The organism is Pseudomonas grandcourensis, from assembly GCF_039909015.1.
Lineage (GTDB): Bacteria > Pseudomonadota > Gammaproteobacteria > Pseudomonadales > Pseudomonadaceae > Aquipseudomonas > Aquipseudomonas grandcourensis.
Map to the genome: position 1 here is coordinate 4,631,095 of NZ_CP150919.1, position 230,686 is coordinate 4,861,780.

Sequence of the window (230,686 nt, forward strand, 5' to 3'; positions counted from 1 at the left end):
TGTCGCCGAAGGAGAACCGTGACATCCCGCCGCTGCGTTATGACGTGGCGGCGCGGTTGAAGGCGGATTTTCCCGAGCTGGAGATTATCCTCAACGGCGGGATCAAGACGCTGGAGGCCTGCCACGAGCATTTGCAGACGTTCGACGGCGTGATGTTGGGCCGCGAGGCGTATCACAACCCTTATGTAATGGCCGAGGTGGACCAGCAGCTGTTCGGCAGTACGGCGCCGGTGATCACCCGTGCCGAAGCATTGGCGCAGCTGCGGCCGTATATCGCTGCACACATCGACGCGGGCGGTTCGATGCACCACATCACTCGCCATGTGCTGGGGCTGGGCACCGGGTTCCCGGGGGCGCGCAAGTTTCGGCAGTTATTGTCGGTAGATATCCACAAGGCCAAGGAGCCCCTGGCCTTGCTGGATCAAGCTGCCGGGTTGCTTGAAGGGCGCTAATGCCCGGTTGTTCTCGCCTTTTCAGCCAGGCGGCTTGATCCGCCTGGCTCGCCTGTCAGCTGGCGGTCGCCGCCGTCCAGTTCACCCAACCGAATGCCCAGGTTGCCAGGATCAATAATCCGAAAACGATCCGGTACCACGCGAAGGCGGCATAACTGTGGTTCGCAATGAACTTGAGCAAGCCGCGCACGGCGATCATGGCGAAAAAGAACGCTGTGAAGAAGCCCAGGGCGAAAACCGGCAGGTCGCCGGCCTGGAACAGCTCCCGGTACTTGTAGCCTGAATACACCGCCGCACCGACCATGGTGGGCATCGCCAGGAAGAACGAGTACTCGGTGGCGGCCTTGCGCGACAGGCCAAACAGCAGGCCGCCGATAATGGTCGATCCGGAGCGGGAAGTGCCCGGGATCATCGCCAGGCATTGCGCGAAACCTACCTTCAGCGCATCCGACCAGCGCATGTCGTCGACATGGTCGACGTGCACCACGTGGTCCCTCTGCTCCGCCCACAACATGACAATGCCGCCCACGACCAAGGCGACTGCCACGGTGATCGGGTTGAACAGGTAGTGATGAATCTGGTCGGCGAACAGGACACCCAGAGCCACGGCCGGAAGAAAACCGATCAGCACGTTCAGGGTGAATCGTTGTGCATTGCGTTGGGTCGGCAGTCCTATGACGATCTCTGAAATCTTGCGGCGAAACTCCCAGACAACGGCAAGAATTGCGCCCAGCTGAATAATGATATTGAACGCCATGGCGCGTTCACCGCCAAACTCCAGCAAGTCCGCAACAATAATCTGGTGGCCCGTACTGGAGATGGGCAAAAACTCAGTCAGGCCCTCTACCGCGCCCAAGATCAACACTTTGAAAAGGGTCCAGAAATCCATTAATCCTCCGTCAGAGCGTTCTGTGGGAACGCTCCGTCAACTGCACTCAGATATTGAGTAGCTCAAGCAAAACATTCGAGACATCCACACCCATTACCTGATGTAGCGAGGGAGAATATGTCTTATCAAAAGACACACTCAAGCCATGTTAATAATCGTCCGGGTACGAATACCTCGGAAATATATTTAGGTATTTAGTGGAAAAAAGTCTCGCCACTCAATAAAGTGTGATCGCCCTCACACTATTTGTGATTCTTAGTGGATTCAGTACCCTGGCATGAATGGTGGCACGCAGTGGGCCAAACAGTGGCAAAAGGACATAAAAACAAATCGCCATCGTTTCAAAATAGTGGCACAATTCCATATTGCCACCATCTAACGAGTCCATCTCACTAGTTCAGCCCGCCGAAAAAAGTCAACTAAAAGCTTGAAAAGCTTAACTATTGTTAGAAAACTCGGGAGCCACGTCTAAAAATCGCGTGAATGTTACCAATTGTCAGTCACAGATGAGAACCGGTGCTTTAACATCCCGATGTCAGCACCTATTCGAGTCAATGCATGATGCTTACAGGGAACTTAGCGACTAGAAGCCAGCGCCAGACAAACGATGAACCCGGAGTTCTCACTCTGGGTCGTACCCGTGGCGTGGCTGAACATTTTAGAGCGCTAGTCGCAAGGCATGTGCGGACCGATATGGCACTAGAGGCCAACTCCTACACTAGTTCATTCAAGAAGAATGAACGCTCTGGTTCGTATCGCGCCATCTTCATCATCATCGACAGCCCCCAAGCCCTCGAGGAAAGCCTCGCGCTAGTGGAAAACCTGCGCAGCGGCAACTTGAAACCCATCATTTGCGCGGTGATCACGGGCCGAGGCACCTACAACAAGATCAAGTACTATCTTGCGGGGGCCGACTACTGTATCAAGCTCAATACCCTTTCCGAAGAAAGCTCTGAGTTGCTCGCCGAGTTCTTCAACAGTGAAGAATGGCAAAGAGATATCAATTTGATATTGGACCCCACCCGTATTTGTCTACTGGGTACCAGCAAGAAGCTGGATATCTCCTTTGCAGAAATGAAGATCCTGGAAGCCTTTGCGCAAACCAGTAACCACATACTAAGTCACGATGAAATCGCCAACATCATGGGGCTCAACAGCAATTTTTATGACCCCAGGGCGCTGGAAAAATCGATCAGCCGCCTTCGTGGAAAAATCAAGGACATGTATGGCACAAACGCCATCCAGAGCATCCGGGGGCATGGTTACCGGTTGATGAGGGGGTTGATCTCAACCCCCTGATACACAGAAGGGATGGCGCTTTAGCATCAAATTCCTCAACGGTATAAAGATCTCGACCTCATCGTGTTTTGTATTTCATACCAAAGGTACTTATCGATTTCATGAGCGTGGCAACATCGGACCATAACAATAAAAGTTTATTCTATAGCTGTAGATCGAGTGGAACCTATCGAGGGCCAAATTTGGGCCCAGACCCTGCCTTTCGATTACTTCCGAGGGAGTCATTACTCCCCTGCCGATCATCTTTTAGCCAAATTTGGTGTGTACTTCAGGAGAGAGACATGGAAACTAGTACAACCCTCCCAAGAAAATACTTTGTCGTCGTGACCCACAGCACTACTTCGCAGCGTGAACTTGAGACCATCCTGTCCAGTGAGCGCTTTAACTCGTTTGGCACCTCCCAGGCACAAATGTTTATTGAAGGTGTTGCTTCGCCCTCTTCCGCTCCTGTGCTGATGGAGTTCAGCTACCCAAGCGTTTCAAGGAAGAATGTAGCGCGCAGTATCGAACATGATACACAGCGACTACTGGCCACCCTGGAATCCGAATGGCTGGCAGCGCAATCGACGAATCCATTCCACAGCATGCCGGCAACAGCCGGGGCAGCCAACGATATTGCGCGAACCATCGAGGGCGACACTCCTTACAGTGAAGCCTGGCAACTCGATCAGGATCAAAGCGCATTGGTAAAAGAGGGCGTCGAGATCAGCCTGACCGGATTGGAAGCCGCGCTGGTAAAGAAAATGCTGCACCATGAAGAGCGTGTCGTCAGTCGAGACGAACTGATCCTCAGCATCGGCAGGGAGCCGGAACAATATCGTGGCCTGGAAATGTGCCTGAGTCGGTTGCAAGACAAATTCAAAATGGCCAGTAACGGTGAACGACTGTTTCGTGCAGTAAGAAATCGTGGCTATTGCCTGATCCAGGAAGTCGTGGCGTAACACCTCTACCTTCAGCGAATAAAACAAACAGAAACAGTGCGACTACAACAATAAGAAAAGCACTCTGTTTGGCTTCAACCTCCGCGCCAGTCAGACCGCCCTCATCCCCACCCCTCCTACAATACCAAACACCACTCTAATTATTCACCCTCTTCCATTCGACCTTTTCTAACGCTCAACTTTTTCTAAAATCTTGATAGTTGGCACTTTGCCATCTTGTTAGAACTCGTCAGACAGCATCTCCGCCAATAACTTAGTCTATTGACTGACGACAGTTCGGCATATCGACGTTGTTACCTCAGGACACTCGCTACAACAACAATAACAAGTCTGCTTAACAACTCGGATTTCAACTGTCGAAACCTGAATGGACGTCTTTTGGGGATATTGTATGGATCTTACTCTTAGTATCAATCGAAACACCGGCCTCAAGGGACTTACCTTTTGGGGGCAATGGGCGCTGGCACAGGGCTTTGTAGTTTCTCTATTGTTCATACTTGCCGAGCGGCACACTGGAACGGTCGAGTTCTATTACCGGATGTGCGCAACGCTCGCCGTACTGGCCTCGGTTCCGGCTTATACGTTCAGCGGTGTGTACCGCAAAAGAGACAATTATCTGTCAGGGCTTGGACGCCTGCTCATGGGCTGGTCCATGACGATGGCGGCACTGGCGTGCATCGCGTTTATCTGCAAGGCCGATGAGCTGTTTTCCCGACAAGTCATCCTGGGTTGGGCGGTGTATGGATTCCTCGGCCAGGCGTTGCTGTATGCGCCGCTGCATGCGTTCTCGAAGTTCTACCAGCGGTCACGCAAAAGCGAGCATAAAACCCTGATCGTCGGCACCGGTGAACTGGCGCTGGGATTGGCGAACAAGCTGAGCGACCTCGAAAACCTGCCGTTGGTAGGCCTGGTCAGCAACGGCGCCCTTCCCTCCCTGGAGCCGGGCGCACCGCGCATCGTCGGCGCCCAGGAAGACCTGCTGGAACTGATCAAGACCCATGACATCCGCCGTTTGTACATCACGCTGCCCCTGTCGGAAGCGGCAAAAATCGAAGCCATGTACGTCGATTTGCTGGATGCCAACGTTGACGTGGTCTGGGTGCCGGACTTGAACAGCCTGACGCTGCTCAATCACTCGGTGAAAGTCGTGGACGGCCTGCCGGCGATCTACTTGAACGAAAGTCCGCTGACCAGCCGACCCACTGCCGCGCTGAGTAAAAGCCTGGTGGAGAAAAGCGTGGCCCTGCTGGCCATTATCCTGCTGAGCCCGGTGTTGCTGGTCATTGCACTGGCGGTGAAGCTCAACTCCCCCGGCCCGGTGTTCTTCAAGCAGGACCGCCATGGCTGGAACGGCAAGGTGATTCAGGTCTGGAAGTTCCGATCCATGCGCCTGCACGATGATCATGAGGTCATACAGGCCAGCCGTAACGACTCGCGAATCACTGCCGTCGGACGCTTTATCCGTCGCACGTCGCTGGACGAGTTGCCGCAACTGTTCAACGTGCTGCAAGGACACATGGCACTGGTCGGCCCGCGCCCTCACGCCATCGCGCACAACAACTACTACTCCGGGAAAATTCTCGCCTACATGGCGCGCCATCGAATCAAACCGGGCATCACTGGCCTGGCGCAGATCAACGGTTGCCGTGGCGAGACCGACACCATCGACAAGATGCAGAAGCGTGTCGAGATCGACCTCAAGTACATCAACAACTGGTCGTTGTGGCTGGACCTGAAGATTCTGGTGAAGACGCCGTTCACCTTGTTGTCGAAGGACATCTACTGATGGTTTAGGGCTGCGCAAGGCAATACCGCAAGGGGACGCAAGTCCCCTTTTTTGTGGCTGTGATTTGAGACTGGCCGGATTTCTGGATCACCAAAAGACCACTGTAGGAGCGAGCCTGCTCGCGAAAGCGGCGGGTCAGTCAACATTGATGCTGAATGTGCCGACGCCATCGCGAGCAAGCTCGCTCCCACAGGGGATTGAGGCGCTGCCTGGATCTCCGGTTCACCAAAAAACCACTGTAGGAGCGAGCCTGCTCGCGAAAGCGTCGGGTCAGTCAACATCAATGCTGAATGTACCAACGCCATCGCGAGCAGGCTCGCTCCTACAGGTTACTCGGTGATCTTCTCGAAGTTGCGGTAGAACATGTCGTCGTCGCGGCTGTCGGTCATGGAGTGCAACTGGTAGCTGCGATTGAGCCGTGCACCGCCGTCCCGGGTCAGTGGCGACCAGACGAGGTTGGCGCGGCGCATGGTCGACATGCTCATCAGTTCGTCGAACGGAATGGACAGGTAGATGCCTTTGTCGAAACTACCTTCGCCGTATTGAGGGCCGGTTGCGGTGGTGATGGTTGCCCAGGCACCAAACCGTACGCCGTTGGAAAACTCCCGCGAGATATCCAGGGTGCCGCCCCAGTCACCTGCCAGGTAACGCCCGACGCTGATGGCTGCCAGCGTATCGTGGGGCAAGTCGGTGTAGCCGGTGATATGGCCGGTCAACACCGAGTAATCACGCAAACCAAACCCCTGGTCGAACTCACGCTGGCGGACGTAGTTCAGGTCCGCGCCCACCGACCAGCGCTCGCCGGTCGGACGGAACAGCACCTCGCCCCCAACGCCGGCAAACATCGACTCCAGGTAACCGCCGTACACCATGCCATACAGGTCTTTGTCCAACTGCTCGGCATGGCTGACCTGGAACAACGGCATGGTGACATCGGAGGTGGTCATGTACTGGCGCAAGTCCGTGCGCACGCGGGGCAAGCCGCTGGGTGCGTCATAGGTGAACTTGTCGAAGTTGTTGATCAGGTTGGCACTGAGCAAACCGCTCCACCAGGTGTTGCGGTTGAAGCGGTACTCGGCGTCCGCGTCGGCGCTGAACTGATAGAGCAAGCCATCGGGGCCACCGACGTTCTGTTTGAAGCCCAGCCCGACGCCATAAGCGAATGGCTGCAGCGCTTCGGTGTAGAGGGTTTTCTCGTTGTGCGGCATCGCCGGATTGATCTCGGTGGTGCGGTGCAGCGTTTGCAGCGGCTCCTCGTTGTTGATCACTTCGCGGAAGGTTTGCCGAGGCACGCTGGTTTCCTCAAGCGGCAGGCCGTAGCGCTCGTTCACCACGGTGAACCAGTCGATATCGTCGTTGACGCTGTTGTCCAGAACCCGGCTCGCACGACCAACGGCCTTGGCCGAATGGAAGTAACGCTGCTGCTCGCCATACACGATCAACTCCGAATCGCGCTGGCTGATGCGCTCGACCTTGTACCCGGCATTTTGCTGCAGGCGCCGGGACACATCGGCCCAGTTGACCTGATCCATCTCGGTGCTCGGCGCCTTCGCCGGCAACGGCTCAGCCGGCGGATCGAACGTCTTGGCCGGCGCCTTGCGGCTGGCGAAGTTGGTGTGAAAGGTGACGCCGAACATCGCCGTATTGCCGCGCTCCCACGCCGCGCTGAGGTCTATCGAATCCGTCAGCTTGAACATCGCGCCGAGGTTGATCGGCGAGTCCTGCTTGATCGGGTTGTCCTTAGGTTCGTGCTTGTAATCGTTGCCTTCGTATTCGAGTTTCAGGCTGAGCCGATCCCAAGGTGTCTGGTAGCTCACGCCGCCGAAAAAGGAAGGGCTGCCGCGAAAATAGGCCCCGGCGTTGACATCACCGGTGCCTTCGTTGGCCGGCCGGGTCTTGAAGCGATCACCGAGGTAGCCCAGCGGGTTCTCGAAGTCACCGCGGTTGCCCAGGTAACCCCAGGCAATGCCGGCGCTGAAATCAAAATTGTCGTAGCGCTTGTTGGCCACCACGAATTCACTGGAGAACAGGCCTGTACCACCGATGTCCCGGAAGCCCAAGGCCACCTCGGGCGCCCAATGGGTTTCTTCCCACAGGCGGGCCTTGAGGTCGACCGCCTTGTCCTTGTAGCTCTGGTTGCCGCTCAACGATTCGGGGCCGTAAGGACGGTTGGTGATCGCGGTGTAGCGAAACGAGCCTTCCAGCCACTCAAGTGGCTGCAGCGAAACGCTGTAGCGACTGTAGGGCTCGGTGCGGTTGGCATTCAGGCTCAACTCACCGGCCGGCGCCATGCGCGCCGTCGGCGTTTGCAACAAGCCCGCGCCACCGAAATCATTTTGGGTAATGCGTGGTTCTGCATGAGCCAGACCACAGGGCAATAACAATACGGCTGCAAAACGTAAATTCAACGAACCACCTCAGCCAACTGCGTGGCGACAAATTCGGCCAACTGCTGATTCAGTTCAGGGACAGGCGGATCAAGGTCATCGCTTTTGACCGGGACCAGAATCTTGCTGCCGGCGGCAGGTATCTGCCCGCTCTCGCGATTCCAGTGGGCAATGCCGACCCGTCGGGACACGCCGTTGGGCTGGATCAACCACAGGTAATCGGCGTCAGCGTCCTCGAGCGGCGTGCAGCCCTGCAGGTAATCGCGGGCCTCTTGCAGTGGTTGATAGGGCAACCGACACGACTCGGTGACAGCGCCGAGCACCTCGACTTCGTCGACCCGCAACGGGTAGATCAGGCGGTCGCCGTCGTCCAGGCGAATGTTGCGGGCAAACCCGACTTCCACGGCGACCGGGTCCAGAACGGCCACCTGGCGCCCGGTGACCGGCATGTGCCTGACTTGCTCGGCCAACCGCACCGCCAGGGCAGCCCGGCTCGGCCTGTCGAAAAGCACGGCCATGCGCTGCAACACGTCCAGATCGAACAGCACCCCGGCCTTTAGCCGGGCCTGTTGCTCGACCAGGGACTGACGCAGCAATACGCCCGCCAACCAGTAACTCTCGGCATTGGGCTGCGCCACGCTGATCACGTCCAGCAATCGCCCGCCCGGCGGCAGTTCGACCGCCCCCGGGTTGGCAACGTCACCGGTGACGGTGACCGCTGCATGGCTGAGGCCGGTGATCAACAGCAGGCACGCCGATAGAGCCCTGACCCGCTTCACCGGGCATGCCTGCGGTCTGGGGTCAGTTGCACGATCTTGACCCGCAGTTGCGAGGTCAGTTGCTGCTCACTCTGCACAATGAAACCGTCAACGGGATCGACCCAGTAACGATTGGTCGCACGCAGGCCGATGGCCGGCGCGTCAATCTGCTCATCGACACGTAGCACGGCGTATTCCTTGTTGAGGATTTCCAGGGTTTCCATGGATTTGCGGGAGAAGCGACTGTTCAAGGTCACCCCGACTTCCTGGCCCTGGTAGAGATCGATCCAGCGCTGGCTGGTGTAGCCATCCGGCACTTGGTGGAGGCCTTGCTTGAAAGGCGAGACGTCGGCAAGGCGCGTCCCGTCCAGATCGCCGCCCAGGCCCAGGCCGATGCTGCGCACCGCGAGACCGTCGCGCATGAGCAGAACCTGTTTGCCACCCGCGACCCAGAACTGCAGGTCGCCGCGCTCACGCACCAGCGCCAGCACGCCGGAACCGGACGGCGTGGTCAGCTTGAGCTGGGGATAGCGCACATCCGCCACCTGGGCCGCCGTCACGTCCACCTCATCCGGCCCCGCCACCGCTGACTTGAGATTGGTCATCGAAGCGACCATCAATGGGTTACAGCCACACAACATCAAGGCCGCTATCAAGCAGACGCCAACATTCAACGTTCTCACGATCGGACCCGGCCTTAATTGCTGCTGTTGCTGCTGACTTCACTCATGTTCTTCGCCGCGGAAGCGCCCGTACCGACAATCGCTGCCGACGGCACCAATTGGCTGACGAAGCGATTCCAGCGAGTCACGTTGGCAGGACCTACGTAGACAACATCCTGGGGACGCACTTCAAAGTGCGTGGCCAGCGCCATGGCGGTCGGTGATTCTGCTTGCAGTTGGTAGACCTTCGCCGGTTCGACATCGAGGTTTTCAACCCCCCTGATCACGTACACGGCGTTACCGTTGGAGGTGGTCTGACTCAATCCGCCGACCGAGCCCAGCACATCGGACAGGTTCATGGTGGCGGTCTTGAAGCTCAGTGCGCGGGGCTGGTTGACCTCGCCCATGACGTAGATGCGCTTTTTGTCGTTGTACGGCAGATACAGCTGATCGCCACCCTTGAGGTAGACGTTCTGCAACTCGGAATCCGGCTGGTTGAGCGTGTCGAGATTGAGCGTGTAGACCCGCCCGTTTCGCGTCAGCATCAGGCCGGACAGGTCGGCACTCGCCGTATCGATACCGGCAGAACCGAGGGCCTCGACCACACTGAGCGGGTTGGTGGAAATCGCTTGCGGACCGGCCTTCGAAACGGCGCCCGTCACCACGACTTTCTGACTGGAAAAGCGCAACACGGCGACATCCACCTGCGGGTCCGCGATGAAGGCCGACAGCCTTTCTTCGATGTCCGATCGCAGTTGCTGGACGGTTTTACCGGCCGCCTGGACCTCTTTGATAAACGGGTAGTAGAGCGTGCCATCGGCACGGACCAGACGACCGTTGGCATCAATCTGCTGCTGCGCGCCGGAGGGTGCGGTGAGCTCCGGGTGGTCCCAGACCGTGATGTACAGGACATCGTTACTGCCGATGCGGTACTCGGCCGGGGCCGCCAACAGTTCCGTCGGCACGGACTCACGCTTTTGCGTGGCCCTGTTCATGGAGATGAGCTTGGGCGTGATCGGAATGAGCTCTACCCGGCTGCTCTCGCTGGCGCCCTGGCGTGTGATATCACTGGTGCTCAGGTATTGGCCGGGGGAAAACATGCAACCTTGTAAAGCGATGCTTGCCAACATTAAAAGAGAAAAACTACGAGTCATAATGGCACTACGCTATTCAAGGGCGAATCTAAAAACAAAGTCACCCGATTTTCATCGGGCGACCTTGTACTGCTCCAACAGGTGCTTCAGTTAGTTGTGCGTGCCGGTTGTACCCGTGGTACCTGTCGTACCCGTCGTACCGCCGTTTGCACTTCCACCACTGTTGGACGCCGCTACTGCACTGGCGACCATTGCAGTACTGGCTGCAGTGGCTTGAGTCGCCGCCACGTTACCCAATACATTGGTCGCAGTTGTAAGCGGCGCTTCTACCGCGGACGCCCAATTGCTCAACATCGTCAACAGGGCAATTGCCATCACTTTCTTCATATCAACTCCTTTCTAACATTCAACCTGATAGAAATCGGGCATTACGTTAGAGGTGGTAGAGTTCAAGTCCGCGAAAAATGCGAACAAGATCCGTTGTTCTTTCACAGTCTTACCCAACTGATAAAAGTCGAACGGCAGGTTTATATCTACGGACTTGCAAAAGGCATAGCCAGTGTATTTTCCCGACGATATCTAACAACCTGACCGGAAATAACATTGGGCTAAAACGCCATCATCCCAGGAAGCCTTTGGGATGATTCGATTGCCAGCGCCAGGTATCCGTGACCATGTCCTGCAAGTTGCGCGTGGCCTTCCAGCCCAGTTCCTTCTCCGCTTTGGAAGGGTCGGCCCAGCTCTCGGCGATATCACCCGAGCGACGCGGCATCATCCGATAGGGCACCGGCTGACCGCTGGCCTGCTCGAACGCCCGCAGTACTTGCAGCACGCTGTAGCCATCGCCCGTGCCCAGGTTCCAGGTATGAATGCCGGTGCGCCCGGCGATGGACTGCAAGGCCTTGAGATGGCCGTCCGCCAGGTCCACGACGTGGATGTAGTCCCGCACCCCGGTACCGTCGACCGTGGGGTAATCGTTGCCGAAGATCGACAACTCTTGCAGGCTGCCCACCGCCACCTGGCTGATGTAGGGCACCAGGTTATTCGGAATGCCGCTCGGGTCTTCGCCCAGATGACCGCTGTCATGCGCGCCGATCGGGTTGAAGTAACGCAACAGCGCGATGCTCCAGCGCGGCTCGGCCAGGGCCAGGTCGCGCAGCACATTTTCGACGATCAGCTTGGATTGACCGTAGGGATTGGTCGGGTTGCCCGTGGGGAAATCCTCGCGGATCGGCATCTGCTCCGGTTCGCCGTATACAGTGGCCGACGAACTGAACACCAGGCGAAACACCCCGGCGGCGGCCATCGCCTGACACAGCGTGATGCTGCCGCTGACGTTGGTCTCGTAATACTCAAGCGGCTTGCGCACGCTCTCGCCCACGGCCTTGAGGCCGGCAAAGTGCAGGACGGCATCGATGGCATGCTGCTGGAAGATCCGGTCCAGCAAAGCCCGATCGCACACATCACCGCGAACCATCAGCGCACTCTTGCCGCAAATGGCTTCCACCGCGTGCAATGCCGCATCGCTGCTGTTGCAAAGATTATCCAGCACAACAACTTCATAGCCTGCTTCAAGCAGTGCGAGCGTGGTGTGCGAACCGATATATCCAGTTCCACCCGTTACCAGAATTTTCATAGCGCGGTCCATAGTGGGAAAAGTGCGAAGTTGCGTGTCAAGCCCCTCTTGTTAAAGCTGTGTGCTGAACCACACAAATAAGAGCGACAACAACCCAAAACAAAATTAGTTCAACGACTGGCAATAAATATTTTTTCAGGCCAAACTGTATTGCGGGATACTTATTAGCATTCCGACGCACGCACCACTATCAACAGATACCGACTAAAAATAACCAACAACTATCAACCCGACATCTCATAACATTGTCGTGTTATCCGCACATTGCTATTTGCCACTAGTGGCCATACTCAGGTATTAAAGTAAGCCTTCAATAAACATTGAAACTTGCAATCACTCATTATTGCGCGCACCCGTTGGCTGTGTTCCATGACTGTCCAGGATACTTTTATGATTCGTAAATGTTTGTTCCCCGCTGCCGGCTATGGCACTCGTTTCTTGCCGGCGACCAAAGCCATGCCCAAGGAAATGCTGCCGATCGTCAACAAGCCGTTGATCGAGTACGCCGTCGAAGAAGCACGGGACGCCGGCCTGCAACACATGGCGATCGTCACCGGGCGGGGCAAGCGCGCGCTGGAAGACCACTTCGACATCAGCTACGAGCTGGAGCACCAGATTCGCGGCACAGAGAAAGAGAAGTTCCTGGCCGGAACCCGCGAGCTCATCGACACCTGCACCTTCTCCTACACCCGCCAGGTGGAAATGAAGGGCCTGGGCCACGCCATTCTCAGTGGCCGCCCATTGATCGGCGACGAACCCTTCGCCGTGGTACTGGCCGATGACCTGTGCCTGAACCTGGAAGGTGATGGCGTCCTCACGCAAATGATCGAGCTCTACAAGAAATTCCGCTGCTCGATCGTGGCCATCCAGGAAGTACCGCGCGACCAGACCCACAAGTACGGCGTGATTGCCGGCGAGCCGATCTCCGACGGGATCTACCGGGTCAACAACATGGTGGAAAAACCGGCCCCGCAGGACGCCCCGTCGAACCTGGCGATCATCGGCCGCTACATTCTGACGCCGGATATCTTCGACCTGATCGCCGACACCGAACCGGGTAAAGGCGGGGAAATCCAGATCACCGACGCGCTGATGAAACAGGCGCAGGACGGCTGTGTGCTGGCCTACAAGTTCAAGGGTTTGCGCTTCGACTGCGGTGATGCCGAGGGTTACTTGCAGGCGACCAACTTCTGCTACGAAAACGTGTACTTGAAAGGCCGCTAAGACGGCTCCAACACCCGACGCCCACTCTTCATTTCAAGCAGGCCAACCATGAACATTAAAAAGCTCTCGGCATATATTGAAATGGAGGTGGGCAACCTCGGGGTGATGTCCTCGTTATCGCGACATCAGCGGTTGCCAAGCGCCAACGAGTCCTGGCTCGGCCCCACTCTGCTGGTGGAACGAATCGGCATGTTTCCCTCTTCCGGAGACATCCGCCGGCCGATGCCCGACCCCTATCCCCTCCTCGCTCACCTGAAAAGGCTTTACCGCGGGCAGGCGCTGGAAATCGATGACCGCGACGGTCTGAAAGTGATTTTCAGCGACTGGCGGTTCCGGGTGCGCATTGGCTGCAACGACCCGGCCATCATCATCAACGTGGAAACCCGTTGTGCTACGCAACTGATGCCGCTCAAGACAGCAGAGCTGCTCGCTCATCTGGAGACATTCGAAAATTGCCGCAGCTCTCTGTAGGAGCTGCCGCAGGCTGCGATCTTTTGACTTGATCTGGAAAAACAAAATCAAAAGATCGCAGCCTGCGGCAGCTCCTACATCAAGCCTGCATCGCAGCGGTCCTGCCCGCCAACAATCCAGCGATAGAAGTAATCGGCAATCACTTTCCCACCCGTGGCCGGCACCGGATGAATCTTGTCCGGGCCGATCATGGTGGCGGCATAGCCCTTGAAGTCGGTGCCAAACGCACACTGCAGATTGGCGTAACCAAGGTGTTCCTTGCGCGCCCAAGGCTCCAGGACTTGCGCATAAGCCGACATCGGGTAAGCGCTGGAACGCGTCGTGTCCTGACGCAGGATCAGGTTGATGCTCGCTGCCGGTTGGATCTCGCGGACCATCCTCACCAAACCCTGAATGTTCTTCAGGTACTGCTCGGGCTTCACGCCAAAACCCTGGTCGTTACCGCCCAGCATGATCAGGTAGATGTCGGCGGGAATCTTCGACACCACCGTCTTCCACTGCGCCTGCCAACGACTATCGCTGTGGTAGAAGTCAGCGGACGCCGCACCGGACGCCGCCAGCTTGGACACCCGCACGCCGCCCTGATCGTTGCTCATCCACAGGCCGAAGAGCGTTGGCGCGCCTTTCACCACCTCCAGCCGGAACGCCCAGTCTTGCGCTGCCGAGGTGCCTGGCAGTGGCACTTCCTGAACCCCTGAGCCTGCGAGCGTCAATGGCTGCCAGGTTTGCGACGGTGCCCAGCGGTAGCGCACCTCATTGGATTCACCATTGCCCAGGTAGAGCAATTTCGTTTGGGTGACAGCCGTGTTGATGGCCGGTGTCGGGCTGGCATCGATCTGCAGCCAGGCGCCGGGCCGACCGGTAAGGGTGCGACTGTCGGGACTGGCCTGGCCAAGGGCGGACACTTGCCAGTCACCGCCGAAGTACTTTTCGCTGCTGCGGGTGTACTTGAAATGCGTGCCGCCAAGCGCCGCACCGTGGTTGAAACCGACATAGCCGGGGCCGGCGAAACCCGTCTCCCCGGCCAGCCGCTGCACCAGTTTGTTCAGATAGAAATCCTGCCCGGCGCTGTAGCTGTCGCCGATCACCGAGATCGACAGGACCTTCCCGCCCTTCCCTTCGCGCCACTGGCCAAACCGTTCGCGAGCGTCGCCAACCTCGATCACTGACGCCGCAACAGGCTGGACGTCATCAACTGCCAACATGCATCGTTTCCTTCACTCGGACAAACCTCAAGTCTGGGGCACCGGGGCGACGTTTGCCGGCGGTTTTTTAGCCGCCGCGCGCTCACCCAGGAACAGCACGGAGGTGAAGTTGAATCGACTGAAAACCATCGATAGAACCACCGGCCCCAGCAAGCCACACGCCAGGCCACCGAGCACCAGAAGGCTTTCGTCCTTCACGCCCAAACGCCCCAGGACAAACCGCGAAGTGGCGGCAAACAACACATGGAACAGGAAGATCGCGTAAGAATACCCACCGAGCCAGGTCAGCCACTTCGAGCGCATGTCACTGGACAGCAACGCAATGCAGGACACGCAACCCACGGTCAAACCAATCAGGCTGCGGCGATCGACGATCAACTCGCGATCCACCGCCGCCACGTACAGCAGCGTCAGCGAGATCAACACAAACACCAACGGCCCGATCACCTTGAACCGTTGCTTCAACGCTTCGACATTTTCCTGGCCGATCATCCCCGCCACGAAAAACGGTAGCAGGTAGGTTGCACCGTTGATGCCAAACGCATCGAGCTTGAAAGGCGGCAACAAAAACAGCACTGCCGCAAAGGCAAACAGCAGATACAAGCGCGTCGCCGTGCGCAGCAAACCACGCCACTCCAGCAGGCCGACGAACATGAAAATGATGAATACCGCCTGCAAAAACCAGAAGTGGTTGACCGGCAGCCAGAACGACAACAACGCATCGATCACACCGACGTCCTTGTTCACACCCGGCCCCACCGCCTGCAACACCGAGAACGGTACGCCCACGCAAAACAGCGGCACGATCAAACGTCGCACCTTGCCGCTGAAGAACGCGGAGAAGTCATTGCCGCGGATTTTGTAGATGGAGTAGATGTAGCCCGAGATAAAGGTGAACAGCGGCATGCGCACATACACCATCGAATCGGCGATCACCCGGAACGGCGAGCCCAGGTCTATTTTCAAGCCGCCGCCCAACGGGCCGATGACGTGATAGAGCACCAGCAGCAGGCACGCCAGGCCACGCAGGGTTTCGATCTCCAGGGACTTTTTCTTGCTCGACATAAAGCACCTGCCTCAATTCAGAATTCTTGATTCAACCTGCACCGGCTTGTTTGCTCGCAGCATCAATCCCAGCCCCACGAACAACACCGGCACCACCATCGAGAAGTGCCGGGCGAAGGAGCCGAAGTCCGGCTCGAACAGGCCTTGAACCAGCAGGAACGCCAGCGGAATCGCGATCAGTTCCTTGGGTTTGGTCTGGATCGGCGCGCCTTTGTAATCGGTCGAGGTGATGACTTTGAACAGCAGCAACGCGGTCATGATCATCAACGCCACGAAGATCACCTGCCCCGGCCCGGACAGCAGAATCAGTTCCACCGGGAACGACAGCCGGAAGAAGATGATCATCGAGTCCAGCGCCTGCGAGACAAAGTCGCTGCCGCTGAGCCACGAGACGATCAACGACTTGGAACCCTCCTCGCCCGCCGTGCGCAGTTCGTTGTTACTGGCTCGAATCGACGACACCGGAAACCCGAGCGCCACCTGGATCGCCATGGCGACCGCCAGGTAGAACAGGAACAGCATCAGGAAGAAGGTGAAGCGCGAGACGTACTTCTTCATCACGCAGACGCCGACCCAGGACAGTGAAAACAGAATCCAGTAGGGCCGGATCAGCACGCCGTAGATCACCGCCGAGAGGAAAAACCCGCCGCGATACTTGCGCGTCAACGAGCTGAGCAAAATGCTCAACACCGCCACCGACACAATGATTTCCTTGGTCAGGTTCTCAAGGAAAAACGAGCGAACGATGCCCCACAGACACAGCGTGCCGAAAATCGCCAGCGGCATGCGCCGGAAGACCACCACCGGAATCGCCGTGAGGAAAAAATTGCAGAACATGCCGTAGGCCCAGGCATTGGTCAGATTGATCCCGGTGGGCCGCAGCAGGAACGCCGAACACTCGTAGGAAGAGCGATCCGGCGAGAACGGGTTCCAGAAATTGCAGTTGTCGGCACGGGCGTAGGACGACCACAAGGTCATGGCATCCGGGCCAGGATCGCGGGGGATCAGCAGCGGCATGGCCACCGACAGAAACAACCCGGTGAACAGGATCAGGAACGAAATCGAGGAATCGAGTTTCTTGCCGCGAAACTCGATGCACGGCAGCTTCAACCCCATGCCAGAGCCCCTTTCGGCCGGGTCACACGGGTCAACACGGCAATCACGCCGAGCTGCACGATGATCGCAAAGACGTTGCCCCAGGCAGCGCCGTAGATCGAATAGTGTTTGATCAGCAGGTAGCTGACCGGCACCGAAACCAGCAAGCAGATCGCCGCACCGGCCAGTGACACACGACTGTTTTTCGAGGCAATCAAACCGCCCCAGACGATGTCGCCAATCGCGCGCAACGCAAAGGAAAAGATCAACACGCAAAGGATCCCGTTGTCCGGGCGAGGAACACTGGTGGCGACGTAATCAAGCACGACATTGAAGAACAGATAAATCAGCACAGCCACCGCAGCGGACACCACCAGCGAGCGCATGACCCATTTGTTGACGAACAATTGCCGGACCGTGAACGGCTGTTGATCCGCCTGAAAACGCTTGGCGAGCACCGGAATGCCGACCACCGCCACCACCGCGTAGGACAACGCTTGCAAGGTGTTGGCCGCCGACCAGGCGTACACGTATTTACCGAGGCTGGCGTAGGGTTCGATGTCGATAATCAGAAAGCGCTCGGCGTACTGACTCAACGCGATCAACCCTGTGCCGAGATAGAACGGCAACCCGGCCTTCCATACGGTTGCCGTGGCCAGTGTGCCGCTCACCCGGCCCTTGTGCACGTTCACCACAATCAGGTAACCGGCGACGATCACCAGCACGTTGGCCACAACCCACAACCACAGCACACTGGCGATACCGGACACCCAGCCGAGCATCATCCCGCCCACCGCCAACAGCGCCCAGAGGCCGGTCTTGATGAAAAACAGCAACGCACCGGCCGTGGCTTTCTGCGCGGAAAACACGAAGGAGTTGATTTCGAACGACAGGTGCTCGGTGAGCAGCACCAGCGTCACGCAGAGGATCAGCGCGGTCGTTGCCTCGACTGCCTGAAACAGCGAATAAACCAACACCGTCGCCACCGACAACAGCAGCCCCACGGCCAGGTACAGCAGCAGGACCTTGTCGACGACCCGTCGCGAACTGCCACCGACGCTGATCAGCCGATTGATTTCGGAACTGAAGCCAACGCTGTAGAACTTCGACGCAATCAACGAGGCGGCGACCACCACGCCGTAAAAGCCCAGCGCCTCATAACCGAGGAAATGGGTGATCGCCAGCACCAGCAAAAACTTCGCGCCCAATGCCCCGCCGCGAAGCAGTAGCCGAAATATCATCGAACGATACCTTTGATGATGTCATCCATGGCCACGGTTTTTGCCTCGATCTCGCGGCAGGTGTCGGTCAGGCGTTTGCCGAAACTGGACAGTGCGTTCGGTGCGTAGACCGTATTGATGATGGTGTCGACATCGATATCGCCGCCGTTGATCACCCAGTCTTCCACGCCCATGTCCTGATAGGCGCCGAAGCCTTTGCGCTCATAGCTGATGTGGTACGCCGGGACGCCGGACAGCAGCGATTCGATGGCGCCGTGCAGGCGCACGGAAATCACCAGGTCCGGCTGATATTTGGCCAACGTCGCTTTCAATGGCAGCAGGTCTTCGGTAATGCCCAATTCGCGATAGAACGCACCGTCATCGTTGCCGCGAACGGCGCTCTGGACCGCGCAAACCACTTTGCTTTTGTTCTTCAAGCGCTGCAGCAGCAACTTCAAGTTGGCCACGTAGGCGACCTTCTTTTCCTTGCTCCACTCCGGCGGCTTGCGCAGCACCACGCACACCGTTGCGGGCGATGACGCGCAACGGGTGAACTTGGGCTGCATGAGGATTTTGCTGGCCAATGACTGCACCGCCAGATCCGGCGCGCGGTAGACATTTTCACAGGCATCGAAAATCGCCGATGAGCGATTGTCACGCACGAACACCGCATCGGCGCTGGCGTAATGCTCGACGATCTTGCTGCTCTCGCCATGGAACGGCCCGATGCTTTGCGGCAGGTACACCGACGGCACTTTGCTGAGGATCGCGGTTTCCAGTTGCTTGGCGTGGCCCAGTTTCAACTTGATGTGTTCAAAGGCACTTTTGGAGCGCATGTAGCCGCCACCGACGCCGACGATCAAATCGGTTTTCTTCAACAGGTCGGCGAGACCGGCGTAGGACTGGTTGAGGAACACCGCCTGCTTGACCCGCCCCAACCCCTTGGCCGCCATGACCGGCGCGTCAAAACGCTTGTGCGGCAAATAGCTGAAGGACTCTGGATCGGAGGCCACGACACTGATCGAGGTATCGTCACCAAAGTTTCGCTGCACCAGGGCAATGGCCAGATCCACGAGCAGACCGTCACCGGAGTTGGACGCACTGTAGCCATGCAAAATCGTTACGTTCATATGCTTGAGTTCTACTTAAAAAGTGGGGGCGCGATACAGGTCATAGGTCTGGCGGATCATCAACGCGGCGCTGAAGCGCTCGCGGACGATGCTGCGCCCTTCGCTGCCAAGGTCGAGCAACCGCGGCTTCTGGATTTTCGTCAGCACATCGGCCAGCGCCTGGTGGTCGCCGCTGGGGAAGACGTAGCCGGACACCTCGTTGGTGACCAGTTCGGGCAGCGACGTGCAGTTACTGGCAATCACCGGCAAGCCCATGGCCATCCCTTCGAGCGGCACCATGGCAAAGCCTTCCCAGCGACTCGGGACGATCAGCGCATCGGCTTTCTGGTACAGCGCCTGGACTTCGCTCGGCGTCACCCAAGGCAGGTATTCAACCCCTGCCATCGGCGGGCACTCGACCGAATCCTCGTTCACGGCACTGCCCACCACCGTCAGTTTCAGGTCGCTGCGCTGGACGTTGGCGAAAGCCTTGAGCAACACGTCGAAGCCTTTCTGATAATCGAGACGGCCGACGAAGAGCAGATGAATCGGCTCGGAACTGCTGGCTTTCGGCGCGTCATCCTTGTGATGAATGCCGTTGTAGATCAGCTTCATGCGCTTGCGCTCAATGCCGAATCGCGCGGCTTTGTCGAGCTCGTACTGGCTGACGCAGATGATCACGTCGGTGACTTTCTGCAAGACCCGCTCGATCCACGCGTAGGCTTTCTGCTTGGTCGGCGAGCTTTCCATCAGGAACGAAAAAGCATGCGGGCAGTAGACGACTTTCGGCTTGCGCCAAGGCCGCAGGAGCACGCACACGCAACGCCCGATAACCCCGGAAAAGGTGCTGTGCAAATGCACGACATCGGGTTTTTCCTTGAGCATCACCTGGGTCATTCGCCAGGCGAAGCGCAGCAACGACGGCACATTGCGTCCGGTCCGGGCGAAGGTGCGGATCTGTTGCCCGGCAATCCCGTGCAGTTCCTTCTCCTGATCCTGCGGGACCAGATAGACCAGCTCATAGTTTGCCGCGTCGCCTTCGGGCGAAGCCGAAATCGTGCGGATCACCGTCGCGACGCCACCTTTGATCGTCTCTGCCACGTGCAGTATTTTTTTCACAACTCACCCACTTCAAACATGAAAGGACAATCGCTGACACTCAGGATTTGTCGGACGCGTATTCGTAGTTGTAATAGCCGTAGCCGCCGTTGCCGTAGTAACTGGCTGCGCGCTTTTCGACGCCGTTGAACACCGCGCCCTTCAACTCGATGCCGTTCTGGGCGAATCGACGAATCGTCAGTTCGATCTCTTTGGCCGGGTTCACTCCGAAGCGCGTGACAATCAGGCTGATCCCCGCTTCGCGACCGACAATCGCCGCATCCGTCACCGCCAGCAGCGGTGGCGTGTCGATGATCACCACGTCATACAGCTCGCTGAGTTGCGCCAGCAGCTCGCGAAAGTTGGCGTGCATCAGCAGCTCGGAAGGATTGGGCGGGACCTGCCCGCGACTGATGAAATGCAGGTTGTCGACTTCGACTTTATTGATCGCCTGCTCGATGCTGCAGCGCTTGACCAACAGGTCCGACAAGCCGTTGGCGATCGGAGTGTTCAGCGTCTTGTGCAGATGGCCTTTGCGCATGTCGGCATCGATCAGTACTACCCGCTGCCCACTCTGCGCCATGACTGCCGCGAGGTTGGAAGAAACGAAGGTCTTGCCGACCTGTGGGCTCGGGCCGGAAATCATGATCCGGTTATTGGTCGAATCCAGCCCGGCAAAGTGCAGGCACGTGCGCAAACTGCGGATCGACTCGATGGACAGATCCGTCGGGCTGCGCAGGGCCAGCAGGTAGGCAGGCTTGTCCGCGCCGTCCCGGGCGCGCCCTTTTTTGCTGTCCTCTTCCTGTTGCAACGCGCTGTAGGGAATCGACGCGTACACCGGCAAGCCGAGTTGCTCGATGGCCTCCGGACCTTCCAGGCCCCGGCTCAGGGACTTGCGCAGCAACACCAGCGCAACCCCGAAAAACGCGCCGAGGAAGGTTGCAATCAGAACGATCAAGGCTTTTTTCGGTTTGACCGGGCTGGTCAGGTCGACATCCGCGGTGTCGATCAAGCGCACGTTACCCACTGCGCCGGCGCGGACGATGTCCAGCTCCTGGGATTTGTTCAGCAGTTGCGTGTAGATCTGCGACGCCACTTCCACGTCACGTGTCAGGTTCAGCAGTTCCTGTTGCGTCGCAGGCAGGTCCTGGGCCTTGCTCTCCAGCGCCTTCTGCTGCTGGGTCAATTCGCCGATCTGGGTCAGCAGCGCGCGGTACGCCGGATGCTGCTTGGTGAACTTGCGATCCATCTCCGCCTGTTGCATTTTCAGTTCGGAGATACGGGTGTCCAGACTGACGACCTGTTCCAGCACCGATTGGGTTTCGAGGGAAATATTGACTGTCTTGCCGCGGGTCTGATAACCGTTGAGCGCATCGCTGGCCTTGGCCAGGTCACGTTTGACCTGCGGCAACTGGCCTTGCAGGAACTCCAGGCTCTGCGCCGCTTCCGCCGAGGTGCGTTGCACGTTCTGCTGCACATACAACGAAGCGATTTTATTGAGGATCTTCACCGCCTCGGCCGCGTCGCTGCTGGCCAGGGCCAGACGAATAATCCCCGACTCCTTGCCTTGCTCGGAAATATCCAGCGCATCCTGGTAACTCTGGATGGTCACGATCCGTGGATTGCGCACCACTTCGAAGCGGGTGCCAGGGTTCGCCGACAGCTGAGCGATCTGCCCTTCTACATCGCCCTGTTTGAACGCTTCGCCGGCGACGCCTTCGACCAGCAAGTTGTCGTTTTCATCGAACAACTGGAATCGATGCTGCTCGTCAGCGACCAGCGTGAGTTTCTTGCCCAGCAGTTCTTTCGGCAGATTGAGCCGGTTGATCTCCAGGCGCTCACCGCCCCAGGCGTAGCTGTTCAGGCCCAAACGCGGCGCCGCGACACTGAACTCGGTCTCGCCGCGATAACGCCGGGCAAGAAAACCGCCGATGACCGGGAAGGTGTTGGGGGTGACGTCGATATCAAGGCGAAGATCATCGACCGTTTTGCCGATCACCGCGCGGGACTTGATGATGCCGATTTCGGTCACCGACGGCGATTGCCCGCCGAGCATGCTGTTGAGATCGGAAAACCCGAGCATGTCGTTCTTCTTCGGTTCGACCTGCACCAGCGCGTTCGCCAGGTACACGGGCGTTGCCAAAACCGCATAGGCAACGCCGGTCGCCATGAAGGCACCGGTGAGCGCGCCGATCAACCATTTCTGGTCAATCAAAGAGCCAAATATGCCGAGAAGATCAATGCTGTCTTGATCGTTGTCACGGGTGCCGATTACTGACGGTAACTGCATAAGTCTGTTCTTACCATTCACTGATCTGAAGAATATTCATCAATGTCCGAGGCGCTGCGCCCATGAGCTAACAGCATCTTCAATCAATGCATGGGCATGAATAAAAGCGGCCTTTCCTTGACGATACGGATCCTGTATTTCTCGCTCGCTCTGCCACTTTCCGAGCAGAAACACTTTGCCCCTGGCATGAGAGGCAATCTTCAGTACTTGTTTTACATGCTCTTTTTCCATGACCAGAATCAGGTCTGATTCATTGACGATGTCCGGTGTAATTTGCCGCGCCTTAAACCCCTTGGCGTTGTGCCCATGGTCTTCCAGAACCTGGAGGGCCGACGGCTCCATGGCCTCGCCAACCCGCGCGGCAAGGCCCGCCGAGGTCACCGTGATCGCTGAAGGGGCCAGCGCGTTACGCAGCAAAGTTTCTGCTGTCGGACTTCGGCAGATATTGCCCACGCAGACGACAAGGATCTTTCTGAACAAGGTTACTTTCCCGTGTAATATCAATATGCCAACGTTTCGAGTGGGCTTTAGTGAACCCACAAGACCTTGCGGCACTGAGAAATAGATTCGCCCTGTTAATACAAGTGCATTAAGTACCACAGCCCCCAAAAGCCACCCAACCAGAATTACCGGACCAAAAATAACTGTGATTTTCCGGAACTGACTACCTGACAAAAAATAACATTCGTGCACTTGGCGCCCTCGCGAGCATCCAAATGAAAGTAACGAATCAACCATTGGAAAATGTCATTACCCGCCAGGAGCGCAGGCATGAAATCAGCACGCTTCAAACGGCTCACCGCCTCAACCCTGTTAATGCTGGGTGCAGCCAGTCAGGTTGACGCCAGTGACTTGTTCCCCCTACTTGCCGCCAACAAAACCATCGGCGTCCAGGTGAAGATCCAGACCTTCTCCCCCACCGACGCCGAGCAAATCAAGGCCGCGGGCTTCGGATTCGTGCGCTTTGGCGTGTGGACCAACAGTCTGGGCGGCACGGCGTATCAAAAGCAGATCAGCGATGCCTTCGCCGCGGCCAGGTCCGCCGATCTGCCGGTACTGATGACCGTACGCTCGACCAAGGCGCTGACCTCCGCGCCCGACAACACCAGCGAACTCGTTGCTGCCGGCGAGTCGTTCGCCAGTTCGGTGAAGGGGCTGGAGCAGTCATACGCCGCGCAACTCGTCGCGATTGAAATATGGAACGAACCGGACCTGGCGAAGTACTGGCCAACCCGAAATCTCGACACGACCTTTGTTCCGTTCATGAGTGCCCTGTGCAAGTCGCTGCAGGACAAGCCGCAATCGACGCCGCTGATCGGCTTTGGCTTCGCCCGGCCACCGAGTGCCGGCACGACGTCAGCATTGGCGTTGAAGAAAATCGTCAGTGAATATCCCCGATGCCTGAGTGCAATCTCCTATCACCCCTATGGCATGTCCGGCGTGCAGATCAGCAAGACCCAGGCGTTTATTCAGCAAAACTTCCATCTACCGGGGGTCATCAGTGAATGGGGCGTGCCTTCCCTCAGCTCCAACGGCGGGATCGAAGCGCAGGCCAGCAAAATCAGCACCTTCATCGCCGACGTCAAGAAGCTCGATATCCCGCTGACATCGATTTACGAGTGGAAAAACAGTGAAACGGGCAGCAATGACCGGGAGAGGAATTTCGGTTTCCTGACCTCCGACGGCCAAGCGAAACCGGCGAAAATGGCAGCCTCTACCCAGTTGAATCCGCAGTAGGACCTACGTCCACGGGGCGCTGGCGGTCAGTTGTCTGGAACCTGTGCCGCGTTTTGGCATCGTATTCATCATTACCAGGCCCCGCCTTTCAAACAACCGTTTTCAGGTTGTTGCCGCAGGGGCCGTCTATACACGTACACGCCCTTGAGTGCCTGTCAGCGCTCGGGTAATGTCATTAGACCCATAGGACAGAGCACGCCCATGACTTCCAAGCTGGAACAACTCAAACAAATGACTACCGTGGTTGCCGACACCGGCGACTTCGAAGCTATCGCTCGCGTTAAACCCGTGGACGCCACCACTAACCCTTCCCTTTTGCTCAAGGCCGCGGCCATTCCTGCGTATGCCGAGCTGCTGAACGCCAGCGTCAATGACTGCAAGGGCGATGTGGGCCTGGCCAGCGACCGTTTTGGCGTGGCCGTGGGGCAAGAAATCCTGAAAGTGATCCCGGGCCGCATTTCCACCGAAGTGGATGCGCGCCTGTCGTTCGACTCCGATGCCATGCTCAAGCGTGCGCATCGCCTGATCGAGCTGTACGACAAGGCCGGTATCGGCCGCGACCGCGTGCTGATCAAGATCGCCTCCACCTGGGAAGGCATCCGCGCTGCCGAGATCCTGGAAAAGGAAGGCATCCAGACCAACCTGACCCTGCTGTTCTCCTTCGCCCAGGCAGCCGCCTGCGCCGACGCCGGGGTATTCCTGATTTCGCCGTTCGTGGGCCGTATCTACGACTGGTACAAGAAAGCCAACGGCAACGACTACACCGGCGCGGATGATCCGGGCGTGCAGTCGGTGACCCGCATCTACAACTACTACAAGGCCAATGACTACAAGACCGTGGTCATGGGGGCGAGCTTCCGCAACCTGGGCCAGATCGAGCAACTGGCCGGCTGTGATCGCCTGACCATCAGCCCGGACCTGATCGACAAGCTGGCCGCGGATACCGGCAAGCTGGAGCGCAAACTGGCGCCAGGCCAGGCCGGTGAAGCGCGCCTGAGCCTCAGCGAATCGCAGTTCCGCTGGCTGTCCAACGAAGATGCGATGGCGACCGAGAAACTGGCTGAAGGCATTCGTCAGTTCGCGCGGGATCAGGAGAAGCTTGAGGCGTTGTTGCAGGCCAAGCTGTGATCTGAGTGGGTGAAATGCAAAAAAGGGCGAACCCTCACAGGTTCGCCCTTTTTTGTATGTGTGGTGTCTGTCAGGACGCCATCGCGAGCAAGCGCGCTCCTACAGGGGATCAATGGCGTTCGAGCGCATTCACCAGGTCATGGAAGGCTTCACGATTGGTATCGTTCAGGCCCATGAGGATCTTGTGCGCTTCGAGCACCTTGATCCGCACCACTTCTTCGGACTGATCCTGGTCTGGCAGGTCGTCCAGGCATTCCGGGCACGGCACCGGCTGGTCGACGATGTTGAACACCTGCTCGAAGCCCATGGACTGCAACAGACGGGTGATGTCTTCGTGGGTGGTGACTACGGTCGGCAGCAGGCCGACCTTCTGCCGCGACAGGATCGACAACTTGGCCAGCAGGCCAAGCGTGGTGCTGTCGATGCTGCGGGTTTCGGTCAGATCGATCACGATCGCGTTGAAATTCAACGCGCTGAAGATCCGCTCGATAGTCGCATCCAACGCCGAACACAGGGTCAGGCGAACTTCACCGACGAACTTCAGGACAAACGTGCCATCCTGCTCGGCGAACTGGATTCTACCGGTACTCATCAAAGATTCCTGCTCAACACCAACAGGGCGATATCATCCGGCATCTCCCCTAGCGTGGCCAATCCAAAAACCTGCCGCAACCCATCCAGGGTGCCGCCCGCAGCCTTGACCCGTTGGGGCAACGCCGCCTCTTTTTCTTTGAGTGTGGGTTCTGGCAAAAGATCCAGAATGCCATCAGACATCAGCGTCAGGCTGAACGTCGGCGGCAATTCCAGCACATGGTCTTCATAGGTGGCTTCGTTGAAGAGGCCTACCGGCAGACCACGCCCTTCCAGATAACGAACACTGTCTGGCGTGTACAACACTGGCAACGGCAGATGACCGCCGATGCTATAGGTCAACAAACCGGTCTCCTCGTCGATGACTCCACCGACCATTGTGACGTGTTTACCCAGCTTACAACTGATCAGGCCCCGGTTGATATGACCAAGAACCTCTGAAGGCTTGAATTCCGGCAAGGTGCCGCTGCGCTTGGATTCGAACAGCAGGCGCGTGGTCATGAACTTCAACAGCACGGTGACGAAGGCTGAAGAGGCGCCGTGACCGGAAACGTCCGCCAGGTAGAAGGCTACCCGGCGCTCGTCGACCCGGAAGTAGTCGACGAAATCACCCGACAGGTACAGCGACGGGATGATCTGGTGAGCAAACTTGAACTCATCGATGGTCCAGGGACTGACCGGCAGCATGTTCATCTGCACCTGGCGACCGGCGTTCTGGTCCTCCTGGAGCAGATTCAGGCTGGCTTCGAGTTCGCGGTTGGCCTTCTCCAGCTTCTCGCGGTAGCGCTGGTTCTCCAGCAGCAGACGCGCACGATCCAGGGCCCGGCGCACAGAGTGCTCGAGCACAGCCAGATCTTCGAGAGGCTTGATCAGGTAGTCCGCCGCGCCCAGGCGCAGGGCTTCGACCGCGTCGTTCATCACGCCGGCACCCGACACCACGATCACCGGCGTTTGCGGCGAACGTTCGGTCACCTGGCGAATGAGTTCGAGTCCGCCCATCTGCGGCATGCGCAAATCGCAGATGACCAAGTCGGGCTTGTCTTGCTCGAATACCTGAAGACCCTGCTGACCATTGCTGGCCTGCAAGACGCTGAAACCACTGTCGTCCAAATAGGCGGCGAGGCTCGCGCGCACTACTTCGTCATCATCGATTATCAGCAGCGTGGCACTGGTTTTTGGCATGTGGGCAAACGGCGCCAGAATTAGGTTGGCGTAGCAGGCGGGGACTTTGGCCCGGCACAGACTACTGGATTCGCTTTCTAGCCTCTCTGTCGCACCGTTTTCGGGCATTTGCCCTACACACATGTACACCAGAGGTGCCCTTCTAAGGCGCAGACGGTACTCCCATCCGCGGGGCGTTTCAAGCTCACGCCGATGGTCGCTTGACGTCTTTATTTGTCAAATCACCGAGAGTTATAAGAACAGGCAAATCCGTAACCCAATGGAAGGTTCGAACCCACGAGTCAAACCGCTCGGGACTACAGCGAAATGCGCGATTTCATCCGCATGCGGGTCTTCGCAGACAAAAAAGGCGGCTTTGATGGCCGCCTTTTTCAGTTTACCGGTCGAGATCAGAAATCGTCTTCGACCTGACCGTCTTTCACCTTGAATTCACGGTTCTGCAAGTACGCATTACGGATGAAGGTGTACTTGTCGCCGGTGATCAGCTTCTCGCTCGACAGCAGGTTGGCACGGGTATCGACGATGTCCAGCGCGTAGAAGGAGTTACGCACCGGAATGTCGTTTACGTAACGATAAGCACCGGTGTAGCTGTCGACGTACTTGGACGGCGCATCACGCAGGGTGCTTGGCCCCAGCAGGGGCAGCATCACATAAGGGCCGCTGCCGACACCCCAGTAACCGAGCGTCTGACCGAAGTCTTCGTCATTGCGCTGCAGGCCCATTTTGGTGCCGACATCGATGACGCCCAGCAAACCGAAAGTGGTGTTGAAAATGATTCGTGCGGTATCAACGCCTGCGGCGCGAGGCTTGGCCTGCAGGATATCGTTGGCCAGGTTGCGCACATCGCCGATGTTCTGGAAGAAGTTGTGAACGCCGTCTTCGACAAACTGCGGCGTCACGTACTGGTAGCCCTGGGCCAGGGGTTTGAGCGCGTAGGTGTCGATCACGTCGTTGAACTTGTAAATCGGGCGGTTGACGCTTTCCCAAGGATCCTCTTCCGTGGCTGCCTGGGCAACGAACGGAACCAGCATCGCACTGGCGCATACACAAATCCTGGCTAGATGATTACTCCAGCGCATAGAAAAAACTCCTTGGTTTGTACTGGCTCGGGCGCCTGGCCCGGGCAATAAGTTGGCAAGTATAAGACGTAAACGCCGTTTAAGGCACTTTGCACGAAATCCACACCTTAGGAATCGTGCCAAATGTGAGCGATTCACATCCATGTCATTCAACTGTCACCGTCGCCCGCTAGCCTTCAGGCTATTTCAGGGACGTCCACATGCCGCTCGCCGAAGCCTTGCCCCAAACCGCACCCAGCCTGACCGCCGTACTGTTCGGCCTCAGTGGCTGCCTGGTGGATTTCGGCGCGCACACGCACCGGCACGGCAGCCACTCGGCCGAACACGCCGAGGCCACACCCGGCGCGCTGGATAGCCTGCGCAGCTTGCAGCGCCAGCAAATCCCCTGCGCCTGGCTCGATGAACTGCCCCCTGCCCTCAGTCAGTCCCTGGCCGCGGCGCTGCCGGAATGGATCAAATCTTCGCAACATGCAGTAACAAACAACCCATGGCCCGCCCCGAATGCCTGCTGGCAAGCCTTGATGACCCTGAACGTCGAGCGACTCGACGGCTGCGTGCTGGTGAGCGGCGAACCCCGCTTGCTGCAGGCGGGGCTCAATGCCGGGTTGTGGACCATCGGCCTGGCGTCCTGCGGCTCGCTGTGCGGCCTGGCGCCCGAGCAATGGCAAGCCTTGACCTCGCAGGAGCGCGACATCAAGCGGGCCAAGGCGACGATGCAACTGTTCGGCCTGGGCGTGCATTCGGTGATCGATCACCTCGGTGAACTCGACACCTGCCTGGCCGATATCAGCTTGCGTCGGCTCAAGGGCGAAAAGCCCTGATCGAGATCATGCACGTTGGGCGCGAGTGGATTAATCTAAAGGTCAGGCATCGACCTTTGGCCTGTCGCCATGGTCTATGCCAGTGCCTATCGATTAAAGAAGGAAGAACGCCATGCCTGCCCGCGAACTGCAAGAACAGCTCAATGCCCTGCGCGAGCAATTGGAACAGAATCCTCCATTGTCTGAAGCCGAACGCGCCGAGCTACACGAACTGATGCAACAGATCGAGTTGAAGCTTGAGCTGGAAACCAAAACCCAGGATTCCAGCCTCGCCGATGGCGTCAACCTGGCCGTGGAGCGCTTCGAACTCGAACACCCTACCCTTGCCGGCACCCTGCGCAACATCGGGCAGGCCTTGGCCAACATGGGGATCTGAACCCTGCTGATGCAAAAAAGCCCCGCTGGCGATAGCGGGGCTTTTTCGTTTCTGCGCTTGGCAATGCTATCCCACATTAGATCTTCATTGACGGACCAGGCGATGGTTCGGCAGTTGAACCTCTTCAGTGCTGCGGTACGGGTTGATATCCAGCCCGCCACGACGCACATAACGCGCATACACTGTCAGTTTCTCCGGCTTCAGCAACCGCTGCAGGTCAAGGAAGATCCGCTCTACACATTGCTCATGGAAGTCCGAGTGCTGGCGGAAGCTGACGATGTACTCCAGCAGGCTGGCGTGATCCAGCGCCGCGCCACGGTACTCCACCGCCACGCTGCCCCAGTCCGGCTGGCTGGTGACCGGGCAGTTGGACTTGAGCAAATGGCTGTGCACGCTCTCCTCGACAATGCGCGAATCATCGCAACGCAGCAGTTCCGGCCGTGGATGCTCGTAGTTGCTGACGCTGATATCCAGTTCATCGATGCACACGCCCGGCAAGGCCACGACGCCTTCGCTCTCGACATCCTTGAGGCTGCGAATGCGCACGCCCACCGGCTTGCCGGCAGCCGCCGACAAGTCCTTGGCCAGCGTCGCCTCAAGGCTCGCGGTATCGGCAAACGGCGTCTGGTTCAGGGAGTTGAGGTATAGCTTGAACGACTTCGACTCGATGATGTTCGGCGAATCCGCCGGAATGCTGAATTCGCCGATCGCCACCACCGGCTTGCCCGACGGCAGCAGCCAGGACAGCTCGAAGCAGTTCCAGAAGTCCACGCCTTTGTACGGCAGGGTTTGCGCCGTCAGGCCCAGTTCCGCCCACTTCGCGGTGCGCGGGATCGGGAACAGCAAAGACGGCGTGTAGGTGGCGATGTATTCGCTGGACTTGCCCAGCGGCGAGTGTTCGGCTGCGGGATGCATGGCGGAAACCTGACTGAAGAATCAGCGGATTCTATCAGCCTTTGCTCCCGCCTTTGAGTGCTTACTGACTGACAGTCAGTTTGCCGACCATGCCGGCCTGGTAATGACCGGGGATATTGCAGGCAAATTCAAGGCTGGTGGTCTTGCTGAAGGTCCAGGTCAGCTCGGCGGTCTTGCCCGGTTCCACCAGCACGCTGTTGGGGTCATCATGCTGCATGCCATGGTCCATTTTGCTGTGATCCATGCCGGCCATGTTGCCGTGGTCCATTGTCTTCATGCCGGTCGGCGTCAGCATGCCGCTCTGTTGCATCTGCAACATTTCCTGCTGGTGTTTGGCGTGCATCGCCGCATCCCCCAGGTTGAATTCATGCAACAACTTGCCTTTATTGACCAGCACGAAGCGCACGGTTTCCCCGGCCTTGATGTCGATGGCCTGCGGCGTGAAGGACATGTCACCCATCACTACCTCAATGCTGCGGGTCGCCTTGGCCGCCGGGGCCGGCTGACCGAAATCATAGGTATGCCCGGCGTCGGCCCACACCGGCGAACTCAGCGCCAGCAAACACAGGATTTGCGCCACGGATTTGCGTAAAAACATCGTCATACTCCAACAAGATAAGGCTCAGCATGGGCAAAACTCTAAACTGCTGCCACTGCCCGCAACCTGACAGCCAGATTACAACTTTGTCAGGTTGCCCTGTGCCAATGCTTGCCACGGTATAAAGCGTTCGTTCCACTTGCCAAGAGTCGCCCATGAAACTGCTGATCGTCGAAGACCAACCGAAAACCGGCCATTACCTGCGCCAGGGCCTGGCCGAGGCCGGGTTCAACACGGAACTGGTGGCCGATGGCACCACCGGCCAGCAATTGGCCCTCAGTGGTGAATATGCCCTGCTGATTCTCGATGTGATGCTGCCAGGACGTGATGGCTGGCAGATTCTGCAAGCGGTGCGCAGCGCCGGCCTGGACACGCCGGTACTTTTTCTGACCGCCCGTGACGCCGTGGAAGACAGGGTTCACGGCCTCGAACTGGGCGCCGATGACTATCTGGTCAAGCCGTTTGCCTTCTCCGAACTGCTGGCCCGGGTCCGCAGCCTGTTGCGTCGCGGCAGTGCCACGCCTCAGGAGACCAGCCTGCAACTGGCCGACTTGCGCCTGGACCTGATCCGGCGCCGGGTCGAACGCAACGGCCAGCGTATCGACCTGACCGCCAAGGAATTCGCCCTGCTGGAAATGCTCCTGCGCCGCCAGGGCGAAGTCCTGCCCAAGTCGCTGATTGCGTCCCAGGTCTGGGACATGAATTTCGACAGCGACACCAATGTCATTGAGGTGGCGATCCGTCGCCTGCGCCTGAAGATCGACGATGAATTCCCCAACAAGCTGATCCATACCGTGCGCGGCATGGGCTACGTCCTTGAAGAGCGCCCCGCCTGATGCGCCGACTGTCCTTGAGCAACCGCCTGGCGCTACTGTTTGCCGCGTGCACCGCCGTGGTGTCGTTGTTCGCCGGGGTGCTGTTCAGCCGCGCCAGTGAGGCGCACTTCGTTGAACTCGACCAGCAACTGCTGGACGGCAAGCTGATTGGCTTGCGTCGGGCCCTGCACGACCTTCAGTCGAGTGACAGCGAAGTGAAACTGGCCGAGGAACTGAGCCGCCAGGCTGACCTGTCCCTGCGAATCACCGGCAGCGACGGCCGGCGCTGGTATGACAGTTCGACCAACATTCCCCAGGCACTGCCGCACCTGCCCGGACTGTCGACGGTGAGCCATGAAGGCACGGATTACCGCGTCCTGAATGCACCGCTTTTCACAGACAAACCCGAGTCACCGCAACTGACCCTGCTGCTGGACATCACCCACCACCAGCACTTTCTGCAACGCATGCAGCATTTGATCTGGCTGACCGTCGGCCTGTCAGCCCTCGCCACCGCACTGCTGGGCGCCTGGGCGGCACGCAGCGGCTTGCGCCCGTTAAGGAGGATCAGCGCGGTGGCCAGCGGTGTTTCCGCGCAGTCGCTGAACTCGCGTCTGCCTGAAGAAAACATGCCGCCGGAACTGGCGGAAATGGCCCACAACTTCAACGCCATGCTCGGACGCCTCGACGACTCGTTTCAGCGTCTGTCCGCGTTCTCCGCCGACATCGCCCACGAACTGCGCACGCCATTGTCGAACCTGCTGACCCACACCCAGGTCACGCTCACCCGCCCTCGCCCCATCGAGGACTACCGCGAAGCCCTGCACAGCAACCTCGAAGAGCTGCAATGGATGGCGCAATTGGTCAATGACATGCTCTATCTGGCGAAAGCCGATCACGGCTTGTTAATGCCCAAATGCGAGCCACTGGAACTGGCGGAGGAAGCGGATCTGCTGCTGGAGTTCTTTGCGCCGCTGGCCGAAGACGCGCAGGTAAAACTGAGCCGTGACGGCAATGCCCGCATCGAAGGTGACCGCAGCATGTTGCGGCGAGCACTGTCGAACCTGCTGGACAATGCGCTGCGGTTCACGCCGGTCGATGGCGAGGTTCGGGTGCGAATCGTCGATCAGCCAAAACAGTTGCGCCTGAGCGTTGAAAACACGGGTCAACAGATTTCCGAAGATCTATTGCCGCGCCTGTTTGACCGGTTTTACCGGGCCGATCCGGCGCGTCGTGAAGGCAGTAGTGAACATGCGGGATTGGGGCTGGCGATCACCCAGTCGATCATCCGCGCCCATGGCGGGCAGATTCGTTGTGAATCGGAGAAGGGGTGGACGCGGTTTGTGATCGAGTTGCCAAGGGGGGAATGAGACCGGCAGTTCCGGCCTCTTCGCGAGCAGGCTCGCTCCCACATTAGATCAGAGTCAACTCGGTCAATTGTGGGAGCGAGCCTGCTCGCGAAAGCGGTATATCAGATTACGAATAGCGCAACGCGTGAGCCGGCTCAATCTTCGCCGCCCGCCAGGCCGGGTAAACCGTGGCCAGGAAGCTCATGACAAAGCCCGCCGTGCAGATCAACGCCACATCCGCGCCTTGCAGCTCGGACGGCAAGTTGCTGACGAAATACACGTCGGAACTGAAGATGTGCTGCCCGCTGACCCGCTCGATCCAGCCCACGATCTGGCTGACGTTCAGCGCGGCAATCACCCCCAACACACCGCCAATCAAGGTGCCGACGATGCCGATCACCGTGCCCTGCACGATGAAGATCGCCATGATCTGCCGTGGCGTGGCGCCGATGGTGCGCAGGATCGCGATGTCCGCGCCCTTGTCGTTCACCACCATGATCAGGGTTGCGATGATGTTGAACGCCGCCACCGCGACGATCATCAGCAACAGCAGGCCGATCATGGTTTTTTCCATCTTCATCGCGCTGAACAGGCTGCCCTGGGTGTGGGTCCAGTCGTCAGCCTTGTAGGCGGCGCCCAGCCCCGTGCCGATGTCGCTCGAGACTTGCGGCGCGGCATACAGGTCCTTCACCGCCAGGCGCACGCTCTGCACCTGATTTGGCTCCCAGTGCTGCATCTGCGCGGCATCGGCCATGTGGATCAGCGCCATGGTGCCGTCCAGTTCGGCGCCCACCTTGAACACGCCGACCACATTCAATCGTTGCATGCGCGGGGTGATGCCACCCGGCGCATTGCTGACTTCTGGCACGATCAGGGTGATCTTGTCACCGACGTTCAAGCGGAAGCGGCGCGCCGTGATCTCACCGATCACCACGCCGAACTCGCCCGGTTTCAGGGCTTCAAGGCTGCCCTGCACGATGTGCTTGGCGACGATCGACACCTGGCCTTCCAGCGCCGGGTCGACACCGCTGACCTGGATCGGCTGCATCGTGCCCTTGTAGGACAGCATGCCCTCCATCTCGGTGAACGGCACCGCCGCCGTCACTTCCGGGTTTTTCATCGCCGCCGCTGCCACGGGCTTCCAGTCATCAATCGGATTGACGCCGACGATGGTGGCGTGCGGCACCATGCCGAGGATGCGCGAGCTCATTTCGCGCTGGAAGCCGTTCATCACCGACAGCACCACGATCATCGCCAGCACGCCGAGGGCGAGGCCGATCATCGAGGTCATCGAGATGAAGGAAACAAAGCGATTGCGGCGCTTGGCGCGGGTATAGCGCGTGCCGATAAAGATCGATAACGGTCTGAACATTCGCTGGGGCACCGTATGGAAATAAAAGACCCGACGCCTTTTCAGACATCGGGTTTCAGCCAATCAGATAGGAGTGAGGCAACCTTCCTGCAAATGCAGGACGCGATCCATCTGGCGGGCCAGGTTCATGTCGTGGGTCACCACCAGGAACGCCGTGCGCATCGAGGTGCTGAGCTCCAGCATCAAGTCCTGGATCCCCTGGGCGGTATGGGAATCGAGGTTGCCGGTCGGCTCGTCGAGCATCACCAGGCCCGGGTTGTTCACCAAGGCGCGGGCGATTGCCACGCGCTGACGCTCACCACCGGACAGTTCGGCCGGCTTGTGTTCCAGGCGATGACCCAGCCCTACCCGCTCCAGCAACGCCGTGGCACGCTGACGCGCTTCGGGGATCGCGGTCTTGCCGATCAGCAAAGGCATGCAGACGTTTTCCAGGGCGGTGAATTCCGGCAGCAGGTGGTGGAACTGGTACACGAAGCCGAGGGCGCGATTACGCAGCAGGCCGCGTTTCTTCTCGCTCAGCGCCGACAGCTCTTCACCGTCGAGCCAGACGCTTCCCTTGGTCGGTGTATCGAGGCCACCCAGCAGGTTGAGCAAGGTACTTTTGCCCGAGCCCGACTTGCCGACAATCGCCACACGCTCCCCCGGGTGCAACTCCAGTTGCAGGCCGGCCAACACTTCCACCGATTCCGGGCCTTCCTCGTAGGACTTGCCCAGGCTGCGGCAGCTCAAGATTGCTTTATCACTCATGCCCGACTCACTCATAACGTAGCGCCTCCGCAGGCTGGGTGCGCGCGGCACGCCAGGCTGGATACAGGGTGGCGAGGAAACTCAGGACCAACGCCGCAGAGCAGACCATCACCACATCCTGGCTCTGCACCTGCGACGGCAGGTAATCGATGAAGTACACGTCGGCGTTGAGGAACTTGTGCCCGATCAGGCCTTCGAGGGCCGAGATCGCGGCGCTGACGTTCAGCGCGGCGAAGATCCCGACCACGGCGCCAATGGCCGTGCCAACCACGCCAATGACGGTGCCTTGCACCATGAACGTGCGCATGATCGTGCCCGGCGTGGCGCCCAGCGTGCGCAGGATCGCGATGTCGCCCTTCTTGTCGTTCACCACCATCACCAGCGTGGAAATGATGTTGAACGCAGCGACGGCAACGATCAGCAGCAACAACAGGCCGATCATGGCTTTTTCCATGCGGATCGCCTGGTACAGGTTGCCGTGGGTGCGGGTCCAGTCGCGGGCGTAGAAGCGGTCTTCGCCGAGATCGCGGGCGATGCTCCACGCAGTACGCGGTGCCTGGAACAGATCGTCGAACTTCAGGCGCAGGCCCTGGACCTGATCCGGTTTCCAGCGGTGCAGCCGGGCCAGATCCTGCAGGTTGGTGACGCCAAGATAGCCATCGAGCTCACCGGCACCGACATGGAAGATGCCGACCACGGTAAAGCGCTTCATGCGCGGGAACATCCCGGCCGGGGTCACGGTGACTTCGGGCGCGACGAAGGTCAGCTTGTCGCCGATGGCCGCACCGAGCTTGGCCGCGGCCTTGTCGCCGATGACGATGCCGAACTCACCCGGCACCAGGTCGTCGAGTTTTCCCTGGGTCATGAAGTGATCGATGATCGACACCTGGCGCTCTTGTGCCGGGTCGATTGCATTGAGCAGCACTTTCGAGACCTTGCCGTTGTTGGTCAGCAAACCCTGCATTTGCGTAAACGGCGCCACGGCCGTCACTTGCGGGTTCTGCTTGACCTTGGCGGCCAGGCTTTGCCAATCGCTGATCGGCTCGCCGGACTCGATGGTCGCGTGGGGCACCATGCCCAGCACGCGGGTGCGCATTTCATGATCGAAGCCGTTCATCACCGACAGCACCACGATCATCACGACCACGCCAAGGGCGAGCCCGATCATCGAAGTCAGGGAAATGAATGACACAAAATGATTGCGACGCTTTGCACGGGTGTAACGCGTGCCGATAAATACGAAGAGAGGTCTGAACATGTCGGGGCTTGTTCGGAGGGAAAAGGAACGTCCTTGTGGCGGGGGTCGATAACCAGCTTTACACTCAGACCACCGCCGCTACCATGGGTTCGCCATGTCGACATTAGATGAAGAAGATCGCCGCGAATACTACCGTATCGAGGATACGATCGCACTGGAAATTCGGCCCCTGTCCGCTTCTGAAGCCGCAGGCCATGAAGTGTTGCAGGATGCTTCCCCTCTCTTCAACTTGCTCAGCGAACTGCACCTGAGCGAATTCGAGTCGCAACACCTGTTGCGCCAGATCAGCGAACGCGACCGCACGACCGCCGCATTCCTCAAATCCCAGAACAAACGCATCGATTTGCTGAGTCAGGTCGTCGCTCTGACCGTGCTCGGGCAGATCGGCGAACCGCAGTCGGTGATCATCTCCGAAGGCGGCATCGACTTTCAGCATCCATCGCCCCTTGCCGTCGGCGCACGCCTGTCGGTCAAGCTGGCGCTGATGCCGCAAGCCCTGGGCCTGCTGCTGCGCGCCCGCGTCACCCATTGCGACCGCAAGGGCGAGGGCTATGACGTCGGTACCGAGTTCGAACACCTGACCGACGCCCAGCGCCAACTGCTGGCCCGTCACATCTTGCAAAAGCAGGCCCAGGAACGACGCCTGGCCCGCGAACAACTCGAATCAGGCAATTAAATTAAGGAAGAACCGTGACCCTCATCTACGGCCATCGCGGCGCCAAGGGCGAAGCACCGGAAAACACCCTGACCAGCTTTCAGGAATGTCTCAAGCACGGCGTGCGTCGCTGCGAACTGGACCTGCACCTATCCCAAGACGGCGAGTTGATGGTCATCCACGACCCGACCCTCAAGCGCACCACGGACCGTCGCGGCAAGGTCGTCGAACACACGGCGGCCGAGCTGGTGACGTATGACGCACGCCAGGGTGGCCCGGGCTGGATCAAGCCGTGCCCGATTCCGACGCTGGAAGAACTGTTCGAGAAATGCGACTTCGATCACTGGCAACTGGAAGTCAAAAGCGCATCAAGGATGCGTGCCGCGACCACCGTACTGGCGATTCGCGAAATGGTGCAGCGTCATGGACTGATGGACAAGGTGACCATCACTTCGAGCTCCCGTGAAGTGCTCAAGGCAGCGCTGGAACTGGTGCCGGACGTATCCCGCGGGCTGGTGGCCGAGTATGCCTGGCTCGACCCGCTGAAGGTTGCGGCCAGCTATGGCTGTGAGATTCTGGCGCTGAACTGGACCCTGTGCACGCCGGAACGCCTGCAACGGGCGCAGCGTCAGGGGCTGCATGTGTCGGTATGGACCGTCAACGAGCCCGCGCTGATGCGCAGGCTCGCCGACTTCGGCGTTGACAGCCTGATTACAGACTTTCCCGGTTTGGCCACTGCCACGCTCGAGAATTGCTGAAATCGGTCTCCCCGGCCGGCTCAGGCCACCGGCCGGAGCCCGTCAAAAAAGCCGGTTGAGGCCGTCGTACGCGGCTACCCGATAGGCTTCGGCCATGGTCGGGTAGTTGAACGTGGTGTTGACGAAGTACTTCAAGGTGTTCAGTTCGCCCGGCTGGTTCATGATCGCCTGACCGATGTGCACAATCTCCGACGCCTGATAACCGAAGCAGTGAACGCCCAGTACTTCCAGGGTTTCACGGTGGAACAGGATCTTCAGCATGCCTTGCGGCTCGCCGGCGATCTGCGCCCGCGCCATGCTCTTGAAGAAGGCCTTGCCCACTTCATACGGCACCTTGGCCTGGGTCAGTTCCTGCTCGTTCTTGCCGATCGAGCTGATCTCCGGAATGGTGTAGATGCCGGTCGGCACGTCATTCACAAAGCGCCAGCTACCGTTATCGACAATGCTGCCGGCGGCCGAACGACCCTGGTCGTGGGCGGCACTGGCCAGGCTTGGCCAGCCGATCACGTCACCGGCGCCGTAGATGTTCGGCACGCAGGTGCGGTACGCCTCGTCGACTTCGATCTGGCCACGGCTGTTGACCTTCACGCCGATGTTTTCCAGACCCAGCTGATCGGTGTTGCCGGTACGGCCGTTGCACCAGAGCAAGGCGTCGGCCTTGATCTTCTTGCCGGACTTGAGGTGCAGGATCACGCCGTTGTCCACGCCTTCGACGCGGTCGTAGTCTTCGTTGTGGCGAACCGTGATGTTGTTGTTGCTGAAGTGATAGCTCAGAGCCTGGGAAATTTCCGAGTCAAGGAAGCTCAGCAGCTGGCCACGGTTGTCCACCAGTTCGACCAATACACCCAGGCCGCTGAAGATAGAGGCGTATTCGCAACCGATCACGCCGGCGCCGTAAACGATGAGTTTGCGCGGGGTGTGACCGAGGCTGAGGATGGTGTCGCTATCGTAGATGCGCGGGTGGTGGAAATCGATGTCCGCCGGGCGATAAGGACGAGAACCGGTGGCGATGATGATGTGCTTGGCCACCAGTTTTTCGACCACGCCGTTGGCGCAGACCACTTCGATGGTTTGCTCGTCGGCGAAGCTGCCGGTGCCGAAGAACACGTCGACGCGGTTACGGGCGTAATAGCCGGTACGCGAAGCGACTTGTTTGGAGATGACTTTCTCGGCGCTTTTCAACACGTCCGGGAACGAGAACCAGCGCGGCTCACCAATGGCTCGGAACATCGGGTTGGTGTTGAACTGCATGATCTGCCGCACCGAGTGACGCAGTGCCTTGGACGGGATGGTGCCCAAGTGAGTGCAGTTGCCGCCGACCTGGCGACGGCTATCGACCATCGCCACCTTGCGCCCTGCCTTGGCGGCGTTCATTGCCGCGCCTTCCCCCGCCGGGCCGGAACCCAACACCACCACGTCGTAGTTGTAGACAGCCATGCGTACTCCTCAGAACAGGCCGCGGCACCCTCGGCACCTGCGGCTAAATCACGCCAATGCGTGGCATGAAGGAACAATTTGGGGCCAGTGCAGAACCCGGACACAGTCTATAGAAGCGTCAACGCCGCGCACATTAACCCTTGGTCGCGTCGTAGGCTACTTTTGCCTGCGCTACAACGCCAGTTTTCAATGCTCAAATCGCCGAAATCATTCGGTTTTTTTGCCACTGAGGCGTTCAAAAGCGTGATTGCTGCGTGTGACGAAACCTGTATCGGCACGAATCACAAAAAATGCGCCGATATCGTGTTTTTCTGCGTAGTCCCAACCGCGCTCCGGACCGAGAATCAGCAACAGCGTCGATAAGCCATCGGCCATCAACGCTGAAGGATGAATCACTGTGACGGACGCCAGTGTGTGTGAGACCGGAGAACCGGTGCGGGCATCAAAGGTGTGGGAAAAACGCTGGCCGTCCTGCTCGAAATAATTCCGGTAGTCGCCGGAGGTAGACAGGCCATAGCCGTCGACGACAATGACCCGCTCGGCCACCTGCCGGTCATCCCGCGGCTCCTCCAGGGCAATGCGCCATGGCGAGCCATCAGCCTTCTTGCCGGACGCCTTGAGCTCACCCGTGGCCTCGGCGAGGTAGTCATGGATGCCCATCGCCTCGAGTCTTGCGGCAATCGTGTCCACCGCATAACCGGCGGCGATGCTGTTGAAGTCGACCTCGACGGCGGCGTCCTTGCACAACTGGTCGCCATCGATGCGCAAGTGTTCATGGCCGACGCGCTTGCGGGCTTCGGCGAGGGCTTCGGCGGTCGGGACTTTTTCCCCGCGGGCTTGTGGGCCAAATCCCCAGAGATTGAGCAACGGTTCCACCGTCAGATCGTAGGAACCGTCGCTTTGCACTGACAGTTGCTCGCCCACGCGGACCAATTCGAGGATCGACGCCGGCATAACCTGACAGCCGTTGACCGGCAATGCATTGAAGCGCTCGATGTCCGAGTCGCTGCGGTAGGTCGACATTTGCCGGTCAATGTCAGCAAGGATCTGCTCGACCTGGACGCGGACTTCGTCCGGCGCCGGAAGGCCGGCATGGCGCACATACTTGATCGAGTAAGTGCTGCCCATGGTCGGGCCGCCGAAGCTTTCCAGAGCGTCGCCATTGCCGCAGGCGGACAGCATGATGATCAGAGCCCCAAGGCCATGCAGCCGCCACTTGAACAAATCCTGCATCTCCAAGAATCCCTGACACGCCGCCAAGGCTAGCCATTATGCGACAGAACTGTAGGAGCGAGCCTGCTCGCGATGAGGCCATCACATTCAGCATTGATAGTCCTCTCAGACCGCTATCGCGAGCAGGCTCGCTCCTAAATTGGACGGCTGGTGTGATCACTACCGCGCAAACACCACCAATCCCTGTAGGAGCGAGCTCGCTCGCGATGGTCGTCAACGATAACGCGTGCTTACCAGTTAAACGCAGCGCTCTAGGCTGCATCATCGAAACGCCGCCCGGAGCAAGCTCGCTCCTACTAAATACTTGACCGAACAGCAACGGCTGCAAACGGGGGCTTTTCATGGAGTCGCGTTATCGGTGACGCATTGTCTTAGTCGATCCGAATCCGTGCCACTGCCTTCGCTGAGATCAATGTCGCCGTTGGCATCGAGGTAGATGTGCGTATTGGACCATGTCGGGGTGATATTTACGCAGTGCCGGAGATCTTTATCATTCCACCAAGAGATCTCCATGAAAAACTTCTCACCTGGAAACAAGACCCCATGATCCCGTGTGCTGCTGCCTGAAGGGAGGCCTCCTTTGTAAATCCGGTGTTGCACACTCCAGATGAACCGCAGTTCGTCAACGCCGTTCTTGGAGTAATGGACGATTGCGGTAGGCAGCACAATAATTCGCCAGAGGACAATCAGCAGAAGCACCAGCAGGAGCAGTAATAGCGGTAGCAACGGAATCCATAGCCACTTAATGTAACGTGATCTTGGTTTACTTACAGACGTGGACACGAACTCCATCCCCCCAGCTCTCTTTTGGAACTGCCAGCACTTTATTCATGATCATCTGCGCCGTTATCACACCTTCAGGGTGCTGATTGGCGAGCTTTATACCGATGTTTATCGACACTTTATCATCCCATGTTCACAATTCAGTCCAAGGGCCGGCCGTAGAATGAGTGCCGGAGCGTTTTCTTTTTTGATGTTGTACTCATTGCCGAGGGCATTCCGTTAATCGATCTGAATCGGTTGCACTAGCGTGACCGCTATCGAGAACTCCATCTGCTCCAATATATATACTGGTCGTTGGCCACTTAGGACTTATCCTTACGCAATGACTTTTCCCAGAGACAGTCCAGTCGAACTGCATAAAAAAATTATAATCTTTAAAAATATGGCCGGGGCCTCCTGTAGATTGGCCAGGGGAGATTCGCCCTCGAAATATATCGTGCTGAGTATTTAGAACAAAACTCAACTGCCCGCCCCCCACCTCTGAGAAATAGACTTTCACCCTCGGCACGGAGACATACCAGACAAAATACATCAGAAGCAATATTGCTAGCAGTCTACGTTTAAACAAAAGCAGCACCCTTTTTATTTGCATTTGGGGATACTGATAATCTTGTGAAACCGATCCGCTCTGAACTTGGCGTCTTTCAGGGGCTCGCGGTATCTGTGATACATTGTTTCAAGCGATCCGAATCAGTGTCGCTGCCTTCGCTGAGATCAATATCACCATTGGCATCAAGATAGATATCCGTATTAGGCCACTTCGGAGTTATGTTCACACAGTGAGCACGAACATTTTTGCTCCACCAGGAGATTTCCATAAAAAAATTATCATCCGGAAACAGGTGACCATTATCGACTGTGCCTCCGCCGGGCTGCATCCCTCCTTTGTATACCCGATCTTGGACATTCCAGATGTATCTGAGCTCCTCCCTTCCGCTCTCGGAATAGTGAATATTAACCGTAGGTAGCGCAATATCCCAGTGGGTGATGGCCAGATACACAATCGGAATCCATAACCACCTTTTAAAAGATTGACCTCTTTTACGTGCAGGAGTGGTCACGAACTCCATCTCCCCAGTTTTCGGGTGCGACTGCCAGAACTTCGTTCACGATGATTTCCGCTGTTACTCCGCCGTTTGCGTATTGACTGGCGAGTTTCACACCAATACTTATCGCCACCCTATCAGCTACATCGTCAAATGCCCGCAGTCCGTCAACTAGACTCGCAGTTAGATGCGGACCTGGGTATTTCTTACGGTCTTCAATCCACCTTTTTGTGTCCGAACCAATTTGTTCAACTCCCGCACCATCCAACAATACGCTTTGTGAAAGCCCACCTGCTATGCCGATGTACCCATAATGGATGTTCGACCAAATATCGTAGTAGTAGTCATATCGGCCTTGCTTGTGCCAGACGTCATCGTTGTACATCGCCCGCAGTTTCGGTTTGTGATCCCACTCCATGTTTTGACCCACTTGTTTAGTCCAGATCGCCATCGCCTCTAGCTTATTCATCAATGCAATTCCGTTGAAATTCGGTGGTCCAGCCAGTCTGGCGTACCAGGGTAACGCCCGAAATTTCCTGGCTTCCGCGCTGCTGTCGTAGCTCATCAGCTCTTTCATTTTCAACACGGACGGATGCTTGATGTTCCTATTCATCTCACTTGTGATGTAGCTGGCAAGCTCTTCCATCTGGTCTGGATGGTTACAGGCTTCGCTTCCACCAAGGTCGCCGGGTTGTGCAGAGATTTTATCTGCCAAGCTCATATCAACCACCTTAGGCCTGGCTGTAAAGCTGTTTTCAGCCGGAGCCGCCGGTGAGCCTGCAGCCCTGGTGGCCGGCTGTGCAGGGCTTGCGTTGCTTTGATACGTGGCTGTAATTACGGAGGGAATTAGCCGAGCTTTGCAGGGGCAATTACTGTAACTGTCCAGCGTGCCAGCCATGGGTTTTCCATGGCTGATCATGTACGAAATGCCACCGACTATCCGATACGTCTTTCCGTCCTTTCCACACGTGACTCGATCACCATCGCAGGCATGCGCAACGCCATACATCATGATCCGGGTATCACCATCGAGAACTTTTCCACCGCAGGTGGTTCGGTCATTCAGACCGATGAAATGTCCTTCTTTCATTGAGTTTCTTCTCCATTACTTCCGGCCGCCACCAGAAGGTTTACGGCCATGGGTTGCGACCGTCAGCTGCGTTAGCATTTAAGCAACGCAGCACTGAGACAGCCTTGGGCAGCGCCAGACCTCGTCACTCAGTCCGCGACTGATGGCAAAAAATCTTCGACCTTCGGTACACCTTCGCGCGCAATAAACACTTAGCCGCCTTGCGGCGTATTGATGATCTCATCGCCATTGCTGAGCACGCTGCCGACCAGCGCCACATCATTGTTGTCTTGCCCTGCGCTGGTGATGATTTGCGCCGTACTGCCATCGGCATACAGGACGTAGTCGCCTTTTCGCGCTACGCGCACCGACCGTCCATTTTCCAACTTGAATTCCAGCGGCCCTGTCCCTTGCTGGATCACCCCGCCGTTACGGGTCTGACTGCCCTCGGTTGCGCACCGGAAGATGGCGATAGCAGGATGAGTGTCGATGTAAGTCTGCTGTTGACGCACAGCCACTTGGGCTTGCTCATGGAATTGCGCAATTTGCTGCTCAGTGAAGTGTGGATTGTCCAGACTGCGCAGATACTCTGGGGAAACATCGTTGGTATACAAAGGCTGCAAAGGTGCATTCATTTCAAAATCCTTATCCTTGGAAGGGTGTTCAGAAATAATGCGGCGGACGCTAACAGCGTCGCGACCCTAACGGCAGCGGCAGAGGAACGATTAAGAAGTTTCGCCAAACGAAACAATCCTTTTCCTACAGGAGTGCTTCCAAAGCGTATTTATTCGGTAAGGAAAGCCTGAGGAACACACAAACAAAAACGCCCCGACCAAGGCCGGGGCGTTTCATGTGCAGCTAAAGGCTTAGCGCGGGAATGCTGGCGGGTTTACACCGGCCATGTCTTCCATCACGCGAACCACCTGGCAGCTGTAACCGAACTCGTTGTCGTACCAGACGTACAGAACAACGCGGTTATCCTGGGTGATGGTCGCTTCCGCGTCCACTACGCCTGCGTGGCGCGAGCCAACGAAGTCGGTGGAAACCACTTCCTGGGAGCTGACGTAGTCGATCTGCTTGTGCAGATCCGAGTGCATGGCCATCTGGCGCAGGTACTCGTTGATCTCTTCGCGAGTGGTGGCCTTTTCCAGGTTCAGGTTCAGGATGGCCATCGACACGTTCGGCGTAGGAACGCGAATCGCGTTGCCGGTCAGCTTGCCCTTGAGCACTGGCAGCGCCTTGGCGGCTGCGGTGGCGGCACCGGTCTCGGTGATAACCATGTTCAGCGGCGCGGCGCGGCCACGACGGCTGCCCTTGTGGAAGTTGTCGATCAGGTTCTGGTCGTTGGTGAACGAGTGAACGGTTTCGACGTGGCCGTTGATGATGCCGTACTTGTCGTTGACTGCCTTGAGCACCGGCACGATGGCGTTGGTGGTGCAGGAAGCCGCCGAGATGATCTTGTCGTCAGGGGTGATTTCGCCATGGTTGATGCCGTGCACGATGTTCTTCAGCGCGCCCTTGCCAGGTGCGGTGAGGATCACGCGGGCAGCGCCCGGGCAGGTCAGGTGCTGGCCCAGGCCGTCAGCGTCACGCCATACACCGGTGTTGTCGACGATCAGAGCGTTTTCGATGCCGTACTGGGTGTAGTCGACTTCGGCCGGGCTCTTGGCGTAGATAACCTGGATCAGGTTGCCGTTGGCGGTGATGGTGTTGTTGGCTTCATCGATGGTGATGGTGCCATCGAACGGACCATGGACCGAGTCGCGGCGCAGCAGGCTGGCACGCTTGACCAGGTCGTTCTCGGCGCCCTTGCGGACAACGATGGCGCGCAGGCGCAGGCCGTCGCCACCACCGGTTTTCTCGATCAGGATGCGCGCCAGCAGACGGCCGATACGACCGAAGCCGTACAGGACAACGTCGGTGCCTTTGCGGGCCGATGCGTTTTGCTGGCCAACCACGTCAGCCAGTTCTTCACGGACGAACTGCTCGGCAGTACGGCCATTGCCTTCGGCCTTGAATTTGGCCGCCAGCTTGCCCAGGTCCACCGAAGCGGCGCCGAGCTTGAGTTCGCTCATCGCCTTGATCAGCGGGAATGTTTCGTGGACGGACAGCTCGCTTTCGTCGGACTGACGGTGACGAGCAAAGCGGTGAGCTTTGAGAATCGCAATGACTGAACGATTGATCAGGCTGCGGCCATAGATCGAGCTCACCACGTTGTTATTGCGGTAGAGCTGACCGATAAGCGGAATCATCGCTTCTGCGAGTGCTTCACGGTCGATCCATTCACCAAGACACTGGTCGGGCTTCTGAGTCACGGGAACCTTCCACATGTAGGGGCAGAAAAAAGGGGCTACATTATGCCGCCGAGTGACAGCGGTAGCAATGCGCGCCCGTCGTGCTTTACGTAACAATTCGTCGTTCAAAAAAATTACGCCTCGCGCAAGCCCAATAAAACCGGGGCTTGCAGCGCAGTCAATTTTTTGGAGGTTACGCCTCCTTATCCGTAACCCTCCGTAACACTCGTTGTTTTTGCCACTACATATTCAGTAATTCCCGGCAAAAAAGCGTCGAATTTTGTCTTTACCACTACATTTCACCAAACCCGTGCTTTAGACGCAGTCAGCAACTGACAGGCGGCATCGTTGACCGCTACAATTGCCGACTTTGTCGCAACGCTTGGAGCTCAACCTTCCGTGCCCGTTCTGCGTCTACCGCTTCTCCCTGCCGCGGCAGGTAAACAGCACTGGGGCAACCTGCCCGGTGCCGCCCTGAGCCTGGCCATCGCCGAGGCCGCCAGCGCTGCCAAGCGCTTTACCCTGCTGCTGACCGCCGACAGCCAAAGTGCCGAACGGCTGGAACAGGAGCTGGCTTTCTTCGCCCCGGATTTACCCGTATTGCACTTTCCCGACTGGGAAACCCTGCCCTACGACCTGTTCTCGCCGCACCAGGACATCATTTCCCAGCGCATCGCCAGCCTGTACCGGCTGCCGGAACTGAGCCATGGCGTACTGGTGGTGCCGATCACGACCGCCCTGCATCGCCTCGCGCCGACCAAGTTCCTGCTCGGCAGCAGCCTGGTGCTGGATATCGGCCAGAAGCTTGACGTCGAGCAAATGCGCACCCGCCTTGAAGCCACGGGCTATCGCTACGTCGATACGGTGTATGAGCACGGCGAGTTCACCGTTCGCGGCTCGCTGATCGATCTGTTCCCGATGGGAAGCAAGCTGCCGTATCGCATCGATCTGTTCGACGACGAAATCGAAACCCTGCGCACCTTCGACCCGGAGAACCAGCGTTCGATCGACAAGGTTGATTCGGTCAAGCTGTTGCCGGCCAAGGAATTCCCGCTGCAAAAAGAAGCAGTCACTCGCTTCAAGGCGCGCTTCCGCGAGCGCTTCGATGTCGATTTCCGCCGTTGCCCGATCTTCCAGGACTTGAGCAGCGGGATTACCCCGGCCGGTATCGAGTACTACCTGCCGCTGTTCTTCGAAGAAACCTCGACGCTGTTCGATTACCTGCCCCAGGACACCCAAGTGTTCTCGCTGCCCGGCATCGAACAGGCCGCGGAAAACTTCTGGAACGACGTGCGCAATCGCTATGAAGAACGCCGCGTCGACCCGTCCCGCCCTTTATTACCGCCTGCAGAGCTGTTCCTGCCGGTAGAAGACTGCTTCGCACGCTTGAAGAACTGGCCGCGCGTGGTGGCCAGTCAACAGGACGTGGAAAGCGGTGGCGGTCGCGAGCGCTTCCCCGCTCGGGAGCTGCCGAACCTGGCCATCGAAGCCAAGGCCACTCAGCCAATGGCGGCACTGGCCGAGTTCCTCGACCAGTTCCCCGGTCGCGTGCTGTTCACCGCCGAATCGGCAGGCCGCCGCGAAGTGTTGCTGGAGCTGCTGGAACGTTTGAAGCTGCGACCGAAAACCGTCGACAGCTGGCCGGACTTTGTCGCCGGCAAGGAACGCCTGGCGATCACCATCGCACCGCTCGACGAAGGCTTGCTGCTCGACGACCCGGCCCTGGCCCTCGTCGCCGAAAGCCCGTTGTTCGGCCAGCGCGTGATGCAGCGCCGTCGCCGCGAAAAGCGCGCCGATGCCAACAACGATGCCGTCATCAAGAACCTCACCGAGCTGCGCGAAGGCGCGCCGGTGGTGCACATCGACCACGGCGTCGGCCGCTACCTGGGCCTGGCGACCCTGGAAATTGACAACCAGGCCGCCGAATTCCTTGCCCTGGAATACGCCGAAGGCGCCAAGCTTTATGTGCCGGTGGCCAACTTGCACCTGATCGCCCGCTACACCGGCAGCGACGATGCCCTGGCCCCGCTGCACCGCCTCGGCTCCGAGACCTGGCAGAAGGCCAAGCGCAAAGCCGCCGAACAGGTGCGCGACGTCGCCGCCGAGTTGCTCGACATCTATGCCCGCCGCGCAGCCCGCGAAGGCTACGCTTTCGCCGATCCGAAGGCCGACTACGCCACCTTCAGCGCCGGTTTCCCGTTCGAAGAAACCCCGGACCAGCAAACCACCATCGAAGCGGTGCGCGAAGACATGCTTGCGCCCAAGCCGATGGATCGCCTGGTGTGCGGCGACGTTGGCTTCGGCAAGACCGAAGTGGCGATGCGCGCCGCGTTCATCGCCGTGCACGGCGGTCGCCAGGTGGCGATCCTGGTGCCGACCACCCTGCTCGCCCAGCAGCACTACAACAGCTTCCGCGACCGCTTCGCCGACTGGCCGGTGACCGTGGAAGTGATGAGCCGCTTCAAGTCGGCCAAGGAAGTGAATGCGGCGGTCGCAGACCTGGCTGAAGGCAAGATCGACATCGTCATCGGCACGCACAAGCTGCTGCAGGACGACGTGAAGATCAAAAACCTTGGCCTGGTGATCATCGACGAAGAACACCGTTTCGGCGTGCGCCAGAAAGAACAGCTCAAGGCGCTACGCAGCGAAGTCGACATCCTGACCCTGACCGCCACGCCGATTCCGCGCACGCTGAACATGGCGGTGTCGGGCATGCGCGACCTGTCGATCATCGCCACGCCGCCGGCCCGTCGCCTGTCGGTACGCACCTTCGTCATGGAACAGAACAAGAGCACGGTCAAAGAGGCCCTGCTGCGTGAGCTGCTGCGTGGTGGCCAGGTCTACTACCTGCACAACGACGTGAAGACCATCGAGAAATGCGCCGCCGACCTCGCCGAACTGGTGCCGGAAGCACGGATCGGCATCGGTCATGGCCAGATGCGTGAACGCGATCTCGAACAGGTGATGAGCGACTTCTATCACAAGCGCTTCAACGTGCTGATCGCCTCGACCATCATCGAGACCGGCATCGACGTGCCGAGCGCCAACACCATCATCATCGAGCGTGCCGACAAGTTCGGCCTGGCACAGTTGCACCAGTTGCGCGGCCGGGTCGGACGCAGTCACCACCAGGCGTACGCCTACCTGTTGACGCCGCCGCGCCAGCAAATCACCCCGGACGCGGAAAAGCGCCTGGAAGCGATTGCCAATACCCAGGACCTCGGCGCGGGCTTCGTGCTCGCCACCAACGACCTGGAAATCCGTGGCGCCGGCGAACTGCTCGGCGACGGCCAGAGCGGGCAGATCCAGGCCGTCGGCTTTACGCTGTACATGGAAATGCTCGAGCGCGCGGTGAAGTCGATCCGCAAGGGCGAGCAACCGAACCTCGATCAACCGCTTGGCGGCGGTCCGGAAGTCAACTTGCGGGTACCGGCATTGATCCCGGAAGACTACCTGCCGGATGTCCACGCCCGCCTGATTCTCTACAAGCGCATTGCCTCGGCCACCGACGAGGACGGCCTCAAGGATTTGCAGGTGGAGATGATCGACCGTTTCGGCCTGTTGCCGGAACCGACCAAGAACCTGATCCGCATCACTGCATTGAAATTGCAGGCCGAGCAACTGGGCATCAAGAAAGTCGATGGCGGCCCGCAAGGCGGTCGCGTCGAGTTCGCCGCACAGACGCCGGTCGACCCGCTGACCCTGATCAAACTGATCCAGAGCCAGCCAAAACGCTACAAATTCGAAGGCGCCACGATGTTCAAGTTCATGGTTCCGATGGAGCGCCCGGAAGAGCGCTTTAATACTGTAGAGGCGCTGTTCGAGCGCCTCGTTCCGAAAACTGCTTGAAGGACGCCGCATGCGCCTGTTTCGCTCACTGACCCTGCTGACCCTGTTGATGCCAGCACTGGTCGCACCCACGGCATTTGCCGATGACCTGTATCAGGTCGAAATGATTCTGGTCCGTCAAAACGCCGTACCGGCGATTGTCAGCCGCGCCGCGCCGGAAGACTGGGCGGCTGGCGCCCAACCGGTCAGCACCGACAGCCTGCGCACGCCAAGCCTGAATGGCGAGGTGGAAAAACTCACCAGCAGCGCCGACTACACGGTGTTGCTGCACAAGGCCTGGCAACAGCCCCTCGGCGAAACGGCCAGCAAAGTGGCAATCAGCGACGGCAAGGAACAATATGGTCAGTTCCCGATCGAGGGCACACTGAACATGAAACTGGGACGCTTTACCGACGTCGACGCCGATTTCTGGGTCAACCAAATCGATGCCAATGGCATGGTGACCGCCAGCGAGCGCTTGAAACAGGAAAGCCACACCAAGAACGGCCAGCTGAACTTCCTCGATAACGGCCATCTCGGCCTGCTGATCAAGATCACCTCGCTGACCGCCCCCGCACCCCGAGCAGCTCCCGAAGAAATTCCGGATTGATTCCCTATGTCCGCGACCCTGAGCAAACCCCTGGCACCATCCTGGGTCAGCCGATTCAAGGAACAGAGCCTGGAGCGTGGTCGCCGTTACGCGCTGGAGAATCGTGTCAGGATCGTCGAGGCCGGCGACGCCACGATCATTGCCGCCTGCGAAGGCTCTGGCAGTAACGTTTACCGTCAGACCATTCGCCTGCGCGAGTCAGCCAAGGGCACGCTGCTGATGGTCGACGCCACCTGCTCCTGCCCGGTCCACAGCAACTGCAAACATTGCGCGGCGGTGCTTCTGCAAGTGCAGGAAACCCTCGACTACCCCGCTGCCGCCAAAGACGCCGAACTCCTGGAAAAACTCCAGGCAGTCCTGGAAAACCGCAGCCCGAAAGCCCCGCCGCAAGTGCTGGTGGACAATGTGCAGCCCGTCCCGCGCCTGTGGCTGGCGAGCATAGAGTTCAGCGCGTTCGAACCGCGCAACGGCCGAATGCAGCGTTACATCCAGCATCGCGCGGCGCTGTCTTTCAGTTACCTGGACGAGTACGTTTGCGGGCAGAAAAACACCGACATCCTGATTCGCCAGGAAACCCAGACGCTGCGGATAAAACGCCACCCGGACGTGGAACAGTCCTACCGGGAACAGTTGCGAATCCTCGGCTTCAAAGTCGCCACTCGGCAAAGCAAAGCCTTGCCGGAAAGTGCCGGCGAGCTGTTCGAGATGATCAATGACAGCGCCTGGCTGACCTTTACCCTCAATGAGCTGCCGAAGCTGCGCACCCAGGGCTGGGAATTGCAGATCGACGAGGACTTCGGGTTCGACCTGACGGCGGTAGACGACTGGTACGCCACGGTCGAACAGGCTCCGGAGCGCGACTGGTTCGACCTGGAACTGGGGATCATCGTCAACGGCGAACGCCTGAGCCTGTTGCCGATCCTGCTCAACCTGATGCGCTCCCACACCGAAATCCTCAACCCGGAACGCCTGGCCCGACGCCGCGACGACGAGCTGATCCTGGTGAATATCCCCAATCGCCCGAACTCCGAGTACGGCCCGCTGCAAGTCGCCCTGCCCTTCGGCCGTTTGAAGCCGGTGCTGGCCACCCTCGGCGAGTTCTACCTGCAGGAGCCCGGTGACACCACGCTGCGCCTGAGCAAGGCCGATGCCACGCGCCTGAACCCGCTGGAAGGCATGCCACTGCTCTGGGAGGGCGGCGAACAGATCCGCACTTTTGCCCAGCGCCTGCGTGACATCAAGGACCACACGGCCACCGCCCCGGAAGGCCTGAATGCGACGCTGCGTCCGTATCAGCTTGAAGGCTTGAGCTGGATGCAATCGCTGCGGCAGCTGGAAGTGGGTGGAATTCTCGCGGACGACATGGGCCTGGGCAAAACCCTGCAGACACTGGCCCACGTGCTGAGCGAGAAAAACGCCGGCCGCCTCGATCGGCCGTGCATGGTGGTGATGCCGACCAGCCTGATCCCCAATTGGCTCGACGAAGCGGCGCACTTTACGCCACAGCTCAAGGTACTGGCGCTATACGGTGCCGGCCGCAAAAAGCACTTCGACAAGCTGGCTGATTACGATCTGATCCTGACCACCTATGCGCTGCTGCCCAAGGATGTCGAACGCCTGGCGGCGCAGCCCTTGCACATACTGGTGCTGGACGAAGCGCAATACATCAAGAACCCGACCAGCAAGGCCGCCCAGGCTGCCCGCGAGCTCAATGCCCGGCAGCGCCTGTGCCTGAGCGGCACGCCGCTGGAAAACCATCTCGGTGAACTCTGGTCGCTGTTTCACTTCCTCTTGCCCGGCTGGCTGGGCGATGTGAAAAGCTTCAACCGCGATTACCGCGTGCCGATTGAAAAACGCACCAGCGAGGTCAGGCTTCAGCACCTCAACGGCCGGATCAAACCTTTCCTGCTGCGCCGTACCAAAGAACAGGTGGCCACCGAGTTGCCACCGAAAACCGAGATCATCCATTGGGTCGAACTCAACGAGGCCCAGCGCGATGTGTACGAAACCATGCGCCTGGCCATGGACAAGAAGGTCCGCGACGAGATCACCCGCAAAGGCGTGGCCCGCAGCCAGATCATCATTCTCGAAGCCCTGCTCAAGCTGCGTCAGGTGTGCTGTGACTTGCGCCTGGTCAACGAGGCGACCCTGCCAAGCCGTGGCAGCACGTCGGGCAAGCTCGACAGCCTGATGGAAATGCTCGAGGAATTGTTCGAGGAAGGTCGACGGATCCTGCTGTTCTCGCAGTTCACCTCAATGCTGTCGCTGATCGAAGACGAACTGAACAAACGCGGCGTGGCCTACGCCCTGCTGACCGGCCAGACCCGCGACCGCCGCACACCCGTGAAAGAGTTCCAGAGTGGCAAGCGTCAGATTTTTCTGATCAGCCTGAAGGCCGGTGGCGTTGGCCTGAACTTGACCGAAGCGGACACGGTGATTCATTACGACCCGTGGTGGAACCCGGCGACGGAAAACCAGGCGACCGACCGCGCGTATCGCATCGGCCAGGAGAAGCCGGTGTTCGTTTACAAACTGATTGCGCGGGGCACGGTGGAAGAAAAGATTCAGCACCTGCAAAAGGAAAAATCCGACCTCGCGGCCGGCGTGCTGGATGGGCGCAAGGCCGGGGACTGGAAACTGCAGAACGATGATATTGAGGCGCTGTTTGCGCCGCTGCCGGAAAACCTCGAAAAGCGTTGAGACTTTCGGCGTCTGAACCGGCCTCTTCGCGAGCAGGCTCGCTCCCACATTAACCGCGTCGAACGCAAATTCTACGAACGCCACAAATCCTGTGGGAGCGAGCTTGCTCGCGATGAAGTCAACTCGGTATCAAGCGGGACTCAACCCTTGAGCACCCGCGCCAGTGTCGATTTCACCTTGCCCATGCCGTCATGCAATGCCTGCTCAATCTCGGCCATGGTGATCACCGCCGTCGACTTGCCCGCCGCCGGGTTCACCACCAGCGCCAGACAGGCGTAATCCAGTTCCAGTTCGCGGGCCAGGGCCGCCTCCGGCATACCGGTCATGCCGACGATGTCGCAGCCGTCGCGCTCCAGTCGGGCGATTTCAGCCACTGTCTCCAGGCGCGGCCCTTGAGTACAGGCATATACGCCATGACTGCTGTAGCCCACACCTTCCGCCGCCAATGCCGCAATCAGTTGCTGGCGCAACGGTTCGCTGTAGGGGTAGCTGAAGTCGATATGGGTGACGTGCTCCAGGTCATCGGCAAAATAGGTGTGCTCACGACCGCTGGTGTAGTCGATCAACTGATGTGGCACGCAAAAATGCCCGGTGCCCATGGCGGCATGGATGCCTCCCACAGCGTTGACCGCCAGAATGGCTTCGGCACCGGCCTGCTTCAGCGCCCAGAGGTTGGCGCGGTAGTTCACCTGATGCGGCGGGAAACGATGCGGATGGCCGTGACGCGCGAGGAACAGCACTTCCTTGCCGGCATACTCGCCGATCTGCACTTCGGCCGAAGGTGCGCCATAAGGCGTGTCCACTGCCAGTGACTGGCGAATGCTCAGGCCTTCGAGTTGAGTCAGGCCAGTGCCACCGATAATCGCGTAAACCGTCATAACGAACAGTCCTTAATCAATCAATTGAGCTTCTTTGAGCGCACCGACAGCGGCCAGCCAGCGCGGGTCCTGACGGTATTCGGTGCCGGCAAACGACTGGCCGCGCATCCGCGCAATACGCTCGGATGGCTTGACCTTCAGACGCTGGGCAGCGCTCAGGGCCAGTTCGGCGGCAGCGCGATCGTTGCACACCAGCCCCATGTCGCAACCGGCAGTCAGTGCCGCTTCGATACGGCTGGCAGCATCGCCGACCACGTGGGCGCCCGCCATGGACAGGTCGTCACTGAAGATCACGCCATCGAACTGCAACTCGCCGCGCAGGATGTCCTGCAACCAGCGGCGGGAGAAGCCGGCGGGTTGGGAATCGACCTGTGGATAAATAACGTGGGCCGGCATGACCGCGGCCAGTTGCTTGCTCAGTTTGGCAAAAGGCACCAGGTCCTTGACGCGGATCTCGTCGAGGCTGCGTTCGTCGTTGGGAATCGCGACGTGGGAATCCGCCTCGGCCCAGCCGTGGCCAGGGAAGTGCTTGCCGGTGGCCGCCATGCCTGCGCTATTCATGCCGCGGATGAATGCACCCGCGAGCAAGGCCGCACGCTCGGGATCACCTTCGAACGAACGGGTGCCGACAACGGCGCTGCGCTGGTAATCGAGGTCGAGCACCGGGGCGAAGCTCAGGTCCAGTCCAACAGCCAACACTTCGGTGGCCATGATCCAGCCGCACTGCTCGGCCAGGTATTCGGCGTTCGGGTTGTCGGCAATGGCGCGCATGGCGGGCAAGCGCACGAAACCCTGGCGCAGGCGCTGCACGCGGCCGCCCTCTTGATCCACCGCCAGCAGCAGATCGGGACGAATGGCGCGAATGGCCGCACTCAGCTCGCGCACTTGACGTGGATGCTCGATGTTACGGGCAAAGATGATCAGGCCACCCACTTCGGGCTGGCGCAGCAATTGGCGATCTTCAGCCGTCAGCCAGGTACCGGCGACGTCCACCATCAACGAGCCTTGCAAGCCAGCAGTCATAAAATTTCCTTGATAACAGAAAACCCGGCCCACACGAATTCGCCGCCAGACGCTGTGCCCGGCAGGTCGGCGATATCAATGGGAAACGGGTTCAGAACGAGAGTCGGCATGGGCGGCTAGCTTAGCGGATGTCAGCTGCCGCGCCCACCCGTATGCGGTTAAACCTTGGCGGCAACCGGTGTCGATTTGCTACGCGGACGCAACTGGGCCGTGGCCATGGCCGTGTCGGTAACGCCGGATTCGGCACGCATGCCGGCGGCCAGGAATGGCACCATCAGGCGCATGACCTGCTCGATCGAGGTGTTCACGCCGAAGTCGGTTTCAGCAATCGCGCGCAAGGCCTTGATACCGGACATGCTGAACGCCGCCGCACCCAGCATGAAGTGCACGCGCCAGAACAGTTCGATGGGTGGAATACGCGGCGCCGCTTCGTTGACCAGCATCATGTAGCGGCGGAACACCTTGCCGTACATGTCTTCCAGATAACGACGCAAGTGCCCCTGGCTCTGACTGAACGCCAGCCCCAGCAGACGCATGAAAATAGAAAGATCGTTGCCGCTGCGCGGCTGCACCACCAGCGCCTGCTCGACGAGGATTTCCAGCAACTCTTCGAGTGTCGGCTTGATTTCAGGCTTGGCCTGACGCCGCTCCAGCTCTTTATCGAGGCTGATGCAGAACGGCCCGAGGAACCGCGAGAAAACCGCTTGAATCAACGCCTTCTTCGAACCGAAGTGATAGTTCACCGCCGCCAGGTTGACACCCGCCTTGCTGGTGATCAGACGCAACGAGGTTTCGGCGAAACCTTTTTCCGCGAACAACTGCTCGGCTGCATCAAGAATGCGTTCAACGGTTTCCGACTGGGCCATGGCTACTCCGCCTGACAAACACTTGTTTGAAACATACGTTTCAACCTGTGCATTGTCAAGTCTGGCAGTTCGTTTCGGGAATGGTCGGTCAGACATTTAACCACACAACGGCGAAGCTTCAATCCACTGACTGTTTGACCGTCCGGCGGCGACTGAAAAATGGAGCATTGCCAAGACCGTCGCACTGTATATAATCCCAGTCACTGTATAAAAAAACAGAGCGATCGATATGCTAAAGCTGACGCCACGACAAGCAGAGATTCTGGCCTTCATCAAACGCTGCCTGGAAGACAACGGGTATCCACCCACCCGTGCGGAAATCGCTCAGGAACTGGGTTTCAAGTCGCCCAATGCGGCGGAAGAACACCTCAAGGCACTGGCCCGCAAGGGTGCAATCGAGATGACGCCTGGCGCCTCCCGCGGCATTCGCATCCCCGGCTTCGAAGCCAAGGCCGACGACTCCACCCTGCCGATCATTGGCCGGGTCGCAGCCGGCGCCCCGATTCTTGCGCAGCAACACATCGAAGAGTCCTGCAACATCAATCCCGCCTTCTTCCATCCGCGCGCCGACTACCTGCTGCGCGTCCACGGGATGAGCATGAAGGATATCGGCATTTTCGACGGCGACCTACTGGCGGTTCACACCACCCGCGAAGCCCGTAACGGCCAGATCGTGGTTGCGCGAATCGGCGACGAAGTGACCGTCAAACGCTTCAAGCGTGACGGTAGCAAAGTCTGGCTGATCGCCGAGAACCCCGAGTTCGCCCCTATTGAAGTGAACCTTCAAGACCAGGAACTGGTGATCGAAGGCTTGAGTGTCGGCGTCATTCGCCGCTAAAGGAGGCACCATGCAGTTCCCACAGACATCACCACAGCAAACCCAACTGCCGTTGTTCGAAGCGTTCATGGCACAGCCATTGGCGCCGATTCTGAAAGACGTAGTCGAGTCCCCCTGGAGCGCCGAACCTGACGTTTTCAGCGAGCTGTCACTGCGTGGTGCAGCCGGGAACTGCCTGAGCCTTCTGGCACCGATCCTCAGGGAATTGAGCCAGGACCAGGATGCACGCTGGCTGACACTGATCGCGCCGCCCGCCAGCCTGACTCAAGCCTGGCTGCGAGATGCCGGCCTTAACCGCGAGCGCATTCTGCTGCTGCAACCACGAGGCACCCAGAGCGCCCAGCAACTGACCTGCGAAGCCCTGCGCCTGGGTCGTAGCCATACGGTGGTCAGCTGGATCAACCCGTTGAGCCCCCAATCGCGGCAACAACTGATCAGCGCCGCCCGCACCGGGGACGCTCAGAGCCTGAATATTCGACTGGGTTAACCGGTAGACAAGACGCGTGTTTCACCGCGCAAGGCTTCTCCAGGGGGCAGAGAAGCCGATGAGTAACGACATCAAGAAAAGCGACAGACGGGGCTCAATGAAGTACCCGCGTCCCCTCTTCCTTGTCGAATTCGCCTTCAACCAGGCGACCGGCCATCTGAACACCCACGCTCAACATCGCCTTGGCGACTTCCACGTGCTGCCCTTGCAGGAATGCCTTGGCGTCCTCGGAGAAATCCAAAGTAACCAGAGAACCCTCGTCCTCGGCCCTGCGCAGCTCGATACGGCCGTCTGGTAACTCGACAATTTCTAGAAAGGACGTTGGCATAAAGGACTGTTCTCCACGAAAGGCGGGGATTATATAGGCATCGGCCAGGCTTCGCTCGGGATCTTGACCAGATGCCATTCCGAAACTATTTCTGTCAGCACTCGTTCAGGCCTTCGCGAAAGCGGATCGCCAATCCTTTCAGATTCTGACGCCAGCTCTCCAGCTCCTCACGACTCAACTCTTCAGGCACGTCCTCTTCATCCAGATTGACGGCCAGGATCAGTGGCTGGGTCACGTCCCCTTTTGGCTTGTGGGGCGCGCGCGGCGGCTGAAACAACGCAGCATGGGCAGCCAACAGCTTCGCCAGCCAGGTTTCCGGATTATTGGCCAGTTCGACCAGCTCGGCCATTTCCGGAATGGCGATGGTTTCCAGCACTTCGCGAGTCAGCAACAACTCTGCACGGGGCGCATTGGCCTGGGGCAAGCGATAGAAACCGGCGATTTCATGACACAGGCCCAAAAGCGCGCCGTACAGGTGAAACAGCGCGGATTCGCGCCCGGCCTGGATCAGCGCCAGCGAATTCATCGCCCGCCCTTCTTCAGTGCGAGCCAGCGCTTCGAGCGACAAGCCGGCGAAATAAATCTTCTGATTGGTGCGGGTATACAGTTCGTGGGCCATGACGGCAGCCTCCACAACGAAATAATTGCTTCATGCAGGTTGGACAGTGTCGTGGATCAGCCGATCCGACCGCAAGCTCAAAACAAAAAGGCCGCATGAAAACCTGAAGGTTCTCATGCGGCCTTTTCATTGCTGCGACGCTTTACGCCTTCGCCGCCGGACGCTTGTCTTCGACCGTCCACTTGCCGCCGTCGTAGAACGCCTTCCAGCCAGTCGGCTTACCGTCAACCTCGGTCTGCACATACTGCTCCTTGGTCTTGCGGCTGTAACGAATCACAGTCGGGAGGCCATCCGGATCTTTCTTCGGCGCTTCACAAAGGAAGTGATACTTCGGATCGATCTCGTCCTTGTGCGGGATGATTTCCATCACCAGCGGAGCACGGGTCTCGCGGTTTTTCGGGAATTGGCTGGCCGCCAGGAACAGGCCGGAGGCACCATCGCGCAGGATGTAGGTGTCGTTGACCTTTTCGCATTTCAGCTCAGGCATCTTCACCGGGTCCATCTTCGGCGGCGCCGCGTCACCGCTCTTGAGCAGTTTGCGGGTGTTTTTACAGGTGGCATTGGTGCAACCGAAGAACTTGCCGAAACGGCCAGTCTTGAGTTGCATCTCGCTGCCACACTTGTCGCACTCCAGGCTCGGACCTTCATAGCCCTTGATGCGATAAGTACCCTCTTCGATTTCATAGCCATCGCAATCGGGGTTGTTACCGCAGATGTGCAGCTTGCGCTTCTCATCGAGCAGGTAGGCATCCATCGCCGTGGCGCAGATCGGGCAGCGATGCTTGCCACGCAACACCAGCGACTCCGATTCACCCTCGTCGTCCGCAGCGATTTCATCGCCCGGCACCAGGTTGACGGTAGCCTTGCAGCGCTCTTTCGGCGGCAGACTGTAGCCCGAGCAACCGAGGAACACGCCGGTCGAGGCAGTACGGATCTGCATCGGACGACCGCAGGTGGTGCACGGGATGTCGGTCATCACCGGCTGGTTGGCACGCATGCCGTTTTCCGGGCTTTCGGCTACTTCGAGTTTCTTCTTGAAGTCGCCGTAGAACTCGTCGAGCACGTTTTTCCAGTCGCGCTCGCCCTGGGCCACGTCATCGAGATGCTCTTCCATACCGGCGGTGAAGCCGTAGTCCATCAGGTTGGAGAAGCTCTCGGCCAGACGCTCGGTGACGATGTCACCCATCTTTTCCGAGTAGAAACGACGGTTGTGCAGCGCCACGTAGCCGCGGTCCTGGATGGTCGAAATGATCGCCGCGTAGGTCGAAGGACGACCGATGCCGCGTTTTTCCATTTCTTTTACCAGGCTGGCTTCCGAGTAACGCGCCGGCGGCTTGGTGAAGTGCTGGGTCGGATCAAGCTTGATCAGCTTCATCGCGTCGCCCTGGGCCATATCCGGCAGTACGTCGTCATCGCCCGGCTTGGCGATTTGCGGCATGACACGGGTGTAACCGTCGAACTTCAGGATGCGGCCCTTGGCGCGCAGCTCGAAGTCGCCGGCACCCACAGTGACGGTAGTCGACAGGTATTGCGCCGGCAGCATCTGGCAAGCGAGGAACTGGCGCCAGATGAGCTCGTAGAGGCGCTCAGCGTCACGCTCCATGCCCGACAGCTTGCTTGGCTCGGTATTGGCGTCAGACGGACGAATCGCTTCGTGAGCCTCTTGTGCGCCTTCCTTGCTGCTGTAGACGTTCGGGGTTTCCGGCAGGTACTTCTTGCCGAACTCGCTTTCAATATAGGTACGCGCCATCGCCACGGCATCAACCGAGAGGTTGGTGGAGTCGGTACGCATGTAAGTGATGTAGCCAGCTTCGTACAAACGCTGGGCCATCATCATGGTTTTCTTCACGCCAAAACCCAGGCGGTTGCTCGCAGCCTGTTGCAGGGTCGAGGTGATAAACGGTGCGGACGGTTTGCTGCTGGTCGGCTTGTCTTCGCGCTTGACGATGCTGTAGCTGGAAGCCTTGAGCTTCTCCAGCGCGGCCATGGTCTGGGCTTCGTTGAGCGGCTTGAAGGCTTCGCCTTTCTCACGGGCCACGTCGAAGCGCACGTTCGCGCCCTTGGCGGTGCCGAGGTCGGCGTGGATTTCCCAGTATTCTTCCGGGTTGAACGCACGAATTTCGCGCTCACGCTCGACCACCAGCTTCACGGCTACAGATTGCACGCGACCGGCAGACAGGCCACGGGCGATCTTGGCCCACAGCAGGGGCGAAACCATGTAACCCACCACGCGGTCGAGGAAACGACGCGCTTGCTGGGCGTTGACGCGGTCGATATCCAGTTCGCCTGGCTTCGAGAAGGCTTCCTGAATCGCCTTCTTGGTAATTTCGTTGAACACCACGCGCTTGTAGCGGGTGTCGTCACCACCGATGGCTTCGCGCAGGTGCCAGGCAATGGCTTCCCCCTCGCGGTCCAAGTCGGTTGCGAGATAGATGGTGTCAGCATCCTTGGCGAGCCGGCGCAGCTCTTCGATGACTTTTTCCTTGCCCGGGAGGATCTCGTACTTGGCTTTCCAGCCATGATCCGGATCGACACCCATGCGCGCGACCAGCTGCTTACGCGCTTTTTCTTTCGGCGACAGTGCCGGCACTTCACCCGCAGCAGCCTTGCCGCGCTTGGCGGCTGGCTCTTTGCTGGCGCTAGCCGAACCGCTGGTGGGCAGGTCTCGGATATGGCCGATACTCGACTTCACCACGTATTCGTTGCCCAAATACTTGTTGATGGTCTTGGCCTTAGCCGGGGATTCCACAATGACCAGCGATTTGCCCATGGATCAGAAAATTCCTGAATTCGAGAAGTGAAAGGCGGTTGGCGCCTGACGCGGCACCGCTATATATAGTGGCAACAAGGTGAGGTCAAGCGCAGGGTTTTGCGCGCACTCAGCTTATGGCTTGTTGAAAAGGCTTTCTTCGACCTGCACCAAAGCAAAGCGTGGCACCTGTTCGCCGTCAACTTCGACGGACTCCAGGAACATGCTCAAGGGACGCACCCAAAAGCCGTAATCGCCATACAGGGCTTGATAGAAGACCACTTCTTCTTCGGTTTCCGAATGCCGCGCAACACTGAATACGCGGTACTGCGGACCTTTGTAATGTTGGTAGAGCCCAGGTTGTATCGGCATGCTTTGGCCCTCACTCAAATTTTTTCAAAATAAAAACAAAAATAAATCCGGAAAAACAAAAACCGGGGCACTTGGCCCCGGCTTCCGTCAACAAGACGCTTAAACGCGTTCGAAGACGGTGGAGATGCCTTGGCCGAGACCAATGCACATGGTGGCCACCCCGAAGGTGCCGCCATTTTGCTTCATCACATTGAGCAAAGTGCCGGAGATACGCGCACCGGAGCAACCGAACGGGTGGCCCAGGGCGATCGCGCCGCCGTGCAGGTTAACCTTCTCGTTCATCTTGTCGAGCACTTTCAGATCTTTCAGCACTGGCAGGGCCTGTGCGGCGAAAGCTTCGTTGAGCTCGAAGAAGTCGATGTCGGAGATGCCAAGACCCGCGCGCTTCAGTGCTTTTTGTGTGGCCGGTACTGGACCATAGCCCATGATTGCCGGATCCACACCTGCCACTGCCATCGAGCGAATCACCGCCAGAGGCTGGATACCCAGGTCCTGTGCACGCTGCGCCGACATCACGATCATGCACGAGGCACCATCGGTGATCTGCGACGAGGTACCGGCTGTCACGGTGCCGCCCTTCGGATTGAACGCCGGCTTCAGAGCCGCCAGGCTTTCCAGGGTGGTTTCCGGACGAATGGTTTCGTCGTAGTCGAAGGTTTTCAGGAAACCGTTCTCGTCGTAGCCCTGCATCGGGATGATTTCGTCTTTGAACTTGCCTTCCACGGTCGCCTTGTGGGCGAGTTGGTGGGAGCGCACGCCGAAAGCGTCCTGTTGCTCGCGAGTGATGCCGTGCATCTTGCCCAGCATTTCCGCGGTCAGGCCCATCATGCCCGAGGCTTTCGCCGCGTACAGCGACATGTGCGGGTTCGGATCGACACCGTGCATCATGCTCACGTGGCCCATATGCTCGACGCCACCAACCACGAAAACGTCACCGTTGCCGGTCATGATCGCTTGCGCAGCAGTGTGCAGAGCGCTCATGGACGAGCCACACAGACGGCTGACGGTCTGGCCGGCCGAGGTGTGCGGGATCTGGGTCATCAGCGACGCCATGCGCGCGATGTTCCAGCCCTGCTCCAGGGTCTGGTTCACACAGCCCCAGATCACGTCTTCGACTTCGTTCGGGTCGACCTTGACGTTACGTTCCAGCAGTTTGCTGATCAGGTGCGCCGACATGTCTTCGGCGCGGGTGTTGCGGTGCATGCCGCCCTTGGAGCGGCCCATCGGAGTACGACCGAAGTCGACAATCACGACGTCTCTAGGATTCAAGCTCATAAGTTCACTCTCACTCTAGTTGGGGGCGCTTAACCGAAGAAGCTCTGGCCGTTCTTGGCCATCTCGCGCAGCTTCGCGGTCGGGTGGTACAGCGCGCCCAAATCAGCGTACTGGTCAGCCAGGGCAACGAACTCTGCCACACCGAGCGAATCGATGTAACGCAGCGCACCGCCACGGAATGGAGGGAAACCAATACCGTAGACCAGACCCATGTCGGCTTCGGCAGCGGTTTCGACGATGCCGTCTTCCAGGCAACGCACGGTTTCCAGGCACAGCGGGATCATCATCCAGTTGATGATGTCTTCGTCGGTGACTTCGCGCTGTTCGTAAACGATCGGCTTGAGCACTTCCAGCACCGAAGGATCGGCCACTTTCTTCTGCTTGCCTTTCTTGTCGGTCTCGTAGGCGTAGAAGCCCTTGCCGTTCTTCTGGCCCAGACGCTTGGCTTCGTAGAGCACGTCGACGGCCGAGCGACGGTCGTCCTTCATGCGGTCCGGGAAGCCTTCAGCCATCACATCACGACCGTGGTGACCGGTGTCGATGCCGACCACGTCCATCAGGTAGGCCGGGCCCATCGGCCAGCCGAACTTCTCCATGATCTTGTCGATACGGACGAAGTCCACACCGGCGCTGACCAGCTTGGCGAAACCGCCGAAGTACGGGAACAGGACGCGGTTGACCAGGAAGCCCGGGCAATCGTTGACGACGATCGGGTTCTTGCCCATTTTCTTGGCGTAGGCAACGGTGGTGGCAACCGCCAGCTCGCTGGACTTCTCGCCACGGATCACTTCCACCAGCGGCATCATGTGCACCGGGTTGAAGAAGTGCATGCCGACGAAGTTTTCCGGACGCTTGAGGGCCTTGGCCAGCAAGGTGATGGAAATGGTCGAGGTGTTGGACGCCAGGATGGTGTCCTCCTTGACCTTGTCTTCAACTTCAGCCAGTACCGCTTGCTTGACCTTCGGGTTCTCGACGACCGCTTCGACCACCAGGTCCACGTGACCGAAATCACCGTAGGACAGGGTAGGACGAATGCCGTTGAGCACTTCAGCCATTTTCGCGGCGGTCATGCGACCTTTATCAACGCGGCCAACCAGCAGCTTGGCGGCTTCGGCCAGACCTTGCTCGATACCGGCTTCGTTGATGTCCTTCATCAGGATCGGCGTGCCTTTGGAAGCCGACTGATAGGCGATACCGCCACCCATGATGCCGGCGCCCAGTACGGCGGCCTGCTTCACGTCCTTGGCGATTTCGTCGTAGGCCTTGGCCTTTTTCTTCAGTTCCTGATCGTTCAGGAACAAGCCGATCAAGCTCTGCGCGGCAGAGGTCTTGGCCAGTTTGACGAAACCGGCAGCTTCGATTTCCAGCGCCTTGTCACGACCGAAGTTCGCGGCTTTCTGTATGGTCTTGATCGCTTCAACCGGCGCCGGGTAGTTCGGGCCAGCCTGACCGGCCACGAAACCCTTGGCGGTTTCGAAAGCCATCATTTGTTCGATGGCGTTCAGCTTGAGCTTTTCCAGCTTCGGCTGGCGCTTGGCCTTGTAGTCGAACTCGCCGGAAATGGCGCGTTTGACCAGTTCCAGCGCGGCATTCTGCAGCAGCTCTGGAGCAACCACTGCGTCGACGGCGCCGACTTTCAGCGCGTCTTCAGGACGGTTTTCCTTGCCGGCGGCAATCCACTCGATGGCGTTGTCGGCACCGATCAGGCGCGGCAGGCGCACGGTACCGCCGAAGCCCGGGTAGATGCCCAGCTTGACTTCCGGCAGACCGATCTTGGCCTTGGTGGACATGACGCGGTAGTCCGCCGCCAGGCACATTTCCAGACCGCCACCCAACGCGATGCCGTTGATCGCGGCGACGGTCGGGACGTTGAGGTCTTCGAAATCGCTGAAAATCTTGTTGGCTTCGAGGTTGCCAGCAACAAGTTCTGCATCCGGCAGCTTGAAGTTGTCGACAAATTCGGTGATGTCGGCACCGACGATGAACACGTCCTTGCCACTGCTGACGATCACGCCCTTGATCGAAGCATCTGCCTTGATGGTGTCTACGGCCTGACGCAGTTCGTTCAGGGTTAGACGGTTGAACTTGTTGACGGACTCACCCTTGAGGTCGAACTTCAGTTCGACGATGCCACTTTCAAGAGCCTTAACCGTGATGGCTTTACCTTCGTAAATCATCAACTGATCTCCACGATATGGAAGCTGAACAGTACACGTCGGACGCAGGCGAAGGCTTTGCAGGGACGTCAATCGTCAATGCTACGCCTATCCACCCGGCACACCCGCCAACGCGATAGTCGGGATTCTGTAGGAGCGGTCTGAAATACAAACGCTCAATTCATACGCCCGTTTGATTTGGGTACGTCACCTTCACGGAATTTCCGACAATTGTCAATCGCCCGAAACACGGGTTGAAACGCGACTTTCCGGTCATATCCGTACTGCGAAGACCTTAAACACGCCGAAACATGCAAGGTCATTCATAGAATCAATTGTTAGAAAATGCGCCCTAATTCGCTGCAGCCCGTGTTTAACAAGCTACGCTGGCGGAACCAAGGGGAAAATTGTGAACGCTTTTGGCGAATGCCCAGCGTAAGATCAGCCAACACCGACTTACCGGCCTGCCTGGCCAACCCGCCCGATGATTTTGTCGGGCTTTTTATTGCCTGATGATTTTTGCTGCTTGCGGTGTCAGGCCAGTGCCTTGAGGGTGGCATCGATCTGTTGCAACACCTCGGCCTCGCCCTTCTCGCCCCAATACAGGGCGATTATTTGCTTGTCGGCCTCGACCTTGAAGACATTGCCTGGCAACTTTTCGAAATGATCGAGCAGCGATCGATCTTCACAGATTTCCTGCCACTGATTGACCCAGACACCCGGTGATTTTTGCCAGTAACTCCAGCACGCCGGCTGACTGCCTCGCCGCGGACGATGGTACTGGGCGCAAGGGCTCGGCGGCTCCTGACTGAGCCAGTGCGGCCACTCCTGAGGTGCCAATTGCATGGCCAGCCCGATGCGCCGGGCCTCCATCCGCAAGGCTATGCGCCCGCTCTGAACTCGCGACGGCCGCAACCATGCCAGCGGACTCAGCACCACCAACAGGATTGACACCACTATCCAGACCGTCATATCTGTACTCCCGAATTTAAATGAGCCCATTGTGTCACTTTGAAACCAATGCGCTTGAAACCAGCCATACTTACCAATATTGCAACCCTCAGGAGGAGCACCTCATGCCCTACAACCATATTCTGGTCGCTGTAGATCTGACCGAAGAGTGCGACCCTGTGATTCACCGCGCTCGCGAACTGTCGGTGAGCAACGGTGCGAAATTGTCGCTGGTGCACATTGTCGAGCCGATGGCGATGGCCTTCGGCGGCGACGTGCCGATGGACCTGTCACAACTGCAACAGCAGCAGTTCGATCAGGCCAAAGAGCGCCTTGAACGCCTGAAGCACAAATACTCAGAGCTTGAGAGCGCCAATTGCCACCTCACCTACGGCCAGCCACGCCAGGAAATCCATCACTTCGCCAAAGAACAGCAATGCGACCTGATCGTGGTCGGCAGCCATGGCCGGCACGGCCTGGCACTGCTGCTGGGCTCCACTGCCAATGACGTGCTGCATGGCGCGCCTTGCGATGTGCTGGCGGTGCGCCTGCAGAACAAATCCTGAAGTTGTAGCTCCCACATTGAAACCGTAACAACCTTCAAATCTTCATACGAAAAGCCCGGCGCTCATCACTGAACGCCGGGCTTTTTTTGTTACCGGATCAATCAGGCATCCAGCTCGGCCCAACGCTCGACCATCACCTCGAGCTCAGCCTGCAACTGTTCCAGCTGAGCAATCACCGCAGCCGTTTCGGCAGCAGGAAGCTGGTAGAAGCCGGCATCCGCCATTTGCGCTTCAACGGCGGCAATCTGCTGTTCCATGGCTTCGATCTGCCCCGGCAACGCTTCCAGCTCGCGCTGCAACTTGTAGCTGAGCTTTTTCTTCGCCACTGGCGCTTCGACCGCTGCCGCAACCGGCACAGGCTCGGCCTTCACCACCGCGGAGTTCAGGTCGGCCTTGCCGGACTTGCTCTCGGTCACGCCCAGCAGGCGCGGCGAGCCGCCCTGGCGCAGCCAGTCCTGGTAGCCACCGACGTACTCGCGAACCTTGCCTTCACCTTCGAAAACCAGGGTGCTGGTGACCACGTTATCGAGGAATGCCCGGTCGTGGCTGACCATCAGTACGGTGCCGTTGAAGGTCAGCAGGACCTCTTCGAGCAGTTCGAGGGTTTCGACGTCGAGGTCGTTGGTCGGTTCGTCGAGTACCAGCAGGTTCGCCGGCTTGCTGAACAACTTGGCCAGCAACAGACGGGCACGCTCACCACCGGACAGCGCCTTGACCGGCGTGCGGGCACGCTGCGGGCTGAACAGGAAGTCGCCGAGGTAGCTCAGCACGTGGCGGCTCTGGCCGTCGATATCGATGAAGTCGCGACCTTCGGCCACGTTGTCGATTACGGTTTTTTCCAGATCCAGTTGATGGCGCAACTGGTCGAAGTAGGCGACATCGATCCGGGTGCCCTCTTCCACTTTACCGCTGGTCGGCTGCAAGCCACTGAGCATCAACTTCAGCAACGTAGTCTTGCCGGTACCGTTGGCGCCGAGCAGGCCGATACGGTCGCCGCGCTGCAACACCATGGAGAAGTCCTTGATCAGGAACGGCCCGCCCGGGTGAGCGAAACTCACATTCTCGAGCACCATGACCTGCTTGCCGGACTTGTCGGCGGTATCCAGCTGAATGTTGGCCTTGCCGGTACGCTCACGACGCTCGCTACGCTCGACGCGCAAGGCTTTCAGTGCACGGACACGACCTTCGTTACGGGTACGACGGGCCTTGATGCCCTGGCGAATCCACACTTCTTCCTGGGCCAGGCGCTTGTCGAACAGCGCGTTGGCCGTGGCTTCAGCGGCGAGTTCGGCTTCTTTATGCACGAGGAAACTGGCGTAGTCGCCGTTCCAGTCGATCAGGCCGCCGCGATCCAGTTCGAGGATGCGGGTTGCCAGGTTCTGCAGGAAAGAACGGTCGTGCGTGATGAACAGCACGGCGCCCTGGAAATCCTTCAGCGCTTCTTCAAGCCAGGCGATGGCACCGATGTCCAGGTGGTTGGTCGGTTCGTCGAGCAGCAGCAGGTCCGGCTCGGACACCAGGGCCTGGGCCAGCAGGACGCGACGACGCCAGCCGCCGGACAACTCGGCGAGGGTCTTGTCGGCCGGCAGTTGCAGGCGGCTCAAGGTACTGTCGACGAGGGTCTGCAAACGCCAGCCATCGCGCGCTTCGAGGTCGTGCTGGACGTGCATCAGTTTGTCCAGATCGGCGTCAGTGACGATGTTCTGGCTCAGGTGGTGATATTCGGCGAGCAAGGCGCCAACGCCGTCCAGGCCTTCGGCCACCACGTCGAACACTGTCCGCTCGTCGGCCACCGGCAATTCTTGCGGCAATTCGCCGATCTTGAGCCCGGGCGCGCGCCAAACGGAGCCGTCATCGGGCTTCTGGTCGCCCTTGACGAGCTTCATCATGCTGGACTTGCCAGTGCCGTTGCGGCCGATGATGCACACCCGCTCACCACGGGCGATCTGCCAGGACACCTTGTCCAACAACGGCATAGCGCCGAAAGCAAGGGACACATCGCTGAATTTGAGCAGGGTCATGAGCTTCTCCAAAAACCGGGCGCGCATTCTACCTGACTTGAGGCTTCAGAAGGCCGGCAATTTCACTCTCGTAGCACTCTGCATGACAAATGTTGCGAACTGATGCGGGAAGACCCGCAAAGCTTTCGCCGGCTGCTGGCAAAAGGCTAAGCTACAGACAATTCAGCGCGGGCCTGGCCCGCGCTTGTCATGATTTTTCTCTGCCCGGATGTCTCATGCGCAGTCGCCTTTTCAATCTTTTATCTGCTTTTTTACTGTCTGCCGCTGCCGTTCAATCCGCCCAGGCGGTGGACCTGTCCACCCAACGCCAGTATTACGATGAAGCCAAGCGCGCCTTGGCCAAGGGCGATAGCGGCCCGTATTTCCGTTACAGCCAGGCCCTCGCCGATTATCCACTGGAACCCTACCTGGCGTACGACGAGCTGACCGCGCGCCTGAAAACCGCGAGCAACGCCGAAATCGAGAAATTCCTTGCCGAACACGGCGACCTGCCCCAGGCCAACTGGATGAAGCTGCGTTGGTTGCGCTGGCTGGCGGACCGGGGTGACTGGGCGACCTTCGTCAAGTATTACGACCCGAAAATGAATTTCACCGAACTGGACTGCCTGAACGCGCAGTACCAGCTCAGCCACGGTCTCAAGGCCGAAGGTAACGCCAACACGGAAAAGCTCTGGCTGACAGGCAAGTCCCAACCCGATGCCTGTGACACGCTGTTCGGCATGTGGGCCGCCGATGGCCAGTTGACCGAGCATAGGCGTTGGGAGCGCGCCAAACTCGCCGCTCAGGCGCGCAACTATCCGTTGGCCAACAGCCTGGTCAACGGTATGACCACCCTCGCCCCTCGCGGTCGCTTGCTGGTGGACGTGGCGCAGAAACCGGAACTGCTCAACCAGCCGTCACGCTTCACCCCGGCCGATGAAGCCATGTCCGATGTGGTCAGCCTCGGCCTGCGCCGCCTGGCCCGCCAGGATCCGGACAAGGCCATGGACCTGCTCGACGGTTACGCCAGCAGCATGCACTTCTCCCGGGATGAAAAAGTGGCGATCGCCCGGGAAATCGGCCTGACCCTCGCACGCCGTTTCGACAGCCGTGCACTGGATGTCATGACCAAATACGACCCCGAGCTGCGTGACAACACGGTTTCCGAATGGCGCTTGCGCCTGCTCCTGCGTCTGGCGCGCTGGGACGATGCCTACCAGTTGACCCGCCGCCTGCCCCAGGACCTGGCCACCACCAACCGCTGGCGTTACTGGCAGGCCCGCAGCCTGGAACTGGCGCAACCGCAGAATCCGGAAGCGCAGACGCTCTATAAAAGCCTGGCCCGCGAACGCGACTTCTATGGTTTCCTCGCCGCCGATCGCTCACAGTCGCCCTACTCGCTGCTCAACAAACCGCTGGTGCTCAGCCAGGCCACCATCAACAAGGTGCGCAACACACCTGGCGTGCGCCGCGCCCTGGAGCTGCACGCCCGGGGGCAGATCGTCGATGGCCGTCGCGAGTGGTACTACGTCAGCCGTCACTTCAGCCGCGACGAGATGGTCGCCCAGGCCAAACTGGCCTACGACCTGAAATGGTATTTCCCGGCGATCCGCACCATCAGTCAGGCGCAGTATTGGGATGACCTGGATATCCGCTTCCCGATGGCTCATCGCGAGACCCTGGTGCGTGAAGCGAAGAGTCGCGGCCTGCATCCAAGCTGGGCGTTCGCCATCACCCGCCAGGAAAGTGCGTTCATGGACGACGCCCGCTCCGGGGTCGGCGCCTCGGGCCTGATGCAACTGATGCCCGCCACCGCCAAGGAAACCGCACGCAAGTTCAGCATTCCCTATAGCTCGCCACAGCAACTGTTCGACCCGGACAAGAACATCCAGCTCGGCGCTGCGTACCTGAGCCAGGTGCACAGCCAGTTCAACGGCAACCGCGTCCTCGCCTCTGCTGCCTACAACGCAGGCCCCGGCCGGGTGCGCCAATGGCTGCGCGGTGCAGACCACTTGAGTTTCGACGTATGGGTGGAAAGCATTCCGTTCGACGAAACCCGCCAGTACGTGCAAAACGTGCTGTCGTATTCGGTGATCTATGGCGACAAGCTCAACTCACCGCAGCCGATCGTGGATTGGCATGAGCGGTATTTTGATGATCAATGACCGGTAATGCCGGTGCTCTAAAAAATGCCCGCATCAAACGATGCGGGCATTTTTTTCAGGGGCTTCAAGTCGCAAAGATCAAGAGATCGCAGCCTGCGGCAGCTCCTACAGTTCGGCGGCAACCTTGCCGTCACTGAACTGCAATGCCGCCAACCGCGCATACAACGCATTGCTGGCAATCAGCTCCTGATGCGTGCCCACCGCCACCAGCTTCCCCTGGTCCATCACTGCGATTCGGTCAGCGTTTTTCACCGTGGCCAGGCGATGGGCGATCACCAGGGTGGTACGGTTTTTCATCAAGCTCGGTAGCGCCTGCTGGATCAGGTGTTCGCTCTGGGCGTCGAGGGCGCTGGTGGCTTCGTCCAGGAGCAGGATCGGGGCGTCCACCAGCAGCGCGCGGGCGATGGCCAGGCGTTGGCGCTGACCGCCGGACAAGCCGAGACCGCCGTCACCCAGATGAGTCTGGTAACCATTGGGCATGGCTTCGATAAAGTCATGGGCGTAAGCGATTTTTGCCGCTTCCTGCACCTCGGCCAAGGTCGCCTGCGGATTGCCGTAGCGAAGGTTTTCTTCAATGCTGCCGAAAAACAGTGCCGGAGTCTGCGACACCAGGGCGAAACAGCGGCGCAAGTCCAGTGGATCAAGCTGAGTCAACGGCACGCCATCGAGCAGGATGCGCCCCTCGGCGGGGTCGTAAAAACGCAACAACAAGTCATACACCGTGGATTTTCCGGCCCCTGATGGCCCGACCAGCGCCAGCGTCTCACCGGCATTGACGGTCAGGCTCAAGCCGTCGACAGCGTAACTTTCCGGTCGCGACGGGTAGGAAAAACGCACATTGTGCAGTTGCAGTTGGCCATCGACTCGCTCCGGCAGTTTCACCGCGCCTGCCACTGGCGGCAGGATGATGTTTTCCGAACGCAGCAATTCGGCAATCCGCTCGGCTGCGCCGGCTGCCCGTTGCAACTCGCCAATCACTTCGCTCAACGTACCGAACGCGCTGCCAACGATCAGGCTGTAGAACACGAACGCCGCCAGCTCGCCGGCGGAAATCCTTCCGGCGATGACATCCATGCCGCCGACCCAGAGCATCACCCCGACCGCCCCCAGGACCAGCACGATCACCAGGGTAATCAGCCAGGCCCGCTGGAAGATGCGCTTGCGTGCAGTGTTGAACGCCTCTTCCACCGTCACGGCAAACCGGCGCTCGTCCTGGGCCTGATGGTTGTAGGCCTGCACGGTCTTGATCTGGCCCAGGGTTTCGGACACATAGCTGCCGATATCGGCAATCCGGTCCTGGCTCAGGCGTGAGAGGTTACGCACCCGGCGCCCGAAGATCAGGATCGGCGCGATCACCAGGGGCAAGGCGACCACCACGATGCTGGTGAGCTTGGGGTTGGTGATGAACAACAGGACGATCCCACCGATCACCATCAACAGATTGCGCAGGAACAATGACAGCGAAGAGCCGATGACCGATTGCAGCAGCGTGGTGTCGGCGGTCAGGCGGGACTGGATTTCCGAGCTGCGATTGTCTTCGTAAAAGCCCGGGTGCAGGTAAATCAGATGATTGAATACGTTGCGACGGATGTCGGCGACACAGCGCTCGCCGATCCACGACACCAGGTAAAACCGTGCAAAGGTTCCGATGGCCAACCCCGCCACCAGCAACATGAACAGACCGATGGACTGATTGAGCAGGTGCGGTGACTGGGTCATGAACCCCTTGTCCACCAGCAGGCGGATGCCCTGCCCCATGGACAAGGTGATGCCGGCGGTGGCGATCAACGCCAGCAAGGCGCCAAAGGCCTGCCAGCGATACGGCGCGATGAAACGACTGGCCAGACGAATGGCGCGGCGGTGACGGGCAGAGAGCATCGTAATCATCCTGGGCAAAGCAGTCATTAGGGTCAGCCTATACCGCTCAATGGGGTGGCTCGCTGTAAATCACAATGAGTCGGGTTGATTATGTCCACCAACACTAGAGGCTAGACACTATTGGTCTAAAGTTCGGGTAGCCAGGCGAAGGCATTTCTGCTGGACTGGTTCTGTCCCCCCGGAAAGATCGCAGGGAGTTGTCATAGCCCGGTCACCTGGAGGTTCTACAGTGAGCTAACAACCTGATGAGGAGACAGGCCATGTCCTTGCAACACAGCAGCGATGACAAGATTCAAGTGATCCGCACGCAACCAGACCAGTCTCTGGGTTGCTCGATTATTGACGAGCAGGGTCGCGAAGTACCGATCACTGAAGAAATGATCCAGAAAGCTTGCAGCGAACTGGAAAAGCGATTGGTCAAACCTGCCGAACAAAAGTGATATAGCCACCGTCTTCTTGACCCGGCCCTTTGTTGGCCGGGTTTTTTATGCCTGTTGCTCTGAAATCGTGGTGCGGCCATTCGCGAGCCTGCTCGCGAAGGGGCCGCCACGGACTTTCAGATTGCCGTTGCGCCCAACGCCGCCACAATCCTCTGCAACTCAGGCGCATCACCCTCGATCCGCACCTGCAACCCGTCGATCTCGCGGCGTGACGGGTATTGCTTGCGCAGCGCATCGAATGCCGCACGCTGTTCGCTGACACTGCCGACCAGGCTGCGACGGAAATCCGCATCGTCACGACGCGGGTCATACACGCCACGGCACAGCATGGCCAACGCCCAGGCCGGGTCGCTTTGCCCATTGAGGGTCACATGCGACAGCCACGGTGCCGGCAGCAAATCGCCCAGGCTGACGCGGGCCGGCTGCCCGAGGAAATCGCAATACGCCTGATAAATCTGCGCGGTGCCCCGCTGCTTGCCGTCGAGGCTGTAACCGGCAATGTGTGGCGTTGCCAGCACGCAGAGTTCGGCCAGCGCCACGTCGACTTCAGGCTCGCCTTCCCAGACATCGAGCACCGCTTGCAGGTCTTCGCGCTCCAGCAGCACATCGCGCAGCGCCGCGTTGTTGACCACCGGCCCGCGACTGGCGTTGATCAGCCAGGTGCCAGACCGGAGCTGGTTCAGACGTTTTTCATCGAACAAGTGCCAGGTCGATTGCTGACCCTGTTTAGTCAATGGCGTGTGCAGACTGATGACGTCGCACTCGTCGATGATCTGCTCGAGGCTGACGTAGTCGCCACCTTCCGCCGCTTGCCGAGGTGGATCGCACACCAACACCTTCCAGCCCAGGCCTTGCAGGACCTTGACCAGCCGTCCACCCACTTCGCCGGCACCGACCACGCCGTAGGTGCGCCGCGTCAGGTCGACACCTTCGATTTCGGCCAGGGTCAGCAGGCTGCCGAGCACATAGTCGACCACACCACGGGCATTGCAGCCCGGTGCGCTGGACCAGGTGATGCCGGCCTGCTGAAAGTAGTTCAGGTCCAGATGATCGGTGCCGATGGTGCACGTACCGACAAAGCGCACCTTGCTGCCCTCGAGCAGCGCGCGATTGACGTTGGTCACGGAACGCACCAACAGCACATCGGCCTGCTCGACCGTGGCGCGGTCGATGGCGCGACCCGGTACCCGGCGGATTTCACCGAAGCCTCCGAAGAAGGCATCGAGCAGGGGGATATTTTCGTCGGCAACAATCAGCATGGCAGGCTCCTTTGGCGGATCGGCAGTTTAGGCGTAGATGCCTCACCGCGCCTAGCACACCGCCCGCAGATGATTACAAATCCACAACACGGGTCTTTTCCTGACTGGCGCGTCAACGCGTAGAATGCGCGCCTGTGCATCAATACCTTTTGGACGTTTCGCCATTGAATCCTGTAATTGAGAATACCGCCGCCATCGCTCCGGCGCGGACGACACCCGTTCGCCTGGAGCTCAAAGGCCTGCTCAGCCTGGCCCTGCCGATCATGATCGCGCAGCTGGCCACCACGGCCATGGGCTTCGTCGATGCGGTGATGGCCGGTCGCGTCAGCCCGCGGGACCTGGCCTCGGTGGCCCTGGGCAATTCGATCTGGATTCCGGTCTACCTGTTGATGTCCGGCGTCCTGCTGGCCACCACACCCAAGGTCGCGCAACGCTTTGGTGCCGGGCAACTTGACGAAATCGGCCCGCTGGTACGCCAGGCGTTGTGGCTGGCACTGTGTGTCGGGCTGATCGGCAGTGGCCTGCTGCTCGGTGCCGAGCCGATCCTGCACTGGATGAAAGTCGATCCGCAATTGATCGAACCGAGCATGGGTTACCTGCACGGGATCGCCTTCGGCTTGCCGGGCATGGCGTTTTATTACGTGCTGCGCTGCTACAGCGATGGCATGGGGCGTACCCGTCCGAGCATGGTCATCGGCTTGTGCGGGCTACTGCTGAACATCCCGCTGAACTACACGTTGATCTATGGCCATTTCGGCGCACCGGCCCTGGGCGGCGTCGGTTGCGGCTGGGCCAGCGGCATCGTGATGTGGTTCATGGCGTTGAGCATGGCCGGCTGGACCTTCTGGGCACCGTTCTATGCCCGCACCCGTGTGCTGGTGCGCTTCGACCGGCCGAAATGGGCCGTGATCAAGCGTCTGGTCAGCATCGGCCTGCCGATCGGTATCGCCGTGTTCGCCGAATCCAGCATCTTCGCGGTCATCGCCCTGTTGATCGGCAGTCTTGGCTCCACCGTGGTGGCCGGGCATCAAATCGCCCTGAATATCAGCTCGTTGCTGTTCATGATTCCTTACTCGCTGGGCATGGCGGTGACCGTGCGCGTGGGCCAGGCACTGGGAGCCGGCAATCCCTGGCAGGCGCGCTTCGCGGCAAAGGTCGGCCTCGGCGCGGCACTGGTGTTCGCGGCGTTCTCGGCAGCCCTGATCCTGCTCCTGCGCGAACCCATCGCCTCGATCTACACGCCTGACAAGGCCGTGATCCAGATTGCGTCGATGTTGATCGTCTATGCCGCGCTGTATCAGTTTTCCGATGCCATCCAGGTGATCTGCGCGGGCGCGCTGCGTGGATACCAGGACACCCGGGTGACGATGATCCTGACCCTGTTCGCCTATTGGGGCATCGGCCTGCCGGTCGGCTACGTGCTGGGACTGACCGATTTGTTCGGTCCGGCCAGCGGCCCGAGCGGGCTGTGGGAAGGATTGATTGCCGGTTTGAGCTGTGCGGCGCTGATGCTGTCGATCCGCCTGACGCTCAGTGCGCGCCAACGAATTCGTAACAGCCGCTCGGCGGGTTGATTGCACAAACAAAAAGACCTGCTATTGCAGGTCTTTTTTGGCTACCGTCAAACGGACTTCTTGCGAATCCAGTAGAGGTAGGTGCCCTCATCTTCGTGCTGCGCCACCAGTTCATGGTCGAGAAACACGCAGAACTTGGGAATGTCGCGACGGGTCGACGGGTCAGTGGCGATCACCTTGAGCAGGCCGCCGGGTACCAGGTCACGGATGTGCTGATGCAGCATCATCACCGGCTCTGGGCAGTTGAGGCCGGTGGCGTCGAGGGTGCCGTCTACCGGCGTATCAAGTATTTCACTCATGATTCACTCCTGAAACTGACCGGCATTGTCGCGCATTGCCGGGTGTAACGTCATCTGTGGCATAACGCCGTACCCTGTGGGAGCGAGCTTGCTCGCGATGGCGTCAGGTCAGTCAACATTGATTTCAACTGACCCACCGCTATCGCGAGCAAGCTCGCTCCCACAGGGAATTGCGTGATCAGCGGGATTTCGGCTTCTTCACATCCAGCCGGCGCAAATGGCAGGTCACTTCCTCGCGGTCGTGATACAGCTGCTTGCAGCCAATTTCGACCTTGATGCCCCGGGCCTTGAAGCCATCGGCAATGCGCTCGAGCAAGCGCTTCACTTCGGCATAGCGCTGTTTCATCGGCAGCTTGAGGTTGACCACCGCCTCGCGGCAATGCCCCTCGCCGATCCACTCTTCCAGCATCGCGGCGTTGCGCGCCGGCTTCTCGACAATGTCGCAGACCATCCAGTCCACCGGTTGCTTTGGCTTGAAGGTGAAACCATCGGCCATCAAGTGCTGCACCAGGCCAGTGTCCATCAGGCTTTCGGCCATCGGGCCGTTGTCGATGGCGGTCACCAGCATGCCGCGGTTGACCAGTTGCCAGGTCCAGCCACCGGGGGCGGCCCCGAGGTCGACGCCGGTCATGTCGCCGTGCAGGCGCTCGTCCCACTGGTCGCGCGGGATGAAGTGGTGCCAGGCCTCTTCGAGCTTGAGGGTCGAGCGGCTAGGCGCCTCGCGGGGGAACTTCAAACGGGGAATGCCCATCGGCCACATCGCCGAGTTGTTCGACTCCGCCAGGCCCATGAACACTTCGCGGCCGCTCTTGAACGTCAGCAGCAGACGCGGCTTGTGGGCGTCTTCCACCAGCTTGCCGGCGGCCATCAGCGCCTTGCGCAGGTGCACTTCGAATTTCTTGCAGAAATTCGACAGTTCCTTGCCGTCATTGGTGTCGACCATTTCCAGCCACAGGCTGCCGCACAGCGGAAAGTCCGCCATATGCGCGAGGATCACGCTAATGCGGTCGGTTTCCGGCAGATCGATGAAGATCCCCCGGGCCCACTGGCGCGGAAAGATCAGCTCGGCGAAACGCTGCCCGCGCATCAGGCGCTCGGCGCCGTCTTCTTCGGTGCAGACAAACTCGGCGCAGGCGGTTGCCGCCTTGGCCTTGGCATATCCGGCCACGTTCAAGCGCGCGGCGAGGTCGGAAATCTCGGAACAGACTTCGCCTTCGAAGCCAGGCCGGCAATGCATAAAGAGGGTGTTCATTCTTACTCCTGGGCAATGGCGAGGAATTTCGGCCACTGCGCGATGCCCAGGCTTGCGTTGAAGCAAAGCCTGTCACGAAAACCGGCGCATGATAGCCGAGATCGGAACCTGGAGCTTGTCCATAGAGTCCAGTTATTAGCCAGCTACTGAAAACAGGGCTAGGTTTAATGCTCTGCCCGTCCCCTCTGTCCGTAGCCGTGCGGACTCAAAGGAGTGATCGCAATGCCGTCCCTCGATAGCCTGAATACGCTCAAGACCCTGCAAGTCGGCAACAAGACCTACCACTACTTCAGCCTGCCCGATGCCGCCAAAAGCCTGGGTGATCTGGACAAGCTGCCGATGTCGTTGAAAGTCCTGCTGGAAAACCTGCTGCGCTGGGAGGACGAAAAAACCGTCACCGGCGCCGACCTCAAGGCACTGGCCGCGTGGCTCAAGGAGCGTCGCTCCGACCGCGAGATCCAGTACCGCCCGGCGCGGGTGCTGATGCAGGACTTTACCGGCGTACCGGCGGTGGTCGACCTGGCCGCCATGCGCGCGGCGATGGCCAAGGCCGGCGGCAATCCGCAGCGGATCAACCCGCTGTCGCCGGTGGACCTGGTGATCGACCACTCGGTGATGGTCGACAAGTTCGCCAGCAGCAGCGCCTTCGAGCAGAACGTCGACATTGAAATGCAGCGCAATGGCGAGCGCTATGCGTTCCTGCGCTGGGGCCAGAGTGCCTTCGACAATTTCAGCGTGGTGCCACCGGGCACCGGAATCTGCCACCAGGTGAATCTTGAATACCTCGGCCGTACAGTCTGGACCAAGGACGAGGACGGCCGCACCTATGCCTTCCCCGACACCCTGGTGGGCACTGATTCCCACACCACCATGATCAACGGCCTCGGCGTGCTCGGCTGGGGCGTCGGCGGTATCGAGGCGGAAGCGGCGATGCTCGGGCAACCGGTGTCGATGCTGATTCCCGAAGTCATCGGTTTCAAACTCTCGGGCAAGCTCAAGGAAGGCATCACCGCCACCGACCTGGTGCTGACCGTGACCCAGATGCTGCGCAAGAAAGGCGTGGTGGGCAAATTCGTCGAATTCTACGGCGACGGCCTTGCCGACCTGCCCCTGGCCGACCGCGCGACCATCGCCAACATGGCCCCGGAATACGGCGCCACCTGCGGTTTCTTCCCGGTGGACGACATCACGCTGGAGTACCTGCGCCTGTCCGGCCGCCCCCTGGAAACGGTGCAACTGGTCGAGGCCTACAGCAAGGTCCAGGGCCTGTGGCGCCTGCCCGGCCAGGAACCGGTATTCACCGACAGCCTGGCGCTGGACATGGGCAGCGTCGAAGCCTGCCTCGCTGGACCAAAACGTCCACAGGACCGGGTATCGCTGCCCAACGTCGCGCAAGCGTTCAGCGACTTCGCCGACCTGCAATTCAAGCCCACCAGCAAGGAAGAAGGCCGCCTGGAAAGTGAAGGCGGTGGCGGTGTTGCCGTCGGCAATGCCGATACGGCCGGCGAAGCGGATTACGACTACGAAGGCCAGACCTATCGCCTGAAAAACGGCGCCGTGGTCATCGCCGCGATCACCTCCTGCACCAACACCTCCAACCCCAGCGTGATGATGGCGGCCGGGCTGGTGGCGAAGAAGGCCGTGGAAAAAGGCCTGAAACGCAAACCCTGGGTGAAGAGTTCGCTGGCCCCCGGTTCGAAAGTGGTCACCGACTACTACAAGGCGGCCGACCTGACCCGCTACCTTGATGAACTGGGGTTTGCCCTGGTCGGCTATGGCTGCACCACCTGCATCGGCAACTCGGGACCGCTGTCGGAGCCCATCGAGAAAGCTATCCAGCAAGCCGACCTCACCGTGGCCTCCGTGCTCTCGGGCAATCGCAACTTCGAAGGCCGGGTGCATCCGCTGGTAAAAACCAACTGGCTGGCTTCCCCGCCGCTAGTGGTGGCCTACGCGCTGGCCGGCACGGTGCGCACCGACATCAGCCGCGAGCCGCTGGGCGATGACAAGGACGGCAAACCTGTGTACCTGCGGGACATCTGGCCAAGCAGTAAAGAAATTGCCGACGCCGTGAGTCAGGTCAACACCGCCATGTTCCACAAGGAATACGCCGAAGTGTTTGCCGGTGACGCACAATGGCAGGCGATCAAGGTTCCGCAGGCGGCGACCTACGTCTGGCAGGACGACTCGACTTACATCCAGCACCCGCCGTTCTTCGACGACATCGGCGGCCCGCCGCCCGTGGTCAAGGATGTCAACGGTGCCAGGATCCTCGCACTGCTCGGCGACTCGGTGACCACCGACCATATCTCCCCGGCCGGCAACATCAAGGTCGACAGCCCGGCAGGGCAATACCTGCGTGACAAAGGCGTGGAGCCGCGGGACTTCAACTCCTACGGCTCGCGGCGTGGCAACCATGAAGTGATGATGCGCGGCACCTTCGCCAACATTCGCATACGCAACGAAATGCTCGGCGGCGAAGAAGGCGGCAACACCCGCTACATTCCCACCGGGGAGAAAATGCCGATCTACGACGCCGCCATGCGTTATCAGGCTTCGGGGACGCCACTGGTGGTGATCGCCGGCCAGGAATACGGCACCGGTTCGAGTCGCGACTGGGCCGCCAAGGGCACCAACCTGCTGGGGGTGAAAGCGGTCGTCGCCGAAAGCTTCGAACGGATTCACCGCTCCAACCTGGTGGGCATGGGCGTGCTGCCGTTGCAGTTCAAGCTGGACCAGAACCGCAAGAGCCTGAACCTCAATGGCAGTGAAACCCTGGACATCCTCGGCTTGACCGGCATCGAGCTGACGCCACGGATGAACCTGACGCTGGTCATCACCCGCGAAGACGGCGGCAGCGAGAAGATCGAGGTGTTGTGCCGCATCGATACGCTCAATGAGGTGGAGTACTTCAAGTCCGGAGGGATTCTGCATTACGTGCTGCGGCAGTTGATCGCTTCCTGATCGACCGCTGATAAAGACACCGCCTTCGGGCGGTGTTTGTGTTTGTGGTACCCCCCTATAATCTCGCGCCGCCGAATGCGGCCTTGCTCACAATCTTGTATCCGACATAAAACCACTGTGGGAGCGAGCTTGCTCGCGATGGCGGCTTAACATTAACGATAATGTTGAATGACACTCCGCTTTCGCGAGCAAGCTCGCTCCCACAGGGTTTGGGATGCATCGCAAATTCCGACTCAAGGACTTCAAATGATTGCCCTGCCATGGACGTTTCTGGTCCTGCTTTCCTTCGGCTATGGCCTGGCGCTGACCTACGGCCATCTTGGCTGGCTCTCGGCAATCCCGGTGTTCCTGTTGCTGGTCGCGGGTGTCGCCGTCCGCCAACGCGAGATCCCTTTTGCCCGCTACCTCGGCCACGGCCTGTTCATCGTCCTGGCCCTGTCCCTGGCGACGCATTGGCTACCCGGTTTCTACAACGGTCGCGGTATCGATCCCCAGCGTTTTACCGACGATGCCGTGTCATTCGCCATGCACCTGAATCTGGACAAACCACTGATCGGCTTCTGGCTGTTACTGGTTTGTCCGTGGATTGTAGGCCGCCGTTCGCTTCGATTGTCCCTGTATGCCACCGTACTGGCCCTGACCTTGAGCGCCATGCTGGCATTGGGCGGCGCGCTGTTGCTGGGGGTCATCGCCTGGGCGCCGAAATGGCCGGATCAAGCCTGGCTGTGGTTGCTGAACAATCTGCTGCTGGTGACCCTGGTCGAGGAAGCACTGTTCCGCGGCTACATCCAGGGCGGCCTGAGCCGGTACCTCAAAGACCGCCCCTACGGTGAACACCTCGCCCTGGTGCTGGCGTCATTGATCTTCGGCCTGGCCCATATCGGCGCAGGTTGGCAGTGGGTGTTGCTGGCAACACTGGCCGGGGTCGGCTATGGCCTGGCCTACCGGTTCGGCGGGCTGGGTGCCGCCATTGCCAGCCACTTTGGCCTGAACCTCCTGCATTTCGGCCTGTTCACGTATCCGATGCTCGCTGGCTGACGCAAGGGTCATTTTGCGACGCACTGCCAATTATCGAAAAATAATTTCAACAATCCGCCGGCCTTGCCGATACAGCACTTGAAAGCCTTGCGGATTAAAAAAGCCATGCGTAACAACCAGCCAATTACACAACGCGAGCGGACCTTCCCGGCCCAGCAACGGTTGATCTCCACCACCGATGCCAAGGGCATGATCACCTACTGTAACGACGCTTTCGTCGAGATCAGCGGGTATTCCCGAGAGGAACTGATCCGTGCGCCGCACAACCTGGTCCGTCACCCCGACGTCCCGGCTGCGGTGTTCGCACACATGTGGGACACGCTGAAACAAGGCTTGCCATGGATGGGCATTGTCAAGAATCGCTGCAAGACCGGTGATCATTACTGGGTGAACGCCTATGTGACACCGGTTTTCGAAGGCAAACAGGTGATCGGTTATGAGTCGGTGCGGGTCAAGCCCACCGCCGAACAGATCCGCCGCGCCGAAGCGCTCTACCAGCGCATCAACCAAGGCAAGTCGGCCATTCCCTCCTCGGATAAATGGTTACCGATCCTGCAGGACTGGCTGCCGTTCATTCTGGTCAGCCAATTGAGCTTCATGATCGGGGCATCGCTGAACTCCCATTGGGGCTTTGCCCTGGCCGCCGGTCTTTCGGTGCCGCTGGGCCTGATGGGCCTCCAGTGGCAACAGCGTGGCCTCAAGCGCTTGCTGCGCCTGGCCGAGCAGACCACTTCCGATCCGTTGATCGCACAGATGTACACCGACAGCCGCGGCGCCCAGGCGCGTCTGGAAATGTCCATCCTCAGCCAGGAAGCACGCCTGAAAACCTGCCTGACGCGTCTGCAGGACACGGCCGAACACCTGACCGATCAGGCCAGACAGTCCGACGCCCTGGCGCACAACAGCTCCAGCGGCCTGGAACGTCAACGCGTCGAGACCGAACAGGTGGCCACCGCGGTCAACCAGATGGCCGCGACCACCCAGGAAGTCGCCAGCCACGTGCAACGTACCGCCGACGCCACCCAGGAAGCCAATCGCCTGACCGGTCGGGGTCGTGACATCGCCGGGGAAACCCGCGAGGCCATCCAGCGCCTGTCGGTGGTGGTCGGTGAAACCGGCGTGACCGTGACGCAACTGGCCAAGGACAGCAACGAAATCGGTGGTGTGGTCGACGTGATCAAAGGCATCGCCGACCAGACCAACCTGCTGGCCCTGAACGCCGCCATCGAAGCGGCCCGTGCCGGCGAGATGGGTCGTGGTTTTGCGGTGGTGGCCGACGAAGTCCGTCAGCTGGCGCAACGCACCAGCGAGTCCACCGGGCAGATTCATGCGCTGATCGCCAAACTGCAGCAAACCGCCAGCACCGCCGTGCAGACCATGGAAGCCGGGCATCGCCAGGCCGAAGAAGGTGTGGCGCGGGTACTGGAAGCGGACCAGGCACTGGTAGGGATCAGCGAAGCGGTGGCCAACATCACCGACATGACCACCCAGATCGCCGCCGCGACCGAAGAACAAAGTGCCGTGGCCGAAGAAATCAGCCGCAACATCAGCAACATTTCGGAACTGGCGGACCAGACCTCGGTACAGGCACAGAACTCGGCATTGTTGAGTGAAGAGCTGACCAGGACTGCCAATACGCAGTATTCGTTGGTGGAGCGGTTTAACCGCTGACAAAAACTGGAATGACAAAAACCCGGACTGTGAGAGCTTCCGGGTTTTTTATTGAGTTTGTGAAAGTGATGTTGCCCAGGAGTGCCTCATCGCGAGCAGGCCATGAAAGGCAATGAAGAATTCACTGAAGGAATGAAGCCACCTTCTGCGCCGCAGCCGCCAAATGCTGCTCATGGCTAAACCCCGAAGCCTTCAACGGCTTCAAGTCATGATCCCCCGCCACCAGCCAGAACACCTCGATACCCGGCGATAGCGCATACCCTTCGACCGCCTCCCGGTTGCCCAACGCATCGCGCTCACCTTGCACGATCAAGGTCCGCGTCTTCAGCCCGGCCAAATGCTCAACCCGTGGCTTCTCCGGTTTACCCACCGCATAGAACGGATAACCCAGGCACACCAGCCCATCCGCACCCAACTCATCCGCCAGCAGACTGGCCATGCGACCGCCCATGGACTTGCCGCCGATGGCCAGCGGCCCAGTGACATGGCGTCGCACCTGGGCATACACCTCACGCCAGCATTCCAGCAGTTTCGGTGCCGGGTTCGGCGGGCGCTTGCCGCCATCGAGGCGCCGCTGCGCCATGTAGGGAAACTCAAAGCGCAACACGTTGACGCCTTGCGCCGCGAGGCGTGCAGCCATGTCGCTCATCCAGTCGCTGTCCATCGGTGCGCCAGCGCCATGGGCGAGGATCAGCGTCGCCGCAGCCTTGCCAGCGGCGGCATTCCACAACCATCCATGATCCTGCACGCACTGCGCCCATTGATCCCCGTCAATACCGGCCTTGTGCCCTTTGTCCATGCTTGCCTCGCTTTTAGTCTGCCTATAACTCCGGCCGAAGGGTGCACTGCCTTGCGCTACGCGCTCACTTCGGCTGAACCGTGGATGGGGAACCATGAACACTTCTATCAGTACCGCCTACAACTACAAGGTGGTCCGCCAATTCGCCATTATGACGGTGGTGTGGGGCATCGTCGGCATGGGGCTCGGGGTTTTTCTCGCTGCCCAGTTGGTCTGGCCCGAACTCAACTTCAATTTGCCGTGGACCAGCTTCGGCCGCTTGCGCCCGCTGCACACCAACGCGGTGATCTTCGCCTTTGGCGGCTGCGCACTGTTCGCCAGTTCGTTGTACTCCGTACAACGGACGTGCCAAACACGCTTATTTGCTCCCGCAGTTGCCGCGTTCTGTTTCTGGGGCTGGCAACTGGTGATTCTGTTGGCAGCCATCAGCCTGCCGCTGGGCTACACCAGTTCCAAGGAATACGCCGAGCTGGAATGGCCGATCGACATCCTGATCACCATCGTCTGGGTCGCCTACGCCATCGTGTTCTTCGGCACGATCATGCAGCGCAAGACCAAGCACATCTATGTCGGTAACTGGTTCTTCGGTGCGTTCATCATCACCGTGGCGATCCTGCACATCGTCAACAACATGGAATTGCCGGTCAGCTTCACCAAGTCCTACTCGCTGTACTCCGGCGCCACCGACGCGATGGTGCAATGGTGGTACGGGCACAACGCCGTAGGCTTTTTCCTCACCGCCGGTTTCCTCGGGATGATGTATTACTTCGTGCCGAAACAGGCAGAGCGCCCGGTTTACTCCTATCGCCTGTCGATCGTGCACTTCTGGGCGTTGATCACACTCTATATCTGGGCCGGTCCGCACCACTTGCACTACACCGCGCTGCCGGACTGGGCGCAGTCGCTGGGCATGGTGATGTCGCTGATCCTGCTGGCGCCGAGCTGGGGCGGGATGATCAACGGCATGATGACCCTGTCGGGCGCCTGGCATAAGTTGCGCAGCGACCCGATCCTGCGTTTCCTCGTGGTGTCGCTGGCGTTTTACGGCATGTCGACCTTCGAAGGGCCGATGATGGCGATCAAGACGGTCAACGCCCTCTCCCACTACACCGACTGGACCATCGGCCACGTACACGCAGGTGCCTTGGGTTGGGTAGCGATGATTTCCATCGGCGCGCTGTACCACATGATCCCGAAAATCTTCGGCCGCGAGCAGATGCACAGCATCGGCCTGATCAACGCGCACTTCTGGCTCGCCACCATCGGCACCGTGCTGTACATCGCCTCGATGTGGGTCAACGGCATCGCCCAGGGCCTGATGTGGCGTGCGGTGAACGAGGACGGCACGCTGACCTACTCCTTCGTCGAAACCCTGGTGGCCAGCCACCCTGGCTTCGTCGTGCGGCTGGTGGGTGGCGCGATCTTCCTCAGCGGCATGTTCCTGATGGCCTACAACACCTGGCGCACCGTGCGGGCCTCGCAGCCTGCCGAAGTCGCCGCTGCCGCGCAGATGGCCTGAGGAGTCCGCCATGAAACACGAAACTATCGAGAAAAACGTCGGCCTGTTGCTGCTGCTGATGATCCTGGCCGTGAGCATCGGTGGCTTGACCCAGATCGTCCCGCTGTTCTTCCAGGACGTGACCAACAAACCGGTGGAAGGCATGAAGCCCTACACCGCACTGCAACTGGAAGGTCGCGATATCTATATCCGTGAAGGCTGCGTCGGCTGCCACTCGCAGATGATCCGCCCGTTCCGCGCCGAGACCGAGCGCTACGGGCACTACTCGGTGGCCGGCGAAAGCGTCTGGGATCACCCGTTCCTGTGGGGCTCGAAACGCACCGGGCCGGACCTGGCGCGGGTCGGCGCGCGCTACTCGGATGACTGGCACCGTGCGCACTTGTACAACCCGCGCAACGTCGTGCCGGAGTCGAAGATGCCGGCCTACCCGTGGCTGGTGGCCAACCAACTCGACAGCAGTCATACCGAAACCAAGATCAAGGCCATGCGCACCCTGGGCGTGCCGTACACCGACGAAGACATCACCGGCGCCGTCGCCTCCCTCAAGGGCAAGAGCGAGATGGATGCACTGGTCGCCTACCTGCAAGTGCTCGGCACTGCCATCAAGAGCAAGAGGTGAGCCATGGTTGTTGAGATGAGCACTGGAATGATCCGTGGCTTAGGCACCGTCGTTGTCTTCATCGCCTTCGTCGGCCTGACCCTGTGGGTATTCAACAGCAAGCGCAGCCCGGAGTTCGCCGAAGCGCGCCTGCTGCCGTTCGCCGACGAGCCGCAACCCGACATCACTGAAGAACCAGCAACAAGGAGTACCCGGCCATGACCACCTTCTGGAGTACGTGGATCTGCGTACTGACCATCGGCAGCCTGATCGGCCTGACCTGGCTGCTGATCGGCACCCGCAAGGGTGAAACCAAGGGCAGCGTCGACCAGACCATGGGCCACAGCTTCGACGGCATCGAGGAGTACGACAACCCGTTGCCGCAATGGTGGTTCATGCTGTTCGCCAGCACCCTGGTATTCGCCGTCGGCTACCTGATCCTCTATCCGGGCCTGGGCAACTGGAAAGGCATCCTCCCCGGCTACGAAAACGGCTGGACCGGCGTGCACGAATGGGAAAAGGAAATGGCCAAGGCTGACACGAAGTTCGGGCCGATCTTCGCCAGATTCGCGGCGATGCCCGTGGAAGAAGTGGCCAAGGACCCGCAAGCGCTGAAAATGGGCGGCCGCCTGTTCGCCTCCAATTGCTCGGTGTGCCACGGCTCGGACGCCAAGGGTGCCTACGGCTTCCCCAACCTGACCGACAGCGACTGGCGCTGGGGCGGCAACCCGGAAACCATCAAGACCACCCTCATGGGTGGCCGGATGGCGATGATGCCGGCCTGGGGTGAAGTCCTGGGGGAGGAAGGTGTGAAAAACGTCGCCGCTTATGTGCGCCATGATCTGGCCGGCCTGCCGTTGCCCGCCGACAGCAAAGCCGACGTTCAAGCCGGACAGCAAGCCTTCAGCACCACCTGTGTCGCCTGCCATGGGGCTAACGGCCAGGGCACCGAAGCCATGGGCGCGCCGAACCTGACGCACCCGGCCGGCTTCATTTACGGGACGAGCCTGACGCAGCTTGAACAGACGATTCGGCATGGCCGCCAGGGCCATATGCCGGCGCAGAACGAACTGCTCGGCAATGACAAGGTGCAATTGCTGGCCGCGTATGTGTACAGCCTGTCCCACGGTTTGAATACCGAGCGCCTGCAGGCTGAAGACAACCGCAAATAAATCCCGACCGCTCTGCTGCCGCATTCTCCCGGATGCGGCAGTTCCCTGCCCCTTTGCGACCCATTGTCGCACCCTCGCACAGACTTTCTTTCGGATCACCGGATTCGGGTCTAAGCTTCCCCCGATGCGGACTGGCCGGTGCCGGTTCCAGGTCGACCCTGAACGATGTGTTCGACGAATCTGCCCGATGACAGGCCGCAAAGGCTGGTAGATACCGGCTGTCGCGCCAGTTGCCTTCGGTCAGCCAAACGTTGCGTTTGAACACACCCCGTTACATCCGACCTGACCCCCTCGCCTGATCAGTCCGCCGGGACGTTTTGCCCGTGGGCAATTTTGTCCTTACGCGGTGCATGGAAAGGCCGCAGAATCAGCTTTTGAAAGCATTGACCCAGGTCATGGCGCGTTGCAATGACCCCCTGCTTTCTCCATACTTGCGGCCGATTTTTAATCCTAATAAAACACCCAAACCGTGGAACCTTAGAATGAGCACAGCAATCAGTCCGACTGCTTATAACTATAAGGTAGTCCGCCAGTTCGCCATCATGACGGTGGTCTGGGGGATCCTTGGCATGGGGCTCGGTGTCTTCATCGCCTCGCAACTGGTCTGGCCGGAGTTGAACTTCGGTCTGCCATGGACGAGCTTTGGACGCCTGCGCCCGCTGCACACCAACCTGGTGATTTTCGCCTTCGGTGGATGTGCACTGTTTGCCACTTCTTATTACGTCGTGCAGCGAACCTGCCAAACGCGACTGATTTCCGACAGCCTCGCCGCCTTCACCTTCTGGGGATGGCAAGCGGTGATCGTCGGCGCGATCATTACCTTGCCGATGGGTTTCACCACCACCAAGGAATACGCGGAACTGGAATGGCCCCTGGCTATTCTGCTGGCCATTGTCTGGGTCACCTACGGTCTGGTGTTCTTCGGCACCATCGTCAAGCGCAAGACCAAGCACATCTATGTGGGTAACTGGTTCTACGGCGCGTTCATCGTCGTGACCGCGATGCTGCACATCGTCAACCACATGTCGCTGCCGGTCAGCCTGTTCAAGTCCTACTCGGCCTACTCGGGTGCGACGGACGCGATGATCCAGTGGTGGTACGGCCACAACGCCGTGGGCTTCTTCCTGACCACCGGTTTCCTGGGGATGATGTACTACTTCGTGCCGAAACAGGCCGAGCGTCCGATCTACTCCTATCGCCTGTCGATCGTGCATTTCTGGGCGCTGATCACCCTGTACATCTGGGCCGGTCCGCACCACCTGCACTACACCGCCTTGCCGGACTGGGCACAATCGCTGGGCATGGCAATGTCGATCATCCTGCTGGCGCCAAGCTGGGGCGGCATGATCAACGGCATGATGACCCTGTCGGGCGCCTGGCATAAGCTGCGCACCGACCCGATCCTGCGCTTCCTGGTGGTCTCCCTGGCGTTCTACGGCATGTCGACCTTCGAAGGCCCGATGATGGCCATCAAGACCGTGAACTCCCTGTCGCACTACACCGACTGGACCATCGGCCACGTACACGCCGGCGCTCTGGGCTGGGTGGCGATGATCTCGATCGGCGCGATCTACCACATGATCCCGAAACTGTTCGGCCGTGCGCAGATGCACAGCACCGGCCTGATCAACACCCACTTCTGGCTCGCGACCATCGGTACCGTGCTCTACATCGCTTCGATGTGGGTCAACGGCATCACCCAGGGCCTGATGTGGCGTGCAATCAATGATGACGGCACCCTCACCTACTCCTTCGTCGAAGCGCTGCAAGCCAGCCACCCGGGCTTCATCGTCCGCGCCCTGGGCGGTGCATTCTTCGCCACCGGCATGCTGTTCATGGCCTACAACGTATTCCGTACCGTACGCGCCTCGAACCCGGCTGAAGCCAAAGCCGCCGAACAGATTGCCGTAGTTGGAGCTCACTGATGAAGCATGAAGCAGTCGAGAAGAATATTGGCCTGCTGGCCTTCTTCATGGTCATCGCCGTCAGCATCGGCGGCCTGACCCAGATCGTTCCGCTGTTTTTCCAGGATGTCACCAACAAGCCGGTCGAGGGCATGAAGCCCCGCACCGCCCTTGAACTGGAAGGCCGGGACGTTTATATCGCCAACGGTTGTGTCGGCTGCCACTCGCAGATGATCCGTCCGTTCCGTGCTGAAACCGAACGCTACGGCCACTACTCGGTCGCCGGTGAAAGCGTCTGGGACCACCCGTTCCTGTGGGGTTCCAAGCGTACCGGTCCGGACCTGGCCCGCGTCGGCGGTCGTTACTCCGATGACTGGCAGCGTGCGCACTTGTACAACCCGCGCAACGTAGTGCCTGAGTCGAAAATGCCGGCCTACCCGTTCCTCGTGGAAAACAAGCTCGACGGCAAAGACACCGCCAAGAAAATGGAAGTCTTGCGCACGCTCGGCGTCCCTTACACCGACGAAGACATCGCCGGCGCCAAGGATGCTGTGAAGGGCAAAACCGAAATGGACGCGCTGGTGGCCTATCTGCAAGGCCTGGGCACCATCATCAAAAGCAAACGGTGAATTAGATGGATATCGGGATGATTCGTGGCCTGGGCACCGTTGTCGTGATGGTGGCCTTCATCGGACTGGCACTGTGGGTGTTCAGTCCCAAGCGCAAGTCGGAGTTTGAAGACGCGACCTTGCTGCCTTTCGCGGATGATCCCGAAGCCATCAAGCACGTCGAGCAAGCTTCTAGGAGTAACAAAGAATGACTACATTCTGGAGTCTGTACGTCACAGTCCTCAGTCTCGGTACGATCTTTTCCCTGACCTGGCTGCTGCTGTCGACCCGCAAGGGCCAGCGCAGCGAACAGACAGACGAGACCGTCGGGCACTCCTTCGATGGCATCGAGGAGTACGACAACCCGCTGCCGAAATGGTGGTTCATGCTGTTCGTGGGCACCATCATCTTCGCACTGGGCTACCTGGCGCTGTACCCGGGCCTGGGTAACTGGAAAGGCCTGCTGCCGGGTTACGGCTACCTCGACAACGAGAAGCAGACCCCGTTCGCCAACGGCCAGACCGGCTGGACCGGCGTTCACGAGTGGGAAAAGGAAATGGCCAGGTCGGACGCCAAGTTCGGTCCGATCTTCGCCAAGTTCGCGGCCATGCCAATCGAAGAAGTGGCCAAGGACCCGCAAGCCCTGAAGATGGGTGGCCGCCTGTTCGCCTCCAACTGCTCGGTTTGCCACGGTTCCGACGCCAAGGGCGCCTACGGCTTCCCTAACCTGACCGACGCCGACTGGCGTTGGGGCGGCGAGCCGGCAACCATCAAGACCACCATCATGGGCGGCCGTCATGCGGTGATGCCTGCGTGGGCTGAAGTGATTGGCGAGCAAGGCGTGGCCGACGTGGCCGCGTTTGTCCTGACCAACCTCGATGGCCGCAAGCTGCCGGAAGGCGCCAAGGCCGACCCGGTTGCCGGGCAGAAACTGTTCGCAACCAACTGCGTGGCGTGCCACGGTCCGGAAGGCAAAGGCACCCCAGCGATGGGCGCACCTAACCTGACCCACCCGGCAGCGTTCATCTACGGTTCGAGCTTCGCTCAACTGCAGCAGACCATCCGTTACGGCCGTCAGGGCCAGATGCCTGCGCAAGAGCAGCTGCAAGGTAACGACAAGGTTCACCTGCTGGCCGCTTACGTCTACAGCCTGTCTCACGGTGAGAAGGCAGCGGACGCCGAGTAAGGCAAACGCTTGAAGCAACAAAAACGGCCCCGCCAATGTGAATTTGCGGGGCCGTTTTCATTTAAAGCCTTGTCGGCCGCTTATTTGCTTACAGCAGTCTCGTTCATTCAATATCACCTCATCAGCACCCACTGCCCTTTTGGCAACTTGCGCTATTACAACAAAAAAACACTCACAGACCAGAAAAATGAAAACCCACCAAACAAATAAACACAACCAATGCAAATAAAAAAACGGCCCCACCAGTTCTCATGGCGAAGCCGTTTATTCAGGTATTCATGATTGCACTTTGCGTTCATGAACATGAACTGCAATCAAGGAAGATTACCGCCACCCAGACTATCCATACCACCGCTTCGTATTTTGTCTGTAGAGCGTTTCGTGCGAGCGCCTTGCACCGTAGGCACAGCAGTTTCCACGGTCATGGTCGGCCCAGGAATCGTGCAGTCTGTATCAGGCGTCTGACCGGCTGCAGTTGCTGGCATATCAGGCTGAATTTCTTGAGCGTCAGTTTCATTTTTATTAGACATCTTCAACTTCTCCTTAAGTAGATTTTTTATTATCCGACTTGCAATACTGCGACTTAACTTAATTACTGCCGCACAGCCAACATAGGCAATTCAATACTAAAGATCCATCCACCATTAATCTCAAAGTATTACGCAAGTTAAAAGCACTTGTTCTTTACCCAGCAGACTTTGGCTAACCCGTCAACCAAAGTACCCGTCGAGGATCGACGAAGAAAAAGGGTAAATCGTCTATAGTCAATTGACCTGCATCATGTTTTGTTACATCTGCTACACCATTCATGATTTTTCCCCAACGCGACCAAAGGTCGCACCCGCAGGCTAGAGCGACAGGCGTATCATTGCGCCACTGCAACACCTCTTTTTGACCGCGGTCGGCACGTACTGACCGAGGCATTTTTCCACTGCCGTGGGATGCAATGATGAGCAACCAGATTCCGGTACACGACGTCACTCCGCCCACCAAGAACGCGAACAACAGCGTCGACCTCTACGCCTCCAGGGAAAAAATCTACACCCGCGCCTTCACCGGCCTGTTTCGCAACCTGCGGATGACCGGCGGTGCCCTGTTGTTCCTGCTGTATTTCGGCACGGTGTGGCTGAACTGGGGCGGTCATCAGGCCGTGTGGTGGAACGTGCCGGAGCGCAAGTTCTTCATTTTCGGCGCCACCTTCTGGCCTCAGGATTTCATTCTGCTGTCCGGCATGTTGATCATCGCCGCCTTCGGCCTGTTCTTCATCACCGTGTACGCCGGACGGGTCTGGTGCGGCTATACCTGCCCGCAAAGCGTCTGGACCTGGATCTTCATGTGGTGCGAAAAAGTCACTGAGGGTGACCGCAACCAACGCATCAAGCTCGACAAGGCGCCGATGAGCACCAACAAGCTCCTGCGCAAGTTCAGCAAACACAGCCTGTGGCTGCTGATCGGCTTCGTCACCGGCATGACCTTCGTCGGCTACTTCTCGCCGATCCGCGAACTGGTGTTCGACTTCTTCACCGGCCAGGCAGATGGCTGGTCGTACTTTTGGGTCGGTTTCTTCACCCTCGCCACTTACGGCAACGCCGGCTGGTTGCGCGAACAGGTGTGCATCTACATGTGCCCGTACGCACGCTTCCAGAGCGTGATGTTCGACAAGGACACCCTGATCGTTTCCTACGACCCGCGCCGTGGCGAAGGCCGTGGCCCGCGTAAAAAAGGCATCGACTACAAGGCCCAGGGCCTGGGCGACTGCATCGACTGCACCATGTGCGTCCAGGTTTGCCCGACCGGCATCGACATCCGCGACGGCCTGCAAATCGAATGCATCGGTTGCGCCGCCTGCATCGATGCCTGCGACGCCATCATGGACAAGATGGAATACCCGCGCGGGCTGATCAGCTACACCACCGAGCACAACCTGTCCGGGCAGAAAACCCATAAACTGCGTCCGCGCCTGATTGGCTATGCCATCGTGCTGCTGGCGATGATCAGCCTGCTGGTGACGGCGTTCTTCATGCGTGCGCTGGTGGGGTTCGATGTCAGCAAGGACCGCGTGCTGTACCGCGAGAACGCCGAAGGCCGGATCGAAAACGTCTACAGCCTGAAAATCATGAACAAGGACCAGCGCGACCATACCTACCTGCTCGACGCCTCCGGCCTGCCGGATCTCAAATTGCAGGGTCGACGCGAGATCAAGGTCGCGGCCGGCGACATCGTCAGCCAGCCTGTCGAACTGTCCGTCGCACCGGAAAAACTGCCGTCGAGCACCAACGAGGTGAAATTCATCCTCAAGGACGCCGATGACGAAAGCGTCCACATTGAAGCCAAGAGCCGGTTCATCGGCCCACAGAATCGTTGAGAGAACTGAACATGCCCGCAGCAACTGCCGCAAGTCCCTGGTACAAGCACCTCTGGCCGTGGATCATCATCGGGATCCTGGCCTGCTCGGTGACCCTGACCTTGTCCATGGTGACCATCGCGGTGAACAACCCGGACAACCTGGTCAACGACAACTACTACGAGGCCGGCAAAGGCATCAACCGCTCCCTCGACCGCGAGTTGCTGGCCCAGACCCTGAAAATGCGCGCCAGTGTTCATCTCGATGGCATGACCGGCGAGGTTGACCTGCGCCTGAGCGGCGACAGCCAGCCCAAGACCCTGGAACTGAACCTGATCTCGCCGACCCAGCCGGAAAAGGATCGCAAGATCACCCTGACCCGCAGCGAAACCGAACAGGGCCGCTACATCGGACAGTTGAGCGACAAGATCGAAGGCCGGCGTTTTGTCGAGTTGCTTGGCACTCAGGACGAGCACATCTGGCGCATGTTCGAAGAGGAATCGGTCAGCCATGACAAGGATCTGCTGCTGGGCGATGAACCGCTGCAAGGTGCCGAAGACCTGAAGAAGTAAAAGCTGCGCTTCGCGCATCGCGAGCAAGCTCGCTCCCACAGTTGATCAGCGCCATGCTCAGAACCTGAGTACACCAACGATGCCTGTGGGAGCGAGCTTGCTCGCGATGAGGCCCTATCCGACGATAGAGATTCAGCAGTACCAGTGAATACTCCATGACCACCACCCCACTCCCCTGCTACCACTGCGCCCTGCCCGTCCCGGCCGGCAGCCGCTTCACCGCTGCGGTCCTGGGGCGAACCCGCGAATTCTGTTGCCCGGGTTGCCAGGCCGTGGCCGAAGCCATTGTCGCCGGTGGCCTGGAAAGCTATTACCAGCACCGCAGCGAAGCCTCGGCCAATCCCGAAGCGCTGCCGGTGCAACTGGTGGACGAGTTGGCGCTGTACGACCGTGCCGATGTGCAGCAACCCTTCGTTCGCCACGAAGGCGAACTCGCTGAAACCACGCTATTGATGGAAGGCATCAGTTGCGCCGCTTGCGGCTGGCTGATCGAAAAACACCTGCGCACCTTGCCTGCCGTAGCCGAAGCGCGTCTGAACCTGTCCAACCATCGCCTGCACGTACGCTGGGCAGATGGGCAATTACCGCTGAGCAAGGTCCTCAGCGAACTGCGCCAGATCGGTTACGCCGCACACCCGTATCAGGCCGACCGCGCCAGCGAACAACTGGCCAGCGAAAACCGCCTGGCCCTGCGCCAGCTCGGCGTGGCCGGGCTGCTGTGGTTCCAGGCGATGATGGCAACCATGGCCACCTGGCCAGAATTCAACATCGACCTCAGCCCCGAACTGCACACCATCCTGCGCTGGGTCGCGCTGTTCCTCACCACCCCGATCGTGTTCTACAGCTGCGCGCCGTTTTTCAAAGGCGCCATGCGCGATCTGCGCACCCGCCACCTGACCATGGACGTTTCCGTGTCGCTGGCCATCGGCAGCGCCTACATCGCCGGGATCTGGACGTCGATCACCGGGGTTGGCGAACTGTATTTCGATGCCGTCGGCATGTTTGCCCTGTTCTTGCTGGCCGGGCGTTATCTGGAACGCCGCGCCCGCGAACGCACCGCCGCCGCCACCGCGCAGCTTGTAAATCTATTGCCCGCCTCGTGCCTGCGATTGACAGCCGATGGTCAGAGCGAACGCATTCTGCTCAGTGAGCTGCGTGTCGGCGATCAGGTGCTGGTTCATCCGGGCGCCATTCTCCCCGCTGATGGCAAGATCCTCGACGGCCAGTCGAGTGTCGACGAGTCGCTGCTGACCGGCGAATACCTGCCGCAACCACGTACCCTCGGCGACGCGGTCACCGCCGGCACAATGAACGTCGAAGGCGCACTGACCGTCGAGGTCCTGGCCCTGGGCCAGGACACTCGCCTCTCGGCCATCGTTCGCCTGCTTGATCGTGCCCAGGCCGAAAAGCCGCGACTGGCGGAAATCGCCGACCGCGCCGCGCAATGGTTCCTGTTGTTGTCGCTGATCGCTGCCGCCGCGATTGGCCTGTTGTGGTGGGAACTGGACTCATCGCGGGCATTCTGGATTGTGCTGGCGATGCTGGTAGCGACTTGCCCTTGCGCGTTGTCACTGGCCACACCGACCGCCCTCACCGCTGCCACCGGCACGCTGCACAAACTAGGACTGCTGTTGACTCGCGGCCACGTGCTCGAAGGTCTCAATCAGATCGACACAGTGATTTTCGACAAGACCGGGACCCTCACCGAAGGTCGCCTGGCGCTGCGTTCAATCCGCCCCCTCAGCACGCTCGACAGCGATCAATGCCTGGGCCTCGCCGCCGCCCTGGAAAACCGCTCCGAACACCCGATCGCCCGCGCTTTCGGTCGTGCGCCGATGGCTGCCGAAGAAGTCCACAGCACACCGGGCCTTGGCCTGGAGGGGCTGGTTGAAGGGCGCCGCCTGCGCATCGGCCAACCGCGTTTCGTCTGCGAACTGAGCGGCGCCATGGTGCCGTCGATGCCCGAAGAAGCCGGCCAATGGCTGCTGCTTGGCGACAGCCAGGAGCCGCTGGCCTGGTTCGTCCTCGATGATCGCTTGCGTGCCGATGCGCCCGCGTTGCTGGCCGCGTGCAGGGCACGTGGCTGGCGCACGCTGCTGTTGTCCGGCGACAGCTCGCCGATGGTCGCCAGCGTGGCGGCGGAACTCGGTATCGACGAAGCCCGTGGCGGCTTGCGTCCGGACGATAAACTGCAAGTCCTGCAACAACTGCACAAAGAAGGTCGCAAGGTGTTGATGCTGGGGGACGGGGTCAATGACGTGCCGGTGCTGGCGGCTGCGGATATCAGCGTCGCCATGGGCTCGGCCACCGATCTGGCGAAAACCAGTGCCGATGCCGTGCTGCTGTCCAACCGCCTCGACGCGCTGGTGCAAGCCTTCAGCCTGGCGCGGCGCACCCGTCGGGTCATTATCGAGAACCTGTTGTGGGCCGGGCTGTACAATGGCCTCATGTTGCCCTTCGCCGCCCTCGGCTGGATCACCCCGGTATGGGCGGCGGTGGGCATGTCGATCAGTTCGTTGACCGTGGTGTTGAACGCGCTGCGCCTGACTCGCATGCCGAGCGCGCCCGCCCCCGGCACCACGCCAGAAACCCGCCCGCTGCCGGCCTGAGCCGCGCGGGCATGGAGTCCAGATGCCAGCTCTTTACGTGATGATTCCCGCTGCGCTGCTGATCGTGGCCATCGCCGTCTATATCTTCTTCTGGGCGGTGGACAGCGGTCAGTACGACGACCTCGACGGCCCGGCCCACAGCATCCTGTTCGACGACCAGGACCCGAACCACACCGCCGCCGTCGATGAGGCCAGCGGCCAACCGGCCAAAACGGACGACAAGGCCCCGCCCCATGCTTGAATTGGCGCCACTGCTGGTGTCTGCGGTAATCCTCGGCTTGCTCGGCGGCGGGCATTGCCTGGGCATGTGCGGCGGCTTGATGGGCGCGCTGACCCTGGCGATTCCCAAGGAACAACGCAGCCGCCGCTTTCGCCTGCTGCTGGCCTACAACCTGGGCCGGATTCTGAGCTATGCCTGCGCCGGACTGCTGATCGGCCTGGCCGGCTGGGCCGTGGCCAGCAGCCCGGCGGCGATGTTCCTGCGTATCCTCGCCGGCTTGCTGCTGATTGCCATGGGCCTGTACCTGGCGGGCTGGTGGAGCGGCCTGACCCGAATCGAAAGCCTCGGTCGCGGCCTGTGGCGGCATATACAACCAGTCGCCAACCGATTGCTGCCGGTGTCGAGCGTTCCGCGCGCACTGCTGCTGGGCGCGCTCTGGGGCTGGTTGCCGTGTGGCCTGGTCTACAGCACCTTGCTATGGTCGGCCAGCCAGGGCAACGCGCTGGACAGTGCCTTGTTGATGCTCGCGTTCGGGCTCGGCACCTGGCCGGTGCTGCTGGCGACAGGCCTTGCCGCTGAGCGCATCACTGCATTGTTGCGCAAGCGCAGCGTGCGGATGGCGGGCGGATTGCTGGTGATGCTGTTCGGCATCTGGACCTTGCCGGGGCCGCATCAGCATTGGCTCATGGGGCACTGACATTGTGGCGAGGGAGCAAGCTCCCTCGCCACAAAAACCCATCAATGCCAACAACCACTCTTGATGCAAATCAAGATGCCCCACCCCGCCCTCGCATAAAGTGGCTGACACTGCCAGCCTATCCGGGGAATGCCCGCATGATGCTCGACGCCATTCGTTGGGACACCGATCTGATCCGCCGTTATGACCTGGCGGGACCCCGCTACACCTCGTATCCGACCGCCGTGCAATTCAACAGCCAGGTCGGCACCTTCGACCTGTTCCATGCCCTGCGCGACAGCCGCAAGGCCCAGCGGCCGTTGTCGCTGTACGTGCACGTGCCGTTCTGCGCGAACATTTGCTATTACTGCGCCTGCAACAAGGTCATCACCAAGGATCGCGGCCGGGCGCAGCCGTATTTGCAGCGTCTGGAGCAGGAAATCCAGTTGATCGCCTGCCACCTGGACCCCACGCAGAAAGTCGAGCAACTGCACTTCGGTGGCGGCACACCGACCTTTCTCAGCCACGACGAACTACGCCAGTTGATGGCGCATCTGCGCAAACACTTCAATTTGCTGGACGACGACTCCGGCGACTACGGCATCGAGATCGACCCGCGCGAAGCAGACTGGTCGACCATGGGCCTGCTGCGGGAACTGGGTTTCAATCGGGTCAGCATCGGCCTGCAAGACCTCGACCCGGCGGTGCAACGTGCAGTCAATCGCCTGCAAAGCCTGGAAGAAACCCGCGCGGTGATCGATGCGGCCCGCACTTTGCAGTTTCGCTCGATCAATATCGACCTGATCTACGGCCTGCCGAGACAGACACCGGAGAATTTCGCCCGCACCGTCGAAGAGGTCATCAACCTGCAACCGGACAGGTTATCGGTGTTCAACTACGCCCACCTGCCGGAACGCTTCCTGCCCCAACGGCGCATCAACAGCAATGAACTGCCGACACCCGCGCAGAAACTGGAAATACTGCAGCGCACCATCGAGCAGCTGATCAGCGCCGGCTACCGCTACATCGGCATGGACCACTTCGCCCTGCCCGACGATGAACTGGCGATTGCCCAGGAAGAATCGACCCTGCAACGCAACTTCCAGGGCTACACCACCCACGGTCATTGCGATCTGATCGGCCTCGGCGTGTCGGCGATCAGCCAGATCGGCGACCTGTACTGCCAGAACAGCAGCGACCTGACCGAATACCAGAACCTCCTTGCATCCATGCAACCGGCCACCAGCCGCGGCCTGCTGTGCAACGCCGATGACCGCCTGCGGCGCGCGGTCATCCAGCAATTGATCTGCAATTTCAGTCTCGAATACGCCGACATCGAGCAGGCCTTCAACATCGATTTCCGGGGCTACTTCGGCGATCTCTGGCCCCAGTTGCAAGACATGGCCAAAGACGGGCTGATCGAACTCGATCGCGACAGGATCACCGTCCTGCCCGCCGGGCGGCTGCTGGTGCGCTCGGTGTGCATGGTGTTCGACGCGTACCTGGAGCAACACAACCGGCAACGGTTTTCACGGGTGATCTAGTGCGCTGCGACAAAAGCGCCACAGACTGGCCTCAATGTCCTCGGGTGAGTTACCCTTACGTCTTATGTGTGAATTCCCACAAGGATTGAAGAAATGTCCGAGCCAGTAAAACTGCGCGCTCATAATCAAGCCCATTGCAAGGATTGCAGCCTGGCCCCTCTTTGCCTGCCACTTTCGTTGAATCTGGAAGACATGGATGCGCTGGACGAAATCGTCAAACGCGGCCGGCCGCTGAAAAAAGGCGAATTTCTGTTTCGCCAGGGCGATACCTTCGATTCTGTCTACGCAGTCCGTTCTGGCGCCCTCAAGACCTTCAGCCTGAGCGACACCGGTGAAGAACAGCTCACCGGTTTCCACCTGCCCAGCGAACTGGTCGGTCTGTCGGGCATGGACACCGAAAAGCACCCGGTGTCGGCACAAGCCCTGGAAACCACCTCGGTGTGTGAAATTCCTTTCGAACGCCTCGACGAACTGGCCCTGCAATTGCCGCAGTTGCGCCGTCAACTGATGCGGGTGATGAGCCGCGAAATCCGTGACGACCAGCAGATGATGCTGCTGTTGTCGAAAAAAACCGCCGACGAACGCATCGCCACCTTCCTGGTCAACCTTTCGGCACGTTTCCGCGCCCGGGGTTTTTCCGCCAATCAGTTCCGCCTGAGCATGTCGCGCAACGAAATCGGCAACTACCTGGGCCTGGCGGTGGAAACCGTGTCCCGGGTCTTTACCCGCTTCCAGCAAAACGAGCTGATTGCGGCGGAAGGCAAGGAAATCCGGATTATCGACCCGATCCAGCTGTGCGCCCTGGCCGGTGGCTCGCTGGAAGGCTGATACAAACCATTGCGGCTGAGCGAAACGGTTCAGCCGCCGTTATACTGCATCGTTTGCAGCCCTGCCAGGACACCACGATGGTCTTCGACTCCTTCGACATCAAATCCCTCATCCGCCCTGTCATCGACTTCCCGAAACCGGGTGTGATCTTTCGCGACATCACCCCGCTGTTCCAGTCGCCCACGGCCCTGCGCCTGGTGATGGACAGCTTCGCCCACCGTTACGTCGAGGCTGACTTCACCCACATCGGCGCGATGGACGCCCGTGGTTTCCTGATCGGTTCGGTGCTGGCCTATCAGTTGAACAAGCCGCTGGTGCTGTTCCGCAAGCAAGGCAAACTGCCGGCTGAAGTGTTGGCCGAGGGCTATGCGACCGAATACGGCGAAGCCTTCCTGGAGGTGCACGCCGACAGCCTGTGTGAAGGGGATTCGGTGGTGATGTTCGATGACCTGATCGCCACCGGCGGCACCCTGATTGCCGCCGCCAACCTGATCCGCCGCATGGGCGCCCGGGTGCATGAAGCGGCGGCGATCATCGATCTGCCGGAACTGGGCGGCTCGCAGCGTCTGGAAGACATGGGCATTCCTACGTTCTGCCTGACGCAGTTTGCGTTGAGCGATAAGTAAGCGGCGCCTGTCCTGACGCCATTGCGGGCAAGCCACGCTCCCACAGGAATCTGCGGCGTACACAAATCTTGTGCATGACAAAGAACACTGTGGGAGCGAGCTTGCTCGCGATGGCGTCAGCGGCAACACCAGTAAATTCAAGATCGGTTCAAAGCCCCATCTGCTTGCTGATGATCTCGTTCATCACTTCCCGCGTCCCGCCGCCAATCGACAGGATCCGGTTGTCGCGGTACAGCCGCTCCACCAGACTCTCGCGCATGTAACCCAGCCCACCGAGTATCTGCACCGCATCGGTGACGATCCGGTCTGCGGTATCCGTCGCAAAATTCTTGGCCATGGAAATCTCCTTGATCACGCTCTGCCCCGCCGCCATTTTCGCCGCCTGGCGGTAAGTGAATTCCCGGGACACTTCCAGCGCGGTCGCCATCTCGGCGAGGCGATGCTTGATCACCTGAAACTTGCCGATCGGCTTGCCAAAGGCTTCGCGCTGGCGCGCCCATTTCAGGCTCTCTTCCAGCGCCAGCTGTGCAGTCATGTTGGCCATCAACGCCAGGGCCAGGCGTTCGCTCTGAAAGTTGCCCATGATGCAGGCAAAGCCCATGTTCTCGGCGCCGATCAGGTTACCTGCAGGCACCCGGCAATCATCGAAGAACAGTTCAGCGGTGTCTGACGCCCACCAGCCCATTTTCTTCAGCTGCCGTCCTACGGTGAAACCGGGCGTGCCCTTCTCGATCAGCAGCAGGCTGATGCCACCGAAACCCGGCTCGCCTGTTCGCACCGCGACGGTATAGAAATCCGCGCGCACGCCGCTGGTGATAAAGGTCTTGCTGCCACTGACCCGGTAGAAATCGCCGTCGCGCACGGCACGGGTTTGCAGGTTGGCGACGTCGGAACCGCCCCCAGGCTCGGTGATGGCCAGGGCGCTGATCTTCTCTCCCGACAGCACCTGGGGCAGCACACGATCTCGTACTTCGGGTCGGGCCCACTTGAGAATGGGCGGCAAGCCGATATCCAGCGAGCCCAGGCCGGCAACCAGACCGCCTGAACCGCAGCGCATCAACTCTTCACTGGCGGCAACCTTGGCAAACAGATCCCCTTCGTGACTGCCTCCGTAAGCCTCCGGGTAGCCGATGCCGAGAATCCCTGCCGCGCCGGCCTTGAGGTAGAGCTCGCGAGGAAAGCTTTCGGCTTCTTCCCACTGGTCGATATCAGGAAGGATCTCGCGTTCGACGAAACGTCTGACGCTGTCACGGACCAATTGGTGGCTGGGGTCGAAGTATTCCTGAAAGGCAGACATCGGCGAGCTCCACTGAAGGGGTCAGTGAAGTTAACCGAGCGCTTGCTTGGTTTTCAACAATATTGTGTGAGTCAGGTAGACCGAGGTGCCCTTATCGCGAGCAGGCTCGCTCCTACATCGGTTTTGTGTGCACCGCAGACCCCCTGTGGGAGCGAGCCTGCTCGCGAAGGCGTCAGCCCGAACAACACAAATTACAGAGTGATCGGCTTACGCCCGGCAAACGAATGCGCCAGCGTTCCGCCATCCACCAGTTCCAGCTCGCCACCCAGCGGTACGCCGTGGGCGATACGCGAGGCAATCAGGCCTTTGCTGCTGAGCAATTGGGCGATGTAGTGCGCCGTGGCTTCACCTTCCACGGTCGGGTTGGTGGCCAGGATGACTTCGGCGAAGGTGCCAGCCTCTTCGATCCGCACCATCAACTGCGGAATGCCGATGGCTTCCGGCCCCAAGCCGTCGAGCGGCGACAGATGCCCCTTGAGCACGAAATAGCGCCCGCGAAAACCCGTCTGCTCCACCGCATAGACGTCCATCGGGCCTTCCACCACGCAGAGCAAGGTGTCATCGCGACGGGTATCGGCGCATTGCGGACACAGATCATCTTCCGTCAGCGTACGGCACAAGCGGCAGTGACCGACCCCTTCCATGGCCTGGCTCAGGGCCAGCGCCAGGCGCGAGCCGCCGCTGCGGTCACGCTCGAGCAACTGCAACGCCATGCGCTGGGCGGTTTTCTGACCCACGCCTGGCAAAATTCGCAGGGCGTCGATCAGTTGGCGAATCAAAGGGCTGAAGCTCATGGTGGAAAAGTCCGACAAAACAACGAGACGCGGTTTATACCCGCGCCTCGGTTGAGCGTCAAATTGCAGCGTGAATTACTCAGTCCCGGGAAACCCGAACCACCAGTTTGCCGAAGTTGCGCCCTTCCAGCATGCCGATGAACGCATCGGGCGCCTGCTCCAGGCCATCGACCACGTCTTCGCGGAACTTCACCTTGCCATCGCGCACCCAAGGCGCCATGGCACTGAGGAACTCCGGCTGGCGATCACCATAGTCATCGAACACGATGAAGCCCTGGATGCGCACCCGCTTGGTCAACAGGGTGCGCTGCAACAGTGGCAGGCGATCCGGGCCGCTCGGCGCCTCATGGGCGTTATAGGAAGCGATCAAGCCGCAGAGTGGAATCCGCGCCTTGGGATTGAGCAACGGCACCACGGCGTCGAACACCTTGCCACCGACGTTTTCATAATAAATGTCGATGCCCTTGGGACAGGCTTGCGCCAGTTCTTCAGCAAAATCCGGGCTCCTGTGATCGATGCAGGCGTCGAAGCCCAACTCGTCGACCACATAACGGCACTTTTTCGCACCACCCGCCACACCAACCACGTGCAGGCCCTTGATCTTCGCCACCTGGCCGACCACCGAACCCACCGCGCCGGACGCCGCTGCAACCACCAGGGTTTCGCCGGCCTTCGGCTGGCCGATGTCCATCAGGCCCATGTACGCGGTCATGCCCGGCATCCCCAGCACCCCGAGGGCCATCGAAGGGCTTGGCAGCGCGGGAATCGGAATGATGCTGCGACCGTCATTGATGCTGTGGCTTTGCCAACCGGTGGCACCGACCACCAGATCACCTTCCTGAAACTTCGGGTTGAGCGAGCGCTCGACCCGGCTGACAGCGCCCCCGGTCATGACTTCGCCGATTTCCACCGGTGCGGCGTAGGACGGTGCGTCACTCATGCGTCCGCGCATGTAGGGGTCCAGCGACAGGAAAACGGTCTTGAGCAGCACCTGACCGTCGGCCAGGTCCGGCAACGCCACCCTCTCCATCCGGAAGTTTTCCGACGTTGGCGCGCCTACCGGGCGAGAGGCCAGGACAATGCGTTGATTGAGGGTCATGGGGTCGGACATGGCAGCGTCTCCTGTGATCGATGGGGTTCAGTGATATAGGGAGCAGACCTTTGTGGCGGTATGGCGTTCGATGTGTTTTCAGTTGGACCGGGGTGAATTCTTCGCGAGCAGGCTCCCACATTTGGAATGCAACACCCTGTGGGAGCGAGCTTGCTCGCGATGGCGGCATACCTGTCACCACCAACCCAATAGCCAGAAACAAAAATGCCAGGCGCTATGCCTGGCATTTTTGTAACTCATCTGCCGCCTGAAGGCGAATCAGAATGGCAGTTTCATGCCCGGCGGCAGTTGCATGCCGGCAGTCACGCTGCCCATCTTGTCCTGGCTGTTGGCTTCGATCTTGCGCACGGCATCGTTGACCGCGGAGGCGATGACCGCTTCCAGCATTTCCTTGTCGTCTTCGCTCATGCCTTCGACCAGGCTCGGGTCGATGGTCACGCTCTTGACGTCATGACGACCGGTCATCACCACGGTGACCATATCGCCACCGGCCTTACCGGTGACTTCGGCGTTGGCCAGTTCTTCCTGCATCTTGGCCATTTTTTCCTGCATCTGCTGCGCCTGCTTCATCAGGCCGGCCATGCCACCTTTCATCATGGTAATCACCTCAAAAGTACTTGGATTAATACAGCGCCCGGCCCATGCGGCCGGGCACCTTCAGTTATTAGCCCTGAGCGACCAGGGCGTCGACAGGTTCAATAGTATCGTTACGGACCACCGCACCGAACTGCTGCATCATTTGCTGGATGAACGGATCACCGTGGATCGATTCCTCCGCCTCGCGCTGACGGTTGGCGCGGCGGCGCGAAGCCGCTTGTGCCGGGGTTTCCTGCTCGGGCTTGATCAGCTCGATGCTCAGGGTCAGTGTGCGCTGGTGATACTGGTTCAGCGCATCGTTGAGGCGACGCTGTTGAGTGGCATTGAACAAGGCACTGTGGGCCGGGTCCAGGTGCATCAGCCAGTTGTCGCCATCCACCGCGATCAGCGTGCAGTTGGCGGCGATGCTGCCGGTCATGCCGGAGATCGGCAATTTCGGGAACAGCTCCAGCCATTGCAGGGCCAGACCGGTGGCCGGCATGGCCGCAGGCTCAGGTTCGGGCTCCGGAGCCGGGTCGGCGGCATGCTCACTGGCCAGTTCGTCGAGGTAACTGTAGGCCGAATCCATGTCCGGCTCGATGTAATCTTCGTCAAGCGGCGGCTCGTCATCCAGGTCCATGCCCGGCGTCGCGGCATCGACTTCGGCCACCGAAGGTTCCGGGATCGGCGCGGCGGCCCACTCCGGGGCGTCCGGCACCACGCTGTCCGGCGTCGGCAACGGCATCGGCGGTAATTCGGGTTGTTCGCTGGCGGTTTCCAGCACCGGCTCCGCCGCCGATTGCTGGACGGGCGCTTGCTCGACCGGGTCATTCCACGGCAGGTCGACCACCTCTTCGACCACAGCCGCTTCAACCACAGGCACAGACGCAGGTTCCGGCACAACGACCGGCGCAACCGGTTCCGGTACAGGCGCTGGCGCAGCCGCAATCGGGGCAACGGCCGCAGCGACTACCGGCGCAACAACCGACGCGGCAGCCACTGAGTTTGCGGAATCAACTGTGGCCTGGCTGATCCCCACTGGCTTTAGCGGTTGCCTCGGGGCATCCGCGGTGTCTGCGGGCCGGAACGCCAGCATCCGCAGCAACACCATTTCAAAGCCGCCCCGGGGATCCGGCGCCAGCGGCAGGTCGCGGCGGCCGATCAGGCCCATCTGGTAGTAGAACTGCACATCTTCGGCCGGCAACGCCTGGGCCAGTGCCAGCACGCGATCACGGTCGCCGTGACCGTTGTCGACGCCTTCCGGCAAGGCCTGGGCGATGGCAACGCGGTGCAGCACATTGAGAATTTCCGAGAGCACGCCGTTCCAGTCCGGGCCTTGTTCGGCCAGGTGGCGGACGGCTTCGAGCAATGCCTTGGCATCGCCTTCGATCAGCGCATGCAGCACGTCGTAGACCTGCCCGTGATCGAGGGTCCCGAGCATCGCCCGCACGTCGGCGGCCATGACCTTGCCTTCACCGAAGGCAATCGCCTGGTCGGTCAGGCTCATGGCATCACGCATCGACCCGTCGGCGGCACGGCCCAACAGCCACAGCGCATCGTCCTCGAACGGCACGTTCTCGACACCCAGAACGTGGGTCAGGTGCTCGACAACGCGCTCCGGCGTCATGTTCTTCAGGGAGAACTGCAGGCACCGCGACAGAATCGTTGCAGGAAGTTTCTGCGGATCAGTGGTCGCCAGGATGAACTTGACGTAGGGTGGCGGCTCTTCAAGGGTTTTGAGCAGTGCGTTGAAGGAATGGCTGGAGAGCATGTGCACTTCGTCGATCAGGTAGACCTTGAAGCGCCCACGGCTCGGGGCGTACTGCACGTTGTCGAGCAATTCGCGGGTATCTTCGACCTTGGTGCGGCTCGCGGCGTCGATCTCGATCAGGTCGACAAAGCGGCCTTCGTCGATTTCGCGACACACCGAGCACTCGCCACAGGGGGTCGAAGTGATACCTGTCTCGCAGTTAAGGCATTTGGCAATGATCCGCGCGATGGTGGTCTTGCCGACCCCACGGGTACCGGTAAAGAGGTAGGCGTGGTGCAGCCGCTGGCTGTCCAAGGCATTGATCAGAGCCTTGAGCACATGGGTCTGGCCGACCATTTCGCGGAACGAGCGCGGACGCCATTTACGTGCAAGAACCTGATAACTCATCGAAAACCGTCGCAGCGAAGGAAGCAGAAGCGGCTAATGCTAGCGGAGCAAGGGACAAATTGCATCCGGTGCGCTCGTGTATTGTGGCTAAGCTGCACATCGGGGGGCTATTAACGGAGTGTTTATGCGGCTGGCCTTGGGGGCATTGCTGTTGATCAGCCTGGACGGCGTGGCTGCGCAAGCACCGCTGCGCTTCGTGATAACCGACAGCTGGACCATGCCCATGGTGCAGATTGAACGGGACAAACCGACCCAGGGCATCCTGTATGACGTGATGCTCAGCCTCGCGACCCAGGTCGGCGTACCGGCCGAATTCCATGTATTGCCCCGCAGGCGCATACAAAGCGCCATGGATCAAGGCGAGGTCGATGTCCGCTGTTATGTCGCGCAATCGTGGCTGCCCGAGCAGCCTGGCGATTATCTCTGGAGCATCCCGCTCTTCATTCAACCTGACGTGTTGATCACCCGGCATGCGCCGCCCGGTACAGTCAACCCCGCCGACCTGCCGCAACAGACCATTGGCACCGTACTGGGCTACAGCTACCCGACCCTGCAGCCGCTGTTCGACACCGGCCAACTGCAGCGTGACGACGCACGCAATCAGGAACAAGTGCTGGAAAAACTCCTGGCCGGCCGCAATGACTATGCCGTCAGCAATCAATGGAGCCTGGACTGGTTCAATCACCGCCTGCTGCCGGAGCAGCAACTGCAAGGCGTGGCAGTGCTGCAGGAACACCGTATCGGCTGCTACGTTCGCAACGACCCACAGCTCCCGGTGCAGAACATCCTGCGCACCCTGACACGGATGAAGATGTCCGGGGAAATCGATGAGATTGTTCGGCTGTATATCGGTGGCGAGCCTGCGGCTGTGGATAAACCGCAAACGGCAAAAAACCGCCCCGGAGAAGATCCTGGCAGCTAGCGAAAGTCTGAATTCAGAAAGATAACGCGAGAGAACACTCGCGTGGCGTTAAGGTGGTAACCCCACCAGCCACACCCCGGCACACAATGTTCCCGCTGTGGCTGCTTCCTTCCGGATCTGACCAGGTTCACGGGTAATCGTTGCGGGGGGACCGATGGGGTCACCATAACGACGCTCACCTGTCGGCGAGCCGCGCCATTGTACCTATCTGATGCGAAGTTACAACCGTTGGTTTCGGATTAAAAATATGAGGGGCTTCAAGCACTTGCTATTGCGCCTCTAGCACCTCGTCCGCCCTGCCGCCCTCCTGCTGAATCACCAGGTGAATAAAGTGCAGCTTGGCAATGACCGCTGTCGGCAGGACGAACGGATAGAAATCCGGCTGCCCCATGCTGCGTGACAATTCGTTGAGCATGCCCGCCAGTTCGATCCACGCATTGACGAACGACAGGAACGCCGCGCCGCCGGGATGCTGCGGATCGTAGAGGGTTTCAGGCGGAAACGGCTGATAGTCGAAGTCCATTTCCCGGGCACTCATGCCAAAGCCCAGCGCGGTGTCCACCGCATCCATCATGTGCAGGTAATGGGCCCAGGTTTCGGCCCAGTCTTCCCACGGGTGCATGGTGGCGTAGGCGCTGACGTAGCGCTGCTGCCAGTCAAGCGGTGCGCCCTGCTGATAATGCCGTTCGAGGGCTTCGGCATAGCTGGCGCGCTCATCGCCGAACAAACCGCGAAAAGGCTCAAGCCACTGGCTATTGGCGATCAATCGATCCCAGTAGTAATGCCCTACTTCGTGACGAAAATGCCCGAGCAGCGTGCGATAGGGTTCGTGCATTTGTACCCGCACCTGTTCGCGGTGGGCATCGTCGGCTTCCTTGATATCGAGGGTGACCAGGCCGTTGGCGTGTCCGGTGGTCGGCGGTTTACCTTCGAGGTCAACACCGATGAAATCGAAGGCGAGGCCGGTGTCTTCATCGACGCTCTTGGGAATCACCTGCAACCCCAGGCTGAGCAGTTGCGCGACCAGACGCCGCTTGGCGGTTTCCACCTTGCGCCAGCGCTCGTGGTTGTCAGTGATCGTCAGGTCGGGAATGGTGCGATTGAGGTTGCAGGCGATGCACAAGACGTCATGGTCATTGGCAGGCAGCAACCAATTACAGGCCGCCGGGGAGTCGAGATTGGCGCAGCGTCGAAACAGGCCTGCCCCGGGATCGGCATCCAGCAGCCAGGTGCCCGCCGGCGCACCCGGTTGTAGCGCAGACAAGCGACTCTGCTCCGGCTGATAACCCAACGCTGCCGAACAGGCCAGGCACTGGCTGTTGCGAAAGAACAGCGATTGCCCGCAACGACAGGACCAGACCTTGCTGTTGCGCGAATTTTCGACCGTGAACGGCGCGGCAATGCGCGAGCTGAGCTGCTCGAAGAACGGGTACATGGCGATCTCTCCCTGGGGCTTGCAGAGACTAGATCATTACCGTGACAAGATCGTTCCCACACGCAATACCATCCCTGAGCAAATTTACTGTGGCGAGGGGGCTTGCCCCCGTTCGGCTGCGCAGCAGTCGTGAATGCGGCTAGCTCGGAGTGTCAGCAAAGACAGTGTTTGCCGGTTTTAGGGTTGCTTCGCAACCCAACGGGGGCAAGCCCCCTCGCCACAGGGTTCTTATCAAACCGTTATGTCGTGCTCTTTCAGGAACACCACAAACGCCTCTTCATCCAGCACCTTCAGCCCCAGCTCATTGGCCTTGGTCAACTTCGAACCAGCACCCGGCCCCGCCACCACGCAATGGGTCTTGGCCGACACCGAACCGGCGACCTTGGCCCCCAGGCTTTCGAGTTTGTCCTTGGCGACATCGCGGCTCATCAGCTCCAGCGAACCGGTCAGCACCCAGGTCTGCCCGGCCAGCGGCAAGCCTTCGACGACCTTCTTCTCGCTCTGCCAGTGCATGCCGAAATCGGCCAGTTGCTTCTCCGCCGCTTCGGCCAACTGGCGATTTTCTTCGAGCGCAAAGAACTCGCGCACCGAATTGGCCTGTTTCTCCGGCAGCGCCTGGCGCATATCGAGCCAGTCAGCACCGATCACCGCCTGCAACGAGCCGAATTTGTCCGCCAGTTTCTGCGCCCCACCCGGCCCGACCAAGGGGATATGCAACTTGTCGAGGAAACCACCCAGGGTGGTGCTCGCCGAAAACTCGGCACCCAACTCGCCCTGATCCTGAATCTGCATGCCATGCCTGAGCAAATCAGCGATCACCTGCTGGTTATGCGCATCCTCGAAGAAGCTGTGGATCTCGTGCGCGACTTCCAGGCCAACATCCGGCAAGTACGTCAGCACCTGCGGCAAGGCCTGCTGCACCCGCTCCAGCGAACCCAGGGAACGCGCCAGGACCTTGGCCGTCTCCTCGCCGACATCGGGAATCCCCAGGGCATAGATAAACCGCGCCAGGCCCGGCCTCTTGCTGTCTTCGATGGCGCCGAGCAGGTTCTTGCTCGACAGTTCGGCAAAGCCTTCCAGATCGACGATCTGCTCGAAGTTCAGTGCATACAGATCGGCCGGCGAGCTCACCAGGCCTTCGTCGACCAGTTGCTCGACGCTCTTCTCGCCCAGGCCTTCGATGTCCATGGCGCGACGGGAAACGAAGTGAATGATCGCCTGCTTGAGTTGCGCGCCACAGGCCAGACGACCGACGCAGCGATACACCGCGCCTTCGCTGACCGTCTCGCGGCCCTTGCTGCGCTTGATCAACTGCGTGCGCTCGACATGAGAACCGCACACCGGGCACTGCTCGGGAATCTGCACTGGCCGGGCGTTTTCCGGACGACGCTCCATGACCACTTGCACCACCTGCGGAATCACGTCACCGGCGCGGCGGATGATCACCGTGTCGCCGATCATCAGACCCAGGCGCGCGACTTCGTCCATGTTATGCAGGGTAGCGTTGGCCACCGTGACGCCCGCGACCTTGACCGGTTTCAGACGCGCCACCGGCGTCACCGCCCCCGTGCGGCCGACCTGGAATTCCACATCGAGCAGTTCGGTGAGCTCTTCCATCGCCGGGAATTTGTGGGCGATGGCCCAACGCGGCTCGCGGGCGCGAAAACCCAGTTCGCGCTGGGAGGCAATGCTGTTGACCTTGAATACCACGCCGTCGATTTCATACGGCAGCGCACTGCGACGCTCACCGATATCGCGGTAGTAATCCAGGCACTCGGCGATGCCGTGCGCCAGTTTCAGCTCATGACTGATCGGCATGCCCCAGGCCTGGAGCTGCTGCAAATTGCCAATGTGCGTATCAGCGATGTCCGCCGACACCTGGCCGATGCCGTAGCAACAGAATTCCAGCGGACGATTGGCGGTGATCTTCGAATCCAGCTGGCGCAAACTGCCCGCCGCCGCGTTGCGCGGGTTGGCGAAGGTCTTGCCGCCGACTTCCAGTTGCGTGGCGTTGAGCCGCTCGAAACCGGCCTTGGACATGAACACTTCGCCGCGCACTTCCAGGGTCGCCGGCCAGCCGGTACCGTGCAGCTTGAGCGGGATGTTGCGTACGGTGCGCACATTGACGCTGATGTCTTCGCCGGTGGTGCCGTCTCCGCGAGTCGCGCCGCGCACCAGGATGCCATCCTGATACAGCAGGCTGACAGCCAGGCCATCGAGCTTGGGCTCACAGCTGTACTCGACTGTCGCACCGCCACCGAACAGATCGCCGGCCGGCAGGTCCAGGCCTTCGGTCACCCGGCGGTCGAACTCACGCATGTCGGTTTCTTCGAAGGCGTTGCCGAGGCTGAGCATCGGCACTTCGTGACGCACCTGGGTAAACGCCGACAGCGCCGCGCTGCCCACTCGCTGGGTTGGCGAGTCGCTGGTGATCAGTTCGGGATTGGCCGCTTCCAGAGCCTTGAGCTCGTTGAACAAGCGGTCGTACTCGGCGTCCGGAATGCTCGGCTCGTCGAGCACGTGGTAACGATAGTTGTGCTGATCCAGCTCAGCGCGCAGCTCTAAAATACGGTTCTTGGCGGCGGTCATGGGTGTTCTCTCATAAAGCAAAAGAGCAGCCGAGGCTGCTCAATCTGTTTTGCCGATTATCCCGCGCACCGCGCGGGAATAACCATTTCAATCAACGCTTCTGGGTCAGGGCACGACGCTCGAACTCAACGATGCGCTGACGGTAGTGCTCGATCGTCTGGGCGGTCAGTACGCTGCGCTGGTCGTCCTTCAGTTCGCCGTTGAGCTCCTGGGACAACTTACGTGCCGCTGCGACCATCACGTCGAAGGCTTGCTTCGGATGGCGAGGACCTGGCAGACCCAGGAAGAAGCTCACCGCCGGGGTGCTGAAGTGGTCGATGTCGTCCAGGTCGAATACGCCAGGCTTGACGGCGTTGGCCATGGAGAACAGCACTTCACCGTTGCCGGCCATGCTTTCGTGGCGATGGAAAATGTCCATCTCGCCGAAACGCAAACCGCTCTCCAGAATGTTCTGCAACAGCGCCGGGCCCTTGAAGCCGGCAGCGTCGCGGCAGATCACGCTGATCACCAGCACTTCTTCAGCTTGCGGTTGCTCTTTGTCGTTGACCGCTGGCGAGGACTTGGTGTCATCCGGGAAATCGTCGTCGCGGCTGCTGAAGCTCGGGCCGCCGTCCAGATCCAGGCTGAGGTTCATGTCGCCCTGGGAAGGCTCGCTGTGGCCACGCTTGCCGCGCTTGGAGCCCGACTCGCGAGGCTCGCGCGCCGGCATGCTCACCGACGGCAGATCGTGCTCGTCCAGTTGCGGCTCTTTATGCGTGTCCAGCACGCGCGGCGGGCCCAGCAGCTCGGCGCTGGCGCTGCTGTCCTCGTCCGGCAGATTGGACAGACTTCGATCAAGACGGAACTTCAGTTTTCCCTTGCCGCCGCGCATACGGCGCCAGCCATCGAAAAGAATACCGGCAATGACAATAATGCCGATGACGATCAGCCACTCGCGCAGACCGATTTCCATGTAATCCCGTGCCTCTATAAAAAATGCTGAAAAATAAGGGGTTTACAACCTGCAAACCGCTTTAAAACGTGGCGCCAACTCTATGTTCTGACAGGCGTTTTGCCCACGTATACGAAAAATTGACATTAAACTAGCACGACCAAAGGCAACTTTACACCGTCTACCACGTTGGCTAGCGCGAATATGTCGATTGGCCAGCAAGTGGAAGCAAGGAAAAGAGTCCTACATACCGTAAACACCCTTTTCTACAACCACGACTCAGGCATCCACCATCGCCATCGCCTCCTCGACATCCACGGCCACCAGACGTGAACAACCGGGTTCGTGCATCGTCACACCCATCAGTTGTTCGGCCATTTCCATGGCGATCTTGTTGTGGGTGATATAGATGAACTGCACTGTCTGTGACATCTCTTTTACCAATCGCGCGTAGCGTCCAACGTTAGCGTCATCCAGTGGCGCGTCAACCTCATCGAGCATGCAGAACGGCGCCGGGTTCAATTTGAAGATCGCAAAAACCAGGGCCAAAGCGGTCAGGGCTTTTTCGCCGCCGGAGAGCAAATGGATGGTGCTGTTCTTCTTTCCGGGCGGCTGCGCCATGATTGTTACCCCTGTATCGAGTAAATCTTCGCCCGTCAGTTCCAAATACGCGCGGCCTCCACCGAAAACTTTTGGGAAAAGCGCCTGTAAACCGCCATTGATCTGATCAAAGGTATCCTTGAAACGGTTGCGGGTTTCCTTGTCGATCTTGCGAATCACGTTCTCAAGGGTATCGAGCGCTTCCACCAGATCGTCGTTCTGCGCATCCAGATAACGTTTACGTTCCGATTGCTGCTGGTACTCATCGATGGCCGCCAGGTTGATCGCGCCCAGACGCTGGATCCTGGCGGCGATGCGCTCGAGTTCTTCCTCGGCATCCTTCTCGCTGGCCTCGGCGGTCAAGGTCGCGAGTACGCCGTGGAGATCGTAGCCGTCTTCCAGCAATTGGTCCTGCAAGGTCTTGCGACGCACGGTCAGGGCTTGCCATTCCATGCGCTGGGTTTCGAGCTGGCTGCGAATCAACTGGGATTGCTGTTCGGCCTGGCTGCGGCGCTTTTCGGCGTCGCGCAGTTCGCGGTCGGCGTCTTCGAGGGCGATCTGCGCGGTCTTGAGTTCTTCGTCGACGGTCATGCGCTTGTCGAGCAACTCCTCGAGTTTCAGGCGCAGCTCTTCCAGCGGTGCTTCGTCCTCCTCCAGATTGAGGCTCAGTTGCTCGCGCTTTTCGGTCAGGCGCTCGGACTGCATCTCCAGACGTTCCAGCGCCTGGCGCGTCGAATCATGCTGCGCCTTGAGCGAGCCCAGACGCACTGCCAACTGGTGGGCGTGATCCTTGTGCTGCCGCGCTTCCTGACGCACCCGGTCCAGACGCTCACGCAGGCTGTCGCGCTGGGCCAGCAGCAACTCACGCTGCTCGGTGTCCAGCGCCATGCTGTCGAGGGCTTCCTGCAATTGCAGGCGCGCTTCACCGATGTTTTCGTGTTCCAGCGCGCGCTGCTCATCGAGTTCGATCAGCTCTTCGTCGAGGCGGGTACGGCGCAGGGTCAATTGTTCGGCCTTGGCTTTGCCGGCGGAAAGCTGAGCCTTCAATTCGCCTTGCTGACGTGCTTCGTCCTGCAACAAGCGGCGCAAATGTTCGCGACCGTTTTCCTGCTGACGCTGCTGCGCCCTGAGATTCTGCAGTCGGGTTTCCAGGGTTTCGACGGCGGCTTCGCGCTCTTCGCGCTCAAGGCCCAGTTGCTGGATTTCCTGACCGCGAGCGAGCACGCCGCTTTCCGCTTCACTGGCCCGACGCACCCGCAGAAAATGCCGACCGACCCAGTAACCGTCACGACTGATCAGGCTCTGCCCGGTAGCCAACTGCCCCCGCAAGGCCAAGGCCTGTTCGAGACTGTCCACCGGCTTGACCTGCCCCAGCCATGGCGACAAATCGAGTTGCGCCTCGACCTTGTCCAGCAAGCTGCCCGGCACTCGTACGCCATCGCTGGACGGGCTGAGCAAACGCAGATCGCCCTGGGCAAAGCCCGACAAATCGAAATCGTTGAAGTCGTCCACCAGCACCGCTTGCAGGTCGGCACCGAGCACGGTTTCCACCGCCAACTCCCAACCAGCCTCAACCTTCAGGCCTTCGGCCAGGCGCGGGCGATTCGCAAGATTCTGTTCGCGCAGCCATTCGGCGGTACCGGTGCCCGGATCAAGCGCGGCTTGCTGCAAGGCTTCGAGGGAAGCCAGCCGACCGTTGAGGCGCTGCAAATCGCCCTGGGCCTGCTGTTGCGCCGTCAGCGCCTGCTGCAATTCCTGTCGCAACTGCTCGAGCTTTTCGACCTGCGCTTCTTCGCTGGTCTGCAAATCCTCGAGCGTCGCTTCGGATTCAGCGAGCTGCTCGCTGAGCTCCATGATCGCCGCGTCTTCCGGGTCCGCCGAGAGCAAGGCGCGCTCTTCGCCAAGACGCTTCTGGCGATCGGCCAGGCGCTCCAGGCTGGTTTCCAGCTGCTGGATCCGCGATTGCTGTACTTCGGCCTGACGGCGCGGCTCGGCGGCGGTGAGGTTGAACGTATCCCACTGCTCTTGCCAGCCGTGCATGGTGGTTTCGGATTCTTCCAGCGCGGCGGCGGCTTCTTCAGCAGCAGCGCTGGTGACTTCCTGCTCCGGGGTGAGCATGTCCAGCTCTTCGCCGAGGGTCAGCAGCAGCGTGCGGTCGTGGCCAAGGTGCGATTCGGTCTCCAGGCGTGCGCGCTCGGCCTCTTTCAGGTCATCCTGCAACTGGCGCAAACGCTGTTGACCGTGCTGAATGCTCTGCTCGACCCGGGCAATGTCGCCGCCGACCGAGTAGAAGCGCCCCTGCACCAGGTTGAAGCGTTCCGAGAGGTCGTGGTGTCCGTCACGCAGGCGTTCGATGCTTGCGTCGGCATTGCGCTGTTCGGCCACCAGGGCTTCGAAAGAAACCTCCTGGTTGCCGATGATCGCTTCACGCTGGCCGACCTGATCGTTCAGCGCCTGCCAGCGCAGGGCCGACAACTGGGCCTTGAGCTGACGCTCCTCGCCCTTGAATTCCTGATACTTCTTGGCGGCCTCGGCCTGGCGGTGCAAGCGTTCGAGCTGACGCTCAAGCTCTTCGCGCAGGTCGGTCAGGCGCTCAAGGTTTTCGTGGGTGCGGCGGATGCGGTTTTCCGTCTCGCGCCGGCGCTCCTTGTACTTGGAGATGCCCGCGGCTTCTTCGATGAAGTTACGCAGGTCTTCGGGCTTGGACTCGATCAGCTTGGAGATCATCCCCTGCTCGATGATCGAGTAGCTGCGCGGGCCAAGGCCGGTGCCGAGGAAAATGTCAGTGATGTCGCGACGGCGGCATTTGGTGCCGTTGAGGTAATAGGTAGTCTGGCTGTCGCGGGTCACTTTGCGGCGAATGGAGATTTCCGCATAAGCGGCGTATTCCCCGAGCAAGGTGCCGTCGGAGTTGTCGAACACCAGTTCGATACTCGCCTGGCTCACCGGTTTGCGGCTGGTGGAGCCGTTGAAGATGACGTCGGTCATCGACTCGCCGCGCAGGTTCTTCGCCGAACTCTCGCCCATCACCCAGCGCACGGCGTCGATGATGTTCGATTTGCCGCAACCATTGGGCCCGACCACCGCCGCCATGTTACTGGGGAAGTTCACCGTGGTCGGATCGACGAAGGACTTGAACCCCGCCAGCTTGATGCACTTGAGCCGCAAGATCAGGCGTCCGTCAGGGCGGAGATCACCAGATCGCAACTGCGCTGGGCGTAAGCCGTCAGCACCACGCGAATCTGCGCAAAATCACGGGCCAGCACGGCAGCGAGCAAGCGTTCGAACAGCTCGAGGAATTCGCTCATCGACGCTTTGCGCAGGTCCAGCGCAAGGAAATACGCACGGCTCATGGCCGGCTGCAGATTCTCGACGGTCTCCTGCAAGTACGGGTTGTTGGCGAACGGGTACGCGGCGCGCATCACATTGAAGCTGTCGTCGACGAAGGTGCGGATGTCCTGACGCTCGTAGCTGGCCGTCAGGCGTTGCTGGATCTGCACGAACGGCGCCATGTCGGCCTGGGTTTTCCAGCCGTTGGCCACCGAGTTACCGAGCAGAATATAAAGCTCGCTCATCAGCGTGCACAGGCTCTGCACCTTGTGCGGCGTGAGTTCGGTGACGTGGGCGCCACGTCGCGGCAGGATCGCGATCAGGTGCCGACGCTCGAGGATCAGCAAGGCCTCGCGGACCGAACCACGGCTGACATTGAGGGCCAGCGTGACCTTCTGTTCCTGGATGCGCTCCCCGGGCTTCATTTCGCCGCGAATGATGCGTTCGGCGAGGTGGTGAGCGATTTGCTCGGCGAGGCTGTCCGGCGCCTTGAACGTCATGGTTGTCCTTCAAACTCTTTGATCTGTACAAGCGGCGCAGTGTAGCGCAATTGCTGCATCAGGGCGGAGTGCCCGCCCGGAGGTTTTTGGCACGATTCAAGCAAATTCAAGCGAAAAGGCAGGCTATCGAACCAACGACAATAATTAAGGAACAGGCGGTTAATCGACAAATTGCAATTTCCTGACCTTTAAGTCAGAAAACCATTGACCGAAAAGTCAGACCTGCTAAATTCAGTTCCTATCGGTTAACAACAATAATGAGTCTGCGAGGCCTTCCGTGATCCAGTTTTTACTAAACCAGGAACTCCGTAGCGAGCACGCCCTGGACCCGAACCTGACCGTGCTCAATTATCTGCGCGACCATGTGGGCAAACCCGGCACCAAAGAAGGCTGCGCCAGCGGTGACTGCGGCGCCTGTACCGTGGTGGTCGGCGAATTGCAGACCGATGATGGCGGCCGCGAACACATTCGCTATCGCAGCCTCAACTCGTGCCTGACCTTCGTGTCGTCCCTGCACGGCAAACAACTGATTAGCGTCGAAGACCTCAAGCACAAGGGTGAACTGCACAGCGTGCAGAAAGCCATGGTCGAGTGCCACGGCTCGCAATGCGGCTTCTGCACCCCCGGTTTCGTGATGTCGCTGTTTGCCCTGCAAAAGAACAGCGATGCACCGGATCATGCCAAAGCCCACGAAGCACTGGCCGGCAACCTCTGCCGTTGCACCGGCTACCGGCCGATCCTGGAAGCCGCCGAGCAGTCCTGCTGCGGCAAGCAGTCGGACCAGTTCGACGCCCGCGAGGCCGACACCATCGCGCGCCTCAAAGCCATTGCCCCGACCGATATCGGCGAACTCAACAGCGGCGACAAACGCTGCCTGGTGCCGCTGACCGTGGCCGACCTGGCGGACCTCTACGACGCTTATCCACAGGCCCGTCTGCTGGCTGGCGGTACTGACCTGGCGCTGGAAGTCACGCAGTTCCACCGCACCCTGCCGGTGATGATCTACGTCGGCAACGTCGCCGAGATGAAGCGCATCGACCGTTTTGACGATCGCCTGGAAATCGGCGCCGCCACGTCCCTGTCCGATTGCTACGAGGCCTTGAACGCCGAGTACCCGGACTTCGGTGAATTGCTGCACCGCTTCGCCTCCTTGCAGATCCGCAACCAGGGCACCCTGGGCGGCAACATCGGCAACGCCTCGCCGATTGGTGACTCGCCGCCCCTGCTGATCGCCCTCGGCGCGCAAATCGTGCTGTGCAAAGGCGAAACCCGCCGCACCCTGGCACTGGAAGATTACTTCATCGATTACCGCGTCACAGCGCGTCAGGAAAGCGAGTTCATCGAGAAGATCATCGTGCCCCGCGCCAGCGTCGAAAAACTGTTCCGCGCCTACAAGGTTTCCAAGCGCCTGGACGACGACATCTCGGCAGTTTGCGCCGCCTTCAACATTCGCCTGGAAAACGGCGTCGTCGCTGAAGCCCGCGTGGCCTTCGGCGGCATGGCGGCCATCCCGAAACGCGCTGCTGCGTGCGAGGCCGCCTTGCTCGGCTCGCCATTCAATAACGCCACCGTTGAGCGCGCCTGCGCTGCCCTGGCCGAAGACTTCACGCCGCTCTCGGACTTCCGCGCCAGCAAGGAATATCGCCTGCTCAGCGCACAAAACCTGCTGCGCAAATACTTCATCGAACTGCAAACACCGCACATCGAGACTCGGGTGACCGCTTATGTCTAATCATCACGCCGTAGAGAAGACCCAAGCCGAATTGGCTGAACTGTTCGCCAAGGACCTGACCACCGGTGTCGGCCGCAGCGTCAAGCACGACAGCGCCGCCAAGCATGTGGCCGGTGAAGCGCAGTACATCGACGACCGCCTGGAGTTTCCGAACCAATTGCACGTTTATGCGCGCATGTCGGACCGTGCCCACGCCCGGATCATCAGCATCGACACCTCGCCCTGCTACGCCTTCGAAGGCGTGCGCATCGCCATCACCCACGAAGACGTACCGGGCCTGAAAGACATCGGTCCGTTGCTGCCGGGCGACCCGCTGCTGGCCATCGACACCGTGCAGTTCGTCGGTCAACCGGTGATCGCCGTGGCAGCGAAAGACCTGGAAACCGCGCGCAAGGCGGCCATGGCCGCGATCATCGAATACGAAGACCTGGAACCTGTGCTGGACGTGGTCGAAGCCCTGCGCAAGCGCCACTTCGTGCTCGACAGCCACACCCATCAGCGCGGCGATTCGGTCACGGCGCTGGCCACCGCTGAGCACCGCATCCAGGGCACGCTGCACATCGGCGGCCAGGAACACTTCTACCTGGAAACCCAGATCTCTTCGGTGATGCCGACCGAAGACGGCGGCATGATCGTCTACTGCTCCACGCAGAACCCCACCGAAGTGCAGAAACTGGTGGCCGAAGTACTCGACGTGTCGATGAACAAGATCGTTGTCGACATGCGCCGCATGGGCGGCGGTTTCGGCGGCAAGGAAACCCAGGCGGCCAGCCCGGCGTGCCTTTGCGCGGTGATCGCACACCTCACCGGCCAACCGACCAAGATGCGCCTGCCACGCGTCGAAGACATGCTGATGACCGGCAAGCGTCACCCGTTCTACGTCGAGTACGACGTGGGCTTCGACAGCACCGGCCGCCTACACGGCATCAACCTGGAACTGGCCGGCAACTGCGGTTGCTCCCCTGACCTGTCGGCGTCGATCGTCGACCGCGCGATGTTCCACTCGGACAACTCGTACTACCTGGGCGATGCGACCATCAACGGTCACCGCTGCAAGACCAACACCGCGTCAAACACCGCCTACCGTGGTTTCGGCGGCCCGCAAGGCATGGTCGCCATCGAAGAAGTGATGGACGCCATCTCTCGCCATCTGGCCCTGGATCCTTTGGCCGTGCGCAAGGCCAACTACTACGGCAAGACCGAGCGCAACGTCACTCACTACTACCAGACCGTCGAGCACAACATGCTCGAAGAGATGACCGCGGAACTGGAAGAAAGCAGCCAGTACGCCGAGCGTCGCGAAGCGATCCGTCGCTACAACGCCAACAGCCCGATCCTGAAAAAAGGCCTGGCGCTGACTCCGGTGAAATTCGGTATTTCCTTCACCGCCAGCTTCCTCAACCAGGCAGGTGCCCTGGTGCACGTCTACACCGACGGCAGCATCCACCTCAACCACGGCGGCACCGAAATGGGCCAGGGCCTGAACACCAAGGTTGCGCAGGTCGTGGCTGAAGTGTTCCAGGTGGAAATGGACCGCGTGCAGATCACCGCGACCAACACCGACAAAGTACCGAACACCTCGCCGACCGCCGCTTCCAGCGGTGCCGACCTGAACGGCAAGGCCGCGCAGAACGCCGCCGAAACCATCAAGCAACGCCTGGTGGAATTCGCGGCTCGCCAATACAAGGTCAGCGAAGAAGACGTGGAATTCCACAACGGCCACGTGCGGGTCCGCGATCACATCCTGACCTTCGAAGCACTGATCCAGCAGGCGTACTTCGCCCAGGTGTCGCTGTCGAGTACCGGCTTCTACAAGACCCCGAAAATCTACTACGACCGCAGCCAGGCTCGCGGCCGTCCGTTCTACTACTTCGCTTTTGGCGCGGCATGCTGCGAAGTGCTGGTCGACACCCTGACCGGCGAATACAAGATGCTGCGCACCGACATCCTCCACGACGTCGGCGCCTCGCTGAACCCGGCCATCGACATCGGTCAGGTCGAGGGCGGTTTCATCCAGGGCATGGGCTGGCTGACCATGGAAGAACTGGTGTGGAACAACAAGGGCAAGCTGATGACCAACGGCCCGGCCAGCTACAAGATCCCGGCCGTGGCGGACATGCCGCTGGACCTGCGGGTTAAGCTGGTGGAAAACCGCAAGAACCCGGAAGACACGGTGTTCCATTCCAAGGCCGTGGGCGAGCCGCCGTTCATGCTCGGCATCGCCTCGTGGTGTGCGATCAAGGACGCCGTGGCGAGCCTGGGCGATTACAAACATCAACCGAAAATCGACGCACCGGCGACGCCGGAGCGGGTGTTGTGGGGCTGTGAGCAGATGCGCCAGCTGAAGGCGGCGAAGGCTGTCGAGGCTGAGACCGAGTTGGCTTCGCTCTAAGACCGAGGTGCGGCCTTCGCGAGCAAGCCCGCTCCCACATTTGGAATGCCTTCCCCCGTGGGAGCGGGCTTGCTCGCGAAGAGGCCCGAACAGACAACAGAGATGTTGAGGTGTTTATGTACAACTGGATCGACGCCCTCGCCGACCTGCAAAACCGGGGTGAGCCCTGCGTGCTGGTCACCATCATCGAAGAGCTCGGCTCGACGCCGCGCAACGCAGGCTCGAAGATGGTCATCAGCGCGAACCAGAGCTTTGACACCATCGGTGGCGGGCACCTGGAATACAAGGCCATGAAGATCGCCCGCGAGATGCTCGCCAGCGGCAAGCAGGACACCCATCTGGAGCGTTTCAGCCTCGGTGCCAGCCTTGGCCAGTGCTGCGGTGGCGCCACCGTATTGCTGTTCGAACCGATGGGCCAGGTTCAAGCGCAGATCGCCGTGTTCGGTGCCGGCCACGTCGGCCGCGCCCTGGTGCCGTTGCTGGCCAGCCTGCCCTGCCGGGTGCGCTGGATCGACTCGCGGGAAGATGAATTCCCCGAGCAGATCCCCCATGGCGTGCGCAAGATCGTCAGCGAAGAACCGGTGGATGAAATCGATGATCTGCCGGCCGGCAGCTATTGCATCGTGATGACCCACAACCATCAACTCGACCTCGAACTGACCGCTGCGATCCTCAAGCGCAACGACTTCGCCTACTTCGGCCTGATCGGTTCGAAGACCAAACGGGTGAAGTTCGAACATCGCCTGCGCGACCGCGGTTTCGACCACAGCGTCGTGCAACGCATGCGCTGCCCGATGGGCATCGGCGAAGTCAAAGGCAAGTTGCCTGTGGAAATCGCCATCTCCATCGCCGGCGAAATCATCGCCACCTATAACGCGAACTTCGGCCAGCAGACGTCCAGCGCTGAACCGATTGCCAAACTGCTGCCCGCGTCACGCCGCAGCCAAACCGCAAACTTGAAAGCCTCGAATTGAGAATCTCATGCCTTTGACTCGCAAAGCTTACCGCGCCGCCATCCTGCACAGCATCGCCGACCCAGCCGTCGTGGGCATCGAAGCCTCCTACGAGTATTTCGAAGACGGCTTGCTGGTTGTGGAAAACGGCCAGATCAGCGCCCTGGGCCACGCCAGCGAACTGCTGCCGACCCTGCCGGCTGACGTCGAAATCACCCACTATCAGGACGCCCTGATCACCCCCGGCTTCATCGACACCCACATCCACCTGCCGCAAACCGGCATGGTCGGCGCCTATGGCGAGCAATTGCTGGACTGGCTAAACACCTACACTTTCCCGTGCGAAAGCCAGTTCGCCGACAAGGCCCACGCCGACCAGGTCGCGGACATTTTCATCAAGGAACTGCTGCGCAACGGCACCACCACTGCGCTGGTATTCGGCAGCGTGCACCCGCAATCGGTGAACTCGTTCTTCGAAGCGGCCGAGCAGCTCGACCTGCGGATGATCGCCGGCAAGGTGATGATGGACCGCAATGCCCCGGACTACCTGACCGACACCGCCGAATCCAGCTACGTGGAAAGCAAGGCGCTGATCGAGCGATGGCACGGCAAGGGTCGCCTGCACTACGCGGTCACCCCACGCTTCGCACCGACCAGCACCCCGGAACAGCTGACCCTGGCCGGCCAGTTGCTGACCGAGTACCCGGATCTGTACATGCAGACCCACATCAGCGAAAACCTCAAGGAAATCGAGTGGGTCAAGGAGCTGTTCCCGGAGCGCAAGGGTTACCTGGACGTCTACGACCACTACCAGTTGCTCGGCGAGCGCTCGGTGTTCGCCCACGGTGTGCACCTGTGCGATGACGAGTGCGCGCGACTGGCGGAAACCGGTTCGGCCATCTCGTTCTGCCCGACCTCGAACTTCTTCCTCGGCAGCGGCCTGTTCAACCTGCCGATGGCCGAGAAGCACAACCTCAATGTCGGCATCGGCACCGATGTGGGCGGCGGCACCAGTTTCTCGCTGCTGCAAACCCTCAACGAAGCCTACAAGGTCATGCAACTGCAAGGTGCACGCCTGAGCCCGTTCAAGTCGCTGTACCTGGCCACCCTCGGCGGCGCCCGCGCATTGCGCCTGGAAGACAAGATCGGCACCCTGCAACCGGGCACCGACGCCGACTTCCTGGTGCTGGACTACAACGCCACGCCGCTGCTGGGCTATCGCCTGAAGCAGGCCAACAACATCGCCGAGACGTTGTTTGTGTTGATGACCCTGGGGGATGACCGGACTGTGCAGCAGACCTATGCGGCGGGGAATCTGGTGCATCAGCGCTAAATTTCTTCGGGCATAAAAAATCCCCCGCTGCTTTCAGCCCGGGGGATTTTTATTGTCTGAAAAAAGATCGCAGCCTTCGGCAGCTCCTACAGGTGTACGCACACCCTTGTAGGAGCTGCCGAAGGCTGCGATCTTTTTCTATCAGAGCTTCGCGGTCGACCGCCCAGGCTTCTTGGTCTGCAGCAAATGCGAGAACACCGCATGCAGATCATCCGAAGCACTTTCCTCGTCGAGGTTGAGTTTGCTGTCGATGTGATCCATGTGATGCATCATCAGGTTCACCGCCAGTTCAGCGTCGCGTTTCTCGATGGCGTCGATCAACTGGGTGTGCTCGTCGTAGGAGCAATGGGAACGGTTGCCGCTTTCATACTGGGCAATGATCAGCGACGTCTGGGACACCAGGCTGCGCTGGAAGCTGATCAACGGGGCGTTTTTCGCCGCTTCTGCCAGTTTCAGGTGGAATTCGCCCGACAGACGGATGCCGGCACCACGATCACCACGGGAGAAGCTGTCGCGTTCGTCGTTGACCATCTGGCGCAATTCGGCAATCTGCTCGGCGGTCGCGTGCTGAACGGCCAGCTCGGTGATCGCGCGCTCCACCAGACGGCGGGCCATGAACACCTGACGGGCTTCTTCGACGCTCGGGCTCGCGACCACGGCGCCGCGATTCGGACGCAACAGCACCACGCCTTCATGGGCCAGGCGCGACAAGGCGCGGCGAATGATGGTGCGGCTGACCCCGAAAATTTCCCCCAGCGCTTCTTCGCTCAACTTGGTGCCGGGCGCCAGACGCTGCTCGAGGATGGCCTCGAAGATATGCGCGTAGACAATATCGTCCTGGGTACCGCTGCGGCCGGCTTTGCCTGCTCGCGGTTGTTTCTTTAGGGGTTGCAACTGTTCGTTCATGGGCACTCGAGTCGGAAGAACTGCGGCGAATTGACCGCGACTGTAATACGGCACAGTGGGTCGCTGGCAAGTATCGCGTAAAAAACACTGCAATTGTACACAATGGAAGGTGGCAACACGACTGTACGGCTGAATGTTGCCTCGGCTGTATCGCAACGCCTGATTACTTTTGAGTTTAGGCTTAAACACGAAATTCGCGATTTGCTCGTTATCTGTGTAGGTGCTGAGTTCGCGGACATCTTCATCTGTAAAAGGAACACCACCGTCATGAACGACGCCACCCACACGCAAATCCGCCCGCTGGCCGACACCTCGCCCTCCGCCATCGTCGCCGGTTTCATCGCCATGATGACCGGCTACACCAGCTCCCTGGTGCTGATGTTCCAGGCCGGGCAAGCGGCGGGCCTGAGCAGCGGGCAGATTTCCTCGTGGATCTGGGCCATTTCGATCGGCATGGCGGTGTGCTCAATCGGCCTGTCCCTGCGCTATCGCACGCCGATCACCATTGCCTGGTCGACCCCCGGCGCCGCGCTGCTGATCACCAGCCTGGGCGGCGTGAGCTACGGCGAAGCCATCGGCGCCTACATCACCTGCGCGGTGCTGGTGACGATTTGCGGGCTGACCGGCAGCTTCGAACGACTGATGAAAAAGATTCCGGCATCCCTGGCCGCCGCCCTGCTGGCGGGGATCCTGTTCAAGATCGGCAGCGAGATTTTCGTTGCGGCGCAACACCGCACCGCCCTGGTACTGGGGATGTTTGTCAGTTATCTGGTGGTCAAGCGCCTGTCGCCGCGCTACGCGGTGTTGGCGGCATTGCTGATCGGCACGGCATTGTCAGGCTTCATGGGGCTGCTGGACTTCAGCGGTTTCCACCTGGAAGTGGCCACGCCGGTCTGGACCACGCCACACTTCTCCCTGGCCGCGACCATCAGCATCGGCATCCCGCTGTTTGTCGTCGCCATGACCTCACAAAACATGCCCGGCATCGCCGTATTGCGCGCCGATGGTTACACGGTGCCCGCCTCGCCGCTGATCACCACCACCGGCATCGCCAGTTTGCTGTTGGCACCGTTCGGCTCTCACGGGATCAACCTGGCGGCGATCAGCGCGGCGATCTGCACCGGACCGCACGCCCATGAGGATCGCAACAAGCGCTACACCGCAGCCGTCTGGTGCGGGATTTTCTATGGGATCGCCGGCGTGTTCGGCGCGACGCTCGCGGCATTGTTTGCCGCGCTGCCCAAGGAACTGGTGCTGTCGATTGCGGCGCTGGCGCTGTTCGGCTCGATCATCAACGGTTTGAGCATCGCCATGAGCGAAGTGAAGGAACGTGAAGCGGCGCTGATCACCTTCATGGTCACGGCATCGGGGCTGACGCTGTTTTCCATCGGTTCAGCGTTCTGGGGCATTGTCGCGGGGGTGGTGACCCTGGTGATACTGAACTGGCGCAAGGCCTGAAATACAAAAAACGGGCATAAAAAAACGGCGACCCTTGGGTCGCCGTTTTTTTAGAACATCAAGCTACCGGATTGATCGGCTTTTCCGGGTACCAGACGTCCAGCAGCGGGCTGACTTCAACGCTGGTCAGCTCGGTGCGGCCTTTGAGCCAGGCTTCAACGGCAGCGCGTTGTTCAGCGCTGACCGAGCCACGCTTCTGCAGGCAAACCAGACCGTAGTCGTCGCCGCCAACATAACCCAGACCGTTGGCTTCCATGGCTTCTTTGAGGAACGCGTCGAGGAAAGCATCAATGGCTTCATCAGCCAAATCTTCTTTGAAATCCAGGTTCAGTTCGAAACCCAGCTCTTGAAATTCATCGACGCACAGTTTTTTGCGCAGACGCTGGGAACGGTTAGTCGCCATTGGAACAATCCTCTTAAGTAATAACGGGCGGCACTTTAGCAGTTTAAGCCGCCGATTGCCTGACTCTCTGGGCCACCACGCCTACCGCCGGTAAAAAAATAGCAAATCAGACAGCCCTCGCACGGCACAAGCGGTGACACCTTGGGGCATAATGCCGACACTTTCATGACCATTGAGGGAATTTATCTCCATGCCCTCGTCTTTTTTCCCCTCGACTGCAGGGTTCTATTTCAGATGATCAAATCTTTGCGTCCACTGCTGTTGGCCGGTTTTCTTCTCCCCCTGGCCCTTCCCGTTTGCGCCGCTCCCATCAATACCGCGTTGTCGCCCAACGTTGAAAAAGCCCTGAAAGCCAGCAAGTTGCAGGACAACGCCCTGTCGCTGGTGATGATCCCGCTCACCGGCCCCGGCACCCCGACGGTGTTCAACGCCGACGTGTCGGTCAACCCGGCGTCGACCATGAAACTGGTCACCACCTACGCGGCGCTGGAAATGCTCGGTCCGAACCACCAGTGGAAAACCGAGTTCTATACCGACGGCACCTTGAGTGGCGGCATTCTCAACGGCAACCTCTACCTCAAGGGTGGCGGCGATCCGAAACTGAACATGGAAAAACTCTGGCTGCTGATGCGCGACCTGCGTGCCAACGGCGTGACCCAGGTCACCGGCGACCTGGTGCTGGATAAAACCTTCTTCGTGCAACCGCAACTGCCCGAGTTCAATGACGACGGCAACGACGAGAACAAACCGTTCCTGGTCAAGCCCGACTCGCTGCTGGTCAACCTCAAGGCGCTGCGCTTCGTCGCGCGCAATGACTCGGGCAAGGTGCTGGTCTCGGTGGAGCCGCCGATTGCGAGCATCCGCATCGACAACCAGGTCAAGGCCCTCAATTCCAAGCAATGCACCGGTGGCGTGCGCTACAACCCGGTGGCACAGGCCGACGGCAGCGTGACCGTGACGGTCGGCGGCCAACTGGGTGAAGGCTGCAGTTCGCAGACTTACCTGTCGCTGCTCGACCACGCTACCTACACCGCCGGCGCCGTCCGCGCGATCTGGAAGGAGCTGGGCGGCAGCATTCAGGGCAAGGATGTGCTGGCGCCTACACCGAAAGACGCCAAGGTCCTGGCCCGGGCGTTCTCGCCGGACCTGGCGGAAATCATCCGCGACATCAACAAGTACAGTAACAACACAATGGCCCAGCAGTTGTTCCTGAGTCTCGGCCAACGCTTCCGCACCGATGCCGATGGTGACGACGCCAAGGCCGCGCAGCGTGTGGTGCGCCAGTGGCTGGCGAAAAAGGGCATCACCGCGCCGCACCTGGTGATGGAGAACGGCTCCGGCCTGTCCCGTGCCGAGCGCGTCAGCGCCCGGGAAATGGCCTCGATGCTCGAAGCGGCCTGGCACAGCCCGTATTCCGCCGAATACATCAGTTCGATGCCGATTGCCGGCACCGACGGCACCATGCGCAAACGCCTGAAGACCACTGCGATGCGCGGTGAAGCCCACGTCAAGACCGGCACCCTGAACACTGTGCGGGCGATTGCCGGCTTCAGTCGCGACGTCAACGGCAACACCTGGGTGGTGGTGGCGATCCTCAACGACAAGGCTCCGTTCGGCGCCTCGTCGGTGCTCGATCAGGTGCTGCTGGACCTGTACCGTCAACCGAAACTGCCGCAGACGGCTTCGGTGTTGTAACCGGACCTAAAGAACACAGTAGATCCCTTGTGGGAGTGAGCCTGCTCGCGATAGCGTCAGCCCAGTCAATACTGATGGTGACCGACACTCCGCTTTCGCGAGCAGGCTCGCTCCCACAGGGTCAGCGTACAACCCGGGTTAATTCATCTCCCCCTCAACCCTATCCCTTCCCGCCTGCTTCGCCGCATAGACCCCCGAATCCGCGCGCAACAGCAAGGCATCGACGCCCTCCCCGACCCGCCAACCGGCAACCCCGAAACTGGCGGTGACCGTACCGACGCCTTCAATGGGTGAGCTGCGCAAGCCTTGCCACAATTGCTGGGCCAACACATAGGCATGTTCGCCGCTGACATCCGGGCACAGCACCATGAACTCCTCTCCGCCCAGGCGGCAGAACACATCGGTGCGACGCAGCCGGTGGCCGATCCGCTCGCACACCGCCTGCAACACCCGATCACCGATGGCATGGCCATGCAGGTCATTGATGCGCTTGAAATGGTCGATATCGAGCATGATCACCGACAGATCCCCACCACCACGCTCCACCCGGGCCATTTCGGTGGTCAGGCGTTCCTGGAAATGGCGGCGGTTGTGGATACCGGTCAGGGAATCGGTGACAGACAACGCGCGCAACTCCTCTTCCACCCGCTTCATATCGGAAATGTCCGAGATGTAGCCATGCCAGAGTACACCGCCACCGGGCAGTTCCTCCGGCGTGGCCTCGCCACGCACCCAACGCAGACCCCGTTGCGGCAATTGCACGCGGTACTCCTCGCGCCAGGGACTGAGGGTGTCGGCCGAGGCGCGGATCGAGGCGCGGACACGGGTGGTGTCCTGGGGGTGAATCCGGGTGAAGATCGCTTCGGCATTGTGCAGCAGCACATCAGGTTCCAGCTCGTAGATCTCGCGAATGCCGTCGCTCGCATAGATCACGCTGAAACGCCCGTCGAACTCCATCTTGAACTGGTAGATGCCGCCGGGCACGTGGGCACTGAGTTTCTTCAACAACAGGTCCCGCGCCGCGAGTGCCTCATGGACCCGCTTGCGTTCGGTGATGTCGATGCACACCGCCAGGTGCCCGACCCACAGGCCTTGCTCGTCGAGCACCGGCGTGGCGAGCATGTTGACCATCAAATGGCTGCCATCGCCACGTACCAGCGTCCACTCCCGCGCCTCGTGGTCGCCCTCCGCGTCGCCTTCGACCAGCATCGCCTGGCAGGTCGGCACCGGTTTGCCATAGCGTGCGCTCAACTCTGCCGAGCGAGCGACCAGCTCCCGGGGCAGGTGCAGATTCTCCAGGGTCATGTGCCCCACCACCTCGGCGCTGGAATAGCCAAGCATCTGCTCGGCACCGGCGTTGAAGGTGCTGATGACGCCGCGCAGGTCGGTGGCGATGATCGCGACCTGGGTGGCGGCATTCAGCACGCCACGCAACTGGCCATGGGTGCCGCGCAGCTCCTGCTCTCGATCGCGCAACTCCTGAGTGCGTTGCTCGACCAGCTTCAACGCCCGCTGCCGCTGACTGACCAACACATACAGCAAGGCACTGAGCATCACGCTGAGCAATCCACCCAACACCACCACACTGGTCACGGAGGAATGGTTGGCCTTCACGAACGCGTCGCTGGGCTGGATATCGACTTGATAGTCATGGTCGGCCATACGCAACAGGCGTGTAGCGGACAGCTCGCTGATGGCCGGCGGGTTGGGTGACTCGAACAGCACTTCGTGCTGGTCTTCGATCGACAAATCGAGGATGCGCACCGAGAGATAGTCATGGCTGGCGTCCGGCAGTCCGTCCGCCAGCAACTGGCGCATGCTGATCACAGCCATGACATAACCGTAGGGCTTCGCGGCTTTGAGGTCCTGACTGTTGCGCTGCGTGACCGGCGCGACCAGCAGCACGCCGCGCGCATAAGCCGGTTCGATACTCACCAGATGCATCGGTTGCGACACCGCCATGCCGCCATGCTGATCGGCCCGATCGAGCGTGGCACGCCGCAGCGGCTGGGCCAGCAAGTCGTAACCGAGGGGAGCACCGAGTCTGCTTTGAGTCTGGCTATACAGCACCGCCACGTACTCATCTCGCTCGCCGGCCAGTTGCAATTGGCCGTCGGCGTTGAGTTCTCTCAGGGTAAAACTGCTCAAGCCTTCGTCACGCACTCGCTGCTCGAACGCCGCCCGCTCGTCACGGGTGACCCGCTGGGCGTAGGAATACGCCTGGGTTCGCAGCAGCAAAGGTCGGGTGTAGCCGTCGAATTCCGCTCGGGACACCGAATCGGAATTGGCGAAAAACCGGCGCAGGCCGTCGAGGCGCTGCTCCTGATCTTCGAAACGCTCTTCGATACGGCTGTAACGTTCACTGGCCAGCAGTTGGAAACGTTGCCGCAATTGATGGTGAAACAGATTCAGCGTCGACCACGCCAGCAACCCGGTGAGCACCCCGCCGATCAGCAATACCAGCAGCGCGACCAACCAGGCCGAGGCATCTTCGCTGATAAAACCCAGGATCTTGGGGCGCACGGCGTGCAACGACATAGAACGCAACTCAAAACGCCAGGTGCGGGAAAGCCCTTTGGCCGTGAGTTGAGTTATAGCTATTAGCCACTAATTTGACCAGCACTGATGGGACCCAAGAGCCTTTGAAAATCAAGGCTCTGTGGATCCAGTCACATCAAGTGTCAACGAGCCGTGATTTTCCAGGCGCGATGGATCTTGGCGTTGCGGGAAAAATCCGGATCGATGGTCTGGGCAGTGATCTCCTCGACTGCATAACGCTCGCCGAGATTGGCTTCCAGTTCGAACTTGCGGAAGTTGTTGGAGAAGTACAACACGCCGCCGGGTGCCAACCGCGCCATGGCCAGATCGATCAGTTGCACCTGGTCGCGCTGCACGTCGAAGACACCTTCCATGCGCTTGGAGTTGGAGAACGTCGGCGGGTCGATGAAGATCAGGTCGTACTCGTCACGACTGGCTTCGAGCCACGCCATCACATCACCCTGCTCCAGGCGGTTCTTGTCGGAGAAACCGTTCAGCGACAGGTTGCGACGCGCCCAGTCCAGATAGGTTTTCGACAGGTCGACACTGGTGGTGCTGCGCGCGCCGCCCTTGGCCGCATGCACACTGGCCGTCGCGGTGTAGCAGTACAGATTGAGGAAGCGTTTGCCGACCGCCTCTTTCTGGATACGCATGCGCATCGGCCGATGGTCGAGGAACAGACCGGTGTCGAGGTAGTCGGTGAGGTTCACCAGCAGCTTGATCCCGCCTTCATTGACCTCGACGAACTTGCCCTGGGCCGCCTGGCGCTCGTACTGCTTGGTGCCGCTCTGACGCTCGCGACGCTTGACCACCACACGGCTCTTGTCGATGTTCAACGCCTGCGGGATGGCTGCCAGGGCATCGAACATGCGCCCCGAGGCCTTTTCCGGGTCGATGGATTTCGGCGCGGCGTATTCCTGGACGTGGACCCAATCGTGATACAGGTCGATGGCCATGGAGTATTCCGGCATGTCGGCATCGTACACGCGGTAGCAGTCGATGCCTTCACGCTTGACCCACTTGCCCATGGCCTTGAGGTTCTTTTGCAGGCGGTTGGCGAACATCTGCCCGCCTTCGCTCAGGCGCGGCTGCTCGATCACCGGAGCCGGTGCCGGCGTCGGTTTGATCGGGTTGCCGTTTTTGTTGAACTTGCGCTCTTGCGGTTCGTTCGGCGCCTGATCGTAGGCGGCTTGCTCGCGCTCGACCTGGCGCTGTTCCGGAGTACGACGCTCGCCGGTGACGAACTGGTCCGGCAGCACCTTGATCAGCAACAGCTTGCACGGCAAGGCGCCGTTCCAGAACGAATACTGCTTGTGGCTGCGAATGCCCATGCGCTTGCCCAGGTCCGGCGCACCGGTGAACACCGCCGCTTCCCAGTTCAGGCAGGCCTGACGCAGGCGCTCGCCGAGGTTCTGGTAGAGGTAGAGCAGGCTCGCCTCATCGCCCAGACGCTCGCCGTACGGAGGGTTGCAGATCACCAGGCCTTTCTGGTTCTGGTCCGGGCGCGGCTCGAAAGTCGCGACTTCGCCCTGGTAGATCTTGATCCACTCGCTCAGGCCGGCACGCTCGACGTTATTGCGACCCGGTTGAATCAGTCGCGGATCGGCTTCGTAGCCGCGGATCCACAACGGTGTCTTGGCCAGGCCGGCAGCGGCGCGTTCGGACGCTTCTTCGTGCAGCTTTTTCCACAGCGCCGGGACGTGACCGAGCCAGGCGGTGAAGCCCCACTGCTCGCGACGCAGGTTCGGCGCGATGTCGGCGGCGATCATCGCCGCTTCCACCAGGAAGGTGCCGACACCGCACATCGGGTCGGCCAGTGCGCCGCCTTCGGCCGCGATACGTGGCCAGCCGGAACGGATCAGGATGGCGGCCGCGAGGTTTTCCTTGAGCGGCGCCGCACCTTGCTGCAGGCGATAGCCGCGCTGGTGCAGGCTGTGGCCCGACAGGTCCAGGGAAAGAATGGCTTCGCCACGGTCCAGGCGCAGGTGAATGCGCAGGTCCGGGTTGAGCTTGTCGATGGACGGACGGTCGCCTTGCGGGGTGCGCAGTTTGTCGACGATGGCGTCCTTGACCTTAAGCGCGCCGAAGTGGGTGTTGTCGATACCCGAGCCATGGCCGCTGAATTCGACGGCCAGGGTGCCGTCATTGAGCATGTGGTCTTGCCACTCGATGTCCAGCACGCCGTGGTACAGGTCTTCGGCGTCCTTCATCGGGAAACGCTTGAGCACCAGCAGCACGCGGTTGGCCAGGCGCGACCACAGGCACAGGCGATAAGCGGTTTCCATGGTGGCCATGCCGCGCACGGCAGAGGTGTGCTCGCGCGCTTCCTCAAGGCCAAGCCCGACGGCTTCCTCGATGAGCAGGCCTTCAAGGCCTTTTGGGCAAGTGAGGAAGAGTTCGAAATGATCGGACATGGGAATTCCAGAACCTTTAGCTGAGTGACCGGGCAACGCATTGCCGGTCCGGTTTTCAATCAGGCGCTTTTCTTGAAGAGCGCCCGCGTGGCACGAAGGTGTGCCGTTCCACCCCTGCTGCCCGGGTTAAGTGAGCTTAGATGCAAGGACAGATAAAAAAGTTGATGCAACAAAATGTCATAAGTCGACCCTTCGTCGAATAGTGCTTCCCGGCAACGGGAGCCATTCTCAGTAAAGGATTAAGCCCATCATCCAGCGCAGAGCCGATCATACCGGGGTTTGGCCAATAAATACGCTACAAACGCTCTGTTACTTATGGCGTTAGCACATGAATGGTTACGTCCTTATGACAAAACGATCATTCCCTCGATGTGACGCATTGGTTAGAACTCAATACAGGTTGGCGCCGCAATGACGCCAACACCTTGGCTCGTCACGCCGGCAACGAGCCACCAACGGCAGAGTTTTTCTGCCAGACCTCAATAGAGGTCGACGCGATAAATACAGTCAACAAGTGAGGGCAACACCCTATGAGAAGACTTAAGCGTGATCCGTTGGAAAGAGCATTTTTGCGCGGATATCAATATGGCGTTGGTGGTAAATCCCGTGAGCTTTGCCCATTTACTCTACCGTCGGTACGTCAAGCCTGGATCAACGGCTGGCGAGAAGGACGCGGCGACAACTGGGACGGTATGACCGGCACTGCGGGAATCCACAGACTCAACGAACTTCACGCCGTCGGCTAATTACAGGGCACAACACTCCGACACGACAATCTGACTTTGTACTGAATTAACCACGCACGTCCCATCCGGACGGCGGGCTCCGGCCCAGGGGCTCCTTTATGGAGCCCTTTTTTATGCCTGTCCCATACACCATTACCTACATGGGGTCAGCGTAGCGCTGCGATTGCGTCTACCGACTCACGAATCAGCGCAGGGCCTTTGTAGATGAAGCCGGAGTAGATCTGCACCAGGCTCGCGCCCGCAGCGATTTTCTCAGCCGCGTGCTTGCCTTCGGTAATGCCGCCGGCAGCGATGATCGGCAGGCGACCAGCCAGCTCCGACGCCAGCACTTGCACCGTGTGGGTGCTCTTGTCGCGAACCGGCGCGCCGGACAGACCGCCGGCTTCTTCGCCGTGCTCCATGCCTTCGACGCCTACGCGGCTCAGGGTGGTGTTGGTGGCGATGACCGCATCCATCCCGGTTTCGATCAGCGCTTGCGCAACTTGTGCGGTTTCTTCGTCGCTCATGTCCGGTGCGATCTTGATCGCCAGCGGTACATGCTTGCCATGACGCAATGCCAGTTCCGCGCGGCGTTCGGCCAGATCGGCCAGCAACTGCTTGAGCGAGTCACCGAATTGCAGGCTGCGCAGGCCCGGCGTGTTCGGCGAACTGACATTGACCGTCACATAGCTGGCGTGGGCGTAGACCTTGTCCAGGCAGATCAGGTAGTCGTCCACGGCACGCTCGACCGGCGTATCGAAATTCTTGCCGATGTTGATGCCCAGCACGCCTTTGTACTTGGCCGCCGCCACGCGGGCCAGCAGGTGATCGACGCCGAGGTTGTTGAAACCCATGCGGTTGATGATCGCCTCGGCTTCCGGCAAGCGGAACAGGCGTGGCTTCGGGTTGCCCGGCTGTGGACGCGGCGTGATGGTGCCGATTTCGACAAAACCGAAACCCAGTTGGGCGAAACCATCGATGGCCGCGCCGTTCTTGTCCAGGCCGGCGGCCAGCCCCACCGGATTCGGGAAGTCCAGGCCCATGACATTCACCGGCAGCTTCGCCGGGGCCTTGCACAACAAGCCGTTGAGCCCAAGACGCCCGCCCGCGCCGATCAGGTCCAGGGACAGATCGTGGGAGGTTTCCGGGGAGAGTTTGAACAACAGCTGACGGGCCAGGGTGTACATGGGCGGATTTGACTCGATTGGCGGCGAATTGAGGTGGCGATTATAGCCGGGCAACGGGGCGGCAAGCGAGGCGCGTGATCAAATCAACGGTTAATGGCATATGCCTTGCACCACTCTGGGTACCAGCACCCATGCCAACGACGGAATGGGTGCAAAGACAATGGCGTCGTCCCCGGCCTGCTCATGCAAGCACTCGGGACGACGTTTTTTTTGCAAGGTGAACACGCGATGAACGAACCGTCAGCCGGCCCTCTGGCCTGGGTCAATGGCAGCGATGCCCCGGAAAAAACCGAAATCAATCTCGGCTTCATGGCCTTGAGCGACTGTGCCTCGGTGGTTGTCGCCGCCACCCAGGGCTTCGCCCAGCCCCACGGCTTGACCCTGAACCTCAAGCGGCAATCGTCCTGGGCCAACCTGCGGGACAAACTGGTCAGCGGCGAACTCGATGCCGCCCACAGCCTCTACGGCCTGGTTTACGCCGTTCACCTGGGCATCGGTGGCGTGGCCGCGACCGACATGGCCGTGCTGATGGGCCTGAATCAGAACGGCCAGAGCATCAACCTGTCCCGCGGCTTGCAGGCGCTTGGAGTGACCAGTCCTGAAGCACTGGATCGGCACGTGCACCAAACTCGCTCAAAACTCACCTTCGCCCAGACGTTTCCCACCGGCACCCACGCCATGTGGCTGTATTACTGGCTCGCCAGCCAGGGCATTCACCCGCTGCTGGATGTCGACAGCGTGGTGGTGCCGCCACCGCAGATGGTCGCGCACCTGCGGGCCGGTCGAATCGACGGCTTCTGCGTCGGTGAACCCTGGTCCGCCAGCGCCGTGCAACAGGACCTCGGTTTCACCCTGGCCACGACTCAGACCATCTGGCCCGATCATCCGGAAAAGGTCCTCGGCTGCACCCGTGCGTTCGTCGAGCAATACCCCAATACCGCCCGGGTGTTGGTGATGGCGGTTCTGGAAGCCAGCCGCTTCATCGAAGAAAGCACCGAGAATCGCCGCAGTACCGCACAATTGCTCAGTGCCGTGCAGTACCTTGACGCACCACTGGACTGCATCGAACCACGCCTGCTGGGCGAATACGCCGACGGCCTTGGCCACCGCTGGCAAGACCCGCACGCGCTGCGCTTGCACGGGAATGGCGAGGTCAACCTGCCGTACCTGTCCGACGGCATGTGGTTCATGACCCAGTTCCGCCGCTGGGGCTTGTTGCGCGAAGATCCGGACTATCTCGCGGTGGCCCGGCAGGTCCAGCAACTGGACCTCTACCGTGAAGCCGCCCGTGCCGTCGGCGTCGCTTCATCAGCCGAGGAAATGCGTAGCAGTCAGTTGATCGACGGCAAGATCTGGGACGGCTCGGACCCGGCCGGTTATGCCCGCAGTTTCAAACTGCACGCCATGAGCGACAGCTCGCATCGATCCGCCAGCCGCTGACAGGAGACCACGAACATGCTGCGTATCCTGCTGATCAACGACACCGCCAAGAAAGTCGGACGCCTGAAGGCCGCCCTGACCGAGGCCGGATTCGAAGTGATCGATGAATCCGGCCTGACCATCGACTTGCCCGAACGCGTCGAAACGGTGCGTCCGGATGTGATTCTGATCGATACCGAGTCACCGGGCCGCGATGTCATGGAACAAGTGGTGCTGGTGACTCGCGACCAGCCACGACCGATTGTGATGTTCACGGACGAACACGACCCCGACGTGATGCGCCAGGCGATCAAGTCCGGGGTCAGCGCCTACATCGTCGAAGGCATTCACGCACAACGCCTGCAGCCGATTCTCGACGTGGCCATGGCACGCTTCGAAAGCGACCAGGCCTTGCGTGCCCAGTTGCATGCCCGCGACCAGCAATTGGCCGAGCGCAAGCGCATCGAACTGGCCAAGGGGCTGCTGATGAAAATGAAGGACTGCAACGAGGAGGAGGCCTACACGCTGATGCGCCGCCAGGCGATGAGCCGCCAGCAGAAGCTGATTCAAGTGGCGGAACAGATTATTGCCATGAGTGAATTATTGGGTTGAACAACAAAAGATCGCAGCCTTCGGCAGCTCCTACAGGGGAATGTGTGCACCCCGTAGGAGCTGCCGAAGGCTGCGATCTTTTTGCTTTACACAAATTTCCGATATGGCACAGATCTCGCTTAGTAATCACCACAGGTAACCAACGGCGGTTGCCCCACCTACGACAAAGACGTCGCTCACCTCATTTGCCCTTGGCGGATCGGGTGGCGGCGTTTTTTCGTTTTGGCCCCACAGCACGGGGCCGGTGGTGCGGCCGTATCGGCGCCCCACCTGCAAGCTCATGACTCCTTTCGAGACTCTTCACAGCTGAGGTGCGCAATGAATTCAAGCTTCTGGAAATCCGGCCATACACCCACATTGTTCGCAGCCTTCCTCTATTTCGACCTGAGTTTCATGGTCTGGTACCTGCTCGGACCTCTGGCGGTACAGATCGCCGCCGACCTGCACCTGACGACGCAGCAACGGGGGCTGGTGGTCGCCACGCCGATTCTGGCCGGGGCGGTGTTGCGCTTCGCGATGGGGATGCTGGCTGATCGCCTGTCGCCAAAAACCGCCGGCCTGATCGGCCAGGTCATCGTGATCTGCGCCCTGTTCGGTGCCTGGAAACTCGGGATCCACAGCTACGAGCAAGCCTTGCTGCTGGGGCTGTTCCTCGGCATGGCCGGCGCTTCGTTCGCCGTCGCCCTGCCCCTGGCCTCGCAGTGGTATCCACCACAGCATCAAGGCAAGGCCATGGGCATCGCCGGCGCGGGGAACTCAGGCACAGTGCTCGCCGCATTGATCGCCCCGGTGCTGGCGGCGGCATTTGGCTGGAGCAACGTGTTCGGGTTTGCCTTGATTCCGTTGATCCTGACCCTGATCGTCTTCGCCTGGCTGGCCCGCAATGCCCCCGAGCGGCCAAAGGCCAAATCCATGGCCGACTACTTCAAGGCCCTGGGTGATCGTGACAGCTGGTGGTTCATGTTTTTCTACAGCGTGACGTTCGGCGGTTTCATCGGCCTGGCCAGCGCCCTGCCCGGTTACTTCAACGACCAGTACGGCCTGAGTCCGGTGACTGCCGGCTACTACACCGCTGCATGCGTGTTCGGCGGCAGTCTGATGCGCCCCCTGGGTGGCGCACTGGCTGACCGCTTCGGCGGCATTCGGACCCTGCTGGCGATGTACACCGTCGCGGCGACCTGCATTGCCGTGGTTGGCTTCAACCTGCCGAGTTCCTACGCCGCACTGGCGCTTTTCGTCTGCACCATGCTTGGCCTGGGTGCAGGTAATGGCGCAGTGTTCCAGTTGGTGCCCCAGCGTTTTCGCCGGGAAATCGGCGTGATGACCGGCCTGATTGGCATGGCTGGCGGCATCGGTGGGTTTGCCCTCGCGGCCGGCATGGGCGCGATCAAGCAAAGCACCGGCAGCTATCAACTGGCCCTGTGGTTGTTCGCCAGCCTCGGCGTTCTGGCCTGGTTCGGTCTGCACGGCGTAAAACGTCGCTGGAGAACCACCTGGGGTTCGGCCGCCGTGACGGCTGCGCGGGTCTGACGCCGCGATGAGCCTGCAACTGAGTTTCGCCGAAGCCAGCGCCATCGGTCCCCGCGAGGAAAACCAGGATGCCCTGCGCCTGGTCACGCCGGCCCCGGCGCTGGCGGCGAGCAAAGGTTATCTGTTCGCCATCGCCGACGGTGTCAGCCAGTGCGCCGATGGCGGCCTGGCTGCCCGCTCGACGTTGCAGGCCCTGGCGCTGGATTACTACGCCACGCCGGAAACCTGGGGCGTCGCGCAGGCACTCGATCGCCTGTTGCTGGCGCAGAACCGCTGGTTGCAGGCCAATGGCGGCGGACAACCGCTGCTGACCACCCTCAGTGCGCTGGTCCTGCGTGGCCGGCGTTTTACCCTGGCCCATGTCGGCGATTGCCGGGTGTATCGCTGGCACGCCGACCAATTGCAGCGAATCAGCGAGGATCACGTCTGGGACCAGCCGGGCATGCAGCATGTGCTGAAACGGGCACTGGGGCTCGATCAACACCTGGTGCTGGATTTTCTCGACGGTGAACTGCGCCCCGATGAAAGCTTCGTCCTGCTCAGCGACGGCGTCTGGGCCGTCCTGGGCGATACCGCGATTGCCGCGATCCTTCGCGATCAACCGGACCTGCACAGCGCTGCGCAAACCCTGGTCAATGCCGCACACCTGGCGGGCAGCCAGGACAACGCCAGCGCCTTGCTGGTGCGGGTCGATGCCCTCGGTGAAGCGAGCATTGGCGATGCGTTGATGCACTTGCAGCAATGGCCACTGCCGCCAGCCCTCAAACCGGGTCAGGCGTTCGAGGGCTGGCAGGTCGAGGGCATCGTCGCACAGAGCCAGCAATCGCTGCTTTATCGCGTTCGCGACAGCCAGCAACAACCCTGGCTGCTGAAAACCCTGCCGGGGCGCCTGCACGACGATCACCAGGCCGGGCAAGCGTTACTGTCGGAAGAGTGGTTTCTCAAACGCATGGCAGGGCGACATTTTCCTGAAGTCCATGCTGTCAGTCAGCGTCAGCATTTGTACTACGTGATGCGTGAATATTCGGGCGCTACCCTGGCCCAACGGCATGAGCAAAGTGGACCCTTGCCGCTGCCCCAGTGGCAAGACATCGCCGAGCGCCTGCTGCGAGCGGTAGGCCTGTTGCATCGACGGCAGATCCTGCACCGCGATATCAAACCGGAAAACCTGTTGCTGGGGGACGATGGCGAGTTGCGCCTGCTGGATTTCGGCCTCGCCTACTGCCCCGGGCTTTCGCAAGACCTGCCCTGGGCGCTGCCGGGCACACCCAGCTACATCGCCCCCGAAGCCTTTCGCGGCGATGTACCGACGCCACGGCAGGACTTGTACGCCGTCGGTGTGACCCTGTATTTCCTCCTCACCGGGCACTATCCCTATGGCGAAATCGAAGCGTTCCAGCGCCCGAGGTTTGGTCTCCCGGTCAACGCCAGCCGCTACCGGCCCGACCTGCCGGACTGGATCGCCCATAGCCTGGAGCGCGCCGTGGCAGCGGCCCCCGACCAGCGTTTCGAAACGGCGGAAGAATGGCTGCTGCTGATCGAACAGGGCGAACGGCGCAGCTTGAGTGTGCGCCCCAAGCCGTTGCTGGAGCGCGAGCCATTGAAAGTCTGGCGGACCTTGGCGCTGGTTTCGTTGCTGCTCAACCTTGTGCTGCTGGTGGTTGCGCTCCATTAGCGGGCAACGCGCTTTGAATCGGTGCATTCCCTCACGGTTCTGCCCTTGCGAACGGGATAAAAGCCAACAAACAAGGGACCTGAGCGACTTGGCACAACCGCTGCATTACCTCTTGCAACAGACATAAAGCGCGGGCTTCAACGACGAAGGCTGCACTTCCCGAGAGAACGGGACCAGGACAAAGGCGTCCTCGCTAGGCAACTAGCGGGACGCCTTTTTTTGTTTGCACAAAATTTGTCGAGCATGGCCTGAACCCTGATGAGGCCGGCCTGAGCTCCCCCGGAGAACCTGATGAAAAAATTAAAACTGGTGATGATCGGCAACGGCATGGCCGGGGTCCGGACCCTGGAGGAGCTGCTCAAGCTGAGCACAGAGCTGTACGACATCACGGTCTTCGGTGCCGAACCCCACACCAACTACAACCGCATCCTGTTGTCGCCGGTGCTGGCGGGCGAACAAACCTTCGAAGAGATCGTGCTCAACGACCTGGACTGGTACCTGGAAAACAACATCAAGCTGCTGCTCAACCGCAAAGTGGTGGAGATCGACCGGGTCAAGCGCCGGGTCATTGCCGAAGACGGCAGCGAAGCCGAATACGATCGCCTGCTGATCGCCACCGGCTCGACGCCCTTCATCCTGCCCATTCCCGGCAACACCCTTGAGGGCGTGATCGGCTACCGCGACATCGCCGACACCCAGGCCATGATCGACACCGCGAAAACCCATCGGCACGCCGTGGTGATCGGGGGTGGCCTGCTCGGCCTGGAGGCCGCCAACGGCCTGATGCTGCGGGGCATGCACGTCACCGTGGTGCATATCGGCGAGTGGTTGCTGGAACGGCAACTGGACAAGACCAGCGGCCAGCTACTGCAAACCGCCCTGGAGTCTCGCGGCCTGCACTTTCGCCTGAGCGAGCAGACCCAGGCCTTGCACGACGCGGGCAACGGCCGGGTCGGTTCGGTGCAATTCAAGAACGGCGACATCATCCCCGCTGACCTGGTAGTGATGGCCGCCGGCATTCGCCCTAATACCGCACTGGCGGAGAAATCCGGTCTTCCGTGCAGCCGCGGGATTCTGGTCAACGACACAATGCAGACCTACGACCCACGGATCTATGCCATCGGCGAGTGCGCCAGCCATCGCGGCATTGCCTATGGCTTGGTGGCGCCGCTGTTCGAACAGGCCAAAGTCTGCGCCAACCACCTCGCCCAACTGGGCTTTGCCACCTACAAGGGCTCGGTGACCTCGACCAAGCTGAAGGTCACCGGCATCGACCTGTTTTCCGCTGGCGACTTCATGGGCGGCGAAGGTACCGAGACCATCACCCTCTCGGACCCGATTGGCGGGGTCTACAAGAAACTGGTGATCAAGGATGACGTGCTGGTCGGCGCCTGCCTGTACGGCGATACGGCGGACGGCGGCTGGTATTTCCGGCAGATCCGTGAGAATCACGCCATCGGCGAGATCCGCGATCATCTGATGTTCGGCGAAGGCGCCCTCGGAGACGTAGGACACCAAGGCCAGGACAAAGCCATGAGCATGGCCGACACCGCCGAAGTCTGCGGCTGCAACGGTGTGTGCAAGGGCACCATCGTCAAGGCCATTCAGGAACACGGGCTGTTCAGTGTCGACGACGTCAAGAAACACACCAAGGCTGCCAGCTCCTGCGGCTCCTGCGCCGGGCTCGTCGAACAGATCCTGATCAACACCGTGGGCGGCGCGGCGGACGTCAAACCGAAAAGCGAAAAGGCCATCTGCGGCTGCAGCGACCTCAATCACGGGCAGATCCGCCAAGCCATCCGCGAGCAGCACCTGCTGACCATCGCCGGCACCATGAGCTACCTGAACTGGCGCACACCCAACGGCTGCGCCACCTGCCGCCCGGCGCTCAACTACTACTTGATTTCCACCTGGCCAGGGGAAGCCAAGGACGATCCGCAATCGCGCCTGATCAACGAACGCGCCCACGCCAACATTCAGAAAGACGGCACCTACTCTGTAGTCCCGCGGATGTGGGGCGGCGTGACCAATCCTTCAGAGCTGCGGCGCATTGCCGACGTCGCCGACAAGTACAACGTGCCGATGGTCAAGGTCACCGGTGGCCAGCGCATCGACTTACTGGGCATTCGCAAGCAAGACCTGCCGGGGGTGTGGAAAGACCTGGACATGCCGTCCGGCCATGCCTACGGCAAATCTATCCGCACGGTGAAAACCTGCGTCGGCAGCGAGTTCTGCCGCTTTGGCACCCAGAATTCCACACAACTTGGCATTGAACTGGAACATGACCTGTTCAACATGTGGTCGCCGCACAAGGTGAAGCTGGCTGTCTCCGGTTGCCCGCGCAACTGCTCGGAAGCCGGTATCAAGGATGTGGGAATTATCGGTGTGGACTCCGGCTGGGAGATGTACATCGGTGGCAACGGCGGGATCAAGACCGAAGTCGCAGAATTCTTCGTCAAACTGAAAACCGCCGAAGAAGTGCGCGAATACAACGGTGCGTTCCTGCAGCTCTATCGCGAAGAAGCCTTCTACCTCGAACGCACCGTGCACTACCTGCAACGGGTCGGCATGGAACACATCAAGAAAGCCGTGCTGGAAGATCCGGAGCGGCGCAAGGCCCTCAACGATCGCCTGCAATTCTCCCTGTCGTTCGAACAGGACCCGTGGAAGGAGCGCCTGGAACAGCCACAGCTGAAAAAAGAATTCGACGTCATCCCCGTGAAAAACCTGGAGGTGCTGGCATGAACTGGCTGGATATCTGCGCACTGGAAGAAATCAACGCCCTGGGCTCGCGGATCATCGCCGGGCCAAAGGGAGACATCGCGATTTTTCGTACCAGCGACGACGAAGTGTTCGCCCTTGACGACCGTTGCCCGCACAAGGGCGGCCCGTTGTCCCAAGGCCTGGTCTACGGCAAGCGGGTTGCCTGCCCGTTGCACAACTGGCAAATCGACCTGGAAAGCGGTGAAGCCCTGGCCCCGGACATCGGCTGTGCCCATCACCATCTCGCCCGGGTGGAAAATGGCCGGGTGATGCTGGCCCTGCGGGATGCAGGCTGATGGACCGCCAGATCACTGCATCCACCTGCTGTTACTGCGGGGTCGGCTGCGGCGTGCTGATCGAGCACGACGGCTCGCGCATCCTCGGCGTCAGCGGCGACCCGGCGCACCCGGCCAATTTCGGCAAACTGTGCAGCAAGGGCTCGACCCTGCACTTGACCGGCGACTTGACGGCGCGGGCGCTGTACCCCGAACTGCGCCTCGGAAAAGGCCTGGCCCGTCACCGCACCGATTGGGATACCGCCCTCGATCACGCCACCAGCGTATTTGCCGCGACCATTGCCGAACATGGCCCGGACAGCGTGGCGTTCTACATTTCCGGGCAACTGTTGACCGAGGACTACTACGCCTTCAACAAGCTGGCACGTGCCCTGGTAGGTACCAACAACATCGACAGCAATTCGCGCCTGTGCATGTCCTCGGCGGTGGTCGGCTACAAGCGCAGCCTGGGTGCCGACGCCCCGCCCTGCAGCTACGAAGACCTGGAGCTGAGCGATTGCGTGATGATCGTTGGCAGTAACATGGCCTACGCCCACCCGGTGCTGTTTCGCCGGCTGGAAGCCGCCAAATCCCGCCGGCCGCAAATGAAGGTCATCGTCATTGACCCACGTCGTACAGATACCTGCGATCTGGCAGACCTGCACCTGGCGATCTTGCCTGGCACCGACGTCGCCCTGTTCCATGGGATTTTGCATCTGCTGTTGTGGGAAGACTGGATCGATCGTGACTTCATCCGGGACCACACCGAAGGCCTGGCCGAGCTGAAAAACCTGGTGCGTGACTACACGCCCCAAATGGTTTCGCAGCTTTGCGGAATCAGCCTCGGGCAATTGCAGCAATGTGCCGAGTGGATCGGCACATCACCGAGCTTTCTGTCGCTGTGGTGCATGGGGCTTAACCAGTCCACTGCCGGCAGCGCGAAAAACAGTGCACTGATCAATCTGCACTTGGCCACCGGGCAGATCGGTCGTCCCGGTGCCGGACCTTTCTCCCTCACCGGTCAGCCAAATGCCATGGGAGGAAGGGAAACCGGCAGCTTGTCCAACCTGCTGCCCGGCCACCGTGACGCCGCCAATCCACAACACCGTGAGCAAGTGGCGTCCTACTGGGGCGTCGAGCAACTGCCGGAAAATCCCGGGCTCACCGCAATCGAGCTGTTCGAGCAAGTGCGCAACGGCAAGATCAAGGCGCTGTGGATCGCCTGTACCAACCCCGCGCAATCCATGCCGGACCAGACGGCCGTGCGCGCAGCCTTGCAAGCCTGCCCATTCGTGGTGCTGCAGGAAGCCTTCAGCACCACTGAAACCGCGAAGTTCGCCGACCTTCTGCTGCCCGCCGCCAGTTGGGGAGAAAAGGAAGGTTGCGTGACCAACTCCGAGCGGCGAATTTCCCATGTACGCCAGGCAGTCGTCGCACCCGGGGAGGCGCGGCCGGACTGGGCAATCACCGTAGATTTCGCACAACGCCTGGAAAAACACCTGCGTCCCGGTCAAACCAGCCTGTTTGAATTTGAAAATCCCGCTCAGGTCTTTGACGAATACAAACAACTGACTCAAGGTCGCGACCTGGATCTGTCCGGTATCAGCCATGCACTGATCGATCGTCTCGGCCCGCAGCAGTGGCCCTTCCCTGCAGGTGCCGTTGAAGGTACGGCCCGGCTGTACGTAGACGGGATATTTGCCACTGCCAATGGGCGCGCACAGTTTGTGGCCGATCCGTATCGCGCTGCCAAAGAGCAACGGGATGCACGCTTCCCGCTGACCCTGATCACCGGTCGCCTGCGCGATCAATGGCACGGCATGAGCCGCACCGGCACCGCCGCGCAACTGTTCGGCCATGTCAGCGAAGCGGAGTTGAGCCTGCACCCGGACGAACTGCGTCGCCATCGTCTGCAGCCGGGGGATCTGGTCAGCCTGAAAAGCCGGCGCGGCGCAGTCGTCGTCGCGGTTGCCAGCGATGACAGCGTGCGCCCGGGCCAGGCCTTTTTGCCGATGCATTGGGGCGACCGTTTTCTCAAGGGAGGGGTGAACAGCCTCACCCTGCCCGCCTTCGATCCTTTGTCGAAACAGCCCGAACTTAAACACAGCGGCGTTCGCCTGGATCCGGTGGATTTGCCCTGGAAACTGTTCGCACTGATCGAGGGCGATGTTCAACGACATTTTGAGACGCTACGACCGCTCTGTGAGGCGTTTTCCTACGTCAGCCTCAGCCTGGTTGGTCGTGAGCGCCCTGCCCTGCTTGTACGGGCTGCCAATACTTCAGCACCTTCGGCAGAGCTGCTAAGCGAAATCGATAAAAACCTGGCGCTCGATGACGGCCCGGTGCTGGCTTACGACGACCCTCGACGGGCCATTGGCAAACGCGTGCGGATCGAAAATGGCCGGATCACTGCCATTCGACTGGCCGGCGAAACCCTTGCCCAACACTGGTTGCAGGGGCTGTGGCTCGAAGGTCGCGCGGACCAGCAACTGCGGCGCTGGCTGCTGGCGCCGCTGAGCGCACCACCGGGCAATCTCGACGCGCCCGTCAACGCGAACAAGATCCTGTGCAATTGCAAGAACGTTGGCCAGAACGCGATCTGCGCCGGCATCAGCCGTGGCTTGGATTTGCAGGGACTCAAGCAAGAACTGGGTTGCGGCACGCAATGCGGGTCCTGCGTTCCGGAAATCAAACGCCTGCTGGCTGCCACGGCGCAACCAATCACCGTCTTCTCGTGAGGAAAACACTATGAGTGCAAAAGTCTGGCTGGTAGGTGCGGGTCCGGGTGATCCGGAGTTGCTCACGTTGAAAGCGGTACGCGCCTTGCGCGAGGCAGATGTGGTGTTGATCGATGATCTGGTCAATGTCGCGGTACTCGAGCATTGCCCTGGGGCGCGGGTCATCCCGGTGGGCAAGCGCGGCGGTTGTCGCTCCACCCCGCAAGCGTTCATCCATCGCCTGATGCTTCGTTATGCCCGGCAGGGCAAATGCGTGGCGCGGCTCAAGGGCGGAGATCCGTGCATTTTCGGTCGCGGTGGAGAAGAGGCGCAGTGGTTGCGTGAGCGTGGGGTTGAAGCCGAGTTGGTCAACGGCATCACTGCCGGGCTGGCGGGGGCAACGCAATGCGATATTCCGCTGACTTTGCGCGGTGTCGCCCGCGGTGTCACGCTGGTCACCGCGCACACCCAGGACGACAGCCAATTGAACTGGCAGGCACTGGCCCAAGGCGGAACGACGCTGGTGATCTACATGGGAGTGGCCAAGCTCGGTGAAATCCGTGAGCAGCTATTGGCCGGCGGCATGGGGGCGGATACGCCCGTGGCCATGATTGAAAACGCTTCCTTGCCCCATCAGCGGGAATGTCGGAGCACTCTCACAGACATGGATGAAGCTGCCTGCAGATTTCAGCTGAAAAGCCCTGCCATACTGGTGATCGGTGCAGTGGCGGCTTGCGCAACTCAATCCCTGTGGGAGCGTGAGATGCCTGTGATGGCGGCGGATCAGTCAGCCTAGTTTCACCTGTTTCAGCAAATCGCAGACAAAGAAAAGCCCGGCCTGAGCCGGGCTTTTCTCAGAGCTGCGAGCTAATTACTTAGCGTGAGCTTCAACCTGCGCTTCTACGCGACGGTTAACAGCGCGACCAGCTTCAGTTTTGTTGTCAGCAACTGGGCGGGATTCGCCGTAGCCAACGGACTGAACGCGGGACGACTCAACACCGTACTGGTTGGTCAGAACTTGTTTAACGGCGCTTGCACGACGCTCGGACAGTTTCTGGTTGTAAGCGTCAGGACCGACGGAGTCAGTGTGACCTTCAACAGTAGTGGTGGTGGATGGGTACTGCTTCATGAAGTCAGCCAGGTTCTTGATGTCGCCGTAGCTGTTTGGCTTGACTACCGACTTGTCGAAGTCGAACTTCACGTCCAGCTCTACACGAACGACTTCAGCAACAGCTGGGCAGCCATCAGCGTCAACAGTTACGTTGGCTGGGGTGTCCGGGCACTTGTCAACGTTGTCGCAAACGCCATCGTTGTCGCTGTCGGAGCAAACTTCTGGAGCTGGAGCTGCAGCGACAGGCTTGTTGCCGCCACCGAAGTTAACACCCAGACCTACGGACGGGATGTAGTCCCACTTGCCGTTGTCCAGCTTGTAGTCAGCTTCTACGCCAGCACGAGCGTAGACGTTTTCCAGGAAGTAGTACTTCAGGCCAGCGCCTGCAGTCAGGAAAGTCGACTGGTCACGACCGGTGTGGCCGTCAGCGGCTACGTTGGTCATGCTGCCGTGCTTAACACCACCTTGAACGTAAGGACGCAGAGCGTCGCCAGCGTTGTTGAAGTGGTACTGAGCGTTCAGACCGAACTGGTCGCCTTCGATTTTCTGATTACCAGTACCGTTGTTCGAACGGGTGTGGTCGTCATTGTTGTAGGTCAAGTTCAACGATACGTCGTCGGTCAAGAAGTAACCGATGGAGGCGCCAGGAGTGTAGCCGTCTTCAACGTTCTTAACGCTGTCGTTGTACTTCTTCCCGTAGTTGAGCTCGCCTTCAACTGCGCCTTGGCCTTGTGCCAATGCGCCGAACGAAGTAGCGGCAATAAGAGTACCAATGGCCAAGCCCAAGGTGTTTTTCAGTTTCATCCGTTAAATCCCCATCTGGTGATTGTGAAGCAGTCCCGCAAACCGGGGGACAACTCGGCGGCAAGTCTAACAGAACTTGCCTACACGTAAGAGATATTTGCGCTGAACTAAGTTTCAGCAATGCCTGCAAATTTCTCACGCAATTTATCTAGAGCGCGTTTGTACCGCATTTTTGTTGCACTCAAACCCATGTGCATGATGTCTGCGATCTCCTGAAACTCCAGCTCTGCGACAAATCGTAGCACCAGAATTTCCCGGTCAATCGGGTTCACATACACCAACCAGCGATCAAGTCCACCTTTTTCCTCAGGTTTCGGCGTCTTTTCTTCGGACGCTTCCTCGAGGGGGTCAAGACTCAATGCGTCCATCAAGCGACGCTTTCGCCGTTCCTTTCGATACTGTGTGATGCACTCGTTGTACGTGATGCTATATAGCCATGTCTTGAACTTCGATTTACCTTCGAAGTTCTTCAGGCCATACAGCACCTTCAACATGACCTCCTGACAGACATCGTCTGCGTCGCGATCGTTCCCGAGATAACGTGCGCACACGTTAAATAATGTTCGCTGGTAACGCCGCATCAGTTCTTCATAAGCGCGTGTTACGTGAAACAGCTCGGTATGCGAGCGCGCGACCAACTCCTCATCAGAGAGCTCGCGGGGGTCGTAGCGCATGGATAACGATTGGGCTTTATTCAAAACAAGTCGGGCCGACAGTCAGGTCAATGTCCGCCGCAGCCAGCGTGAGCAGGCATTTTGCGGCGGCATACATTAGCAGGGTTTGCCGGGTTAGCGGCTACTCACATGCTGCTCAAGGAGGATCCGATTGGAAAGAGAGACTAGCTCACCCTCATCGGTCAGCAATGTGGTTTTAACCGTGCCGATCTCTTCGATCTGGCCTTCGACCTCGCCAACACGCACTTGTTGCCCAACCTGGTACAGCTCACGCACGTAGATTCCCGCAAGAATCTGGCCGGCAATTTCCCGGCTTCCCAACCCCATGGCCAGCGCTACCGCCAGACCAACGGTTATCAACACAATCACGATCACATGGTTCAGCAGGTCAGTCTTGACCTCCAGCTGGCTGATCGCGACCGAAATACTGATGATGATCACCAGGCCCTGGGCAATTCGTCCAAGCCCTGAAGCATAGTCCAGACCCACGCCTTCTGCTGCTCCGCGCACCAGACCGTTGGCCAGTTGCGCCAGCAAGACACCTACCAGCAACACCAGCGCCGCGCCGAATACCTTCGGCAGATACAACGCAAGCATGTCCAGCGTAGCTGAAACTCGCTCAAGGCCAAGGGATTCTGCTGCAGAAACCAGAAAAATAAGCAGAACGAACCAATAGACGATCTTGCCGATCAGGGTCGAAATAGGCACTTGCAACCCGGCGCGGGACAGCAATTTGGTCAGGCCGGTGCCCCCCATCAAGCGGTCAAGGCCCAATTTGGCGAGCAATTTGGACAGCAGGGTGTCGAGCAGCTTGGCCACGACAAAACCCAACAGCAGCACGACCAGTGCGCCGAACAGGTTCGGAATGAAGTTCGCAACCTTGGTCCACAACGCAGTCATTGCAGTGACGAGGCTCTGAGTCCAGAGATCAAGTTCCATATTCAATCAGCCTTATCAGCAGTGCGAGCAGTAGGTTTACGAAGACGGGATACCGGCGCGACATGGGCCGATCCGTTATTCAGGGCGATCATCAGTGCGGGCAACCAGCGCCCCAGCAGGCTGAACAGATCACCGGCGCCGACCTGGCGGTTGGCGGTTTTCAACACACGCCCCAGGCACGCATCGTCGTCCCGGGTGGACGGTGAGGCGTTGAGCATGTCGCGCAAAGACTGTTCAAACGGATCGTGCATACGCACCTCTCGTGATGTCTGTGGGAGACGCGGTCAGTTCTGGTCGGGTCACATGGTTTCCCTCAGACCCAGCGCAAACGTCGGAACAACCACCACTGCCCCAGCGCCACCGAGACCATCATCAGGCAGGCGATCAGAAAGCCGTAAGGGCTGGCAGAGAATGGAATTCCACCGACGTTGATCCCCAAAAGCCCGGTCAGAAAACTCATCGGCAAAAATATCCCGGTGATGATCCCGAAGCGATACATCGTGCGGTTCATGCGCACGCTCAAGCGACGGTCTTCAGCCTCCAGGACCAGCCCCACCCGTTCCCGGGTCAATTCCAGCTCTTCGAGGTAACGGGTCAGGCTGTTGTTCAATTCGTTCCAGTAATCGCCATCGTCCTCGACGAACCAGGGCAACTTGATTCGCGTCAACTGCCCGAAAATGTCCCGCTGCGGAGCAAGAAAGCGCTTCAACGCAGCCGCCCGGCGACGAATCTGCAAAACCGACCCGTGCTCAGGAGTATACCGTTCGTCGGCATCCAGTTTTTCTTCTTCCTCATCGACCACTTCCGAGAGACAGCTGACCAGATCCTGCACCTTGTTGGTGAGGTACTGCGCCATGCAAAGGATGAGTTCGGAGGCAGTTTTCGGTCCCTTGCCCTCGGACAGTTGCACCAGCAACTCGTCAGTGGCACGCAACGGACGCAAACGCAGGGAAATGACACGCTGGGCAGAGCCGAAGATCCGCACCGACACCATGTCTTCCGGCTCGGCACCCGGGTTCAGATTCACCCCGCGCAAAAATAGCAGCAGTTCGCTGTCTGAAAGCTGTAAAAGTCGCGGACGGGTGTTTTCTTCGAGTAACAGGTCACAGCTGAATTCACTCAGACCGCTGGATTTGCGCAGCCAGGTCCGGGTTTGCGGATGACTGCGATCCCAGTGCAACCACAGGCTTTCATGGGCCTGCAGCTGCAAGGCATCGAGTTCAGTCCGGGCTATCGAACGCGCGCCGCCTTTACCGTCCAGCACCAGGGCATGTACCAGCCCCCATTGCGCGTTTTCTTCCTCGAACATCCGCACTCCTTTGGTCGACCCGCGCTTTATTCAGGCATTTTCAGCGGGCTGGGCGAGATGATCACGCCGTTGTTGTCCGCATAGATGAAATGGCCCGGGTGGAATGTCACGCCGGCGAAGGTCACGGCAACGTTGAGATCGCCGAGCCCGCGCCTGTCGGATTTCCTCGGGTGGCTGGCGAGGGCCTGAACGCCCAGATCGGTCTGTGCGATGATATCGACGTCACGGATGCAACCGTAGATCACCAGCCCTTCCCAACCGTTTTTCGTGGCTTTCTCGGCCAGCATGTCACCCAGCAACGCATGACGCAGGGAACCGCCACCGTCTACCACCAGCACTTTGCCATTCCCCTTGAGCTCGACTTGCTCCTTGACCCGCGAGTTGTCTTCGAAGCACTTGATGGTCACGATTTCGCCACCAAAGGAATCACGGCCGCCGAAATTGCTGAACATCGGTTCCAGCACCTGCACCAGTTCCGGATAGGCATCGCACAGGTCAGGCGTGAGGTAATGGATCATCGAGAAACTCCTGTGAAGAGGAAGACAGCACGAACATCGGTGATGGCTCAGTCACGCAAAGTGACCAGAACAGCTCAATGCGTCATATCTTAGCCGCAAGCCGACCGGAGCGAAATGCCCTTGTTAGAGCATCAGGCTCAGATTGCAGCGGCCAAATCCTGTTGCGCGCCCGGCAAAGGTGTCTGCTGATCGGCCAACCAGCGCGTTACCAACGGCCAGACTTCAGCCTGGGCTGCCTTGCTGACAAGCATTTCCACGTGACCGAAATTATCGCCGAAGCCCTGCTCGCGACCCAGGTTGATGAATTGCTTGTGCTCGGAACCGAACTGCTCGAACAGTTTGCGACACGCCCAGGCCGGATCCTGATGATCACCTGCAGCACTGACCGCCAATACGGGCAACTTGACCTCAGCCAAGCCTGCCCACCAGTCCTTGTCGGCATCGCCGAAGCGCCCGAACAAGCCAAACCAGCGCATGCTTTCCAGGGCCAGGCCGATGGGCTCGTCCTCCGGACCGCGCTTGAGCCTTGAGCCGGACAACTGGGCAAAACGCTTGAGAATGAAGCGACCGCTCCACTCCACCGGTGGAATCTTCAATGGCCAGTAGGTGCGGCTGACTTGTGTACCGAAAAACGCCGCCGAAGCCACCACCGGCTCACCGATGTACTCGCCACCCAATGCTGCTGCCAGTGTAGTACCGCCCAGCGAATGACCGATCCAGTGCGGCACCTGCCCGCTCTGTTCGCGCACGAATGCGCCGATGGCCGGCAGGTCATAGCGTGCGTAGTCGGCAACACGGTTCTTGCGGTAGTCGTGGTTACGCTGGGACAGGCCGTGACCGCGCATTTCCGGAATCCAGACGTCGAACCCCAGGCGGGCCAGGTAAGCACCCAAGCCCAGGCCCTTGGGGGAAAACCAGAACCGGCGATTGGAAAAGCTGCCGTGCAGCAGGATCACCGGCACGCCACGGGAGGACGACTCATCGGCCATGCCAAGGCGTGTCACAGCCAGTTCGACAGTGAAGTCGGGGCTGTTACCGGGTTTCAAACGATAGACATCTTCGCTCAGATCGCCACGCCGTTCGGCGCTGATCAGAGCGACAGGAAATAGGTTGCTGCTGCTTTGCATAATCTCTTGCACAAAAAAGGGCGGCATCCAGATGGAGCCCGCCCTGCTTGAATCTCAAAAAGACCGCTCCCTGTGGGAGCGAGCCCTGCTCGCGAAGAACTTCAGGACACCACGTTTATCCAGGATAAACGCGTTATCGTTGACGTCCATCGCGAGCAGGCTCGCTCCTTCAGAAAGAGCGGCCCGTTTACACCGGATCAGGCCGAAGCTTGACCTTCCGCCAGGAAGAACCAGGTTTCCAGCACGGAGTCCGGGTTCAACGACACGCTTTCAATGCCCTGCTCCATCAGCCACTTGGCCAGGTCCGGGTGGTCCGAAGGACCCTGACCGCAGATGCCGATGTATTTGCCGGCCTTGTTGCAAGCGGCAATGGCATTGGCCAGCAGCTTCTTCACCGCCGGATTACGCTCGTCGAACAGGTGCGCAATGATGCCGGAGTCACGGTCCAGGCCCAGGGTCAGCTGGGTCAGGTCGTTGGAGCCGATGGAGAAACCGTCGAAGAACTCGAGGAACTCTTCAGCCAGGATCGCGTTGGAAGGCAGTTCGCACATCATGATCACGCGCAGGCCGTTCTGGCCACGAGCCAGGCCGTTTTCCGCCAGCAGATCCACCACCTGGCTCGCTTCGCCCAGGGTACGGACGAACGGCACCATGATTTCGACGTTGGTCAGGCCCATCTCGTTGCGCACACGCTTCAGAGCGCGGCACTCGAGTTCGAAGCAGTCACGGAACGATTCGCTGATGTAGCGCGAAGCACCGCGGAAGCCCAGCATCGGGTTCTCTTCTTCCGGCTCGTACAGCTTGCCGCCGATCAGGTTGGCGTATTCGTTGGACTTGAAGTCCGACAGGCGCACGATGACCTTTTTCGGCCAGAACGCAGCCGCCAGGGTGCTGATGCCTTCGACCAGCTTCTCGACGTAGAAACCGACCGGATCGTTGTAGCCGGCGATGCGCTTGTCGACGCTTTCCTTGATGTCCAGCGGCAGACCGTCGTAGTTCAGCAGTGCCTTGGGGTGCACGCCGATCATGCGGTTGATGATGAACTCCAGGCGGGCCAGACCCACACCAGCGTTCGGCAGTTGCGCGAAGTCGAAGGCGCGGTCCGGGTTACCGACGTTCATCATGATCTTGAACGGCAGATCCGGCATGGCGTCCACGGAGTTCTTCTTGATGTCGAAGCCCAGTTCGCCTTCGAAGATGAAACCGGTGTCGCCTTCAGCGCAGGAAACGGTCACGCCCTGACCGTCTTTCAACAACTGGGTGGCGTTGCCGCAACCTACTACCGCTGGAATACCCAGCTCACGGGCGATGATCGCCGCGTGGCAAGTACGGCCGCCACGGTTGGTAACGATCGCGCTGGCGCGCTTCATGACTGGTTCCCAGTCCGGGTCGGTCATGTCGGAAACCAGTACGTCGCCTGGCTGGACCTTGTCCATCTCGGACACGTCCTTGATGATCCGGACCTTGCCGGCGCCGATGCGCTGGCCAATGGCACGTCCTTCCACCAGCACGGTGCCGGTTTCCTTCAGCAGGTAACGTTCCATGACGTTGGCCTGGGTGCGGCTCTTCACGGTTTCCGGACGGGCCTGCACGATGTACAGCTTGCCGTCGTCACCGTCCTTGGCCCACTCGATGTCCATCGGGCACTTGTAGTGCTTCTCGATGATCATCGCCTGCTTGGCCAGTTCGCTGACTTCAGCGTCGGTCAGGCAGAAACGTGCGCGCTCAGCCTTGTCCACGTCGACGGTCTTGACCGAACGACCGGCCTTGGCCTCGTCGCCGTAGATCATCTTGATGGCCTTGCTGCCCAGGTTGCGACGCAGAATGGCCGGACGGCCGGCAGCCAGGGTGCCCTTGTGAACGTAGAATTCGTCCGGGTTCACCGCGCCTTGTACGACGGTTTCACCCAGGCCGTAGGCGCCGGTGATGAACACCACGTCACGGAAGCCCGATTCGGTATCGAGGGTGAACATCACACCGGCGGTGCCGGTTTCGGAACGGACCATGCGCTGCACGCCAGCGGACAGGGCGACCAGTTTGTGGTCGAAGCCCTGGTGCACGCGATAGGAAATGGCACGGTCGTTGAACAGCGAGGCGAACACCTCTTTGGCGGCGCGAATGACGTTTTCGACACCACGGATATTCAGGAAGGTTTCCTGCTGGCCGGCGAAGGAAGCGTCCGGCAAGTCTTCGGCGGTAGCGGAAGAACGCACGGCCACGGCCACGTCAGGGTTGCCGGCGGACAGCGTGGCGAACGCGGTACGGATTTCGGCATTCAGTTTTTCAGGGAACTCGGCTTCCATGATCCATTGGCGGATCTTGGCACCGGTCTTGGCCAGGGCATTCACGTCATCGACGTCGAGGGCATCGAGCGCGTCGTGAATCTGCTGATTCAGGCCGCTCAGTTCCAGGAAATCACGATACGCCTGAGCGGTCGTGGCGAAGCCACCGGGCACCGATACACCGGCACCTGCAAGGTTGCTGATCATCTCGCCCAGGGATGCGTTCTTGCCCCCCACGTGCTCAACGTCGTCTTTGCCGAGCTTGTCGAGGGAAACTACGTACTCTACCAAGGTGATCTCTCCACTAACTGTGTTGGAAAAGCTCAGAAACCGGCTGCTTAAGTGAGCATTTACCGGCTATATGGCCTGGACCTGGAAAATAAGTGAGAATGCGGGCCAATGGCGGCCGGCAAATCGCGCCTATCATATCCAAGATTCGTTACTAGCTTAAGGCCCAAGGTGCAAATGAAACGATCTGCTTTCTTTATCTCCGATGGTACCGGCATTACCGCCGAAACCCTGGGTCAAAGCCTTCTGGCGCAGTTCGAAAACATTACCTTCAGCAAGGTCACGCGGCCATACATCGACAACGTGGACAAAGCGCGGGCCATGGTACAACAAATCAACAAAGCCGCCGAAACCGACGGCTTCCGTCCGATAATCTTCGACACCATCGTCAATCAGGACATTCGTGAGATTCTCGCAACCTCGAATGGTTTCATGATCGACATTTTCTCGACGTTCCTGGCACCGCTTGAACAGGAACTGACCGAGCATTCTTCCTACACCGTGGGCAAGTCCCACTCCATCGGTGCCAACACCAATTACATGGAGCGCATCGAGGCCGTTAACTTCGCCCTCGACAACGACGACGGCGCCCGCACGCACTATTACGACAAGGCCGACCTGATACTAGTGGGCGTGTCGCGATGTGGTAAGACGCCGACGTGCCTGTACATGGCGATGCAATTCGGTATCCGTGCGGCCAACTACCCGCTGACCGAAGACGACATGGAACGCCTGCAACTGCCGTCCGCCCTGCGCGCCCACCAGCACAAGCTGTTCGGCCTGACCATCGACCCGGACCGTCTCACGGCGATTCGCAACGAGCGCAAGCCCAACAGCCGCTATTCGAGCTACGCCCAGTGCGAGTTCGAAGTGCGCGAGGTGGAAAACCTGTTCCGCCGCGAAAACATCCCGAACATCAACTCCACGCATTTTTCCGTGGAAGAAATCTCCGCGAAGATTCTCGTGGAGAAAGGTGTGGAGCGGCGGTTCAAATAGTTCTGCGGCGTCTGACCTGGCGCTTTCGCGAGCAAGCTCGCTCCCACAGGGTTTGTGGTGAATTCAGATGCGCGTCAGAACGAATCCCCCGGCACCCGCACAAAACCTTCCATCAACACCCGCGCACTGCGGCTCATGATCGCCTTGTTCACAGTCCACTCGCCGTTGACCTGACTGGCCTCGGCGCCGACGCGCAAGGTACCGGACGGGTGCCCGAAGCGCACCGCGTTGCGTTCGATACCGCCTGCAGCGAGGTTCACCAATGTGCCGGTGATCGCTGCCGCCGTACCGATTGCCACCGCAGCAGTACCCATCATTGCGTGGTGCAACTTGCCCATGGACAGTGCACGCACCAGCAGGTCGACATCGCCCGCCGCAATGGCTTTGCCACTGGACGAAACGTAGTCCGCCGGTTTGGCGACGAAGGCCACTTTCGGCGTGTGTTGCCGCTTGGCCGCTTCGTCAATGTTGGAAATCAGGCCCATGCGCAATGCGCCGTAGGCGCGGATGGTTTCGAACATCAGCAAGGCTTTCGGATCGCCGTTGATCGCACCCTGCAACTCGGTGCCTTTGTAGCCGATGTCTTCAGCATTGATAAAAATTGTCGGGATACCGGCATTGATCATGGTCGCCTTGAAGGTACCGACACCGGGCACTTCCAGGTCGTCCACGAGGTTGCCGGTAGGGAACATCGAACCGCCGCCACCCTCCTCGTCCGCTGCCGGATCGAGGAACTCGATCTGCACTTCGGCCGCCGGAAAGGTCACGCCGTCGAGTTCGAAATCACCGGTTTCCTGTACTTCACCATTGGTGATCGGCACATGGGCGATGATGGTCTTGCCGATGTTGGCCTGCCACACGCGAACCACCGCCACACCGTTGTGCGGGATGCGGCTGGCGTCCACCAGGCCATTGCTGACGGCGAACGAACCGACCGCCGCGGACAGGTTGCCGCAGTTGCCGCTCCAGTCCACGAAGGGCTTGTCGATGGACACCTGACCGAACAGGTAATCGACATCGTGGTCGGCCGCCTTGATGCTTTTCGACAGGATCACGGTTTTGCTGGTGCTGGAGGTTGCGCCGCCCATGCCGTCGATCTGTTTGTCGTACGGGTCCGGGCTGCCGATCACGCGCAGCAGCAAAGCATCGCGGGCCGGGCCGGGAACCTGGGCCGCTTCAGGCAAATCCTTGAGGCTGAAGAACACGCCCTTGCTGGTGCCGCCGCGCATGTAGGTTGCTGGAATCTTGATCTGAGCTGCGTGAGCCATGTTGCTCTTACTCCTAACCTTGAAAACAGACACGGGACTCAAAGTCCCGTGTCTGCAAAGCGTGTGTTAGACGGCGACCGCCGACTCTTCGAGGAAGTCCTGGGCGAAGCGTTGCAACACGCCGCCGGCCTCGTAGATCGACACTTCTTCGGCGGTGTCGAGGCGGCAGGTCACCGGCACATCGACGCGTTCGCCGTTCTTGCGATGGATCACCAGGGTCAGCTCGGCACGCGGGGTGCGCTCACCGATTACGTCGTAGGTTTCGCTGCCGTCGATGGCAAGGGTATGGCGGTTGGTGCCCGGTTTGAACTCCAGCGGCAACACGCCCATGCCCACCAGGTTGGTACGGTGAATGCGCTCGAAGCCTTCGGCGGCAATCGCTTCGACACCAGCCAGACGCACGCCTTTCGCTGCCCAGTCGCGGGACGAACCCTGACCGTAGTCGGCACCGGCAATGATGATCAGCGGCTGCTTGCGACCCATGTAGGTTTCGATGGCTTCCCACATGCGCATCACTTTGCCTTCCGGCTCGACACGGGCCAGCGAACCCTGCTTGACCTTGCCGTTTTCCTGGACCATTTCGTTGAACAGTTTCGGGTTGGCAAACGTCGCGCGTTGCGCGGTCAAATGGTCGCCCCTATGAGTCGCGTAAGAGTTGAAGTCCTCTTCCGGCAGGCCCATTTTCGCCAGGTATTCGCCAGCGGCGCTGTCGAGCATGATCGCGTTGGATGGCGACAGGTGATCGGTGGTGATGTTGTCCGGCAGTACCGCCAGCGGGCGCATGCCCTTGAGCGGACGGGCGCCGGCCAACGCGCCTTCCCAGTACGGCGGACGGCGGATGTAGGTGCTCATCTCGCGCCACTCGTACAGCGGCGCGACTTTCGGGCCGGTGTCTTCGTGGATGGCGAACATCGGGATGTAGACCTGACGGAACTGCTCAGGCTTGACCGAGGCTTTCACCACTGCGTCGATTTCTTCGTCGCTCGGCCAGATGTCTTTCAGGCGGATTTCCTTGCCATCCACCACGCCCAGCACATCTTTTTCGATGTCGAAACGGATGGTACCGGCGATGGCGTAAGCAACGACCAATGGCGGCGACGCGAGGAACGCCTGCTTGGCGTACGGGTGGATCCGGCCGTCGAAGTTGCGATTGCCGGACAACACGGCAGTGGCGTACAGGTCGCGGTCGATGATCTCTTGCTGGATCACCGGGTCCAATGCGCCGGACATGCCGTTGCAAGTGGTGCAGGCGAAGGCCACGATGCCGAAACCGAGCTTGTCCAGCTCTTCGGTGAGGCCGGCTTCGTCGAGGTACAGCGCGACTGTTTTCGAACCCGGTGCCAGGGACGATTTGACCCATGGCTTGCGGGTCAGGCCGAGCTTGTTGGCGTTGCGCGCCAGCAGACCGGCGGCGATCACGTTGCGCGGGTTGCTGGTGTTGGTGCAACTGGTGATGGCGGCGATGATCACCGCTCCGTCCGGCATTTGACCTGGTACATCATCCCATTGGCCGGAGATGCCTTTGGCTGCGAGATCAGAAACCGCGACACGGGCATGCGGGTTGCTCGGGCCTGCCATGTTGCGCACGACCGAGGACAGGTCGAAGGTCAGGCCGCGCTCGTATTGCGCGCCTTTGAGGCTGTCAGCCCACAGGCCGGTCTGCTTGGCGTAGTTCTCCACCAACTGCACTTGCTCATCTTCACGGCCGGTGAGTTTGAGGTAGTCGATGGTCTGCTGGTCGATGTAGAACATCGCAGCGGTGGCACCGTATTCCGGGGCCATGTTGGAGATGGTCGCGCGGTCGCCCAGGGTCAGCGCGGAGGCGCCTTCGCCGAAGAACTCCAGCCACGCGCCAACGACTTTTTGCTTGCGCAGGAATTCGGTCAGCGCCAGCACCATGTCGGTGGCGGTGATGCCCGGTTGCAGCTTGCCAGTCAGTTCGACACCAACGCTTTCCGGCAGACGCATCCACGATGCGCGGCCGAGCATCACGCTTTCGGCTTCGAGACCACCGACGCCGATGGCGATCACGCCCAACGCATCGACGTGCGGGGTGTGGCTGTCGGTGCCGACGCAGGTATCAGGGAACGCCACGCCGTCACGCACCTGGATCACCGGAGACATTTTCTCCAGGTTGATCTGGTGCATGATGCCGTTGCCCGGCGGGATCACGTCGACGTTCTTGAACGCCTTCTTGGTCCAGTTGATGAAGTGGAAACGGTCTTCGTTGCGACGGTCTTCGATGGCGCGGTTCTTCTCGAACGCCTGCGGATCGAAGCCACCGCGCTCGACGGCCAGGGAGTGGTCGACGATCAGTTGGGTCGGCACCACCGGGTTGACTTGTGCAGGGTCACCGCCTTGCAGGGCGATGGCGTCACGCAGGCCGGCGAGGTCGACCAGCGCGGTCTGGCCGAGAATGTCGTGGCACACCACGCGAGCCGGGAACCACGGGAAGTCGAGGTCGCGCTTGCGTTCGATGAATTGCTTCAGGGATTCGGTGAGCGTGGCCGGGTCGCAGCGACGCACAAGGTTTTCCGCCAGCACACGGGAGGTGTACGGCAGGGTGTCGTAGGCGCCAGGCTGGATCGCCTCGACCGCTGCGCGGACATCGAAGTAATCCAGGTGGCTGCCAGGCAGCGATTTACGGAATTGTGTGTTCATCGTCAGGACTCGGTCACGGTAGTTACAAAAGGCGGGGCCTGGCACCAGGTTTGAAGTGAACACAATCCACTGTGGGAGCGAGCTTGCTCGCGATAGCGATGTAACTGCCGACATTGAAGTTGAATGTCAGCCCGTCATCGCGAGCAAGCTCGCTCCCACAGGGATCTGCGTTGATTTCAGATCCCGGTACCGACCTCCACCATTCAGCGTTGTTCGATTGGTACGAACTTGCGCTGTTCAACGCCGGTGTACTCGGCGCTTGGACGGATGATGCGGTTGTTGGCACGTTGTTCGTACACGTGGGCGGCCCAGCCGGTCAGGCGCGAGCAGACGAAGATCGGTGTGAACAACTTGGTCGGGATGCCCATGAAGTGGTACGCCGAGGCATGGTAGAAGTCGGCGTTCGGGAACAGTTTCTTCTGCTCCCACATGGTCTTGTCGATGGCTTCGGACACCGGGAACAACACCTTGTCGCCCACTTCGTCAGCGAGTTTTTTCGACCAGCCCTTGATCACTTCGTTGCGCGGATCGTTGTCCTTATAGATCGCGTGGCCGAAGCCCATGATCTTGTCTTTGCGCTCGAGCATGCCGAGGGTGCCCTTGATCGCATCTTCCGGCGACGAGAAACGCTCGATCATTTCCATCGCCGCTTCGTTGGCGCCGCCGTGCAGCGGGCCGCGCAGCGAGCCGATGGCCGCGGTGATGCACGAATACAGGTCGGACAGGGTCGATGCGCAAACACGTGCGGTGAAGGTCGACGCGTTGAATTCGTGCTCCGCATAGAGGATCAGCGAAACGTTCATCACCTTGACGTGCAACTCGCTCGGCTTCTTGCCGTGCAGCAGGTGCAGGAAGTGGCCACCGATGGACTGCTCGTCGCTCACGCAATCGATGCGCTTGCCTTCGTGGCTGAAGCGATACCAGTAGGTCATGATCGCCGGAAACGCAGCCAGCAGGCGGTCGGTCTTGTCGTGCTGCTCGGAGAAGTTGTTCTCCGGCTCCAGGTTGCCCAGGAACGAGCAGCCAGTGCGCATCACGTCCATCGGGTGGGCGTCGGCGGGGATGCGTTCCAGCACTTCCTTCAGCGCTTGCGGCAGGTCGCGCAGCTTGCTCAGTTTGGTGATGTAGGCATTCAGTTGCGCCTTGCTCGGCAGTTCGCCGTACAGCAGCAGGTAGGCAACTTCTTCAAACTGCGCGTCAGCCGCCAGTTCACGAACGTCATAACCACGATAGGTCAGACCGGCACCCGACTGGCCCACGGTGGACAGTGCGGTTTGCCCGGCTACCTGGCCACGGAGCCCGGCGCCACTGAGTACTTTTGCTTCGGCCATTTCTGCCTCCAGTTTCTTGAATTTATTAGGGAGTTATTCGACTTACTTTTTCGCGGCGAACAACGCATCAAGCTTCTGCTCGAAGGTGTGGTAGTCGATGCGATCGTAAAGCTCCATGCGGGTCTGCATGGTGTCGATGACGTTTTGTTGCGTGCCATCGCGACGGATCGCGGTGTAGACGTTTTCCGCAGCCTTGTTCATGGCGCGGAAGGCCGACAGCGGGTACAGCACCAGGGATACGTCGACAGCAGCCAGTTGCTCGGTGGTGTACAGCGGCGTCGCGCCGAACTCGGTGATGTTGGCCAGGATCGGCGCTTTCACACGGCTGGCGAACAGCTTGTACATTTCAAGCTCGGTGATGGCTTCCGGGAACACCATGTCGGCGCCGGCCTCGATGCACGCGGCAGCGCGATCCAGGGCAGACTCCAGGCCTTCCACCGCCAAGGCGTCGGTACGGGCCATGATCACGAAGCTGTCATCGGTACGGGCATCGACGGCCGCTTTGATGCGGTCGATCATTTCCTGCTGGGTCACGATTTCCTTGTTAGGACGGTGACCGCAGCGCTTGGCGCCGACCTGGTCTTCGATGTGAATCGCGGCCGCGCCAAACTTGATCATCGATTTGACGGTGCGAGCGACGTTGAACGCCGAGGAACCGAAACCGGTGTCCACGTCCACCAGCAGCGGCAGGTCGCAAACGTCGGTGATACGGCGCACGTCGGTCAGCACGTCATCCAGGCCGGTGATGCCCAGGTCCGGCACGCCGAGGGAGCCGGCAGCCACCCCGCCACCCGACAGGTAGATCGCCTTGAAACCGGCGCGCTTGGCCAGCAGCGCATGGTTGGCGTTGATTGCGCCGACCACTTGCAATGGATGCTCGCTGGCGACCGCATCGCGGAAACGCTGGCCTGGAGTGCTCTTGTTCAAACTCATGACTCACCTCGTTTGGCTGTCGGGTTGGCGCCGTCCTGGTAATGACGGGCGATGTTGCGTTTGGAGGCGCCGATGTGACGGCGCATCAACAACTCGGCCAGTTCACCGTCACGGTCGGCGATGGCATCGAGAATTCGGTGGTGCTCGGCAAACGCCTGGTGCGGGCGATTGGGCGTGGAGGAAAACTGGATGCGGTACATGCGCACCAGTTGATACAGCTCGCCGCAGAGCATCTGGGTCAGCGTACGGTTGCCGCTGCCCTGGATGATTCGGTAATGGAAGTCGAAATCGCCTTCCTGCTGGTAGTAGCCCCGGCCGGCCTGAAACGCCTCGTCGCGCTCGTGGGTTTCCAGGACCCGACGCAGTTCGTCGATTTCTTCGAGGCTCATGCGCTCGGCAGCCAGGCGACAGGCCATGCCTTCCAGGGATTCGCGGATTTCGTATAGCTCAATCAGTTCGGCATGATTGAGCGACACCACCCGTGCGCCGACATGCGGTACGCGAACCAGCAGGCGCTGGCCTTCCAGACGGTGGATGGCCTCGCGCAACGGGCCACGGCTGATGCCGTAGGTGCGCGCCAGTTCCGGTTCGGAGATTTTGCTGCCCGGCGCGATATCGCCCTTGACGATAGCCGCCTGAATGCGTCGGAAGACGTTCTCGGAAAGCGTCTCCGTATCGTCTTGCGTAGAAACCGGGGGATCGAGTTGATCCAGCATATTGTCGACACCTTGTAAGCCAATGCCGTAAAAACTAACGAATACAGGCGCGGCAGTCAAAGGATAAATGGATATTGTCGACAATCTTCTGATAACCGGTTGCACCATAACGAAGCAACCCTTCTATTTATAGCCACGGGCCAGCGCTGGCGCCATCAATCCACCGTGCTAGAATGCCGCCCGCATTTGTTTGTCACATCTGCACTGCCTGTCATAAAACCCTGATAGGCATACGAGGGAGCTTGCGCAGCGATGCCAGGGCCTTGAATCAAGTCGGACCGCTGCGCACCAGGATTTATGAGACTCAAGCCCTTCCCCACCTTCCTTTATTTCCTTTGCCTGCCCGGCTTCGCAATCGCCGGGGAAAAGACCGTGTATGGCCTCAATGAGTACGCATCGCTCAATGGCATCGATCTGGAAGTGGCGGCCAAACTCGACACCGGGGCGAAAACCGCGTCCCTGAGTGCCCGGGACATCAAACGTTTCAAACGCAACGGCGAGTCGTGGGTACGCTTTTACCTGGCCATCGACGCCGCCCATTCGCACCCGATCGAACGCCCGCTGGCCCGTGTCAGCAAGATCAAGCGCCGGGCCGGCGACTACGACCCGGAGGAAGGCAAGAAGTACACCGCCCGTCCGGTGATAGAACTGGACATCTGCATGGGCTCGGCCCTGCGCAGCATCGAAGTGAACCTGACCGACCGCAGCGCGTTCCAATATCCGCTCCTGATTGGCTCCGAAGCACTCAAGCGCTTCGATGCACTGGTTGACCCCAGCCTTAAATATGCTGCCGGCAAACCCGCCTGCACCACCGACGCTCATACCGCCGAGTAATTTCAATGCGCTCTCTTACCCTTCACCTGAAACTGCTGATCGCCATCCTGGTGGTGCTGGGCATTTCAGTTACGGCCTATCAGATCTTCGTGCTGGGCATCCCGGTGACCGAAGACGCCACCGACGACCTGTGGAACATCGACGCCAAGGTCGAGTTCGTCGCCAGTGCCAAGGACCCGGTCAAGATCCAGATGTTCGTGCCACCGCTGAGCCGCGACTTCGTCAGCCTCAACGAGAGCTTCATCTCCAATAACTACGGCGTGGCCGTGAACCGGGTCGACGGCAACCGCAAGGTCACCTGGTCGGCACGCCGGGCCAAAGGCAACCAGACGCTGTATTACCGCCTGGTGCTGACCAAGCGTTATTCCGGCGAGAAGGCCAAGATCAAAGGCCCGACCTTTCGCGACAGCATGACCATCGAGGGCCCGGAAAAAATCGCCGCCGAAGCTCTGCTCGCACCGATTCGCCAACACTCGGCCGACGTCGAGACCTTCGTCGGCGAAGCCATCAAGCGGGTCAACAACCTCAACGACGACAACGTGAAACTGCTGCTGGCCGGTGATCCTACCGCGGCGCACAAGGCGAAAATCGTCGAGTTGCTGCTGTCCATCGCCCATGTGCCGATCGAGAAGGTCCACACCATCCGCCTGGTGGCCGACCAGCCGCAAGTGCCGGAACTGTGGCTGCGCAGCTTCAATGGCACCGACTGGATGTACTTCAACCCGGAAACCGGTGAACAGGGCCTGCCGACCGACCGCCTGCTGTGGTGGACCGGCGACGAAAACCTGATCACCGTCGATGGCGGCAAGAAAGCCAACGTGACCTTCAGCCTGAACAACAGCGAAATGAACGCTATTCGCCTGGCCAAGCTGACCGACGAAAACACCGACGCCAACTTCCTCGAGTACTCGCTGTACGGCCTGCCGCTGCAAACCCAGCAGACCTTCATGATCATGGTGATGATCCCGATCGGCGTGCTGGTGATCCTGATCCTGCGCAACCTGATCGGCATCCAGACCCTGGGCACCTTCACCCCGGTGCTGATCGCCCTGGCCTTCCGCGAAACCCAGCTCGGCTTCGGCATCATGCTGTTCACCATCATCACGGCGCTGGGCCTGTCGCTGCGCTCCTACCTTGAACACCTGAAACTGCAAATGCTGCCGAGGCTGTCGGTGGTGCTGACGTTCGTGGTGGTGCTGATTGCAGCGATCAGCCTGTTCAGCCATAAACTCGGCCTGGAACGCGGCTTGTCGGTGGCGCTGTTCCCGATGGTGATCCTGACCATGACCATCGAACGCCTGTCGATCACCTGGGAAGAGCGCGGCGGTGGCCATGCCATGAAAGTGGCCATCGGTACGCTGTTCGCCGCGTCCCTGGCGCACCTGATCATGACCGTGCCGGAACTGGTGTACTTCGTGTTCACTTTCCCGGCGATCCTGCTGATCCTGGTGGGCTTCATGCTGGCCATGGGTCGTTATCGCGGTTACCGCCTGACCGAACTGGTGCGCTTCAAGGCCTTCCTGAAAAAGGCTGACGCCTGATGTTCGGCTTCTGGAAGACCTGGAAGGCCCTGGAAGCCCGGGGCATCATGGGGATCAATCGGCGCAACGCAGACTACGTGCTCAAGTACAACAAGCGCAGCCTGTACCCGATCGTCGATGACAAGATCATCACCAAGGAACGCGCCATCGCCGCCGGCATCCATGTGCCCGAGCTGTATGGCGTGATCTCCACCGAGAAGGAAATCGACAATCTCGAAGAGATCATCGGCGGGCGCAGCGACTTCGTGATCAAACCGGCCCAGGGCGCTGGCGGTGATGGCATCCTGGTCATTGCCGACCGCTTTGAAGGGCGTTATCGCACGGTGTCCGGCCGGATCATCAGCCATGAAGAAATCGAGCACCAGATTTCCAGCATCCTGACCGGCCTGTATTCCCTCGGCGGACACCGCGACCGGGCGCTGATCGAGTACCGCGTGATTCCGGACCAGATCTTCAAGAGCATCAGCTATGAAGGCGTGCCGGACATTCGCATCATTGTGTTGATGGGCTACCCGGTGATGGCCATGTTGCGCCTGCCGACGCGCCAGTCCAACGGCAAGGCCAACCTGCACCAGGGCGCCATCGGTGTCGGCGTGGACCTGGCCACCGGCCTGACCCTGCGCGGCACCTGGCTGAACAACATCATCAACAAACACCCGGACACCACGAACGCGGTGGATGGCGTGCAACTGCCCTACTGGGACGGTTTCATGAAACTCGCCGCCGGCTGTTATGAGTTGTGCGGCTTGGGCTACATCGGTGTCGACATGGTCCTGGACCAGGAAAAAGGCCCGCTGATTCTGGAGCTCAACGCCCGGCCGGGGCTGAATATCCAGATTGCCAACGATTGCGGCCTGACGTTGCGTACTCATGCGGTCGAGGCGCGCCTGGAAGACCTCAAGGCTCGTGGCGTGACTGAATCGGTCGAAGAGCGCGTTGCGTTTGTGCAGGAGATGTTTGGGCATATTCCTGCGGTCGAGGGCTGATTCCTGTGGCGAGGGGGCTTGCCCCCGTTGGGGTGCGTAGCAGCCCTCTGGTTTATCAGATAGACCGAGTCAGCCGGGCTTGCGACGGCTGCGCCGCCGAACGGGGGCAAGCCCCCTCGCCACAAAAATCTCACTCGCCGTATCCAATCTGCCAATCCCCGACATCCCCTCTAGGAGCAACTCCCCGAGGGGACTACAATCGCCACCCCGCCTCGATGGCTGACTTCCCCCGCCCATGTTGACCTGCTCCGTACACTCGCTGCCCTATCGCGCCAACCCCGCCGAATATTTCGCGGCGATTCGCCATGCTCCCGGTGCCGTGCTGCTCGACAGTGGCCGCCCCAGCGCCGACCGCGGTCGCTATGACCTGCTCAGCGCCTGGCCATTGGAACAACTGACGGTATCGCCCGACGAAAGTGGCGACGCTTTCCTGCAACGCCTGCGCGATAACCTGACACGCCTGGGTGAAGCCACTCTGCCAGCACCGTATGAATTGCCGTTTGCCGGTGGATTGATCGGCTACCTGAGTTACGACTTCGGCCGACATCTGGAGCGCCTGCCGAGCCAGGCCCGTGACGACCTGCATCTGCCCGACGCGCGTTTCGGTTTGTACGGCTGGGCATTGATCAGCGATCACCTTTCACTGACCAGTCAATTGGTGTTCCACCCGACCCTGCCCGACATCGAGCGTCAGCGCCTGATCGAGCTGTTCAGCCAGCCTGCAGCGGAAGTGGTCGCGCCCTTCAAGCTGCTCACCCCGATGACCGCCGACTTGAGCGCCGATGAGTATCAACAGGCCATCGAGCGCATCCAGCAGTACATTCAGGCCGGTGACTGTTACCAGGTCAATTTCGCCCAACGGTTTCGCGCACCCTGCCAGGGTGATTCGTGGGCCGCTTACTGCGCGCTGCGCGCTGCGTGCCCGACGCCTTTTTCCGGTTTCCAGAGCTTGCCTGATGGCGATGCCGTACTCAGCCTGTCGCCGGAACGCTTCGTCAAAGTCAGCCAGGGCCATGTGGAAACCCGCCCGATCAAGGGCACCCGCCCGCGGGGCCTGACGCCGGAGCAAGACGCCGCGAACGCCGCCGAATTGCTGGCCAGCCCGAAGGACCGCGCGGAAAACCTGATGATTGTCGACCTGCTGCGCAATGACCTCGGTCGCACCTGCCGCACCGGTTCAGTACGGGTCCCGGAATTGTTCAGCCTGGAAAGTTATCCGAACGTGCACCACCTGGTGAGCAGCGTCACCGGTGAACTGGCGAATGAGCGCGACGCCCTGGACCTGATCGCCGGCAGCTTCCCCGGCGGCTCGATTACCGGCGCGCCAAAGATTCGCGCCATGCAGATCATCGACGAACTGGAGCCGACCCGACGCGGACTGTATTGCGGTTCGTTGTTGTATCTCGATGTGCGCGGCGAGATGGACAGCTCCATCGCCATCCGCAGTTTGCTGGTCAAGGACGGGCAGGTGTGTTGCTGGGGCGGTGGCGGGATTGTCGCGGACTCGGAGTGGCAGGCTGAGTATCAGGAATCGATCACCAAGGTGAAGGTGCTGCTCGATACTTTGCAAAGTCTGTAACGCAGTACTTTTGTGGCGAGGGGGCTTGCCCCCGTTGGGTCGCGAAGCGACCCCAATACCTAAGACCGCGCATCCCCAGATAGAACACGTGTACCGGTTGGCGACTGCTGCGCAGCCGAACGGGGGCAAGCCCCCTCGCCACAGGGGATCGAGTTACAGGCTCAACGTCCGATTCGAAGCCTTGATGAACTCCTGCTTCAACGCCTCAAACGTATGCACCGCCGGGAACTGCGGGAACTGCGCAATCACGTTGTCCGGTGCATGGAACAGAATCCCCGCATCGGCTTCGCCCAGCATCGTGGTGTCGTTGTAGGAATCCCCCGCCGCAATCACCCGGTAGTAGAGGCTCTTGAAGGCCAGAACCGACTGACGTTTTGGATCTTTCTGACGCAGTTGATAGTCAGTGACTCGCCCGCTGTCGTCAGTAATCAGGCGATGGCAGAGCAAGGTCGGGAAGCCCAGTTGGCGCATCAGCGGCTGGGAAAATTCATAGAAGGTGTCCGACAGGATCACCACCTGGAAACGCTCGCGCAGCCAGTCGACGAACTCGATGGCGCCGCCCAGCGGCTTGAGCGTGGCGATCACTTCCTGAATGTCGGAGAGCTTCAGGCCGTGCTCGTCGAGAATCCGCAGGCGCTGCTTCATCAGCACGTCGTAGTCGGGAATGTCCCGGGTGGTGGCCCTGAGGGATTCGATCCCGGTTTTTTCGGCGAAGGCGATCCAGATTTCCGGGACCAATACACCTTCAAGATCCAGACAGGCAATTTCCACAAGACACTCCCATTTGTATTGATTATTGAGTCGAGCGAGCAAAAAGACTGCCGAACTCTAGCGACTCGGGCCTGCCTGCGCAACGCAGAGGATGCCCCGGCCCATGCAGCTTTTTGTTACCATCGACCCCATATAGAGCGCCCAGCGCCACCGACCTGTAGGAAGCCGCCCTGATGAGCCCAACGTTCGACGTCGTGGAACTCGCCACGACTTATGCCAACAAGTCCGCACAGGACATTCTGAAACTCGCTTTTGCCGAGTTCGGCGATGACCTGTGGATATCTTTCAGCGGCGCCGAAGACGTGGTGCTGGTGGACATGGCCTGGAAGCTGAACAAGAACGTCAAGGTGTTCAGCCTCGACACCGGCCGCTTGCATCCCGAGACCTACCGCTTCATCGATCAGGTGCGCGAGCACTACAAGATCGACATCGAACTGGTGTCGCCGGACTACACGAAACTTGAACCGTTCGTGAAGGAAAAAGGCCTGTTCAGCTTCTACAAGGACGGCCATGGCGAATGCTGCGGCATCCGCAAGATCGAGCCGCTACGCCGCAAGCTCTCTGGCGTGAAGGCCTGGGCCACCGGCCAGCGTCGGGACCAGAGCCCCGGTACCCGCAGCGCCGTCGCGGTGATGGAAATCGACACCGCGTTCTCCACCCCGGAACGCACCCTGTACAAGTTCAACCCGCTGGCACAAATGACCAGCGAAGAGATCTGGGGCTACATCCGCATGCTGGAACTGCCGTACAACAGCCTGCACGAACGCGGTTTCATCAGCATCGGCTGCGAACCCTGCACCCGCCCGGTACTTCCGAACCAGCATGAGCGTGAAGGCCGCTGGTGGTGGGAAGAAGCGACGCAGAAGGAATGCGGGCTGCATGCGGGGAATATCATCAGCAAGGGGTAGGAGCGAGCTTGCTCGCGATGGTCGTCAACGAAAACGCTGTAAACCTGATTCCCCTGCGACGCTCTCGAGTTTTTCGCGAGCAAGCTCGCTCCTACAGAGTCAATGTGCCACAACACACAATGTGTACACACGAATGTCACCATCGGTGCCATTTGTGTGTGCACTTTTAGTTTCAGCGCCCCAAAAAGTTACATCTCCTTTCCCATCACCTCGCTTTCACCCCCCGCTCAAAAATAAATACCTGTTCAATCGGTCAATTTATATTTTCTATTTTTCAGTCAGTTATCCGTTATCGATAACAAAACGAAATGAGTACTGATTTTTATAGAATCGCGACTGGCATGGATCTGGCTTAAGTGTATACATGTTTTGTATACAATAAAATCAAAACATACACACACTTTAGATCCGCAAGCCTGAAGCGCCCTATCCCGTACAGGCTGCAGATGCCCCGTAACCAATGATATTCGCCACCCGCGACGAAGATTTGTCGAGCCAACGCTCAAGCACAGTCATCGCGGCGTCGAGCATCAGGAGCCTGCCGGAATGCGTACTAGTCTCTCCAATAACAACATCGCGCTGGATCTACCCTCCTCCCAATCCACCCACACCGCCGACAATCAGGCGCATCACGCCCCCGTGGTGCTCAGCCCCCGATTGCACAACAAGGACCTGGCACCGACCAAGTCCGAAGGCCGGCGCTGGGGTCGCTACAGCATCTTTGCCCTGTGGACCAACGACGTGCACAACATTGCCAACTACTCGTTTGCCATCGGCCTGTATGCCCTTGGCCTGGGCGGCTGGCAGATCCTGCTGTCCCTGGGGATCGGCGCGGCGCTGGTTTACTTCTTCATGAACCTGTCTGGCTACATGGGCCAGAAAACCGGGGTACCGTTTCCGGTCATCAGCCGGATCAGTTTCGGCATTCACGGTGCGCAGATTCCTGCGTTGATCCGCGCCGTTATCGCCATCGCCTGGTTCGGTATTCAGACGTACCTTGCGTCCGTGGTCTTTCGCGTGTTGTTGATGGCGGTCCATCCCGGGTTCGCCGACTACGACCACGACTCGATCCTCGGCCTGTCGACCTTGGGCTGGGTGTGTTTCGTCGCGATCTGGTTCGTGCAACTGGCGATCCTTGCTTATGGCATGGAGATGGTGCGGCGCTACGAGGCATTTGCCGGTCCGGTGATTCTGCTGACCGTCGCCGCCCTTGCCGCGTGGATGTACACCCAGGCCGATGCGACGATTGCCTGGTCGATCCGCGAGCCCCTGACTGGCGGTGAGATGTGGCGCAACATCTTTGCCGGTGGCGCACTGTGGCTGGCGATCTACGGCACTTTGATCCTCAACTTCTGCGACTTCGCCCGCTCTTCGCCGTGCCGCAAAACCATCAAGGTCGGAAATTTCTGGGGCTTGCCGGTGAATATCCTGGTGTTCGCCAGCATCACGGTCCTGCTGTGCGGCGCTCAATTCCAGATCAATGGCCGGATCATCGAAAGCCCGACCGAAATTATCGCCTCGATCCCCAACACCTTCTTCCTGGTGCTTGGCTGCCTGGCGTTCCTGATCGTCACCGTGGCGGTGAACATCATGGCCAACTTCGTCGCCCCGGCGTTTGTACTCAGCAACCTGGCGCCCAAGTACCTGACTTTCCGCCGCGCCGGGCTGATCAGCGCGACCATCGCCGTGCTGATCCTGCCGTGGAACCTCTACAACAGTCCGCTGGTGATCGTGTATTTCCTGTCCGGCCTCGGCGCCCTGCTCGGCCCGTTGTACGGGGTGATCATGGTCGACTACTGGCTGGTGCGAAAAGGCCAGGTCAACGTGCCGCAGCTGTACAGCGAAGACCCGAACGGCGCGTATTACTACAGCCGCGGGGTCAATTTGCGCGCCGTGGCGGCATTCATTCCCGCCGCCCTGATCGCCATCGTCCTGGCCTTGGTGCCGGGGTTCCACAGCGTATCGCCGTTCTCCTGGCTGATTGGTGCCGGCATCGCCGGGATGCTCTACCTGATCATCGCCAAGCGCCAACCGCTCTACGCCGATGTCAGCGGCGAAGCCATCGCGGTCGACAACGTCAGCCACTGATCCTGTCGCGGCCCGGCGTTTTCGGGCCGCAGAACCAACTGCAATAAGGACTCCCCATGCGCATTCTCGTGGTCAACGTCAACACCACCGAATCCATCACCCAGGCCATCGCCCGCTCGGCGCAGGCCGTCGCATCGCCCGGCACGGAAATCGTCGGCCTCACCCCGCACTTCGGCGCCGATTCCATCGAAGGCAATTTCGAAAGTTACCTGGCGGCCATCGCGGTCATGGACCGGGTGATGTCCTACGACCAGCCGTTCGACGCCGTGATCCAGGCCGGCTACGGCGAACACGGCCGTGAAGGCCTGCAGGAACTGCTCAATGTGCCGGTGGTGGATATCACCGACGCCGCCGCCAGCACGGCGATGTTTCTTGGTCACGCCTATTCCGTGGTCACCACCCTCGACCGCACCGTGCCGCTGATCGAAGATCGCCTCAAGCTCTCCGGCCTCTGGGACCGTTGCGCCTCGGTACGGGCCAGTGGTTTGGCAGTGCTGGAACTGGAGCACGAACCGCAGCGCGCACTGGAAGCCATCGTGCATCAGGCCGAACTGGCGGTGACCCAGGACAAGGCCGAAGTGATTTGCCTGGGCTGCGGCGGCATGGCCGGGCTGGACGAGCAGATTCGCCGGCGAACCGGGGTACCGGTGGTGGATGGGGTGACGGCGGCGGTGACCATTGCCGAGTCCCTGGTGCGGTTGGGGTTGTCGACGTCGAAGGTGCGGACTTATGCGACGCCGCGGCCGAAAAACATCATTGGCTGGCCGGCGCGGTTTGCCCGGTAGACCGCGTCATCGTTCATCGCGAGCAGGCTCGCTCCCACAGGGATTTGTGAACGTCGCAGATCCAGTGTGGGAGCGAGCCTGCTCGCGATGGCCGCACCCCGGTTTCAAGACTTGCTCAAACCGCACTGAACCGCTGCCCCAACCCCCGCTCGACAAACTGTTCAATGACGAATTCGACAAACGCCCGGGTCTTGCCGGGCAGCAGTTTGTGTTCGGCGTAATAGATCGAGGTGTAGCCGTCGTCGATGTACCAGTCCGGTAGCACCCGCTGCAGCCTGCCCGACTCCAGATAACTCGAGGCAAACGGCATGCTCACCAGCGCAATGCCCAGACCCTGCGCGGCCGTGGCGCAGGCGGCCTCGGAATCGCTCATGGTCATCCGCGCCTTGAGCGTCAACGGGCTGTGATGCTGATTACGATGGGTCAACTGCCAGGAGCGCACCCGACCGGTCTGCGGCGAGCGGATCAGAATCCCGTCATGGTGCTTGAGGTCTTCCGGCTCGCTGATCGCCGCATGTGTCTCCAGGTAGTCCTGCGTAGCCACCAACACCCGATGCGCCGGGCTCAGCCGGCGTGCCACCACGCCCTGGGGCAATTCGAAGCCGCCGCCGATTGCCGCGTCGAACCCCTGCCCGATCAGATCGACCTGGCGATTGTCGAAGTGCCAGTCCGGGTTGATCGCCGGGAATCGTCGCAGAAACTCGCCGAGCATCGGCACAATGTACAGGCAGCCGAATACCGTCCCCATGCTGACTTTCAAAGTGCCTGCCGGCTGCCCTCCGGCGCTGGCGAGATTGGCCACGGCATTCTGGATCGTGTGCAGGCTGCCGCTGACTTCGCCGAGAAACAACTGACCGGCTGGGGATGCGGACAAAAACTTGGACTGGTTATGCCGCGAAGCCCAGGCTTTCACGATACTCAATGGGACTGAGCGCGCCGAGGGAAATCTTGATTCGTTTTTCGTTGTACCAGCGAATGTATGAATCCAAGGCCTGAATGAACTGCTCGATGCTCGTTGACTGCCAGTTGCGAGGATAGAACAGCTCCGTTTTCAGTCGGCCGAAGAAACCTTCACAAGCCGCGTTGTCAGGTGAGCAGCCTTTGCGCGACATCGAACGAATCAGCTTCGCATCAGCGATGCGCGATAGCCAGCCGGGCCAGCGGTAGTGAGCGCCACGATCGGAGTGAACAACAGGCCGTTTATCGTTGCTGGCCACCGTTTCGACAGCGGCATCCAGCATCGTGTTCACAAGCTCGCCGTCGGGACGCGTGCCGATCGACCAACTGATTACCTTCCCATCGAAGCAGTCGATCATGGGGGACAGGTACACCTTGCCGGCTGGGATCTGGAACTCCGAGATGTCGGTCAGCCATTTCTCATTCGGAGCTAGGGCCGTGAAGTCGCGGTTGAGGAGGTTTTCCGGCGCCGGACTGATCTCCCCGAGGTAGGAACCGTATCGACGCCGTTTCGGCTTGGCGACGACTAGGCACTCCTGCTTCATCAAGCGCTGCACCACCTTCTCTGAAAGGCGCACACGCTGCCTGCTCAACGAAGCTCGCATCCGACGGTAGCCATAGCAACGATGATTGCGCTCGAATATGTCCGCCATGGCACGACGCGCTTCGGTGTACTTTTCCGCGACCTGCATTCGGGCTCGATGATAGAAATAGGAGCTTCGGGCCAAGCCCAACGCGTCAAGCAGCTCTAGCAAGGAGTACCTCTGCCTTAGGGCATCAGCCAGCAATGTCTTCTCCCGATTGGTCAGGACTTGCCGGTTGATGCCCGTCTCTTTTTTTATGAGTTCATTCGCCCTCATCAACAGGTCATGTTCAAGCTGCAAACGGCGAACATCGAGCTGGAGAGATTCGAGTTGCCGCTGCAACTCCTCTCGTTCCGGTGACGATGAGGGTTCAAGCCGACACTTCATGGATGGGGATACCTCTGGGCCGAGTAGCTGGTTTTTCCAGTTGTACAAGGTCGGCCTGCACACGCCCAGCTTTTGAGCCAGGGCTTTCGCACTTTCTTTTCGCGTGCACAGCGCGATGACCGCTGCCTGCTTCACCGCTGGCGGCCGGGCTAACCCGTCTGAACGACCGACAATACGCGTATGCAACTCGGGGTGCATTTCGTAAATCCAGGCACGCAACGAATCCCGCGCGGGGTAGCCCAACGCCTTGATGGTAGCGGCGATGTTGCGACCGTATTCGAGATAGTGCCCGACAGCCTTTTCCCTTTGGGCCAGTGAGTACTTCGACTTCGAGTTCTCGTAGCCACGCGGCAGGTCGAGGCATCGCTCATACTCTGCGTGCCAGCTCTTCAAAGAGTTCTTCGTCGGGTAGCCCAACTGACGAATAGTTGCCCCGGTTCGCTTGCCCAGTTTGATGTAGAGCTTGACCGCTCGGATACGGTCTTCGTATGAGTACATGAACTACCTCCAGGTAGTCCAAGATTTCCGCCGCATCCCCGCTTCCGTCAGGGTCAGGCTGCGAGTGCTGCGCTGGAACAATCTGACACCCAGGCGCGCTTCGAGCTTGGCAACGCTCTTGCCCACCGCCGCAGGTGTCAGGCTCAAGCGCCGCGCCGCTTCAGCAAAGCTGCCGACCTCGGCACTGCGCACAAAGCATTCGATACTGCTGAAGGTTTCCATAGGCGCAACTATAAACTTTTGGTTTACACAGACTATCGTAATTATGGTCTACACAGCAGGTAATCCGGAATCGATACTAGGCTCCATCAACCGGGACATCTCGCCTCGGGACTTGGAGATCGATATGACTACTCAGAACCTCAGCGGCAAAGTGGCATTGATTCAAGGTGGTTCCCGCGGTATCGGCGCCGCCATCGTCAAGCGCCTGGCCGCTGAAGGCGCGACCGTTGCCTTCACCTATGTAAGCTCCACGGCCAAGGCCGAAGAATTGCAAGACAGCATCACTGCCAAGGGCGGCAAGGCCCTGGCGATCAAGGCCGACAGCGCTGACGCCGAAGCGATTCGTGGCGCAGTGTCCGCTACGGTAGACGCGTTCGGTCGCCTGGACATCCTGGTCAACAACGCGGGCGTACTGGCCGTCGCACCGCTGGCCGACTTCAAACTCGAAGACTTCGACCAGACACTGGCCATCAACGTGCGCAGCGTATTCATCGCCACCCAGGCCGCCGCCAGACACATGACCGAAGGCGGTCGCATCATCAACATCGGCAGCACCAACGCCGACCGCATGCCCTTCGCCGGTGGCGGCCCGTACGCCATGAGCAAGTCGGCACTGGTCGGCCTGACCAAAGGCCTGGCCCGCGATCTCGGCCCGCAAGGCATCACCATCAATAACGTGCAACCGGGCCCGGTCGACACCGACATGAACCCGGCACACGGTGACTTTGCGGAAAGCCTGATCCCGTTGATGGCCGTAGGCCGTTACGGCAAGGCCGAAGAAATCGCCAGCTTCGTCGCCTACCTCGTCAGTCCTGAAGCGGGCTACATTACCGGGGCTAGCCTGACCATCGACGGTGGTTTCGGCGCCTGATGCTTGTCAGCCAACTGCAATAACTGTGGGAGCGAGCCTGCTCGCGAAGAGGGGGTATCAGACACGTTGATGTTGTCTGAAACACCGATTTCGCGAACAGGCTCGCTCCCACATTTGCCAGTGTCGACCCGTCTTTTAAGCTAGGCCCATTCCAGCGCCGGCAATCCAAATGCGCCCGGCTCGAACGCCTTCAACGTACGAAGAATGCCATCGGCATGTGCGTACTTTGCATCTGCCATTGCCGCATCCGGAATCGCAATCGCCGTCATCCCCGCCGCTTTCGCCGCAGTGACACCGAAAGGCGAATCCTCGAACACCAGGCAATCTTCGGGTGCAACACCCAAGCGCCGCGCCGCCGTCAGGAAAATATCCGGTGCCGGTTTGGCCGCGCCCACTTCGGGGTCATCGGCGGTGACGATGAAGTCGAACAAGGCGAACCAGTCGCGGTGCAAGGTGGTTTTCTGGCCGAACGACTGGCTCGAAGAACTGGTGCCCACGGCAATGGGAATGTTGTTGGCCTTCAGATGCCGTACCAGTTCCTGTGCGCCGGGCATTGCCTGCGCTGTAGGAAAACGCTCGCGCATCAGCGGCTCGCGGATCACCAGAAATTCTTGCGCCGTAATTGGCAAGTCCAACGCTTCAACCACGTAGCGCGCCAGATCTCCCGCGCCCCGGCCAATGATGTTCTGTTTGATGCTCCAGTCGAACGTCCGGCCGTAACGCGCAGCAATGATGGACGTGACTTCGGTGTAAATGCCCTCTGTATCCAGCAACAAGCCGTCCATATCGAAAATCACGGCCTTGATCGGGCCGAATGCTTTCAGTGGTGCATTCATCGCATCTGATCCGTTTTCTAAGGCATCCGGGGCAGCTCAGGTACGGCCGATGCCCTATGGATTAAAGGATTCAGCAGCATAGCGAGCGCCGCCGGTTCAGGGCAATGATCAAATCCCGTTCTACGCCGAATGGCCCTCCCTGATTAAGCGAATCGCCCTACAGCAAGCGCCACCTTTCCCGACTTCTTTCCTTGCCGATCCCCCGCAGAGTTTCGCGTTCCACACTCCGCCAAGCGAAAGACAGCAGATGTTCGATCCCCAAGAGGTATTGGCATGCCCCGCCAGCGGTCCCCTGACACTTCGCTCCGGCAAGCCTGAACGCCACGAGGACGCCTCCAGACGGGCGAAAAACCCCAATGGCGACAGCGCCGACACCGTCGAGCGAACCGCCACCCACAACGGCGCGGTGTCGATGGTTACCGGCGAAGGACTGCTGCCCCTCACCGACGGAACCCTCGACGGGATCCTGCCCTTCGACTTCACCCGCCTCTACCGCACCAGTGCCGTCGAAATCGACAGCGGCCTCGGATTTGGCTGGAGCCATTCGCTGTCCCAGCACCTGGAACTCCACGGCGAGCAAGTGCTGTGGATCGACCCCGAAAACCGCCGCACACCCTTTCCCCGACCGACGGCGGAGCGCCCGGTGATCCACAACTGCCTGTCGCGAGCGGTGATTTACCTCGGTGAGAAGCCGGACGAACTGATCCTTTCCCTGGCCAGCGACCGCGCACGGCTCTACCACTTTCATGACGGCCGGCTCAGCGCGATCAGCGACACCTACGGCAACCGCCTGACGGTGCAGCGAGACCGCTGTGACCGGATCCAGCGCCTGGACAACGGCGCCGACCGCGCCTTATTACTGCGTTACGACTTCAAGCATCTGGTGGCCGTCGACTATCAGGTGCTTCAGCGCGGCGACCCCGAGGTGAACACCTGGCGCACCGAACAGACACTGGTCAGCTACCGCTACGACGCTCGCCAGCGCTTGATCGAGGCAACCAACGCCGCAGGTGAAAGCGAACGCTACGACTACGACGAGCAACACGTCATCCTGCAACGGCAACTGGCCGGCGGCGCGAGTTTCTTCTGGGCGTGGGAACGCTCCGGCAAGGCAGCCCGCTGCATCCATCATTGGGCCTCGTTTACGCGGATGGAGGCGCGTTACGCCTGGGACGATCAAGGCTGCGTGACAGTGAACTACGCCGACGGCAGCGAAGAGGTTTACGTTAATGACAACCGCGCACGGTTGGTGCGTCGGGTCGGGCCCGACGGCGGTGAGCTGCACAAGGCCTACGACGATCAGGGCCGCCTGATCGCCGAACAGGACGCACTCGGCGCCGTCACCGAATACCAGTATGACGAAGCCGGCCGGTTGGTCGCGCAGCTTGCGCCCGATGAGGCACCCATATCCTGCGAGTATCGCCACGGCTTCCTGCGCTCCCTCACCCGTGGCCAGGCGACGTGGACCTGTCAGCGCAATACCCAGGGCGACGTCACTGCCGTCTCCGATCCCGAAGGGCAGATCACCCGCTATTTCTACGACCCGCAGGGGTGCTTGCTGACGATCCGCTTCCCTGACCAAAGCGGCCACCGGTTTGTCTGGAACGCCCTGGGGCAACTGTTGGAGGAAACCTTGCCGGACGGTGCCCATCGCACTTTTTCCTATGATGTGCTGGGCCGGCGGATTACCCGGCAGGACGAACACGGTGCCGTCACCGGCTATGAGTGGGACTCAGTGGGTCGACTGACTCGAAGCACGCTGCCCACCGGTGCCTGCCGTGCCTATCGCTACAACGCCTACGGCCAGGTTACCGCCGAAACCGACGAACTGGGACGGGTAACCCGTTACGAATACGCCGACGACCTGCACCTGGTCAGCCGCCGGATCAACCCCGACGCCAGTGCACTGAAGTACGGCTATGACCATGCGCAACTGTTGCTCACCGAGATCGAAAACGAGGTCGGCGACGCCTATCGGCTGGACTACACGCCGGGCGGATTGATCCGACAGGAAACCGGCTTCGATGGCCGTCGTACCGCGTATGCGTATGACGGTAATGGCCAGTTGCTGGAGAAAACCGAGTTTGGCGACGACGGTTCGCAACTCGTCACACAGTACCAACGTGACAGCGCCGGGCGCTTATTGCTCAAGACCCTGCCCGACGGAGTCAAGGTCGAGTACCACTACGACAACTTCGGGCGACTGGTCCGCGTCGATGACGGTCAGGACCATCCGCTGGCGTTCGAATACGACCGCCAAGGCCGGCTGATCGTCGAGCATCAGGGCTGGGGCACCCTGCGTTACGGCTACGATGCCTGCGGTCGGCTCAAGCGGCTGCGCCTGCCGGACGGCTGTGTACTTGTCTACCACCACGCCAAGGGGGGCGCCCTCACTGCCATCGATCTCAATGGTACGCGCCTGACCAGCCACCGTTTTGTCGGCGGGCGCGAACAGCAACGTCAACAGGGCCTGCTGCTCAGCGATTACGCCTACGACGAGCAAGGTCGTTTGCTGGTCCATGCCGTCAGCCAAAAACAACGACCGCTGTACCGCCGTGAATATGCCTACAGCGCCAAGGGAAATCTGCTGCAGATTGCCGACAGCCGTCAGGGCCAACGATGCTATCAATACGATGCGCTCGACCGCCTGACCGGCGTACGCCACACCCGCGACCAGTTCGCGGAGAACTTCACCCATGACCCGGCCGGCAACCTGCTGATCCACGGCCGTCCGGGTCCGCTCGTGCTCCAGGGCAACCGTCTGCGCCGCCATTGCAACAGCCATTACGACTACGACGCCTTCGGCAACCTGATCCGCGAACGCCGTGGTATCCCGCCCCAGGTCACCCAATACACCTACGACAGCCAGCACCGCCTGATCAGCGTCAGCCCCCCGGACGGTAAAAGTGTCAGCTACCGCTACGACGCCTTCGGACGGCGCATCCGTAAAACCGTCGACGACCAGACCACGCAATTCTTCTGGCAAGGCGACCAGCTCATCGCCGAAAGCGCTCCCGAGCACTACCGCAGCTACGTTTACGAACCCGGCAGCTATCGCCCGCTGGCGCTGCTCGACGGCAAAGGCCGGCCAGACGCCTGCCCGTGCTACTACCAACTCGACCACCTCGGCACCCCACAGGAACTGACCAGCTACGGTGGCGCCATCGTTTGGTCGGCCAAATACACCGCCCACGGCAAACTTCGTGAAGTGAGCCAGGGCGATGGCGATGGCGAACGACTCGAACAACCGCTACGGTTTCAGGGGCAATACTTCGACGCCGAAAGCGGCCTGCATTACAACCGCCATCGCTACTACCATCCCGACATCGGTCGTTATCTGACGCAGGATCCGGTCAAGCTGGCCGGTGGGTTGAACCCGTATCGGCACACCCGGAACCCGACGGGGTGGGTGAGTCCTCTGGGGTTGAGCGAGAACTGCCCACTGGCGAACATGGCAGGAGGCTCGGCGCGAGATGGGCTGGGTGAAGCAAAGGTTGATGAGGGTGAGCCCAACGTGCTCTCTCCAAAATCTCCAAAACAATACTTACATCGCGCAGACTCAGGCCCAGACATGTCGAGGACCGGACGATGGACACGTTCGATCAGCTAGATAACCGGTCAATCCGCCAGCACGATTCGATCAATCTTCGTCCTCTTCCTCATCTTCAAACTCGATATTCCCCACATCGCCCGCATCATCAGCATCGTTAAGCGGCACCGTCGCATCATCCATCAGCGATCCCGGATCTTCATTGCCAGGATCGTTGATGGATGGCAGTCCGCTCGGGCCCTTTTCTTCCTTGCCTTCGCTTTTCACAGTCATGGGATGCCTCGCTCAACTAGTGATGCTTATTGTGGTGCTTGTTCGAGTGTTTATGACCGTTGCCGGAATGGGAATGACCGCTGTCACTCCCCAGATCATTGCCGACCGCACCGCCGGCTGCACCGCCCAGGCCTGCACCGATGGCCGATCCGGTCGAACCGCCAAGACTGTTGCCGACCACCGATCCACCCGCGGCACCCAAACCACCGCCTACCGCCGCCTCGGTGCGACTGTGCTTGGGCGCGGCAATGGCACTACCGGCCGCTCCGCCGACACCTGCACCGATGGCTGCGCCCGTACTGCCGCCCACCTGGCCACCGACAACGTTGCCCAACACCCCACCAAGACCACCGCCTACCGCGGCATCTCCATTACCTCCCGCCAGCGCCGCCTGAGAGACCAGCAATCCAAAAACAATCGCAGGCACCATCAACAGTCGAGCATTCAGGCTTCCGTTTTTTTTGCCGTTGGTTTTCCGGTTCATGGCACGCCTCGCATTCTTCCAGGGTATGGAAGATTTGAGCTGCTGCGGCGCGAAACGTTCATAAATGAAAAAGCCCGGCATCAAGCCGGGCTCTTTTCACATCCGAATCAGGATCAGTGACGCTTGTGACCATTGGCCAGGTTGCTGCCTACGCCGCCACCCAATGCGCCGCCCAGGCCTGCACCGATGGTGGCACCGGACTTGCCGCCGAGGCTATTGCCGATCACCGAACCACCGGCTGCACCGACACCGCCACCGATAGCAGCGCTGGTGCGATGACCTTTTTTGGCGGCAACTGCGCTGCCCGCCGCGCCTGCGACGCCTGCGCCAATCGCGGCGCCAGTGCTGCCGCCCATCTTCTGGCCGACCACATTACCCAATGCGCCGCCCAGGCCACCGCCCAACGCGGCCGTGCCGTCACCAGCCATTGCACCTTGAGCAACCAGAAGCCCCAGAACCAGAGCGGGCAGTGTTAAACGCATGACAAAAACCTCAAAAAATAGGGGTATACAAAAATGGGGGCAAGATTGAATGCTTTTGCGCGGAAAAAGTCCAGCACGCCGGTCCAACTTTGCGATTGGCGACGATTGGACAGCATTTACCGAAAAGGTTTTATCGCGGACAAAAAAAAGCCCGCTGGGGAAACGGGCCAGGTGTTGCTTTCTAACGGATGAGTCGAGATTACGGAGGGGGCCGTGAAAAGTTTGTGAAAGATCGCCCCCTTAAAAAACTTGTAACAAAATCTTTTCAGGCATAAAAAAACCCATTAAATGACGGGGTTTTCCTGACTTCGTTTACTTCCTGACCGGTGCTGTCACCTTGGGTAAGAATTTACCCTTCAATACCCGGCACGCCCTGGTCTTGATCTTGTCGACCTCAGTCTGGTCCTCGCCGAAACTGGCCACATACTGGGTCTGGCCACAGCGCACGGAGTTGTTGATCGGAAATTCTGCGCCATCGTCCTCGATATACGGATCAGCCATCTCTTCACCCCTTTCAAAAAGCGCGACCGACACCGGCAAGCCCTTTGCCTGAAAGAATATCGATCGCCAAGGTTTTTCAGACTAGCCGGTCACTAACGGACCTGCCGTTCTGATTTCCTCGTGACCGACGAATGGCTTCTCACCTTTCACCTCAATTTGACCGCCGTCCCGGTCACAAACACCACGACCATCCCGCCCTTGCCGGCCGGCATGCTGATCTCATAATCAAGCCCGACTACCGCGTCCGCCTGAAGCGCCTGTGCCCGTTCCTTGATCTCATCGGTGGCCTGAATGCGTGCTTCCTTCAACGCTCGCTCCAGTGTCTGGGAGCGCCCGCCGAAAAAGTCGCGCATCCCGGCAAACACGTCGCGGACAACGTTGATCCCTTGCACCGACTCGGCGCTGACAATATCCAGGTAGGCGGTAATTTGCCGACCTTCGACGGAGTGGGTTGTGGTGATGATCATGGGTGTTCCTTCCTGTTCAGAAATTCAGCCAACGCATCAAACGCCGGCAAAGTGACGGGATCATTGGCCGAGTTGCTGGCCACCGGATGGGATGCGTAGCGGACGATGACCATTTCGGCCTTCGGGTCGACATAGATGCGCTGCCCATGAACCCCACGCGCCATGAACGCCCCGCCCTCCTTGTCCGTCACCCACCACATCGACCGGTAACTCCAGTCTTTGAGCAATGTGTACCCCGCCTTGGCGAAAGCCTGCCTATCACCGCCGCCACGGATATCGTCGATCACTGCCTCTGGCACGATCTGCTGGCCGTTGAACCGACCGCCGTTACGCAACATCTCGCCAAAACGCGCCAGATCCCGCAACCCCGTATTCAAGCCACCACCGGCGAACGGCGTGCCGATGGAGTCCACGGTGAAATAGGCGTCCTGTTCGGCACCCAACCGGCTCCAGATGTTCTCCGACAGCAGTTGCGCAACATTGCGGCCGGTGGCGCGGGCAATGACCCAGCCCAACACATCGGTGTTGACGGTTTTGTAGGCGAACGCTTTGCCGTGCTCGCCTTGCGGTTGCACTGTCTGCAAAAACTCGTAGTAACTGCGAGGGCCTTCATAACCCTTGGGCTTGGGCAACGGGTTGCCTGCCCTGGCATGGGCCCAGACCTCGGCGTTCGGGTCTGCGTAGTCTTCGCTGTATTTGAGGCCCGTGGTCATGTCGAGCACCTGCCGCACCGTGGCGCTGCCAAACGCAGAATCCGTCAGCTCAGGTACATACTCGGCAACCCGCTTGTCAGCATCGATGCGCCCCTGCGCCACCAACATGGCACCCAGCGTTCCGACCACGGACTTGGTCACTGACATCGCCGCGTGCTGACCGTCCGGCTTCAACACGCCGAAGTAACGTTCGTAGACAACTTTCCCGCGGTGCATCACCACAATGCCATCGGTGTACGTGGCCGCGAGGGATTGCTCCCAGGTCATAGGCGCCTTGGCGCCAAGGGGGACGAAACTGATCCCGTCGATCTCTTTGCGCAGCACTGTCTCCAGTGGAACCGGAGCACCCAGGCCGCGCGAAACGTTGATCGTCGGCATCAGTTGCCGGAAATTCGAAACACTCCAGCGCATTGCCGGGAACTGGAAATAGCTGCCGTCTTCAAATCGCACGGTGCGATCGGCAGGGGGTGGAGAACCGACCATCCACCCGAGTCTGGCCGGGTCACTGGCTTCAGCGTCGGGAAAAGTTGCAGGGGCGGATGCGAGGGCCAGTGATGACTTGGCAACAAACGACACAGCCGCGATGAGCCTGGCTGCGCCGCGAAAACTGGCACGAGGATGGGGCATGATGTCGATTCCGTTCGAAGAGTTTGCGCAGTCTAACAGCCGGGCCTGCCAGGTCACTGCCAGTGCGGTAGACGCCTCTTGTTTCTTACTTGCCGAAAATCAAACGCCTAAAACACAAAACCCCCGGTTTCTTTCGAAACCAGGGGTTTTGTTTACATCGAATGTGGCGGTGAAGGAGAGATTCGAACTCTCGATACAGTTTCCTGTATACACACTTTCCAGGCGTGCTCCTTAAGCCACTCGGACACTTCACCGTATCTCTTCAAACAAGTTCTGTCTGTCGAGGCGCGCTAATGTAGTCGAAAGCTTTTCCGATGGCAAATATTTTTTCAGAATTTTCATGCGGTTAACGCGATTCAGCGTTTCTGGTCGTTCCGGGCCATGGCAAACCGGCCAATCTCCGGCTTCGTGCCCTCTTCTATATAGAGGGGAATACGCGGCAGGCACGGCGGGCTACGCCTGGCGGGCGGGCAGAGGGTGACTGGCGAGTCAGTCACGGCGCTTTACCTGGCTTGCGGCGGTGGGTAACGTCTGCCCAACTTTATTGAAAGGAATAGCGTCATGAGTGAGTTGATTTCCTACCATCTCGAAGACGGTATCGCGACCCTGACCTTGAGCAATGGCAAGGTCAACGCCATCTCCCCAGATGTGATTGCCGAGTTCAACGCTGCGCTGGATCGGGCCGTGACTGATCGTGCGGTGGTGATCATTACCGGCCAGCCGGGCATTCTCTCTGGTGGCTATGACCTGAAGGTGATGACGGCCGGTCCTAGAGAAGCCGTGGCACTGGTGACCGCCGGCTCGACCCTGGCCCGCCGCCTGCTATCGCACCCCTTCCCGGTGATCGTTGCGTGCCCGGGGCATGCGGTGGCCAAAGGCGCGTTCCTGCTGTTGTCGGCCGACTATCGCATCGGCGTAGACGGCGCGTTCAGCATTGGCCTGAACGAAGTGCAGATCGGCATGACCATGCACCACGCGGGTATCGAGATCGCCCGTGACCGCCTGAACAAAGTGGCGTTGCAGCGTTCGGTGGTCAACGGCGAGATGTTCAATCCACAAGGTGCCGTGGCTGCCGGCTTCCTTGATGTGGTGGTCTCGCCTGAAGAACTGCAAGGCGCGGCACTGGCCGCGGCTCGTCAGTTGAAGAAGATCAACATGACCGCGCACAAGAACACCAAACTGAAAGTGCGCAAAGCGTTGCTGGAGGCCCTGGACAACGCGATCATCCAGGATCAGGAGCATTTGGGCTAAGCCCGGATCTGCTGATCGAGTAGGAGGCGGGGTTGCCCCCGCCGTCCTCTCACACCACCGTACATACGGTTCCGTATACGGCGGTTCCTGCCTACTGATAAACAACGTCAGCGAGCTTGGTTCCGTTGATGTGTCGCCTGCGGTATCTAAGCGCCCAGACCGGCCCTCGGAGCTTCCGGCTCCTACCTCCTGATGGTCTCGACCCCCGCTACGCGGAGTTTCTGCTTTACGCTCCAGCAGAGATCACACCCGACTATCCACTCATGGCAGGTTCAGCCCTTCATTACTCCGGTTTCGAGCAACTACTACGGCCTCTGCTGACTTCTGTCGCCCATCCCGTCATCTCGCGACGCCGGTAGCACATGGCAGGCTAAACAGATCTCCCAGGGTAATTCGCGCGACCTTCCTGCTTATGCCTGTCGGATCTACGTCACAGCGTTCCGTGCAAGTATTGGGCTTTGAAGATATTGGCCTTCTTACCCCGCTGCACCGCCTAATCCGCTTCCTGTTCGTCAGGCCAGCATTTTGCCTCGGGCTTCCTTCAGATTCGCAGTCACCCGCGACACCCTTGCCTCTGGCTAACACTTCCCCTTGCCGGGTGTGTAGAGGACTTTCACCTCCAAGTCACCAGCGTGGCCACCACAGCCAAACTGGTTGCGCTTGCGCGCAACGCGCCATGCCTGGCGCACCAACAAAAAACCGGGCCGCAAGGGCCCGGTTCTGTTTTCTCCGGCCTGTATGTGACAACCCGGCGCTCTCTGCCTATCCTGCAAAGCAGTCTTCCTCCCCTCACAACACTCCCATTCATGGATCGAAAATGGTGACGCCAGCGGATGACCCCAACAGTGCCTTCAACGAGCAAGGTAGCCGCGCGAAGCTGTCCAGGCCATTTCCCATCGACCTGCGAGGGCTGATTCTTTTCTTCGTCCTGCTCTCGGTCCTGGCGACGCTGTGCAACAGCCTCTACGTCGCTTACCGGGTGCAGCGTCAGTCCCTGATCCATTCGACGCTCGAGGCCAATGCCGCCTACGCCGCCAAGGTCGCTTCCAGCATCGGTGAGTTCCTGAACTCGGCCCACAGTCGCCTGGACTACAGCGCCAATACGCTTGGCCAGCACTGGAACGACCCCGAAGTGCTGCGCGAAGAAGCCATTCGCCTGCAGGCCCAGGATTCCGACTTCAACTCCATCGCCATTGTCGATGCCGATGGCAAGGTGCTCCAGGCGTACCCGGATACCTTGCAGATCGTCGGCACCAACCTGTCCTCGGAGGGCATCGAGCAGGTACTCAAGGAGCGTCGCCCGTCGGTCAGCGCGGCTTACGTTTCCACGGCGGGCAATCTGGTGGTGTTCATTTCACAACCGGTCTTCAACCCGTCGGGGAAGTTCCTCGGTGTCGTCGGCGGCTCCGTCTACCTGCTCAAGCAAAGCGCATTTCATACGGTCATCAGCCGTCACTTTCATCATGAAGGCACCTTTGCCTTCGTCGCCGACGGCAATCGGCGGCTGCTGTATCACCCGGACCCGAAGCGGATCGGCGAGGTCCTGGGCTGGAGCCTGTCGGTGGATGCGGCCTTGCGCGGCGAAAGTGGCTCCCTGGAAGGCCCGAACTACAAAGGCATCCCCATGCTGGCCGGTTTTGCCCAGGTGCCGGACGCCAACTGGGCGGTCGTGGTGCAACAACCCAGGGAGCGCAGCCTCGCCCCGCTGGGGCAACTCATGCGCAATATGGTGCTGGGCATGATTCCCGCCGGCCTGTTGGGGCTGGGCCTGATTTTGCTGGGTACGTCATTGATCGCCCGCCCGTTGCGTCAGTTGTCGGCGGCCGCCAACCAGTTGGCCGCACCGCAAACGACCGAACAACTGCAGCAAGTCCATGCCTGGTACCGCGATGCGTCGACCATTCGCCAGGCCATGCTGACCGGCGTGCAGCTGCTCCAGCAAAAGCTCGGCCAACTCAGCCATGAAGCGCAAAGCGATCCCCTGACCGGCCTGGCCAATCGAAGGGCCATGGGCAGCGTCCTGGATCTGCTGGCAAAAACCGGCCGGGCCTATTCGGTGCTGGCACTGGATATCGATCACTTCAAAAGGGTCAACGACACTTTCGGACATGACGCCGGTGATGTGGCACTCAAGGAGGTCGCCGATATCCTCAAACAGAACTCACGGGCCGGCGACCTCGCCTGCCGCTCCGGTGGTGAAGAGTTTGCGCTGATCCTTCCGGATACGCCGCAGGAGATCGCCCGGACCATTGCCGAACGGATACGCGAGCACATCGCGCAGGCCGAGGTGCCGCAGGTTGGAAAGCTCACCATGTCCATCGGCGTGGCTTGCCAGGGCACGGACACCCTGACACCCGAAAGCGTACTGAAACGGGCCGATGAGCGTCTCTACCTGGCCAAGCAGAGCGGGCGCAACCGGGTGATGGCGTAGACGTCGCGGCGGATCAAGCCTGATCGCGCAGCAACAGCCTGCGGATCGGTGGCTCTATCCAGTCCAGAGACACCAGCAATACTAGTGCAGTGGTCAGGTTGAAGATCAGGTGCGCCCAGGCCACTGCCATCCCCGGGTCGCCGGCAAACTCGACCATGGCCTGGGAGAACTGCGGCAGAAAGGGGAAAAACACGATGGCGCCGGCGATGTTGAACAGGCCGTTGGCAATGGCGGTGGCACGGGCTACCGCGCTCATGCCGACACTGGCCAGCAACGCGGTCGACGTCGACCCGACGTTGGCCCCGATCACGATAGGGATCGCCGCCTCGGCAGGCAGCACGCCTTGCTGGGCCAGCAAGATGGCGACGCCGCTGGTCACGCTGCTCGACTGCACGATGGCGGTGAACACCATCCCGGTCAAAATGCCCAGCCATGGCGCCTGGGCAAGGGAGATCCACTCGATGAATACCGGCTGCGCCTGGAGCGGCTTGAGTTCGGTCGAGATGAGATCGAGCGCGAAAAATATAAGCCCGAAATAAAACACCGACTTACCGACGACACTCACATGCCTGGGCAGCGCCGAAAGCAGCGCGCCAAGAACAATGAAGAAGGGGCCGATACTCGTCAGCTTCAGCGACACCAGCCAGGCCGTCGCGGTCGTCCCGACATTGGCGCCCAGCAACACCCCAAGGCTGGCACGGAACGAAATGGCCGACGCATCGACCAGCACCGTTGTCAGCGATGTGACGGCACTGCTCGATTGCATGGCCGCGGTGGCCAGCGCACCGACGGCAAAACCACTCCAGCGACTGGCCGTCACCCGCCCAAGCCAGGCCTGCAACGCATCGCCACCGATGGCCCGCAACTCCCGGCTGAAGCCTTGCAGACCGTAGATAAACAGGATGATTGCGGAAACCGCAGCGAACACCCATTGCAGGCCGCTCATCGGCACCGCCCAGAACACTGATTCATCCGTTTTCCCTTACGATTGACTGCGGTTTTTCCGGCATCAAGCCTGATGGGGGTCGACCTTGCGATCGTGCGCGTCGGCCCTGAGTTGCTCGGTATCGACGCGGACAAACGTGGAGTCCCCGACAGCGGTCAGCACATCCCCGGCGAAGACCTCGCAAATGACCCGACTTTTGCGCCCGACCTCGCCCTCGACTCTTGCACGCAGTGTCAGGGGGACACCCATCGGGGTGGGCTTGATGTACTTGATGCCCAGGTTACCGGTGACGCATGTAACGTGAGGCAGGCTGCCGACCTCGCGCTGTTCTGCCCGGTAGTGATAAGCCATCGCCGCCCAGTTGGAGTGACAATCGACCAGCATCGCGATCAAACCGCCGTAAACCAGCCCCGGCCAGCCGCAGTACTTGTCCTCCGGCATATGCTGCGCCATGACATGCACCCCGTCTTCATGCCAGAAGCTCTTGATGTGCAGCCCGTGCGGGTTCTGGCTGCCGCAGCCATAACAAACGCCTTCAGGCGCGGCGATGTCTTGAAGCGAGGTGTCCTGCGTGGTCATGCCGTGTCCATCCTTAATACTGGGTGGTTCAAAGCGGACCGGGTCGCCCTGGTCCGCACCGCCTGATCAATACTGGCAGAAGCGAATCCGATTGCCGAACGGGTCGTAGACTTGCAGCTCCTTGCCCCAGCCCTGCTGAACAATATCCGGGCGTCCGTAGCCGTAGCGCTTGCCCTGCAATTCATCCCTGAGCAATTCGATATTTTGCATGGGCACGAATACCGTCGAGCCCGGGCTGGCATCGCCGTGGTGCTCGGAAAGATGCAGTTGCAGCCCGTCGCGACTGATGCCCAGGTACAGCGGCAAATCCGCCTCGAAACGATGTTCGAACTCGACGCTAAAGCCAAGGAAATCCAGATAGAACTCCCGCGCCTTGGCTTCGTCGAAACTGCGCAAAATGGGGATGGGTTTATCGAAGGTAATGCTCGGCGCTGGCGGGGTGTTGGCCTGGGCAAGCATCACCGACGCGGTGTTCCAGTCCTTGTAGCCCAGTTGCTTCGCGACCAGTTCCAGCGCGGTGGAATGGGTCACCGCTTGATTGCGTTCCTCCAGCGAGGCGCGCAACTGTTTGGCCATTTGCTTGGCCTGCTCGATTGAAAACATGACTGCTCCTGTAGCCGAGATGCTTTGGTGCTCGCATTACCAAACCTCGACCGTCAAGAGAGGCGACAGGGTTTGTAGAAGGAGGAGACGCTTTCACCTTTCCCAACGGGAGCGAGCGGCGGGCAGCATCGGGCCGAAGCCGATAATACATAGCCGCTGCCGAGTTATGAAGTGGGCTTCACATGTGTCGCGTAATCATCCTGGATCGGCTGGAACCCGCAGCGCAGGTAAAAGGCAGCGCCCTCGGGTGTGTCCGTGGACAGTCGCACAACGCGAAAATGCTCACACGCCAACTCCAGCAGTTGCTGCACCAACGCTTTGCCCACGTTCTGGCCCCTTGATGCACGTGCGACGTATACCCGCCGTAATCTTCCTGTGTCTGGCCCGGCAAATGGATCGCACGAGAGCCCGCCAATGGCTATCAGTCGCCCGTTACGGAAAGCCCCCAAAAGGCACTCTCCTGCCTGATCGAATCGATTGGCACCACGTTCCCATTCCTCGGTCAACCGGGAGAGGAACCTGAAGCCTTCTGCAACGGCCTCCGTTTCCAACTCCCGGATTTGCGGCGTAATCCCTGAGATTTTAAATATCGCGAATGGGTCCGTTGACGTGACCACTTGCAGGTTACTGCCAGACTTATCTGCGTGGTTCGCTTCGCGCCCGGCTTTCAAGACTCACTCTCGGTAGCGTTTACGGGTGTGCACAGCTCAACCAGCGTTCCGTCAGGGCAACGAACGTAAGACACGGTTTGCCCCCAGGGCTTGGTAGTCGGAGCAGCGATTTCGCTAGCGCCTGCTCGGATCGCGTTGGCATGCGCCACCGGGACATCCTCGGTCACCAGACCGACTTCGACGCCTAATGGTTTGAGGGATGAGTGCGCCGGGACATGACCGGTGCTGAAGTTCGATGCGGCCAGTTCATCGGCGGCGAATGCCAGCGCGGTTTCGCCGGTTTCCAGTTCGCCATAGGTGCCGGACTCATGGAGGAACCGAACGCTGAGCCCGAAGGCCGATGAGAAGAACTTGAGAGAGGCCTCTACATCCTTGACGTAGATGATCAGGTAGCCAAATTTCATGAACGAACATTCCTTGTCGTGCCAATCGATCGGTGAATCTAGCAGTTTTGAGTGAAGTGTCGAGGGACACCAAACCGAAAACCCATCAGGTGTTTCCCGTTTATTCGTTCGAAACACAACGAGGGCAGGAATCAGATCGTCGCTGACAAACACCACTCAGCAGTGCTTGTTTAAGCGCTCTGTAGGTTACTTCATGAAAGCCACAATGCCTTGCGCCGTTGCCTACAGGTACGCCAGAATCCGCCGGCTTGTGCGCCTTGGGGGGTGTCGGTAACTTGGTTCGGGTCACTGATTGTCAGTGATCGGGTTTAGTAGCCCGTCTTACCATCCAAAATCGGTTGCATAAGCGTCCTTCAATCAGGTGTCCGCCTGCATTTGATGGTGGCTGTGTGCATGGCGCCTTCGGGTGCGCCGGATTTGGGTGGTAATCCGGTCTACTAACTTGCGCACAGCCGCCACCCTTCCGTTTAGTAGCGAGACAGGTTGCGGCTCAACTGAGAGGTTTACCATCCATGTTCAAGCCCACACCCAATCCGCCGGAATCCGATCCGGCCTCCCCGTACGAAAGCCCCGATTCAAAACAATTCCACGAAGCGGCCGAGCGCGCGCTCAATCACTACCTCAACCCGGGCGCCAACATCATGGCCACCCCGCGCACACCCAGCACGATGTTTATCGTCAACCCAGAACTCAGTACCGAAACCCTGCTGGTGCATGCCTGCGAATCGCTGGCGTCGGCCAATGTCATGGCAAACGATCTGGTGGATCATCTGGAGGGGACAAGCCGCAATGCGCTGCTGGGGATTGCGCAGGTGATCATGCTGGGGGAACTGGCGGTGAATCGGGCGCTGGATCGGCTTGATCCGCCCTGACCACAATCTCCAGATCACCGATAGACCTGTAGGAGCGAGCCTGCTCGCGATGGCGGTGGGTCAGACACATCAATGTTGAATGTGCTGTCGCTATCGCGAGCAGGCTCGCTCCTACAGGGGGTCGGCGTCGCTGATCACTACGCCATACGTCAGGCCAGACTCTCGCCAATCTGCGCCGCCAGTTGCACCAGCATCCCCGGCACCTCCTGAACCATTTCGCCCATGCGCGCAAAGTCGTGGGTCATGCCGGCCTTGACCCCCAGCACCAAGGGTTGCCCCGCCGCGCGCAGTTTCTCGGCCCAGGCCAGGCCTTCATCGAGCAACGGATCGTACTCGGCCAGCCACAGCACCGTCGGCGTCAGCCCTTGCACGCGTTCGGCGTACAGTGGCGAAAAACGCCAGTCGGCGCGGTCGGCCTCGCTGCGTTGGTATTGCTGGTAGAACCACTCCAGCGTGGTGGCTTCCAGCAGATAGCCTTCGGCGAATCGCGCAAGGGACGGACGCTTTTTTACCGCGTCGATCACCGGGTACAGCAACACTTGCAGGCGCGGCACCAGCGGCCAGCCCAATGGGTCCTGGGCAATAGCGATGCTCAGCGATGCCACCAGGCTGCCGCCGACGCTGTCCCCCGCCAGCGCAATGCGCCTGGCGTCCAGCCCCAACGCCTTGGCTCCGGTGATGGCCAGCCAACGGGTGATGTCTTCGGCATCGTTGTAAGCGGTGGGAAAACGGTGTTCCGGCGCCAGGCGATAATCCGCCGACAACACGGCAAACTCCCCCGCCAGCGCCAGACGCCGGCACAGGGTGTCGTGGGAATCGAGGCTGCCCACCACGTAGCCGCCGCCATGGAAGTACAGCAACACCGGGCGCGGCTCACTGCCGGGTTGCGGTTTGGCGTACAGCCGCGCGTTGAGCACATGCCCGTCGCGCGCGGGAATGTTGACCGCCGTCACCGTCAACGCGCCCGTTGGCGCCGCGTCGAGCAACTGCGAAGTCTGTTCGAACTGCTGCCGCGCTTCTCCGGGGCTCAGCTCATGCATGGGTTGGCTTTTGCCGCTTAGGCGGCCGAACTCGGCCAGCTCTAGAAATCCTTCGATGTCCGGGTGCAGTGCCATGGGCGGTAGTCTCCAAAAATAAAAAGCTCGCCCAATAAACGAACCGTGGGGGGCGTTCATTAGGGCGAGCTCAAGAACTTCTGAAGCGAATGAAAATCTGTGGCCAGGATTACTTACCTGTGGCGAGGGGGCTTGCCCCCGTTCGGCTGCGAAGCAGTCGTAAACCCGAACAATGCGGTATGCCTGAATAACCGAGGTGACTGGTTTTGGGGCCGCTTCGCAGCCCAACGGGGGCAAGCCCCCTCGCCACAGGTAAGTGGGCCTGACCACGAATGAACGGTTTAGATCTGCGGCACCAGCTCCCGACCCAGCGCCGCCACCACGGCGTCCAGGCACTCATCCTGCTGCAGGATATCGAAGTGGCCGGCCATCACCGTTTGCACCTTGCGCAACCGTGGTTGCTGACGCTCCAGGGTCGCGCGTTCGGTCGTCGGGTTGCCGTCGGCCCACCAGCAATGCAGTTCGGCCTGCGTAATTGGCAATGTTTCGACCTGCCGCGACAGCGCCTTCAAGCGCGTGCTGACCATGAACGTCTGGGCCAACTCATCGGCACCGAGCAATGCGTAACCGCTGGTCTGATCGCTTTCGCTGTCGATCACCGCGCGAATGATCCGCGCCACGCCTTCGTGGTCCCCTGACCTCTCGGCATTCAATGCCTGGGCGATCACCACTCCATCCATGCCCAAGGTTGCACCCAGGAACTCGGCCAAATCCGCGCGCCACTCATCCGGGCTGGCAACGGCATTGGCCTGGGTCGGCACAAAGCTGTCCACCAGACCGACGAATGCCACACGCTGGCCCTGCTGTTCGAACAAGTCACTCACCATCAACGCCAACGCCCCGCCCAGCGACCAGCCCAGCACGTGGTACGGCCCCTGGGGTTGCCGCGCGCGGATCGCCTCGACGTAGTCGGCGGCCATCTGCGCCAGCGAGGTGTCGTGCCACTGCCGGTCGAGCAGCATCCGGCATTGCACGCCGTACACCGTGCGCTCGCCCTCCAGGCGCCGGGCCAGTGGCTCGTAATCGAACACCGTACCGAAACCGGCGTGCAGGCAGAACAGCGGCGGCTGATCGCCTACCACCTGATTGAGCAGCAACAGCGGTTGCGGACTCTGTCGCAGCGGCGCCTCATCGACACCGGACAACCCGGCAATCGTCGGCTTGGCCATCATGTCCCGCAGCTTGAGCTGGAAGCCAGGCTCATTCAGGGCGCGGACTTTCGAGATCACCTTGAGCGTGCGCAGCGAATCACCGCCCAACTCGAAGAAGTTGTCGGTAATGCCGACTTTCTCGATGCCCAGCACCTGCTGCCAGATCTCCGCCAATGCCCATTCCAGCGGCGTGCGCGGGGCCACGTAGTCGCGGCCGGTGAAGGCCGGATCCGGCAAGGCCTTGCGGTCGAGCTTGCCGTTGGGGGTCAGCGGGAAGCGCGGCAGTACCACGACCTGCGTCGGCACCATGTAGTCGGGCAGGCTCTCGCGCAATGCCGCCTGGTACCGCGGGCCGAGGCCATCGTCTTGCGCTGCTACCACATAACCCACCAATTGCGGCCCCTGACCGTTGTCACGCACCACCACCAGCGCATCGTTGACCCCGGCCTGCTCGCGCAAGCGGGCTTCGATTTCGCCCAGTTCGATGCGGAAGCCGCGCACCTTGACCTGATGGTCGATGCGCCCGACGTAATCGAACACGCCATCCTCGCGACGGCGCACCAGGTCGCCGGTGCGGTACAGGCGCCCGCCCTCGGTGCTGAACGGGTCGGCGACGAAGCGCTCGGCGCTCTGCCACGGATGACGATGGTAGCCGCGTGCGACACCCCGTCCGCCGATGTACAACTCGCCGACCATGCCCACCGGCAGCGGGTTGAGGTCCATGTCCAGCACGTGCAGGCTGCGGGTTCCGACGCGTTGGCCAATGGGCGCGTACATCGCCTGGCAGTGGCCGTCGGCGGCGATTTTCCACAGCAGCGGCGTGACCACGGTTTCCGTCGGGCCGTAGCCGTTGACCAGGAATTGCGGCCTGAGTGTGTGCTTGACCCGTTCGAAGGTGGCGTCCGGCACCGCATCGCCACCGAAGCAATAGATGCGCACCGGCGGCGGATCACCGCCCTGCAACTCGGCGTGCTCGGCCAGTTGCAGCAGGTACGCCGGCGGGAAGCAGGCGACGCTGATGCGCTGGCGGTGCAGCACCTCCAGGGTCTGCTCGGCGGTCCACAAGGTGTTGTCGCGGATCACCAGGGTCGAGCCGCTGATCAGCGCGGTGATCCAGCGTTCATGGGCACCATCGAAGGCGAACGACATGAAATGCAGTTCGCGATTGTCCGGGTCCATCTCGTACAGCTCGGCGATGGCTTGTACGTGCATGCTCAGCGGCCCGTGGGCCACGGCGACGCTTTTCGGCTTGCCGGTGGAGCCCGAGGTGTAGATCAGGTAGGCCAGTTGCTCGGCGTGCACCGCGCGTTGCGGTGCCGGCACCTCGAGGTCGAGGTTCAGGCGATCCACCGCGACCATCGCCGTGCCCGGATTGAGTTGCGCACTATCGCGCAGCCGCTCCTGGGTCAGCAACAGGCGCATGTCGCTGTCGGCCATCATGTAGCGCAGGCGTTCCTGCGGGTATTGCGGGTCCAGCGGTACGTAGACGGCGCCGCACTTCATCACTGCCAGCAGCGACACCACCAGCTCCAGCGAGCGCTCCATGAACACGCCGATCACGTCTTCGGCCTGCACGCCCTGTTCCAGCAGATGCACCGCCAGGGCATCGGAGCGCCGGTCCAGTTCGGCGTAGCTCAACTGCTCGGCGTCGCGCTCGGCATAACTGAGCACCAGCGCCGTGTGATCCGGTTGCAGTCGTGCACGCTGACGGATCAGTTCGTGCACCGGCGTCTCGTCACCCTCGGCCACCACCGGCAGTTCGCCGTCCAGCGCCCGGCCTTCGTCCAGGGTCAGCAGGCCCAGCTCACCGACGGCGCGCCCGGCGTCGTCGCACAGGCGCTGCATCAGGCTCTCCATGTGGCCGCGCAGGACTTCGACCGTGGTCAGGTCGAACTGATCGCGCTGGTGCATGTACTCGATGCGCAGCCCTTCGTCGAGGCTGACCATCAGGTCCATGGCGAAGCTGGTCAGGCCGAAATCGGAGACGTCCTCGAAGCGCAGGGAGTCGCCGTTCCACTCGCGCAGGGTGCGGTCCACCGGTTGGTTTTCGAACACGATGATGCTGTCGAACAACGACTGCCCGCCCTGCCCTGCCCAGCGCTGGATATCGCTGAGCGGGGTTTGCTGGAAGTCGCGGATGTCGAGGTTATAAGCCTGGATCTCCCGCAGCCAGTCGCCGACGCTGGCTTCGGTCGGCACCGTGTTGACCACCGGCAAGGTATTGATGAACAGCCCGAGCATGTTCTCCGAGCCGTTGAGGGTTTCCGGGCGCCCGGAAACCGTGGCGCCGAAAGTTACGGTGCGCTGGCCGGTATAGCGCTGCAACAGCAGCAGCCACGCGGCTTGCACCAGGGTGTTGAGGGTTACTTGCTGTTGCTGGGCAAAGGCCTGCAAACCCGCGGTCTGCTGTGCACTCAGGTGCGTGTAGATCGCGTGATAACCGGCTTGCGGCGTCTTGGCCGGCAAGGCGCGGGCCAGGTGGGTGGCGCCTTCCAGATTGCTCAGTTTGCCTTTCCAGAAAACCTCGCTGGCCTCGGCGACTTGCTGGCCGAGCCAGTCGATGTAGTCGCGATACGCCGCCACCGGCTCGTGCTCCTCACCGCTGTAATGGCGCAGCACTTCACCGATCAGACGCGACACGCTCCAGCCGTCCATGAGGATGTGGTGGTAGGTCCAGATCAGGCGATAGCGGTCGTCTTCCAGACGTACCAGCAACAGGCGCAACAAGGGTGCGCGGTTCAGCGAGAAGCCGCGTTCGCGCTCTTCGAGGGCCAGTTGGCGTACACGCTCAGGCTGATTATCCAGGCCACGCCAGTCCAGTTCGGTCAGCAGCGAAGGCGCATCGCGCAGCACCACTTGCAGCGGTTCCTTGTCGCCTTCCCAGAGGAATGCGGTGCGCAGAATCCCGTGACGTTGGGCAGCATCGGCCCAGGCTTCGCGGAAACGCGCGCCATCAACGCCGCGCACACCCACTTCGATCTGGTTGACGTACAACCCCGAGTCACCGTCCTGCACCGAGTGGAACAGCATGCCCTGCTGCATCGGTGACAGCGGATAAACATCCTCGACTTCGTCTGCCGTCAATTCCAGCGCCTGACATTGCGCGTCACTCAGTTCGATTTTTGCTGCCGGTGCAACCACCGTCGGCACGGCTTGATCCGCCGTGAACGGTTGAGCAACCGTCGCCAGTTCGGCGATGGTCGGGTGGCTGAACACGTGCTTGGGGGAAATGCTCAACCCGGCCTTGCGTGCGCGGCTGACGGCCTGGATCGAGACGATGGAGTCGCCGCCCAGTTCGAAGAAGTTGTCCTGCATGCCAATCTGCGGCACTTCGAACAACGCCTGCCACACCGCTTGCAGCGTCGCTTCCACGGCATTGCGCGGCGCGATGTATTCGCGCACTTGCTGATCCGGTTGCGGCAATGCGCGGCGGTCGAGCTTGCCGTTGGGCGTCACCGGCAACTGATCGAGCAGCAGCACGTGGCTCGGCTGCATGTGCTCGGGTAGCGCGTTGCGCAGGTGTTGCTTGAGGGGATCGAGTGAGGCATCACCCACGACGTAAGCCACCAGTTGCCTGGACTTGCCAATGTCGAGGGCGACCACCACCGCCTCGCGCACCGACGGATGCTCCAGCAGGCAGGCTTCGATTTCCCCGAGCTCGATGCGCAAGCCACGGATCTTCACTTGATGGTCGATGCGCCCGACGTATTCGATCACGCCGTCCTCGCGGTAACGCGCCAGGTCGCCGGTGCGGTACAGGCGCTCGCCCCCCTCACCGAATGGGCTGGCGACGAAACGCTCGGCGGTCAGGTCCGCACGATTGTGATAACCACGGGCCAGGCCGATGCCGCCCAGGTACAGCTCACCGACGCAACCCTGCACTTGCGGTTGCAGGCTGTCGTCGAGGATGTAGGTCACCAGGTTGGCAATCGGATAACCGATCGGCACGCTGAAGCCACCGTCGTCGACACAGGTCCAGTGGGTCACGTCGATGGCCGCTTCGGTCGGGCCGTACAGGTTGTACAGGCCGACGTTGGGCAGCACGCGGAACAGGCTGTGCTGCAAGTCCGCCGACAAGGCTTCGCCGCTGCACAGGATCTGCCGCAGGCTGGCGCAACGCTCGAAGCCTTCGCCCTGGACAAACGCCTGCAACATCGACGGCACGAAATGCAGGGTGCTGACCTGGTACTGCTCGATCAGGCCGACCAGTTGCGCCGGATCGCGATGGGCGCCCGGTTCGGCCACGGCCAGGCGTGCACCGGTCATCAATGGCCAGAAGTACTCCCAGACCGACACGTCGAAACTGAACGGGGTTTTCTGCAACACTGTGTCGCGCCCGTCCAGTGGGTACGCGTCCTGCATCCACGCCAAGCGGTTGTACAAGGCGTCGTGTCGGTTGGCCGCGCCCTTGGGTTTACCCGTGGAGCCGGAGGTGTAGATCATGTAGGCCAGCGATTGCAGTTCGACCACGCAGGGCAGGTTTTCTTCGCTCAGGCCTTCGAGCAACGGCGCCATGTCGTCCAGGCAGATCGCGGTGGTGGCGGCTGGAATCGGCAACTGCTGGAGCAGATGACGCTGGGTCAACAGCAGGTTTACACCGCTGTCTTCGAACATGTGTTCCAGGCGTTCGCGCGGATAGTCCGGGTCCAGCGGCACGTAGGCGCCACCGGCTTTCATGATCGCCAACAGACCGATCACCAGGTCCAGCGAACGCTCGGCGGCAATGCCCACCAGCACTTCGGCGCCGACGCCCTGGCTGCGCAGGTAGTGCGCCAGCCGGTTGGCCTGTTGGTTGAGCTCGCGATAGCTGAGGGTCTGGCCGGCAAACACCAGGGCCGGGGCCTCCGGGGTTTGCAGCACCTGGGCTTCGAAGCACTGGTAGACCGGACGCACGTCCGGCCAGGTCTGCGCGGTGCGGTTGAAGCCTTCGACCTGCTGCGCCGTTTGTACGGCATCGAGCAGGCTCAAGCGCCCCAATGCCTGCTGCGGCGCACGGACCATGGCATCGAGCAACGCCAACAGACGTGCGCTCAAGCCTTCGATGGCTTCGGCGCTGAACAGCGCCGTGTCGTAGTTGAAACGCAAATCAAGGCATTCACCCAGCTCGGCGGCGATGGCCAGGGGGAAGCTGGTCTGGTCGTGGTTGCTGATGCCGGAGAACTTCAGCGCGCTGGCGTTACCCTCCTCCAGCGCTTGCGCCACCGGATAGTTTTCGAATACCAGCAGAGTGTCGAACAGCGCTTCGCCGGAATGACCGGCCCAGCGCTGCACATCCGCCAGCGGCGTGTATTCGACTTCGCGCAACCTGAGGTTGAGTGCCTGGACTTCATCGATCCATTGGCTGACGGTGCGCTCGGGGTGCGGTGTGGCGATCACCGGCAAGGTGTTGATGAACAGACCGATCTGCTGCTCGATCCCCTGCAACTCACTCGGACGCCCCGACACCGTGGCGCCGAACGCCACCGTCTGCTGCCCGGTGTAGCGCTGCAACAGCAACAGCCACGCCGCTTGCAGCAGGGTGTTGGGCGTGACGCGGGCCTGACGGGCAAAGCCGCTCAGGCGCTCGGTGGCCGCGCGGTCCAGGCTCAGGTGCAGGGTGCGATGAGCATCGCCCTGCCCTGCGACCGGCCCCGGCAAGGCGCCGGCCAGTCGCGTCGGCTCGGCGAACGACTGCAATTGCTCCAGCCAGAACGCTTCGCACGCGGCGCGATCACGGGTGCCCAGCCAGGTCATGTAATCGCGATAACGACCGACACCAGGCGCGGGCATGATTCCGCAATACCGCTGCAGCACTTCGCCGAACAACTGCGAAGTGCTCCAGCCGTCCAGCAGGATGTGGTGGTTGGTGAAGATCAGGTGATGAGTGTCGCTGCTGGTCTGCACCAAGGTCAGGCGCAGCAACGGCGCCGCCGTCAGGTCGAAGCCGCGCAAACGGTCGTCCTCGGCCAGGCGATCCAGCGCTTCGGTCACCTTGGTTTGATCGCGCCAGTCGAGCACGGTCAGCGGCAGCGTGGCGTCGGCCAGGATCACTTGCAGCGGCCGCGAACCATTGCTTTCGCTGAAGAACGCCGCGCGCAGCACTTCATGGCGCTGCAGCGTCTGTTGCCAGGCATCGCCGAACGCCTCGACGTCGAGCCCCTGCACGTCCACGCGCATCTGCGGCACGTAGGCCCCGGCATCCGGGGCGAACAGGCTGTGGAACAACATGCCTTGCTGCATCGGCGACAGCGGCAGGATGTCTTCGATCTGGCTGGCCGCCAGCGGCAATGCATCCAGTTGCGCCTGATCGACATGCACCAGCGGCACGTCGCTCGGGGTCAACCCGCCGGCACCGCTCAGGCAATGTTCGATCAGCTGTTGCAGTTCCAAGGCGTAGGCATCGGCCAGACGCTGCACGGTCTGCGGCTTGAACACTTCACCGCTGAAGGTCCAGCTCAGGCGCAGTTGCCCGGCGTAGACCTGGCCGTTGATGCTCAGGCCCCGGTCCAGTTCGGCCGATGCGCCTTGCTCGGCGCCACCATTTTCCCGGGCCGGGCGCCACGGCGCCTGCTCGTCGAAACTGGCGTCGAACTGGCCCATGTAGTTGAAGGTGACCTGCGGCGACGGCAGATCCTCAAGGCCGGCGTCGGCCAGATAACGCAGGATGCCGAAGCCGATGCCTTTGTCGGGCACGGCGCGCAGCTGTTCCTTGACCGCTTTGATGCTGCCGGCCAGATCAGTGGCCGGGGTGAGTTTCACCGGGAAAATCGAGGTGAACCAGCCCAGGGTGCGGGTCAGGTCGATGTCGTCGAACAGGTCTTCGCGGCCATGGCCTTCCAATTTCACCAGGGTCGACGATTGGCCGGTCCATTGGCCCAATACCCGCGCCAGCGCCGTCAGCAACAGGTCGTTGACCTGGGTGCGGTACGCCGCCGGGGCGTCCTGCAGTAGTTGGCGGGTCAAGGTGCTGTCGAGCACGGTTTCCACGCTGACGGCATGCTGGCTGGCCAGGCTGCCTTCGGGGTTGTCGGCGGGCAGTTCAACTTGCACGTCGCGGTACTGGCCTTGCCAGTAACTGGCCTGGCTGGCCAACCCGGCACTTTGCGCATGGGATTGCAGGCGAGCGGCCCAGGCCTGATAGGCACTGGTTTTCGATGGCAGACGCAAGGGTTGAACTTGCTGCGCCTGCTGGTAAGCCGTTTGCAAATCTTCCAGCAGCAATCGCCAGGACACGCCGTCCACCGCCAGGTGATGCACCACCAGCAGCAAGCGTTGACCTGCGGCACCCATGTCCACCAACAAGGCGCGCAACAGCGGGCCGTCCTGCAGATTCAGGCTGGCTTGCGCGGCGTTGCACAGTTCAAGCAGTTCATCGGTATTGGCGGCCTGGCGCTGCCACAGCACCTCGGCGCTGTTCCACTGCTCGGCTTGGGTCTGTTGCCAGACGCCGTCGACATTACGCAACCGCAGGCGCAATGCATCGTGATGCTCCACCAATGCGGCCAAGGCCTGTTGCAGGCTGGCGCTGTCCAGCGGCTCGCGCAGTTCCAGCAGCAGCGACTGGTTCCAGTGATGACGGGCCTCGATGTGTTGCTCGAAGAACCAGTGCTGGATCGGCGTCAGCAGCACCTCGCCACGCACCGGTCCCTGATCGATCACCAGCCCTGCACTGCGTAAAGCGACCTTCGCCAGGCTCTGCACGGTCTGGTGCTGGAACAGGTCCCGCGGGGTGATGCGAATGCCGGCCTGACGCGCGCGGCTGACCACCTGGATCGAGATGATCGAGTCGCCGCCCAGTTCGAAGAAGTTGTCGTCGATGCCTACGCGCTCGAGCTTGAGCACGTCTTGCCAGATCGCCGCCAACTCGGTTTGCAGCGCATCAATCGGTGCCGTGTACGCCTGCTGGGCCAGCGCTGCGTCAGGCTTGGGCAATGCAGCGCGATCCAGTTTTCCGTTGCCGGTCAGCGGCCATTGGTCGAGTTTGATCAGGTGCGCCGGCACCATGTAATCCGGCAAACCGGCCTGCAAATGCTCGCGCAGGGACTGGCGCAAATCGCTGTCGTCGCCGGTCGCGGTGAACCACGCCACCAGTTGCGGGCTGCCATTGACCTCGGGCGCCAGCACCAGCGCTTGCTCGATGGCCGGATGGCTTTGCAGGCGATCCTGGATTTCCCCCAGTTCGATGCGGAAACCACGGATCTTCACCTGATGGTCGATACGCCCGGCGTATTCGATGCTGCCATCGGCGCAATACCGCGCCAGATCGCCGGTGCGATACAGGCGCGCGCCCGATTCGGCGGCGAACAGGTCCGGCACAAACCGCGTGGCGGTCAGGTCGGCACGCTGGTGATAGCCGCGAGCAAGGCCGGCACCGCCGACGTACAACTCACCGACGCAACCCTTGGCCACCGGGTTCAGGCGCGGGTCGAGCACGTACCAGCGCAGATCGGCGATCGGCTCCCCCAGCGGCGAGCTGTTGGCGCCGTCGAGGTCGGCGCGGGACAGCGGTCGGTAGGTCACGTGCACCGTGGTTTCGGTGATGCCGTACATGTTGATCAGCAGCGGCTGCCGGTCATCGAAGGCGTCATACCACGGACGCAGGCTGGCCACGTCCAGTGCCTCGCCGCCGAACACCACGCAGCGCAGGGCCATGTTTTGCGCGTTGGCACAGGCGAACGGCATCAACTGGCGGAAGGCCGAGGGCGTCTGGTTGAGCACGGTGACGCGCTCGTCACGAAGCAAGCGAGCGAAGTCTTCCGGAGAGCGGCTGACCGCGTGGGGCACCACCACCAGCTTGCCGCCGTAGAACAACGCACCAAAGATTTCCCACACGGAAAAGTCGAAGGCATAGGAGTGGAACAGGCTCCAGACATCGTCAGCGTTGAATCCGAACCAATGTTCCGTGGCACTGAACAGGCGCGTCAGGTTGCTGTGGGGCAGCAGCGTGCCTTTCGGTTTGCCGGTGGAACCGGAGGTGTAGATGACGTAGGCCAGGTTCGCTGGCGTGGTCAGGTTCGGCAGGTTGTCGGCACTGGCCTCGGACAGCCAGTCACCAGCGTGATCGAGGCAGATCACTTCAATGCCTTCGCTCAACGGCAGGCACGGCAACAGCGTGGAATCGGTCAGCAACAGGCGCGTGCCGCTGTCGGCGAGCAGGTAGGCCAGGCGGTCCTGCGGATATTCCGGGTCCAGCGGCACGTAGGCGCCACCGGCCTTGAGGATCGCCAGCAGGCTGACGATCATCTCCAGCGAACGCTCCAGGGCGATGCCCACCAACACGTCGGGGCCCACACCACGCTCGCGCAGGCGATGGGCGATGCGGTTGGCGCGGCGGTTCAGGTCGGCGTAAGTGAGGGTGACGCCGTCGCAGGTCACGGCGATGTTGTTCGGGTGCGCGGCGGCCTGGGCTTCGATCAATTGATGGGCGCACAACCGGTTCGGTTGATCGCTGTTCAACCTCGCAGTGCGATTCCAGTCGTGCAAGGTAGCTTGCTGCTCGGCGGCGTCGAGCATGCACAGGTCGGCCAGGGCAACCGTGCTGTCAGTGCAAATCGCCTGCAACAGGTTCAGCCAGTGCCGGCCGAGGCGCTCAATGGTCGAGGCGTCGAACAGTTCGGTGGCGTAGACGAACGACGCGTGGATACCCTCGTCGCCCTCGACGGTGTCGAGCATCAAATCGAACTTGGTGGTTTTCTCATCCCAGATCAGCGGTTCGACGCTCAGCCCCGGCAAGTCCCAGCGTTGTTGGCCGCCACTGTCACGCTGGTGGTTGAACATCACCTGGAACAGCGGCGTGTGGCTCAGGCTGCGCTCCACCCCCAGGCCATCGACCAGTTGCTCGAACGGCAGGTCCTGATGGGCCTGTGCGCCGAGGGCCGCGGCCTTGATCTCGGCCAGCAATTGTCCAAACGGCTGGTCGGCCCGTGGCTGGCTGCGCAGCACCTGGGTGTTGACGAAAAAGCCCAGCAGGTTTTCCACGTCCTGGCGGGTGCGGTTGGCAATCGGCACGCCGACGCGAATGTCCTGTTCGCCGCTGTAGCGGTGCAGCAACGTCTGCAATGCCGCCATCAGCAGCATGAACAAGGTGCAGCCTTCGCGGCGGGCAAGGTCCCGCAGTCGAGCGGTCAACGCAGTGGAGATTTCCAGCTCGACACTGGCGCCCTGCTGACTTGGAATGGCCGGGCGACGACGGTCGGTTGGCAGGTTCAAAGGCGGATGTTCGCTGCCCAACTGCTCGCGCCAGTAATCGAGCTGGCGCTCGGCCTCGCCGGCCTCCAGCCACAGGCGCTGCCAGCGGGCGAAGTCGGCGTACTGAATGCCCAGCTCCGGCAACTGCGGGGCCTGCCCGACACTGAACTGCGCATAGAGCCGGGTGAACTCCTGCAACAGGATCGGCAATGAGCCGCCGTCGGTGACGATGTGGTGGAAGGTCAGCACCAGCACATGTTGCTGCGCATCGAGGCGGATCAAACGGCAGCGCATCAACGGGCCGTGTTGCAGGTCGAACGGCTGCTCGGCGTTGAGGGTGATCTGCCGTTGCAGTTCGGCCTCGTCGCCAACGCTGACTTCGACCAGCGGCGCATCCATCCGTGGGTGAATCTTTTGCAGCACTTGCTGCTCATCGAAAACGAAGGTGGTGCGCAGCACTTCGTGACGCTGCACCAGCGCGCTCAGGGTTTGCGCCAGCGCCTCAGGGTTGAGCTCGCCGTTCAGGCGGAAGGCACCGGTCAGGTTGTAGGCCGTGGCCTGGGGCTGCATCTGCCAGAGGAACCACAAGCGCTGCTGCGCGTAGGACGCCGGCAGCGTGTCGACATCGCGGTCCCGTGGCGGGATCGGCAGCAGTTCCAGGGTCAGCCCCTGGGCGTGCATCTTCTGTTGCAACGCACGCCGGGCGTCCGCGCTCAAGCCGCAGAAACGCTGGGCCAGGGTCATCATTCTGTCCGGTGCAGCACTCATTGCGCGTGTTCCTCATCCACTTCGTCGAACAACGCTTCGAGGGCGTCTACATCGTTTTCTTTATGTTCACTGTGCTGACGGAACTGCTCGATCTGCGCCGCCAGTCGTTCCAGGGTGTCACCGTCGAAAAACAGCTTGAGCGGGATCGCCAGGTTCAGCTCTTCCTGAATCCGCGCACGAATGCGCGTGGCCAGCAGCGAGTGCCCGCCGAGTTCGAAGAAGTTGTCGTGCACGCCGACGCGCTCCACGTGCAGCGCTTCGGCCCAGATCGCCGCCAGGGTGTTTTCCAGGTCGTTGCGCGGCGCGACAAAGACGCTGCGGCGCACATCGAGATCGAGCAAGGCCTGACGATTGAGTTTGCCGTTGGGCATCAGCGGGAAACGCTCCAGCACCTGCAAGCGCGCCGGTTGCATGTGCTCGGGCAGCACTTCGGCCAGATGGCTGCGCAATTCGTTGAGGCGGATGTCGGCGGTATCGGCCGGGGACACCACGAAGCCCAGCAGTTGCGGGCCGGTCGGGGTTTCCCGGGAAATCACGGCGGCGTCTTCTATGCCCGGCGCATTGCGCATGGCCGACTCGATTTCCCCCAGCTCAATGCGGAAGCCGCGGATTTTTACCTGATGATCGACCCGGCCCAGATACTCCAGCACGCCATCGGCGCGATAACGCGCCAGGTCACCGGTGCGGTACAGGCGCTGACCCGCCGCCTTCGTGAACAAGTCGGGGACAAAACGCTCGGCCGTCAGCGTGGCCCGTTGTAGATAACCCCGGGCAATGCCGGCCCCGCCGACATACAACTCGCCTTCGACGCCAACGGCCACCGGTTGCAGGTCCGGGCCGAGTACGTGGATGCGCATGCCGGCAATCGGCTGGCCGATCGGCACGTTGTCGTCATTCTGACCAAGAGGCAGTTCCCAGGCCGAACACCACACGGTGCCTTCGGTCGGGCCGTATTCGTTGACCAGCGCCACCCCCGGCAATGCCTCGCGATGTCGCTGCACCAGTGCGTTGCTGCAGGCTTCGCCGGCGACGATCACACAGACCAGCGCCTGTTGGTCGAGGTGTTCGAGAATCTGCGCGTGGTAGGACGGCAGGGTCAGGTAGTGGGAAATCTCTTCGCGCTGGATCAACTCAGCCAGTCGGGCCGGATCCTTGTAGCTGTCTTCGTCCGGCAGGCACAGGGTCGCGCCCTGCCCCAGCGCCCAGAAAACCCCGGCCACCGAGCTGTCGAAGGAGAACGACGAGAGCATCAGGAATGCCCGCAGCGGCTGGCGATAGAAAGCGTTGCGCGCCAGGGTCGAAGCCACGGCGCTGGCATGGCTGATCATCACGCCCTTGGGTTTGCCGGTGGAACCGGAGGTGTAGATGACGTAGGCCAGATTGGCGCTGTCGCCCTGTGGCTCAGGCCGGGCTTGCGCGGCGGACCAGACTTCGGCCCCCGGCATCAGGGACATTGTCCGCTCACTGCGTAATGCATCCGGCAGCGCCTGGCAGGCCAGCACATGGCGCGCGCCGGTATCGGCGAGCATGAACGCCAGACGTTCGATCGGGTAGTTCGGGTCCAGCGGCAAGTACGCAGCGCCAGCCTTGAGCGTGCCCAACAACGCGATGACCATTTCCAGGGAGCGCTGGCCGTAGACCGCCACGATCTGGTCCGGCGCCACGCCTTGGGTGCGCAGGGTATTGGCCACCTGATTGGAGCGCGTATCCAGCTCCGCGTAGGTCAGGCGCTGGCCGTTGACACTCACGGCGATGCGTTGCGGATGCAGGCATGCCTGTTCGCTGAACAGTTCTTGCAGGAAGCGGCACGGTAATGCCTGCTCGGTGGCGTTCGGGTTGAAGCCTTCGATCAGGCGAGTCCGTTGCGCGTCATTGACCAGACTGGCCTGAGCCAGGGCCAGCTCGGGCGACGCCAGCAATTGGCGGCTGAACTCGACAAACTGCTCCAGCCATTCAACCAGCATCGATTCAGGCAGCGCACCGTCAAGACACGACAACTGCAACTGATCGCCCTGCACCCGCAGGCGCAGAACTTCTGGGTTACCGTCGTCCACCTCGATAGCGCTTTCATTGGCGACCTGATAGACAAAGCCGTAACGCAGCGGCGCGGTGCCTTCGGCGCTCAGTTCGAATTCATTGAGGCAATCGAGCCACGACAGCGACTGTTCGACGCTGGCGGCAAACGCCACCTGCGCTTGCGCCAGGGTCTGCTGGCTGCGGTGCTCGAAGGCCACCGACACACGCCGGGCGAAGCGTCCGAGGGTGGCGATGGTCTGCTCGTTGCGTCCCTCCACCTGCCAGCCCATCAGCAGCTTTTCCTGATGGCCGATGCGCGCAACGAAGGCGGTCCACAGCAAAAGCGCCAGTTGCTCTGCCTCAACGCCCGTTTCGGCAGCGACCCGTTGCACGCCAGCCAGCCATGGGGCGTCAATCATCGTTGCCTGATCACGAACCAGCGTGACATCGACGGCTTTTTCGAACGGCAAGCGATGGGCCACGGCGAACTGCTGTTGCAGGTTGCGCCAGAACGCCGCGCCCTGGTGGCCGATGTCTTCTTCGCGCAGTTCTTCCTGCCATGCGCTGTAGTCCAGGTATTGCAGCGCCTCCTCGTCGTCGCTCAGGGTTTCACCACGCAACAGCCCGCCCAGTTCACTCGCCAGCACCCGCAACGAGGCCTCGTCGAAGCTGCATGCTGGGGCCAGCAGGGTGATGAAAGTCTGCCCTGCTCCGTCTTCAACTTGCGCCACCACCAGCGCCTGATTCGAATCTTCCACCATGGCTTCACGGCTGCGGCTCAAGGCCTCGGCCACCGAAGGCTGGTTGCCCAGCAGAGTGAGCGGCAACCCAGCGCACAGGCTTTGCACCGGCCACTTCATGCCCGGCAGGCGGCGGTACAGCGTGCGCAGGATTTCATGGCGCTGACCGAGGGTTTCCAGTGCCCGGCGCAACGCCCGGGCGTCCACTGGCCTGGCGACCGGCAACGTCAGCGCGGCGAACAGCGGCCGTGTGCCCAGCTCCTGGGCACGCAAATAAAAGGCCTGCTGGGCCGAAGTCTGGAATACGTCTACCGAAGGTTCGAGGGCGGTGGTGTTCATGTCGGGTGTCCTTATTCCTGATCCAGGTCGGCGCTTTTCTGCGCGATGGCCATGGCCGTGAGGATTTTTCTGTAGCCGGTGAATTCGTTGCGCGCATGCACGCTGAGGATGTTGTCGAGCAGGACCACGTCGCCCTTCTCCCAGGCGAACTCGACCATCACCTCGCGGTAGATGCCTTGCAGGTGGCGAATCACATCGTCGGGAATCGGCGAGCCGTCGCCGAAGAAGGTGTTTTGCGGCAGGTCCTGCGGGCCGAATTCACGCAGCAGGTTTTCGCGGATGCTGTCCGGCAGGGTCAGTGCGTTGAAGAAGGTGCCGTGGTTGAACCAGATGCGCTCGCCGGTCAGTGGATGACGCACGATGGCCGGGCCGTTCTGCCGGGTGCGCAGACGATTGCCGGATTTCCATTCCGCCTGGATGCCGATCTTGGCGCAGTAAGCTTCGACTTCTGCGCGGTCCTCGCTCTGGAACACGGTCTGCCATGGCAGACCCATGCCGTCGCCGTAGTTGCGCACGTACATGATGCGTTTGCGGGCAAACTCCTCGCGCACTGCCGGGTCGATCCGCGCGAGGATCCGGCGCGTATCGCCGAACGGCGTTTCGCCGCCGGTGGCCGACGGGGTGTCGCAGTAGAAATACAGGTGACGCGGGAACACCGGCGAATACGAGTGTTCGTTGTGCGGGAAGATTTTCTCCGGCGCCGGGTAATCGGTGGAGCTATAGATCTTGAACTGGCCGCTGATCTGGGTCCGTGGCGAGGCGCGGAACAGGTACTCCAGGGCACCGCCGGAAATCCCGTCGACGCAGCGGTTGAACTCGCCGATATCGGCCACCTGGAAGCCACGGAACAGGATCACCGCGTGTTCCAGCAGCTTGCTTTCGATCAGCGCGCGATTCTGGGTCGCCCATTCCACCAGGCTCACGCCGGACACGGCCGGACGGCACACCAGCGGCATGCTGAGGCCTTCGAACATCGGCGCAAAACTCACCAGCCGCGTCGGATCGGTGGAAAGGCTTTTGCGGGCACCACGGCCCATCCTGGGCATGGACTTGGTCGTTGAAACGGTCATAAACCCCTCCAGAAAATGATGACGGCGGCGCTCGATGGCGCCACCGACTGAATCAGTCCGCTGCGATCCGTGGTGCCGGCGTGGCACGGTTCGCCGAGCGACGCTTGATCGCCATGGCACCGCCGAGCAAGGCCTTGCGTTGCTCGTTCAAGCGCGCATCGGCACGGCGTTGCACCTCGGCGGCCAGGTCCAGCAACTCACCGACCTGCACTCCGTCAGCGCGTATCAGCGCTTCGAGTACCGCCCGGATCTGTTCGAACAAAGACTCCAGCGTGCTCGGCAGGTACTGGCCCACCGGCGTTTCGAAACTCAAGTGAATGTGCTCGGCATCGTTGTAGAACGCGGCGACCATGCCGATCTCGGCGGCCTGGCGCCCGGACGGGAAGTCCTCGACCTGCAGGCCCTCCATCGACGGCAGGCGACCGACGCCTTCCTGGTAGATCAGCTTGATGTCGAACAACGGCGAACGGCCAGCCCGGCGCGGCAAGCGCAAGGCCTCCACCAGACGCTCGAACGGCAGGTCCTGATGGTCCGAAGCCTCCAGTACCGCCCGGCGACAGGCCTCCAGCAACTGCGCCGCCGGCTGCTCGGCATCGACCTCCACTTGCAGTACTAATTGGTTAACGAAGAAGCCGACCATTTCTTCAAGCTCGGCTTGATTTCGGTTGGCGATATCGGTGCCGATGCGCACCCGACTGATCTCGGTACGCTGACGCAGGACCAAGGTGAAACCGGCCAGCAGCAGCATGAACAGCGACAGATCGCGCTGTTGGGCAAAGTCGCGCAACTGCTGGCTGAGTTCGCCGCTGAAGGTGAAATGGGCGCTGGCGCCTTCCTGTGCCGTGCGCCCGTCACCATCGGCGGGCAACTCCAGCACCGCCTGTGGCTCGGCAAGGCGCTGCTGCCAGTAGTCGAGCTGGTGCTGCAACTCGCCGCCCTGCTCCAGCCACTGGCGCTGCCATTTGGCGAAGTCGGCGTACTGCACGCTGTGCGCCGGCAGTTGCGCGGTCTGGCCACGGTTGAGGGTTGGATAGAGCCTGACGAATTCATTGATCAGCACGCGGAACGACCAGTCATCGGCAACGATGTGATGCACCGTCAGCAACAGCACATGCTCGTCATCCGCGACCCGCAGCACCCGCACCCTCAGCAAGGGACCGTGGCGCAGGTCGAATGGCCGGGCGACTTCCTCACGGGCCAGTTGCTGTGCGTCGACGTCCGGCGCCGGCCGATACCGCAGGTCGCTGGCCTCGAAGCTCAACGGCAATTGCCCGTGGACCCGCTGCCAGGCCTGGCCGTCCTCTTCGTAAAAGGTGGTGCGCAACACGGCGTGACGCTGCACCAAAGTTTCGAAGGTGAGGCGCAGGGCGTCGAGGTTCAGTTCGCCCCGCAGGCGCAAGGCACCCGGCATGTTGTACATCGAACTGTCCGGCTCCAGGTTCCACAGGAACCACAAGCGCTGCTGAGCGAAGGACAACGGCTGGCGTTCGCCGGAGGTGTCCACTACCAGCGCCGGGCGTTCACAGCTGTGTTGCAGCGCCTGCACCTGAGCGGCGAAATCCTCGAGGCGCGGATGTTCGAACAGGCTGCGCAGGCTCACCGACAGGCCCAGGCGCTGGCGGATCTGCGAGACGATTTGCGTCGCCAACAACGAATGCCCGCCCAATTCGAAGAAGCTGTTTTCCCGGTCGACACGATTGACCTGCAACACCTGCCGCCAGATCTGCGCCAGTTCGATTTCCAGCGCACCTTGCGGCGCACTGCCGACTTCGGCCTCCCAGACATCCGGGGCGGGCAAGGCTGCGCGGTCTAATTTGCCGTTGCGGTTGAGTGGCAATGCGGCCAGCAACACCAATTGCGCCGGCAGCATGTAGTCCGGCAGGCGCTCGCCCAAGGCGCGGCGCACGGTGTCGGTGAGCTGACGCGCATCCGCCGCCAGCAGCCCGGCATCGGTCGGCACCACATAGCCGATCAATTGCTTGCCGCCGACGCCTTCGTGCACCAGCACTGCGGCTTCGCTGATCATCGGCAGGCCTTGCAGGTGCGCTTCGAGTTCTCCGAGCTCGACCCGGAAACCACGGATTTTCACCTGATGATCGATGCGCCCCAGGTACTCCAGCGCACCGTCCTCGCGATAGCGTGCCAAGTCGCCGCTGCGATACAGCCGCGCGCCCGGTGTGCTGGAAAACGGATCGGCGATGAAGCGCTCGGCGCTCAAGCCCGGTCGCTGGTGATAACGCTGGGCAAGGCCGGCGTCGCCGCCGATGCACAACTCGCCGACGCAACCGGTCGGCAGCAGATGGCCTTCGCTGTCCAGCACATACAACGCACGCCCCGGTAGGGCTTTGCCGATGGGCACGCCAAGGTGATTGCGAGTATCGGCCAGCGTGCATGCGTGGGTGCTGGACACCACCGTGGCTTCGGTTGGCCCGTAGGTGTTGAGCAGGCGCACATCGCCCAAACCGGCGGCGTGCCACAGCTTCAGGCCTTCCAGCGACATGGCTTCGCCGCCGACGTGGACCTGACGCAAGCGCCCTTTCTCACGCTGCGGTTGCGCGGCCCATTCCTGAGCCAGCAGGAACCAGTAGGCCGCCGGCAAATCCGCCAGGGTCACGCCCTGTTCGATGACCTGCCGGTAGAGGGTGTCGGTGTCCCACAGTTCATCGCCGCGCATCACCAGCGCCGCGCCCACGCACAGTGGCGGGTAGCACTGCTCGACAAAGCCGTCGAAGCTGAACGTGGCGAATTGCAGTACGCGGTCTTGCGCGGTGAGTTGTGAATAGTCCGCCGCGATCACGCAAAACTCGCGCAGTGCGGCGTGGGCCAGGCACACGCCTTTCGGCCGCCCGGTGGAGCCGGAGGTGTAGATCAGATAGGCGAGGTCTTCGGCGCTGGCGAGGTTGACCAGGTTGTCGGTGCAATACTCGGCGTCTGCGCCCGGCTCCAGCGCCAGGCGCGGCAACTCTTGCGGCAGCGCTACATCGGCCAGCAGGCCCGGTTGCGCCAGCAGCAGGTCGATGCCGCTGTCTTCGATCATGTAGGCCAGGCGCTCGGCCGGGTAATCCGGGTCCAGCGGCACATACCCGGCGCCGGACTTGAGGATCGCCATCAGGCTGACGATCATCTGCGCATTGCGTCGCACCGACAGCCCCACCCGCTGCCCCGGCGCCACACCCTGGGCGCGCAGGCGATGGGCGAGCTGGTTGGCTTGCGCATTGAGCTGGGCGTAGGTCAGGCGTTCGTCACCGACCAACACCGCCAGCGCATCGGGAGTGCGTGCCGCTTGTTGCTCGAAACGCTGATGGGCCAGCAACGGGCTTTCGATTGATGGTGCCGGTGGACGGGAATACGCCAGCACTTTTTCTTGAGCCTGTACGTCCAGCAGGCTGACCGCGCCCAATGCCTTTTGGGGCTGTGCGACGAATTGCTCCAGCATCTGCAACAGGCTGGCGCCTAACTGGCTGATCTGTGCAGCGCTGAACCGGGTGCGGTCGAAACTGAAATCCAGACGCAGGCTCGCGCCGACTTCAATGCCGAGGGTCAGCGGGTAACTGGTGATTTCGTGATTGTGCAGCGCGCCGAAGGTCAGGCCTGCCGGCGCCCCTTGCTTGAGGGCTTCGGCCACCGGGAAGTTCTCGAACACCAGCAGGCTGTCGAACAGCGCGCCCTGATGCCCGGCCCAGTTTTGAATGTCGTACTGCGGCACGTGTTCGAACTCGCGCAGGCTCAGGTTCAGGGCTTGCAGCTCGTTGAGCCACTGGGCCACCGATTGCCCAGCCTGCGGCGCGGCGATGATCGGTATGGTGTTGATGAACAGCCCCAACTGCTGCTCGATGCCCGGCAACGGCGCGGAGCGTCCGGCAATCGTTGCGCCGAAGGCAACACAGGTCTGGCCGGTGTAGCGCTGCAACAGCAGGCCCCAGGCGCCTTGCAGCAAGGTGTTGAGGGTGATTTTCTGCTGGCGGGCAAAATCGCTCAGGCGCTGTAGCGCGGCGCTTTCAAGGGTCATTTGATGTTCGCCCATGCCGCGCCCTTCAGCAGGTGTCGGCAAGGCTTGCGCCAGCAGCGTCGGCGTTTCCAGCGGCGCCAGCGCCTGTTTCCAGAACTGTTCAGCGACCAGCAGCGGCTGCTGTTGAATCCAGCCCAGGTAGTCGCGGTATTGCCCCAACGGCCTGGCCAACGTCTGGCCGGCATAGTGCTGGATCACTTCGCCGAGCAACTGGGCGTTGCTCCAGCCGTCCATGAGGATGTGATGGCTGGTATGGATCAGGTGCCAGTCTTCACTGCCCTGACGCACCAGCAGCAGACGGAACAAGGGCGCGGCGCTGAGTTCGAAGCCGCGGCTGCGCTCCTCGGCGGCCAGTGCATCGAGGTCGATGTCGGCCGCTTCGATCACTTGCAGTTGCAGGTCGATCTGGCGATGAATCACCTGATGCGCGCACTCGAGCCCCAGCCAGTGGAAGCTGCTGCGCAGGATGTCATGACGGTTGATCGCCGCCTGCCAGGCCCGGCCGAATGCCGCCAGTTCCAGGCCCTGGATGTCCAGGCGCAATTGATTGATGTAGGCCTCGGCCTGGGGCTCGTACAGGGTGTGGAACAGCATGCCCTGCTGCATCGGTGTCAGCGGGTAAACGTCCTCGATGGCCGGCGCCGCAACAGGCAAGGCATCGAGTTGTGCCTGGGTGATGCGCGCCAGCGGGAAGTCCGACGGCGTGACCTGGCCTGGCGCTGTCGTGCAGCAATGTTCGATCAGCGTCGTGAGTTCTTCGGTGTAGGCATCGGCCAGTCGTTGCACGGTGGACTCGGCAAACAGCTCACGGCTGAAGCCCCATTGCAGCGAGAGCTGCCCGCCATACACCTGGCCCTCCACGGTCAGCCAGTTGGCCAGTGGCGCATCGTCGCCTTGGGCCTGGCCGCCGCTTTCCGGGGCCGGGACGAACAGCGCGGCGTCGTCGAACTGACGGTCGAACTGCCCCAGGTAGTTGAAGGTGATCCGTGGCGCCGGCAGGTCTTGCAGGGCCTGGCGTTGTGCCGGCTCACCGAGGTAGCGCAGCAAGCCGTAGCCCTGGCCTTTGCCGGGAATGGCGCGCAGTTGTTCCTTGATCGACTTGATCGAATTTGCCACCTCGGCCTCGGGTTGCAAGCGCACTGGAAACAGGCTGGTGAACCAGCCGACGGTGCGGCTCAGGTCGAGGTCGTCGGACAGGTCTTCGCGGCCGTGGCCTTCCAGCTGGATCAGCGTCGAGCCCTGCCCGCTCCAGCGGCAGATGACCCGCACCAGCGCCGTGAGCAGCAGATCATTGACCTGGGTGCGATAGGCCGCCGGGGCCTGTTGCAGCAACAGGCGGGTCAGTTCGGCGTCCAGTGTCGATTCGATCTTGTGCCCGTAGCGCTGCTGCAAGCTGCCCCGGGGGTTGTCGCATGGCAGGTCCCGGGCATCCGCCAGTTGCGTCTGCCAGTACGGCATTTGCCCAGGCACGGTGCCGGCATGCTGTTGCAGGTGTGCGGCCCAGGCCTGGTAGGCGCTGGTTTTCTCGGGCAGCGCCACTTGCCGGTAAGCCTGTTGCAAGTCTTCGAGCAACACCCTCCACGACACCCCGTCCACCGCCAGATGATGGACCACCAGCAGCAGGCGTTGGCTACCATCGTCGAGGCTGACCAGCAAGGCACGCAGCAACGGCCCGTCGGCCAGATCGAGGCTGCGTTGCGCTTCATCGCACAGGGCGGTCAAGGCTTCGCTCGAAGACGCCCGACGCTGCCACAATCCAGCTGACTCGACTGGCGCTGCATGGCTCTGCTGCCAGCCTTCGGCACCGTCGATAAAGCGCAGGCGCAAGGCATCGTGGTGATTGATGACGGTCACCAACGCCCGCTCCAACGCTTCAGGATTCAACGCTTCCCGGGGTGTCAGCAACAGCGACTGGTTCCAGTGCCGGCGCTGGGCAATAGCCTGTTCGAAGAAGTAATGCTGCGCCGGGGTCAGAATCACCTCGCCACTGACCGGACCTTGATCGATGCTGCTGCGGCTGTCGAACGCCGCAACCAATGCCAGGCTGCGCACGGTCTGGTACTGGAACAGATCTCGCGGACTGAGGCGAATGCCGGCCTGACGGGCACGGCTGACCACCTGGATGGAAATGATCGAGTCGCCGCCGAGCTCGAAGAAATTGTCTTCAAGCCCCACGCGTTCCAGGCCCAATACGTCCTGCCAGATCTGCGCCAGCGCAGTCTGCATCGCATCCTGCGGCGCGACGAATGCCTGTTGCGGCGCGGCGTCCGGTGGCGGCAAGGCCTTGCGGTCGAGCTTGCCGTTGGCGGTCACCGGCAAGGCGTCCAGCGGCATCAGGTAGGTAGGCACCATGTATTCCGGCAGGCTGCCGAGCAACCAGTCCTTGAGGGTTTGTGGCCACTGCTCATCGGCATCGGTATTTTCCTGCACCAGATACGCCACCAGATGCTTGCCGCCCTGCACCAGCACAACGGCCTCGCGAACCAGCGCATGTTGCATCAGGCGAGTCTCGATTTCCCCCAGCTCGATGCGCAGGCCACGCAATTTGACTTGATGGTCGAGGCGACCGAGGTATTCGATCACCCCATCGGTCCGCTGGCGCACGCGGTCGCCGGTGCGGTACAAGCGCGCGCCGTCATGGAAAGGGCACGGTACAAAACGCTCGGCAGTGAGTGCCGGACGCCGGTGATAACTGCGCGCCAGCCCGGCGCCGCCGAGGTACAACTCCCCCGCCACGCCGGCCGGAACTGGCAACAATTGCGCATCCAGCACATGGGTGCGCAGGTTGGCGATGGGCCGGCCGATGGGTACGCTGTCGGCGCCTTCGTCGATACAGGTCCAGTGGGTGACGTCGATGGCCGCTTCGGTCGGGCCGTACAGGTTGTACAACCCGGCGCCCGGCAGTTTTTTGAACACCTGCAATTGCGCATCCAGCGGCAAGGCTTCTCCGCTGCAGACAATCCGCTTGAGACCGGTGCACGCCTCGACACCCGGCTCATGGATGAACGCCTGGAGCATCGACGGCACAAAGTGCAGCGTACTGATGCCGTGGTCACCGATCAGGCGGATCAACTGCGCCGGTTCACGATGGGCCCCCGGCGGCGCCACCACCAGGCGCGCGCCCGTTATCAGCGGCCAGAAGAACTCCCACACCGACACATCGAAACTGAACGGAGTTTTCTGCAACACCGAGTCGCTGCCGTCCAGCCCGTAAGCCTGCTGCATCCAGCACAAGCGGTTGACCAGCGCGGCGTGACTGTTGCCGGCGCCTTTGGGCTTGCCGGTGGAGCCGGAGGTGTAGATCACATAGGCCAGGCTCAGCGGATGCACGTCGACCTGCGGGCAGGAATCGCTGTAGCCGTCGAGCCAGTCTTGTTCCTGATCCAGGGCAATGACCTTGACGCCCTCGGTGGGTAGCGCGCCGATCAAGGTGCTTTGGCTGAGCAGCAAACCAATCGCGCTGTCTTCGATCATGTAGGCCAGGCGTTCGGCCGGGTACTCCGGGTCCAGCGGTACGTAGGCACCACCGGCCTTGTGAATCGCCAGCAGGCCGATGACCATTTCCAGGGAACGCTCAACGCAGATCCCCACCAGCACATCCGGGCCGACACCCTGCTCGCGCAGGCAGTGCGCCAGTTGATTGCTGCGGGCGTCGAGTTGCGCGTAGCTGAGTTGACGCTCGCCAAACACCAGCGCCTGCGCGTCGGGGGTGCGTCGGGCTTGGGCCTGGATCAACTGGTGCATGCACTGCTCGACCAGATAGGCCTCGGCGGTGCGGTTCCAGTCCTGCACCAGCACTTGCTGTTCATCCGCCGTCAGCATCGGCAACTCGCCGATTTTTTGTGTCGAGTCGTCGACTATCGCCTGCAACAAGCGCGTCCAGTGCCGGGCCATGCGCGCAATGGTATCGGCCTCGAACAGGTCGCTGGCGTAGGTCAGCGCGGCGTGCAGCTTGCCGCCCTTCTCCCAGGTGTCGAGGGTCAGGTCGAACTGGGTGGTGCGGCTCTGCCAGTCGATGCTGCCCAGCGCCAGGCCGGACGCAGTGCTGACCGAGGCCATGTCGGCCACGTGTGGCTGGTGGTTGTACATCACCTGAAATAACGGGGTGTGGCTGAGGCTGCGTTCCAGTTTCAGCGCTTCGACCAGGCGCTCAAACGGCAGGTCCTGATGGGCCTGGGCTCCGAGGGCGGTTTCCTTGATGGCACGCAGCAGGTCGTCGACCCGGGTCTGCCCGTCCAGTTGGGTGCGCAGCACCTGGGTGTTGACGAAGAAGCCGATCAGACCTTCGATTTCCGCGCGGTTGCGATTGGCGATGGGCACGCCGACGCGGATGTCGGTTTGTCCGGTGTAGCGATGCAGCAAAGCGTTGAAGGCGCCGAGCAACAGCATGAACAGGGTGATGTTGTGGTTCTGCGCGGTACTGCGCAGTTGCTCGGCCAGTTGCGCCTCCACCGCGAATTCGTAGCGGGTGCCGCGATTGCTCGGCATCGCCGGGCGCGAATGGTCCAGGGGCAATTCCAGCACCGGGTGTTCGTCACCCAACTGCGCCTGCCAGTACGCCAATTGCCGCGCCTGCTCGCCCGCCTCCAGCCAGCGGCGCTGCCACAGGGCGTAGTCGCTGTACTGGATCGGCAACGCTGCCAGTTGCGGTTGCGCGCCCGCATCGAAGGCGTCATAGCAGCGGGTGAATTCGTCGATCAGCACGTTCATCGACCAGCCGTCGGAGACGATGTGGTGCAGGGTCAGCAACAGCACGTGCTCGTGTTCGGCGAGCTTGAGCAAGGTGACCCGCAGCAGCGGGCCGGCCGACAGATCGAACGGCAGCACCGACTGTTGCTCGGCGGTTTCAGCCACTGCACGCTCGCGTTCCTCGGCAGGCAATACGCTGAAATCCACCTGCTCGATGACCAGCGGCGCCGTGGCCGGGACTTGCTGCAAGCTGTCATCGGTCTGACGGGCGAACACCGTGCGCAGGGTTTCATGCCGCGCCACCAGGCTGGCGAACGCCTGCTCCAGCGCCGACAGGTTCAGGCGACCGGTCAGCCGTACCGCGCCCGGCAGGTTGTAGGCGCCGCTGTGGGGGTCCAGTTGCCAGAGAAACCACATGCGTTGCTGGGCGTACGACAGCGCTTGGCGATCCTCGGCCTCGATGCCGGCCGGAATCGGGAAACGGGCGAAATCCACGCCCTCCTTGTGCAAGGCCGCAAGGAACATCTGGCGTTTTTCCAGGGGCAACCCGATAAACCGGCGAGCAAGTTTCAAGGAGTCTTCAGCATTCATCTATCGGCATCCGCATCAGTAGGCAGCAGGCGCAAGGGCGCGTCGTGCCTATAAAACGAATGCAGGCGGGAAAAATTAGCGGATCAGGCGGAAGGTGAAACGCGCAATACAGAACACTGAAAAAACCTGTAGGAGCGAGCCTGCTCGCGATAGCGGTGGGTCAGACACATTCAAGTTGAATGTGATGCCGCCATCGCGAGCAGGCTCGCTCCCACAGGGATAGGGTGAAGTTTGAGAGTGGTGTTAACCCACGGCAGCCATGGAGAGCCGTCGATGATGCACCTCAAGCTGATCCTTGATCACCCGCAGCACCTTCGCTTCCTGCTCATGGATGAAGAAGTGCCCGCCCGCCAGCATGTCCACCGAAAAACTGCCGCGGGTTTCCTGGCTCCAGCCGATCAACTGTTCGGCGGTGGCGCGGTCGGCCTTGCCGCCGAGCACATGCACCGGGCACTTGAGCAACGGGCGCTGCACCGGTTCGAAACGCCCGCACAGCAGGAAGTCCGCGCGCAGCACCGGCAGGGTCAGGCTCATCAACTCTTCATTAGCCAGGATCTCTTCGCTGGTGCCGTTGAGGGTGCGCAGTTGCTCGATCAGTTCCGCGTCGCTTTTAGGCTGGGCAAAGCCCCGGTCGTAGTCGGCGCGCAGGGTCGGGGCGGCAGTGCCCGAGGCGAACAGTGCTACCGGCTCCGGGCAACCCAGGGAGCGAAATGCGTGGGCCATCTCGCAGGCCAGCAGCGCGCCCATGCTGTGCCCGAACAACGCGTACGGCGCCTTGAGCGTGGCTTTTTGTTCCTGGGCCAATTGCAGCGCCAGACGGCGCATGTCGGTGTGCAAGGGTTCGCCATACCGCGCGCCACGCCCCGGCAGTTCCACCGGCTGCAACGTGAGCCACTGCGGCAGCTTGCGTCGCCAACGGCTATAGACCATGGCACTCGCGCCCGAATAGGGCAGGCACAGCAATGTCAGCGGGGTCACCGGGTTTTCCTCGAGAGTTGTCTGCTTTGAGAACGGATGAGCAGCCCAAAGAATTAGCCATACGAATAACCCACAGGTAAATCTTCATTTCAGATGGCGATAACTCGGGATCGCCGAACCGAGCACCACCGCCCCCGCCGCAATCGCCAGCCAGAACCCGCTGCGCGCACCGAAGGCGTCCACCAGCCAGCCGGAGCCGGCGGCGCCGATCGCCACGCCGATACTCAGACCAGTAACCAGCCAGGTCAGGCCTTCGGTGAGTTTGGCCGGCGGTACGATCTGCTCCACCAGGGCCATGGCGACAATCAGCGTCGGAGCAAAAAACAGGCCGGCGACAAACACCGCCAGGGACAAGCCGAAAATGTTCGTCGCCAGCAGCAACGGCAAGGTGGTCACCGCCGTCGCTACCCCGCCGTACAGGAACAGGCGCGCCAGCGGCACTTTCGAGCGCAGTGCGCCGAACGCCAACCCGGCCAGGCACGAGCCGATGGCGTACACCGACAGCACGATGCTCGCCGCCGCTGGTTGGCCCTGGTGCTGGGCGAAGGCGACGCTGACCACGTCCACCACGCCGACGATGGTGCCCATGGCCACCATCAACAGCATCAGCAACTGAATGTCCCGCGAACGGATGATCGAGCCCTGGTGATGCTCTTCATGGGGATGCACCGGCGGCTCCGTGCTGCGCTGCAACACGAACGCGGTGACGCCGATGGCCAGCGCCAGCAAGGCCGCCAGCGGCCCGGCCTCGGGGAATGCCACAACGCACAACCCCACCGACAGCGGCGGCCCGACGATGAAGCAGACTTCGTCCAGCACCGACTCCAGGGCGTAGGCGGTCTGCAACTCCGGGCGGCCGCGATACACCTCGGTCCAGCGTGCCCGCACCATTGCCGACATGCTCGGCATACAACCGGCCAGCGCGGCGAAGACAAACAGCGTCCAGTGCGGCGCCTGCAACCGAGTGCACAGCAACAACAGCAGCAACGCCCCACCGCCGAGCAGTGCCGATACCGGCAGAATCCGCCCCTGGCCATATCGATCCACCAGCCGCGAGACCTGGGGCGCACAAAAGGCCGTGGCCAGGGCGAACGTCGCCGCCACCGCACCGGCCATTGCGTAGCCACCCTGCAACTGCGAAAGCATGGTGATCAGGCCGATGCCGGTCATGGAAATCGGCATGCGCGCGATCATTCCGGCCAGCACGAAGGCGCCGCTGCCGGGGGCTTTGAACAACTCGCGATAGGGGTTTGCCATGGGACGGGTCTCATCAGGGGACTGCACGGTGCCATAAGGGCTGATTGTGGGGGAAGCGTGGAATTGTTGGTTGAATGTGAAGGCCCCTTCGCGAGCAGGCTCGCTCCCACAATGGCCGGCGTACACCAATAAACAGTGGTGGTGTGTAGGCCTGAATCCGACCTGTTATCAACAATATCCTGCCATTTCGCAGGAAATACCCGGTTGCCAGCTGTTACATCCCCACCTAACATCCTTGCTCTACGGGTACAGCGGAGCTGTCCAGAACCACCCGAATTCAAGGAACCAGAATGAGCCAACGCATCCAACGCAGCATCGACTCCCCGCTCCGAACCGGTTTGAACCGCGAAGAACTCTGGGAGGCCGGTGACAAGGGCCTGATCAAATGCTGGGAAGTCGGCCGCCAGCGCGCCGCCCGTTTCCCCGACCTCGCCCGACAGTGCCTCGCCGGCGAGTTGCCGGTACTGGGCTGGAAAGGTGGCGTCAGCCGCAGCCTGAAGAAACTCGAAAAATATGGCTCCCTCAAATACCTCGCCCAGTGGCAAGGACTACGCGGGGAAGATCTGGATGTTGATTTGTGCGAAGAGCGGGCGCTGACTTGCTCACGAACCGGCATGGTGGTGACGTTTACGCCGGATCGGGCGAAGTATTTCAATCAGCTGGCGGAAGCTGAAACCTGACGTGAGCTGGACACCGGATCTGCTGCAACACTGACCGAAAACCGCTCCCGATAAGCCTGCGGCGTCACGCCCATGGCCCGCAGGAAGCTGCGGCGCAGGGTTTCTTCGCTGCCGAAGCCGCATTGCACCGCCACCCGTTTGATCAGCACGCCGGTATCGCTGAGCAAACGTCGCGCGGTTTCGACGCGGATCAGTTCGATGGCCCGGGCCGGGGTCTGGCCGGTGTCGGCGCGGTAGTGGCGCACGAAGCTGCGTTCGCTCATGCCGGCCTGCAATGCCAGGGTCGGGATGCCCAGGTCGTGGGTCAGGTTTTCGCTGATCCAGGCGTGAAGCTCGTCGAAACGGTTGCCTTCCTGTTGCAGTGACAGGGTCACGCTGAATTGCGACTGGCCACCCGGACGCTTGAGAAACACCACCAGTTGCCGGGCGACTTCCAGGGCCATGGTGCGCCCCAGATCTTGTTCGACCATGGCCAGCGCCAGGTCGATGCCGGCGGTCACCCCGGCCGAGGTCCAGACCGGGCCGTCGTTGATGAAGATCGGGTTGGGCTCGACGTGCAGTCGCGGATGCTGCTGCGCCAGTTGCTCGCAACGGGTCCAGTGGGTGACCACGCGCCGGCCGTCGAGCCAGCCGCTGGCCGCCAGCAGGAACGCGCCTGTGCATACCGAGGAAACCCGCCGGCAACCACGGGCATGTTCGCGCACCCAGGCGACCAACGGCGCATCTTCCGCCGCTGCGTAGACACCCCAGCCACCGGCGATGATCAGGGTATCAGTGCCCTGATCCGGTAACGGTTCGGCCAACAGCGCCAACCCCGCCGACGACATCACCGCCCCGCCACCGCTGGCAATCACCGTCGGTGCATAGGGTGGCGGCAGGCCTTGCTGGCGGGCAATGTCGTTGGCCGACGCGAATACCTGCAACGGCCCGGTGACGTCGAGCAATTGCACGTTGGCGAAAGCGAGCACATGGATTGTTTTCGACATTTGGCGTAATTCGTGGGGATATTGGCGTATGCGCCAAAGCCTACGAGCCTAGAGTCAAACCGTCTACCCACTTCACGAGAAAAAACACCATGACGTTGCAGATCGGTTTTCTGTTGTTTCCACAGGTTCAGCAACTGGACCTGACCGGCCCTTACGACGTACTGGCCTCGCTGCCGGATGTGAAAGTGCATCTGATCTGGAAAGACCTGATGCCGGTTACCGCCAGTACCGGCCTGCTGTTGAAACCGACCACCACCTTCGACGATTGCCCGGCACTGGACGTGATCTGCGTGCCTGGTGGCAGTGGCGTCGGCCCCTTGATGGAAGATGACCAGACCCTGGACTTTCTAAGGGCCCAGGCCGCCAACGCCCGGTACGTCACTTCGGTGTGCACCGGCTCGCTGGTGCTGGGCGCGGCGGGATTGCTCAAGGGCAAACGCGCCACCACCCACTGGGCGTATCACGAACTGCTCAAGCCGCTGGGCGCAATCGCGGTGCAAGACCGGGTGGTTCGTGACGGCAATCTGTTGACCGGTGGCGGCATCACCGCCGGTATCGACTTCGCCCTGACCCTGGCCGCCGAGCTGTTCGACCAGGCCACCGCCGAGCTGGTGCAGTTGCAACTGGAATACGCCCCGGCCCCGCCGTTTACCGCGGGCAGCCCGGAGACGGCCCCGGCCAGTGTGCTGGAGGAGGCTCGCCAACGGGCTGCCGGCTCGTTGAAGCTGCGGGCGCAGATCACCGAGCGCGCGGCGGCAAAACTCGACCGGCAGTGAAAAAATGGCGGCGGGAACCCGGCTTCCGCCGCCACGACCTTTCATGCGTGCACAAAAAAACCCGCCGAAGCGGGTTTTTCCAAGACCATGACGACTCCTTGTCGTAGCGTTCCTTGCATATGGTCGATCATCCATGATCCTGAGCACATCCTGTGCTTCAGTGGGTGAGGCCAGATTACGCATCGGATCCAATTTGTAACAGGCGACATTGCTACCATCGCGTGTAAGACATTCGCTATAAACCACCTTCCGAAAACCCCTAGATGCCTCAGGCTTCGAGCCGGCTTCAGCCACTCTGTTGCTCGTGGGACTTGGCATTGTCGATCAAAAACTGCTCGATATTGTTCATTTGCTCTTCCCAGCCACGACTGTCCATGCGGAAAGCCTTTTCGCGACGGGCCTGGGGAACGTGATCGAAACCGGACTCGGAGACCTTGAGCAACGTGCCGTCGTCCATGTCTTCGAGCTCGAACTTCACCAGGGTGGTGGGTTCCTGGGAGTAATCGACTTCAGGGTTCACGGCATACGGGTGCCAGCGAAACGAAAACAGACGCTCCGGCTCGACCCGCTCCACCAGTACATTCCAGCGCAAATGCTCATAACCGGGATAGGTAATCTGTCCCTGGGTCCACTCGCCTGCCACAAAACGCTTGCCTTCCAGCGCCACGCCAAACCACTGTCCGAACATTTCGGCATTGGCCAGCACGCGCCAGACCTGCGAACGCTTGGTCTTGAGCAGGACTTTCCTTTCGATGCGATCAGATACTGGGTTCATAAGTCACCTCCTGTACTTGAACAGTAGGCCAGTAAGACCACAAGACCAACCCTAAAGTTGTACCAATCGGGATGCGCAATCAACCATGCCTGAGATATTCGGTTGTATTTGCGCGGATAAGTTCTGGGACAATCGCAAAGTCAGGGGGTTGAAACTGCTAACGTTCTGCCTCGAAACAGCATCGAAAGGGATAGCGACATGGAAAACCTGCGCGGCAGTTGCCTGTGCAAGGCCATCGAATACGAACTCGACAGCCTCGACATGCCCATCAGCCACTGCCATTGCCAAACCTGCCGCAAGGCACACGCTGCCGCTTTCGCATCGACCGCTGGAGTCATGCGCGAGCATTTTCGCTGGACCAGAGGCCAGGATCGCCTGAGCCGCCATGAATCGTCGCCGGGCAAGTTTCGGTATTTCTGTTCGGTTTGCGGTTCACATCTGATGGCCGAACGGCCGGCCCAGCCCCACGTGATCGTTCGGGTGGCGACGCTGGATACCGATCCGCTGATGACGCCCCAAGCGCATATCTGGACTGCCCATGACGTGCCATGGCTGGAATATGATTCGGTGGAAAAACACGCGCAATGGCAAGCGTAGAGGATTGAATGCCCCTCGGCGCTACACTGCATCTCTCATTCGGTCACAACGAGCACTCCAGCATGAATTCACGCTTACTTTTGGCGCTGACGCCCCTGTTGTTCACCTCCATGGCGTTCGCCGTGAATTGTGACAACGCCAGCGACCAGGCGACGATGAACCAGTGCGCGGCGCAGCAGAATGTAGCCGCCGACAAGGAACTGAATGCGCTGTACCAGCAGATCACTTCGCGACTCAAGAGCAACCCGGACAGCAAGAAGCAGTTGGTGGGTGCGCAGCGGGCGTGGGTGGCGTTCCGCGATGCCGAGTGCAAATTCTCGGCATCCGGGGTGGAAGGCGGGAGCGTGTATCCGCTGATCTACAGCAACTGCACCACGGAGTTGACCAAGGCACGGGTTCAGACGTTCAAGAACTACCTGAAGTGCCAGGAGGGGGATATGAGTTGTCCGGTGCCGGGGGTTTGATTTTTGCTGTTTTTGCGGTGTTTTTGAGGGCCTCTTCGCGGGCAAGCCCGCTCCCACAGGGTTCAGGGGTGTTCACACGATAGTGATCACACTGCATATCCACTGTGGGAGCGGGCTTGCCCGCGAAGGCGTCAGGTCAGACGCCGCAATTACCGGACAAAAATCTGCGCAGTGGTAATCGCCATGTCCCCGCCCGGCAACTTGATGCTGCCTGTCTGCTTCAGGCTGTCGGCATCAAAGATCGCCACGTCGTTGAACGTCCCCGCCAGGTAGATTTTGCTGCCGTCCTTGTTGAAGGAAATGCAGTAGTAGGAATGATCGAGTGTGGCGGACTGGAGCATTTTCTTCTGTTTGATGTCGTACTTGGCCAGGCGGTTGAGCACGCCGAACATCAGGTTCGGGTCCTTGGGCGAGCGCATGCCGCTGAAGTAAATTTCCGTCAGGGGGCCGAAGTCGGTGGTTTCGGTCTTGCCGGTCTTCAGGTCGACGCTGAACAGGCCGTACAGGTATTCGGCGGTAGCCGGGTCCTGTTTCTTGTCCTTGAATTTCGCTGCGGTGTAGAGCAGCGAGAAGTCATGTCGATACGTCTGCTGGTTCCACACGTAGAGCACGTCCGGCGCGCTGTAGTTCGGGCGTTTCCAGTGGCGGCTGGGGATCAGCACGTCGAACTTGCCGGTTTGCACATTGACCTTGTAGACGTCCGCACCGGCCACGTACAGCGTGCCGTCGTCACCGCTCTGCATGATGGTCAACTGGCGCGGCGCGGGGAAACTGCGCACAGGTCTGGCGTCCATGCCGGCGTCGGTCTTGTACACGTCGAGCCGGGGCTGCTGCACTTCGTAGCGATCGTTCATCATCAACGTCGGGTTGGCGATGGTGAACAGTTCCTTGCCGTCATGGCTGAGAGTGAAAGCAAACATCGAGCGCGCTTTCTCCCCCGGCTTCTGGGTGATGCTGGCGTGGAACACCTGTTTGCAACTGTCCAGTTCAACGCCGTAGACATCCGCATAGTGATTGTTCAGCACATAGGCGGTCTTGCGGTCCGGCGACAGCTGCACGGTGCCGGGGCCAAAGGCGTCGGGCATCTTGCAGGTCTTGAACAGCGTGTCGGTGGCCAGGTCGATCACGTGCAGGTTGTTCGGGTAGTTGGTGGTCAACATGTACTCGTGACCGTCTTGCAGTGCGGTGTTTTCATCGGCCAGGACACTGACCGAACAGCTGCTCAGAACGGCGAACGCGGCCACGCCGCAGGCTTTGATATTACGCATGCTGGAATCCTTCTTCTGTGATCACTTGTCTTTTGGAAAGACAGTGCCGAGGTTGCGCCAGTTGTCGTTGGACGCCTGGGCATCCTTGTTCCAGTCCGGGTAGGTGCTCATCATGTCGGGCACCTGGGCCGGCCACCAGCACGGGTCGGAGCAACCGTAGAGGTCGGCCTCCATCGGCTGGCACAGCGACGACACACCGCCAAACGCATCGATTTCCCAGCCCGGGTCGGTGGTCGAGGCACAGCCCGCCACGGAACTCATGGCCACCACTTCTTCGATGCGGTTTTCATCCGCGGCCTGATCCAGCTTCAACGCTTTGTTATTGATTGCCTTGAGATGTTTCATATCAGTGAGCCTTGCGCGGAGTGATGTAACTGCTGATGAACGCAGGGTTGTTGGCCATGATCCGGGTGTAGACCTCGATGCCGAAGTCGACCCAGTCACGCATCAGTTCGCAGTAGTGATAGGTCGGGTGCGTCGGATCGCCGTAGCGGGCGTAGCTCTCGTGGTAGCAGCCGCCAGAGCACAGGTTGCGGATCTGGCAGTCTTCGCAGCCGGTGTTGGTGCGGTCCAGGCGCTGGGACAGGAAGTCGTTCAACTCCACCTGTTTCACGCCGCTATGGACATTGCCGAAGGTCGGCAGGCTCGAACCGGTAAAGCGGTGGCACAGGTTCAGTTCGCCCTTGTGATCCACCGCCAGCATCTTCAGGCCCGCGCCGCATGGCAGGGCTTTCTTGTGGCCTTCGTGGATGTCGGTGATGAGCTGGTGCAGGTTGGAGAAACCGATGTTGCGGTGCTCCAGCGCCGCTTCCAGGTAACGCCGGCCGAGGCGTTTCATGCTGGCGAAGACTTCGATCAGCTCGTCGCTGGTGAGGTTGAAGCTGCTGATATCGCCCGACGTCACCGGGGCGAAGCCGACTTCGGCGAAACCCAGTTCGTTGAACAGGTGATCCCAGATGGTTTCGACGTCGGTGACGCCGGTAGTGAGCGTTACGCGAGCACCGACCGGGCGGCTGTTGTAGCGCGACAGCAGCATCTCGGCCTTGCGCCGCACCACGTCGTACGTGCCCTGCCCGCCCACGGTGATGCGGTTGCGGTCGTGTACGGTCTTCGGCCCGTCAATACTCACCGACAGCCCGAAACGGTGGGCGTTGAGGTAGTCCACGGTTTCTTCGGTGAGCAATGTGGCGTTGGTGGTCATGACGAATTCGACGAACTTGCCCGCCTCGCGAAAACGCTTCTCACAGTAGTCGACCATGTACTCGATCAGCTTGCGGTTGCTCAAAGGTTCGCCGCCGAAGAACACCACGGTGAAACGCTCTTCGTCCGGGGATTCGCGCAGCAGCATTTCCACCGAGGCGATTGCCGTTTCGACGTCCATCTTCTTGCCCGCCGAAGGCTTGTCGAGGTCTTCCTTGTAGCAATACGTGCAGCTCAGGTTGCAGCCGGTGTTGACGTTGAGCACCACGGTATTGATCGCCGTGCGTTCGACCCGCTTGGTGGCGATGTCCGGGGTCAACGGTGAACCGTCGCTGACCAGTTCCAGGGCCATCAGCTCGCGCAGGGTCTCGGTGATTTCCTCGCCGTTGAAACGCGCGGCCAAGCGCTGGATCAGGTCGTCCGAGGAACAACCGGGCCCGCGCAAGGTATCGATGATGGTGCCCGTCAGTTCATCGCTGGCGAACAGCGAACTGCTGGGGATGTGAAACAGCATGCGGTCGGCATCCACCAGCACTTCGTGCAGGTTGCGTTCGACCAGATTCAAGATAGCACCCATTGCCAACCTCCTGTGCAGGCCCCGCTTGGCGGGGCTTGCGGTCATTCCGAAAAGTGTCTGAATCGCTGACGTTCAGATCAACTCAAGGAATGGGTGGATTGTTCCAGCGTTGCACGGTGACGATCATGTGGCCTTCGCCGGTCAGGGATTTCCCTGCGTCTTCGACGGCGGCAATCACCTTGAGGTTGCCGGCATTGTTGGTGGACATCTTGCGTGCCGGGTTCGGCCCGGCATCGCCCGGGGTGAACACGCCCGCGTCGGCCTGCATGGTGCCGGCGAACTTGACGTCTTCGTCTTCCTTGGCGCGGTCGTCGAAGGCCTCGACTTTCCATTGCGCCGGGAACACACCGATGCGATACGGCTTGCCGTCAGCACCCTTGCCCCAGGCTTCCGCGTCGAAACGGCCCTGGACTTTCGGCGTCGAACCACCGCCCTCGCCGATCCGCGCCACCGAGAATTCCGGCACCACCTTGACCGAGGCGATCTTGCTGTACACCGACAGGCTCGGGCCCTTCAACGCGCCGACGCTGACCGCGCGCAAACCTGGCTGGGCATTGGCCGCCGCCTTGAGCTTGACCTTGATCCGCTCAGGGCTCTGCTCGACCACTTCGAGCACTTCCACGCCTTTACCGAAGTCCGGCTTGCCGCTCAGACCGCTGCCGACCAAGGTCACTTCGGTTTCGCTGCCGGCCTTCAGATAGCCCGGCTGCACCGCCAGCAAACGGTTGGAGCCCTGTTTGGCGGCGACGAAGTCCAGACCACGCTCGTCATGCTCGGCCTCGAACATCCGACCCTGCATCGCATTGCCCTGGGCGGCGAACACCTGGCGCATGGTCACGCCATCGATGGTCACGTTGCCGCGCCATTCGTAGCCGGTGTAGAGAATCGCACTGCCGTCGCCATTGAACGGGCTGCCGTCGGCGTACTGGCCTTTGACGCTGACCTTGAAGGTGTCACTGCCATCGGCACTCACGGTCATGACACCGGCCAGCTCACCCTTGCCCGGCAAGTGGCCGCTGAAGCTCCAGTCGCCCACCAGGGCCTCGGCTTTGGGCGCCGCGCTCTGCCATTTTTTCCAGGCCGGGTTGTCCAGCGGATAACGCTTGGCCAGCAGCGGCACCATCTCCTTGCGGGCCATATCGAACCAGTCGCGGTCCCGGGCCAGCGCCTGGTACTCCAGGGACGGCCATTGGCCGAGGTGGAAATTAACCAGACGTTCCCACTCCTGGGCCGGACGCCGTTGCAGGGCGACCCGCGCACCGGAGTGGCAGCGGCCGCACATCTGGCTGGTCTGGTCGTCGAAGTGTTCGACGGTGTTGAGTCGCCGCTCCAGCGCATAACGCACGCCATCGGTTTCGCTCGGCGCCAGGCCCTGGGTGTCGGCCAGGTACTTGACCAGCGTGCGACGGTCGTCATCGCTGATCTGCAAACCGTGCATGGTCTGCATCCGGGCGATGCTCATCAACCAGCCTTCCGGCGTTTTGCGCTGGTGGCTGATGCGACTGAGGGCGTTATCGGCTTCGGGGGTGTGACAGCCCTGACAGGTTTCCTTGAGGATGGTCTGGGCGTCTCGGGCTGCCAGGCTATGAGGCGAATGCAGCGCTACACAAGCGGCTACGGCCAGCAGGCTGGCGCTCATGCCTGATCGGAGTTTTCTCTTCATCAACGTCGAACCTCGCACGGTGCGTTCTTATTGTTGTGGCTTATCGTTTTTATGGTTTCTGCCGCCGGCGGTGAACCGCTGACGGAGGCAAGAGAAACGTCTGCGATGAGCAATACACGGAGCGTGCCAGCTTATGAATATTTAGATTAATCAATGACTTGCCGATAAAGGCCGGTGTTTTGCCAATCGTGTCGTCTGCGTTCCACGTTTTATTTCGCGACAACTGTTTCAGCCTGAGACAAGCATAGCTTTCTGTAGGAGCGAGCCTGCTCGCGATGGTCGTTAACGATAACGCGTGCTTTCAGGCTAAACGTGGCGCTCAGGAGTTCATCGCGAGCAAGCTCGCTCCTACAGAGGGCGTTGTCCTGATGTCTCACGCCGTCGCAATTTGCGACGCTTGCCCATGCCATGGCTATTCCATAAATGGCTGCCGGGCCTGTCAAATCGTGCCTTTACCATGGAAAACCACAACTGGCACAGCCATTGCGAATGACCTCGCCACACGAACAAGACGAGGTTTCATCATGTCGCTTCCAAACCTGCTTCCCGCCACTTCGGCATTCATCCAGCGCGCCCCGCGCATGCTTATCGGCGGTGACTGGGTCGAGGCCGCAGACGGCCAGACCATGCCCCTGCACAACCCTGCCACCGGTGAGGTGTTGTGCGTGGTGCCACGGGCAACGCCGGAAGATGTCGACCGCGCCGTTCTCGCCGCCCGCCAGGCGTTCGACGATTCGGCCTGGACCCGCACCCGTCCCCGGGAGCGACAGAACCTGCTGTGGAAACTCGCCGATCTGATGCAGCGCGACGCCGAGCTGCTGGCGCAACTGGAATGCCTGAACAACGGTAAAAGCGCGGCGGTGGCCCAGGTGATGGACGTGCAACTGGCCATCGACTTCCTGCGCTACATGGCCGGTTGGGCGACCAAGATCGAAGGTTCTACGGTTGACGTGTCGGCACCGCTGATGCCCAACGACCAGTTCCACAGTTTCATTCGACGCGAAGCGGTGGGCGTGGTCGGCGCCATCGTTGCCTGGAACTTCCCGCTGTTGCTGGCCTGCTGGAAACTCGGTCCGGCCCTGGCCACCGGTTGTACCGTGGTGCTCAAACCCGCCGATGAAACCCCGCTGACCGCACTGAAACTCGCCGAACTGGTGCTGGAAGCCGGTTATCCCGAAGGCGTGTTCAACGTGGTCACCGGCACCGGCATCACCGCCGGCTCCGCCCTGACCCACAACCCGCTGGTGGACAAGCTGACCTTCACCGGCTCCACCGCCGTGGGCAAGCAGATCGGCAAGATCGCCATGGATTCCATGACCCGGGTCACCCTGGAGCTGGGCGGCAAATCACCGACCATCGTCATGGCCGACGCCGACCTGAAAACCGCCGCGGCCGGGGCTGCCAGCGCGATCTTCTTCAACCAGGGCCAGGTCTGCTGCGCAGGCTCGCGGCTGTATGTACAGCGCAAGCACTTCGACAATGTGGTGGCGGACATCAGCGACATCGCCAACGCCATGAAACTCGGCAACGGCCTGGACCCGAGCGTCGACATGGGGCCGTTGATCTCGGCGCGCCAGCAGGAGCGCGTCTACGGCTACATCGAAAAGGGCCGGGAAAGCGGCGCGACCATCGCCTGCGGCGGTGAGCAGTTCGGCCCGGGGTTCTTCGTCAAGCCGACGGTGATTGTCGACGTCGATCAGAAGCACTCGCTGGTGCAGGAAGAAATTTTCGGGCCGGTGCTGGTGGTGATTCCGTTCGATGACGAGGCCGATGCCCTGCGCATGGCCAATGACAGTCCGTATGGATTGGGTGCGAGCATCTGGTCCAATGACCTGGCAGCGGTGCACCGGATGATTCCGCGGATCAAGTCGGGGTCGGTGTGGGTCAACTGCCACAGCGCCCTGGACCCGGCGCTGCCGTTCGGCGGCTACAAGATGTCCGGGGTCGGGCGTGAGATGGGGTATGCGGCGATCGAGCATTACACCGAGTTGAAGTCGGTGTTGATCAAGTTGTAATTTTCGGCGTCTTTCAGGCCGCCTTCGCGAGCAGGCTCGCGAAGGGGCCATCTCAGACAACTTGAATGTCAGGGTTTGAACCCTTGAGCCAACAACCAGCTGCGAACCATCCTTCCCTGCTCCACCGTCAAACCGGCCAACACCTGACCCGCCGGCTCGCCCTGCTTTAACCGCCACACCAACGCCGCCACCTCAACCCCATGCACATGCCAGATGCCCAACGGCTGATCCGCCGTGATCACCACCTCGGCC

At 60.6% G+C, this 230,686-nt stretch carries 179 protein-coding genes, 1 tRNA gene, 1 other RNA gene and 2 pseudogenes (2 of these 183 running past the window's edge); 76 read left to right on the top strand and 107 right to left on the bottom strand.

Features of this window, described 5'->3' with window-relative positions:
* Window positions 1-452, top strand: the 3' end of a protein-coding gene (gene dusA, locus AABM52_RS20740; RefSeq protein WP_347907624.1) for a tRNA dihydrouridine(20/20a) synthase DusA. It extends 544 nt beyond the left edge of the window; the window shows 452 of its 996 coding nt (coding positions 545-996); its start codon lies off the left edge, out of view; its stop codon occupies window positions 450-452.
* 55 nt (window positions 453-507) lie between these two features.
* Here dusA and AABM52_RS20745 read toward each other — a convergent pair whose 3' ends face one another.
* The gene (locus tag AABM52_RS20745; RefSeq protein WP_347907625.1) at window positions 508-1,341 is read right to left on the bottom strand and encodes an undecaprenyl-diphosphate phosphatase; all 834 of its coding nucleotides are present in this window, start codon (window positions 1,339-1,341) and stop codon (window positions 508-510) included.
* Window positions 1,342-1,899: 558 nt separating this feature from the next.
* Here AABM52_RS20745 and AABM52_RS20750 point away from each other — a divergent pair.
* The 3 genes from AABM52_RS20750 (at window position 1,900) to AABM52_RS20760 (ending at window position 5,367) form a co-directional block, all read left to right on the top strand.
* Window positions 1,900-2,640, top strand: a complete 741-nt coding sequence (locus AABM52_RS20750) for a winged helix-turn-helix domain-containing protein (protein WP_347907626.1) — start codon at window positions 1,900-1,902, stop codon at window positions 2,638-2,640.
* A 281-nt stretch (window positions 2,641-2,921) separates the two neighbouring features.
* Window positions 2,922-3,581: a helix-turn-helix domain-containing protein gene (locus AABM52_RS20755; protein ID WP_347907627.1), complete on the top strand. Its 660-nt coding sequence runs from the start codon at window positions 2,922-2,924 to the stop codon at window positions 3,579-3,581.
* 391 nt (window positions 3,582-3,972) lie between these two features.
* Complete coding sequence (locus AABM52_RS20760; RefSeq protein ID WP_347907628.1) at window positions 3,973-5,367, top strand: undecaprenyl-phosphate glucose phosphotransferase; 1,395 nt, start codon at window positions 3,973-3,975, stop codon at window positions 5,365-5,367.
* A 329-nt stretch (window positions 5,368-5,696) separates the two neighbouring features.
* On the opposite strand, the gene AABM52_RS20765 is transcribed toward AABM52_RS20760, so the two are convergent.
* The 6 genes from AABM52_RS20765 to galE form a co-directional block, all read right to left on the bottom strand.
* Complete coding sequence (locus tag AABM52_RS20765) at window positions 5,697-7,775, bottom strand: YjbH domain-containing protein (protein WP_347907629.1); 2,079 nt, start codon at window positions 7,773-7,775, stop codon at window positions 5,697-5,699.
* The gene (locus AABM52_RS20770; protein ID WP_347907630.1) at window positions 7,772-8,533 is read right to left on the bottom strand and encodes a capsule biosynthesis GfcC family protein; all 762 of its coding nucleotides are present in this window, start codon (window positions 8,531-8,533) and stop codon (window positions 7,772-7,774) included. Before AABM52_RS20770 ends, AABM52_RS20765 begins: the two co-directional genes overlap by 4 nt.
* Window positions 8,530-9,195: a YjbF family lipoprotein gene (locus tag AABM52_RS20775; protein ID WP_347907631.1), complete on the bottom strand. Its 666-nt coding sequence runs from the start codon at window positions 9,193-9,195 to the stop codon at window positions 8,530-8,532. Before AABM52_RS20775 ends, AABM52_RS20770 begins: the two co-directional genes overlap by 4 nt.
* Window positions 9,196-9,209: 14 nt before the next feature.
* Window positions 9,210-10,274 (bottom strand): polysaccharide biosynthesis/export family protein, encoded by a 1,065-nt coding sequence (locus AABM52_RS20780; RefSeq protein ID WP_347907632.1) that lies wholly within the window; start codon window positions 10,272-10,274, stop codon window positions 9,210-9,212.
* A 144-nt stretch (window positions 10,275-10,418) separates the two neighbouring features.
* Complete coding sequence (locus AABM52_RS20785; protein WP_046038091.1) at window positions 10,419-10,655, bottom strand: hypothetical protein; 237 nt, start codon at window positions 10,653-10,655, stop codon at window positions 10,419-10,421.
* A 232-nt stretch (window positions 10,656-10,887) separates the two neighbouring features.
* On the bottom strand, window positions 10,888-11,904 hold the full coding sequence (gene galE / locus AABM52_RS20790) for a UDP-glucose 4-epimerase GalE (protein ID WP_347907633.1): 1,017 nt from the start codon (window positions 11,902-11,904) through the stop codon (window positions 10,888-10,890).
* 390 nt (window positions 11,905-12,294) lie between these two features.
* Between galE and galU the strand changes: the two genes are divergently transcribed.
* Both galU and AABM52_RS20800 read left to right on the top strand, forming a co-directional pair.
* A complete protein-coding gene (gene galU, locus AABM52_RS20795; RefSeq protein WP_347907634.1) occupies window positions 12,295-13,128 on the top strand; it encodes a UTP--glucose-1-phosphate uridylyltransferase GalU in 834 nt (277 codons plus the stop codon).
* 48 nt (window positions 13,129-13,176) lie between these two features.
* A complete protein-coding gene (locus AABM52_RS20800) occupies window positions 13,177-13,599 on the top strand; it encodes a mannose-1-phosphate guanylyltransferase (RefSeq protein WP_347907635.1) in 423 nt (140 codons plus the stop codon).
* Window positions 13,600-13,673: 74 nt separating this feature from the next.
* On the opposite strand, the gene AABM52_RS20805 is transcribed toward AABM52_RS20800, so the two are convergent.
* From AABM52_RS20805 to AABM52_RS20840, 8 genes are read right to left on the bottom strand one after another with little or no spacing between them, the layout of a single operon-like run.
* Complete coding sequence (locus tag AABM52_RS20805; protein ID WP_347907636.1) at window positions 13,674-14,804, bottom strand: GDSL-type esterase/lipase family protein; 1,131 nt, start codon at window positions 14,802-14,804, stop codon at window positions 13,674-13,676.
* 27 nt (window positions 14,805-14,831) lie between these two features.
* Window positions 14,832-15,869 carry an acyltransferase gene (locus AABM52_RS20810; protein ID WP_347907637.1) on the bottom strand — a complete coding sequence of 346 codons (1,038 nt, stop codon included), beginning with the start codon at window positions 15,867-15,869 and terminating at the stop codon, window positions 14,832-14,834.
* Between the two features lie 12 nt (window positions 15,870-15,881).
* Window positions 15,882-16,985, bottom strand: a complete 1,104-nt coding sequence (locus AABM52_RS20815; protein ID WP_347907638.1) for a hypothetical protein — start codon at window positions 16,983-16,985, stop codon at window positions 15,882-15,884.
* Window positions 16,976-18,205 carry a polysaccharide biosynthesis C-terminal domain-containing protein gene (locus AABM52_RS20820; RefSeq protein ID WP_347907639.1) on the bottom strand — a complete coding sequence of 410 codons (1,230 nt, stop codon included), beginning with the start codon at window positions 18,203-18,205 and terminating at the stop codon, window positions 16,976-16,978. The genes AABM52_RS20815 and AABM52_RS20820 overlap by 10 nt, the downstream gene beginning before the upstream one ends.
* Window positions 18,202-19,314 carry a polysaccharide pyruvyl transferase family protein gene (locus AABM52_RS20825; RefSeq protein ID WP_347907640.1) on the bottom strand — a complete coding sequence of 371 codons (1,113 nt, stop codon included), beginning with the start codon at window positions 19,312-19,314 and terminating at the stop codon, window positions 18,202-18,204. The genes AABM52_RS20820 and AABM52_RS20825 overlap by 4 nt, the downstream gene beginning before the upstream one ends.
* A gap of 15 nt (window positions 19,315-19,329) precedes the next feature.
* On the bottom strand, window positions 19,330-20,412 hold the full coding sequence (locus AABM52_RS20830; protein WP_347907641.1) for a glycosyltransferase: 1,083 nt from the start codon (window positions 20,410-20,412) through the stop codon (window positions 19,330-19,332).
* Between the two features lie 40 nt (window positions 20,413-20,452).
* A complete protein-coding gene (locus AABM52_RS20835) occupies window positions 20,453-22,681 on the bottom strand; it encodes a polysaccharide biosynthesis tyrosine autokinase (RefSeq protein WP_347907642.1) in 2,229 nt (742 codons plus the stop codon).
* A gap of 39 nt (window positions 22,682-22,720) precedes the next feature.
* On the bottom strand, window positions 22,721-23,161 hold the full coding sequence (locus AABM52_RS20840) for a low molecular weight protein-tyrosine-phosphatase (protein ID WP_347907643.1): 441 nt from the start codon (window positions 23,159-23,161) through the stop codon (window positions 22,721-22,723).
* Between the two features lie 291 nt (window positions 23,162-23,452).
* Between AABM52_RS20840 and AABM52_RS20845 the strand changes: the two genes are divergently transcribed.
* Together AABM52_RS20845 and tal are read left to right on the top strand one after the other, a co-directional pair.
* The gene (locus tag AABM52_RS20845; protein WP_347907644.1) at window positions 23,453-24,418 is read left to right on the top strand and encodes a glycosyl hydrolase family 5; all 966 of its coding nucleotides are present in this window, start codon (window positions 23,453-23,455) and stop codon (window positions 24,416-24,418) included.
* Window positions 24,419-24,619: 201 nt separating this feature from the next.
* A complete protein-coding gene (gene tal, locus AABM52_RS20850) occupies window positions 24,620-25,546 on the top strand; it encodes a transaldolase (RefSeq protein WP_347907645.1) in 927 nt (308 codons plus the stop codon).
* Between the two features lie 109 nt (window positions 25,547-25,655).
* Here tal and rssC read toward each other — a convergent pair whose 3' ends face one another.
* From rssC to AABM52_RS20865, 3 genes are all read right to left on the bottom strand, one after another.
* Entirely contained in the window at window positions 25,656-26,138 is a 483-nt protein-coding gene (gene rssC / locus AABM52_RS20855) for an anti-sigma factor antagonist RssC (RefSeq protein ID WP_347907646.1), read from the bottom strand.
* Window positions 26,138-27,319, bottom strand: coding sequence for a two-component system response regulator RssB (gene rssB / locus AABM52_RS20860; RefSeq protein WP_347907647.1), 1,182 nt, complete (start codon window positions 27,317-27,319; stop codon window positions 26,138-26,140). The genes rssC and rssB overlap by 1 nt, the downstream gene beginning before the upstream one ends.
* 389 nt (window positions 27,320-27,708) lie before the next feature.
* Window positions 27,709-28,398: a VacJ family lipoprotein gene (locus AABM52_RS20865; RefSeq protein ID WP_347907648.1), complete on the bottom strand. Its 690-nt coding sequence runs from the start codon at window positions 28,396-28,398 to the stop codon at window positions 27,709-27,711.
* 200 nt (window positions 28,399-28,598) lie between these two features.
* Between AABM52_RS20865 and AABM52_RS20870 the strand changes: the two genes are divergently transcribed.
* Window positions 28,599-29,219, top strand: coding sequence for an HAD family phosphatase (locus AABM52_RS20870; protein ID WP_347907649.1), 621 nt, complete (start codon window positions 28,599-28,601; stop codon window positions 29,217-29,219).
* Window positions 29,220-29,331: 112 nt separating this feature from the next.
* The gene (locus AABM52_RS20875) at window positions 29,332-29,595 is read left to right on the top strand and encodes a DUF4404 family protein (protein ID WP_008053327.1); all 264 of its coding nucleotides are present in this window, start codon (window positions 29,332-29,334) and stop codon (window positions 29,593-29,595) included.
* Window positions 29,596-29,679: 84 nt separating this feature from the next.
* Here AABM52_RS20875 and queF read toward each other — a convergent pair whose 3' ends face one another.
* The gene (queF, locus tag AABM52_RS20880) at window positions 29,680-30,510 is read right to left on the bottom strand and encodes an NADPH-dependent 7-cyano-7-deazaguanine reductase QueF (RefSeq protein ID WP_150717086.1); all 831 of its coding nucleotides are present in this window, start codon (window positions 30,508-30,510) and stop codon (window positions 29,680-29,682) included.
* 61 nt (window positions 30,511-30,571) lie between these two features.
* The gene (locus AABM52_RS20885) at window positions 30,572-31,108 is read right to left on the bottom strand and encodes a cupredoxin family protein (RefSeq protein ID WP_347907650.1); all 537 of its coding nucleotides are present in this window, start codon (window positions 31,106-31,108) and stop codon (window positions 30,572-30,574) included.
* Window positions 31,109-31,263: 155 nt separating this feature from the next.
* On the opposite strand from AABM52_RS20885, the gene AABM52_RS20890 reads away from it, so the two are divergent.
* Window positions 31,264-31,944 (top strand): heavy metal response regulator transcription factor, encoded by a 681-nt coding sequence (locus tag AABM52_RS20890; RefSeq protein WP_347907651.1) that lies wholly within the window; start codon window positions 31,264-31,266, stop codon window positions 31,942-31,944.
* Complete coding sequence (locus AABM52_RS20895) at window positions 31,944-33,293, top strand: heavy metal sensor histidine kinase (protein ID WP_347907652.1); 1,350 nt, start codon at window positions 31,944-31,946, stop codon at window positions 33,291-33,293. Before AABM52_RS20890 ends, AABM52_RS20895 begins: the two co-directional genes overlap by 1 nt.
* Before the next feature lie 106 nt (window positions 33,294-33,399).
* Here the strand turns inward: AABM52_RS20895 and AABM52_RS20900 are convergent, their stop codons facing one another.
* From AABM52_RS20900 to AABM52_RS20910, 3 genes are all read right to left on the bottom strand, one after another.
* Entirely contained in the window at window positions 33,400-34,644 is a 1,245-nt protein-coding gene (locus tag AABM52_RS20900) for a lipoprotein-releasing ABC transporter permease subunit (RefSeq protein ID WP_347907654.1), read from the bottom strand.
* Window positions 34,645-34,707: 63 nt separating this feature from the next.
* Window positions 34,708-35,391, bottom strand: coding sequence for a lipoprotein-releasing ABC transporter ATP-binding protein LolD (lolD, locus tag AABM52_RS20905; RefSeq protein WP_173677889.1), 684 nt, complete (start codon window positions 35,389-35,391; stop codon window positions 34,708-34,710).
* 7 nt (window positions 35,392-35,398) lie between these two features.
* Window positions 35,399-36,649 (bottom strand): lipoprotein-releasing ABC transporter permease subunit, encoded by a 1,251-nt coding sequence (locus AABM52_RS20910; RefSeq protein ID WP_007995293.1) that lies wholly within the window; start codon window positions 36,647-36,649, stop codon window positions 35,399-35,401.
* Between the two features lie 94 nt (window positions 36,650-36,743).
* Here AABM52_RS20910 and AABM52_RS20915 point away from each other — a divergent pair, with 94 nt between their 5' ends.
* Together AABM52_RS20915 and AABM52_RS20920 are read left to right on the top strand one after the other, a co-directional pair.
* Complete coding sequence (locus AABM52_RS20915; RefSeq protein WP_347907656.1) at window positions 36,744-37,325, top strand: PilZ domain-containing protein; 582 nt, start codon at window positions 36,744-36,746, stop codon at window positions 37,323-37,325.
* A gap of 14 nt (window positions 37,326-37,339) precedes the next feature.
* The gene (locus tag AABM52_RS20920) at window positions 37,340-38,062 is read left to right on the top strand and encodes a glycerophosphodiester phosphodiesterase (protein ID WP_347907658.1); all 723 of its coding nucleotides are present in this window, start codon (window positions 37,340-37,342) and stop codon (window positions 38,060-38,062) included.
* Window positions 38,063-38,104: 42 nt separating this feature from the next.
* Here AABM52_RS20920 and sthA read toward each other — a convergent pair whose 3' ends face one another.
* From sthA to AABM52_RS20955, 7 genes are all read right to left on the bottom strand, one after another.
* Window positions 38,105-39,499, bottom strand: a complete 1,395-nt coding sequence (gene sthA, locus AABM52_RS20925) for a Si-specific NAD(P)(+) transhydrogenase (RefSeq protein WP_007984277.1) — start codon at window positions 39,497-39,499, stop codon at window positions 38,105-38,107.
* A 207-nt stretch (window positions 39,500-39,706) separates the two neighbouring features.
* The gene (locus AABM52_RS20930; RefSeq protein ID WP_347907660.1) at window positions 39,707-40,732 is read right to left on the bottom strand and encodes an FAD:protein FMN transferase; all 1,026 of its coding nucleotides are present in this window, start codon (window positions 40,730-40,732) and stop codon (window positions 39,707-39,709) included.
* A gap of 339 nt (window positions 40,733-41,071) precedes the next feature.
* The gene (locus AABM52_RS20935) at window positions 41,072-41,524 is read right to left on the bottom strand and encodes a hypothetical protein (RefSeq protein ID WP_347907662.1); all 453 of its coding nucleotides are present in this window, start codon (window positions 41,522-41,524) and stop codon (window positions 41,072-41,074) included.
* A gap of 635 nt (window positions 41,525-42,159) precedes the next feature.
* Window positions 42,160-42,576, bottom strand: a complete 417-nt coding sequence (locus tag AABM52_RS20940; protein WP_347907664.1) for a hypothetical protein — start codon at window positions 42,574-42,576, stop codon at window positions 42,160-42,162.
* Window positions 42,557-43,651 (bottom strand): polymorphic toxin type 44 domain-containing protein, encoded by a 1,095-nt coding sequence (locus AABM52_RS20945; RefSeq protein ID WP_347907666.1) that lies wholly within the window; start codon window positions 43,649-43,651, stop codon window positions 42,557-42,559. Before AABM52_RS20945 ends, AABM52_RS20940 begins: the two co-directional genes overlap by 20 nt.
* Before the next feature lie 191 nt (window positions 43,652-43,842).
* Window positions 43,843-44,265, bottom strand: coding sequence for a hypothetical protein (locus AABM52_RS20950; RefSeq protein ID WP_347907667.1), 423 nt, complete (start codon window positions 44,263-44,265; stop codon window positions 43,843-43,845).
* A 231-nt stretch (window positions 44,266-44,496) separates the two neighbouring features.
* Window positions 44,497-45,960, bottom strand: a complete 1,464-nt coding sequence (locus tag AABM52_RS20955; RefSeq protein WP_347907669.1) for a glyceraldehyde-3-phosphate dehydrogenase — start codon at window positions 45,958-45,960, stop codon at window positions 44,497-44,499.
* 363 nt (window positions 45,961-46,323) lie between these two features.
* Here AABM52_RS20955 and mfd point away from each other — a divergent pair, with 363 nt between their 5' ends.
* Genes mfd through AABM52_RS20970 form a run of 3 tightly spaced genes read left to right on the top strand, consistent with a single transcriptional unit; the run spans window position 46,324 to window position 53,062 of the window.
* Window positions 46,324-49,773, top strand: a complete 3,450-nt coding sequence (gene mfd, locus AABM52_RS20960) for a transcription-repair coupling factor (RefSeq protein ID WP_347907671.1) — start codon at window positions 46,324-46,326, stop codon at window positions 49,771-49,773.
* Window positions 49,774-49,783: 10 nt separating this feature from the next.
* The gene (locus tag AABM52_RS20965) at window positions 49,784-50,362 is read left to right on the top strand and encodes a CsiV family protein (RefSeq protein ID WP_347907672.1); all 579 of its coding nucleotides are present in this window, start codon (window positions 49,784-49,786) and stop codon (window positions 50,360-50,362) included.
* A 6-nt stretch (window positions 50,363-50,368) separates the two neighbouring features.
* Window positions 50,369-53,062: a DEAD/DEAH box helicase gene (locus AABM52_RS20970; protein ID WP_347907674.1), complete on the top strand. Its 2,694-nt coding sequence runs from the start codon at window positions 50,369-50,371 to the stop codon at window positions 53,060-53,062.
* 140 nt (window positions 53,063-53,202) lie between these two features.
* Here AABM52_RS20970 and AABM52_RS20975 read toward each other — a convergent pair whose 3' ends face one another.
* The 3 genes from AABM52_RS20975 to AABM52_RS20985 form a co-directional block, all read right to left on the bottom strand.
* Entirely contained in the window at window positions 53,203-53,940 is a 738-nt protein-coding gene (locus AABM52_RS20975; RefSeq protein WP_007991412.1) for an S-methyl-5'-thioinosine phosphorylase, read from the bottom strand.
* A gap of 12 nt (window positions 53,941-53,952) precedes the next feature.
* Window positions 53,953-54,963 (bottom strand): beta-N-acetylhexosaminidase, encoded by a 1,011-nt coding sequence (nagZ, locus tag AABM52_RS20980; RefSeq protein ID WP_347907675.1) that lies wholly within the window; start codon window positions 54,961-54,963, stop codon window positions 53,953-53,955.
* Window positions 54,964-55,121: 158 nt separating this feature from the next.
* A complete protein-coding gene (locus AABM52_RS20985; protein WP_007974041.1) occupies window positions 55,122-55,829 on the bottom strand; it encodes a TetR/AcrR family transcriptional regulator in 708 nt (235 codons plus the stop codon).
* Between the two features lie 229 nt (window positions 55,830-56,058).
* Here AABM52_RS20985 and lexA point away from each other — a divergent pair, with 229 nt between their 5' ends.
* Both lexA and sulA read left to right on the top strand, forming a co-directional pair.
* On the top strand, window positions 56,059-56,667 hold the full coding sequence (gene lexA / locus AABM52_RS20990) for a transcriptional repressor LexA (RefSeq protein WP_007995278.1): 609 nt from the start codon (window positions 56,059-56,061) through the stop codon (window positions 56,665-56,667).
* 10 nt (window positions 56,668-56,677) lie between these two features.
* Window positions 56,678-57,154: an SOS-induced cell division inhibitor SulA gene (sulA, locus tag AABM52_RS20995; RefSeq protein WP_007991406.1), complete on the top strand. Its 477-nt coding sequence runs from the start codon at window positions 56,678-56,680 to the stop codon at window positions 57,152-57,154.
* Between the two features lie 94 nt (window positions 57,155-57,248).
* Here sulA and AABM52_RS21000 read toward each other — a convergent pair whose 3' ends face one another.
* The 7 genes from AABM52_RS21000 to AABM52_RS21030 all read right to left on the bottom strand — a co-directional run bounded on the left by AABM52_RS21000 (window position 57,249) and on the right by AABM52_RS21030 (window position 65,625).
* A complete protein-coding gene (locus tag AABM52_RS21000) occupies window positions 57,249-57,482 on the bottom strand; it encodes a hypothetical protein (RefSeq protein ID WP_008023011.1) in 234 nt (77 codons plus the stop codon).
* A 94-nt stretch (window positions 57,483-57,576) separates the two neighbouring features.
* Complete coding sequence (locus AABM52_RS21005; RefSeq protein WP_347907678.1) at window positions 57,577-58,101, bottom strand: DUF6586 family protein; 525 nt, start codon at window positions 58,099-58,101, stop codon at window positions 57,577-57,579.
* Between the two features lie 142 nt (window positions 58,102-58,243).
* On the bottom strand, window positions 58,244-60,871 hold the full coding sequence (gene topA, locus AABM52_RS21010) for a type I DNA topoisomerase (protein WP_347907680.1): 2,628 nt from the start codon (window positions 60,869-60,871) through the stop codon (window positions 58,244-58,246).
* Window positions 60,872-60,985: 114 nt separating this feature from the next.
* Window positions 60,986-61,222: a DUF1653 domain-containing protein gene (locus AABM52_RS21015; RefSeq protein WP_347907682.1), complete on the bottom strand. Its 237-nt coding sequence runs from the start codon at window positions 61,220-61,222 to the stop codon at window positions 60,986-60,988.
* 99 nt (window positions 61,223-61,321) lie between these two features.
* On the bottom strand, window positions 61,322-62,497 hold the full coding sequence (fadA, locus tag AABM52_RS21020) for an acetyl-CoA C-acyltransferase FadA (RefSeq protein WP_008023006.1): 1,176 nt from the start codon (window positions 62,495-62,497) through the stop codon (window positions 61,322-61,324).
* 29 nt (window positions 62,498-62,526) lie between these two features.
* Window positions 62,527-64,674 (bottom strand): fatty acid oxidation complex subunit alpha FadB, encoded by a 2,148-nt coding sequence (fadB, locus tag AABM52_RS21025; protein ID WP_347907684.1) that lies wholly within the window; start codon window positions 64,672-64,674, stop codon window positions 62,527-62,529.
* Window positions 64,675-65,187: 513 nt separating this feature from the next.
* On the bottom strand, window positions 65,188-65,625 hold the full coding sequence (locus tag AABM52_RS21030; protein WP_347907686.1) for a hypothetical protein: 438 nt from the start codon (window positions 65,623-65,625) through the stop codon (window positions 65,188-65,190).
* A 104-nt stretch (window positions 65,626-65,729) separates the two neighbouring features.
* Here AABM52_RS21030 and AABM52_RS21035 point away from each other — a divergent pair, with 104 nt between their 5' ends.
* Window positions 65,730-66,170, top strand: a complete 441-nt coding sequence (locus AABM52_RS21035) for a universal stress protein (protein ID WP_347907688.1) — start codon at window positions 65,730-65,732, stop codon at window positions 66,168-66,170.
* A 101-nt stretch (window positions 66,171-66,271) separates the two neighbouring features.
* On the opposite strand, the gene AABM52_RS21040 is transcribed toward AABM52_RS21035, so the two are convergent.
* On the bottom strand, window positions 66,272-68,191 hold the full coding sequence (locus AABM52_RS21040) for an ATP-binding cassette domain-containing protein (protein WP_347907690.1): 1,920 nt from the start codon (window positions 68,189-68,191) through the stop codon (window positions 66,272-66,274).
* Between the two features lie 215 nt (window positions 68,192-68,406).
* On the opposite strand from AABM52_RS21040, the gene AABM52_RS21045 reads away from it, so the two are divergent.
* The gene (locus AABM52_RS21045) at window positions 68,407-70,335 is read left to right on the top strand and encodes a transglycosylase SLT domain-containing protein (RefSeq protein WP_347907691.1); all 1,929 of its coding nucleotides are present in this window, start codon (window positions 68,407-68,409) and stop codon (window positions 70,333-70,335) included.
* Window positions 70,336-70,440: 105 nt separating this feature from the next.
* Here AABM52_RS21045 and AABM52_RS21050 read toward each other — a convergent pair whose 3' ends face one another.
* On the bottom strand, window positions 70,441-72,222 hold the full coding sequence (locus AABM52_RS21050; RefSeq protein ID WP_347912662.1) for an ABC transporter transmembrane domain-containing protein: 1,782 nt from the start codon (window positions 72,220-72,222) through the stop codon (window positions 70,441-70,443).
* 251 nt (window positions 72,223-72,473) lie between these two features.
* On the opposite strand from AABM52_RS21050, the gene AABM52_RS21055 reads away from it, so the two are divergent.
* Window positions 72,474-72,653, top strand: a complete 180-nt coding sequence (locus AABM52_RS21055) for a PA1571 family protein (protein WP_046041374.1) — start codon at window positions 72,474-72,476, stop codon at window positions 72,651-72,653.
* Between the two features lie 116 nt (window positions 72,654-72,769).
* Here AABM52_RS21055 and pdxB read toward each other — a convergent pair whose 3' ends face one another.
* Window positions 72,770-73,912 carry a 4-phosphoerythronate dehydrogenase PdxB gene (pdxB, locus tag AABM52_RS21060; protein WP_347907693.1) on the bottom strand — a complete coding sequence of 381 codons (1,143 nt, stop codon included), beginning with the start codon at window positions 73,910-73,912 and terminating at the stop codon, window positions 72,770-72,772.
* A gap of 164 nt (window positions 73,913-74,076) precedes the next feature.
* Here pdxB and AABM52_RS21065 point away from each other — a divergent pair, with 164 nt between their 5' ends.
* Entirely contained in the window at window positions 74,077-75,486 is a 1,410-nt protein-coding gene (locus AABM52_RS21065; protein ID WP_347907695.1) for an MATE family efflux transporter, read from the top strand.
* Between the two features lie 47 nt (window positions 75,487-75,533).
* On the opposite strand, the gene tusA is transcribed toward AABM52_RS21065, so the two are convergent.
* Window positions 75,534-75,785 carry a sulfurtransferase TusA gene (gene tusA, locus AABM52_RS21070; protein ID WP_347907697.1) on the bottom strand — a complete coding sequence of 84 codons (252 nt, stop codon included), beginning with the start codon at window positions 75,783-75,785 and terminating at the stop codon, window positions 75,534-75,536.
* Window positions 75,786-75,963: 178 nt separating this feature from the next.
* Entirely contained in the window at window positions 75,964-77,037 is a 1,074-nt protein-coding gene (gene rlmM / locus AABM52_RS21075) for a 23S rRNA (cytidine(2498)-2'-O)-methyltransferase RlmM (protein ID WP_046041367.1), read from the bottom strand.
* Between the two features lie 222 nt (window positions 77,038-77,259).
* Between rlmM and acnA the strand changes: the two genes are divergently transcribed.
* The 3 genes from acnA (at window position 77,260) to AABM52_RS21090 (ending at window position 82,710) form a co-directional block, all read left to right on the top strand.
* Window positions 77,260-80,001: an aconitate hydratase AcnA gene (gene acnA, locus AABM52_RS21080; protein ID WP_347907699.1), complete on the top strand. Its 2,742-nt coding sequence runs from the start codon at window positions 77,260-77,262 to the stop codon at window positions 79,999-80,001.
* A 246-nt stretch (window positions 80,002-80,247) separates the two neighbouring features.
* On the top strand, window positions 80,248-81,039 hold the full coding sequence (locus AABM52_RS21085) for a CPBP family intramembrane glutamic endopeptidase (RefSeq protein WP_347907701.1): 792 nt from the start codon (window positions 80,248-80,250) through the stop codon (window positions 81,037-81,039).
* A 105-nt stretch (window positions 81,040-81,144) separates the two neighbouring features.
* Window positions 81,145-82,710, top strand: a complete 1,566-nt coding sequence (locus AABM52_RS21090; RefSeq protein WP_347907703.1) for a PAS domain-containing methyl-accepting chemotaxis protein — start codon at window positions 81,145-81,147, stop codon at window positions 82,708-82,710.
* Between the two features lie 121 nt (window positions 82,711-82,831).
* Here AABM52_RS21090 and AABM52_RS21095 read toward each other — a convergent pair whose 3' ends face one another.
* Window positions 82,832-83,509, bottom strand: a complete 678-nt coding sequence (locus tag AABM52_RS21095) for an alpha/beta family hydrolase (RefSeq protein ID WP_347907705.1) — start codon at window positions 83,507-83,509, stop codon at window positions 82,832-82,834.
* Window positions 83,510-83,603: 94 nt separating this feature from the next.
* Here AABM52_RS21095 and ccoN (AABM52_RS21100) point away from each other — a divergent pair, with 94 nt between their 5' ends.
* From ccoN (AABM52_RS21100) to ccoP (AABM52_RS21135), 8 genes are all read left to right on the top strand, one after another.
* Window positions 83,604-85,028 (top strand): cytochrome-c oxidase, cbb3-type subunit I, encoded by a 1,425-nt coding sequence (gene ccoN / locus AABM52_RS21100; RefSeq protein WP_347907707.1) that lies wholly within the window; start codon window positions 83,604-83,606, stop codon window positions 85,026-85,028.
* A 10-nt stretch (window positions 85,029-85,038) separates the two neighbouring features.
* A complete protein-coding gene (ccoO, locus tag AABM52_RS21105) occupies window positions 85,039-85,647 on the top strand; it encodes a cytochrome-c oxidase, cbb3-type subunit II (RefSeq protein WP_008020035.1) in 609 nt (202 codons plus the stop codon).
* A gap of 3 nt (window positions 85,648-85,650) precedes the next feature.
* Window positions 85,651-85,848 (top strand): CcoQ/FixQ family Cbb3-type cytochrome c oxidase assembly chaperone, encoded by a 198-nt coding sequence (locus AABM52_RS21110; RefSeq protein ID WP_347907710.1) that lies wholly within the window; start codon window positions 85,651-85,653, stop codon window positions 85,846-85,848.
* On the top strand, window positions 85,845-86,798 hold the full coding sequence (gene ccoP / locus AABM52_RS21115) for a cytochrome-c oxidase, cbb3-type subunit III (RefSeq protein ID WP_347907712.1): 954 nt from the start codon (window positions 85,845-85,847) through the stop codon (window positions 86,796-86,798). The genes AABM52_RS21110 and ccoP (AABM52_RS21115) overlap by 4 nt, the downstream gene beginning before the upstream one ends.
* Before the next feature lie 482 nt (window positions 86,799-87,280).
* A complete protein-coding gene (gene ccoN / locus AABM52_RS21120; RefSeq protein ID WP_046041350.1) occupies window positions 87,281-88,723 on the top strand; it encodes a cytochrome-c oxidase, cbb3-type subunit I in 1,443 nt (480 codons plus the stop codon).
* The gene (ccoO, locus tag AABM52_RS21125; protein WP_009042961.1) at window positions 88,723-89,331 is read left to right on the top strand and encodes a cytochrome-c oxidase, cbb3-type subunit II; all 609 of its coding nucleotides are present in this window, start codon (window positions 88,723-88,725) and stop codon (window positions 89,329-89,331) included. The genes ccoN (AABM52_RS21120) and ccoO (AABM52_RS21125) overlap by 1 nt, the downstream gene beginning before the upstream one ends.
* Before the next feature lie 5 nt (window positions 89,332-89,336).
* Complete coding sequence (locus AABM52_RS21130) at window positions 89,337-89,522, top strand: CcoQ/FixQ family Cbb3-type cytochrome c oxidase assembly chaperone (protein WP_003175465.1); 186 nt, start codon at window positions 89,337-89,339, stop codon at window positions 89,520-89,522.
* Window positions 89,519-90,496, top strand: coding sequence for a cytochrome-c oxidase, cbb3-type subunit III (gene ccoP / locus AABM52_RS21135; protein WP_347907714.1), 978 nt, complete (start codon window positions 89,519-89,521; stop codon window positions 90,494-90,496). Before AABM52_RS21130 ends, ccoP (AABM52_RS21135) begins: the two co-directional genes overlap by 4 nt.
* Before the next feature lie 314 nt (window positions 90,497-90,810).
* Here ccoP (AABM52_RS21135) and AABM52_RS21140 read toward each other — a convergent pair whose 3' ends face one another.
* On the bottom strand, window positions 90,811-91,026 hold the full coding sequence (locus tag AABM52_RS21140) for a hypothetical protein (protein ID WP_347907716.1): 216 nt from the start codon (window positions 91,024-91,026) through the stop codon (window positions 90,811-90,813).
* A 419-nt stretch (window positions 91,027-91,445) separates the two neighbouring features.
* On the opposite strand from AABM52_RS21140, the gene ccoG reads away from it, so the two are divergent.
* The 8 genes from ccoG to AABM52_RS21180 all read left to right on the top strand — a co-directional run bounded on the left by ccoG (window position 91,446) and on the right by AABM52_RS21180 (window position 99,915).
* Window positions 91,446-92,861 (top strand): cytochrome c oxidase accessory protein CcoG, encoded by a 1,416-nt coding sequence (gene ccoG / locus AABM52_RS21145; RefSeq protein WP_347907718.1) that lies wholly within the window; start codon window positions 91,446-91,448, stop codon window positions 92,859-92,861.
* 11 nt (window positions 92,862-92,872) lie between these two features.
* On the top strand, window positions 92,873-93,412 hold the full coding sequence (locus AABM52_RS21150) for a FixH family protein (protein ID WP_347907720.1): 540 nt from the start codon (window positions 92,873-92,875) through the stop codon (window positions 93,410-93,412).
* Between the two features lie 155 nt (window positions 93,413-93,567).
* Window positions 93,568-96,021 (top strand): heavy metal translocating P-type ATPase, encoded by a 2,454-nt coding sequence (locus AABM52_RS21155; RefSeq protein ID WP_347907722.1) that lies wholly within the window; start codon window positions 93,568-93,570, stop codon window positions 96,019-96,021.
* 22 nt (window positions 96,022-96,043) lie between these two features.
* Window positions 96,044-96,262, top strand: coding sequence for a cbb3-type cytochrome oxidase assembly protein CcoS (ccoS, locus tag AABM52_RS21160; protein WP_056721958.1), 219 nt, complete (start codon window positions 96,044-96,046; stop codon window positions 96,260-96,262).
* Window positions 96,255-96,938: a sulfite exporter TauE/SafE family protein gene (locus AABM52_RS21165; protein WP_103394973.1), complete on the top strand. Its 684-nt coding sequence runs from the start codon at window positions 96,255-96,257 to the stop codon at window positions 96,936-96,938. Before ccoS ends, AABM52_RS21165 begins: the two co-directional genes overlap by 8 nt.
* Before the next feature lie 140 nt (window positions 96,939-97,078).
* Window positions 97,079-98,461: an oxygen-independent coproporphyrinogen III oxidase gene (hemN, locus tag AABM52_RS21170; protein WP_347912663.1), complete on the top strand. Its 1,383-nt coding sequence runs from the start codon at window positions 97,079-97,081 to the stop codon at window positions 98,459-98,461.
* Window positions 98,462-98,554: 93 nt separating this feature from the next.
* Complete coding sequence (gene fnr / locus AABM52_RS21175; protein ID WP_046041331.1) at window positions 98,555-99,289, top strand: fumarate/nitrate reduction transcriptional regulator Fnr; 735 nt, start codon at window positions 98,555-98,557, stop codon at window positions 99,287-99,289.
* 77 nt (window positions 99,290-99,366) lie between these two features.
* Window positions 99,367-99,915 (top strand): adenine phosphoribosyltransferase, encoded by a 549-nt coding sequence (locus AABM52_RS21180; RefSeq protein WP_008050206.1) that lies wholly within the window; start codon window positions 99,367-99,369, stop codon window positions 99,913-99,915.
* Between the two features lie 148 nt (window positions 99,916-100,063).
* On the opposite strand, the gene AABM52_RS21185 is transcribed toward AABM52_RS21180, so the two are convergent.
* The 5 genes from AABM52_RS21185 to dnaX form a co-directional block, all read right to left on the bottom strand.
* Window positions 100,064-101,212, bottom strand: a complete 1,149-nt coding sequence (locus AABM52_RS21185) for an acyl-CoA dehydrogenase family protein (RefSeq protein WP_347907726.1) — start codon at window positions 101,210-101,212, stop codon at window positions 100,064-100,066.
* A gap of 191 nt (window positions 101,213-101,403) precedes the next feature.
* Complete coding sequence (gene recR / locus AABM52_RS21190) at window positions 101,404-102,006, bottom strand: recombination mediator RecR (protein WP_347907728.1); 603 nt, start codon at window positions 102,004-102,006, stop codon at window positions 101,404-101,406.
* A gap of 79 nt (window positions 102,007-102,085) precedes the next feature.
* The gene (locus tag AABM52_RS21195; RefSeq protein WP_347907730.1) at window positions 102,086-103,117 is read right to left on the bottom strand and encodes an NADP-dependent oxidoreductase; all 1,032 of its coding nucleotides are present in this window, start codon (window positions 103,115-103,117) and stop codon (window positions 102,086-102,088) included.
* A gap of 258 nt (window positions 103,118-103,375) precedes the next feature.
* A complete protein-coding gene (locus tag AABM52_RS21200; protein WP_347907732.1) occupies window positions 103,376-103,714 on the bottom strand; it encodes a YbaB/EbfC family nucleoid-associated protein in 339 nt (112 codons plus the stop codon).
* Between the two features lie 67 nt (window positions 103,715-103,781).
* Window positions 103,782-105,851 carry a DNA polymerase III subunit gamma/tau gene (gene dnaX, locus AABM52_RS21205; protein ID WP_347907734.1) on the bottom strand — a complete coding sequence of 690 codons (2,070 nt, stop codon included), beginning with the start codon at window positions 105,849-105,851 and terminating at the stop codon, window positions 103,782-103,784.
* Window positions 105,852-105,975: 124 nt separating this feature from the next.
* Here dnaX and AABM52_RS21210 point away from each other — a divergent pair, with 124 nt between their 5' ends.
* Entirely contained in the window at window positions 105,976-106,773 is a 798-nt protein-coding gene (locus AABM52_RS21210) for a transporter substrate-binding domain-containing protein (protein WP_347907736.1), read from the top strand.
* A 60-nt stretch (window positions 106,774-106,833) separates the two neighbouring features.
* On the opposite strand, the gene ffs is transcribed toward AABM52_RS21210, so the two are convergent.
* The 6 genes from ffs to AABM52_RS21240 form a co-directional block, all read right to left on the bottom strand.
* Window positions 106,834-106,930: signal recognition particle sRNA small type (gene ffs, locus AABM52_RS21215), an RNA gene on the bottom strand.
* Window positions 106,931-107,041: 111 nt separating this feature from the next.
* Window positions 107,042-108,208, bottom strand: coding sequence for a putative zinc-binding metallopeptidase (locus AABM52_RS21220; protein WP_347907738.1), 1,167 nt, complete (start codon window positions 108,206-108,208; stop codon window positions 107,042-107,044).
* 231 nt (window positions 108,209-108,439) lie between these two features.
* Window positions 108,440-110,797 carry an NAD-dependent DNA ligase LigA gene (gene ligA, locus AABM52_RS21225; protein WP_347907740.1) on the bottom strand — a complete coding sequence of 786 codons (2,358 nt, stop codon included), beginning with the start codon at window positions 110,795-110,797 and terminating at the stop codon, window positions 108,440-108,442.
* 91 nt (window positions 110,798-110,888) lie between these two features.
* Complete coding sequence (gene zipA / locus AABM52_RS21230) at window positions 110,889-111,749, bottom strand: cell division protein ZipA (protein WP_347907742.1); 861 nt, start codon at window positions 111,747-111,749, stop codon at window positions 110,889-110,891.
* Between the two features lie 258 nt (window positions 111,750-112,007).
* The gene (smc, locus tag AABM52_RS21235; protein WP_347907744.1) at window positions 112,008-115,496 is read right to left on the bottom strand and encodes a chromosome segregation protein SMC; all 3,489 of its coding nucleotides are present in this window, start codon (window positions 115,494-115,496) and stop codon (window positions 112,008-112,010) included.
* A 2-nt stretch (window positions 115,497-115,498) separates the two neighbouring features.
* Complete coding sequence (locus AABM52_RS21240; RefSeq protein ID WP_347907746.1) at window positions 115,499-116,158, bottom strand: GntR family transcriptional regulator; 660 nt, start codon at window positions 116,156-116,158, stop codon at window positions 115,499-115,501.
* 277 nt (window positions 116,159-116,435) lie between these two features.
* Between AABM52_RS21240 and xdhA the strand changes: the two genes are divergently transcribed.
* The 4 genes from xdhA to guaD all read left to right on the top strand — a co-directional run bounded on the left by xdhA (window position 116,436) and on the right by guaD (window position 122,568).
* A complete protein-coding gene (xdhA, locus tag AABM52_RS21245; RefSeq protein WP_347907747.1) occupies window positions 116,436-117,890 on the top strand; it encodes a xanthine dehydrogenase small subunit in 1,455 nt (484 codons plus the stop codon).
* Entirely contained in the window at window positions 117,883-120,282 is a 2,400-nt protein-coding gene (gene xdhB, locus AABM52_RS21250) for a xanthine dehydrogenase molybdopterin binding subunit (protein WP_347907748.1), read from the top strand. Before xdhA ends, xdhB begins: the two co-directional genes overlap by 8 nt.
* A gap of 116 nt (window positions 120,283-120,398) precedes the next feature.
* Window positions 120,399-121,256 carry a xanthine dehydrogenase accessory protein XdhC gene (xdhC, locus tag AABM52_RS21255; RefSeq protein ID WP_347907749.1) on the top strand — a complete coding sequence of 286 codons (858 nt, stop codon included), beginning with the start codon at window positions 120,399-120,401 and terminating at the stop codon, window positions 121,254-121,256.
* Window positions 121,257-121,263: 7 nt separating this feature from the next.
* Window positions 121,264-122,568: a guanine deaminase gene (gene guaD / locus AABM52_RS21260; RefSeq protein WP_347907750.1), complete on the top strand. Its 1,305-nt coding sequence runs from the start codon at window positions 121,264-121,266 to the stop codon at window positions 122,566-122,568.
* 141 nt (window positions 122,569-122,709) lie between these two features.
* Here the strand turns inward: guaD and AABM52_RS21265 are convergent, their stop codons facing one another.
* Window positions 122,710-123,474: a GntR family transcriptional regulator gene (locus tag AABM52_RS21265; RefSeq protein ID WP_008050187.1), complete on the bottom strand. Its 765-nt coding sequence runs from the start codon at window positions 123,472-123,474 to the stop codon at window positions 122,710-122,712.
* Window positions 123,475-123,741: 267 nt separating this feature from the next.
* Here AABM52_RS21265 and AABM52_RS21270 point away from each other — a divergent pair, with 267 nt between their 5' ends.
* A complete protein-coding gene (locus AABM52_RS21270) occupies window positions 123,742-124,932 on the top strand; it encodes a benzoate/H(+) symporter BenE family transporter (protein ID WP_223454917.1) in 1,191 nt (396 codons plus the stop codon).
* Window positions 124,933-124,990: 58 nt separating this feature from the next.
* Here the strand turns inward: AABM52_RS21270 and AABM52_RS21275 are convergent, their stop codons facing one another.
* Window positions 124,991-125,335 (bottom strand): YggL family protein, encoded by a 345-nt coding sequence (locus tag AABM52_RS21275; RefSeq protein WP_007971486.1) that lies wholly within the window; start codon window positions 125,333-125,335, stop codon window positions 124,991-124,993.
* A gap of 234 nt (window positions 125,336-125,569) precedes the next feature.
* Between AABM52_RS21275 and dacB the strand changes: the two genes are divergently transcribed.
* Complete coding sequence (dacB, locus tag AABM52_RS21280; protein ID WP_347907751.1) at window positions 125,570-127,030, top strand: D-alanyl-D-alanine carboxypeptidase/D-alanyl-D-alanine-endopeptidase; 1,461 nt, start codon at window positions 125,570-125,572, stop codon at window positions 127,028-127,030.
* 138 nt (window positions 127,031-127,168) lie between these two features.
* On the opposite strand, the gene AABM52_RS21285 is transcribed toward dacB, so the two are convergent.
* Together AABM52_RS21285 and rlmKL are read right to left on the bottom strand one after the other, a co-directional pair.
* Complete coding sequence (locus AABM52_RS21285; RefSeq protein WP_347907752.1) at window positions 127,169-129,568, bottom strand: diguanylate cyclase; 2,400 nt, start codon at window positions 129,566-129,568, stop codon at window positions 127,169-127,171.
* Window positions 129,569-129,711: 143 nt separating this feature from the next.
* Window positions 129,712-131,982 carry a bifunctional 23S rRNA (guanine(2069)-N(7))-methyltransferase RlmK/23S rRNA (guanine(2445)-N(2))-methyltransferase RlmL gene (gene rlmKL / locus AABM52_RS21290; RefSeq protein ID WP_347907753.1) on the bottom strand — a complete coding sequence of 757 codons (2,271 nt, stop codon included), beginning with the start codon at window positions 131,980-131,982 and terminating at the stop codon, window positions 129,712-129,714.
* Window positions 131,983-132,512: 530 nt separating this feature from the next.
* On the opposite strand from rlmKL, the gene AABM52_RS21295 reads away from it, so the two are divergent.
* Entirely contained in the window at window positions 132,513-132,728 is a 216-nt protein-coding gene (locus AABM52_RS21295; protein ID WP_003223300.1) for a ribosome modulation factor, read from the top strand.
* A gap of 146 nt (window positions 132,729-132,874) precedes the next feature.
* Here AABM52_RS21295 and AABM52_RS21300 read toward each other — a convergent pair whose 3' ends face one another.
* The gene (locus AABM52_RS21300; protein ID WP_347907754.1) at window positions 132,875-133,894 is read right to left on the bottom strand and encodes a quinone-dependent dihydroorotate dehydrogenase; all 1,020 of its coding nucleotides are present in this window, start codon (window positions 133,892-133,894) and stop codon (window positions 132,875-132,877) included.
* Window positions 133,895-134,122: 228 nt separating this feature from the next.
* On the opposite strand from AABM52_RS21300, the gene AABM52_RS21305 reads away from it, so the two are divergent.
* From AABM52_RS21305 to cobA, 8 genes are all read left to right on the top strand, one after another.
* On the top strand, window positions 134,123-135,334 hold the full coding sequence (locus tag AABM52_RS21305) for a CmpA/NrtA family ABC transporter substrate-binding protein (protein WP_347907755.1): 1,212 nt from the start codon (window positions 134,123-134,125) through the stop codon (window positions 135,332-135,334).
* 15 nt (window positions 135,335-135,349) lie between these two features.
* Window positions 135,350-135,925, top strand: coding sequence for an ANTAR domain-containing response regulator (locus tag AABM52_RS21310; RefSeq protein WP_008048624.1), 576 nt, complete (start codon window positions 135,350-135,352; stop codon window positions 135,923-135,925).
* A gap of 318 nt (window positions 135,926-136,243) precedes the next feature.
* On the top strand, window positions 136,244-137,455 hold the full coding sequence (locus tag AABM52_RS21315; protein ID WP_347907756.1) for a nitrate/nitrite transporter: 1,212 nt from the start codon (window positions 136,244-136,246) through the stop codon (window positions 137,453-137,455).
* 7 nt (window positions 137,456-137,462) lie between these two features.
* Window positions 137,463-139,130 (top strand): bifunctional protein-serine/threonine kinase/phosphatase, encoded by a 1,668-nt coding sequence (locus AABM52_RS21320; RefSeq protein WP_347907757.1) that lies wholly within the window; start codon window positions 137,463-137,465, stop codon window positions 139,128-139,130.
* A gap of 291 nt (window positions 139,131-139,421) precedes the next feature.
* Window positions 139,422-141,875 (top strand): nitrite reductase large subunit NirB, encoded by a 2,454-nt coding sequence (gene nirB, locus AABM52_RS21325; RefSeq protein WP_347907758.1) that lies wholly within the window; start codon window positions 139,422-139,424, stop codon window positions 141,873-141,875.
* Window positions 141,872-142,189, top strand: a complete 318-nt coding sequence (gene nirD, locus AABM52_RS21330) for a nitrite reductase small subunit NirD (RefSeq protein ID WP_046042889.1) — start codon at window positions 141,872-141,874, stop codon at window positions 142,187-142,189. Before nirB ends, nirD begins: the two co-directional genes overlap by 4 nt.
* Entirely contained in the window at window positions 142,189-144,906 is a 2,718-nt protein-coding gene (locus tag AABM52_RS21335) for a molybdopterin-dependent oxidoreductase (protein WP_347907759.1), read from the top strand. Before nirD ends, AABM52_RS21335 begins: the two co-directional genes overlap by 1 nt.
* A gap of 10 nt (window positions 144,907-144,916) precedes the next feature.
* Entirely contained in the window at window positions 144,917-145,681 is a 765-nt protein-coding gene (gene cobA, locus AABM52_RS21340; protein ID WP_347907760.1) for a uroporphyrinogen-III C-methyltransferase, read from the top strand.
* A 75-nt stretch (window positions 145,682-145,756) separates the two neighbouring features.
* Here the strand turns inward: cobA and AABM52_RS21345 are convergent, their stop codons facing one another.
* The 8 genes from AABM52_RS21345 to ppsA form a co-directional block, all read right to left on the bottom strand.
* Window positions 145,757-146,800: an OmpA family protein gene (locus tag AABM52_RS21345; protein WP_347907761.1), complete on the bottom strand. Its 1,044-nt coding sequence runs from the start codon at window positions 146,798-146,800 to the stop codon at window positions 145,757-145,759.
* A 107-nt stretch (window positions 146,801-146,907) separates the two neighbouring features.
* Window positions 146,908-147,498: an RNA polymerase sigma factor SigX gene (gene sigX, locus AABM52_RS21350; protein WP_015096065.1), complete on the bottom strand. Its 591-nt coding sequence runs from the start codon at window positions 147,496-147,498 to the stop codon at window positions 146,908-146,910.
* A gap of 90 nt (window positions 147,499-147,588) precedes the next feature.
* Entirely contained in the window at window positions 147,589-148,413 is an 825-nt protein-coding gene (locus AABM52_RS21355; RefSeq protein WP_008048604.1) for a mechanosensitive ion channel domain-containing protein, read from the bottom strand.
* Between the two features lie 2 nt (window positions 148,414-148,415).
* Window positions 148,416-148,664: a hypothetical protein gene (locus AABM52_RS21360; protein ID WP_008017601.1), complete on the bottom strand. Its 249-nt coding sequence runs from the start codon at window positions 148,662-148,664 to the stop codon at window positions 148,416-148,418.
* A gap of 62 nt (window positions 148,665-148,726) precedes the next feature.
* Window positions 148,727-149,722 (bottom strand): zinc transporter ZntB, encoded by a 996-nt coding sequence (locus tag AABM52_RS21365; protein ID WP_347907763.1) that lies wholly within the window; start codon window positions 149,720-149,722, stop codon window positions 148,727-148,729.
* 26 nt (window positions 149,723-149,748) lie between these two features.
* Complete coding sequence (rraA, locus tag AABM52_RS21370; RefSeq protein ID WP_347912664.1) at window positions 149,749-150,237, bottom strand: ribonuclease E activity regulator RraA; 489 nt, start codon at window positions 150,235-150,237, stop codon at window positions 149,749-149,751.
* A gap of 140 nt (window positions 150,238-150,377) precedes the next feature.
* Window positions 150,378-151,367, bottom strand: coding sequence for an alpha/beta fold hydrolase (locus tag AABM52_RS21375; RefSeq protein ID WP_347907765.1), 990 nt, complete (start codon window positions 151,365-151,367; stop codon window positions 150,378-150,380).
* Between the two features lie 197 nt (window positions 151,368-151,564).
* Window positions 151,565-153,886, bottom strand: coding sequence for a phosphoenolpyruvate synthase (gene ppsA / locus AABM52_RS21380; protein WP_347907767.1), 2,322 nt, complete (start codon window positions 153,884-153,886; stop codon window positions 151,565-151,567).
* Window positions 153,887-154,114: 228 nt separating this feature from the next.
* On the opposite strand from ppsA, the gene AABM52_RS21385 reads away from it, so the two are divergent.
* Window positions 154,115-154,933 carry a pyruvate, water dikinase regulatory protein gene (locus AABM52_RS21385; protein ID WP_008048584.1) on the top strand — a complete coding sequence of 273 codons (819 nt, stop codon included), beginning with the start codon at window positions 154,115-154,117 and terminating at the stop codon, window positions 154,931-154,933.
* A gap of 74 nt (window positions 154,934-155,007) precedes the next feature.
* Here AABM52_RS21385 and prpF read toward each other — a convergent pair whose 3' ends face one another.
* The 5 genes from prpF to AABM52_RS21410 all read right to left on the bottom strand — a co-directional run bounded on the left by prpF (window position 155,008) and on the right by AABM52_RS21410 (window position 161,842).
* Window positions 155,008-156,201, bottom strand: coding sequence for a 2-methylaconitate cis-trans isomerase PrpF (gene prpF, locus AABM52_RS21390; RefSeq protein WP_347907769.1), 1,194 nt, complete (start codon window positions 156,199-156,201; stop codon window positions 155,008-155,010).
* A 66-nt stretch (window positions 156,202-156,267) separates the two neighbouring features.
* Window positions 156,268-158,862 (bottom strand): Fe/S-dependent 2-methylisocitrate dehydratase AcnD, encoded by a 2,595-nt coding sequence (gene acnD, locus AABM52_RS21395; protein ID WP_347907771.1) that lies wholly within the window; start codon window positions 158,860-158,862, stop codon window positions 156,268-156,270.
* Window positions 158,863-159,065: 203 nt separating this feature from the next.
* Complete coding sequence (gene prpC, locus AABM52_RS21400; RefSeq protein ID WP_046042905.1) at window positions 159,066-160,193, bottom strand: 2-methylcitrate synthase; 1,128 nt, start codon at window positions 160,191-160,193, stop codon at window positions 159,066-159,068.
* A gap of 42 nt (window positions 160,194-160,235) precedes the next feature.
* The gene (gene prpB / locus AABM52_RS21405; RefSeq protein WP_347907772.1) at window positions 160,236-161,126 is read right to left on the bottom strand and encodes a methylisocitrate lyase; all 891 of its coding nucleotides are present in this window, start codon (window positions 161,124-161,126) and stop codon (window positions 160,236-160,238) included.
* Window positions 161,123-161,842, bottom strand: a complete 720-nt coding sequence (locus tag AABM52_RS21410; protein WP_347907773.1) for a GntR family transcriptional regulator — start codon at window positions 161,840-161,842, stop codon at window positions 161,123-161,125. The genes prpB and AABM52_RS21410 overlap by 4 nt, the downstream gene beginning before the upstream one ends.
* Window positions 161,843-162,139: 297 nt before the next feature.
* Between AABM52_RS21410 and AABM52_RS21415 the strand changes: the two genes are divergently transcribed.
* From AABM52_RS21415 to pabB, 4 genes are all read left to right on the top strand, one after another.
* Window positions 162,140-162,676, top strand: a complete 537-nt coding sequence (locus AABM52_RS21415; RefSeq protein ID WP_223461380.1) for an ATP-dependent zinc protease — start codon at window positions 162,140-162,142, stop codon at window positions 162,674-162,676.
* Window positions 162,677-162,681: 5 nt separating this feature from the next.
* A complete protein-coding gene (locus AABM52_RS21420) occupies window positions 162,682-164,217 on the top strand; it encodes an inactive transglutaminase family protein (RefSeq protein ID WP_347907775.1) in 1,536 nt (511 codons plus the stop codon).
* On the top strand, window positions 164,217-165,203 hold the full coding sequence (locus AABM52_RS21425; protein ID WP_046042910.1) for an alpha-L-glutamate ligase-like protein: 987 nt from the start codon (window positions 164,217-164,219) through the stop codon (window positions 165,201-165,203). The genes AABM52_RS21420 and AABM52_RS21425 overlap by 1 nt, the downstream gene beginning before the upstream one ends.
* Before the next feature lie 235 nt (window positions 165,204-165,438).
* Window positions 165,439-166,782 carry an aminodeoxychorismate synthase component I gene (gene pabB, locus AABM52_RS21430; RefSeq protein WP_347907777.1) on the top strand — a complete coding sequence of 448 codons (1,344 nt, stop codon included), beginning with the start codon at window positions 165,439-165,441 and terminating at the stop codon, window positions 166,780-166,782.
* 153 nt (window positions 166,783-166,935) lie between these two features.
* Here pabB and thrH read toward each other — a convergent pair whose 3' ends face one another.
* Window positions 166,936-167,553 (bottom strand): bifunctional phosphoserine phosphatase/homoserine phosphotransferase ThrH, encoded by a 618-nt coding sequence (gene thrH / locus AABM52_RS21435; protein WP_347907779.1) that lies wholly within the window; start codon window positions 167,551-167,553, stop codon window positions 166,936-166,938.
* A 173-nt stretch (window positions 167,554-167,726) separates the two neighbouring features.
* On the opposite strand from thrH, the gene AABM52_RS21440 reads away from it, so the two are divergent.
* The 3 genes from AABM52_RS21440 (at window position 167,727) to AABM52_RS21450 (ending at window position 171,334) form a co-directional block, all read left to right on the top strand.
* Window positions 167,727-168,461, top strand: coding sequence for a phosphoadenylyl-sulfate reductase (locus AABM52_RS21440; RefSeq protein ID WP_347907781.1), 735 nt, complete (start codon window positions 167,727-167,729; stop codon window positions 168,459-168,461).
* 546 nt (window positions 168,462-169,007) lie between these two features.
* Complete coding sequence (locus AABM52_RS21445; RefSeq protein WP_347907782.1) at window positions 169,008-170,549, top strand: NCS1 family nucleobase:cation symporter-1; 1,542 nt, start codon at window positions 169,008-169,010, stop codon at window positions 170,547-170,549.
* A 56-nt stretch (window positions 170,550-170,605) separates the two neighbouring features.
* Complete coding sequence (locus AABM52_RS21450; RefSeq protein ID WP_008017624.1) at window positions 170,606-171,334, top strand: aspartate/glutamate racemase family protein; 729 nt, start codon at window positions 170,606-170,608, stop codon at window positions 171,332-171,334.
* A 115-nt stretch (window positions 171,335-171,449) separates the two neighbouring features.
* Here the strand turns inward: AABM52_RS21450 and AABM52_RS21455 are convergent.
* The 3 genes and pseudogenes from AABM52_RS21455 to AABM52_RS21465 all read right to left on the bottom strand — a co-directional run.
* Window positions 171,450-172,217: pseudogene (locus AABM52_RS21455) on the bottom strand (substrate binding domain-containing protein); the annotation flags it as partial.
* Between the two features lie 4 nt (window positions 172,218-172,221).
* Window positions 172,222-173,760, bottom strand: coding sequence for an IS3 family transposase (locus AABM52_RS21460; RefSeq protein WP_347907057.1), 1,539 nt, complete (start codon window positions 173,758-173,760; stop codon window positions 172,222-172,224).
* A gap of 36 nt (window positions 173,761-173,796) precedes the next feature.
* Window positions 173,797-173,982: pseudogene (locus AABM52_RS21465) on the bottom strand (LysR family transcriptional regulator); the annotation flags it as partial.
* A gap of 124 nt (window positions 173,983-174,106) precedes the next feature.
* On the opposite strand from AABM52_RS21465, the gene AABM52_RS21470 reads away from it, so the two are divergent.
* Window positions 174,107-174,853 (top strand): 3-oxoacyl-ACP reductase family protein, encoded by a 747-nt coding sequence (locus AABM52_RS21470; RefSeq protein WP_347907784.1) that lies wholly within the window; start codon window positions 174,107-174,109, stop codon window positions 174,851-174,853.
* Window positions 174,854-174,993: 140 nt separating this feature from the next.
* On the opposite strand, the gene AABM52_RS21475 is transcribed toward AABM52_RS21470, so the two are convergent.
* Entirely contained in the window at window positions 174,994-175,689 is a 696-nt protein-coding gene (locus tag AABM52_RS21475) for an HAD-IA family hydrolase (RefSeq protein ID WP_223466072.1), read from the bottom strand.
* A 247-nt stretch (window positions 175,690-175,936) separates the two neighbouring features.
* Here AABM52_RS21475 and AABM52_RS21480 point away from each other — a divergent pair, with 247 nt between their 5' ends.
* The gene (locus AABM52_RS21480; protein WP_347907785.1) at window positions 175,937-179,299 is read left to right on the top strand and encodes an RHS repeat-associated core domain-containing protein; all 3,363 of its coding nucleotides are present in this window, start codon (window positions 175,937-175,939) and stop codon (window positions 179,297-179,299) included.
* 30 nt (window positions 179,300-179,329) lie between these two features.
* Here the strand turns inward: AABM52_RS21480 and AABM52_RS21485 are convergent, their stop codons facing one another.
* The 7 genes from AABM52_RS21485 to AABM52_RS21515 form a co-directional block, all read right to left on the bottom strand.
* Window positions 179,330-179,512, bottom strand: a complete 183-nt coding sequence (locus tag AABM52_RS21485; RefSeq protein WP_347907787.1) for a hypothetical protein — start codon at window positions 179,510-179,512, stop codon at window positions 179,330-179,332.
* Between the two features lie 16 nt (window positions 179,513-179,528).
* A complete protein-coding gene (locus tag AABM52_RS21490; protein WP_347912665.1) occupies window positions 179,529-179,942 on the bottom strand; it encodes a glycine zipper domain-containing protein in 414 nt (137 codons plus the stop codon).
* A 167-nt stretch (window positions 179,943-180,109) separates the two neighbouring features.
* Complete coding sequence (locus tag AABM52_RS21495; protein WP_007988063.1) at window positions 180,110-180,478, bottom strand: hypothetical protein; 369 nt, start codon at window positions 180,476-180,478, stop codon at window positions 180,110-180,112.
* Between the two features lie 312 nt (window positions 180,479-180,790).
* Window positions 180,791-180,979 (bottom strand): hypothetical protein, encoded by a 189-nt coding sequence (locus AABM52_RS21500; protein WP_032829518.1) that lies wholly within the window; start codon window positions 180,977-180,979, stop codon window positions 180,791-180,793.
* A 146-nt stretch (window positions 180,980-181,125) separates the two neighbouring features.
* The gene (locus tag AABM52_RS21505; protein ID WP_347907790.1) at window positions 181,126-181,446 is read right to left on the bottom strand and encodes a YbjQ family protein; all 321 of its coding nucleotides are present in this window, start codon (window positions 181,444-181,446) and stop codon (window positions 181,126-181,128) included.
* On the bottom strand, window positions 181,443-182,786 hold the full coding sequence (locus AABM52_RS21510; RefSeq protein ID WP_347907791.1) for a serine hydrolase: 1,344 nt from the start codon (window positions 182,784-182,786) through the stop codon (window positions 181,443-181,445). The genes AABM52_RS21505 and AABM52_RS21510 overlap by 4 nt, the downstream gene beginning before the upstream one ends.
* 164 nt (window positions 182,787-182,950) lie before the next feature.
* A tRNA-Ser gene (locus AABM52_RS21515) sits at window positions 182,951-183,040 on the bottom strand.
* A 307-nt stretch (window positions 183,041-183,347) separates the two neighbouring features.
* On the opposite strand from AABM52_RS21515, the gene AABM52_RS21520 reads away from it, so the two are divergent.
* Both AABM52_RS21520 and AABM52_RS21525 read left to right on the top strand, forming a co-directional pair.
* A complete protein-coding gene (locus AABM52_RS21520; protein WP_347907793.1) occupies window positions 183,348-184,037 on the top strand; it encodes a crotonase/enoyl-CoA hydratase family protein in 690 nt (229 codons plus the stop codon).
* 817 nt (window positions 184,038-184,854) lie between these two features.
* A complete protein-coding gene (locus tag AABM52_RS21525; RefSeq protein WP_347907795.1) occupies window positions 184,855-186,468 on the top strand; it encodes a sensor domain-containing diguanylate cyclase in 1,614 nt (537 codons plus the stop codon).
* A gap of 13 nt (window positions 186,469-186,481) precedes the next feature.
* Here AABM52_RS21525 and AABM52_RS21530 read toward each other — a convergent pair whose 3' ends face one another.
* The 5 genes from AABM52_RS21530 to AABM52_RS21550 all read right to left on the bottom strand — a co-directional run bounded on the left by AABM52_RS21530 (window position 186,482) and on the right by AABM52_RS21550 (window position 189,671).
* Complete coding sequence (locus AABM52_RS21530) at window positions 186,482-187,414, bottom strand: Na/Pi symporter (protein WP_347907797.1); 933 nt, start codon at window positions 187,412-187,414, stop codon at window positions 186,482-186,484.
* A gap of 63 nt (window positions 187,415-187,477) precedes the next feature.
* The gene (locus tag AABM52_RS21535) at window positions 187,478-187,993 is read right to left on the bottom strand and encodes a PaaI family thioesterase (RefSeq protein WP_347907799.1); all 516 of its coding nucleotides are present in this window, start codon (window positions 187,991-187,993) and stop codon (window positions 187,478-187,480) included.
* A gap of 66 nt (window positions 187,994-188,059) precedes the next feature.
* Window positions 188,060-188,596, bottom strand: coding sequence for a glyoxalase superfamily protein (locus AABM52_RS21540; protein WP_347907801.1), 537 nt, complete (start codon window positions 188,594-188,596; stop codon window positions 188,060-188,062).
* A gap of 164 nt (window positions 188,597-188,760) precedes the next feature.
* Window positions 188,761-189,213 carry a GNAT family N-acetyltransferase gene (locus tag AABM52_RS21545; RefSeq protein WP_347912666.1) on the bottom strand — a complete coding sequence of 151 codons (453 nt, stop codon included), beginning with the start codon at window positions 189,211-189,213 and terminating at the stop codon, window positions 188,761-188,763.
* 50 nt (window positions 189,214-189,263) lie between these two features.
* Window positions 189,264-189,671 (bottom strand): VOC family protein, encoded by a 408-nt coding sequence (locus AABM52_RS21550; RefSeq protein ID WP_347907802.1) that lies wholly within the window; start codon window positions 189,669-189,671, stop codon window positions 189,264-189,266.
* Between the two features lie 512 nt (window positions 189,672-190,183).
* On the opposite strand from AABM52_RS21550, the gene AABM52_RS21555 reads away from it, so the two are divergent.
* Entirely contained in the window at window positions 190,184-190,543 is a 360-nt protein-coding gene (locus AABM52_RS21555) for a DUF6124 family protein (RefSeq protein WP_347907804.1), read from the top strand.
* Between the two features lie 149 nt (window positions 190,544-190,692).
* On the opposite strand, the gene AABM52_RS21560 is transcribed toward AABM52_RS21555, so the two are convergent.
* The 7 genes from AABM52_RS21560 to AABM52_RS21590 all read right to left on the bottom strand — a co-directional run bounded on the left by AABM52_RS21560 (window position 190,693) and on the right by AABM52_RS21590 (window position 219,433).
* Complete coding sequence (locus AABM52_RS21560; protein ID WP_347907805.1) at window positions 190,693-191,658, bottom strand: alpha/beta hydrolase; 966 nt, start codon at window positions 191,656-191,658, stop codon at window positions 190,693-190,695.
* A 281-nt stretch (window positions 191,659-191,939) separates the two neighbouring features.
* A complete protein-coding gene (locus AABM52_RS21565; RefSeq protein ID WP_347907807.1) occupies window positions 191,940-203,744 on the bottom strand; it encodes an amino acid adenylation domain-containing protein in 11,805 nt (3,934 codons plus the stop codon).
* Window positions 203,741-206,839: an amino acid adenylation domain-containing protein gene (locus AABM52_RS21570; protein WP_347907808.1), complete on the bottom strand. Its 3,099-nt coding sequence runs from the start codon at window positions 206,837-206,839 to the stop codon at window positions 203,741-203,743. The genes AABM52_RS21565 and AABM52_RS21570 overlap by 4 nt, the downstream gene beginning before the upstream one ends.
* Before the next feature lie 11 nt (window positions 206,840-206,850).
* Window positions 206,851-207,909, bottom strand: coding sequence for a TauD/TfdA family dioxygenase (locus AABM52_RS21575; protein WP_347907810.1), 1,059 nt, complete (start codon window positions 207,907-207,909; stop codon window positions 206,851-206,853).
* A gap of 52 nt (window positions 207,910-207,961) precedes the next feature.
* Complete coding sequence (locus tag AABM52_RS21580; protein WP_347907812.1) at window positions 207,962-217,198, bottom strand: amino acid adenylation domain-containing protein; 9,237 nt, start codon at window positions 217,196-217,198, stop codon at window positions 207,962-207,964.
* 243 nt (window positions 217,199-217,441) lie between these two features.
* Window positions 217,442-218,176 carry an alpha/beta fold hydrolase gene (locus tag AABM52_RS21585; RefSeq protein WP_347907814.1) on the bottom strand — a complete coding sequence of 245 codons (735 nt, stop codon included), beginning with the start codon at window positions 218,174-218,176 and terminating at the stop codon, window positions 217,442-217,444.
* 84 nt (window positions 218,177-218,260) lie between these two features.
* Window positions 218,261-219,433 (bottom strand): MFS transporter, encoded by a 1,173-nt coding sequence (locus AABM52_RS21590; RefSeq protein ID WP_347907816.1) that lies wholly within the window; start codon window positions 219,431-219,433, stop codon window positions 218,261-218,263.
* Between the two features lie 290 nt (window positions 219,434-219,723).
* Between AABM52_RS21590 and AABM52_RS21595 the strand changes: the two genes are divergently transcribed.
* Window positions 219,724-220,113, top strand: coding sequence for a hypothetical protein (locus tag AABM52_RS21595; RefSeq protein ID WP_347907817.1), 390 nt, complete (start codon window positions 219,724-219,726; stop codon window positions 220,111-220,113).
* Here the strand turns inward: AABM52_RS21595 and AABM52_RS21600 are convergent.
* Window positions 220,089-221,099 (bottom strand): GlxA family transcriptional regulator, encoded by a 1,011-nt coding sequence (locus AABM52_RS21600; protein ID WP_347907818.1) that lies wholly within the window; start codon window positions 221,097-221,099, stop codon window positions 220,089-220,091. The genes AABM52_RS21595 and AABM52_RS21600 overlap by 25 nt on opposite strands.
* 89 nt (window positions 221,100-221,188) lie before the next feature.
* Between AABM52_RS21600 and inhA the strand changes: the two genes are divergently transcribed.
* Window positions 221,189-221,875 (top strand): isonitrile hydratase, encoded by a 687-nt coding sequence (inhA, locus tag AABM52_RS21605; protein WP_347907819.1) that lies wholly within the window; start codon window positions 221,189-221,191, stop codon window positions 221,873-221,875.
* A gap of 286 nt (window positions 221,876-222,161) precedes the next feature.
* Here the strand turns inward: inhA and AABM52_RS21610 are convergent, their stop codons facing one another.
* The gene (locus tag AABM52_RS21610; protein WP_347907820.1) at window positions 222,162-222,650 is read right to left on the bottom strand and encodes an SRPBCC family protein; all 489 of its coding nucleotides are present in this window, start codon (window positions 222,648-222,650) and stop codon (window positions 222,162-222,164) included.
* Between the two features lie 198 nt (window positions 222,651-222,848).
* Here AABM52_RS21610 and AABM52_RS21615 point away from each other — a divergent pair, with 198 nt between their 5' ends.
* Window positions 222,849-223,247 (top strand): GFA family protein, encoded by a 399-nt coding sequence (locus tag AABM52_RS21615; RefSeq protein ID WP_347907822.1) that lies wholly within the window; start codon window positions 222,849-222,851, stop codon window positions 223,245-223,247.
* 62 nt (window positions 223,248-223,309) lie between these two features.
* Window positions 223,310-223,711 (top strand): lysozyme inhibitor LprI family protein, encoded by a 402-nt coding sequence (locus tag AABM52_RS21620; protein WP_347907824.1) that lies wholly within the window; start codon window positions 223,310-223,312, stop codon window positions 223,709-223,711.
* Between the two features lie 149 nt (window positions 223,712-223,860).
* Here AABM52_RS21620 and peaD read toward each other — a convergent pair whose 3' ends face one another.
* The 4 genes from peaD to peaA form a co-directional block, all read right to left on the bottom strand.
* Window positions 223,861-224,979, bottom strand: a complete 1,119-nt coding sequence (peaD, locus tag AABM52_RS21625; protein WP_347907826.1) for a quinohemoprotein amine dehydrogenase subunit beta — start codon at window positions 224,977-224,979, stop codon at window positions 223,861-223,863.
* 21 nt (window positions 224,980-225,000) lie between these two features.
* Window positions 225,001-225,324: a quinohemoprotein amine dehydrogenase subunit gamma gene (gene qhpC, locus AABM52_RS21630; RefSeq protein WP_008016081.1), complete on the bottom strand. Its 324-nt coding sequence runs from the start codon at window positions 225,322-225,324 to the stop codon at window positions 225,001-225,003.
* 1 nt (window position 225,325) lies between these two features.
* Complete coding sequence (gene peaB, locus AABM52_RS21635; protein ID WP_347907829.1) at window positions 225,326-226,756, bottom strand: quinohemoprotein amine dehydrogenase maturation protein; 1,431 nt, start codon at window positions 226,754-226,756, stop codon at window positions 225,326-225,328.
* Window positions 226,757-226,838: 82 nt separating this feature from the next.
* On the bottom strand, window positions 226,839-228,419 hold the full coding sequence (gene peaA / locus AABM52_RS21640) for a quinohemoprotein amine dehydrogenase subunit alpha (protein WP_347907831.1): 1,581 nt from the start codon (window positions 228,417-228,419) through the stop codon (window positions 226,839-226,841).
* A gap of 524 nt (window positions 228,420-228,943) precedes the next feature.
* Here peaA and AABM52_RS21645 point away from each other — a divergent pair.
* On the top strand, window positions 228,944-230,434 hold the full coding sequence (locus AABM52_RS21645) for an aldehyde dehydrogenase family protein (RefSeq protein ID WP_347907833.1): 1,491 nt from the start codon (window positions 228,944-228,946) through the stop codon (window positions 230,432-230,434).
* 68 nt (window positions 230,435-230,502) lie between these two features.
* Here the strand turns inward: AABM52_RS21645 and AABM52_RS21650 are convergent, their stop codons facing one another.
* On the bottom strand, window positions 230,503-230,686 hold the 3' portion of the coding sequence (locus AABM52_RS21650; RefSeq protein ID WP_347907834.1) for a tryptophan 7-halogenase. It continues 1,115 nt past the right edge of the window; only the last 184 of its 1,299 coding nucleotides appear in the window; its start codon lies beyond the right edge, outside the window; the stop codon is at window positions 230,503-230,505.

What these genes read in the sequence shown, in the direction of transcription:
- ccoP (WP_347907712.1), top strand. Translation starts at nt 85,845, where the DNA reads ATGACCACCTTCTGGAGTACGTGGATCTGCGTACTGACCATCGGCAGC.
- sthA (WP_007984277.1), bottom strand. Translation starts at nt 39,499, where the DNA reads ATGGCTGTCTACAACTACGACGTGGTGGTGTTGGGTTCCGGCCCGGCG.
- lolD (WP_173677889.1), bottom strand. Translation starts at nt 35,391, where the DNA reads ATGAGTGATAAAGCAATCTTGAGCTGCCGCAGCCTGGGCAAGTCCTAC.
- AABM52_RS21345 (WP_347907761.1), bottom strand. Translation starts at nt 146,800, where the DNA reads ATGAAACTGAAAAACACCTTGGGCTTGGCCATTGGTACTCTTATTGCC.
- AABM52_RS21220 (WP_347907738.1), bottom strand. Translation starts at nt 108,208, where the DNA reads ATGTACCCGTTCTTCGAGCAGCTCAGCTCGCGCATTGCCGCGCCGTTC.
- AABM52_RS21240 (WP_347907746.1), bottom strand. Translation starts at nt 116,158, where the DNA reads ATGACGTTCAAGGCGCCGGACAGCCTCGCCGAGCAAATCGCTCACCAC.
- AABM52_RS21570 (WP_347907808.1), bottom strand. Translation starts at nt 206,839, where the DNA reads ATGAACACCACCGCCCTCGAACCTTCGGTAGACGTATTCCAGACTTCG.
- AABM52_RS21480 (WP_347907785.1), top strand. Translation starts at nt 175,937, where the DNA reads ATGTTCGATCCCCAAGAGGTATTGGCATGCCCCGCCAGCGGTCCCCTG.
- prpF (WP_347907769.1), bottom strand. Translation starts at nt 156,201, where the DNA reads ATGGCTCACGCAGCTCAGATCAAGATTCCAGCAACCTACATGCGCGGC.
- AABM52_RS21320 (WP_347907757.1), top strand. Translation starts at nt 137,463, where the DNA reads ATGAGCCTGCAACTGAGTTTCGCCGAAGCCAGCGCCATCGGTCCCCGC.
- AABM52_RS21645 (WP_347907833.1), top strand. Translation starts at nt 228,944, where the DNA reads ATGTCGCTTCCAAACCTGCTTCCCGCCACTTCGGCATTCATCCAGCGC.
- galE (WP_347907633.1), bottom strand. Translation starts at nt 11,904, where the DNA reads ATGAAAATTCTGGTAACGGGTGGAACTGGATATATCGGTTCGCACACC.
- AABM52_RS21460 (WP_347907057.1), bottom strand. Translation starts at nt 173,760, where the DNA reads ATGTACTCATACGAAGACCGTATCCGAGCGGTCAAGCTCTACATCAAA.
- fnr (WP_046041331.1), top strand. Translation starts at nt 98,555, where the DNA reads ATGTCCGAGCCAGTAAAACTGCGCGCTCATAATCAAGCCCATTGCAAG.
- AABM52_RS21490 (WP_347912665.1), bottom strand. Translation starts at nt 179,942, where the DNA reads ATGGTGCCTGCGATTGTTTTTGGATTGCTGGTCTCTCAGGCGGCGCTG.
- xdhB (WP_347907748.1), top strand. Translation starts at nt 117,883, where the DNA reads ATGTCTAATCATCACGCCGTAGAGAAGACCCAAGCCGAATTGGCTGAA.
- acnA (WP_347907699.1), top strand. Translation starts at nt 77,260, where the DNA reads ATGCCGTCCCTCGATAGCCTGAATACGCTCAAGACCCTGCAAGTCGGC.
- AABM52_RS21295 (WP_003223300.1), top strand. Translation starts at nt 132,513, where the DNA reads ATGAGAAGACTTAAGCGTGATCCGTTGGAAAGAGCATTTTTGCGCGGA.
- pdxB (WP_347907693.1), bottom strand. Translation starts at nt 73,912, where the DNA reads ATGCTGATTGTTGCCGACGAAAATATCCCCCTGCTCGATGCCTTCTTC.
- AABM52_RS21530 (WP_347907797.1), bottom strand. Translation starts at nt 187,414, where the DNA reads ATGAGCGGCCTGCAATGGGTGTTCGCTGCGGTTTCCGCAATCATCCTG.
- AABM52_RS20825 (WP_347907640.1), bottom strand. Translation starts at nt 19,314, where the DNA reads ATGAACGTAACGATTTTGCATGGCTACAGTGCGTCCAACTCCGGTGAC.
- AABM52_RS20965 (WP_347907672.1), top strand. Translation starts at nt 49,784, where the DNA reads ATGCGCCTGTTTCGCTCACTGACCCTGCTGACCCTGTTGATGCCAGCA.
- AABM52_RS21595 (WP_347907817.1), top strand. Translation starts at nt 219,724, where the DNA reads ATGAGCCAACGCATCCAACGCAGCATCGACTCCCCGCTCCGAACCGGT.
- AABM52_RS20780 (WP_347907632.1), bottom strand. Translation starts at nt 10,274, where the DNA reads ATGTTTTCCCCCGGCCAATACCTGAGCACCAGTGATATCACACGCCAG.
- prpB (WP_347907772.1), bottom strand. Translation starts at nt 161,126, where the DNA reads ATGAGTTTGAACAAGAGCACTCCAGGCCAGCGTTTCCGCGATGCGGTC.
- qhpC (WP_008016081.1), bottom strand. Translation starts at nt 225,324, where the DNA reads ATGAAACATCTCAAGGCAATCAATAACAAAGCGTTGAAGCTGGATCAG.
- peaB (WP_347907829.1), bottom strand. Translation starts at nt 226,756, where the DNA reads ATGGGTGCTATCTTGAATCTGGTCGAACGCAACCTGCACGAAGTGCTG.
- AABM52_RS21270 (WP_223454917.1), top strand. Translation starts at nt 123,742, where the DNA reads ATGAACGACGCCACCCACACGCAAATCCGCCCGCTGGCCGACACCTCG.
- AABM52_RS20845 (WP_347907644.1), top strand. Translation starts at nt 23,453, where the DNA reads ATGAAATCAGCACGCTTCAAACGGCTCACCGCCTCAACCCTGTTAATG.
- AABM52_RS20810 (WP_347907637.1), bottom strand. Translation starts at nt 15,869, where the DNA reads ATGTCGAGCAAGAAAAAGTCCCTGGAGATCGAAACCCTGCGTGGCCTG.
- AABM52_RS21200 (WP_347907732.1), bottom strand. Translation starts at nt 103,714, where the DNA reads ATGATGAAAGGTGGCATGGCCGGCCTGATGAAGCAGGCGCAGCAGATG.
- AABM52_RS21385 (WP_008048584.1), top strand. Translation starts at nt 154,115, where the DNA reads ATGAAACGATCTGCTTTCTTTATCTCCGATGGTACCGGCATTACCGCC.
- AABM52_RS21365 (WP_347907763.1), bottom strand. Translation starts at nt 149,722, where the DNA reads ATGTTCGAGGAAGAAAACGCGCAATGGGGGCTGGTACATGCCCTGGTG.
- ccoS (WP_056721958.1), top strand. Translation starts at nt 96,044, where the DNA reads ATGCCAGCTCTTTACGTGATGATTCCCGCTGCGCTGCTGATCGTGGCC.
- AABM52_RS21505 (WP_347907790.1), bottom strand. Translation starts at nt 181,446, where the DNA reads ATGATCATCACCACAACCCACTCCGTCGAAGGTCGGCAAATTACCGCC.
- AABM52_RS20935 (WP_347907662.1), bottom strand. Translation starts at nt 41,524, where the DNA reads ATGGAGTTCGTGTCCACGTCTGTAAGTAAACCAAGATCACGTTACATT.
- rlmM (WP_046041367.1), bottom strand. Translation starts at nt 77,037, where the DNA reads ATGAACACCCTCTTTATGCATTGCCGGCCTGGCTTCGAAGGCGAAGTC.
- nirD (WP_046042889.1), top strand. Translation starts at nt 141,872, where the DNA reads ATGAACTGGCTGGATATCTGCGCACTGGAAGAAATCAACGCCCTGGGC.
- AABM52_RS20815 (WP_347907638.1), bottom strand. Translation starts at nt 16,985, where the DNA reads ATGGGGTTGAAGCTGCCGTGCATCGAGTTTCGCGGCAAGAAACTCGAT.
- AABM52_RS21150 (WP_347907720.1), top strand. Translation starts at nt 92,873, where the DNA reads ATGCCCGCAGCAACTGCCGCAAGTCCCTGGTACAAGCACCTCTGGCCG.
- AABM52_RS21180 (WP_008050206.1), top strand. Translation starts at nt 99,367, where the DNA reads ATGGTCTTCGACTCCTTCGACATCAAATCCCTCATCCGCCCTGTCATC.
- AABM52_RS21040 (WP_347907690.1), bottom strand. Translation starts at nt 68,191, where the DNA reads ATGACCCTGCTCAAATTCAGCGATGTGTCCCTTGCTTTCGGCGCTATG.
- tal (WP_347907645.1), top strand. Translation starts at nt 24,620, where the DNA reads ATGACTTCCAAGCTGGAACAACTCAAACAAATGACTACCGTGGTTGCC.
- AABM52_RS21415 (WP_223461380.1), top strand. Translation starts at nt 162,140, where the DNA reads ATGAGACTCAAGCCCTTCCCCACCTTCCTTTATTTCCTTTGCCTGCCC.
- AABM52_RS21045 (WP_347907691.1), top strand. Translation starts at nt 68,407, where the DNA reads ATGCGCAGTCGCCTTTTCAATCTTTTATCTGCTTTTTTACTGTCTGCC.
- queF (WP_150717086.1), bottom strand. Translation starts at nt 30,510, where the DNA reads ATGCATCCCGCAGCCGAACACTCGCCGCTGGGCAAGTCCAGCGAATAC.
- AABM52_RS21520 (WP_347907793.1), top strand. Translation starts at nt 183,348, where the DNA reads ATGAGTGAGTTGATTTCCTACCATCTCGAAGACGGTATCGCGACCCTG.
- AABM52_RS21140 (WP_347907716.1), bottom strand. Translation starts at nt 91,026, where the DNA reads ATGTCTAATAAAAATGAAACTGACGCTCAAGAAATTCAGCCTGATATG.
- AABM52_RS21500 (WP_032829518.1), bottom strand. Translation starts at nt 180,979, where the DNA reads ATGGCTGATCCGTATATCGAGGACGATGGCGCAGAATTTCCGATCAAC.
- AABM52_RS21565 (WP_347907807.1), bottom strand. Translation starts at nt 203,744, where the DNA reads ATGAGTGCTGCACCGGACAGAATGATGACCCTGGCCCAGCGTTTCTGC.
- AABM52_RS21560 (WP_347907805.1), bottom strand. Translation starts at nt 191,658, where the DNA reads ATGGCACTGCACCCGGACATCGAAGGATTTCTAGAGCTGGCCGAGTTC.
- acnD (WP_347907771.1), bottom strand. Translation starts at nt 158,862, where the DNA reads ATGAACACACAATTCCGTAAATCGCTGCCTGGCAGCCACCTGGATTAC.
- rssB (WP_347907647.1), bottom strand. Translation starts at nt 27,319, where the DNA reads ATGCCAAAAACCAGTGCCACGCTGCTGATAATCGATGATGACGAAGTA.
- ccoG (WP_347907718.1), top strand. Translation starts at nt 91,446, where the DNA reads ATGAGCAACCAGATTCCGGTACACGACGTCACTCCGCCCACCAAGAAC.
- AABM52_RS21355 (WP_008048604.1), bottom strand. Translation starts at nt 148,413, where the DNA reads ATGGAACTTGATCTCTGGACTCAGAGCCTCGTCACTGCAATGACTGCG.
- AABM52_RS21305 (WP_347907755.1), top strand. Translation starts at nt 134,123, where the DNA reads ATGAACGAACCGTCAGCCGGCCCTCTGGCCTGGGTCAATGGCAGCGAT.
- lexA (WP_007995278.1), top strand. Translation starts at nt 56,059, where the DNA reads ATGCTAAAGCTGACGCCACGACAAGCAGAGATTCTGGCCTTCATCAAA.
- AABM52_RS20750 (WP_347907626.1), top strand. Translation starts at nt 1,900, where the DNA reads ATGATGCTTACAGGGAACTTAGCGACTAGAAGCCAGCGCCAGACAAAC.
- AABM52_RS21590 (WP_347907816.1), bottom strand. Translation starts at nt 219,433, where the DNA reads ATGGCAAACCCCTATCGCGAGTTGTTCAAAGCCCCCGGCAGCGGCGCC.
- AABM52_RS20985 (WP_007974041.1), bottom strand. Translation starts at nt 55,829, where the DNA reads ATGGCCCAGTCGGAAACCGTTGAACGCATTCTTGATGCAGCCGAGCAG.
- AABM52_RS20930 (WP_347907660.1), bottom strand. Translation starts at nt 40,732, where the DNA reads ATGCAGGATTTGTTCAAGTGGCGGCTGCATGGCCTTGGGGCTCTGATC.
- dacB (WP_347907751.1), top strand. Translation starts at nt 125,570, where the DNA reads ATGATCAAATCTTTGCGTCCACTGCTGTTGGCCGGTTTTCTTCTCCCC.
- nirB (WP_347907758.1), top strand. Translation starts at nt 139,422, where the DNA reads ATGAAAAAATTAAAACTGGTGATGATCGGCAACGGCATGGCCGGGGTC.
- hemN (WP_347912663.1), top strand. Translation starts at nt 97,079, where the DNA reads ATGCTCGACGCCATTCGTTGGGACACCGATCTGATCCGCCGTTATGAC.
- AABM52_RS21085 (WP_347907701.1), top strand. Translation starts at nt 80,248, where the DNA reads ATGATTGCCCTGCCATGGACGTTTCTGGTCCTGCTTTCCTTCGGCTAT.
- AABM52_RS21195 (WP_347907730.1), bottom strand. Translation starts at nt 103,117, where the DNA reads ATGTCCGACCCCATGACCCTCAATCAACGCATTGTCCTGGCCTCTCGC.
- AABM52_RS21420 (WP_347907775.1), top strand. Translation starts at nt 162,682, where the DNA reads ATGCGCTCTCTTACCCTTCACCTGAAACTGCTGATCGCCATCCTGGTG.
- AABM52_RS21095 (WP_347907705.1), bottom strand. Translation starts at nt 83,509, where the DNA reads ATGGACAAAGGGCACAAGGCCGGTATTGACGGGGATCAATGGGCGCAG.
- AABM52_RS21185 (WP_347907726.1), bottom strand. Translation starts at nt 101,212, where the DNA reads ATGTCTGCCTTTCAGGAATACTTCGACCCCAGCCACCAATTGGTCCGT.
- AABM52_RS21090 (WP_347907703.1), top strand. Translation starts at nt 81,145, where the DNA reads ATGCGTAACAACCAGCCAATTACACAACGCGAGCGGACCTTCCCGGCC.
- AABM52_RS21510 (WP_347907791.1), bottom strand. Translation starts at nt 182,786, where the DNA reads ATGCCCCATCCTCGTGCCAGTTTTCGCGGCGCAGCCAGGCTCATCGCG.
- AABM52_RS21030 (WP_347907686.1), bottom strand. Translation starts at nt 65,625, where the DNA reads ATGACGGTCTGGATAGTGGTGTCAATCCTGTTGGTGGTGCTGAGTCCG.
- AABM52_RS21620 (WP_347907824.1), top strand. Translation starts at nt 223,310, where the DNA reads ATGAATTCACGCTTACTTTTGGCGCTGACGCCCCTGTTGTTCACCTCC.
- fadA (WP_008023006.1), bottom strand. Translation starts at nt 62,497, where the DNA reads ATGAGCTTGAATCCTAGAGACGTCGTGATTGTCGACTTCGGTCGTACT.
- AABM52_RS20975 (WP_007991412.1), bottom strand. Translation starts at nt 53,940, where the DNA reads ATGACGGTTTACGCGATTATCGGTGGCACTGGCCTGACTCAACTCGAA.
- AABM52_RS20910 (WP_007995293.1), bottom strand. Translation starts at nt 36,649, where the DNA reads ATGTTCAGACCTCTCTTCGTATTTATCGGCACGCGTTACACCCGTGCA.
- fadB (WP_347907684.1), bottom strand. Translation starts at nt 64,674, where the DNA reads ATGATTTACGAAGGTAAAGCCATCACGGTTAAGGCTCTTGAAAGTGGC.
- AABM52_RS21410 (WP_347907773.1), bottom strand. Translation starts at nt 161,842, where the DNA reads ATGCTGGATCAACTCGATCCCCCGGTTTCTACGCAAGACGATACGGAG.
- AABM52_RS21470 (WP_347907784.1), top strand. Translation starts at nt 174,107, where the DNA reads ATGACTACTCAGAACCTCAGCGGCAAAGTGGCATTGATTCAAGGTGGT.
- sulA (WP_007991406.1), top strand. Translation starts at nt 56,678, where the DNA reads ATGCAGTTCCCACAGACATCACCACAGCAAACCCAACTGCCGTTGTTC.
- AABM52_RS20900 (WP_347907654.1), bottom strand. Translation starts at nt 34,644, where the DNA reads ATGTTCAGACCGTTATCGATCTTTATCGGCACGCGCTATACCCGCGCC.
- pabB (WP_347907777.1), top strand. Translation starts at nt 165,439, where the DNA reads ATGTTGACCTGCTCCGTACACTCGCTGCCCTATCGCGCCAACCCCGCC.
- AABM52_RS21525 (WP_347907795.1), top strand. Translation starts at nt 184,855, where the DNA reads ATGGTGACGCCAGCGGATGACCCCAACAGTGCCTTCAACGAGCAAGGT.
- AABM52_RS21450 (WP_008017624.1), top strand. Translation starts at nt 170,606, where the DNA reads ATGCGCATTCTCGTGGTCAACGTCAACACCACCGAATCCATCACCCAG.
- AABM52_RS20755 (WP_347907627.1), top strand. Translation starts at nt 2,922, where the DNA reads ATGGAAACTAGTACAACCCTCCCAAGAAAATACTTTGTCGTCGTGACC.
- AABM52_RS21535 (WP_347907799.1), bottom strand. Translation starts at nt 187,993, where the DNA reads ATGACCACGCAGGACACCTCGCTTCAAGACATCGCCGCGCCTGAAGGC.
- rlmKL (WP_347907753.1), bottom strand. Translation starts at nt 131,982, where the DNA reads ATGTCCGATCATTTCGAACTCTTCCTCACTTGCCCAAAAGGCCTTGAA.
- ccoN (WP_046041350.1), top strand. Translation starts at nt 87,281, where the DNA reads ATGAGCACAGCAATCAGTCCGACTGCTTATAACTATAAGGTAGTCCGC.
- AABM52_RS21000 (WP_008023011.1), bottom strand. Translation starts at nt 57,482, where the DNA reads ATGCCAACGTCCTTTCTAGAAATTGTCGAGTTACCAGACGGCCGTATC.
- AABM52_RS21300 (WP_347907754.1), bottom strand. Translation starts at nt 133,894, where the DNA reads ATGTACACCCTGGCCCGTCAGCTGTTGTTCAAACTCTCCCCGGAAACC.
- AABM52_RS21540 (WP_347907801.1), bottom strand. Translation starts at nt 188,596, where the DNA reads ATGTTTTCAATCGAGCAGGCCAAGCAAATGGCCAAACAGTTGCGCGCC.
- AABM52_RS21210 (WP_347907736.1), top strand. Translation starts at nt 105,976, where the DNA reads ATGCGGCTGGCCTTGGGGGCATTGCTGTTGATCAGCCTGGACGGCGTG.
- dnaX (WP_347907734.1), bottom strand. Translation starts at nt 105,851, where the DNA reads ATGAGTTATCAGGTTCTTGCACGTAAATGGCGTCCGCGCTCGTTCCGC.
- guaD (WP_347907750.1), top strand. Translation starts at nt 121,264, where the DNA reads ATGCCTTTGACTCGCAAAGCTTACCGCGCCGCCATCCTGCACAGCATC.
- AABM52_RS21555 (WP_347907804.1), top strand. Translation starts at nt 190,184, where the DNA reads ATGTTCAAGCCCACACCCAATCCGCCGGAATCCGATCCGGCCTCCCCG.
- AABM52_RS21580 (WP_347907812.1), bottom strand. Translation starts at nt 217,198, where the DNA reads ATGAATGCTGAAGACTCCTTGAAACTTGCTCGCCGGTTTATCGGGTTG.
- AABM52_RS20970 (WP_347907674.1), top strand. Translation starts at nt 50,369, where the DNA reads ATGTCCGCGACCCTGAGCAAACCCCTGGCACCATCCTGGGTCAGCCGA.
- AABM52_RS20895 (WP_347907652.1), top strand. Translation starts at nt 31,944, where the DNA reads ATGCGCCGACTGTCCTTGAGCAACCGCCTGGCGCTACTGTTTGCCGCG.
- AABM52_RS21610 (WP_347907820.1), bottom strand. Translation starts at nt 222,650, where the DNA reads ATGAACCCAGTATCTGATCGCATCGAAAGGAAAGTCCTGCTCAAGACC.
- recR (WP_347907728.1), bottom strand. Translation starts at nt 102,006, where the DNA reads ATGAGCTTCAGCCCTTTGATTCGCCAACTGATCGACGCCCTGCGAATT.
- AABM52_RS21335 (WP_347907759.1), top strand. Translation starts at nt 142,189, where the DNA reads ATGGACCGCCAGATCACTGCATCCACCTGCTGTTACTGCGGGGTCGGC.
- nagZ (WP_347907675.1), bottom strand. Translation starts at nt 54,963, where the DNA reads ATGACTGCTGGCTTGCAAGGCTCGTTGATGGTGGACGTCGCCGGTACC.
- AABM52_RS20820 (WP_347907639.1), bottom strand. Translation starts at nt 18,205, where the DNA reads ATGATATTTCGGCTACTGCTTCGCGGCGGGGCATTGGGCGCGAAGTTT.
- AABM52_RS21310 (WP_008048624.1), top strand. Translation starts at nt 135,350, where the DNA reads ATGCTGCGTATCCTGCTGATCAACGACACCGCCAAGAAAGTCGGACGC.
- AABM52_RS21615 (WP_347907822.1), top strand. Translation starts at nt 222,849, where the DNA reads ATGGAAAACCTGCGCGGCAGTTGCCTGTGCAAGGCCATCGAATACGAA.
- zipA (WP_347907742.1), bottom strand. Translation starts at nt 111,749, where the DNA reads ATGGAAATCGGTCTGCGCGAGTGGCTGATCGTCATCGGCATTATTGTC.
- peaA (WP_347907831.1), bottom strand. Translation starts at nt 228,419, where the DNA reads ATGAAGAGAAAACTCCGATCAGGCATGAGCGCCAGCCTGCTGGCCGTA.
- AABM52_RS21485 (WP_347907787.1), bottom strand. Translation starts at nt 179,512, where the DNA reads ATGACTGTGAAAAGCGAAGGCAAGGAAGAAAAGGGCCCGAGCGGACTG.
- AABM52_RS21440 (WP_347907781.1), top strand. Translation starts at nt 167,727, where the DNA reads ATGAGCCCAACGTTCGACGTCGTGGAACTCGCCACGACTTATGCCAAC.
- AABM52_RS21575 (WP_347907810.1), bottom strand. Translation starts at nt 207,909, where the DNA reads ATGACCGTTTCAACGACCAAGTCCATGCCCAGGATGGGCCGTGGTGCC.
- xdhC (WP_347907749.1), top strand. Translation starts at nt 120,399, where the DNA reads ATGTACAACTGGATCGACGCCCTCGCCGACCTGCAAAACCGGGGTGAG.
- AABM52_RS21035 (WP_347907688.1), top strand. Translation starts at nt 65,730, where the DNA reads ATGCCCTACAACCATATTCTGGTCGCTGTAGATCTGACCGAAGAGTGC.
- AABM52_RS20950 (WP_347907667.1), bottom strand. Translation starts at nt 44,265, where the DNA reads ATGAATGCACCTTTGCAGCCTTTGTATACCAACGATGTTTCCCCAGAG.
- AABM52_RS21265 (WP_008050187.1), bottom strand. Translation starts at nt 123,474, where the DNA reads ATGAACGAACAGTTGCAACCCCTAAAGAAACAACCGCGAGCAGGCAAA.
- rssC (WP_347907646.1), bottom strand. Translation starts at nt 26,138, where the DNA reads ATGAGTACCGGTAGAATCCAGTTCGCCGAGCAGGATGGCACGTTTGTC.
- ligA (WP_347907740.1), bottom strand. Translation starts at nt 110,797, where the DNA reads ATGACCGCCGCCAAGAACCGTATTTTAGAGCTGCGCGCTGAGCTGGAT.
- ccoO (WP_009042961.1), top strand. Translation starts at nt 88,723, where the DNA reads ATGAAGCATGAAGCAGTCGAGAAGAATATTGGCCTGCTGGCCTTCTTC.
- AABM52_RS20800 (WP_347907635.1), top strand. Translation starts at nt 13,177, where the DNA reads ATGAACATTAAAAAGCTCTCGGCATATATTGAAATGGAGGTGGGCAAC.
- AABM52_RS21600 (WP_347907818.1), bottom strand. Translation starts at nt 221,099, where the DNA reads ATGTCGAAAACAATCCATGTGCTCGCTTTCGCCAACGTGCAATTGCTC.
- AABM52_RS21285 (WP_347907752.1), bottom strand. Translation starts at nt 129,568, where the DNA reads ATGTCGTTGCACGCCGTGCGCCCCAAGATCCTGGGTTTTATCAGCGAA.
- AABM52_RS21050 (WP_347912662.1), bottom strand. Translation starts at nt 72,222, where the DNA reads ATGATTACGATGCTCTCTGCCCGTCACCGCCGCGCCATTCGTCTGGCC.
- AABM52_RS21055 (WP_046041374.1), top strand. Translation starts at nt 72,474, where the DNA reads ATGTCCTTGCAACACAGCAGCGATGACAAGATTCAAGTGATCCGCACG.
- cobA (WP_347907760.1), top strand. Translation starts at nt 144,917, where the DNA reads ATGAGTGCAAAAGTCTGGCTGGTAGGTGCGGGTCCGGGTGATCCGGAG.
- AABM52_RS20865 (WP_347907648.1), bottom strand. Translation starts at nt 28,398, where the DNA reads ATGCGCTGGAGTAATCATCTAGCCAGGATTTGTGTATGCGCCAGTGCG.
- AABM52_RS20745 (WP_347907625.1), bottom strand. Translation starts at nt 1,341, where the DNA reads ATGGATTTCTGGACCCTTTTCAAAGTGTTGATCTTGGGCGCGGTAGAG.
- AABM52_RS21005 (WP_347907678.1), bottom strand. Translation starts at nt 58,101, where the DNA reads ATGGCCCACGAACTGTATACCCGCACCAATCAGAAGATTTATTTCGCC.
- AABM52_RS21165 (WP_103394973.1), top strand. Translation starts at nt 96,255, where the DNA reads ATGCTTGAATTGGCGCCACTGCTGGTGTCTGCGGTAATCCTCGGCTTG.
- AABM52_RS20945 (WP_347907666.1), bottom strand. Translation starts at nt 43,651, where the DNA reads ATGAAAGAAGGACATTTCATCGGTCTGAATGACCGAACCACCTGCGGT.
- AABM52_RS20835 (WP_347907642.1), bottom strand. Translation starts at nt 22,681, where the DNA reads ATGCAGTTACCGTCAGTAATCGGCACCCGTGACAACGATCAAGACAGC.
- ccoN (WP_347907707.1), top strand. Translation starts at nt 83,604, where the DNA reads ATGAACACTTCTATCAGTACCGCCTACAACTACAAGGTGGTCCGCCAA.
- AABM52_RS20915 (WP_347907656.1), top strand. Translation starts at nt 36,744, where the DNA reads ATGTCGACATTAGATGAAGAAGATCGCCGCGAATACTACCGTATCGAG.
- AABM52_RS21495 (WP_007988063.1), bottom strand. Translation starts at nt 180,478, where the DNA reads ATGCGTTTAACACTGCCCGCTCTGGTTCTGGGGCTTCTGGTTGCTCAA.
- AABM52_RS21015 (WP_347907682.1), bottom strand. Translation starts at nt 61,222, where the DNA reads ATGCCGATACAACCTGGGCTCTACCAACATTACAAAGGTCCGCAGTAC.
- AABM52_RS20890 (WP_347907651.1), top strand. Translation starts at nt 31,264, where the DNA reads ATGAAACTGCTGATCGTCGAAGACCAACCGAAAACCGGCCATTACCTG.
- AABM52_RS21130 (WP_003175465.1), top strand. Translation starts at nt 89,337, where the DNA reads ATGGATATCGGGATGATTCGTGGCCTGGGCACCGTTGTCGTGATGGTG.
- inhA (WP_347907819.1), top strand. Translation starts at nt 221,189, where the DNA reads ATGACGTTGCAGATCGGTTTTCTGTTGTTTCCACAGGTTCAGCAACTG.
- AABM52_RS21360 (WP_008017601.1), bottom strand. Translation starts at nt 148,664, where the DNA reads ATGCACGATCCGTTTGAACAGTCTTTGCGCGACATGCTCAACGCCTCA.
- AABM52_RS21375 (WP_347907765.1), bottom strand. Translation starts at nt 151,367, where the DNA reads ATGCAAAGCAGCAGCAACCTATTTCCTGTCGCTCTGATCAGCGCCGAA.
- AABM52_RS21475 (WP_223466072.1), bottom strand. Translation starts at nt 175,689, where the DNA reads ATGAATGCACCACTGAAAGCATTCGGCCCGATCAAGGCCGTGATTTTC.
- AABM52_RS21445 (WP_347907782.1), top strand. Translation starts at nt 169,008, where the DNA reads ATGCGTACTAGTCTCTCCAATAACAACATCGCGCTGGATCTACCCTCC.
- tusA (WP_347907697.1), bottom strand. Translation starts at nt 75,785, where the DNA reads ATGAGTGAAATACTTGATACGCCGGTAGACGGCACCCTCGACGCCACC.
- prpC (WP_046042905.1), bottom strand. Translation starts at nt 160,193, where the DNA reads ATGGCCGAAGCAAAAGTACTCAGTGGCGCCGGGCTCCGTGGCCAGGTA.
- ccoP (WP_347907714.1), top strand. Translation starts at nt 89,519, where the DNA reads ATGACTACATTCTGGAGTCTGTACGTCACAGTCCTCAGTCTCGGTACG.
- AABM52_RS20785 (WP_046038091.1), bottom strand. Translation starts at nt 10,655, where the DNA reads ATGAAGAAAGTGATGGCAATTGCCCTGTTGACGATGTTGAGCAATTGG.
- AABM52_RS21425 (WP_046042910.1), top strand. Translation starts at nt 164,217, where the DNA reads ATGTTCGGCTTCTGGAAGACCTGGAAGGCCCTGGAAGCCCGGGGCATC.
- AABM52_RS21550 (WP_347907802.1), bottom strand. Translation starts at nt 189,671, where the DNA reads ATGAAATTTGGCTACCTGATCATCTACGTCAAGGATGTAGAGGCCTCT.
- AABM52_RS21155 (WP_347907722.1), top strand. Translation starts at nt 93,568, where the DNA reads ATGACCACCACCCCACTCCCCTGCTACCACTGCGCCCTGCCCGTCCCG.
- AABM52_RS21110 (WP_347907710.1), top strand. Translation starts at nt 85,651, where the DNA reads ATGGTTGTTGAGATGAGCACTGGAATGATCCGTGGCTTAGGCACCGTC.
- galU (WP_347907634.1), top strand. Translation starts at nt 12,295, where the DNA reads ATGATTCGTAAATGTTTGTTCCCCGCTGCCGGCTATGGCACTCGTTTC.
- AABM52_RS20870 (WP_347907649.1), top strand. Translation starts at nt 28,599, where the DNA reads ATGCCGCTCGCCGAAGCCTTGCCCCAAACCGCACCCAGCCTGACCGCC.
- AABM52_RS20955 (WP_347907669.1), bottom strand. Translation starts at nt 45,960, where the DNA reads ATGTGGAAGGTTCCCGTGACTCAGAAGCCCGACCAGTGTCTTGGTGAA.
- AABM52_RS20805 (WP_347907636.1), bottom strand. Translation starts at nt 14,804, where the DNA reads ATGTTGGCAGTTGATGACGTCCAGCCTGTTGCGGCGTCAGTGATCGAG.
- ccoO (WP_008020035.1), top strand. Translation starts at nt 85,039, where the DNA reads ATGAAACACGAAACTATCGAGAAAAACGTCGGCCTGTTGCTGCTGCTG.
- AABM52_RS21315 (WP_347907756.1), top strand. Translation starts at nt 136,244, where the DNA reads ATGAATTCAAGCTTCTGGAAATCCGGCCATACACCCACATTGTTCGCA.
- topA (WP_347907680.1), bottom strand. Translation starts at nt 60,871, where the DNA reads ATGGGCAAATCGCTGGTCATTGTGGAATCCCCGGCTAAGGCCAAGACC.
- AABM52_RS21275 (WP_007971486.1), bottom strand. Translation starts at nt 125,335, where the DNA reads ATGGCGACTAACCGTTCCCAGCGTCTGCGCAAAAAACTGTGCGTCGAT.
- AABM52_RS20885 (WP_347907650.1), bottom strand. Translation starts at nt 31,108, where the DNA reads ATGTTTTTACGCAAATCCGTGGCGCAAATCCTGTGTTTGCTGGCGCTG.
- AABM52_RS20875 (WP_008053327.1), top strand. Translation starts at nt 29,332, where the DNA reads ATGCCTGCCCGCGAACTGCAAGAACAGCTCAATGCCCTGCGCGAGCAA.
- peaD (WP_347907826.1), bottom strand. Translation starts at nt 224,979, where the DNA reads ATGCGTAATATCAAAGCCTGCGGCGTGGCCGCGTTCGCCGTTCTGAGC.
- AABM52_RS20760 (WP_347907628.1), top strand. Translation starts at nt 3,973, where the DNA reads ATGGATCTTACTCTTAGTATCAATCGAAACACCGGCCTCAAGGGACTT.